The organism is Amycolatopsis sp. NPDC003865 (assembly GCF_053605345.1).
Genome location: NZ_JBSGJA010000006.1, coordinates 1 through 226,572, shown reverse-complemented (window position 1 = coordinate 226,572; position 226,572 = coordinate 1). Strand labels below are relative to the sequence as shown.

The following is a 226,572-nucleotide window of genomic DNA, read 5'->3' as shown; positions in this document are numbered from 1 at the left end:
GACCCGCAGCATCATGACCGCGTCGACCGCGGGCAGCTCGGCGTCCAGGTCGTGCGAGACGGTGACCGGGAGGCTCTCGACGCCGTAGGGCAGCAGCGTCGGCGGCGCGACCAGCACCACCTCGGCGCCGAGGGCCGAGAGGAGGTGGATGTTCGAGCGGGCGACGCGGCTGTGCAGGACGTCGCCGACGATCGCGATCCGGCGGTCCTTGAGCGAGCCCAGGCGCTCCCGCAGCGTGGCGGCGTCGAGCAGCGCCTGCGTCGGGTGCTCGTGGGTGCCGTCGCCGGCGTTGACCACCGACGTGCCGGGCTCGGCGAGCCACTCCGAGAGCCGCTGGGCCGCGCCGCTGGCGGGGTGCCGGACGATCACGCAGTCGGCGCCCGCGGCGGCCAGCGTCAGCGCCGTGTCGCGCAGGGATTCGCCCTTGTTGACCGAGGAGCTGGACGCGGAGACGTTGATCACGTCGGCGCTCATCCACTTCCCGGCGATCTCGAACGACACCCGGGTGCGGGTCGAGTTCTCGTAGAACAGGGTGATCACCGTGCGGCCGCGCAGCGTCGGCAGCTTCTTGACCTCACGGCCGAGCAGCGTGTGCTTGAGCTCGTCGGCGGTGTCGAGCACGGCCGTGGCGACCGCCGGGTCCAGGCCGTCGGTGGCGAGCAGGTGCTTCACGAGTCCTCTCCAGCAGCTTCGGACGGACGCAGCAGGACGGCGTCGCGGCCGTCGATCTCGGCCAGCAGGACGGACACGCCCTCGGTGCGCGCGGTCGGGACGTTCTTGCCCACGTAGTCGGCGCGGATCGGCAGCTCGCGGTGACCGCGGTCGACCAGCACGGCCAGCTGCACCGCGCGGGGGCGGCCGTGATCACGGAGGGCATCGAGCGCGGCCCGGATCGTCCGGCCGGAGAAGAGCACGTCGTCGACCAGGATCACCACGCGGTCGTCGATGCCGTCGGCGGGCAGCTGCGTCTGCTCGAGCGCGCGCGGCGGGCGGCGGCGGAGGTCGTCCCGGTAGAGGGTGACGTCGAGGGCGCCGGTCGGCGGGCGGACCCCGGAGAATTCGCCGATCTTGTCGGCCAGCCGGACGGCGAGCGGGGTGCCGCGGGACGGGATCCCGAGCAACACGGGCGGGGTAGTGCTTTCCGCACCGTTCGCGGTCTTTTCGATGACCTGATGGGCCATTCGGGCGATCGTGCGCGCGACATCGCCGGCCGTCAGGAGCTCGCGCTCCCCGGCCGAACCAGCCGCGCCACGCGGACGTGACGACACTTCGGACTCCTTCCCCGCCTCACCGGACGGGTCCTTAAAGGACGTCTGTTCCCCTGCTGGTCGGGGCTTTCGCACCGACAGTAGCAGGCACTTTGCTCAGTCTTACGGGTGGTGTGAGGTGATTCGCGACAAGCTCGCGCTTGACCTGGTGACAACAATGCGTAACCATTACTCTGAGTATTCGACTCGAAGAGTCCCCTGGACCGGTCACCCCGACCGGGAAGGGGGTGGAGAACGGAGAACGACCAGATGGGCGATTACGCCAAGGCGCTCGGGGCCAAGCTCCGCGGGATCCGCCAGCAGCAGGGCCTGTCCCTGCACGGGGTCGAGCAGAAGTCCGGTGGGCGCTGGAAGGCCGTCGTCGTCGGCTCGTACGAGCGTGGCGACCGTGCCGTCACCGTGCAGAAGCTGGCCGAGCTGGCCGACTTCTACGGTGTGCCGGTGGTCGAGCTGCTGCCCGAGGGCCGGGTCCCCTCCGGTGCCGAGCCCGCCACCAAGATCGTCATCAACCTCGAGCGCCTGCAGCAGCTGCCGGCCGAAAAGGTGGGCCCGCTGGCCCGCTACGCGGCGACGATCCAGAGCCAGCGCGGCGACTACAACGGCAAGGTGCTCTCGATCCGCACCGAGGACCTGCGGTCCCTGGCGATCATCTACGACATGACCCCGGGCGAGCTGACCGAGCAGCTCATCGACTGGGGCGTCCTGCCGCCGGAGGCGCGTCCTTCCAAGGAGGACTGATCGCGGGTGCGCGAAACCGACGCAGTGAGCGTTCCCGGTGGGGCACCGGAGACGCTCACTGACTTCGTCGGGGGGCTCGCGACACTCAGAGAACCGCGCGCAGACGGTCGGCGATCGTGCCGATCCGGCCCAGCACGCCGTTGACGAACCGCGGCGAGTCGTCCGTGGACAGTTCCTTCGCCAGGCCGACGGCCTCGTCGATCGCGACGGGGTCCGGCACGTCCTCGGCCCAGAGCAGCTCGTAGACCCCGACCCGCAGCACCGCGAGGTCGACCTTCGGCATCCGCTCCAGGGTCCAGCCCTGCGCGTGCTCCGCCAGCAGCTCGTCGATCTGCGGCTTCCGCCCGGTCACCCCCTCGACCAGGCTGATCGTGTAGTCCGCGATCGGGTCGACGTCGGTCGCGCCGACCCGGTCGGCCAGCAGCGTCACCGCGTCGGTGTCGCGCTGCGCGGCCTCGTACAGCATTTCCACCGCACGGCGGCGCGCCTGCCTGCGGCTGATCGCGCCGCCGCGGTTCGGGTGGGGTTTCGACGTCGGCATCAGCTGGAGACGCGGCCCAGGTAACGGCCGTCGCGCGTGTCGACCTTGATCTTCTCGCCGGTGGACAGGAACAGCGGCACCTGGATCTCCGCGCCGGTCTCCAGCGTCGCCGGCTTGGTGCCGCCGGTCGAGCGGTCGCCCTGCAGGCCGGGGTCGGTGTGCTGGATGACGATCTCGACCGACGTCGGGAGCTCGACGTACAGCGGCTCGTTCTCGTGCACCGCGACCTGGACCTCGGTGTTCTCGAGCATGTAGTTGGCGTTGTCGCCGACGACCTCGGCCGGGACCGTGATCTGGTCGTAGGTGTCGCCGTCCATGAACACGAAGTCGGCGCCGTCCTTGTAAAGGTACGTCATGTTGCGGCGGTCCACCGTGGCCGTGTCGACCTTCGTGCCCGCGTTGAACGTCTTGTCGACCACCTTGCCGGTGAGCACGTGCTTGAGGGTCGTGCGCACGAAGGCACCGCCCTTGCCCGGCTTGACGTGCTGGAACGCGGTGACGGTCCACAGCTGGCCCTCGAGGTTGAGGACGAGCCCGTTCTTCAGGTCGTTGGTCGTGGCCACGAGCTTGCGATCTCCTGTGTCGAATCTTCGGGGTTCGGGGCCGCTGTCAGACGACCACGAGGTTCTTGGTGCTCAGGGTGAGGAGTTCGGGCTCCCCAGCCCGCACGACGAGCGTGTCCTCGATGCGCACGCCACCGCGCCCCGCGAGGTAGACGCCGGGCTCGACGGTGACCGCCATACCGGCGGACAGTGTACCGACGCCCGTGGCGGCGAAGCTGGGCGCCTCGTGGATCTGCAGGCCGACGCCGTGGCCGAGCCCGTGCGCGAAGTGCTCGCCGTGGCCCGCGTCCGCGATCACCTTCCGCGCCGCGGCGTCCACATCGGACACCTCGACGCCCGGCACGACGGCGTCGACCCCGGCCGCCTGGGCGGTGTGCACGAGGTCGTACACCTCCCGCTGCCAGTCCGCGGGCTCGCCGAGGACGAAGGTGCGGGTCATGTCGGAGTGGTAGCCGTCGACGGTCGCGCCGAAGTCCAGCTTCACGAAGTCGCCGCGCTTGAGCTCGGCGTGCGTCGGCTGGTGGTGCGGGATGGCCGAGTGGGCGCCGGCGGCGATGATGGAGGCGAAGCTGGGCGCGGACGAGCCGTGCTCCAGCATCCGGTTCTCCAGGTCGCGGGCGATGTCCAGCTCGGTCCGGCCGGGCCGCAGCCCGCCGGCGGCGAGCAGGTCGTCGAGCGCCCGGTCGGCGGCGGCGCACGCCTGGCGCAGCGCGTCGATCTCGGCTTCGTCCTTGACCAGGCGCAGCTGCTCGACCAGGCCGGGCGCGCGTTCCAGGGGCACGTCCTTCTTGAGGGACTCGTACTCCTCGACGCTGACGTGCTGGCTCTCGAAGCCGACGCGCCCGTAGGTCTTGGCGTCCTTCGCGGCCTTGGCGACGAGGGCGGCGGCGCTGGCCCGGTCGACGACCGTGTCGAGGTCGGGCACCTCGGCGGCCGACTGGGTCGTGTAGCGGCCGTCGGTGCAGAAGAGCGTCTTCGCGTCACCCTCGGCGTGCAGCAGCACGGCGGCGTTCGAGCCGGTGAACCCGGTGAGGTAGCGGATGTTGAGCAGATCGGTGACCAGCAGCGCGTCCAGGCCGGCTTCGGTCAGAAGCCCGCGCAGCGCCGCCCGGCGTCGTCCATGGGTTTCAGGCACCGGCCCAGCCTAGTGGGCACTTGGCAGGCAACTCGTCAGTAACCTGGCCTACACTCCGCAGGATGAGCGCTTGGGTGATCCGCGGACTCGGGATGGCGCTGCTGCACGGCGTGGCGCTGACGCTGCTGGCCAAGTACGCCGTGTACCACCCGACGGACCAGACGCTGATGACCTCGGTGGCCCTGGCGGTCCTGGTGGGCGCGGCGGCGCTGTGGAGCGCGCTGGACGGGTGGCGCGGACTCCCCGACCGCGGCAAGGCCTGGTTCATCGCGGCGCTGGTGGCGGGCGTGGTGTCGGGGATCCTGTACGTGATCGGCCGGGCGGTGTTCGTCGACCAGACGGGGGTTTCGGAACTGGGCGGCGCGCTGACCGGCGGAGCGGCGTTTTCGGCGTTGCTGGTGCTGGTGCCGGCGGGGCTGGGGTTGTTCGTCGGCGGCCGGATCGGGCGGACCAAGCCCGCGGAGGAGGACGAGGACGACGAGGTGGCGGCGCCTTCGCCTTCGCCTTCGCCTTCGCCTCGGCCGCGCCGCCGGGCTCGGACCGCGGACGAGGAAGGCTCGCCGGCTCGGTCGCGCCGCCAGACTGCGGACGAGGAACCCGCCACCCGGCCGCAGCCCGCGGTGACGGACCGGGAACCCGCGACCCGGCCGCACCCCGCGGTGACAGACCAGGAGCCCGCGACCCGGCCGCAGCCCAGGGTGGCGGACGACGACCCCGCCGCCCGGCCGCACGCCCGGGCCCGGTCCGCCGGCGAAGGGCTCGCGCCCCGGCCGTCTCCGCGGATCCGGCCTCGCAGCGAGAAACCCCGCGCCTAGCACCGATTCAGGCGGGTCGGCATCGCGCCCCACGCCCAGCGCCGCTCCAGACCGATCGACATCGCGCCCACACCCCGCGCCGCTTCAGGCGGGTCGGCATCGCGCCCACACCCCGCGCCGCTTCAGGCGGGTCGGCATCGCGCCCACACCCCGCGCCGCTCCTGACGGGTCGGCATCGCACCCACACCCCGCGCCGCTTCAGGCGGGTCGGCATCGCACCCACACCCCGCGCCGCTCCTGACGGGTCGGCATCGCACCCACACCCCGCGCCGCTTCAGGCGGGTCGGCATCGCACCCACGCCCAGCGCCGCTCCGGGCCGTTCGGCGTGGTTCCCGCGCCCGCTCAGCCGACCAGCGAGGGGCCTTGCGGGGTGCCGTCCCACTGGGCGTCCGTCAGCGGCTTGGCCGTCGAGCCGTTGCCGGCCACGATGCCTCCGTCCGGGATGCGCCACAGGCGGCGGTCGTCGAGGACCAGCGCCAGCCCGCGGCCCGGTGCCTGGACCGCGTCCGCGCCGGAGCGCAGCCTCGTCGCCACCGGGAGCGCCGCCACCTCGCGCGGCTCCTTCTCCAGCAGCTCGCCCGCCAACGCCGCGGCGACCCCGCGCCGGTCGACCCGCACCCGCTGACCGGCGCGGACCAGGTCCATCGTGCGGTCGGGCGAGGGCATCGTCACTCCGTCGAACGTCGCGGCCACCCGGTCCGGGCTCGCGCAGGCCTGGCTGCCCAGCAGGTCGAGCCCGTAGTGCCGCAGGTCGGTCGGCGCGCCGGCGGAGCCGGTCACCGTCGCGCGCACCACATCGAGCGGCACCCGGTCGCACGGCCGGGCCGACGACAGCGGCGCGTGCCCGTCGGCGCGGCGCACCAGCCCCGGCCCCTCCTTCCACGGGCCCGGGACGACCACCGGCCGGTACGGGTTCTCGGTGAAGTCGGCGGTCCAGAACGTCAGCGTGGTCCCGGTGTCGGTCTCGTGCGCGATGACGAACGCGTCCAGCGCGCCCACCCACATCAGGTCGGCGCTGAACCCTTCGACGACCGAACGGCCGCGCGGCGCCGACGTCGTGGCGACCGGCACGAACCCGCCGACGTCGAGCGCCTGCACCCCGGAGCCGAACGCGGGATCGCGCGACCGGAGCACGAACTGCCCGGCCCCGTTCCACGCGGCGGCCCGGCCGGTGGTGTCGGTGAACATCAGGTAGAACCAGCCGTCGAGGTAGACGGCCGAGGGCTGGCCGGCGCCGTAGACGTTGGCGCGGTGCACGTCGTGCGACGGCCCGAGGATCGGTTTCCCGCCCGCGGCGCGGGTCCAGTGGACGCCGTCGGTGCTGGTGGCGAGCCCGACGGCGTTGCCGAGCGCGTGGTCGCCCGCCGCCCCGGTGTAGTAGAGGTAGTAGGTCGTGCCGACGCGCAGGACGGAGGGATCGCAGGTGTGCATGCCGTCGAACTGCCCGGGCGCCCCGGAGAAGACGGCGGCCGGGATCCCGCCCCCGGGCCCGGCGAACGGGCCGTCGATCGACTGGGCCTGGGCGTAGAGGATGTCGTCGCCGGCGGGCCCGGCGCCCCCGTACTGGCTGCACCACCACATCCGGGTCTGCCCGTGGTCGAGCATGACCGACGGCCCGTAGTTGTAGACGGCGTCCGCCCCGCCGGCGGCGATCACGCCACCACTCTGCCGGGGGTCACCCGAAGCGAGTTTGACGTCGACGGGCCGCGGCTTCTCGTCGGACTTCCCCCCGGCGATGGCGGGCTTGTCCCCCGCGGCTTGGGGCTGGACGTAACCCTCGGTGCACCCCGCGACGAGCAGACCGGCCAGAACACTGGCGAGCAGGGCACGACGAGACGGGCGCACGACACCGGAGTGTAGCGAGAGCTGAATCGATCGGGTGACGGCACGCCTGGTCGACGGTCCCCTGGTCGTGCGCAAGATCGTGGGCGGGGCAAGGGGTTTCGCAGTGTGCGCCGGTCAGACCGGGTGGGCCGGCCGCCGAGCGGTGGCCGGTTAGCGTCGGTTCGCGCCGCCGGGACCTCCGGTGTCTTGCCGAGCGGCCGGGCTCGGGTCAGCCCGCGGCCGGTGGGCCTTCGAGCGCGACCAGCTCGACCTCGAAGCCGGTCTCGTTCTCCAGGTACGCCGCGTAGTGCTCCTCGCCGCCCGCGTACGGGTAGCGATCCGCGAACATCGCGCGCCAGCCGTGTGCCGGGGCGCGCGCGGCCAGGTCGTCGACCTCCGCGCGGGTCGCCACGTGCAGCGCCAAGTGGTTCAGGCCCGGTCGCGTGCGCTCGTGGTCGGGTGCGCTCATCGCCGGGGACGCCTCGACCACCAGGTAGGTGCCGCCGCGCCGCCAGCTGAGGCCCGCCGGCCAGCGCTGGAACTCGTGCCAGCCCAGTTCGCCCAGCAGCCAGCCCCAGCTGCGCTCCGCCTCCGCCAGGTCCGGCACCCACAGCTCGATGTGGTGCGCCCGGCCCGCCACCGGCGCCAGTGCGACCAGTACCCGGTGCAGGTCGCCGTAGTGGATGCCGCTGCCCACGTCGAGGAAACCCAGCCGCGCGGCCACCTTCCGGCTGGCCGCGTTGTGCTCGTGCACCAGCGCCCAGACCGCCGGGAGCCCGAGCGCGTCGAGGCCGTGGTCCAGCACCGCCCGGGCCGCCTCGGTCGCCAGGCCCTGCCCCGCGTGCGCGCTCGCGACGTAGTAGCCCAGCTCGGGCACCCCGCCCGGCAGCTCCGGCGACGGCCGCAGGTGCGCGACGCCGATCACCTCGCCGTCGCGCTCGATCACCCAGTGGCCCTGGCCGGCCGGGCCGCGGTAGGCCAGGCGGCGGTCGACCATCGCGCTCGCCGCGGCCGGGTCGGAGAAGTCCGCCGCGAAGAACCGGCTCATCTCCGGGTCGGAGAACACCTTCACGACGGCTTCGCGGTCGGCCTCGACGAGCGGGCGCAGCGTCAGGCGCGCCGTCGTCAGCGTCGGGAGCGTCATCCCGGGTGCTCGGCGAGCCACCGCAGGGCGAGCGGGTAGCCGTCGACGCCCAAGCCCGCGATCACCGCGGTCGCGATGTCCGACAGCACGCTGTGCTGCCGGAACGCCTCCCGCTTGTGCACGTTCGAGATGTGCAGCTCGATCAGCGGCGCGGACAGCTGGGCCGCGGCGTCGCGCACCGCGATCGAGTAGTGCGTCCACGCTCCCGCGTTGAGCACCACCGGGTGGCCGCCGTCGGCCGCTTCGTGCAGCCAGCCGACCAGTTCGCCCTCGTGGTCGGTCTGCCGGACCTCGACCTCGATCCCCAGCTCCTCCCCCGTCTTGACGCACAGCGCCGCGAGGTCGTCGTGGGTGGTCGAGCCGTACACCGACGGCTCGCGCTTGCCGAGCCGCCCGAGGTTGGGGCCGTTGAACACGAACGCCTTCACAGCAGCACGCTCCCGCCGCTCCGGGGTGCGTCCGCCGCGATCGCCGAGTACGCGGCCGCGAGCAGCGACGGGTCCGGACCTTCGAGCCGGCCCGGCTTGCCGAGCCCGTCGAGGACGACGAACCGCAGCACCCCCGAGCGGGTCTTCTTGTCGCCCTTCATGGTTTCCAGCAGCTGCGGCAACGCGTCGGCGTCGTACGTCGTCGGCAGGCCGAGCAGTTTCAGCACCGACGCGTGGCGCTCGGCGGTGGCGTCGTCGAGGCGTCCGGCCAGCCGCGCCAGCTCGGCGGCGAACACCAGCCCGACGCTCACGGCGGCGCCGTGGCGCCACCGGTAGCGCTCGCGGCGCTCGATGGCGTGGCCGAGCGTGTGGCCGTAGTTCAGGATCTCGCGCAGGTCGGACTCGCGCAGGTCCGCGGCGACGACGTCGGCCTTGACCCGGATCGACCGGCGGACCAGCTCGCCCAGCACCTCGCCGGTCGCGTCGAGCGCGGCGGCCGGGTCGGCCTCGATCAGCTCGAGGATCCGCGGGTCGGCGATGAAGCCGGTCTTCACGACCTCGGCCATCCCGGCGACGAGCTCGTTCGGCGGCAGCGTCTCCAGCGTCGCGAGGTCGACGAAGACCGCGCTCGGCTCGTGGAACACGCCGACGAGGTTCTTGCCGGCCTCGGTGTTGATGCCGGTCTTGCCGCCGACCGCGGCGTCGACCATGCCGAGCAGCGTCGTGGGCACGTTGACCAGCCGGACCCCGCGCATCCACGTGCCCGCGACGAACCCGGCGAGGTCGGTGACGGCGCCGCCGCCGAGGCCGACGACGACCCCGCGCCGGTCCAGCCCGATCCGGCCGAGCACCTCCCAGCAGAAGCTCGCGACGGTGAGCGCCTTGCCGTCCTCGGCGTCGGGGATTTCGACGCGGTGGGCGTCGAGCCCGGCCGCGATCAGCTCTTCGCGGATGGCCTCGGCCGTGGTGGTCAGCGTCGGCGGGTGGATCAGCGCGATCTTCGAGGCGTCGGCCAGCTGCGCGGTGAGGTCGCCGAGCAGGCCGCGGCCGACCACGACGTCGTAGGGATGGGCAGTGGCGACCGGGATGCGCACCGGATCGGACACGGGGAAGATCACTCCTTGGCTTCGGCGGGGGCGAGCCGCGCGGTGAGGTCCGCGACGATCTCGGCGGGCGTCCGGTCGTCGGTGACGACCTCGACGGTGGCGACCTCGCGGTAGACGGGCACCCGTTCGTCGAGCAGTTTCTTGAACGTGGCGCGGGGGTTCACCCCGGCCAGCAGCGGCCGCGCGCTCGACAGGCCGGTGCGCTGCACGCCGGCGGCGAGGCCCACGTTGAGGAACACGACGGTGTGCTCGGCCAGCCGCGCCCGGGTGCCCGGCGTGAGCGGCGCGCCACCGCCGAGGGACAGCACGCCCTCGTGCTCGGCCAGCGCCGTCGCGACCGCTGCTTCTTCCAGCGCGCGGAAAGCGGGTTCGCCGTCTTCCGCGAAGATGTCGGCGATGCTGCGCCCGGCGCGGGCGACGATGTCGTCGTCGCTGTCGCGGAACGCGACGCCGAGCGCCTTCGCCAGCAGCGGGCCGACCGTGCTCTTGCCCGAGCCGGGCGGGCCGACGACCACCGCGCGAGGGCTCACCAGCGCTCCTCGAGGGCCTTGAGGTACGCCTCGGCGTTGCGCTTGCTCTCGGCGAGGGAGTCGCCGCCGAACTTCTCGAGCGCGGCGTCGGCGAGGACGAGCGCCACGACCGACTCGAGCACGACGCCGGCGCGCGGCACGGCGCAGACGTCCGACCGCTGGTGGATGGCGACGGCGGGCTCCCCGGTCTTTACGTCCACTGTGGACAGTGCTTTGGGGACGGTCGAGATCGGCTTCATCGCGACGCGCACCCGCAGCGGCTCGCCGTTGGTGATGCCGCCTTCGAGCCCGCCCGCGCGGTTGGACCGGCGGGTGACGCCGACCGGGCCGGTGCCGCGGTCGATCTCGTCGTGGGCCTGGCTGCCCCAGCGACGGGCGGTGGTGAAGCCGTCACCGACCTCGACGCCCTTCATCGCCTGGACGCCCATCAGCGCACCGGCGAGCCGGGCGTCGAGCCGGCGGTCCCAGTGGACGTGCGAGCCGAGGCCCGGCGGGAGGCCGTAGGCGAGGACCTCGATGACGCCGCCGACGGTGTCGCCCGCCTTCCGGACGGCGTCGACCTCGGCGACCATCGCGTCGGTGCCCTCCTGGCTGAACGAGCGCACGGGGCTCTCGTCGATCGCCGCGAGGTCCTCCGGCTTCGGCAGCGGGCCGTCGGGAGCGTCCGCGCCACCGATCGAAACGACGTGGCTGAGGATCTCGACGCCGAGCAGCTGCTTCAGGAAGTTCCGCGCGACGGTGCCGAGCGCGGTCCGCGACGCCGTCTCGCGGGCGCTGGCGCGCTCGAGGACGGGGCGGGCCTCCTCGAAGCCGTACTTCTGCATGCCGGGCAGGTCGGCGTGGCCGGGGCGGGGCCGGGTGAGCGGTTCGTTGCGCGCGAGGCCTTCGAGGACCTGCGGGTCGACCGGGTCGGCCGCCATGACCTGCTCCCACTTGGGCCACTCGGCGTTCTCGATCTGGATGGCGACCGGGCCGCCCTGGGTGCGGCCGTGGCGGACGCCGCCGAGGAAGTCGATGTGGTCGGTCTCGAAGCCCATCCGCGGGCTGCGCCCGAAGCCGAGGCGGCGCCGGGCGAGCTGCTCGGTGACGTCGGCGGTGGTGACGCCGACGCCGGCGGGCATGCCTTCGAGCACGGCGGCCAGCGCGGGTCCGTGCGATTCACCTGCGGTGATCCAGCGCAACATGGGCTCAATCCTGTCACGGGGGCCGGGCGGGCCCGAAGAGTGTTCCCGGTCATGGCGCACCCGGGAAGAGGGCGCACAGCCAGGTGGCGGCGAGGAGGGCGGGGCCGTGGGGCACGCGGGCGCCGCCGAAGGGAGCAGCGGGCCGCGGGGCGGGAGCCGGCCTGGCGGGGTGCGGGCCCGTCGCCGGAACGGGCGCCGCCGGGCCCGGCTCGGGCGCCGACGGGGGCGGGTGACCGGCGGGTGCCGGGGCACCGGCTCGGCTTCGGATGGTGCGAGTCGTCGCCGGCACCAGGCTGAACACCGCCGCCAGGAACGCCGCCACGGGGAGGGCCGGCCAGCCGGCCGCTCCCAGGACCATGCCCAGGCTGCCGGACAGCTTCACGTCTCCCGCGCCCAGGCTGCCCGGCGCCCAGCGGGCCACCAGCGCGTGGGCGCCCCCGAACAGCAGGGCTCCCGCCGCCGCGCGGACGGCGGGCGACGGGCCACCGCCGCCGAATGCGGCCGCGCCGATCGCGGCGCCGAAGAGCGGGTAGGCGGGCAGGGTCAGCGAGTCGGGCAGGCGGAGGTGGCGCAGGTCGGCCAGGGCCAGCGGGACCGCGACGACCGTGAGGACGACGGGGACCGGCAGCCACCACGCCGGCGCGGCTCCGGCCGCCCAGCCGGCGGTGGCCGCGGCCGTCGCGAGCGCGGTGAAGACCGCCGCCGGCTTGCGCGGGATCGGGGCCCGGGCTCGGTCGAGGGCGCGGGCGGCAAGGGGTGCCGTGGCGGCCCCGGCGGCCGCCGCGGCGAGGGGGAGCAAGAGCGTCGGGGACATGAACCCAGGGTGCTGCCGTCGGACTGACCAGGGCAAACGCCGGGCGTAGCGAACGGTCCATTCGCGACGCTCCGAGCCGGTTTTCACCCCTGTGGGCGACAAGCCGGCGCCAAGACCAGGGCTCGTCCGGGACCCCCTGCGTCCCGGACGAGCCCACCCCCGTCACAACGTCAACCGCAGCAACGGGCGTCCACTGCCCCCGCGCACCTCCAGCGCCGCCAGGTCCGTCCTCTTCAACGCCGTCCCGATCACGATGCGGGCCGTGTTGTCCGGGACCGCCTTCCACGTCGCCAGCTGCGTCTCGGCTCCCGACCGCGAGATCGCCACCAGGACGTACTCGCCGCTGCTGCGGTCGCCCGTGTAGCTGCACGACATGTCCACCTGCGTGCCCCAGTCGAAGGCCGCCAGGCTGGCGTCCGCGCGGACCGGGAACTCCCCCAGCGCCGTCATCGCCGTGTACGGCGGCCCAGCGGGCAGAGCCGGCGAAGGCGCCGAAGCCACCACAGCCAGCGCGACGCACGCCGAGACGGCCAGGGCGGCCGAGACGGACGTCACGGTGGTGCGCACCCGGCGGCCGCGGCGGACCCGCCGGAGCACCGCCGGCAGCAGGTCCGGCGGGGGCGCCGACAACTCGGGCGCGACCGCCGGGGCGTCCACCCTCGCCAGCAGGCCCGGCAGCCCCGCCAGGTCGCGCACCGAGGCCGCGCAGCGGTCGCACGTCCGCAGGTGCGCCTCGAAGCGCTGCCGGTCCTCGGGGGACAGCGCCCCGAGGACGTACGCCGCGTCGAACGTCGCGAACGGGTCCTCGCTCACTGGGTCACCCCCCTCTCCTCGAGCACCAGGCGCAGCGCGCGCAACGCGTAGTGCGTGCGCGACTTGACCGTCCCTTCGGCCACTCCCAGCCGCTCCGCCGCGTCCGCCACGGAATAGCCCTGGAAGTAACACAGCACCAGCACCTCGCGGTGCCGCTCCGACAGCTCCGCGAGCGCCTCGGCCACCAGCCAGCCCTGGACCGCGCGGTCGGTCCCGTCCGCGACCGCCCGTTCCGGCGGCTGGTCGGTCACCACCTCCGAGCGGGCCGACGCCGAGCGCCAGCCGTCGATCGCGATGCGCCGCGCCACCGTGAACAGCCACGCCCGCGCCGACCCCGTCGACTGGTCCAGCACCGTCGCCGACCGCCACGCGCGCAGCAGCGTTTCCTGGACGACGTCCTCGGCCCGGATCCGGTCCCCGGACGTCAGGTGGAGCGCGTACGACCACAACGCGGCCGCGTGCTCCTCGTGGAGCGCGCGCATCAGCGCGTCTTCGGCGACTTCCCCCACGAGCTCAGGCCGAGACGCGGCGCCGGTCCTTCACGAACAGCAGCGCGAGGCCGCCGACGATGCAGACCGCCTCCGTGATCACGCCCCAGTACTCCGGCTGGCTGTTGAACTGGTCGTGGTTCCCGGCGAACCCGACCGTCGCGGCCAGCACGTACGCGCCGAGCGTCAGCACGCCGAACCCGATCGCCCCCAGCGCCGGCAGCCAGTGCCGCCAGGCCAGCACGGCGATCGCGATGACCAGGCCGCCGATCGCGTCGAGCAGGAACAACGGCCCGACGATGCCCGGGTAGTCCTCGGTCCACAGGAAGTAGTGCACGCCCGCCGAGCCCAGCAGCGCGGCCGCCACGACGATGCGCAGAACCCAACCCACCATGATCGATCCTCCACTCCACACCCACTCGGGTACATACACGGACCAGGGGCCGATCGGGTTCACCGCGGATTGAACCGATGCGGTGTCGATCTCGTTCATAAGGGCATGACTGCCGAACTGCACTCCCGCCGCACCGTCCTGACCACGGGTGCCGCCGTCGCCGGTGCCGCCGTCGGCGCCGTCGCGCTCACCGCCTGCTCGTCGGACGACGCCAAGTCCGGCACCGCGCAGGCGCCGATCGCCGCCGGGACCCCGCTGGTCGCGCTCGCCGACGTCCCGGTCGGGCAGGCGAAGGCGGCGAAGGCCCCGGACGGCTCCGACGTGATCGTCGCCCGGACGTCCGAGTCGGCCTGCGCCGCCTTCAGCGCGATCTGCACGCACCAGGGCTGCACGGTCGCGCCGAAGGGCGCCGACCTGGTGTGCCCGTGCCACGGCTCGGTGTTCAACGCGCTCACCGGGGAGGTCAAGCAGGGCCCGGCGAACAAGCCGCTGCCGAGCGTGCCGGTCAAGGTCGAGAACGGGAAGGTCGTCACCGGCTGACGAGCCGGGAACGCCGGAGAGCCCTTGTGGACGGTCGCCGTCCGCAAGGGCTCTCCGTGTGACAGAAGCGACTCAGGCGTCCCAGCCGAACAGCTTCTCGCCGGCCGCGACGTCGCGCTCGGCGTCCAAACCGGACAGAACGTCCGCCGACGCGTCCAGCGCGACGACCGGGACGATCGCCGAATAGCCCGCCGCGGTCACCGCTTCCGGGTCCCAGCTGACGATCGGCTGGCCGGCCCGCACCTGCTCGCCCTTGACGACGTGCAGCGTGAAGCCTTCGCCCTTCTCCTTGACCGTGTCGATCCCGAGGTGGACCAGCACGGCCTTGCCGTCCTCGGTCGCGACGACGTAGGCGTGCGGGTGCAGCGTCGCGACCGTGCCGTCGACCGGGGCGACCGCGTCCGACCGCCCGCCCGAGGGCTGCACCGCGATGCCCGGACCCACCATGGCCTGCGCGAACACCGGGTCGGGAACCTCGGTGATCGGCACCACGCGCCCGGCGACCGGGCTGAGGATTTCCAGGCTCACAGCAGGTCCTCGATGTCGCTGGCGATGGTGTCCGCCTCCGGCCCGACGATCACCTGCAGGGCCGTCGAACCCATCTTGACCACGCCCATCGCGCCGGCCTTCTTCAGCGCCGCTTCGTCGACGAGGCTCATGTCCTCGACTTCGCAGCGCAGCCGCGTGATGCAGCCCTCGATCTCGGTGAGGTTGTCCGTGCCGCCGAGTGCGGCGAGGATCTTCTCGGGCCTGTCATCCGCCATCGCGGTCTCCTTGATCACTGTTTGTTCCCAACCTGACGCGAACCGCGTGTCCACCTGTACTACGCCGTTCGTCGGCATGCACCCCGCCGCGGGCCACGAACGGATAACGGTGGTTGACACCCGTCCGTACGGCGGAGCATCCTGCCCCATCAGATCATTGGTCTAGACCGGAACGTACCAATGTTCCGGGCCGGACGCGAGCACCGGTCCCCGGTGCCGCAGAAACGAGGAGGGTGACGCCGATGAGCGCGGCCGCGCACGTCCCGCCACCCGACCGGGTCGTCAACGGGCCCACGCCCAAGCACGCCCAGTTGCGGGAGATCCTCCGCCGCACGGTGGAACGGGAACTCCCGCCCGGCGCGCCGATCCCGTCGGAACGCGAGCTCGCCCAGCGCTACGGCGTGTCGCGGCTCACGGTCAGATCGGCGATCGGCAAGCTGGTCGAGGAAGGGCTGCTCGCCCGCGTCCGCGGCAAGGGCACGTTCACCGCGGCCCGGCGGATGGAGCTGCAGCTCTACCTGATGTCCTTCACCGATGACATGCGGCGGCGCGGGCTGACCCCGACGACCGAGGTGGTCTCCGCGGCCACCGAAGTCCCGCCCACCGCATCGGCGCACGCCCTCGGCCTCACCGAGGGCGCCCCCGCGCACCACCTGGTGCGGTTGCGCCACGCCGACGGCGTGCCCCTGGCCGTCGAACGGGGCTGGTACCACGCGGGCCGGGCCCCCGGCCTGCTCGAGCTCGACCTGACCCAGTCCATCTACGCGCAGCTGGCCGAGACGTACGACGTGCGTCCCGACCAGGCGTGGCAGACGGTCTGGGCCGAAGGAGCGGACCGCGAAACGGCCCGCCTGCTCGGCATGCGCGCCGGCAGTCCCCTGCTCGTGTTCCGCCGGGTCTCCAGCGCAGGCGGGGACCCGATCGAAGACATCACGTCCTGGTACCGGGGAGATCATTACCAGGTGACCATGCAGTTGGACCGGAACACCCCGGAACCCGGTCAACCACCCCACTATGGAGGTTCCAGATGAGCTCCACCACCGCGGAGGGGGCGAAGAAGAGCGGCGGCGGTCTCGCCGGTCTTCAGCGCTTCGGCCGTAGCCTCATGCTCCCGATCGCCACCCTTCCGGCGGCGGGCATCCTGCTCCGGTTCGGCCAGGACGACCTGCTCGGCAAGGACGGTCTGGGCTGGGACAAGGTAGCCGCCGTCATCGGCTCGGCGGGCAACGCGCTCTTCGACTTCCTGCCTTTGCTCTTCGCGATCGGCATCGCGGTCGGCTTCGCGCGCAAGGGTGACGGCTCGACGGCCGTCGCCGGCGCCGTCGGCTGGGTCGTGTTCAACCGGGTGATCCAGGCCATCGCCCCGGTCAGCAGCCAGGTGGGCTACAAGCCCGCCTGGGACAGCTCGCCGCTGCACTGGCCCTACAGCGTCCTGACCGGCATCGTGGCCGGTATCGTCGCGGCCCTGCTGTGGCAGCGGTACCACCGGATCAAGCTGCCCGCGTGGCTGGCGTTCTTCGGTGGCCGGCGATTCGTCCCGATCATCACCGCGTTCGCCATGATCATCCTGGGCGTCCTGTTCGGCCTCGTCTTCAAGTACGTCGACGCGGGCATCCAGAACCTGGGCAAGGCGATCGTCGACCAGCCGGTCGTCGGTGGCGGGATCTACGGCTTCTTCAACCGCCTGCTCATCCCGGTCGGCCTGCACCAGCTGCTGAACGTCCCGATGTGGTTCATCTTCAACGGCGGCGACCTGACCAACTTCTTCCACCACGTGCAGGGCTCGGGCACGTTCATGACCGGGTTCTTCCCGATCTTCATGTTCGCCCTGCCCGCCGCGGCGCTCGCGATCTGGCAGACAGCGCGCCCGGCGCAGAAGAAGATCGTCGGCGGCGTGATGATCGCGGCCGCGCTGACCTCGTTCGTCACCGGTGTCACCGAGCCGATCGAGTTCTCGTTCATGTTCGTGGCGTGGCCGCTGTACATCTTCCACGCGATCATGACCGGCGTGTCACTGGCGCTGGTGAACGCCCTGGACATCCACCTCGGCTTCTCGTTCTCCGCCGGCGGCATCGACTTCCTGCTCAACTCGAGCCTGGACACCGCGCACAAGGCGTGGCTGCTCATCCCGATCGGGCTGGTCTTCGGGGTGATCTACTACTTCGTGTTCCGGATCGTCATCACGAAGTGGAACCTGCGCACCCCCGGCCGCGAGGACGACTCGATCGAGGCGGACCTCGACCGGACCGCCGCGAAGTAACATCCGTACCGACGTAGAACCCTGCAGGGAGAGGACGAACATGCCGGAGAAACGCGTCGCTGTGGCCAGCAAGGTGGGGCTGCACGCCCGGCCGGCCGCACTGGTGGCGAAGGCGGCCGCGGCGCAGCCCGTCGCGGTGCGGATCGCCAAGGCCGGCGGGGACCCGGTGGCCGCCGGCAGCGTGCTCAACCTGATGACGCTCGCCGCCGGGTACGGCGACGAGGTCGTCATCAGCGCCGAGGGCGAAGGCGCCGAGGAGGCCGTGGAAGCGGTCGCCCAGCTGGTCGCCACCGACCTCGACGCCTGAGGACGTGAAGGTGCTCCGCACCCGCACAGGTGCGGAGCACCTTCACCACAGGACCGGCGTGCGCGGCCGGGATTCTTCGAAGAACAAGTCGTCCCACCGCTTGCTGATCGCCCGGTAGTGCTCGGCCTGCTCGGTACGGCCGAGGCGTTCGAGCAGTGCGGCGATCGCGGCGTCGAGGTGCGTGCCCGCCGGGCTGAGCGTGCTCTTGCCGAGGAGCTCTTCGTCGCGGCGGGTCGCGATGGTCTCCTTGAGCGTCCTGACCGTCACCACGCCGTCGGCGACCTCGGCCATGGCCCGCAGATACTGGGCGTCCGGACTCCTACCCCGGTCGAGCTCGTCGATCCGCGCGCAGTACCGCGCCACCGTGTCCCAGTCACCCTGGAAGCCGATTCCCTGAGCGGCCAGCGGAAGGGCGAGCCGGAGGTAGTGCGACGGCGGGAGGTGATCACCCGTGCGTGCTTCCGTCGTGGTGAGCTCCTCCAGCTTCGCGCAGAACTCGATCAGCCGGTCGGCCGGGTGGAACGGAAGTCCGTCGTGGACGATGAAGTAGAGCCAGCGCGGATTGTCCGGTTCGTCGGCTCGCGCGAGGTCCAGCAGCGAGAGGTTGCGCTGCGTTTTCTTCTTGGCGTGGACGACTTCCCGGCGGTAGCCGTCGTGCCGGACCTCGACGTCGAGCCAAACGAGGTCGATCGGGGCCGGATACTCGTGGACGCGGCCCCGATAGCGGATACCGCTTCGGGCCCGGAAGATCCGCGGCACTTGGTTCACGAAGGACTCACGGACGACGTCGAAGATCGTGGGCGCGAAGGCGGTCCGAGGCGACGCCGTGGATTTCCGCAAGTACGCCACCAGCTGTTCCGCGGCGCCGGGAGCGAACCATTCGTCCGCGTCGAGAAAGACGATCCAGCCTCCCGCCACGGCGTCGATACCGTGATTCCTGGCGGCGGCGAAGGAATCACGCCACGGTACCTGGACCACCTCCGCACCATGGGCTTCGGCGATGTCGAGCGTGCCATCCGTCGACCCGGTGTCGACCACGACCACCCGGTCGAAACCCTTGCCCATCAAGCTGGTCAGGCACCGGGCGATGCATCGCCGCTCATCTTTCGCCAGGACGACAACGCTTACGGAACTGTTCACGAATCCTCCCGGGAAATCGGTCGGCGACGTCACGCGGACGCCGCCGACCGTCGCTACGCCGATGATCAGGCGCAGGCCTCCTTCCGGCCGATGTAGGTCACGCCGCCGCAGGGCCCGTTGTAGATCGTCTCGTCGAACACGTAGCACCGTACGATTCCCCCGTTGGGGCTGTAGGTGTACTGGTAGACGAAGACGTAGTTCGCGGTACCGCACCACTTCGACTGCGTCTGCGCGACCGGGTCCGGCGAGGCGCAGGACTGGACCGACGCCGGGGACGCCTGCGCCGCCGAAGCCACGCCGCCGAACAAGCCCATCGTGGCGGCACTGGCGAGCATCGCACCGCCGAGCACCCGGGCCGCGCGACCCGAGCGCGCCCGGCGCGTCACCTCGGCCGACGGCGAGGCGAGGTCGGCCTCGATGCCGTCGAGGAATTCCATTTGCTGCGAATTGGACACGAGTATTTCCTTCCAGATTCGGTGATTACCAACCACAGGTGCCGTGGAAGCACGGCGTTCAGGGCAGGACGAACCAGCCACGCAATTGCGGCGCCGAACCCACTACGCCTTCACACAGGCGACGTCCGGCGGACGCACCCGAGTGCGGGTCCGCCGCGGTACAGAAGATGATCAGGCGAGCCTTGCCGGGTGCGGTGGCCGCCCTCAGGTGCTGTATGCCCATTTCGGGCGTTGCCAGCGCCCAGAGCAGATCGACGAGCAGGGCCGGATCGAGGTGTTGGTGCGGGGCTTCCTCCGTCGCGGCCAACGCGACACCGGTCATGTACACACCGGGCCCCTCGCCTTCCGCCGATCGCTATCCCAGGAGCTTCGAGATGATCACGTCCCAGTCGAATCCGTTCGGATCGTCCTGAAGCTGCTTCCCCATTCGCGTCCCCCTCGTCGTCCTGGTGTGCACCCAGCTTGACGCGGCGAGGCGGGCTCCGGAAGAGCCCGGAGCTGACACGAACCGCCCGTGCACCTTGGTGTCAGCGTGGCCGTTTCGTTGACAATCGCGACATCCCGAGTCGTATGATCATCTGGGCGCGGCAGCCCGACTACCGGGGAGGGTAGGTCGATCATGCTGAAACCGTTCGGAGTGGACAGCACCGCCGAAACGGTCTACCGGACCATGGTCACCCATCGCGAGTGGGGGGTCCGGGAGGTAGCCGGGGCATTGGGTCTTTCCGAGCAGGAGATCCGCGGCGCCCTCGACCGGCTCGCGGATCACGCGCTCGTCCGGCAGTCGCAGGAACATCCCGGCACCTTCCGGCCGGTCGACCCGGAATTCGGGTTGCTCTCATTGGTCCAGACCCGTCAAGCCGAGTTGCACCGCAGCCAGCAAGAGCTCGCCCAGAGCCACGCGGCGGTGTCCGAACTGATCGCCACGCTGCAGGCCGCGGCCCCACGCACGGAGATCGACCAGCTGATCGGGATCGACGAGATCCAGCGCCGGATCGAGGTGCTGGCCAACCGAGCGAGCACCGAATGCCTGTCTTTCATGCCCTCGGGCGCACAGACGCCGGAGAGCATCGCCGCCGGCGCCCCGCTCAACAGCACCGCCCTCGAACGCGGGCTGACCGTCCGCACGATCTACCTGGACAGTGTCCGCAACGACGCCGCGACCTCCAAGTACGCGACCTGGCTGACGAGTCTCGGCGGAGAGGTCCGGACCAGACCGACGCTGCCCGCACGGCTGCTCGTGGTCGACCGGGAGATCGCCCTGCTCCCGCTGGACCACGAGCACAGCCGCGCGGGTGCCATCAAGCTCACGACCCCCGGCGTCGTCATGATGCTCACCGCGTTCTTCGACCACTTGTGGCTGGACGCCGCGCCGTTCGGCACCGAGAAGCCCCGCGACGACGGTGGGCTGACCGGCCAGGAGCGCGAACTCCTGACGCTGCTGTCGCAGGGGCTGACCGACGAGATGGCGGGCCGCCGCCTCGCCCTTTCGCTGCGGACCGTGCGCCGGATGATGGCCGACCTGATGAAGCGGCTCGGCGCCAAGAGCCGTTTCGAAGCGGGGATGCGGGCCTCGGAGCGCGGCTGGCTCGGCTGACCACGCACGCGGGTGTCGGGCAGGCTGATCGGCGGACCGGAGGCCGCCGCACGGACGCGAGGCGACGCTCGTAGGCTGGGCGCATGGAAAGCGTGCGCTTGGTCGAAGACTGGCCGGTGGACACCGCCGCGACCGCCGTGGTGACGGCGGACGGCACCGTGGCGGGCCGCCACGGCGACACCGCGCGGAAGTTCCGGCTGGCCTCGGTCAGCAAGCCGCTCACCGCCTACGCCGCGCTCATCGCGGTCGAAGAGGGCGTCGTGGAGCTGGACACCCCGGCCGGCCCCGAAGGCTCGACCGTGCGGCACCTGCTGGCCCACACCTCCGGTCTCGCGTTCGACGCGCACAAGGCCATGGCCGAGCCGGGTACGCGGCGGCTCTACTCCAACTCCGGCTTCGAGGAACTCGCCGACACCCTCGCCGAGCACTCCGGTATTCCCTTCGCCCGGTACCAGGCCGAGGCGCTGTTCGCCCCGCTCGGCATGACGAGCACCGCGCTCGACGGCTCGCCCGCCGCCGACATCGTGTCCACTGTGGACGATCTGGTCGCGTTCGCCGCCGAGCTGCAGTCCCCCCGGCTGCTCGACCCGGCCACCGTCGCCGAGGCGACGAACGTCGTGTTCCCCGGCCTGTCCGGGGTGCTGCCCGGCTTCGGGCACCAGAAGCCCAACGACTGGGGCCTCGGCTTCGAGATCCGCGACCACAAGAGCCCGCACTGGACCGGTGCGACCAGCTCGCCGCGCACCTTCGGGCACTTCGGCCAGTCGGGCACGTTCCTCTGGGTCGACCCGGACGCGGGCGCGGCCTGCGTCGCGCTGACCGACCGCGCGTTCGGCCCCTGGGCCGCCGAGGTCTGGCCGCGCTACACCGACGCCGTGCTGGCGGAATTGAGCGCGTGAAGCCGCTCCTCGCCGCGCTGCTGCTCCTGCTCACCGCCTGCAGCGCTCCCGAAGCCGCGCCCGCTCCCCCGCCGCCGACGCCGGCCACCGCGACCGCCCCGCCGGCGCTCGGCACGAACGGCGCCGCCGTGCCGGCCCTGCGCTGGGCGCCGTGCCACGGGAAGTACCAGTGCGCGGCCGCGTCCGTGCCGCTGAACTATCGCGAGCCCCGGGGCGCGGCCATCACGCTCTCGGTGATCCGGCTGCCGGCGGGCGACCCGGGACGGCGGCTGGGCTCGCTGTTCTTCAACTTCGGCGGGCCGGGCACCGACGGCGTCGGCGAGCTGACGCGGTTCGCCGACCGCTACCCGCCCGAGCTGCGCGCCCGCTTCGACCTGGTGAGCTTCGACCCGCGCGGGATCGGCGGGTCCGCGCCGATCAGCTGCCCCGGCGCCGACCACGCGCCGGCACCGGGTTCGCCGCTGCGGCAGCCGGACGCGTTCTTCGCGGCGAGCGCCGCGACCGGCAAGGCCTGCGCCGCGTCGGGTGCCCTGCTGAGCCACCTGTCGACGGCGAACGTGGCCCGCGACCTGGAGCTGCTGCGCCAGGCCGTCGGCGACCCCGCGCTGAACTTCTACGGCTACTCCTACGGCACGTACCTGGGCGGCACGTACGCGAACCTGTTCCCGGGCAAGGTCCGCGCGCTGGTCCTCGACGGCACGCTCGACCTGGTCGCGAACGCCACCGGGAAGCCGGGGCAGGAGAAGGAGCCGGTCGACGTGCGCGCCGACGTCGCCGGGGCGCAGCAGCAGGAGCTGGACCAGTTCTTCGCGGTGTGCGCCGCGGCCGGGCCGAAGTGCGCGTTCTCCGGCGGTGACCCGAAGGCGAAGTTCGCCGGGGTCTTCGCGCGGGCGTCGCGCACCACCGGTGTCGGCTCGCTGATGCGGACCGTCGACAGCGCGCTGTACCAGTCCGGCCGGTGGAAGCGGCTCGCGCAGACCCTCTCCGCGATGCCTTCGGACACCGGTCCCGCGGCGCCGGTGCTCGACCCGTACGTGCCGACGCACTCCGCCGCGTTCCTGGCGGTCCAGTGCGTCGACAGCGACAACCCGTCGTCGGCGGCGGATTATGCGGCGCTGGCGGCTCGCGAAAGCGCGCGTCAGCCGTACTTCGGGCTGGGCGCGGTGTTTTCGATGGCCCAGTGCGTGGGCTGGCCGGCGCACGACCCCGACCGGTACACCGGGCCGTGGAACCGGGCGCGGAAGAACCCGGTCCTGGTGCTGAACAACCGGTTCGACCCGGCGACGCCGCTGCACAACGCCCAGGCGACGGCGGCGGAGCTGGGCGACGGCCGGGTGCTCGTCGTCGACGGGTACGGCCACACCTCACTGGACGCGCCGAGCGCGTGCGCCTCGGCGGCCGTGACGCGCTACCTGACGGACCTGGCCGCGCCGGCCGAAGGGACGACCTGCGCCCCGGACGCGGTCCCGTTCTCGTGAGTGAGAAACAGTGTTCTAACCCTGTTTCTCACTCACGACCCGCGAGCGCCTCCGGTTCAGCCGAACGGACCCCCTGACCAGGGTCTTTGGACCCTGCCCGGCGGGGTTCCCGGGTGGTGTCATGGTTCTCGTGCGGGCCCGCCGCCGGGCCGGTGCGGGGACCTCGGGCCCCGGCGGGCCGCACGCCTAGCCTTCCATGACGCGGATCGGTTCCCCCGCCTGGTAGGCCGCGATGTCTTCGACCGCGTCGCCGTAGAAGATCTCGTAGGTCTCGCGGGCGACGAAGCCGAGGTGCGGGGCCAGGACGGCGTTGTCCATCGTCCTCAGTGGATGGTCGGCGGGAAACGGCTCGACGTCGTAGACGTCCAGTGCCGCCGCCCGGATCTCCTTGCGCCGCAGAGCCTCCACCAGCGCGGCCTCGTCCACGATCGGGCCGCGCGAAGTGTTCACCAGCACCGCGGTCGGCTTCATCGCGGCGAGCTCGGCCGCGCCGACGAGGCCGCGGGTGCGCCCGCTGAGCACCAGGTGGATCGAGAGCACGTCCGAGCGGGCGAAGAGGTCCTCTTTGGACACCGCGGTCACGCCGTGCGGATCGGCCTTCTCCTGGGTGAGGTTCTGGCTCCATGCGATGGTCTCCATGCCGAAGGCCTGCCCGATCTTCGCCGCGCCGGCCCCGAGACGGCCGAGGCCGAGCAGGCCGAGGGTCTTGCCGTGCAGCATGGTGCCGACGGTCGTCTGCCAGCCGCCTTCGCGCATGGACCGGAACTCCTGCGGCAGGTTCCGGGCCGCGGCCAGGATGAGCGCCCAGGTGTGCTCGGCGGTCGGCTCGCCGAGGTACCCGGTCTTCGACACGACGACGCCGTTGCGCTTCGCCGCCGGGACGTCGATGGCGGCGTTGCGCGGGCCGGTGCTGACCAGCAGTTCCAGGTCGGGGAGCCGGTCGAGCACCTCGGCCGGGAAGCGCGTCCGCTCACGCATCGCGACGATGACCTCGAAGCCCTGGAGCTGCGCGACAACGTCGGTGAGGGGCTCGGTGAAGACCGTTATGTCGGCCTTCAGCGAGTCCCAGTCACCGAAGGTCAGAGCGACGTCCTGGTAGTCGTCGAGGATCGCGATGCGCATGAGCTCACCGTAGTGGCACCAGGACGTCCACGCGGACCAAGTGGTGGTCGGAGGCGTCGTTCAGCCGGGACAGCGGGTCGGACGGCACCGGCCAGAACACCTCCGCGTGCCACGGCAGCAGGCCCTTCGACGGCAGCACGTAGTCCGTCCGCAGGTTGCCCGGCGCGACGTCGTTGAAGTCGCCCGTGTCGTAGAACGGGTCGCTCTTCTGGGTCGCGTTCGCGCCGCCCTGGGCCTGGGCCGCCAGCACCGCGCCCTGGCTGCCCGGGTGCGTCTCGATCACCCGGCGGGCGTTCAGCAGCTGCTCGATCGCGCCGGGCACGCTGTCGCCGTCGAGGGGGTCGGAGTTGTTGTCTCCCGCCACCACGAACCGCTCGGCCGCGCCCAGGCCGCCCCGGCGGCCACGGTCGTCGTAGATGTAGCCGCCCTTGCCCGGCGTCACGTAGTCGGCCCAGAAGCGGATCTCGTCGTTGTTGCGGGTGCCGTTGCGGTCTTCGGGGCCGTCGAAGCTCGGCGGCGTCGGGTGGGACACCAGGAAGTGCACCGTCGAGCGGCCGATCTTCAGCGGCAGGTCCAGTGCGACTTCGACGACAGCCGCAGCACGTCCAGCACGGCGGGGCTGTACCAGTCGTGCGGAGCCGGCGTGGCCGGGTCGTCCGGCAGCAGCGCGCCCGGCATGTCCTTCCAGAGGAACTTCTGGAACGTCCGGACGTGCCCCAGGTCGATCGGGTACTTCGACAGCACGAGCAGGCCGTACTGGCCCTCGAACGCGCCGAAGCCCTGCGCGTCGTTGCCGCCGCCGACCGTGCCGCTGCGGTCGAGGTCGAAGCCGGTCGGGACGCCCGTGTTGACCGGCGCGGTGTAGGCGTACGGGTAGTCGATCGGCTTCGCGCCGTTCTGCCCGACCGCCAGGTAGTTCTTCCGGAACAGGTCCGCGGCGGCGTTGCCGGGCACGTAGTCGAACTCGTTGATCAGCTGGACGTCGGCGCGGTTGCGCTGGACGACCTCGGCGACTTCGCGCGCTTGGTCGTTGTCCGGCGTCGAGAGGTCGGTGACCAGCTGACCGGCGGCGGCGCGGTTCAGCGAGGCGTTGAAAGTAGCGAAGCGGACGTTGGTCGCGAAGCCCGCGTCAGCGGTGGCGGGCACGAAGAGCACGACGAGCGCGGCGGCGATCAGCCCGGCGGCGAAGCGTTTCACGGTCGATACCTCCCAGTCGGCGGTCACCCTACCCTCTTGAACACGTTCAAAAACAGGGCTACGGTACTTCTTGAACACGTTCAAAAAAGGAGGAACCATGGACCGAGTAGTCGTCGCCTACGCCCTCTACCTGCTGATCAGCATCCCGCTGACCGTGCTGGTGGCCCGGACGCTGAGCAAGCACGGCCGCACTTTCCTCGCCGAGGTCTTCGCCGACAGCCCCGGCCTGGCCAACGCCGTCAACCAGCTCCTGGTCGTCGGCTTCTACCTGGTCAGCCTGGGGTTCGTGACGCTCTTCCTGACCAGCCACGCCGAGGTGGCCACCGCGCGGGCGGTGTTCGAATTGCTCTCGGTGAAGGTCGGCGTCGTCGCGCTGATCCTCGGCGCGATGCACCTGACCAACGTCCTGGTCTTCAACGGCATCCGGCGCCGCCACCTGGCTCCGAAGCCCGAGCCCCGGCCGGCGCCCGTGGCGTACCCCGGCATGCCGCAGGTGCCGCCCTTCCCCGCGCCCTGACGTGCCCGGCGCTAACGTGCCGCACGTGGCCAAGAGCGAGGAAACGCGGTCCCTGATCGTCACGACCGCGATGCGGCTGTTCACCGAGAACGGCTACGACCGCACGACGATGCGCGCGATCGCCGCCGAAGCGGGCGTCTCCGTCGGGAACGCCTACTACTACTTCTCGTCGAAGGAACAGCTCATCCAGGGCTTCTACGACGAGATCGCCCGGCAGCACCTCGCCGAGGGCCGCGCCCGGATCGACGGCGAAAGCGCCTTCGCGGCGCGGTTGAAGACCGTGCTGCTGTGCTGGCTGGACATCGCCGAGCCCTACCACCGCTTCGGCACGCAGTTCTTCGTCAACGCGGCCGACCCGGAGTCGCCGCTGAGCCCGTTCAGCGACGACTCCTCGGCCGCCCGTGAGGCGTCGATCGGCCTCATGCGCGAGGTCGTCGACGGTTCCGACGTCAAGCTCGACCCCGAGCTGCGCGCCCAGCTGCCGGAACTGCTGTGGCTCTACCAGATGGGCGTGGTGCTCTACTGGGTCCACGACCGCTCGGCCGGGACCCGGCGCAGCCGGATGCTGGTGGAGCGCAGCGTCCCGCTGATCGCGCGGCTGGCCGCGCTCTCCCGGCTGCGGGTGTTCCGCCCGCTCAGCCGGGAGATCGTCGACCTCGTCCAGGACCTGGCTAAGCGGGAGTGACGGCGCGGAAGTAGAGGAACCGCGGCTTGGTCCGCAGGTTCTCCGCCCACTTCGGGTCGGTTTCGGCCGCCTCCGGGGCCGGCATCGGCTCGACCAGCTTGTCGACGGCGAAGCCCGCGTCGCGGACCGCCTGGAACGTCCAGCTCAGCGGGCGCCGGTAGAACCGCACCCGCTGCCCCGGCGGGAACTCGTCTTCGAGCAGTTCCAGCTCGAAGTAGTTCTCCTTCTCGAACCAGCGCCAGTCCTCACCGGGGTGGTGCACCGAGAACACGAGCAGCCCGCCGGGTGTGAGGACGCGGCGGAACTCGGCCAGCGCCGGCCCCCAGTCCTCGACGTAGTGCAGCACCAGCGACGCGGTAACCACGTCGATCGAGCCGTCCGGCAGGTCGAGGGGCCGGGTGACGTCCGCGACCTCGAAGCGCGCCACGTCACCGAACTTCCGGCGGGCCGCGGACACCATCCCCGCGCTCACGTCGACGCCCAGGACGTCGGCGCCCCGCTCGGCCAGCAGCGCGCTCAGGTGCCCGGCCGCGCAGCCGACGTCCAGGACGCGGCGACCCGACACGTCGCCCGCCAGGTCCAGGATCGCCGGGCGGTCGTACAGCGCGTTCGTCACGGACTTCTCCGCGTGCGACGCGTAGTCCTCGCTGAACGCGTCGTACTGCGCCGCCCGCGCCCGGCCGAGGATCTCTTCGATCACCTCCGTCTTCGCGTCCGCGTACTGCTGGATGAACTTCCACTCCTTCGCGGCGAGTTCACGCTTCTTCGCCGCGTACAGGTCACGCTCCTCCGGGTGCGCGCGCATCCGGTCGCGCAGGAGCCGGTACCGCTCGGTCTGGCTGTTGCCGGGCGAGTACACGTGCAGGTTGATGTTGGTGTCCGGCCCCTTGAAGCAGCGGTGCTTCTCCCAGTCCGGCTCGCGGATGACGAGCCGGTAGCCCGCCGCCTCCAGCGCCGGGAGGTAGGCGTCCTCCTCGTCGGAGTCCGGCACCACGAGCAGGATGTCGACGCACGGCTTGGCGCACAGGCCCGGCACCGAGGTCGACCCGACGTGCTCGAGAACGAGCACCTGGTCGCCGAGCGCGCCCCGGACGCGCTCGGCCTCACGCTCGAAGAGCCTCGGCCACTCCGGGTCGTAGTCGACGAGCAGGACCGTGGAGTTGAGCTGCGGCGCGTCGCCGGCCACCCACCCCGACTCGATCTCGGCCTCGCTCAACGCTTCTTGGCTGGTCATTCCGGTTGACCCCCTTCGTCAAGGCAGTCGACCAGATTATCAACTCGCGCAACCGGTTTTTTCAGGAGATCGGCAGCGGCAGCAGGTTCCCGGTCGCTTCGCGCAGGGCGTCGCGCATCGCCGCGCGCGGGGCCGGCCGCCCGGTGAAGTGCTCGGCCTGCCCGAACGCCTGGTGCAGCAGCATGTCCAACCCGGTCGCGAGCCGCCCGCCCCGCGCCGCGACGGCTTCGGCCAGCGGCGTCGGCCACGGGTGGTAGATGACGTCGAGAACGTGCGCGACGGCCGCCAGCTCGGCCACGTGCGGGACGACCGCGTCGGGCGGCACCGTGTTCACCAGCACCGCGACCGACCCCAGGGTCGCGAAGTCCGTTTCGGCCCAGCGAAGCACGTCGACGTCGAGCGAAGCCCGCTTCGCCGCGTCGAGCGTTTCGCCGGCCCGCGCGGGTTCCCGCACGACCAGCCGCACCTGCCGCACGCCGAGCGCGGCGAGCCCGACGACCGCAGCGGCCGCCGTGCCGCCCGCGCCGAGCACCACCGCCGTGTCCGACGGCGACGGCTCGTAGCCCCCGGCCGCGCGCAGCGCCCCGGTGACGCCGTCGACGTCGGTGCAGTCCGCGAGCCAGCCCTTCGCCGTGCGGACCAGGGTGTTGGCCGCGCCGACCGCGGCCGCGCGCGGCGTCACCTCGTCCGCGTGGTCGAGCGCGGCGCGCTTGCCCGGCATGGTGACCGACAGGCCGGCCCACTCCGGGCCGAGGCCGTCGACCAGGCCCGGCAGCTCTTCCGCGCTCGTCTCGATGCGCTCGTAGGTCCAGCCGGTCAGGCCGAGCGCGGCGAACGCGGCGCCGTGCAGCACCGGGGACAGCGAGTGCGCCACCGGCTTGCCCAGCACGGCGGCGCGGCGGGGCTCAGAAGACACCACGTTGCTGGGCCAGCTTGACGTTGGCCTTGTGCTCGTCGAACGTGACCCCGAAGCAGGAGAGGCCGTTCTTCTCGCACTTGACGAAGTACACCCAATCGCCCGTCGCCGGGTGCACCGCCGCCTGGATGGCGTCGGCGCTGGGCACCGAGATCGGGGTCGGCGTCAGGCCCGTGTTCTTGTAGGTGTTGTACGCCCCGGCCTTGTTCCGGTCGTCGTCGTTGGTCGCGAGCGTCGGCCGGTCGAGCACGTAGTTGACCGTGGAGTCCATCTGCAGCCGCATGTTGATCGCCAGCCGGTTGTAGATGACCCGCGACAGCTTGCCGAAGTCGGCCTTCACCGCCTCGCGCTCGATGATCGAGGCGATGATCAGCGTCTGGTACGGCGTCATCCCCGGGCCGGTCGACTGCGGGCTGAGCCCGGCGTTCTGGATCGCCTCGGTGGAGCTCCGCACCAGCTGACCGACGATCTCCTGAGGGGACGCGCCGGGCCGGACGTCGTAGAGGCCGGGCGCGATGAGGCCTTCGAGCCGCCGGTCCTTGCGGTCGGCCTTGTTGGCGGGGTCGATCGCCCAGTCGGGCACGCCGAGCGTCTTCAGGTCCGCGCCGTCGACCACCTTGCGCAGGTCGTCGGCGGTCACGCAGGTGCTCTTGCCGTTGATCTGCGCGCACGACGCCTTCGCCATCAGGCTGTACACGCCGGGCGTGACCTTGCCGTCGGGCTGGGTGATGTCGTCGAACTGCGTGTACGGCCGGATCTCCAGCTGGCCGACGCGGGCGGCCGCGTCGGTGATCCGGTCGACCGCGCTGGCGCCCGACATGTGCGACTTCATCACGTAGAAGCCGTGCTGGATCCGGGCCAGCTTCGGGTTGTCCTCACCGGCCTTGACGAACGCCTTGCCGCTGGCGACGACGCCCGCCGTGGCGAGCTTCTGGCCGATCGCCGACGTCGAGTCGCCGTCGTCGACCTGGAACAGCACGTCCCCGTCGCCGGCGCCCTCGAAGTCGTCGTAGCCGAAGATCTTGTTGAAGCCGTAGTAGGCGCCGCCGGCGAGCAGCACGATCACGACCAGCGCCGCGACCCAGCCGAGGGCGCGCTTGCCCTTCTTCTTCTTGCGCGGCGGCTCCGGCTCGTCCTCGTACTCGTCTTCGTACTCGGCGTCGTCGTAGTCCTCGTACTCGTCGTAGTCGTCGTACTCCGCGTACTCGTCGTCCTCGGCGAAGAGCTCTTCGGGCTCCTCGTGCACCGGCTCGGGCGCGGTCTGGGCCGGGATGATGTCGGTCGGCGGGTCCTCGCGGACCGGCGGGGGCGGCGGACGGCGGCGGCGCGGCGGCTCCAGGCCGGGTTCGGGCACGCCGACAGAACGGTCACCCGGCTGGACGGGCCGCCGCGGGGGTTCCGGCACGCCGCGGCGCGGGTCGGCGTCGGGTTCGAGCGCCGCGCGCCGCCGGTTCGATTCGGCGGCTTCGTTCGGGTCGGGTGCGGCCCGACGGCGGCCGGGCGGCGGCTCGGCGGCCTCGACCGGCTCCGGTGCCGCCCGACGGCGGCCGGGCGGCGGCTCGACGGGCTCGGGCTCGGCCCGGCGACGGCGGCCGGACGGCGGCTCGACGGCCTCCGCCGGATCGGGCTCGGCCCGGCGGCGGCGCCGAGGGCTTTCGTCCGGGGCGCCCCGGAGCCGGGCGGCCTGTGCTTCGGCGGCCTCTTCCAGGTCGAGCATCGCCTGGTGGCGGCGGGCCGCGTCGGCCTCGGCCAGCTCTTCGGGACTCGGGCGGCGCCGGCGGGCGTCCGCCCCTTCGTCCGGGCGCGGCGCGGGACGGCGGCGGCGCGGCGGCTCCTCGGGGGCCGCGCGGCGGCGCCCCGGCTCGGGAGCCGCGCGGCGCGGGGCCGGGCCGTCGGCGCCGTCGTCGAGGCCGTGGCGGGCGCGGACCGGGGCCGAACGCTCGGCTTCCCGGGGGTCGAAGTCGTCCTCGGCCTGGGGCAGCGTGCCCGGCGGCTCGAGCCGGCGACGGCGGCCGGACGGCGGCGCGTCCCGGCGCGGGTCGTAGCCCGGCTCGGGCCGGCCCCGGCGCGACGGCTGGGGCAGCTCGTGGGAGCCGCTGTGCCGCGACGGCTGCGGGAGCTCCTGGTACCCGCTCGCGCGCGGGTCGTGGGGGTTCGGCGCGGGCCGGGACGGCGGCGGGGTGGCCGGTCCTGGTTCGCGGAGTCGCCTGCGCCCGCGAGGGGGCTCAGGTGGCTGCTCGTTCATCGGTCTCCCTCCCGGGCGCGGTGCGCAGCGGCGGCGGCGTCGATCCAGGCCTGCAGGATCTCCACGGCGGCGGCCTGGTCGACCACCGCGCGCTGCTTGCGGCCTTTGACCCCGCGCTGGGAGAGGATGCGGGATGCGGTGACCGTGGTCAGCCGCTCGTCGCCCAGCCGGACCGGCACGGGCGCTATCCGCCCGGCCAGGCGTTCAGAATACGCGATCGCCAGCTCGGCCGCCGGACCCTGCCGGTTGGCGAGCGTTCGCGGCAGTCCCACGATCACCTCGACCACCTCGTGCTCGGTGACGAGGGCGGCCAGCTGGTCCAGATCACTGTCGTCGGTCGCATCGCGGGAGAGGGTAACCAATGGCGAAGCGAGCAGGGGGGCCGGATCGCTCAGCGCCACGCCGACCCGGACGGATCCGACATCGACGCCGAGGCGACGACCGCGCCCCGGATCGGCCTCTCCTGGCCGGTCCGGGCCGCGGTTTCCGCGGTTAACCAATGCCGGCAATCGCCGAACGCAGGGCCGTGACCGCCTCGTTCGCGCCGGCCGGGTTCGTGCCACCGCCCTGGGCCATGTCGGGCTTGCCGCCGCCGCGGCCGCCGATCTTCTCGGCGAAGGACGGGACGAGCTTGCCCGCGGCGATGCCCTTGTCCTGGGCCGCCTTGGTCGTCGCGACGACGAAGCTCAGCTTCTCGCCGGCCGGCGAGAACAGCGCCACCACGCCGGGCCGCGAGCCGAGCCGGCCGCGGATGTCCGAGGCGAGCGCGCGCAGGCCGTTGCCGTCGACGTCCGGGACGACCTCGGCGACCACGGTCACGCCGCCGATGTCCTGGGCCTTGTCGACCAGCGCGCCCGCCGAGCCCAGCACCTGCTGGGTCTTGAGCTGCGCGATCTCCTTCTCGGCGTTCTTCAGCCGGGTCAGGACGTCGTCGATGCGGCCCGGCAGCTGGTCCGACGGCACCTTGAAGGTGTTGGCCAGCTGCGACACCAGCAGCTGCTCCTTGCGGACGTACTTGAGCGCGTCCGTGCCGACCAGCGCCTCGACGCGGTGCACACCCGAGCCGATGGAGGCGTCGGAGACGAGCTTGACCAGGCCGAGCTGGCCGATCCGCTCGACGTGCGTGCCACCGCAGAGCTCGCGGGAGTAGTCGCCCATGTCGACCACGCGGACGTCGTTGCCGTACTTCTCGCCGAACAGCGCGACCGCGCCCAGCTCGAGCGCCTTGTCCTTGGTCGTGGTGTAGCTCTGCACCTCGACGTTGGTCTGCAGGTAGTCGTTGACCTCCTGCTCGACCTCGGTCAGCACGTCGGCCGACACCGAGCCGGGCGTGGTGAAGTCGAACCGCATGCGGCCCGGCGAGTTCAGCGAGCCCGCCTGCGCCGCGCGCTTGCCGTACGCGCCGCGCACGGCCGCGTGCACCAGGTGCGTCGCGGAGTGCGAACGCTCGATGGACAGCCGGCGGTGGGCGTCGACCGAGCCGGTGAGCTTGGTGTCGAGGCCGACCTCGCCCTGCTCCACCTCGACGCGGTGCACGTACAGGCCGGGCACGATCTTCTGGACGTCCAGGACCTTCAGCTCGACGCCGTCGCCGACGAGCACACCGGTGTCGGCGACCTGGCCACCGCTTTCGGCGTAGAACGGCGTGCGGTCGAGGACCAGCTCGGCCTTCTTGCCGGCGGAGACGCTGCGGACCGGCTGGCCGTCTTCGAGCAGCGCGACGACCGTCGCCTCGGCCTGCAGGTCGGTGTAGCCGAGGAACTCGGTCTCGCCGTGCTGCTCCAGGACCTTCCGGTATTCCGAGAGGTCGCCGTGGCCGGTCTTGCGGGCCGCCGCGTCCGCCTTCGCGCGGGTCCGCTGCTCGTTCATGAGCGTGCGGAAGCCCTCTTCGTCGACGCTCAGGCCCTGCTCGGCCGCCATCTCGAGGGTCAGGTCGATCGGGAAGCCGTAGGTGTCGTGCAGCTGGAACGCCTTGTCGCCGGCCAGCACGTCCCCGCCGCCGCGCTTGGTCTCCTCGGCCGCGAGGTCGAAGATGCGCGAACCGCTCGTGAGGGTCGAGAGGAAGGCTTCCTCTTCGATCCGGACGACCTCGCTGATCCGGTCGAAGCCGTCGACCAGCTCGGGGTAGGTCGGGCCCATCGTGTCGCGCACGACCTTCGCGAACTCCTGCAGCACCGGCTCGTGCACGCCGAGCAGGCGCGTGGAGCGGACGATGCGGCGCAGGAGGCGGCGCAGGACGTAGCCGCGGCCGTCGTTGCCCGGGGTGACGCCGTCGCCGATCAGCAGCACGCCGGTGCGGGCGTGGTCGGCGATGACGCGGAAGCGGACGTCGTCGGCGTGGTTGCTGCCGTAGCGGCGGCCGGAGAACTCCTCGGCGCGGCCGATGACCGGGCGGACGAGGTCGGTCTCGTAGACGTTCTCGACGCCCTGCAGGATCGTCGCGACGCGCTCGACGCCCATGCCGGTGTCGATGTTCTTCGCGGGCAGCTCGCCGAGGATCGGGAAGTCCTTCTTGCCGCTGCCCTCGCCCCGGATGTTCTGCATGAACACCAGGTTCCAGATCTCGATGTAGCGGTCCTCGTCGACGACCGGGCCGCCCTCGCGGCCGTACTCCGGGCCGCGGTCGTAGTAGATCTCCGAGCACGGTCCGCACGGGCCCGGGATGCCCATCGACCAGAAGTTGTCGACCATGTCGCGCGCCTGGATGCGCTCGCCGGGCAGGCCGGTGATCTTCTTCCACAGGCCCGCCGCCTCGGCGTCGTCCTCGTAGACGGTCGCCCAGAGCCGGTTCGGGTCGAGGCCGTAGCCGCCTTCGCTCTGGGGCTTGGTGATCAGCTCCCAGGCGTACTCGATGGCGCCTTCCTTGAAGTAGTCGCCGAAGGAGAAGTTGCCCGCCATCTGGAAGAACGTGTTGTGCCGGGTGGTCTTGCCGACCTCGTCGATGTCCGGCGTGCGCACGCACTTCTGCACGGAGGTCGCGCGCGGGTACGGCGGCGGCGCCTCACCGAGGAAGTACGGCTTGAACTGCACCATGCCGGCGTTGACGAACAGCAGGTTCGGGTCGTCGAGGATCAGCGGCGCGCTGGGCACGCGCGTGTGGCCCTTGCCCTCGAAATGGCGCAGGAAACGATCGGTGATTTCGTGTGTGTCCACGGGTCAGTCCTTGTAGCTGGTGAAGAAGAACGGGGTCGACGTCGACGGCGGAAGGGTTCCGGGCAGGCCCGGATCAGCCCTCCGCCCGGCGAGCTCGCCGGACCGGGCGCCGGGCGGCAGCGGCGTGCCGTCCTTCGGCGCGGGGCGCCGTGACGCCCGTCCGCTCCTCGACCATGTCGTGCAACTCCTGCTCCCGCTCGTTCATGCCCGCGCGCACCTCGGCGCCGAACGAACCCACGGCGCCCGCCAGCTCTCGCACGGCGTCGCCCAGGTTCGATGCTAACCCGGCCGGAGTGGCCTGACGAGCGGTTTCGGCGGCCTTGCGGGACAGCACGACCCCGGTGACCACGCCGACGCCGAGCCAGAACAGCCGCTTCACTTCGCCGCCTTCTTCGCGGCCTTCAGCGCGCTCTTCTTCTTGCGCGCCCGGATCGCCTTCGACAGGCCGTAGGACAGCGCCGCGGTCTTGACGAGCGGACCGCCCAGCGTCGCGGTGAACACCGACGTCAGCGCGGAGACGTTCCCCGTGACCGCCTGCGCGTTGGACGTGATCCCGTCCACCCGCTCGAGCTGGGTGTTGACGTGGGTGATCGTCTGGTTCGCGCCGATCAGCAGCGGGTCGGTGTTGCTGTTGGTGCGCTCGATCGCCTCGGTGGCCGCGTCCAGCGTCTTGCCGAGCTTGATCAGCGGGATCGCCAGCAGGACGACCAGCACCACGAATGCTCCTGCGGCGATCAACGCGGCGATCTGCCCTGCCGACACGGGCCCTCCTCGGTTCACGGGTCTTGGGTGCCGATGAGGTTACCGCCTGGCCGGGTCCCCGACCGTGTCACCCCGTTCGGGCCGGAAAACCCTTCGCCCCGGGCCCGCGCGGGGCGGTACACCTGGGCGATGGGACACGACGACGGACCCGGCCGCCGGGTGCTTTCCGGGCCGGGCGGCGGCGCGGCCGACGTGCTGGCCGCGTTGCCCGGTGCCGACCTGACGACGGTGCAGCTGGAAGTCGCGCGCCGGCGCGCGGCCCGGCTGGCCGGACCCGACGTGCTGCGCCGGCACCGGACCGACCGGTTCGCGGTGCCGAGCCCGCTGCCGTTCGCCCTGCTGCGCCGGGTCGAAGACGCCGTGCTCGGCGCGGCCGCGGGCTTCGACCTGGTGGCCCTCTCGCCGCTCGTCCCGCTCGGCACCCATTCGGCGGTGGCCGGGGTGGCCCAGCACCGGGTGGTGCCGACCGGCCGCGGCACCGAGGTCGCCGCGGACCCCACCACCGGCTTGGCCCTGGAGGCGGCGGTCCGGCGCTCGGCGGAGGACGTCGTCCGCCTGGCCTCGGTGCAGCGCGTGGTGCGGGCCCAGCGGGTCCCGGCGGGGATGTTCGCGCACTTCTCCCTTTTCGGTGCGGTGACGGCCGGGCGGGACTCCGGCGACCTGGCCTTCGAGCGGCAGCACCTGGCCGAGCACGCCGGACTGCTGGCTGCCGCCTGCCGGGCGCTGGGCGCGTCCGCGGTCGAGCTCGCCGTGACCGTGCTGGACCCCCGGTTCGAGGGCCTGCTCGACGCGGTGCCGGACGTGCCGGTCCGCCCGTTCCCGGAGCGCGAGAGCGGCCGAGGCGGGTACTACGCCGGCCTCTGCTTCAAGGTGTACGCGTCCTTCGGCGGCGGTGAGCTCGCCGAAGTGGGCGATGGCGGCTTCACGTCGTGGACGCGGAAGTTGCTGGGCAACGCGAAGGAACGCTTCCTGACCAGTGCCCTGGGCGTCGACCGGCTCGCGACGCTCCTCTAATGCTCCTTCACGACCGCGCGGTAGAGCGCGGCCATGTCCTCGTCGCCGTGGCCCGCCTCGACCGCCGCTTCCAGGTGCGACAGCACCGCGCGGGCGCCCGCCACGTCGACGTCGTCCCCGGCCGCCTCGACCACCAGCCGCGCGTCCTTCGCCGCCAAGCCCGCCGGGAACGACGGCGGGTACTCGCCGGACAGCATCGCGCCGCCCTTCACGTGCGCGTAGCCGACGTCGAGGCCGCCGCCCTCGATCGTCTCCAGGAACAGCGCGGGATCGATGTCCAGCGCGCGGGCCAGGCCGAGGCTTTCGGCCGTGCCGTTGGTCAGGGCCAGCACCCACGCGTTCACGACGAGCTTCAGCCTGCTGCCGTTGCCGGCCGGGCCGAGCCACTGCGTCTTCACCGCGACGGCGTCGAACACCGGCGTGGCCTTCGGGCGGGCTTCCTCCGGGCCGGACGCCAGGACCTGCAGCTGCGCCTGTTCCGCCGGCTGCCGCGTGCCGAGCACCGGCGCGTCCACGAACACCACGCCCGCCTTCTCCGCCAGCGCGGCGAGCCGGTCGGTCCAGTCGAGGCCGACCGTGCTCATCTGCAGCCACAACGTGCCCGAAGCGGGCGAGGCCGCCTCGAACGCTTCGGCCACCGCGGGTCCGTCCGCGAGCATCGTCACGAGGGTGTCCGCGCCCTCGGCCGCCGCGGCCGCCGATTCCGCGACCGCCGCGACGTCGGCGAGGGGCTCGGCTTTCGCCCGGGTCCGGTTCCAGACCCGGACCTCGAGGCCCGCCTTCGCGATGTTGGCCGCCATCGGGGCGCCCATGATTCCGGTTCCGAGAAACGCGACACTCATGCCCTCATCGTGCCCAAGGGACGGCGGTCCCGCGCGCTCAGCCGACCGGCTGCGGTGGCGCGTTCCGGCCCGTCCGCTCCAGCTTGTGCCACGGCAGCCGGGCGCCGGCGAACGCCGTCATCACCGACTGGACGACCACCAGGTACATCAGCTGCCGGTAGACGAACTGCTGCAGCGGCAACGCCCACAGCGGGCCGAGCCGCTCGCCGTCGAGCCGGAACGCGATGATCCCGGGCACCAGCTGCATCAGCAGGAACACCAGCCAGTAGCCCAGCGCCGTGGTCCACTCCCCCGCCAGCGCGCCGAACACCGCCGCGACGTCCACCAGCGGCGCCAGCATCGGCAGCACGACCTGGAACAGCACCAGGTACGGGAGGCCGCGCCGGCCCAGCCGCCCGGCCGACCCGCCGCGCAGCACGGTGACGCGGTGCTTCCAGACCGCCTGCAGCGTGCCGTAGCACCAGCGGTAGCGCTGCTTCCACAGCTGCCCGAGCGTCGAGGGCGCCTCCGTCCAGGCCCGCGCTTCCTGTTCGTAGACCACCCGCCAGCCGTCCCGCTCCAGCAGCATCGTCAGGTCGGTGTCCTCGGCGAGGGTGTCCTCCGGGACGCCGCCGAGGTCCAGCACCGCCGAGCGCCGGAACGCGCCGATCGCGCCCGGCACGGTCGGCATGCACTCCAGGACGTCGTACATGCGCCGGTCGAGGTTGAAGCCGATGACGTACTCGATGTGCTGCCAGCGCCCGAGCAGGCCGCCGCGGTTGCCGACCTTGGCGTTGCCCGACACCGCGCCGACGGCCGGGTCGGCGAACGGCTTGATCACCGCGCTCACCGTGCCCGGCTCCAGCACGGTGTCGCCGTCGACCATGACCACCAGCTCGGTGCGGGCCGCGGCCAGCCCGTTGTTGAGCGCCGCGGGCTTGCCCGCGTTGCGCTGCCGGATCAGCCGGACCCGGCGCGAGCGGAACCGCTCGACGACCTCGGCGGTGCCGTCGGTGGAGCCGTCGTCGACCACGATCACCCACACCGGGTGGTGGTCGGAGGCGAGGATCGAGCGGATGGTCGCCTCGATCCCGGCTTCCTCGTTGTAGGCCGGGACGATGACCGTGACGCCCGCCCGCGCCCGGACCCGCCGCCGGGACCGGTGCCGCCGCACGTGGATCGCGGTGGTCACGAGGATGAGGACCGTCCGCAGCACGGCGATCGCGCTCGCCACGACGAGCAGCCACCGCATCGCCCCGGCGAGGAAGCCGGCGAGACCGACGGCCGCCACCAGCGCCCACCCGCCGGCGCGGCTCGCGGGATCGGCCTTGGTGACGGTCTCGGTGATCCCGGTGGCGCCCCCGACCGTGTCGAACTTCCAGCCCGCCGCCTGCAGCCGCGGCAGGAGCCGCGCCAGCGCGGCGACGGTCTCCGAGCGGTCGCCGCCCGCGTCGTGCATCAGCACCACCGCCCCGCGGTCGTCCTTGGGCGTCGCGTTCGCGACGATCGCGGGCACGCCGGGGCGGCGCCAGTCCTGACTGTCCACATCGGACAGGACGACGAGCCGTCCCTCGGCGCCGATCCGCTTCATGGAGGCCCACGCCGCGTCGTCGACGGCGGCCGCCGTGGCCGAGTACGGCGGCCGGACCAGCGAGGTGCCCACCCCGGCGGCGCCGGCCAGCGCGAGGTCGGTGGCGCGCAGCTCGAGCTTCGCCCGCAGGTCGCCGTCCTCGCGCAGGTCGGAGTGGGTGGCCGTGTGGTTGCCGAGTTCGTGGCCCCTGGCCAGGATTTCGCGGATCAGCTCGGGGTGCTGGGCGGCTTTCGCGCCGGTGACGAAGAACGTCGCGTGCGCGTGGTGGGCGTCGAGGACGTCGAGCACGCGCGGCGTCCACTCGGGGTCCGGGCCGTCGTCGAAGGTCAGGGCGACGGTCTTGGCGTGCGGGCGCAGTTCCACCGGGTGGTCGTCGCGGGCGTCGACGACCGGGCCGCCGGTGCGGACGTCGGCCGGGACCGCCGCCGACCCGCCCGCCGGCGGGTCCTCGCCGGCGTCGAACCCGCCCGTGACGACGAGGTCGAGGCCGAGCAGCACCGCGACGGCGGTGACGATCGTGCCGAGGAGCACCCAGTGCGCTTTCGGGGGCGGGGTGCGGTGGTGGCTCACCGTGCTGTCCGTTCCGGCGCCGTCAGCGCCCGTTGCCCGGCGGGGTCGTCCTGGTCTGCCCCGGTGGCGACGTCGGCGCGCGGGTGTTGCGGTGCTCGGACGTCACCGCGGTCGCCGGCGCCGACGTCGTGGGCGCCGTCGCCTCGGTCGTGGCCGCCCTGGAGCCGGGTGCGGACGCCGGGGCCACGGTCGGCGAAGGCGCCGTGGACCGCGGTTCACCGGTCGGCCGGGCGGTGTCGCCGGTGGCCGGCGGCGGCGCGACGGAGGTGGCCTGCTCCGGCACCAGGCCGGGCATCGGGATCAGCGCGGCCGTCGGGATGGGGGCGCCGAACAGCGCGGCGACGAACACCGCGACGTAGAGCAGCAGCCCGCCGAACGCGGCGAGGGCGATCCGGCGGACGATGCGGCGCCGCCGTCCGGTGGGGTCGACGAAGACCGGCTTCATCGCCGCGTTTTCGTCGTTTTCGTCAAGCTCGGGGAATGCGGTCATCGGAACTCCGGTGCGGGGAGCTTCACCCTAAACACCGGTTCTGACCTGCTGAAACGGCGGGTGCCGCGACCACCGGGCGGTTATTGACCGGCCGCCGGGACCGGGCGGGAAACGATCTCGGCCGCGGCGGGCGAGCGCGTGCTCAGTAGTCGCCCAGCAGGCAGAACGGGTGCCCGGCCGGGTCGGCGTAGACGCGCCAGCCGCGGCCGCCGAGGTCGGGATCGAGCAGCCGGCCGCCGTTCGCCAGGACCGCGTGGTGGGACTCCCGGAAATCGTCCACCTCGAAGTCGAGGTGGAACTGCTGCGGGTGCGCCGGGTCCGGCCAGCGCGGTGGCTGGTGGTCCAGGGCCCGCTGGAACCCGAGGACCATCCCGTTCACGTGCAGCGTCGACCAGTCCTCGTCGACCCGCCAGCGCGGGTCCGGCCGGTCGACTTCGCCGCCGAGCAGGGCCTGGTAGAACCGGGCGAGCACGACCGGTTCCGGACAATCCAGGACGATGCACTGCAGCGTCGCGGGCACGGGCACGCCTCCTGCGGGATCGGGTCACCTTCGAGGCGTGCAGCTTACGAAACCCGATGATCTTGACCGCCCCGGGCCGCGAAGATGATCAGGGGCCGGAGATTCGTCCGCCCGGCTCACCGTTCGCCGCGGATCGTCCGGCGCAGCTTCGGGACGCGCTCGGCGAGGGTGCGCTCGGCGCCGCGCTGGGTGGGCTCGTAGTAGTCCCGGCCCACCAGCTCGTCCGGCGGGTACTGCTGGGCCAGCACGCCTTCCGGGACGTTGTGCGGGTACCGGTAACCCTGGGCGTTGCCCAGTTTCTTGGCGCCCGCGTAGTGCCCGTCGCGCAGGTGCGGCGGCACCGTGCCGGCCAGGCCGGCCCGCACGTCGGCCAGTGCGGCGTCGATGCCCGTGACGACCGAGTTCGACTTCGGCGCCGTCGCCAGGTGGATCGTCGCCTGGGCGAGGGCCAGCCGCCCCTCGGGCATGCCGATGAACTGGACGGCGTGCGAGGCGGCGACGGCCGACTGCAGCGCCGTCGGGTCGGCCATCCCGATGTCCTCGCTGGCGTGCACGACCAGCCGCCGCGCGAGGAACCGCGGGTCCTCCCCCGCTTCGATCATCCGGGCCAGGTAGTGCAGCGCGGCGTCCACATCGGACCCGCGGATCGACTTGATGAACGCGCTGATGACGTCGTAGTGCTGGTCGCCGTCGCGGTCGTAGCGGACCGCCGCCTTGTCCACAGTGGACTCGACGATGGGGAGGTCGATCGTCTTCGCCTCGGTGGCCGACGCCGCGTCCGCCGCCGCCTCCAGCGCGGTGAGCGCGCGGCGCGCGTCCCCGCCCGCGAGCCGGACGAGGTGGGCCCGCGCCTCCTCGGTCAGCGTCAGCTCGCCGCCGAGACCGCGTTCGTCGGCCAGCGCGCGCTCGAGCAGCCGCGTGATGTCGTCGTCGGTCAGCGGGCGCAGCTGCAGCACCAGCGAGCGCGACAGCAACGGCGAGACCACGGAGAACGACGGGTTCTCGGTGGTCGCGGCGACCAGCAGCACGGTGCGGTCCTCGACCGCGCCGAGCAGCGCGTCCTGCTGGGTCTTGGAGAACCGGTGCACCTCGTCGATGAACAGCACGGTGTTCTCGGTGTTGTACTGGCGGCGCCGCCGCGCCTCTTCGATGACGCCGCGCACCTCCTTGACCCCGGCCGAAAGCGCCGACATCGCGACGAACCGGCGGCCGGTGGCGATCGAGACGAGGTTGGCCAGCGTCGTCTTGCCCGTGCCGGGCGGGCCGTAGAGCAGCACCGACGCCGGCGCGGCGCCTTCGACGAGCCGCCGCAGGGGGGCGCCTTCGCGCAGCAGGTGCTGCTGGCCGACGACCTCGTCGAGCGAGCGCGGCCGCATCCGCACGGCCAGCGGCGAGCTGGCGGGGTCCGCCTGCGGCTCGCCCGCGTTCGACGTCGTGCGCTCCGGTGGCGGGGCCACGTCGGCGTTCACGGTGAAGAGTTCGTCCTGTGCCACACCGATGACGTTAACCGACGGCACCGACAGAACCCTTGCCGTGGTCGGCGCATCGGCGCTACCGTGGCGATGACCGATTGACCGAAAGTGCCAATCCGGTCAACAGGTCAAACTCTCAACGAACCAGCAGGTGGACGCACGCATGAGCCATCCGAACCGCGAGCGCGCCGACCGCATCCTGGACGCGGCGGGCGAACTGCTGCTGCGCATGGGCTATCGCAAGGTGGCGGTGGACGACATCGCGCGCGCGGTCGGCATCGGCAAGGGCACCGTCTACCTGCACTGGCGCAACAAGGAACTGCTGTTCCAGGCGCTGATGATGCGCGAGTCGGCCGACCTGACCGACGAGATCCTGGGGGCGATCAAGGCCGATCCGGCGATGATCCTCCCGCACCGGATGATCTCGGCGTCATTCCTGGCCACGCACCGCCGTCCGCTGGTGATGGCGATGCTGCGCGGCAACGCGGAGATGTTCGGTTCGCTCGGCGACCTCGCCCTGCGCAAACAGCAGGACGAGCTGCGCGGGCAGTTCGAGGAAGCGATGCTCCGGCGCGGGCTGATCCGCTCGGACGTCCCGAACGTGACCTACGCGCTGCACGCGGCGACGCTCGGCTTCTACCTCGGCGACACGCTGTCGGACGAGTTCGACGACATCGCGCTGGAAGAGAAGGCGGCGGTCCTCGCGCACATCATCCGCACCTCGTTCGAGCCGGCCGGGGAGCCCGATCCCGCGGCGGTCGCGGACGTGGCGGCGGAACTGGGTTCGGCGCTCGAGGAGCTCGTCTCGGGCTACCGGAAAGGGATCTACGCACACGATCCCGCGCAGGCTCCCGGCTGATCCCGGGAGCACACAGGGGAAAGAAGGGGCGGACATGACCACCACACAAGCGGACACCTGGGGACTCCACGAAGCCCAGTTCTGGCTGCGGGGGAAGCAGCCCGAGGAGCGCGTGCACCACGCCGCCGACCTCGGGTTCTGGAACGTCTACGGGCACCCGGAGGCCGAAGAGGTGCTCCGCGACCCGGCGACGTACTCCTCGGACACCACCCGGCTCGTGCCGAAGGACCTGATGGCCGGCCAGGACGTCGACGTCGACTTCGAGGAGCTGCAGGCGGGGAACCTGCTGCAGCTGGACCCGCCGCTGCACAACAAGATGCGCAAGCTGGTCAGCCGGGCGTTCACGCCGAAGGTCGTCGCCGACCTGGAGCCGCGGATCGCCGCGGTGACGCGCGAGCTGCTCGACGCGGCGGGGTCCGCCGGCCGGCTCGAACTGGTCGAGGACCTGGCCTACCCGTTGCCGGTGATCGTCATCGCGGAGCTGCTGGGGGTCCCCGCGAGCGACCGGACCCTGTTCAAGGGCTGGGTGGACAAGCTGTTCGACTCCTCGGAGCAGTTCTCCCTGAAGGAGCAGACGGAGGGACGGCAAGAAGCGGTCAAGAAGTCCCTGGAGGGACAGAAAGCGCTTACGGACTACCTCGGCACGCACGTCGACGAGCGGCGGAAGCAGCCACGGGAGGACCTGCTGACGAAGCTCGTCGAAGCCGAGCTCGACGGGGAACGGCTGACGCGCAACGAAGTCGTCAACTTCGCGAACGTCCTGCTGCTGGCCGGGCACATCACCACCACGATGCTGCTCGGCAACGCGGTGCTGTGCCTGGACACCCACCCGGAGTGGGACGAGCGCGTGCGCGCCGACCGGTCGCTCGTGCCGCCGGTGATCGAAGAGTCGCTGCGGTACCTGTCGCCCTTCGCGGCGGTGGCCCGCGCGACGAACCGCGAGGTCGAGCTGGGCGGGACGACCGTGCCCGCGGACCGGATGCTGATGGTCTGGGTCGCGGCGGCCAACCGTGACGACCGCGTGTTCGCCGACCCGGACACGTTCAACCCGCTGCGGGACCCGAACCCGCACCTGGCGTTCGGCCGGGGGATCCACTTCTGCATCGGGGCACCGCTCGCGCGGCTCGAAGGCCGGGTGGCGCTGAACATCCTGTTCGACCGCTACCCCGCGCTGCGCACGATCCCGGGTGAACCGCCGAAGTTCCAGATCAACCCGAACATGACCGGCGTGCGGGAACTGCCGCTCACCACGGCGTGAACCGGTTGCGCCCTGGGCGAAACCCCTCGCCCGGGGCGCGGCCGTGCCCCAAGGTGGGGCGATGAAGGTGGCGGTGCTGGCCGACATCCACGGCGTGCTCCCCGCGTTGGAGGCGGTGCTCGCGGAGCCGGACGTCGCGGCGGCGGAGAAGATCGTGCTGCTCGGGGACATGCTGGCCGGCCCGATGCCGGTGCAGACCATGGACCGGTTGCGGGCGCTGGGCTCGCGGGCGGTGTGGGTGCGCGGCAACGCCGATCGCGAGCTGGCGGCGTCGGCCCGCGGCACCGGGAAGTTCGTGCCGGACCCCATCTTCCCGTGGGCCGCGCGGCAGCTGCGTCCCGCGGACCTGCCAATCCTGGACGCGCTGCCGCTGACGGTCTCGCTCGACGGCGTGCTGTACTGCCACGCGACCCCGCGCGACGACACGGAAATCGTGCTCGTCGACAGCCCGCTGGAACGCTGGGCGGAAGTCCTCGACGGCGTCGCCGAGCAGGTGGTCGCGTGCGGGCACACGCACATGCCGTTCGTCCGGCTCGCCGACCGGCGGCTGATCGTCAACCCCGGCAGCGTCGGGATGCCGTACGGCGCGCGAGGTGCGCACTGGGCATTGCTCGGCGACGGCGTCGAGCTGCGTTGCACGGCGTACGACGTCGAAGCGGCTTGCGCTGTCCTGACCGCGCGGTCGGGATATCCCGGCATCGAGGAGTGGGTGGACTACTTCGTCCGCGATCCGGCTTCGGACGCCGAAGCGCTGCGCGTGTTCAGCGGGCGCGGAACGAGTTCCACATGATGACCGCGGCGTAGGGCAGGAACTCGCGGCCGCGGCGCCAGAGCCACGGGATCCCCTTGAGCACCAGCCACCCCACGTGCCCCGCCGCACTCGGTTCGACCCCGCCGCCGCAGGTGAGGCTCACCGGCTCCGGCACGGCGAAACCGGCTTCGGCGAGCAGGCCGGTGAAGCCGTCCGCGAGCAGGCGGTGGCCGAGCTCCGAGGGGTGCAGCCGGTCGACGCTCCAGACGGTGAGGTCGTAGGCGCCGGGCAGGCGGTCGAGGTCGAGGCAGGGGACGCCTTCACGGGCGACGACCTCGTCGATGGCGGCGTTCAGCTCGGCGACGCGGGCGCTGAGGGCGCGCTTGAGCGACGGCGGGAGGCGGAACACCTTGCTGTGGTCGTGGAACCGGACCGGGACGACGGTGGTGCCCACCTCGCGGAGCCGGCGGATGACCTCGGTGAGGTCGGCGGCGATCCGGGCGGCGTCGAAGTCCGGGCGCAGGGTGTCGTTCATGCCGGCGACGAGCAGCGCGACATCGGCCCGGTGCGCGACGGCGGCGGGCACCTGCTCGGTGAGCACGCACCGCATCCGGGCGCCGGTGAAGGCGGGGTTGAGGTAGCCGCCGGGCCCGACCCCGAGCGCGGCGGCGACGAGCGGGCCGACGCCCCGCCAGCCACCCCGCCGGGGCAGCGGATCCCCCAGCCCGACGGCGGTGGAGTCCCCGAGCACGACGAGCCGCTCGGCGTGCCTGAGCGCGGGCACGGCGGCGAGCGGGGGCCGCGTGGGCCGGGGAGGTTCGGGAGTGACTTCGACACTGATCACGGTCACGTCCACGACCATCGGCCACGGAGACTCACACCCGGTGAGGACGAGGTAACGCGCCTGGGACGGAGCGCCTAATTCTTGACGCTCACCTCACAGGAGCCGGAAATGTCCTGTTCGGCCGGGTGCCGGGATGGCATGAATGACTCTTTCACGTCGCCAGGCGACATGACCGAGTCGTTCACATCGTCTGGGCAGGGCTCGGTAGCGAGGTTCCGTGGCCGGGTTCGGCGACCGGGCTCACTGACCGGGCTCGGGGGCGATCGGGGCACCGAGCGGGGCGCCGTCTTGCCCAGCGCGGGAAGTGCGACGTTCCAGCGGCAGAGCCGCCCCTCCCCCGCCCGAACGAGAGCCCGCCCTCCCTTGGGGGCTCCCCCGCTTCCAGCGTATCGGGAGGGCCCGCCAAAACCGCGCGGAAGGCCCGCCGGCCGCGCGGCTTGTCCACATCACGTCGGGGCTGTGGACAACCGCAGGCGACTCAGCGGAAAGCCGGGTAGAACGCCAGATCGGCGTGCGGTCCCAGCCGCGCCGCCAGCGCCGCCGCCACCCGGGCCGCGAACTCCGAAACCGCCGTCATCCGGACATACCCCGCGTGCTTGGCCAGATCGCGCCACCACGTCACCAGCGCCGCCTCCCGGCTCACCGGGGCCGCGTGCCGGGACAGGTCCAGCGACCCCAGCTCCTCGCCCGTGATCAGCCACACCCGTAGCAGCTCGCTGGTCGTCAGGTGCCCGGCCAGCACGTCGTCGTCGCCGAAGGCCGGCCAGACCCCGACCACCTCCGCGCGCCACGCCGCGATCATCGCTTCGCTCATGCCCGCCGGCAGGGCCAGCGCGTCCGGCCAGCTCGCGAACGGCAGCCGCAGGTGCGCCGCGTCGACCAGGGCCGAGCGGACGCAGCCGTACTCGAAGTCGAGGAACCGGACGCTTTCGCCCGTCACCAGGTTGTTGTCCGGGCTCAGCTCCACCGGGCTGAACGCGCGGAACCCCGCCGACCGCGACTGCTCCAGCGCCTCCGCCACCTGCGTCAGCACCTCGTCCGGCACCGGGATGCCGAGGCGCTCCTGGATCACCGCCGGCACCCGCGCGCACAGCTCGTCGTCGCCGCTCGCGTCGTTCTTCGCCGGGCCGCCGAGGCGCCGCAGCAACGCGTTGAAGTCGGCCTCGCGGCCCGCCGTGCTCGCGTGCAGCCTGCCGAGCGACCGCGCCCACGACAGCAACGCGCGCTCGGCCGCGCGGGAGTCGCGGGCGTAGAGCTTGTCCTCCAGCGTCGGGGTGCGGCCGAGGTCCTCCAGCACCAGCACGCGGTCGCGGCCGTCGTGGGCCAGCAGCTCCGGGCACATCCGCTCGTCCGGCGCCAGCGCGGTGAACAGCTGGTAGCTGACCGCCTCCTGCGCGAACGGGTCGGCCACGCCCGGCGGCGGTGACTCCGGGTAGTGCTTGATGACCAGCGTGCGCGGCAGCGCGAACGACGACGACACCACCCGCGCCCGGACCACCGTCGCGGGCCCGCTCCCCGCGAGGTCCTCGGGCGCGACCAGCGTGATCGTACTGCCGAACCGGCGCGAGAGAACGGACTCGCCCGCCGCGACCGCCGCGGCCACGGCGAGGTGCTCGGCTCCTGCCCCGACCCCAGCGTCGCCGGCGGAGGAGGTGTCGACTGTCATTGTCACCGACCCTACTCGTGACTGAGCAACCATGACTACTGACATCCGGACAAGAAGAAGCGCCCGGTCCGGACCGGTCATCCCCGTGAAAGCGGACGCGTTCCCACCCGTGAACGTTGCCCATTCCGGCGCAGAGTCAACACAATGGCCGCTGCTGCAACGATTCCGAGAAGGTTGACCAGCAGCTGGCCGACCGACTGGAGGCACCGGCTCCACTCCCCCGCCACGGCCGCGACGACCGCGTAGCCCGCGGCCGGCACCGTCGTCACGGAGATGAAGACGCCCACCAGCGCGGCCGACTTCGCCGAGGTCATCGCCAGCATCCCGGCGGCGCCGGCGAGCATCGCGACGACCAGCGAGGGCACACCGACGGAGAACACGAAGTCGACTTCGTGGTTCTGGTCCAGCTGGAAGGCCTTTTCGCCGAAGACGTCGGTCGCGCGCACGAGCAGCGCGCCACCCAGCGTCACGACCATCGCCAGCGGGAAGCCGACGCCCAGCGCCGCACCCGCCCGGCGCAGGAGGTCGCCGCGGCGCAGGACGAGCCCGACCGCGAGCGCGGCCAGCGGCCCGAACTCCGGGCCGACGACCATCGCGCCGACGATCGTCACCGCGGAGTTCGTCAGCACGCCGACCGCGGCGAGCAGGCAGGCGATGGTGAGGAACGCCAGGAACGTGACGTTCATCCGGGACTCCTCGCCCGTGCGGGCGACGAGCTCCTCCCACACGACGGCGTCCGCGCCTTCGCCGGGCGCCGCCTCCTCCGCCCGGTCGGCGGCGTCGGACAGCGCGGTGTCGAGCGCTTCGAGCGTGATGCCACCGGTGTGGTCGAGGCCGAGCGCGCACAGCGCGTCGACGATCTCGTCGGCCGCTTCGCGCGCGATGTCGGCCTCGACCAGGTCACCCGGCGGTTCCACGGCGGCGCCGCGGTGCGCGATCAGGTGTGCCGTCCCGGCGTGGGCCCGCAGGACGTCCAGCGCTTGCGCGGTGACTTCCGGCGGGCACACGGCCCTGAGGTGCAGCACTAGCTCTGCGGGGCGGGCGCCGGCTTCGCGTCGATGCCGGCTTCCTTGCGCTGCTGCGCCGTGATCGGCGCGGGCGCCGCGGTCAGCGGGTCGTAGCCGCCGCCGGTCTTCGGGAACGCGATCACGTCACGCAGCGAGTCGGCCTTGGCCAGCAGCATGACGATGCGGTCCCAGCCGAAGGCGATGCCGCCGTGCGGCGGCGGGCCGAAGGCGAAGGCGTCGAGCAGGAAGCCGAACTTCTCCTGCGCCTCTTCCTCGCCGAGGCCCATGAGGTTGAAGACGCGCTTCTGGACGTCGCCGCGGTGGATACGGATCGAGCCGCCGCCGATTTCGTTGCCGTTGCAGACGATGTCGTAGGCGTAGGCCAGTGCGTTGCCCGGGTCCTGCTCGAACTTGTCGATCCACTCCGGGGTCGGCGAGGTGAACGCGTGGTGCACCGCGGTCCACTTGCCGGAGCCGACCGCGACGTCGTCGCCGATGTCCTCGACCGGCGCGAACAGCGGCGCGTCGACGACCCACACGAACGACCAGGCGTCCTCGTCGATCAGGCCGAGCCGCTTGCCGATTTCGTCACGCGCGGCGCCGAGCAGCGGCTGCGTCGACGCGGCCTTGCCCGCGGCGAAGAAGATGCAGTCGCCCGGCTTCGCGCCCGCCGCGGCGGCGACGTTTTCGCGCTCGGTCTCGGACAGGTTCTTCGCGACGGGACCGCCGAGCGTGCCGTCCTCGTTCACGAGGATGTAGGCGAGGCCGCGCGCGCCGCGCTGCTTCGCCCACTCCTGCCACGCGTCGAGCTGGCGGCGCGGCTGGTCGGCGCCGCCCGCCATGACGACCGCGCCGACGTACGGGGCCTGGAACACGCGGAACGGCGTGTCGGCGAAGAACTCCGTCATGTCGGTGATCTCGAGGTCGAAGCGCAGGTCCGGCTTGTCCGAGCCGTACTTGGCCATCGCCTCGTGGTAGGTGATGCGCGGGATCGGCCGCGGGATCTCGTGCCCGATCAGCTTCCACAGCGCGGACACGATGTCCTCGCCGAGCGCGATGACGTCGTCCTGCTCGACGAAGCTCATCTCGATGTCGAGCTGGGTGAACTCGGGCTGGCGGTCGGCGCGGAAGTCTTCGTCGCGGTAGCAGCGGGCGATCTGGTAGTACCGCTCCATGCCGCCGACCATGAGCAGCTGCTTGAACAGCTGCGGCGACTGCGGCAGCGCGTACCAGGAGCCGGGCTTGAGCCGGGCCGGGACCAGGAAGTCGCGAGCACCTTCGGGCGTCGAGCGGGTCATCGTCGGGGTCTCGATCTCGACGAAGTCCTGGGCGTGCAGCACTTCGCGCGCGGCGCGGCTGACCTCGCTGCGCAGGCGCATGGCCGCGGCCGGGCCGCTGCGGCGCAGGTCGAGGTAGCGGTGCTTGAGGCGGACCTCTTCGCCGACGTCGACGCGGTCGTCGATCGGGAACGGCAGCGGCGCGGCCTCGGACAGCACCTCGAGCTGGGTCGCGAGGACCTCGATCTCGCCGGTGGGGATCTCGGCGTTCGCGTTGCCCTCGGGGCGCTTCGCGACCTCGCCGACGATCTTCACGCAGAACTCCGACCGCAGCGCGTGCGCGCGCTCGGCCATTTCGCCTTCGCGGAAGACGACCTGGGCGACGCCGCTGGCGTCCCTCAGGTCGATGAAGATGACGCCGCCGTGATCGCGCCGCCGGGCCACCCATCCGGTGAGGGTGACGGTCTGTCCGGCCTGCTCGGCACGCAGGGTGCCGGCGTTGTGAGTGCGGAGCACTGCGACTGCTCTCCTTCGACCTGGGGTTCCTCGCTGCCCGGAAAGGCTAACGAACCACCCAGCTTAGGACGTCGGCAGGCTGGGGTTGCGCGGTGGTCAGAGCACGTACTTCGGCCGGGTCTCGAGCGCGGCCACCAGCCGGTGGGCCTGGGCGAGGTAGGCGGCGACCTGGTAGATGCGGCCGCCGGGGTGGGCGACCAGCCAGCTCGCGGCCGCCGAGGCGGAGGAGAAGAACGGCTGGCCGGCGCAGGCCATGGCGTCGGCGTGCTCGAGGCCGAAGCCCAGGTCGATCGCCGCGACGACGGCCGACGGCGGGTCGGCCAGCAGGATCCCGGTCGAGGTGAGCTCGATCCGGACCCGCGTCCCGGTGACCGGGCAGGTCGCGGCGGCGTGCACCCGCTCGCCGGTGGCGATGGCCAGCAGGAACATGTCGACGGTGCCGTCCGGCCCGGCGCCGAGGGTGCCTTCGGCGGGCTGGAGGCGGTGGTGGGCGCCGCGCGGGGCGGGCCCGGTGCTGACGAGGTCGCGGTGGAGGGTGAAGCCGATCAGTTCGACGAGCCGGCGCGCTTCGACGGGGGCGACGCCGACGGTGGCGGCGAGCCGTTCGACGCCGACGGGGTGCCGGCCGGCCCGGGTCAGCTTCAGAGCGGCCCACGCGAGCCGGGCGGCCGCGACCCGGTCGGTCTGCGAGGTCGTCATCACCGCTCTCCCTTCCGCATCGATCCCTTCGACGTTAGGCGTCGGCGAGCCGGGGCGACAACGACACGATCGGACATTTTTCCGCAAGCCGCCGACTCGGCCGCGCAATCGGGTGAGGACTACGGCGAACGGCGCAGTTCGAACGGCGCCGGAGGCGATGGGGTGACGCCTTCACCCACACGGCGGCGAGCCGGGTGATCACGCACCGCGGGCCGCGATTGTCCACAAAGGACAGCCGAGGGACTCGCGTGGCCGCGGCAGGCTGGGAGTGGCCGGTCAGCGCGGCTTGGGGGCGATATGCGGCCGGGGGCAGCCGATCCGCGAGGTCCGCGGGGCCGCGGGACGGCGGGGCCGCGGCAGGCTGGACGGCGGGCCGCGGGACAGCGGGGCCTCGGGGCGGCGGGACGGGGACGGCGGGGCCGCGGGCCCCCTGGGCCGCAGGACCGCGGACCGCAGGGCCTCAGGGCCTCAGGGCCTCAGGGCCTCAGGGCCTCAGGGCCTCAGGACCGCAGGACGGCCGACGGCCGCTGCCGGGGCGAGACCGGCCGCCCGGCAGCCCAGCGCACGTCGGCCAAAGAGCAGCCACCCGCCGCCCCCGGCCACCTCGGCGCGGCCTGGCTCAGAGCAGCCGGAGCTGTTCCGCGGCCGGAACCTCGATCCGCGGCTCGGGCACCCGCTCGATCCCCCGCGCATCCTCCCCGGGATTCCGCAGCAGCCCGTGCCGCCGGAGCAGCGGCGCCACCCGCTGCCCCAGCCGCTCCCGGTACGCCTTCTGCACGTAACTCCCCCGCGCGTACAGCTCGCGGTACTTCGGCACCAGTGCCGGGTACGTCCCCGCCAGCCAGCGGCCGAACCACTCGCGCGCGCCGGGGCGCAGGTGCAGCGGGATCACCGTCGCGCTCGTCGCGCCCGCTTCGGCCAGGCGGGCGAACAGCGCGTCGAGCGCCTCGGCCGAGTCCGTCAGCCACGGCAGCACCGGCGCCACCAGCACCGAACACGGCAGTCCCGCGTCGCGGGCCTTGCGGATCAGCTCGAGCCGGGCCCGGGGGCTCGGCGTGCCCGGTTCGAGCCGGTGCTGCAGCTCGCCGTCCAGCAACGCCAGCGAGACCGCGAGCGACACCGGCACGTCCTTGGCCACCTCCTGCAGCAGCGGCAGGTCGCGCGCGAGCACCGTGCCCTTCGTCAGCACGGACAGCGGCGTCCCCGACCGGGCCAGCGCCGTGATGATGCCCGGCATCAGCCGGTAGCGGCCCTCCGCGCGCTGGTACGGGTCGGTGTTCGTGCCCATCGCCACCGGCTCGCGCCGCCACGACGGCCGTTTCAGCTGCGCCGCCAGGACCTCCGGCGCGTTGACCTTCACCACGACCTGGGTGTCGAAGTCGTGGCCGGCGTCGAAGTCCAGGTACGTGTGGGTGTTCCGGGCGAAGCAGTTGTGGGACACCATGCCGTCGGCGATGAAGTCGCCGGTGCCGGTGGTGATGTCGAACAGCGGCAGCTGCAGGCCCAGCGGCTCGATCGCCTCGACGCGGCGGCGGCTCGCGCCGATCACCGCGCCGTCGAGCGACCGCTTCCACGCCACCGCCGGGTTGCCCACGTGCAGGAACCGCAGCACCTCCGCGGTCCCGCCGAGCAGCCGGACCTCCTGGCGCGCGGGGAACTTCGGCACCTCGTCGATCTGGTGCGCGAAGCCGAAGCGGGTCAGCGCGGCGGCGAAGGCCGCGACGATCTCGGGTTCGTCGTGCGCCACGGCGAGGACGCCCCGGCCGTAGTCGCCCGCGAGGTCGAAGACGCCGGCGAGGAACCCGCGCTGCCAGTGCGCGTCCGGGTCCGGCGGCACCCGGAGGAACCCGACGGACGCGCCGAAGTCGGGCAGGTACTCCAGCGCCCGGCCGGCCGCGTCCGGTTCCGCGGCGAACCCGCCGGAGCGCAGCATCCCGCACAGGTAGCCGGCCCGGTACCCGAGCGTCTCGTCCGGCGTCGCCGCGAACCGGCCGACGCCGATCAGTTCGGAGCCGGGCTCGAGGTGCGGCCGCTGCGCGGCACCGAACTTGCTGCCCGTGACGTGCTTCCAGCCCTTGCTCGTGAGGAACCGGTGGTCACCGCCGGCGACGAGCCGGGTGCCGTCGTCCAGGGTGACGCGGTAGGCGGCGCGCAGGGTCGTCCAGTGCGCCTCGACCCGGGTGGGCACGAGCCGCCGGGACGCGCCGTGGCCGCGGGTGCCGTAGATCTCGTCGCCGACCTTCAGCTCGGACAGCGCCCGCGTGCGGCCGTCCGCCATGAGGATCTTCGTGCCGCCTTCGAGGCAGTAGGTGCAGGCGTGCGAGCAGCCGCGGTACGGGTTCACGGTCCAGTCGAAGGGGACACCCGAGCCCGACGGGACCTTGTTCAGCACGGAGCGCGCGTGCACCTCGTGAAAGGTGACGCCGTCGAACTCCGGTGACCGCACGGACCGCACCAGGCCCTCCAGCCCGGGCAGTGCCGGCTCACCCTCCCCCGCTCGCTGCCGATCCCATCGCACCGCGCCAGTCGAACATATGTTCTAGTCGAGTGTCAAACCGGTTCGCCGCAGGCGAATCGGCGTGGTGCGGGTGGGACTCCTGAGGTCAAGACGTGAAGCGGTCCAGCGCCCGGATCTTGTTGGTCGCGTCCAGCGCCGCCACCTTGTACGCCTCCGACAGCGTCGGGTAGTTGAACACCGCGTCCACCAGGTAGTCGACGGTCCCGCCGCAGCCCATCACCGCCTGTCCGATGTGGACCAGGTCGGTCGCGCCCGTGCCGAACACGTGCACCCCCAGCAGCTTGCGGTCCGAAGTGGACACCAGCAGCTTCAGCATCCCGTAGCTGTCGCCGGTGATCTGGCCGCGCGCCAGCTCGCGGTAGCGCGCGATGCCGACCTCGTACGGCACCGACGACGACGTCAGCTGCGCCTCGGTCGCCCCGACGTAGGAGATCTCCGGGATCGTGTAGATGCCGATCGGCTGCAGCGCGCCCAGGCCGTTGGCCGGCTCGCCGAACGCGTGGTAGGCCGCGAGCCTGCCCTGGTCCATCGACGTCGCCGCCAGCGCCGGGAAGCCGATCACGTCGCCGACCGCGTAGATGTGCGGTACCTCGGTGCGGTAGTTCTCGTCGACGACCAGCCGGCCGCGCTCGTCCGCCGTCAGCCCGGCCGCGTCCAGGGCCAGCTCGCCGGTCATGCCCTGGCGGCCCGCGGAGTACATGACGCCATCGGCCGGGATGCGCTTGCCGCTGACCAGCGTCGTGATCGTCGCGTCGTCGGACACCGCCACGTCCGCGACCTTCTCGCCGAAGCGGAACGTCACGCCGAGGTCGCGCAGCTGGAACTTCAGCGACTCCACGATCTCCGGGTCGCAGAAGTCGAGCATGTGGTCGCGCTGCTCGACCACCGTGACGCGGGAACCGAGCGCGGCGAACATCGACGCGTACTCGATCCCGATCACCCCGGCGCCCACCACGACCAGCGACGACGGGATCTGCTCGAGCCGCAGGATCTCGTCGGAGTCGAGCACGCGCGCGGCGTCGAAGTCCACCTGGGCCGGGCGCGCCGGGCGGGTGCCGGTGGCGACCACGACGTAGTCCGCGCTCAGCGTCCGGCGGTCGCCGGGGTGCTTGCTCTCGACGACCACCGTGTGCGGGTCGGCGAACGAGCCCGTGCCGGAGATCAGGTCGACGTGGTTGCGCAGCAGCTGCGCCCGCACCACCTGGACCTCGCGCCCGACGACGTGCTGCGTGCGCGCCAGCAGGTCGGCGATCGTGATGTCCTGCTTGACGCGGTAGCTCGCGCCGTACAGCTCGCGCTGGTTCATCCCGGTCAGGTAGAGCACCGCTTCGCGCAGTGTCTTGGACGGGATCGTGCCGGTGTTGACGCACACCCCGCCGACCATGTCGTGCCGGTCCACGACCGCCACCCGCTTGCCCAGCTTCGCCGCCGCGATCGCCGCCTTCTGGCCGCCGGGGCCCGAACCGATGACGATGAGGTCGTACTCGTGCTCGCTCACGGTGTCGAGCCTGCGCACCCGGGCGCCCCGGCGCAACCCCTCGCGGGTGAAGATCCGCCCGCGGCGGCGGTTCCGGGCTAGCGTGACCGGGTGCTGCGCGTCTCGCTGCTGGGCGAGCAGGTCATCGCCGACGACACGACCGGCACCGTGCTGACGCGGTCGCCGCGCTCGGTCGCGCTGGTGGCCCACCTCGTCGTGCACGCCGGGCTGGCCCAGCCGCGGCGCCTGCTCGCGGGCCTGTTCTGGCCGGACTCCACCGACGCGCAGGCCCTGACCAACCTGCGCCGCGAGCTGCACCAGCTGCGCCGCGTGCTCGGCGACCTCCCTTCGCTCGCCGTCACCGCGCGGGACCTGTGCTGGCGGGACACGCCGTCGAGCCGGGTGGACGTGCGCGAGTTCGACGTCGCCTACCGGGCCGCGCTGGCCGCCGAAGACCCCGGGGAAGCCGTCGCCCACGCGCGGGCCGCGCTCGCGGCCCACCGCGGCGAGCTGCTGCCCGGACTGGCCGACGACTGGGTCCTGGCCGCCCGCGCCGAGCTCGACCGCCAGTGCGTCGAGCTGTGCGACCTGATCTGCCGCACGCCCGCCGGCGACCCGGCCGCCGCGCTCGCCGCGGCCCGCCGCCGGATCCGGCTGCGCCCCCTCGAAGAGACCGGCTACCGGACGCTGATGGGGCTGCAGGCCGACGCCGGCGACCGCGCGGGCGCGGTGAGCACGTACCACCGGTGCGCGTCGGTCCTCGAACGCGAGCTCGGCGTCGTCCCGGCCGAGCCGACCCGCGCGGCGCTGCGCCGGCTGCTCGCCCGGCCCGGCCCCGAGGTCCGGCGCGCGGCGGCCACCGGGCTCGTCGGCCGGGCCGCCGAGCTGGCCCGGCTCGGGCAGCGGTGGCACGCGGCCGCCGCGGGCCGCGCCGGGGTCGTCCTCGTCCGCGGCGACGCGGGGGTCGGCAAGACGCGGCTCGTCACCGAGCTCGCCGGGCTGGCGCGCGCGGAAGGCGCCGTCGTGGCCACCGGCCGCTGCTTCGGCACGGCCGGGCGGCTCCCGCTGGCGCCGGTGGCCGACTGGCTGCGCACCCCCGCCGTGCGGCGGGCGGCCGCGGCCCTCGAGCCGGGGTGGCGCGCCGAGGTCGACCGGCTGCTGCCGGCCGCCCGCCCCGCCGCGGGCGGCCACCCGACCGTCGACGCGTGGCAGCGCCTGCGCTTCTTCGAAGGGCTCGCCCGCGCGCTCACCGCCGGCGGGCGGCCCGTCCTGCTGGTGCTCGACAACGTCCAGTGGTGCGACGAAGAGACCGGCGCGTTCCTCGCCTTCTGCCTCGGCCTCCTGCCGGACGCGCCGCTGCTGGTCGCCGGGACGCTGCGCGACGGCGACCTCGGCCCCGGGGTGGCCGCCTGGACCACCCAGCTGCGCGACGACGGCAAGCTGACCGAGCTGCCGCTGCGCCCGTTCGACGCCGAGGGCACCGCGCTGCTCGGCGAAGCGGTGGCCGGGCGCCCGTTGTCCGCGTCGGACCGCACCCTGCTGCACGCGGCCACCGGCGGGTTCCCGCTCTACGTCGTGGAAGCGTTGCGCACGAACGATTCCCCGCCGTCCGGCCGCCTGGACGGCGTGCTGCGGGCCCGCCTCGAACAGCCCGGCCCGGCGGCCCGCGAGGTCGCCGGGCTCGCCGCCGCGGCGGGCCGGGACGTCACCCTCGAGCTGCTCACCGAGGCGAGCGACCTCGACGCCGACACCGTCGTCGAGGCCGTCGACGAGCTGTGGCGGCGCCGGATCGTGCGCGAGGTCGGCGGCGGCTACGACTTCACCCACGACCTCCTGCGCGAGGCCGCCTACCAGCAGGTCAGCCCGCCGCGGCGGTGGCTGCTGCACCGGCGGCTGGCCCAGGGCCTGGAGCTGCTGCACGCCGAGGACACCGACGCGGTGGCGGCGCAGCTGGCCGAGCAGTACGCCCGCGGCGGGCGCCCGGACCGCGCGGTCGAGCACTACCGGCGGGCGGCCGCCGTCGCCGCCCGGACGTTCGCGCACGCCGAGGCGATCCGGCTGCTGCGGGAGGCGCTGACGCTGGTCCGCGCGCGCCCGGCGAGCGGCAACCGCGACCGCGCCGAGCTCGAAGTCCTCGAGGCGCTCGCCGGGCCGCTCAACGCCCACCGCGGGTACGCCTCCCCCGAGCTGCAGCACGTCCTGGAACGGTCGCTCGCGCTCGCGGAGGCGGCCGGCAGCAAGGAATCCGCGCTGACGGCGCTGCTGGAACTGTGGTCGTCGCGGTTCGTCCAGGGCCGGACGCGGGAGGCGCACCAGGCGGCCGAGCGCGCCCTCTCGCTCCTCGTCCCCGGCACCAGCGCCGAGCTGGGTGGCTCGGCGCACTTCATCGTCGCGGGCTCGTCGCTGAGCCTCGGGCACGACCCGGCCGAGGCGCTGCGGCACTTCGAGCTGGGCGCCGAACGCACGCGCGGCGCGTCGTCGTGGCCGATCGGTACCCGGCCGGACGTGCATGGGCCGGCCTGGGCGGCGCACGCCCACTGGCTGCTCGGCCACGCCGAGGAGGCCGTGGCGAGCAGCGAAGACGCGATCGCGCTGGCCCGCCGGATCGAGCAGCCCTACAGCCTGGCCATCGCGCTGGCGTACGCCGGGATCACCCACCAGATGCGCCGCGACCGGCCGGCGCTGTGGGCGGCCGTCTCGGAGCTGCACGCGCTGTGCGACCGCTACGGCTTCGCCTACTACCGCGAGTGGGCGCTGGTGCTGGGCGGCTGGTCCCGCGGCGGCGAGGCCGGGCTGGCCGCGGCGCGGGAGGGCGTCGCGAACCTCAAGGCCGAGGGGGCGTTCGCCCGGATGCCGTACTGGCTGTCGCTGGTCGCCGACCTCGCACCGCCACCGGCGGCCCGCGCGACGCTGGACGCCGCGCTCGCCGCCGGCGAGGCCCGTGACGACCGCTGGTGGCTGCCGGAGGTGCTGCGGCTGCGGGCGGCCCACGACGCCGACCCGGTCCCCCGCCTGCGGGCGGCCGCCGAGCTGGCCCGCGCCCAGGGCAGCGTCGCCCTGCGCCGGCGGGCGGAGGCCGACCTGGGCGTTCGGCTCCCGTCCTGACCCCGGCGAACGGACCGAACGCTCCGCGAACGCCGGCTGCCTACGTTCCCTCCCGAACCGGGACATCCGAGAGGGGCACCATGACCACCACCGCTCTGCCGCACGAAGAACTGGCCACCGCGCTGCGCGGCGACCTCGTCACGCCGGCCGACCCGGGCTACGACGAAGCCCGCGCGGTCTACAACGCCATGATCGACAAACGGCCGGCGGCGATCGCCTACTGCCGCGACGCGGCCGACGTCGTCACCTGCGTCCGCTACGGGCGCGAACAGGGCCTGGACCTCGCCATCCGCGGTGGCGGCCACAACGCGGGCGGCCTCGGCGTCGCCGACGGCGCGCTGGTCATCGACCTGTCCGGCCTGCGCAGCACCACGGTCGACCCGGTGAACCACACCGTCCGCGCCGACGCGGGGTGCACGTGGGGCGACGTCGACCACGCGACGGTCGCCTTCGGGATGGCGACGCCGTCGGGCATCGTGTCCTCCACCGGCGTCGCGGGCCTGACGCTCGGCGGTGGCATCGGCTACCTGGCCCGCCGCTTCGGCCTGACGGTCGACAACCTGCTCGGCGCGGACGTCGTGCTCGCGGACGGTGAGTTCGTGCACGCTTCGGAGTCTTCGCACCCGGACCTGTTCTGGGCCCTGCGCGGCGGGGGCGGCAACTTCGGCGTCGTCACGTCGTTCACGTTCCGCTGCCACGACATCGGCGAGCGCGGCGTGGTGATCGGCGGGCCGGTGCTCTACGACCTGGCCGACACGCCCGACGTGCTGCGCTGGTACCGCGAGCTGCTGCCGTCGCTGCCCGAGGAGCTGAACGGCTGGTTCGGCCTGCTGACGATCCCGCCGGCCCCGCCGTTCCCGCAGGAGCTGTGGGGCCGCAAGGCGTGCGGCATCGTCTGGTGCTACACCGGCGCGCACGACAAGGCCGACGAGGTGCTGGCGCCGGTGCGCTCGTTCGGCTCGCCGCTGCTGGTGGGGCTGCACGACCTGCCGTACACGGCCTTGCAGGGAGCGTTCGACGCGCTGTACCCGGCGGGACTGCAGTGGTACTGGCGGGCGGACGTGTTCCACGAGATCTCCGACGCGGCCATCGACATCCACCTCAAGCACGGCGAGGCCCTGCCGACGATGCACTCGTCGATGCACCTGTATCCGATCGACGGCGCGGCGAGCCGGGTCGCGCCCGACGCGACGGCGTTCCCCCACCGGTCGGGCGGCTGGTCGGGCGTGATCGTCGGCGTGGACCCGTCGCCTTCGCAGGCCGGGACGATTTCCCAGTGGACGAAGGACTACTGGGCGGAACTGCACCCGACGTCGGCGGGCGGGGCGTACGTCAACTTCATGATGGAGGAGGGCCAGGACCGGGTCCGCGCGTCGTACGGCCCCAACCACGACCGGCTGGCGACGGTGAAGCGGCGCTACGACCCGGACAACGTGTTCCACGTCAACCAGAACATCCGCCCGGCCTAGCGGTTTTCAGGAACGGAGGGCGCCGCGGCGGCGCTGCCAGTCGGTGACCGCGTCCAAACCGGACTCGATCTCCTCGGTGAGCAGCGCCGTCAGCTGCGCCGCGACGTCCGTGCCCAGCAGTTCGCCCACCCGGTCCATCGACGACAGCGCCTCCCACGGCGACCCCGCCAGGGACCCGGTGAGCACTCCGGGTCCGGGCGGGGTCAGCCCCTCCTCCAGCCCGGCCTGTCCCGCCGCCAGCAAGGCCGCGACGACCAGGTGCGGCTGGGCGTCCGCGCCCGCGAAGCGGAACTCCAGGCGCGGATCCGACGGCGGCCCGGCCACCCGCACCGCCGCCGTCCGGTCGTCGTGGCCCCAGCGCACCTCGCGCGGGGAAAACGGCGCCGTCCGCAGCCGGACGTAGCTGTTCCACGTCGGTGCCCACACCGCCGTCAGCGCCGGCGCGTCGCGCAGGACCCCCGCCAGGAACCCGCCCAGCAGGTCCGGCGGCGAACCGTCCACAGTGGACAAAGACAGGTGCACGTGCCCCGAATTCCCCTGACCGGGCACGGGAGCGGCCAGGTAGGAAGCCGTGACGTCGTGGCGCGCGGCGGCCCGGCGCACGAGCAGCTGCTGCAGCAGCACGTCGTCGCACGCGGCCAGCGCGTCGCGGTGGCGCAGCACCACCTCGTACTGCCCCGGGTGGCACTCCGCGCGCGCCGACTCCACACCGAGCCCCGCCTCGTGCAGGGCCAGCCGCACGTCGGCAAGCAGCGGTGCCAGCCGTTCGGTGCCGCCGAGGGCGTAGTCGACACCGTGGGACGTCAGGGGCGAACCGGCGGCGTCGAAGAACACCACCTCGTGCTCGATGCCCACCGACGGCACCGCCCCCAGTCCCTCCAGCGCCGCGAGCCGGCCGCGCAGCACCTCGCGCGGGGCCAGTTCCGCGGCCTGCCCGGACGGCCACTCCGCGTCGCACACCACCGCCCACGTCCGGTCGCCCAGGGGGATCGCGGTCGCGGCGTCCGGCCGCACACGCAGGTCGCCGAAGCCGTCGAGGTACCCGCCGAGCACGCCGGACTCCGGCAGCGGGTCACGCGACGGCGTCCACGCGAACACGTAGCCGCAGACGCCGTACCCGTCGTCGAGCACCGAGGCGGCGAACGGCGCGGCCAGCTCGACCGCGGCGAACCGGGCGTGCGGGTCCGGCACCAGCAGGAGCAGCCGCGCACCGTCGTCCTCGAGGACACCGCGCAGCACCGCGGCACCCGCCGCGGCCGCCGCGCGCCGGCCGGCCAGCGACCGCGGCCCCACCGGGCGCGCGAACGCCGTCACCACGCGCCGCCGGGATCCGGGGCGTGCAGCGGGTTCGGCACCCGGCCCCAGCGGACGTCGAACTCGTCGTCGCGCTCGACCTTGTCGAAGCCCTGGCCGGCGAAGTGCTCCCGGTTGAGCGTGACGCGCTCGACGTCCGGCGCGAACAGCCGGCAGGCGTCGAACCGCGCGGCCACGTCCGGGTTTTCCTCGCGGTACCGGCCGGCGATCTCCCGCACGGGCGCCCAGAACCGCGCCCGCGGCAGGCCCAGCTCGTCGAGCAGGACCTCCGCCCAGAACCGGAACTGCCCGGAGAACACCGAGCTGAACAGCGACTGGGCCAGCAGGTGCGCGGGCCAGCGCAGCATGTCCGCCGCCGCTTCGGGCGGCAGCGACTCGTAGCTCTCCAGCCGCTCGTCGAGCAGGTCCACCCCCTGCGCGAAGTCCTTGATCAGCACCCGCCGCGGGACTCCGGCCGCGTCGACGACCAGGACGAGGTTCTGGCCGTGCGGGCAGAACCCGACGCCGTGGCGCAGCAGCCACTGCAGCAACGGCGTGAGCAGCAGGTCGAACAGCCGGGTCAGCCACGCTTCCGCGTCGCCGCCGCCGATCAGGTGCGCCAGCACCGAGACCCCGTCGGGACCGCGATAGGGCAACGCGGCGAAGGAAATCGCGCGCTCGCCCTTGGCCAGCCGTGCGACCAGCGGCTCGCGCCACAGCGCGCCCAGCGTCTCGTGGAACCGGTAGGGCAGGTCCGCCAGGTGCCCGAACAGCGGGTGCCGCACCGACACGCTCGCGACCTCGCCGAGCAGCCCGAACCGGTACTTCTCGCTCAGCAGCGGGTCGGCGGCGTCGATCCGGCGCAGCCAGGACGTCACCGACGGGCCGGCGAGCGTCGCCGCCGAGTTCAGCCCGCGGTAGACGAGCGTGTTCCGCACCGACACGGCGGTCTTGACGTCGTGCCGGCCCGGCGAGCTCACGTTGGCCAGGGTGCGGACCGTCTGGTGTGGACGGTAGGCGTCGGCGCTCTCCCCGAGGTCCACCATGACCCCGGTGGCGAGTTCGGCGGCGTAGAGCGTGCCGAGGATTTCGTCGGCCTGCCAAGGGTGGACGGGCACCCAGACGTAGTCCTCCGGTGCGCGCGCCGCGAACTCCGCCCGCCGGGCGCCGAGTTCGGCGTCGAGCAGCGCGTCCCGGCTCAGCCCGTCGACGCACCGGAATTCGGCGTGGGCCGGGTGGACGGCGAACCAGCGCAGCCGGACCTCAGCGCCGGCCTCCGGCGCGTAGCTCGCCCGGTCGCGGGCGGAGAACCCGACGCGGCCCTTGTTGAGCACCAGCCGCGGGTGGCCGGTCAGGTGCCCGTCGGCCACGTTGTAGTCCATTGCAGACAAGTCGGCGGCGGTCGGCGCGCGGCGCAGGCGAGCGGCCTCGTTGGCGACCGTCGCGGTCAGCTCGGCCAGGACGTCGGCCAGCCGCAACCCCGACAGCCCCAGCACTTCCCGCGCGTCCACGACGAGCGCGCGCGGGTCCGTGGCCGGCTCGCCGCACCGGTGCGCGCTGCCCGGCACGACCGTCCACGAGTCGAAGGCACCCCGCCGGGCCTGGAACGTGTAGAAGACGTCACCGGGCAGTTCCAGCCGCCACGCGTCCCCGTCGGCGACCGGCTCCAGCATGTGCTCGTAGGACAGTTCGCCGAGCATCTTGTGCACGACCAAGGCACCGGCCGCGCGCCAGGCGGCCGCTTCGTCGAGGGTCACTTCTCCTCCAGGCCGAACGTGGTGAAGGCGGTGCGGTCGGGCAGCTCGTGCACGGTCTTGCCGCACACGGCGTTGAGGATCACGGCCGCCCGCCAGGCCCCGAGGCCGAGGTCGGGCGCGCCGGGGCCGTGGGTGTGCCGTTCCGCGTTCTGCACGAACAGCGCGCCGGGCACGTCGAGGGCGACGCGGTGGCCGGCGTCGACCACCAGGCGGCCGCGCGCGTCGCGGCGGACGGCGTCGCCGAGCCCGGCCAGCAGCGGCCCGGTCGGCGTCTCGGTGTAGCCGGTGGCGGCGACGACGGCGGCGGTGCGCACGGTGGCGTCGCGGCCCTGCTGCGCGTGCCGGAGCCCGAGCTCGACCGCACCGTCCACCAGCGATGCCGAGACGACCTCGACCCCGGGGGTGAGCACCGCGCCGGGGGGTCCGCTGATGCTCCGGCGGTACAGCTCGTCGTGGATCGCGCCGATCGTCTCGGCGTCGATTCCCTTGTACAGCTGCCACTGCGCGGGCAGCAGGCGGTCGCGGACCGCTTCGGGCAGGCCGTGGAAGTACGCGGTGTAGTCCGGGGTGAACTGCTCCAGCCCGAGCTTCGAGTACTCCATCGGCGCGAACGCGGGGGTCCGGGCGAGCCAGCGCACGCCGTCCACAGTGGACCGCGAGCGCAGCAGGTCGAGGACCACCTCGGCCCCGGACTGCCCGGACCCGACCACGGTGACGCTCTCGGCGGCGAGGAGTTCTTGGCGGTGGGTCAGGTAGTCCGCGGAGTGCAGCGCCAGGGTCGCCGGATCGCCGACGAGGGCTTCGAGCGGTTCCGGCACCGACGGCACCGATCCGACGCCGAGCACGACGTTGTCCGCCAGCACCGGCTCGGCCCCGGCGACCGTCAGCTCGAAGGCGTCGTCCGCCCACCGGATGCCGGTGACCTCGTGGCCGAACCGGCACGACGGCAGCCGGGCCGCGGCCCACCGGCCGTAGTCGTCGTACTCGGCGCGCGCCGGGTGGAACCGCTCGGCGAAGTAGAACGGCAGCAGCCGGCCGCGGTCGCGCAGGTAGTTGAGGAAGGAGAACGGGCTGGTCGGGTCGACCAGCGTCACCAGGTCGGCGAGGAACGGCACCTGCAGCGTCGCGCCGTCGACGAGCAGGCCCGGGTGCCAGCGGTACTCGGGCCGGGCGTCGAAGAACACCGCGTCCAGGCCGTCGACCGGCGCGGCCAGCGCCGCGAGCGAGAGGTTGAACGGCCCGATGCCGACGCCCGCGAGGTGGTGGCGCCTCACGAAGCGACCGGGCTTTCCCGGCCGGCGACGAACTCGGCGGAGGCCGTGGCGACGATCCGGTCGAGCAGCGGGGCGTAGTCCTCGGCGGTGGCGTGCGGGTGCAGCAGCGTCAGCTTGAGCCACAGGCGGTTTTCGCCGCCGGGTCCGGTCGGGAGGGTGGCGCGGCCGATGACGGCGGTGCCGGCTTCCAGCAGCGCGCGGCGCACGCGGGCGACGAGCTCGTCGCCCCCGGTCTCGTCGGCGGCGACGGGCCGCAGCACGACGGTCGACAGCTCGGGCCGGCCCCAGAGGCGGAGGCCGGGGTGCCGCTCGACGCGGTCGGCGACCTCGGCCGCGGTGGCGCAGCAGCGTTCGACGAGCGCGCCGAGGCCGTCGGTGCCGAGCGCGCGCAGGGTGACGGCCATCCGGAACGCGTCGGGCCGCCGGGACGTCCGGATCGAGCGGCCGAGCAGGTCCGGCAGGCCGGCTTCGGTGTCGTCGTCGGCGTTGAGGTACTCGGCCCGGACGGTGAGGGCGGCGAGGTCGGCGGCCGCACGGGCGGCGAAGAGCCCGGCCGCGACCGGCTGCCAGCCGAACTTGTGCAGGTCGAGGGCGATGGAGTCGGCCTGGTCGAGCCCGGCGAGCTTCGGCTTGAGCGCGTCGCTGCACAGGGCGGTGCCGCCGTAGGCCGCGTCGACGTGCAGCCGGGCGTGGGTGCGGCGGCAGATTTCGGCGATCTCGGGCAGCGGGTCGAGGGTCCCGGTGTTGGTGGTCCCGGCGGTGGCGACGACGACGGTGCCCGGCCCGGCGACCTCGGCGAGCGCGGCGGGGAGCAGGCGATCGCCTTCGCACGGGACGACGACGGGCGCGGGCAGGCCGAGCAGCCAGGCCGCGCGGGCGACGCTGTGGTGGGCGTTGGCGCCGCAGACGCTCTGGAAGATGCCGTTCTCGCGGGCCAGGAGCAGGCCGAGCAGGTTGGATTCGGTGCCACCGGTGGTGACGACGGCGTCGGGGGTTTCGGCGGCGGGGTAGCACAACCGGGCGATCCCGGCGGTGAACTCGCGCTCGAGTTCGCTCGCGACGGGCGCCTGGTCCCAGGAGTCCATGGAGGGGTTGAGGGCGCTCGCGACGACGTCGGCGGCCACGGCCACGGCGAGGGGCGGGCAGTGCAGGTGGGCGGCGCAGGCCGGGTCGGCGGGATCGGCGGACCCGGCGGCGAGCAGCCGGCTCAGCTCTTCGAGCGCGGCTTCGGCTCCGACGCCGCGACGGGGAAGAGCGGGCGGGAGCGGCGCGGGTTCGGCGCCCGGCACCCGGGCGCCGGCCGGCAGCGGCTCGGCGGCCGGTACCGCGGCGGCACGAGCGGGGCCGGGCTGCGCCGTCGCCGAAGCCGGACCGCCGAGCTCCGCCGCCGACTCCAACCCACCCGGGCCGCCCGCCAACTCACCCGCCGAAGCCGAACCACCAAACCCGACGGCCGGTTCCAGCCCACCCGGGCCGACCGCCGGCTCACCCGCCGAAGCCGAACCACCACACCCGACGCCCGGCTCCAGCCCACCCCAGCCGGCCGCCGGCTCGCCACTCTCCGCGACCAGCGCCGCCGCGACCGCCGCCGGGCCGCCGGCCGGGATGGGGCCGCCGCGCTCCGCGACTCCCGCCGCCATTCCGCGCAGTGCCGCCGGGATCAGCTCGCCGAGCCGTTGCGCGCCGCCGTCGCCCCCGGCCAGCCCGTCTCCGCGCATGTACCCGCCTTCCTTAGGGTTGCCTTGCCTACGCTGAGCAACAGTACGGCGACCGACGGCTGCCTGTCATCCGGCCCCGTCCAGGATGCTCGACCGGGTGGCGGGGACGCGTCGGCCATCGGGAGTAGGTTCACCGCGAGGAGGTGATCACGTGCCCCGGTGGGACGTCCTGGCGGCCATCGGCGCCGGCGGCGCGCTGGGCAGCCTCGCCCGCTACGGCCTCTCCGTCGCGATTCCGCACGCCCGCGGCGAGTTCGCCGTCGCGACGCTGCTCACCAACGTCCTCGGCTGCCTGCTCATCGGCGTCCTGATGGCGCTGCTGACCACCACCGCGCGCCCGCACCACCTGCTGCGGCCGTTCCTCGGCGTCGGGATCCTCGGCGGCTTCACGACCTTCTCCACGTTCGTGACCGACACCCTGGACGCGGCGACGACCGGGCGGATACTGGCTTCGTTCGCCTACGCGCTGGCGTCGGTGGTCTTCTGCCTGGCGGCGGTGACCGCCGGCCTGACGGCGACCCGCGCGATCCGGAAGGGACGCTGATGGAAGGACCGGCCACCCGCCTCACGATCTACCTCGGCGAAGACGACCACTGGCACCACAAGCCGCTCTACCACGAGATCGTCCGGCGGGCCCGGGACGCGGGCCTCGCGGGCGCTTCGGTGCTTCGCGGCGTCGAGGGCTACGGCGCGTCGTCGCTGATCCACACGACCCGGATCCTGTCGCTGTCGGAGGACCTGCCGGTGGTCATCGTGATCATCGACCGGGAGGAGCGGCTGCGGGCGTTCCTGCCGCAGCTGGACGAGCTGATCGGCGAAGGCCTGGTGACGCTCGACCAGGTCGAGGTGGTCCGCTACGTGGGGCGGACCGGGTGACGCTGGTCCTGGTGGCCGTCGGCGGGGCGGCGGGGTCGATCCTGCGCTACCTGACCGACCGGCGGGTGCAGGCGTGGCGCGACTCGCCGTTCCCGTTCGGGACGCTGACGGTGAACGTCGTGGGATCGTTCATCCTGGGCTTCCTGAGCGGCTGGCTCCTGCACGGCGCGGAGCCGTCCTCGGTGCGCGCGCTGGTGGCGGTGGGCTTCTGCGGCGGGTTGACGACGTTCTCGACGTTCGGCTACGAGACCGTCCGGCTGTTCCTGGAGAAGACGCGGCTGTACGCGGTGCTGAACGTGCTGGTCACCGTTCTCGCGGGCCTGGCCTCGGGGACGCTGGGGTTGCTGCTGGCGACCGCGGTCTTCGCCTAGCGGTCCGGCCGCCCCAGCCGGCGCCGCACGCGGCCGAGCGCCTCGTCGAGCCCGGTGGCCCGGCCGTCTTCCCGCGACGCGCGGTGCTCGAGCTTCCACTCGACGTACTCGGCCAGCGTGGTGTCCGCCCACTTGCGCTTCACCCGGCGGCGCTTCCCCAGCAGCCGCAGCTCGGCCGCCTCGGCCCGGACCTCGTCCGGGTTGCCGGTCGCCGCCCGTAGCACCAGGCTCTCCCGCGCGCGGTTCGCCCGGCGGGCGTGCGCTTTGCCGCGCGGCACGTTCTTGCGCGTCGACTTGGCGTTCTCGCCGTAGGCGTCGCGGCGGTCCTTGAGGTAGCTGAGCCGCTTCTTCTCCTGCGGCGTCCTGCGCTTCATCCGTCCTCCTCCGGCGCCCAGCGAACACCCGGGCGCCGGAGGGGGCAACGGATTATCGGCGCGGAGCGAGCCCGCGCACCTGCTCGAACGGGTCCCCGCCGGTCGGCAGCAGGGCGATGACCGGTGTCGTCAGGCCGTTGTCCACATAGGACTGCACCTGCTCCCGGCACGACTCCACGCTGCCGTGGATCACCAGCTCGTCGACGACCGAGTCCGGGATCACCTGGTTCGCCTTCTGCCGGTCCCCGGCCGCCCACGCCTCGTGCATCGGGGCCAGCGCCTCGCCGCGGCCGAGCCACTCGTGGAACGCCGCGTACACCGGGACCGTCAGGTAGCTCGAAATCAGCATCCGCCCCAAGCCGCGCGCCGCTTCCGCGTCCTCCGTCGGGCACACGAAGATCCGGGCCGCCAGCTCGAGGTCGGGACCGACGACCGCCCGCACCTGCGGGACGTCCGAAGCCGCCAGCCAGTTCGTGATCGCGCCGTCCGCCTCGCGGGCCGCGAGGCGCAGCATGCCCGGGCGCAGCGCCGCCAGCATGATCGACGGCGGCGGGTCGGCCGGGCGCTCCAGCCGGAACTTCGACACCGCGAACGTGTCGTACTTCTCGGTGACCTTCTCCCCCGCCAGCGCCGACCGCAGGAACCGCAGCGTGTCCCGCGACCGCGCGAACGGCTCGTCGAAGGAAGCGGCGTTCCAGGCCGAGACGATCACCGGCGACGACGCGCCGATGCCGAGGACGAACCGGCCGGGTGCCAGCTCCGCCACCGTCGCCGCCTGCATCGCCAGCAGGCCCGGGCCGCGCGTGTACACCGGCACGATCGCCGTGCCCAGCCGCAGCTGCGGTGCCCACTGCGAAGCCAGGACCAGCGGCGTGAACGCGTCGGTGCCCGCCGTCTCCGCCGTCCACGCGTCGGTGTAACCCAGGTCCGGCAGCTGCTCGACCAGCTCGCGGTGCGCCGTCAGCGGCACCCCGGTCAACGGAATCGTGAGGCCCCAGCGGCTCATGCGGTCTCCTTTTCGACGGCGGAAAGCTCGCGCAGCAGCCAGTCGACCTGCGTGCGCATCAGGTTCTCCGCGACCTCTTCGGCCTGCGGCGTCATGTGGGTGGCGCCCGCCAGCGGCAGGAAGACGTGCGGCCGTCCCTTCGCCAGCAACGCCGACGACAGCCGCAGCGCGTGCGCGACGAACACGTTGTCGTCGGCCAGCCCGTGCACGATCAGCAGCGCCCGGCTCAGTTCGCCGGCGCTCTCGATCAGCGAGTTGTGCGCGTAGCTTTCGACCTCGTCCTGCGGCTTGCCCAGGTACCGCTCGGTGTAGTGCGTGTCGTACAGCGACCAGTCGGTGACCGGCGCGCCCGCGACCGCCGCGTGGAAGACGTCCGGCCGGCGCAGCACCGCCAGCGCCGACAGGTAGCCGCCGTAGGACCAGCCCCGGATCGCGACGCGCTCGACGTCCAGCTCCGGGAACTGCGCCGCGGCCGCCTGGAGCGCGTCCACCTGGTCCTGCAGCGTGACGTCGGCGAGGCGCCCGTGGACCTCGCGCTCCCACACCGCGCCGCGGCCCGGCGTGCCGCGGCCGTCCGCGACGAGCACCGCGAAGCCCTGGTCGGCCAGCCACTGCGACGTCAGGAAGGCGTTGCGGCTCTGCAGGACGCGCTGGGCGTGCGGGCCGCCGTAGGGGTCGAGCAGCACCGGCAGCCTGCCCTCGCTCGGCTCGTACCCGCGCGGCAGCAGCAGCGCCGCGCGCAACCCGCGCTCCCCCAGCGTCAGCCAGGTCAGGTTCGGCACGATGTCCGGGTCCACAGTGGACACCTCGATCGACGCCACCGGCGCGCCGTCACGCAGCACCGAGACACGCGGTCCGCTGTGCTCCAGGCTCCACGAGGAAAGCACGGTGACCGCGGCGCTGCCGGATCCGTGGTGCACGCCGTCCACAGTGGACAGGCGGCGCACCGACGCGCCTTCGGTCCGGAACACGTGGATCTGCGTCGGGTCGTCCTCGGACGCGCTGAACAGGATTTCGTCGCCGACGTCGAGGACGGCGCGAAGCTGCAGCCCGGCCGGCGTGACGGCCTCGCCGCCGACGAACAGCCGGTGGTCGCCGTCGACCATCCCCTCGACGACCAGGCGGCCGTCGGGCGTCCACGCCGGGACGCCGCCGACGATGTCGATCCAGTGCTGGTCGGCCGCCGTGTGCACGACCGAGGTCGAGCCGTCGGCGACGTCGAGGGCGAGGACGTCCATCCGTTTCTGGTCGCGCGGCTGCACGGCGAGCAGCGGTGCGCCGCCCGCCGACCAGTGCACCGAGGCCAGGTACTCCCACTCCCCCGGTTCGACGTCCACGCGGGAGCCGTCGAGGCCGAGTACCGCCAGCGAAACGAGCGCGTTCGTGGTGCCCGCCGCCGGGTAGGCGACGACGTTCGCCGGGTGCTGCGGGTTGGCCGGGTCGGCGATGGTCCAGCGGGGCACCGGGCCGCGGTCGGAGCGCTCGGCGAGGATGCTCCGGCCGTCCGGGGCCCACCAGTAGCCGCGGGTGCGGTCCATCTCCTCGGCCGCGATGAACTCGGCGAGGCCCCAGGCGATGTCGTCGCCGTCCTCCTCGACCAGCACGCGGTCGGCGCCGGTGGCCAGCTCCATGACGTGCAGCCGCCGGTTCTGCACGTACGCGACGTGCGTGCCGGTCGGGTCCGGCCGCGGGTCGACGACGGCGCCGTCGACGCGCAGCGTCACCTCGCCGGAGGCCAGGTCCAGGGTGTAGAGCTTGCCCGAGAGCGAGAACGCGGCGACCGTGAAGCCCGCGTCCACTCCGTAGTGGACGACGCCGCCACCGGTCTCCCGGGCCCGTTCGCGGCGGGCCCGCTCCTCGGCGGGCAGCTCCTCCTCGCCGGGCAGCAGCTCGGCGGCGTCGACCAGCTTCGTCTCGGCGCCGGTCGCCAGGTCGGCCGACCAGAGGCTGTGCCGGGGGTCGGTACCCGACTCCGCGCGCAGGAACAGCACGCGCGAGGCGTCCGGGGCGACCCGGAACTCCTTCGGCGCGCCGAGGGTGAAGCGCTGGGTCCGGGCCTGCTTGCGGAGGAACGGGAGGTCGTCGACATCGGTCACGCCCGCACTCTTTCAGACGGTCACGCGGATACGCCAACGCCCTTCAGCTTCGCCAGCTCCGCGTCGACGTCGTAGTCCGGTTCCGGGAACCGCGGCTCCAGGTCCGCGAGGGTCTCGATCAGCAGCTCGGCGACGGCCCAGTTGCGGTACCACTTGTGGTCGGCGGGCACCGCGTACCAGGGCGCGTGCGCGGTCGAGGTCTTCTTGAAGATGTCGGCGTAGGCCTCCTGGTAGGCGGCCCAGTGCGCGCGGGCGTCGAGGTCGGCCGGGTTGAACTTCCAGCGCTTCTCGGGGGTGACGAGCCGGGCCTTGAGCCGCTTGAGCTGCTCCTCCGGCGAGATGTGCAGGAACACCTTGACGACGGTGGTGCCCGCCTCGGCCAGCTCCTCCTCGAAGGCGTTGATCTCGCTGTAGCGGCGGCGCCGCTCGGCCGGGGTCAGCAGCTTGCTCACGCGCGGGACCAGGATGTCCTCGTAGTGCGACCGGTCGAAGACGCCGATCTGCCCGGGCACGGGCAGCTGCTTGCGGATCCGCCACAGGTAGTGGTGGCGCCGTTCGGCGGCGGTCGGCTTCTTGAACGCCGCGTACCGCACGCCCATCGGGTTGACCAGGCCGAGCACGTGCGAGACCGTGCCGCCCTTGCCGGAGGTGTCCATGCCCTGCAGCACGAGCAGGACGCTGCGGCCACCGCCGCCGACGCCCTCGGCGTAGAGCGACTCCTGCAGCGCCGACAGCCGCTCGCCGGCGCCCTCGAGCTTGGCCAGCGCCTTGGGCTTCTTGCCGGGGCCGACCGGGGCCGAACCCGGGTCCGGCAGCTGCGCGCCGGCGCGCAGCGCGTCCCGGACCCGGCTTCCTGCGTCCTTCTTCGCCATCCCGCGAAGCTACCCGCTCAGGCGGCGGCTTTCTCGGCGAACAACTTCAGCAGCGCGCCGTGGCCGCCCTCACCGGAGACGCCTTCGCGGACCTTCGGACCCGTCTCGCCGTGCCGTTCGAAGCCCCGGTGCTCCAGCTCGACGCGGGTCGAACGCGGTCCTTCCTCGACGAATCTGACCTCGATCTCGCTGGCGTACGCCGGGTCGGCGTTGATCTTCCAGTCGCCGTCGATCCGCCACGACAGGACCACCCGGGCGGGCGGTTCCCAGACGAGCACCTCGCCCCACTGGCACTCGGCGCCGTCCACGGTCTTCTCGTACCAGCGGCCGCCCGGCTTCGGCTCCAGGACGGCTTCGGCGAGCTCGGCCGCCCCGATGTGGTGCTGCCGCGGCCACCAGCTGTCGAAGGCCTCGGTGTAGGTCTTGAACGCGTGCTCGCGCGAGCAGGCGACGGTGATCGTCTTGCGGATCGGGTCCAGGGTCGTCATGACTGCTCCTCTTCGGTGGATTCCGCCAGTTCGGCGAAGGCCTTCAGCGCGTCCGACCACATCCCGTCGAGGTAGGCGCGCAGGGCGGCGATCCCGGCCGGTTCCAGCCGGTAGAGCCGCTTGGTGCCGACGGCCCGGTCGCTGACCAGGCCGGCCGCCTTGAGCACCTTCAGGTGCTGGGAGACGGCCGGGCGGCTGATCGGGAGGTCCGCGGCCAGCTCGCCGACCGCGCGCGGCCCGTCGCGCAGCGCCTCGAAGATCGCGCGGCGCGACGGGTCGGCGAGGGCGGCCAGCTGGTCGCTTCCGTAAGTCGCCACGAACGGTAAGTTACGGCTTACCAATGCCCGCGTCAATCGCCGCGCACTGTTTCGGGGGTGTTGCGGGCGGATTGCGCAACGAACAACGGGTGAAAGCAACGATTCCCGGCTGAACTCTGCGTCTTCTGCCTTTAACCTGAACGCATGACGACGTTCGCCGGCCGGGAGACCGCCGCCCCCACCGCCGCGAGCTTCATCGAGCTCGACGAGCGGTGGAGCACGCACAACTACCACCCCCTGCCCGTCGTGATCGCCGAAGCCTCCGGCGCTTCGGTGACCGACGTCGAAGGCCGTTCCTACCTGGACTTCCTGTCCGGCTACTCGGCCCTGAACTTCGGCCACCGCCACCCGGACCTGATCGCCGCCGCCGTGGACCAGCTCGGCCGCGTCACGCTGACGTCGCGGGCGTTCCACCACGACCAGCTGGGCCTGTTCTGCCAGGAGCTGGCCGAGCTGACCGGCACCGAGCTGGTGCTGCCGATGAACTCCGGCGCCGAGGCCGTCGAGTCCGCGGTCAAGATCGCCCGCAAGTGGGCGCACCGGGTCAAGGGCGTGCCGGACGGCACCGCCGAGATCATCGTCGCCGGGTCCAACTTCCACGGCCGGACGACCACGATCGTGTCGTTCTCCACCGACGAGACCGCCCGCGCCGACTTCGGCCCGTTCACCCCGGGCTTCGTCACGGTCAAGTACGGCGACGCGGCCGCGCTGCGCGACGCGATCACCCCGCGCACCGCCGCGGTGCTGCTGGAGCCGGTGCAGGGCGAGGCCGGCGTCATCGTCCCGCCGGAGGGCTACTTCGCCGACGTCCGCGCGGCGTGCGACGAGCACGGCGTGCTGCTGATCGCCGACGAGATCCAGTCCGGCCTGGCCCGCACCGGCACGGTGCTCGCGCTGGACCACGAAGGCGTCCGCGCCGACGTCTACACCCTCGGCAAGGCCCTCGGCGGCGGCATCATGCCGGTGTCCGCGGTGGTCGGCCGCCGCGACGTCCTGGGCGTGCTGAAGCCCGGCGAGCACGGCTCGACGTTCGGCGGCAACCCGCTGGCCTGCGCGATCGGCCGCGCGGTGGTCAAGCTGCTGGCCACGGGCGAGTTCCAGCGGCGCTCGACGGAGCTGGGCGCGCACCTGCACGGCAGGCTGACCTCGCTGATCGGCACCGGGCTCTCCGAGGTCCGCGGCCGCGGCCTGTGGGCGGGCATCGACATCGCCCCGGGCGGGCCTTCGGGCCGCGAGGCGTCGGAGGCGCTGGCCGCGCGCGGCGTGCTGTGCAAGGAGACGCACGAGCGCACGCTGCGCGTCGCGCCGCCGCTGGTGATCACGCGCGAGGAGCTGGACCGCGGCATCGACGCGATCGCCGAGGTCATCCGCCCCTGAAACGGCCGGATGCCGCCGGGTGAGCCTCCCGCCCCGGCGGCATCCGGAGCACAACCCGGGAGCAGAACGTCCCCTTCGGACGTTGTGCCGGTATGGGATTCGGGGAGCGCCCGCTGGTGGGCACGAACAGCGTCACACCGAGCGAGCTGTACGAGCGGGGGAAGCGGCTGCGGGAGAAGACACCCGCCGCCACGCACGACCACGAGGCCGCGGGTGCCGGCCGGCCGAGCGCGCAGCAGTACTTCGAGGCGAGCAACGCCGGACGCCTGCCGGAGCTGGTCGAACTCCGCCGGGAACGCATGCTGGCGTCCCCGTTCACCTTCTTCCGCGGCGCCGCCGGGCTGATGGGCGCCGATCTCGCCGGCACGCCCGACTCCGGGCTGACCGCCCAGCTCTGCGGCGACGCCCACGCGGCCAACTTCGGGCTCTACGGCACGCCCGAAGGCAAGATCGTGATGGACATCAACGACTTCGACGAGACCGTCCCCGGCCCGTGGGAGTGGGACCTCAAGCGGCTCGCCGCCAGCCTCGTGCTCGCCGGGCGCGAGGGCGGCATCGGCGAGCCCGGCTGCCGCGAGGCCGCCGAAGACGCCGTGAAGTCCTACCGCCGCACCATCCGCGCGCTGGCCGACCTGCCGTTCCTGCGCAGCTGGAACGCCCTGCCGGACTCGTCGGTGCTGTCCAAGGCCCGCGCCGGCGAGCTGATCGACGACTTCGCCGACGCCGCCGAGAAGGCCCGCAAGAACGACAGCGCGAAGGTCGCCGCGAAGTGGACCGAACGCGTCGACGACCACGAGACCGGCCTGGCGCGCCACCGGTTCGTCGAAGACCCGCCGGTCCTCACGCACGTCGACGCCAAGACCGCCGAAGCCGTCGCGGCCGGCTTGGTGTCCTATGTGGACACCCTGCGCGAGTCGCGGCGGACGCTGATCGAGCGGTACCGGATCGCCGACGTCGCCTTCCGCGTGGTCGGCACCGGCAGCGTGGGCTTGCGCAGCTACGTCGCCCTGCTGCACGGCAACGACGACGAAGACCTGGTGCTGCAGGTGAAACAGGCGGCGAAGCCCGCGCTGGCGCCGTACCTCGGCCTCCCCGGCGCCCGCCACGAAGGACGCCGGATCGTCGACGGCGCCCGGCTGGTGCAGGCCGAGACCGACATCCTGCTGGGCTGGACGACGATCGACGGCGTCCCGTACATCGTCCGCCAGTTCCGGAACCTCAAGGGCGACATCGACCCGGCGGAGCTGGAGAAGGACCACCTCGACGACTACGGCAGGCTGGCCGGCGCCCTGCTGGCCCGCGCGCACACGCGGTCGCTGCACCCGAAACTGCTGGCGGGCTACTTCGCCGACGACTCCGAACTGGACGAAGCGATGGGCGCGTACGCCGTCCGGTACGCCGACCTCACGGAGGCCGACCACGCCGCTTTCAGCTCGCGCTGAACAACTCGGCGACGTCGGCCGCGCAGCCCCAGGCCAAGGTGATCCCCGAGCCGCCGTGGCCGTAGCAGTGGACGACGTCGCCGTCCCGTTCCAGCCGGACCACCGGCCGGAACGGCCGCAGTCCCACCGCGGACCGCAGCACCTCCGCCCCCGCCAGCGCGGGCACCAGCTCGCGGCACCGCCGCACGATGTCCGCCGTCACGCCCGGGTTCGGGACCGTGTCGCCGCGGCCCGGCTCCTCCGTTCCGCCGCACACCACGTGCGAACCGTGCGGGATGGCGTAGGTGACGCCCGGCCCGGTCTCGTCGACCACGAACTCCGTCAACCCCGGGTCGGCCAGGTGGACGACCTGCCCGCCGATCGGGACCATCGAGCCGTCGCCCGCGAGCGGGCCCGCGCCGAGGCCCGCCGCGTTGACCACCGGGCCCAGGCCCGAAAGCGAAGCCAGCGACCGGTGTTCGACCCGCACGCCGAGCGAGACCACCTGGGCCAGCAGCCACTCCAGGTAGACCGGCGTGTCGACCAGTGCCGTCGTGAACACCAGCCGGTCGCCGTCGCGGACCGGGTCGACCATCGCCCGCAGCCACTGCGGCTCCGGCTCCCCCGACGCCAGCAGGACCCGGCCGCGGCGGAACCGCACCCCCGGCGCCTGCTGTTCCCGCAGCACGGAGAGGGTCTCCGCCGTCCAGCGCGCGATCCGCTTGTCCGGACGGCGCACCGGCGGGTACAGCACCCCGCCCGCCACCGCCGACGTCGACTCCCCCGGGCCGCCCGCCGCGACGACCGTCACGTCGTGCCCCGCACCGGCCAGCCGGTGAGCGCAGCTCAAGCCGATGATCCCGGCCCCCGCCACCGTGATGTGCATCCACTCCTCCTCTCCCCGCATCGTGGCAGACAGCCGTCCCACGCCGCCGCGGCTACCCTCGCGCGGGTGAGGACGATGTGGGTGCCGGCCGCGGTCTGCGGGCTGCTCGCGCTGCTGCTGGGCCTGCCGTTCGCGGGCGGCACGACCCCGGGCGCGGCCGACGCGGTGTTCGCCGGGTGGACGGCGCACCTGAGCCCCGGCGTGCTGCGCGCGCTGGTCTTCCCGACCGAGCCGTACGTCGTGTTCGCGCTGGGCCTCGCGGCCGTGGCCCTGTGCCTGCGCGCGGGCCGGAAGCTCGAGGCCGGGCTCGCGCTCGCCGCGCCGCTGCTGGCGATCCTGCTGACCGCCGTCCTGCTCAAGCCGCTGTACGACCGGTGGAAGAACGCCACCCTCGTCTACCCGAGCGGCCACACCGTGAGCCTGGTCGCGGTGCTGACCGTGCTCGTGCTCGTCACGCGCAAAGTGTTCGTGGTGGTGCTGAGCGCGCTGGCGCTGCTCGCCGCCACGGCCGGGCTGGTCGGCCTCGGCTATCACTACCTGACCGACGTCGCCGGCGGGACGCTGTTCGCCGTCGCCGTCGTGCTGCTCACGTGGCCGGTGCCGCGTCCCGCGCGAGCGCCGTCAGCCGGCTGACCGCGCGCAGGTACTTCTTGCGGTAGCCGCCGTTCACCATCTCCTCGGTGAACAGTGACGGCAGCGGCTCGCCGGAGACGACCACCGGGACGGCCCGGTCGTAGAGCCGGTCGGCGAACGCGACCAGCCGCAGCGCCACGTTCTGGTCCGGTGCCGGGTGGATGCCCCGCAGGTGCACCCGGGTGACGCCGTCGAGCAACCGCCCGTAGCGGGAGGGGTGCAGCGAAGCCAGGTGCTCGACCAGCGCGTCGAAGTCGTCCACAGTGGACCCCTCGTGCGCCGCGGCGGACTCCTCGAGCACCTCCGGCGAAACCGGCGGCGGCGCGTCCGGCAGCCCGCGGTGGCGGTAGTCCGGGCCGTCCACGCGCACGACGCCGAACCGGGCCGAGAGCGTCTGGATCTCGCGCAGGAAGTCCTCGGCGGCGAACCGGCCCTCGCCGAGCTTCTCGGGCAAGGTGTTCGACGTCGCCGCGACGTACACGCCCGCGTCCATCAGCTCCTGCAGCAGCCGCGTGACCAGCGTGGTGTCGCCCGGGTCGTCGAGCTCGAACTCGTCGATGGCCAGGATCCGGTGCTCCGACAGGCGCCGCACGGCCTCGGCGAAGCCCAGCGCGCCGACCAGGTGGGTCAGCTCGACGAACGTCCCGTACGCCTTGGGCGAGGGCGCCGCGTGCCACGTCGAGGCGAGCAGGTGGGTCTTGCCGACGCCGAACCCGCCGTCGAGGTAGAGCCCCATCGGGCCGGCCGGCTCCGCGGACCCGCCGAAGAGCTTGAAGCGCTTCTTCTCCTTGCGCGGCCCGACCTTCGCGGCGAACGCCGAGCACGCCTCCACCGCGGCGGCCTGGCTCGGCTCGTCCGGGTTCGGGAGGTAGGTGTCGAACCGGACGGCGTCGAAGCGCGGCGGCGGCACCAGCGCACCGATCAGCTCGTCGGAGGACAGCTCGGGACGGCGGTCGGTGAGGTGCGCGGGCATGGTCGCAGAGCCTAACGGCGCCGCTGACCCCACCGGGTGGCGATGTCCCCCGGTCGAGACGCACTTCACGCCCGTGCTGGGATTGTCGGCGTGCGGAGCGTGTGGCCCTCTTCGACGGGCGAACTGACCGGGATCGACCTCGAAGCAATCTACGCCTACCCGGCGGATCTCGACCGCCCCTGGGTGCAGGTCAACTTCGTCGCGTCCGCCGACGGCGCCGTCGAGGTCGACACCACCTCCGCGGGCCTGTCGCACGCCGCCGACCGCAAGGTCTTCCTGCTCGGGCGCGATCTCGCCGACGTGATCCTGGTCGGCGCCGGCACCGCCCGCGCCGAGGACTACCGCGGGGTCGTCGCGGGCCCGAAGCGTCTCGACCGCCGTCGACGGCTCGGTTTCGAGACCGTCCCGCCGATCGCCGTCGTGACGCGCACCGCGGACCTCGACCCCACCTCGCGGCTGTTCACCGAGACCGTCGTGCCCCCGATCGTGGTGACCACGGAGACCGCCGAAACCGGACCGCTCGAAGCGGCCGGGGCGGAGATCCTGCGCGCCGGGGACACCGAAGTCGACGTCCGGCGCGCCCTGGACCTGCTCGCCGCGCGCGGGTTGCGCCGCGTCGCGTGCGAGGGCGGGCCGCGGCTGTTCGCGCAGCTGGTCGAAGCCGATCTGGTCGACCAGCTGTGCCTCACGGTCGCACCAATGCTCGTGGCCGGGCCCGCCTCGAGGATCGCCGCGGGGCCGGTCGCCGTCCCGCGCCGGCTCGCGCTGGCGTCCGTCCTGGTCGAGGACGGCTTCACGCTGCTGCGCTACCGCCGGGACGCCGGGTGACCGACGACGCCGACCTGGTCGCCAAGGCCGCGGCCGGCGACGACGCCGCGTTCGGCGTGCTCGTGCGGCGGCACACGCCCCGGATGTACCGCGTCGCGCTGCGGATCACCGGCAGCGCGGCCGAAGCCGAGGACGTCGTGCAGGACTCGTGGCTCGCCGCGTGGCGTGCCTTCCCCGGTTTCCGGAACGAGTCCGCGGTCTCGACGTGGCTCTACCGCGTGGTCACCAACAGCGCGCTCGCGCTGCTGCGCCGCCGCCGTCCCACGGTCTCCCTCGACGAGCCCGCCGACCGGTCCACTGTGGACACGGCGCTGCTCGCCGCCGCGGTTCCCGGCCCCGAGGGCCGGGTCGTGCGGGCCGAGGAGGTCGACGCGGTGCTGCGGGCGATCGGCAGGCTGGAGGTCTCCCAGCGGGTGCCGCTGGTGCTGCGCGAACTGGAGGGGCTGAGCTACGACGAGGTCGCCGAAGTGCTCGACGTGAACGTCGGCGCCTTGCGTTCCCGGCTGCACCGGGCCAGGGTGGCGCTGCTCGCCGAGTTGAGGGAGCGGTGATGGCCGAGCAGTCCGACCCCGAGCGGGACCCCCGCTGGGACGCCGTGCGCGCGGCGGCCCGGCGCCGGGTGCCGACCCCGCCCGGGCTGGTCGAACGCGTGCTGCGGGCCGTCGCGCGCGGGCGCCGCACGGCCGTCGAGGTGCCCGGCGACGACGGCGATCTCCGGGTGGCGGAGGCCGTCGTCACCCGGCTGGCCACGGCGATTGCGGCCGAACGGGCGCCGGCCGGGGTGCGGGTGTCGGCCGTCGCGGTCGAGGACGACGCCGTGCAGGTGCTCGTGTCGGTCCGGTTCGGCGTCGCCGCCGACGAGGCCGCCGAAGCGCTGCGGCGGGAGGTCACCGCGGAGCTGGCGCGCCAGCTCGGGACCGAGGCGGCGGTGAACGTGCACGTCGTGGACGTCCACCAGGACTGACGTTCCCCCGATCGGGTGAGTCTGCGTGAGGTTTGCGCGCCCGCGGGCATCGTACGGGCGAGAGACCGCCGCGAGAGGAGCCCGCACGCATGCACCCGGAACGGACCGAAAGCCCCGGCACGGTGACCCCGCTCAACGAGGAGGGCGCCGCCGGCCGCACCACGATCTCGTCACTGGTCGTGCAGAAGGTCGCCGGCCTGGCCACCCGCGAAGTCGCCGGGGTGCACGCCCTGGGCGGCGGCGGGGTGTCGCGCGCGATCGGCGCGCTGCGCGAACGCATCCCCGGCTCCGGCACGGTGAGCACCACCGGCGTGGCGGTGGAGGTCGGCGAGAAGCAGACGGCGATCGACCTCGACGTGATCGTCGAGTACGGCGCGCGCATCGTCGACGTCGCCCGCGCGGTGCGGCGCAACGTGATCACCGCGGTCGAGCAGATCACCGGCCTCGAGGTGATCGAGGTGAACATCGCGGTCAACGACATCCACCTGCCCGGCGAGGAAGAACCCGAATCGACGCGGGTGGAATGACCGGGCGCGACCGAGACGGCCGCGCGGCCTTCCGGGAGTTCGTGCGCACCCACCACCCCGACGTCGGCGGCGATCCGGTGGTGTTCGCCGAAGGGCTGGCCCGGTTCCGCGCCGGGGAGTCCGAAGTGGACTCCCGCTACGACGCGCCGGTGCGCTTCACCGCCCGCCGGCGCGGGATCGCCGCGCTGCTCGCCCGCTTCCGCCGCCGGCCACCCCGGGTGCGGTGACCCCCTTTCCGCACGAAGGACCGTCCAAGGAGGACATGTGAACGCAACGCAGACCGGGCTACTGGCCGGGCTGATCCTCGGCCTCGCCGCGTCCCAGGGGTTCACCGCGTTCCTGGTGACCCTGGCCGTCGGGATCATCGGCCTGGTCGCCGGCCGGGTCCTCGACGGCGAGCTCGACCTCGGCGAGCTCTTCGGCAAGGGCCGCGACAAGTGAGCCGCGTGCTGGACGTGCCGCGCGAGCTCGCCGAACCGGCCGAGCGCGGCACGCTCACCGTCGGGCACGCCGTGGTGCGCAAGGTCGCCCAGCACGCCGCCGACCAGGTGCCGGGCACCACGAGCGACGGCAAGAAGGGCGCCAAGGCGAAGGTCGGCGGCCTCGACAACGACGTCGACCTCGCGCTGGACCTGGCCCTGCAGTACCCGGTGCCGGTGCGGACCGTCGTCGGCGCGGTCCGCGAGAAGGTGACCGAAGAGGTCGAGCTGCTCACCGGCTACCACGTCCGCACGCTGGCCGTGACGGTGTCCGCGCTGCGGCCCGCGGTGACGCCGAGGGTGCGGTAGCCGTGCGCGTGGTCGTCCGCCTCCTCTCGACGCTGCTCGGGCTGGCCTTCGCCGCCGCCGGGGCGCTGCTCGCCCTGGAAGTCGCCTGGCACTGGTGGCGCCCCGCTTCGGCCCCGCTGCTGGTGCCGTGGCCGCGGTGGCGGGCCGAACTCGCTTCGCTGGGCTGGGACGCCTACGCGGTGCGCGTCGGCGCCGGCGTGCTCGCCGCGGCGGGACTCGTCCTGCTGCTGTGCGCGCTGACCGCCGGCAACCGCGCGGTCCGGCTCACCGACCCGGCCGACGAGGTGAGCGTCTCGACGTCGCCGCGGTCGCTGGCCCGGCTGGTGGGGCTCACCGTGCGCGCGCAGGACAACGTCGCCGGCGCGACGGTCACCGCGAGCGCCCGCCGCGTCCGCGTCCGGGCGAAGAGCACGCTCGAAGCCGAGGGCGAGCTCCGGCCGCGGCTGCTCGAAACGGTGTCGGCCCTCCTCGACGACGTCCCGCTCGCGCGGCGACCGAAGGTGTCGGTCGTCGTCGACTCACCCAAGGACCGCCGATGAGCAAATCCGTCGCCGCGAAGGCGCTTTCCCGGTCGTACGCGGGCGAACGCACGGGGGTGTTCCTGATCGGGCTGCTGGCGCTGCTCGGCGGGGCACTGGCCCTGGTGGTCGGCTTCGGCGTGCTCGGTGAGTTCCGCGGGCGCCGTCCGCTGCTCGACCCGCTGGCGCTCGACTGGCTCGGCGGCCACGCCACACCGGCCCGGATCGCCGCCATCGTGCTCGGGCTCCTGCTGGTCGTGCTCGGCCTGCGCGGCACCCTGCGGTCGCTGCGCCCGGAGCCGCGGCCCGACCTGGACCTCGACCGCACCGAAGGCGCCGAACTGGTCGTCACCGCCGGCGCGATCTCCGGCGCGGTCCAGGCCGACGCGGAACAGCTCGACGGCGTGAGCCGCGCCCGGGTCCGCGCCGTCGGCTCCCGGACGTCTCCCGCGTTGCGCGTCACGCTGTGGCTGCACGAGGGCACCGACCTCAAGAGCGTCTGGGACGAGCTGGACACCCGCGTGCTGACCAGGGCCCGCGAGTCACTCGGCCTCGACGTGCTGCCCACGGCCGTCCGCCTGGAGCTCGACACGAGCGCGGCGAAACGCGTGCGCTGAACGGCGTCTTTCCGCAGAATGCCCGCATGCCCCTACCGCTGCAGCCGCCGCTGAAGCCGATGCTCGCCAAGCCCGCGAAGGCCATCCCGGACTCCGGGGGCCTGCTGTTCGAGCCCAAGTGGGACGGCTTCCGCTGCATCGTCTTCAAGGACGGCGACGAGCTGTACCTGCAGTCCCGCGCGGAAAAGCCGTTGAACCGGTACTTCCCGGAAGCGGTCGCGCGGCTGCTGGAGACGCTGCCGCCGCGGGTGGTGCTGGACGGCGAGCTCGTCGTCGCCCGCGGCGGGCGGCTGGACTTCGACGCCCTCACCGAACGCATCCACCCCGCCGAAAGCCGCATCACGCTCCTCGCGGCCGAGCAGCCCGCCGAGTTCGTCGCCTTCGACGTCCTCGCGCTCGACGACGAATCCCTGCTCGACGAGCCGACGTCGACGCGCCGCGAACGGCTCGTCGAGCTGGCCGGCGACCGCTTCCCGCTGACCCCGGCGACCACCGACCCGGACACCGCGCGGCACTGGTTCGAGCTCTTCGAGGGCGCGGGCCTCGACGGCGTCATCGGCAAGCCCCTGGACGAGCCGTACACCCCCGGCAAGCGCGTGATGGTCAAGTACAAGCACCTGCGCACCGCGGACTGCGTCCTCGCCGGGCTGCGCTGGCACGTCGACGGCGGCCCCGGCGAACTCGTCGGCTCGTTCCTGCTGGGCCTGCACGACGACAAGGGCGTGCTGCACCACGTCGGCACGGTCGGGTCGTTCCCGAAGGACCGCCGCCGCGAGCTCGCCGAGGAGCTGGCGCCGCTGATCACCGACGGCGAGGACCACCCGTGGGGCGGCCGGGCGACCGGCGAGGCCCAGCGGATCCCCGGCGGGGTCACACGCTGGCGCGCCACCGAACACGAATGGGTGCCGCTGCGGCCCGAGCGCGTCGTCGAAGTCGCCTACGAGAACACCGAAGGCGGGATGCCGTCGCGCTTCCGGCACAACGCCCGGTTCAAGCGGTGGCGGCCCGACCGCGAACCCGCGTCGTGCGACTACAGCCAGCTCGAGGAGCCCGCCCGCTACGACCTCGACGCGGTGTTCCGCGGCCAGGTGGTGCGGACCCGCTAACCCGCGTCCCACACCGGGCGTGCGAAGCTCGGCTCCTACCGTGCCCTTGATCGACGTGAGGACCCCGCCCGTGCGCCGCCGCCGTACCCGTCTCCTGGTCGCGCTGCTCGCCCTGGCCTCCGCCGCGGGCTGCGCCGCGGGGCCGTCGGTCCGCCCGGCGCTGGTCGAAAACGACGGGAAGACGACGGCCGCGTCCCCCACCGGCACGCCGTCGGTGCCGCTGCCGCCGCTGACCGAACCGCAGTCGCCGTCGCTGCGGTGGGCCGACTGCGACGACGACACCCGGCAGCGGATCGGCACCCCGCCGGTGCCGGACAGCCTGCACTTCACCTGCGCCAGGGTCACCACCCCGCTCGACGCGCCCGGCGAGGCCCGGCGGTCGGTGGTGCGGCTGCTGGCGCTGAAGGCCGGCACCGGGCCGATCCCGCTGGTCGTGGTCAACGACGTCGACGGCGACCCGGGCACGGTGTACGCCGCGCGGCTGGCCGCGACGCTGCCACCGGCGTTCCTGGCGAAGTTCTCGCTCATCGGCCTGGACCGGCGCGGCACCGGCCTCTCGGCCCCGGTCCAGTGCGTGCCGCCGGACATCCGGCACGACCTGATCGACGCCGACCCGGGCCAGGGCGACCTGCAGGACGTCCTGGACGCGGCGCGCAAGGCCGGGCAGCAGTGCGCGATCGAGCTGGACGACTCCCAGACCGCGCTGGACAGCTGGCGCGGCGCGGGCGACCTGGAGGAGCTGCGCAAGGCGCTGGGCTCGGACCGGCTCAACGCGCTCGGCCGCGGCGACGGCTCGAAGCTGCTGTCGGAGTACGCGGTGCGGTTCCCCGGTCAGGTCGGCCGGATGGTGCTCGACGGCGTCCCCGACCCGGGCCCGGACACCGCGGCGGTGCTCGACGCGGTCGCCGCCGGCGCCCAGACGACGCTGGACGCGTTCGCCGCGGACTGCGCGGCGCGCAAGTGCGCCCTCGGCGACCCGAAGGCGGCTCTGACGGCGCTCACCGGCCAGCTGCGGCAGAACATCGCGCCGCTGACCGAGGACGGCGTCGCGTTCGGGCCGGGGGTGGCGATGTACGCGGTCTACTCGGGGCTTTCGCAGCGCTCGCGCTGGCCGGAGCTGGCCGACGCGATCGCGGCGGCGCGAGGCGGGAACATCGCCCCGCTGGCGGTCTTCGCGTCGCCGGCGCTGCACGACACGCGCGCGCAGCCGTCCCGGCTCGACGCGACGATCGCGACCCGCTGCAACGACAGCCAGACGCGGCTCTCGGCCGACCAGCTCGACCAGGTCGTGGCCGGGATGCGGGGGAAGTACCCGCAGTTCGGCACGGTCGTCGCACAGCAGCTGGCGTGGTGCGGGCCGTGGCCGGTCCGCACCGAGCCGCTGCCCCCGGCGGGCGCGACGGGCGCCCCGCCGATCCTGGTGGCGGCCACCGCGGCCGACCCGGTGACCCCGCAGGTGGGCAGCACCCGGGCGGCGGACCAGATGCCGACGGCCGTGACGATCACGTGGCAGGGCGCGGGCCACGGCGCCGTGGGCACGTCGCCGTGCGTCACGGAGGCGGCCCGGGCGTTCCTGGTGGACGGCAAGGTCCCGGCCGACGGCACCCTCTGCCCCGCCTGAGAAGGACCGGTCCCCTCTCCCCCGGCGCCAGTCTCGTGAGTGGGAAACAGCGTTCCGGCCCTGTTTCCCACTCACGAGCGTCACTGGCGGTAGGACTCCACCTCGGAGACCGGGCGGGCCTGCGCGTCGTCCGGGTTCTCGTGGAACTCCGACTTCGCGCGCCGCTGGCGGAGCAGGTCCCAGCACTGGTCGAGCTGCTGCTCGACCGCGGTGAGGCGGTCCTTGTCGCCGCCGCTCAGCCCCACGCCGACCGAGCGCGACCGCAGTTCGTGCTCTTCGGCGATCAGCTCGTCGATCCGGCCCAGGATTTCGCCGTCGGCCATGTGTCCTCCTCTTCACGGGTGCTCGGGTGCAGACGCTACCCCGGACCCGGGAATTCCCGCCGCGCCCGCTTCGTTGACCAGGGCATGAGCACCGTTGAGCTGACCGCCGAGAACTTCGACCAGACGGTTAACGACCACGAGTTCGTCCTGATCGACTTCTGGGCGAGCTGGTGCGGACCGTGCCGCCAATTCGCGCCGGTCTACGAGAAGGCGTCCGAAAAGCACGACGACATCGTGTTCGCGAGCGTCGACACCGAAGCGCAGCAGCAGCTCGCCGCCGCCTTCGACGTCCGCTCCATCCCGACGCTGGCCATCATCCGCGACAAGACGCTGATCTACGCCCAGCCCGGCGCGCTGCCCGAGCCCGCCCTCGAAGAGCTCATCAAGCAGGCTCGCGAGGTCGACATGGCCGAGGTCAAGCGCAAGGCCGCCGAAGCCGAGGCCGAACAGGCCTGACCACCACCACCTGACGGAGGCCGCCCCCACGGGGGCGGCCTCCGTCAGGTTCAGGACTTCGTCGCGAGCCCGCGCAGGAAGAACGCCAGGTTGGCCGGCCGCTCGGCCAGCCGGCGCATGAAGTAGCCGTACCACTCGTCGCCGTAGGGCACGTAGACGCGCATGCGCGAGCCCGACGCCGCGATCCGCTTCTGCTCTTCCGGGCGGATGCCGTAGAGCATCTGGAACTCGTGGTCGTCGTCGGTCCGGCCGTTCTCCTCGGCCAGCGCGGCGGCGATCTCGATCATCCGCGGGTCGTGCGAGGCCACCATCGGGTACCCGGCACCGGCCATCAGGACGCGCAGGCAGCGGACGTAGGACTTGTCCACCTCGGACTTCTCCTGGAACGCGACGGACTCGGGCTCGGCGTAGGCGCCCTTGCACAGCCGCACGCGCGACCCCGGGCCCGACAGCTCCCGGCAGTCCTGCTCGGTGCGCCGCAGGTAGGCCTGCAGCACCGCGCCCACCCACGGGTACTCGCCGCGCAGCTCGCGCAGGATGCCGAGCGTCGAGTCCGTGGTGGTGTGGTCCTCCATGTCGAGCGTCACGGTGGCCCCGACCGCCTCGGCCGCCGCGCAGATCTTCCGCGCGTTCTCGAGCGCGACGTCCTCGCCGTTCGACGGCAGGAACTGCCCGACGGCCGACAGCTTCACCGAGACGTCCGCCCCCTCGGCGAGGCCTTCGGCGGCCAGCGCCGACAACACGGCTTCGTAGGCGGCCACAGTCGACGCGGCCTGCGCGGCGTCGGTGGTGTCCTCGCCCAGGTGGTCGAGGGTGATCCGCCGGCCGTCGGCGGCCAGTTCCCGGGCCACGCGGACGGCGTCGGCGGTCTCGGACCCGGCCACGAACCGGCGCACCACGGACCGCGTGGCGGGCACGGCTTCGACGAGCGCCCGGATCTTCCGGGAGCGGGCGGCGGCGAGCAACGGGGCACGCAACATGACGGACCTCCTCAGCCCTGGTGCGGGTAACGGACGCTGGTCGGCGGCACGAACGTCTCCTTGATCGAGCGCGGGCTGGTCCAGCGCTGGAGGTTGAAGATCGACCCGGCCTTGTCGTTGGTGCCCGAGGCCCGCGCGCCGCCGAACGGCTGCTGGCCGACGACGGCGCCGGTCGGCTTGTCGTTGACGTAGAAGTTGCCCGCGGCGAACCGCAGCGCCTCGGACGCCTTCGCCACGGCCGCGCGGTCGTCGGCGATGATCGCGCCGGTCAGCGCGTAGGCCGCCGTCTCGTCCACGAGCTTGAGCACGGCGTCGAAGTCGCCGTCCTCGTAGACGTGCACCGACAGGATCGGCCCGAAGTACTCGGTCGAGAAGATCTCGTGCTTCGGGTTGTCCGAGACGAGGATCGTCGGCTTGACGAAGTACCCGACGCTGTCGTCGGCGGTGCCCCCGGTCAGCACCTCGACCGAGGCGTCGTTCTGCACGCTCTCGAAGAGGTCGGTGTGCTTCGCGAACGCCCGGGCGTCGATGACCGCGCCGCCGAAGTGCGACAGGTCGGTGACGTCGCCGTAGGACAGCGCCTCGGTTTCGGAAACCAGGCCGTCCTTCAGCTTCGTCCAGACGCTGCGCGGGATGTACGCGCGCGAAGCGGCGGAGCACTTCTGGCCCTGGTACTCGAAGGCGCCGCGGACCAGCGCGGTGCGCAGGACGTCGACGTCGGCCGACGGGTGCGCGAGCACGAAGTCCTTGCCGCCGGTCTCGCCGACCAGCCGCGGGTACGAGCGGTAGCCCGCGATGTTCGCGCCGACCGTGGCCCACAGGTGCTGGAACGTGGCGGTCGAGCCGGTGAAGTGGATGCCGGCCAGGTCGCGGTGGGTCAGGGCGACCTCGGAAACGGCCTTGCCGTCGCCCGGCAGCAGGTTGATGACGCCCGGCGGCATGCCGGCCTCTTCGAGCAGGCGCATGGTCAGGTGCGCGGCGAACGACTGCGTCGGCGACGGCTTCCACACCACGGTGTTGCCCATCAGCGCGGGTGCGGTCGGCAGGTTGCCGGCGATCGCGGTGAAGTTGAACGGCGTGATCGCGTAGACGAAGCCTTCCAGGGGGCGGTGCTCCATCCGGTTCCACACGCCCGGCGAGCTGACCGGCTGCTCGGTCAGGACGCGGCGGCCGAACTCGACGTTGAAGCGCCAGAAGTCGGCGAGCTCGCAGGCGGAGTCGATCTCGGCCTGGGTCGCGGTCTTGGACTGGCCGAGCATGGTGGCGGCGTTGAGGGTGGCGCGCCACTTGCCGGTGAGCAGGTCGGCGGCGCGCAGCAGGATGGCGGCGCGGTCGTCGTAGGACAGCGCGCGCCATTCCGGAGCGGCCTTCGCGGCCGCGGCGATGGCGTCGGTGGCGTCCTGCTGGGTCGCGCTGTGGATGGTGCCCAGGACGTGCCGGTGGTTGTGCGGCTGGACGACGTCGATCTTCTCGCCGCCGCCGGGGCGCTGCTCGCCGCCGACGGTGACCGTCAGGTCGACCGGTTCCGCCTGGCCCAGCCGCTTGAGCGCACCCTCGAGTTCGGCGCGCTCAGCGCTGCCCGGCGCGTAGGTGAGCACCGGCTCGTTCTTCGGGGCGGGGGTCTGGGTCACGGCGTCCACGGCGGCTCCTCTGCTGCGCTCCACGTCTTTGATGCCCCGAACGGTAACTCCGGACACGTCGTCGCGGCTTGTTCGAACGGCTAAAATCGCTCGTATGATCTTGGCCGATCGGATAACCCCGCGATGACCTCGCTGCGCCACGTCCTGGCGACGCTCGGCGAGCCGCTCGTCGAGGTCGTCGTGGCCCCGCACGGCCTGGGCGTGCCGGTCTCCGACGTCGTGATCCTCGATCCCGAGGACCCCTTGGAGGCCTCCCCCGGCGACCTGGTGCTGGTGATCGGCGCACGCGGCCGGGCGGCGGCCCCGGCGATCCGCGCGGCCGGGCGCGGCGGCGCGGCCGCGGTGGCGGTCAAGGGGGCGACCGGCGCCGACATCGCCGCCGACGCGGGCGTCGCGCTGCTGACGGTCGGCGCGGAAGCGCGCTGGGAGCAAGTGGAATCCCTGGCCCGCGGGGTCGTCGAAGCGGCCCGCGCGGGCGGCGAAGCGGCCAGCGGCGAAGTCCTCGGCGACCTGTTCGCGCTGGCCCAGACCATCGCGACGCTCACCGGCGGGCTGGTCAGCATCGAGGACACCGCCAACCGCGTCCTGGCGTATTCGCGGGCGGGCGACGAGGTCGACGAGCTGAGGCGGCTGTCGATCCTCGGCCGCGAAGGCCCGGAGCGCTACCTCGCGATGCTGCGCGAATGGGGCGTCTACCAGCGGCTGCGGGCCGGCGAGGGGATCGTCCGGATCGACGAGCGCCCCGAGCTGGGCATCCGCCGCCGGATCGCGGCCGGCATCCACGCGGGCAAGCAGCCGCTCGGCACGATCTGGGTCCAGGAGGGCGCGCAGCCCCTCACCGAACGCGCCGAGACGGCCCTGCTCGGCGCCAGCCGCGCCCTGGCGCCGCAGCTGATCCGCGCCCGCACGCTGCCGAGCCCCGAGCTGCGGCTGCGGGAGGACCTGCTCGCGAGCCTGCTGGAGGGGCGGCTGGACGCGGAGTCCGTCGCGGACGACATCGGCGCGGACCCCGCGCGCCCGGCGCAGGTGCTGGCGTTTTCGCTGGAGCGGTCGGACAACCGGCAGCTGCGGCGCGCCGAGCTGGTGCACCTGATCGCCGTGCACACGGCGGCCTACCGGCGCAGCGCGCTGGTGAGCGTGATCGGCGGCCGCGTCTACGCGCTGCTGCCCGACCTGCCGGAGCACTCCGACGCGGCGGTGCTGGCGCTGGCGCGGGAAATCACCGGAACCGCGCGCCGCCACCTGGACGTCCCGGTGCGGGCGGCGCTCGGCGGGGTCGTGCCCCGGTTGTCCGACGCGGCGGCGTCGCGCGGTGACGCCGACCGCGTGCTGGCGGCGATGGCCCGCGGGCACTGGGCCGCCGACGTCGCCTCCCTGGCCGACGTCCGCGCCGAAGTCCTGCTGTCGGAGGTGCTGGCGTTCCTCGGTTCCCAGCCCCGCATCCGCGACCCGCGGCTGGTCTCGCTCGTGGAGCACGACACCGAGCACGGCGGGATCCTGGTGCCGGCGGTCCTGGCCTGGCTCGACGCGTTCGGCGACGTCCGCGCGGCGGCCCGGGTGCTCAACATCCACCCGAACACCGTCCGCTACCGCGTCCGGCGGGCGGCCGAAGTGTCCGGAGTGGACTTCGACGACCCCGCCCAGCGGATCCTCACCCAGCTGCAACTGCGCCTCTGAAAAGGGCTGGCGTGCGCTGTTAGCTTGGCCTCGTGCTCCTCTTCACCCGTACCTGGGCGGCGCTGCACGCCGCGGTCGCCGACCTGTCCGCCGAAGACTTCTCCCGCCCGTCCGGCTGCCAGGGCTGGCTGGTCCGCGACCTGGTGTGCCACCTGATCGTCAACGCCCAGGACGTGCTGATCACCCTGGTCACGCCCGCCGGCACCGCACCGACCCACGACGCGATCACGTACTGGACGGTCACGGACGAGCCGCCGACCGGCGAAGACCCGGGGGACGCGGTGACCGTCCGCCTGGCGGCGGCGTACGGGGACCCGGAGCTGCTGCGGGCGCACCTGGCCGACGTCGGCGCGGCCGCCGGCCGCGCCGGGGAGCTGGCCGACCCCGGCCTCGCGGTGAGCACCCAGGACATGGTGCTGACGGTGGCGGACTTCCTCTTGGTCTACGCCCTCGAGTGGACACTGCACCACCTGGACCTGATCGCCCACGTCCCGGGAGCCACCCCGCCGCCCGCGGAAGGGCTGGCCCGCTCGCGCGAGATGCTGGAGAAGATCACCGGCGCGCGGTTCCCGGCGTCGTTCTCCGACACGGACGTGCTGCTGGTGGCGACGGGCCGCCGCGCGCCGACGGAGGCCGAGACGGCGCAGCTGGGCGACCTGGCCGCGCGGCTGCCGTTCGTGCTCGGCTGAGGCAGCGCGCCCTGCCCCACCCGGCTGCCCGTCCCAGGCACCCGATCGGTCACGAGCAGGCCGTGCACCTCGGGAGCGACCTCGACGAACGCGCCGAACGGCAGCGCCCGCACCACGACACCGCCGAGGCCCCGCCCCCGGCGTGGCGCACTTCGGCCCGCACGCCGAGCCGGCCGAGCTGTGGCGGCGGATCGAGGACTCCGGCGGTTCGGGGCCACCGGCGGCAGGTCCGCGGCCGAGGTGGCCGGGGAGATCGCCGAGCGGGTTCGGGGCCGGGCGCCCGGCCCCGAACCGGCTCACATCACGCCCGGACCAGGCTGAACCGGCGGCGTTCCACGTCGATGGCTTCGATGCGGACCGTCACCCGGCTGCCCGTCTCGGGCACCCGATCGGTCACGAGCAGGCCGTGCACCTCGGGAGCGACCTCGACGAACGCGCCGAACGGCAGCGCCCGCACCACGACACCGTCGAGGACCCCGCCCTCGGCGTGGGCCGCGACGAACTCTTGCCACTGGGACATGCGATTCACCTCCTTCCCGCGCACGTTCCGATGACGGAAGACGTGCGGGAGGCGGCGGGCCACGGGCCCGCCCGGAGGTCACGGCACAGCCGGGTACCCCGTCTGCTCACGGCTCGAGGCCGACCCGGCAGTCACGCCGGAAACCGTAGCGCCGGGGCGGGGAATTGCGCCAGCGGTAATTCTCCGACGCGATATCAGGATATGGGGAAATCGGCTCACACAAGGACGGGAAGATCGGCCAGCCGGGCGAGGGAATCGAGCCGCGCGGATTGGTCGTAGGCGGCCGTCGTCACCAAAACCTCGTCCGCACCCGCGGCGTCGATCACTGCGCCGACGCGGTCCTCGACTTCGGCCGCGGTACCGGAAATCTGGCCGTCCAGAGTCTCTTCGAGGCGCCTGCGCTCGCGGTCGGTCATCGGCAGCGCGAGGACTTCCGACGGCGGCGACAGCGGCGGGAAGACGCCGTGGGAGCGCGAATACACCGTCGCCCAGGCCTCGGAGACGAGCAGGCGCCGCGCGTCGGCGGCCGAGTCCGCCACAGCGATCGCCGAGGACACCACGACGTACGGCTCGCGCGCCCACCGGCTCGGCCGGAAGCCGTCCCGGTAGCGCGTCACGGCTTCGGTGAGGGCGCGTTCACCGCGGACGGGTGCGATGACCAGCGGCAGCCCGAGCTCGGCGGCGAGGTCGGCGCCGGACCCGGTGGCCAGCAGGAACGGCGGTACGCGCAGCCCTTCGGCCGGGTAGGCGTGCACGCCGGGGTGCTCGCCGGCGAAGAACCCGAGCAGCTCCCGCACCTGCGCCCCGAAACCGTCGGCCGCTTCCTTGCCGTGGCCGAGTGCCTCGCGGACGCCGGCGGTGAAGCCGACCGAGCGGCCCAGGCCCATGTCGATCCGGCCCGGGTACAGCGCTTCCAGCACCCCGAACTGCTCGGCGACGACCAGCGGCCGGTGGTTCGGCAGCATGACACCCCCGGTGCCGACGCGGATCCGGCTGGTGGCCCCCGCGACGGCGGCGGCCAGGACGGTCGGCGCGGACCCGGCGACCCCGGGCACGCCGTGGTGCTCGGAAACCCAGAACCGGTGGTAGCCCAGCCGTTCGACGTCGGCGGCGAAGGCGACGGTGTCCCGCAGCGCTCGCGCGGTCCCGCCGTCGCGGCGCACAGGCGAGCGATCGAGCACGGAAAGCCTCACGCGGGGTGCAACGCCCGGCGTGCGGCGGGATTCCCGTCAGGGCCGCCAGCGCTCGCTGTACTCCGGGTGGTCGGCGTAGGGCAGGGCCAGCAGGCGCAGCGTGAGGCACCAGTTGGAGCCGGCCTCGTCGGCGGGCACGTGGCAGGTCTCACACCAGTATTCGCTGCCGTAGAGCGGAAACCCGGGCACCTTCTCCGACACGGTGGTGCGGTGGGCGAGCAGGATCCGCCGCGTGGCCTCGATCTCGTTGATCATCTGGTTGACGACGTCGAGCTCGAGGTCGGTCATCCCGCGGATCTTCTGCTCGACGGCGACCTTGGTCTCCCCGCGGTTCATCGTCTCGCCGGCCTTCGCCTTGTTGACGGCCTGCATGATCAACGCCTGCCGCGCGCCGACGCGCGCGGCGAGGAATGCGATCAGGTCGTCCACGAAGGGCCTCCCTAGAACTCGCCCCTGGACTTGTCGCCGGAGGATCGTCGATTCGGGACCGCACGTTACGCCGATCGTGCCGGTGGTCGAGACCACCGAGGACGCTGTACGACATTTGTGACCCGAAAGGCGACAGCGGGCAGCGGGGTGATCACTCCCCGTTTTCCACCGCGTGCTTTTCGGGTCCGCTCCGACCGTTTTTTCGCGCGAAAGCGTGGCCCTCGGCACCCCTGTGGCACCGGGCACAGCCGCGCTCAGGCCTCCGGCCGCGCCTTGCTGGGCTGGACCCGCTTGGGCTCCCCCGGCATCTTCGGGTAGTCCGGCGGGTAGGGCATGTCCCCCAGCCCGTGGTCGCGCAGGTCCCGCTCGTACCACTCCAGCGCCGTCTCCAGCCCGAACGCCTCGGCGTCCATCCCCGCGTGCAGGTCGCCGTGCTCGGTGAGGAACGCCGGGATCGTCAGCACGTCGAAGTCGTCCGCGTCGACCTCGGGCAGCAGGTCCCACGTCAGCGGCGTCGACACCGTCGCCCGCGGGGTGCCGCGGACCGACCAGCTCGACGCCACCGTCCGGTCGCGCGCCGCCTGGTTGTAGTCCAGGAACACGCGGCCGCCGCGCTCCTCCTTCCACCACGCGATCGTCGCCTTCTCCGGGATGCGCCGGGCGACCTCGCGGCCCAGCGCGATCACCGCGTGGCGGACCGCCACGAAGTCCCACTCCGGCCGGATGCGGACCAGCACGTGGACCCCGCGCCCGCCGGACGTCTTCGGGTAGCCCGTCAGCCCCGCGTCCGCCAGCACCTCGCGGACCACCAGCGCCACTTCGACCGCGTCGGCGAAGCCGGCCCGGTCCGGCGGGTCGACGTCGACGCGCAGCTCGTCCGGGTGGTCGACGTCGGGGCGGCGGACCGGCCAGGGGTGGAAGTCGAACGTCCCCAGGTTGGCCGCCCACGCGAACACCGCGGGCTCGGTCGGGCACACCTCGGCCGCCGTGCGGCCCGAGGGGAAGGTGATCTCGGCCGTCTCCAGCCACTCGGGGGCGCCTTTGGGCACGCGCTTGGCGTAGAACCACTCGCCCTCGACGCCGTCGACGTACCGCTTCAGCGTCGTCGGCCGTTCGCCGATCGCGCGCAGCAGCGGCGCGCCGACCGTGATGTAGTGCTCGACGACCTGCCGCTTGGTGATGCCGCGCTGGGGGAAGTACACCTTGTCCGGGCTCGAGACGCGGACGGTGCGCCCGCCCACCTCGTACTCGACCGGGTCACCGTGCTTGGGCATGCGGCCACGCTAGCGGTGATCGCCCACCGCGGCGCCCACCTGCGGCCGGCACTTTCACGTGAAAGGTCCGGCCGCAGGTGGGCACTTTCACGTGAAAGTGCGTCTGTAGGCTGAAGCGGGTGTCCGGCCGCACCAAGCTGATCGTCGCGCTCGCCGTCGTCGCCCTCTTCGCGGCCGCCGCGGTGCTGCTGCCGATCCCCGGTCCGGCCGAGCTGCGCGCCTGGGCCGCCGCCACCGGGCCCGCCACCCCGCTCGTGCTCTTCGCCGCCTACGCGCTGCTCACCGTCGCGCCGATCCCGCGCACCGTCTTCAACCTCGCCGCCGGCCTGCTGGTCGGCACCACCGCCGGGATCGCCATCGGCCTGGTCGCCACCACCGTCGCGGCCGGCCTGTCCTTCGGGCTGGCCCGGCTGCTCGGGCGGGACCTGGTCACCCGCCACCTGCACCGGTCGGCCGTGCGGACGGTCAACGACCGGCTCTCCGGCGGCGGCGTGCTCGCGATCACGTCCCTGCGGCTGATCCCGGTCGTGCCCTTCGCCCCCTTCAGCTACCTCTGCGGCGTGTCCTCGGTGCGGCTCGCCCCGTACCTGGCCGGTACGCTGCTCGGGAGCGTGCCCGGCACCGTCGCCGTGGTCGTCCTCGGCGACGCCCTGACCGGCGACACGCCGCCCGCGCTGCTCGCCTGCTATGGCGTGTTCGCGCTGGCCGGGGCGATCGGGCTGGTCACGGTGTTCAAGAAGCGGGCACCGGCCGAACCGGGCCCGCCGGACCTGCTGGCTGACGCGAACAGCACAGAGCCGACCGCTACACTCGATCGGGTGCGCGAAGCGTAAACGCGCTGAGCAGGGCCACCATCACCGGGAATTTCGTCAGGAGCAGCCGCCATCGACACCGGTCAGCTGATCGCGGGGCACTACCGCCTCGTCGAGCACATTGGTAGCGGTGCCATGGGAGTCGTGTGGCGCGCCACTGACGTGCGCCTCGAGCGCACCGTCGCGATCAAGCAGATCCTCCCGCAGCCGGGCGTCTCCGAGACCGAACGCGACAACATGCGCCAGCGCGCCATGCGCGAGGCGAAGAACGCGGCCCGGTTCCAGCACCCGAACGCGATCGTCGTGTTCGACATCGCCGAGCACAACGGCGACCCGTGCCTGGTGATGGAGTACCTCGACGGGCCCAGTCTCTCCACGATCCTCGCCGAGGAGGGCACGCTCCCGCTCGGCCGCGTCGCCCGGATCGGCGAGCAGGTCGCGTCCGCGCTGGTGGCCGCGCACCGCGCCGGGATCGTGCACCGCGACGTCAAGCCGGGCAACATCCTCATCGACGAGACCGGCACCGCGAAGATCACCGACTTCGGCATCTCGCGCGCGGCGGGCGACATGACGCTCACCGCCACCGGCCTGATCGGCGGCACCCCCGCCTACCTGGCGCCCGAGCTGGCCCGCGGCGCCGACCCGGTGCCCAGCTCCGACGTCTTCGCCCTCGGCGCGACCCTCTACCAGGCGATCGAGGGCACCACGCCGTACGGCAACACGACCAACCAGCTCGCACTGCTCTACGCGGCCGCGAACGGCCAGATCAACCCGCCGGTGCAGGCGGGCGCGGCCACCGCGCTGCTGATGAGCCTGCTGCGCAGCGAGCCGGGCGAACGGCCCAGCATGGCCGAGGCGCGCGAGCGGCTGGCCGCGCTGGCCCGCACCGAGCCGGGCGGCATGTCGGCGTCTCCGCCGCTGCTGTCGGGTGGCTCGGGCCGCAAGCCCGCCGCGGCCGCCGAGAGCGGCGAGCGCCCGCCGTGGCAGCGCACGGACCAGAAGGCGCCGTCGTCGCCGCCGGTCGGCACGCCGGTGCCCGCGAACAAGGCGGCGTCGAACCCGCCGCGCCCGACCGCGGCGTTCATGCCGATGCGCTCGCCGGCGGCGCCGCCGAACACCCCGCCGAGACCGATGCCCGCGGCCGCGCCGACGGCCAGGGCGCCCCAGTACTCGTCGAACGCCCCGAAGCCGGACAACAAGCGCAAGTACGCGCTGCTGGCCGGGGGCGGCGCCGCGGTCGTGGTGGTCGCGGTCATCGTCTTCCTCGTGCTGAACTCCGGAGGCGGCGGCACGGGCGGCAGCACGAACGCCCAGTCGCCGGGCAACCAGCCCACGTCGGGCCAGAGTTCGCCCGAGACCACCGGCAAGAGCAGCTCGACCGCCGCACCGGCGGGCCTCGGCAAGACCAAGAGCGACACCCCGGTCAGCAACTTCAGCGCCGCCGGCCAGCAGATCATCGCCTACTTCGGTGACCCCGCCGCGCACTGGGACATGCTCACCCCGGCCGCGCAGCAGGTCTACGGCGACCAGGCCGCCTACCAGGCCTACTGGGCCGATCACAAGAGCGAGATCGGCGCCGTCTCGAAGGCCCACGCCGACTCGGGCGGGACCAACGCCGACGGCTCGCTGGTCATGAACGTGAACGTCGCGGGCGGTCGCCCGGGCTACCGGATGGTCAACGTCAACGGCCAGACCCTGATCGACGCCAACACCATGATCGGTGCCTCGAACTCCGGCTACTGAGACTTAACGCGCCGCTGGTGGGTTCGCGGGCACCGATGGCCTACCGTGGAGGCATGGCCGACGACGGAGCTGCGCTGCCGGGCCAGAATCCTCGCTTCCACGAGGACCTGGTCGGCCTGGACCCGTACGACCCCGAGGCGCGCGCGTTCGCCGAGCACCTCGACCGGATCGAGCGCTGCGGGCCCAACTACACCATCGAGGCCGCGCTGGACGGCGTGGCCGACTTCGCCGACTCGAGCAACCGCCTCGGCGGGCTGCGCTACTGGGTGTCGGCCCTCATCGTCGTGCTCATCGTGCTCGGCGTGATCGTGGCCGCATGGGACATCGTCGTGCACGCCCTCGCGTGGCTCGCGGCGTAACGTGGACCGGGTGAAAGGTATGAAACCCGTTGTCGGCGCGACCCCGCGCGTCGTGAAGTCCGAGCAGGAGTGGCGGGCGCAGCTCAGCCCCGACGAGTACGCCGTGCTCCGCCAGGCGGGGACCGAACGGCCCTTCACCGGCGAGTACACCGACACCAAGACGACCGGCGTCTACGAGTGCCGCGCGTGCGGTGCCGAGCTCTTCCGCAGCGACACGAAGTTCGAGAGCCACTGCGGCTGGCCGTCGTTCTTCGACCCGGCCGACTCCGACGCCGTGCTGCTGCGCGAGGACCGCACGATGGGCATGAAGCGGATCGAGGTGCTCTGCGGCTCCTGCCACAGCCACCTCGGGCACGTCTTCGAGGGCGAGGGCTACCCGACCCCGACCGACCAGCGGTACTGCATCAACTCGATTTCGCTGAAGTTGGTGCCGGAGTCCTAAATCCTCCTTAAGCGAGCAACCCGCCGCCCTCCCTCGAACGTAGTCTCCGCACACGGACGAGGGAGGGCGGACTCATGACCGACACCTGGGGCATTCCCGGACCGGCGTTCGCGGGTCTCTACCTGGGGCTGCTGCTCCTGCCGGCACTGGCCGCCGCGATCCGGCTCCGGTTCTTGCGGCGGGGCCGCGCCGGCAGCGTCCCGGCCGGGCCCGAAGAGCTGGCGGTGCTGACCGGCGGCCGGCGGCGCTTCGGCGAGTACGTCGTCGCGAACCTGCTGGACCAGCAGATCGTCCGGCTGGCGGGCAACGGCCGGCTGAGCCGCGTCAAGGGCAGCGCGACCGACGCCGTGGGCCGCGAAGCGCTGAGCCGGATCGGCAAGCACGGCTCCTCGGTCGAGCGGGTCTGCGACGCCGCCGCCGCGCACAAAACCGCCCTCGAGCTCGAGACCGAGCTGATCGGCCGCGGGCTGGTCACCGACCCGCGGAAGGTGCGCTCGACCTGGGTCGCCACCGCGGTGGCGTACTGGCTCGTGCTGGTCTTCGGCGCGGTCCGGCTGATCGCCGGGGCGAGCACCGGGCACCCGGTCGGGATCCTGCTGGGTCTGCTGGTCGTGGGTACCGTCGTCGCGATCGCCGTCACCGTCAAGGCCCGCAACCCGCCGGCCGCCGAGGCCACCGCCGCCGGCAAGGCGGCCGCCGAAGCGGCTCGCACGGTCACGACCGGTCCCGCCGCGACCGTCGCGGCGCACGGGCTCGGCGGCCACCCCGACAAGGACATCCGCCAGGCGGCCACCCAGGCCGCCGCTGCCGAGCGGCGCTCGGCCGCGCGGGCGCACAGCCGCCGCACCCGCTTCGCCGGGGCCGGGGGCGGCGTCGCCGTCGGTTACTGGGGCGGCAGCTCGTGCGGTGGCGGGGGCGGCAGCTCCTGCGGTGGCGGGGGCGGCGGCTGCGGAGGGGGTGGCGGCGGGGGCTGCGGCGGGTGAAACGCCGACGCGACCTGCCGCGTCTCACAGCTACGGTAACCGCAACTCACTGAGGGGAGACGGGCGATGGACGACCCGTGGGGCATCTCCGGACCGGATTTCGTGGTCCTCTACATCGCACTGCTCATCGCCGTGCTGCTGGTCCGGGTCGTCGTGTCCGGGGTCGCCGCGAGCCGCGCGCTGCGGGCGAACACCGAGCGGCCCGGCCCGCCGCCGACCGTCTACCAGCTGGCGTTCCTCGCGGGCGGCCCCGACCGGGCCGCCGACGCGGCGATCGCGGCGCTGGTGGAACGCGGCCAGGTGCGCGTCAACAGCTACAAGCAGATCAGCCAGGCCGGCGCGCGGCCGGCCGAGCCGCTGGAGCAGGCCGTCTTCGACGCGGCGCAGCTGAAGACGACCTCGACGATCCGGTCGTACGTCCGCGGCTCCGCGGCGATGCGGGCCCTGGAGGACGGCCTCGACCAGCGCGGGCTGCTGGCGTCGGCGTCCGCGAAGCGCCAGTCCCGGACGTTCGGGCTCGTGCTCCAGCTGGCCGTGCTGGTGCTCGGCGTGGTGCGGCTCGTCAACGGCGTTTCGCTGGGCCGCCCGGTCGGGATCCTGGTGTTCCTGGTGCTGGTCGCCGCGGTGCTGACGATCGTGGCGGCGGTCCGGCGGTCCAGGACCGGGGCGCGGCAGCCCTCGGCCGCGGGACACCGGGTGCTCGGCCAGGCCCGCGCCGCGTCGAGCGGCCCGCTGCCGGCGGGGATGCTGGCGGGCGGCGTGTTGCTGGGCGGCGCCGCGGCGGCGGTCGCGCTCGGCGGCTGGGCGATGTACCCGGACGAGGAGCTGAGCGCGGCGCTGACCCCGCCGGTGACGTCGTTCGGCGGCGGCGGTTCCTCCGGTGGGTCGTCGTGCAGCAGCGGGTCGTCGTGCTCGAGCTCGTCGTGCAGCAGCGGCTCGTCGTGTGGTTCGTCGTGCGGCGGAGGTGGGTGCGGTGGGTGAGCTCGGCATCGGGATCGGCTGGCGGCACGAGCTGGACCTGTCGATCGCCCGGCTGCCCGGCGTCGACTGGGTGGAGGTGGTCGCGGAGAACCTGCACGCCGACCACCTCCCGGAGACGCTCGTGGCGTTGCGCAAGCGGGGGCTGCCGGTGCTGCCGCACGCGGTTTCGCTGTCGCTGGGCGGGGCCGAGCCGCTCGACACCGGGCGCGTCCAGCACCTCGCGGAGATCGCGCGGGCCCTCGACGCGCCGCTGGTGAGCGACCACGTGTGCTTCGTCCGCGCGGGCGGGCTCGACTCCGGCCACCTGATGCCGCTCCCCCGCACCCGCGAGGCGCTGGACGTGCTGGTGGCGAACGTCCGGCTGGCCCAGTCCATTGTGGACGTCCCGTTCGCGCTGGAGAACATCGCGGCGGTGCTGGACTGGCCGGACCACGAGCTGACCGAGGAGCAGTTCCTCACCGAGCTGACCGAGCGGACGGACTGCCGGCTGATCATCGACGTCGCGAACCTGTACGCGAACGCGCGCAACGTCGGCACGGACCCGGTGAAGTTCCTGGACGGGATCCCGTGGGAGCGCCTGGCATACGTGCACATGGCGGGCGGCGTCGAGCGCGACGGCGTTTACCACGACACGCACGCGCACCCGGTGCTGCCGGAGGTCCTGCAGCTGCTGGCCGAACTGCGGCGCCGCACGGACCCGCCGGGAGTGCTCCTGGAACGCGACGACGACTACCCGACCGACGACGAGCTGGCCGCGGAGCTGGCGGCCCTGCGCGCGGCGGTGACGGTGTGAGCCGCGAGGACCTGGCGGCACGGCAGGCGGAACTGCTGCACGCGCTGCTGGCGTCCGGCCCGCCCCCTGCGGGCTTCGACGCTTCGCGGTTGCAGGTGGAGGCGAACGTGTTGCGGCGCAAGCACGGGCGTGTGCTGGCGTATCAGCGGCCCGAGCTCGCGGAGGCGCTCGGGGAGCGGTTCGGGCCGCTGTTCGCGGAGTTCAACGCCGCCCGGCCGAAGCGGGACACCGAGCGGTCGGGGGCGTACGCGGACGAGTTCGTGACGTGGCTGATCGCGGGCGGCCACCTGCCGAAACCCCGGCGGGGCCTGGTTTCCCGCCTCCGGCGCCGGTAGTCCACAGGGCCGCCGCGTTGTGGACAACCGCGGCCGGCGCGGCGATTCTGTCGGGCCCCAGCGGTAAAATGGATGCGGGGGCAGCCCCCGGGAAGGGCGGGCCGCGCCCGCCGCCGCTAAGGGGTCCAGGTCGGTTTGTCGACTCCCGGCAACCGCGTTCCGAAGTCCCAGTGCGGTTGCGCTCCCGGCAAGCCGCCCGCCATCCGGACCCGGGTCAACCGGCCGTAGCCGCTTTCGGCTTCCTCCAGCAGGTCCTCGAACTCGACGGAAGCGCCCGCGGGGTCCTTGCGGCCCAGGGAGTCCAGCCACCGGCCCGTCCCGGCCAGGGACAGCCGGACCCGCCGGGTCCCGCCGTCTTCGACCTGGCGGCGCACCGCCGTCATGATCGCCGCCGCCGCCAGCCAGCCCGTGGCGTGGTCCAGCGCCTGGACCGGCAGCGGCGACGGTCCGTCCGGTGAGAACGCGATGCCGTTCGACATCTGGACCAGGCTGTCGAACCCGCGCCGCCGCGCCCACGGTCCTTCCCAGCCGTACGCGCTCAGGTCCGCGATCACCAGCCCGGGACGCAGCTCGGCCAGCTCTTCGGTCCCGAAGCCGATCCGCTCCAGCGCGCCCGGGCGGAACGACTGCACCAGCACGTCCGCGCGGCTGATCAGCTTCTTCAGCCGCGCGCGGCCGCCCTCGGTGTCCAGGGCCACGAACGTGGAACGCTTGCCCTGCCCGGTATCCCGCACCAGCGCCTCGACCCGCGGCAGGTGCGCCGCGCCGACGTGCAGCACGTCGGCGCCGTGCGCCGCCAGCACCCGGCCGGCCACCGGACCGGCCAGGACGTGCGTCAGCTCCAGCACCCGGACCCCGCCCAGCGGCCGGTCCGAGTAGAAGAACGTCCGCTGGGGAGCGTCACCCACGAGGTCCGACGAGACCAGCGGCAGCGAGGAAACCGCCTGCCCCTGCGGATGCGCCGCCCAGTCCTCCGGCGACCGCAGCTCGGCGGCCGCTCCCCCGGCGGACACCACGGCGTGCTCGATCTCGCGCGCGCTCCGCCCGGCGACCGCCTTCGCGACCGCGTCCCGGCTGCCCGGCACGCCGAGGCCCCAGCACACCGCCGCTTCGTGGCGCGGGTAGTTGCAGTGCAGGCGGACCCAGCCGTCGGCCGCGCGGTAGTTGCCCGACAGCGGCGCCCACATCGACTCCGCGCCGGCGCCGTCCACCCGCAGCAGCTGCTCGCTGTGGAACGCCGCCGCCGCGTGCCGTGTGTCCGCCGTGACGACGCCGGGGTCGATCTCGCGCAGCTTGAGCAGCTCGCCGGCGGCCAGCGTCGCCGCCGCGATCGACGCCGTCGCCGCCGCCGCGACCCGGTACGGACCCGGCAGGACGTCTTCGGTGCCGGTCAGCTCGAACGGCCCCGGCTTCGACTCGGTGAGGGCGTGCCAGACGCCCTCCACTGCCTCGCGCACTACGGCAGGGCCGCGACGAGCTCGGCGGGCGGCACGCGCGTGCCCGTGTAGAACGGGATCTCTTCCCGGACGTGCAGCCGCGCCTCGGTGCCGCGCAGGTGCCGCATCAGGTCGACGATCCGGTGCAGCTCGTCGGCCTCGAAGGCCAGGATCCACTCGTAATCGCCCAGCGCGAACGAGGCGACGGTGTTGGCGCGCACGTCCGGGTAGTCGCGGGCTTCCTTGCCGTGGTCGGCCAGCATCTTGCGGCGGTCGGCGTCCGGCAGCAGGTACCACTCGTAGGAGCGCACGAACGGGTACACGCAGATGTACTTGCGCGCCTCTTCGCCCGCCAGGAACGCGGGGATGTGGCTCTTGTTGAACTCGGCGGGCCGGTGCAGCGCGGTCTGGCTCCAGACCGGCGTCGACGCACGGCCGAGCGGGGTCCGCCGGAAGCCGGAGTAGGCGGCCTGCACCTGCTCGATCTCCTCGGCGTGCCACCAGATCATGTAGTCGGCGTCGGCGCGCAGCGCGGAGACGTCGTAGACACCCCGGACGACGACCCCCTTGGCCTCGAGACCGTCGAGGTACTCGGTCGTCTCGCGGCCGGCGGCCCCGCGGTCCTCACCCAGCCGGCCGGGCTCGATCCGGAAGACCGACCAGGTGGTGTAGCGGATGGTGTCGTTGAGCTCGTTGTAGTTGACCCGCGCCATGGTTCCATCCTGTCACCGCGGCCCCGGCAACGCTGCCACGGGGCCGGGTGAGCGCACTCACGCGGAAAGGTGCGCCGCGACCCGGTGGGCCGCCGCCTCGGCGGTCGCCACGCACGCCGGCAGCCCGACGCCGTGCAGGGTCGCCCCCGCCACCGCCAGCCCCGGCACCCCGGCGACCGCCTTCTCGATCCGCTCGACGCGCTCCAGGTGACCCGTGCCGTACTGCGGCAGCCCGCCGCCCCAGCGCGTCACGAGGGTCTCGATCGGCGCCGCCGTCACGCCGGTCAGCCGCGCGAGGTCGTCGCGGACCACGCGGACCAGCTCGACGTCGTCGGCCTGCAACGCGCCCAGCTCGCCGAACCGGCCCACCGAACCGCGGACCAGCACCGGCCCGGAGCCGAAGTGCGCCCACTTGCGCGAAGAGAACGTGAACGCCTTCGCCGCGTACGGCACACCCGAAGCGTCTCGTTCGCCCTGGCCGATGAGGATCCCCGACGCGTCCGGCAGTGACGTCCCCGGGGGCAGCGCCAGCGCCACCACCGCCATCGACGCCAGCTCGACCTCGCCGAACGCCGCCGAGGCCGCGGGCACCAGGTCGGCGAGCAGCCGCCGGGCCGAGGGCGCCGGCACCGCGAGCAGCACCGCGTCGGCCTCGACCGTGTTGTCCGCGGGCGCGTGCGCGGTCGGGTTCGCGCCGATCCGCAGCCGCCAGCCCGGTCCGTGCCGTTCGATGTCGCACACCGGCAGCCCGGTCCGCAGCTCGGCGCCGGACAGCTCGGTCAGCCGGTCGATCACCGTGCCCAGGCCGCCCGGGACCGTCCCGAACACCGGGGCCGCGGACGGGTTCGCGGGCAGCTGCGCCTTGGCGGCCGCCGTCAGCGAACCGGCGCCCGCGGCCACCGCCGCGGCCAGGCCCGGCATGGTCGCGCGCAGGCCGAGACCGTCCGCACCACCCGCGTAGACACCGCCGAGCAGCGGGTCGACGAGCCGGTCGACGAGCTCGTCGCCGAACCGCTCGCGCAGCAGCGGGCCCAGCGGGAGGTCGCCGCTCGGCAACCGCAGCTCGGGCAGTGACGGCTCGGCCTCGACGGCGCGCCGCCCCGCCTCCGACAGCACCCCGGCCACCGATTCCGCCGACGCCGGGACCCCCATGACGGTGCCGGGCGGCACGCCGGTGACGCTGCCCCCGGCGTGGATCTTCGCGCGGGCCTTCGTCGGGTTCACGACGTCGAGGCCCAGTTCGCGGACCAGCGCGAGCATCTCGGGGCGGCGGACGAGGAACGCCTCCGCGCCGACGTCGTAGGGAACGCCGGCCAGCTCGGCCGTGCGCAGCTTGCCGCCCGGGGTCTTCGTCTTCTCGAAGACCGTGATCTCGGCATCGGGGCCGAGCAGGCGGCGCAGCCGGTACGCGGCGGTCAGCCCGGAAACACCCCCGCCGACGACCGCGACCCGCTTCACAGCTCGTGCACCAGCCCGACCACGCGGGTCAGCACGTCCGGGTCGACGCCCGGCAGCACGCCGTGGCCCAGGTTGAAGACGTGGCCGTCGGCCGCCTTCCCCTCTTCGACGATCCGGCGGACCTCGGCTTCGAGCACCGGCCAGGACGCGTGCAGCAGCGCCGGGTCGAGGTTGCCCTGGACGACTGCGTGTCCACCGAGGCGCCGCACGGCTTCGTCGAGGGGGATGCGCCAGTCGACGCCGACGACGTCCGCCCCGGCGTCGCGCATCGCGGGCAGGAGCTCGCCGGTGCCGACGCCGAAGTGGATGCGCGGCACGCCGTACTCCGCGACGCCCTCGAGGACCTTCGCCGAGTGCGGCAGGACGAACCGGCGGTAGTCCCGCTCCGACAGCGCGCCGGCCCAGGAGTCGAACAGCTGGACCGCGTCGACGCCGGCGTCGAGCTGCGCGCGCAGGAAGGTCAGCGCGATGTCGGCCAGGCGGCCGGCCAGCTCGTGCCAGACCTCCGGCTCCGAGTGCATCAGTGCCTTGGTGTGCTCGTGGTTGCGGCTCGGGCCGCCCTCGATGAGGTAGCTGGCCAGCGTGAACGGCGCGCCGGCGAAGCCGATCAGCGGCGTCTCGCCGAGCCGCTCGACCAGGAGCCGCACGCCTTCGGCGACCTTGGCGACCTGGTCGGCGCCCAGCTCGGGCAGCGCCTTGACGGCGGCGAGGTCGCGCACCGGCGCCGCGACCACCGGGCCGGTGCCGGGGACGATGTCGATGTCGACACCCGCGGCCTTCAGCGGCACGACGATGTCGCTGAAGAGGATGGCCGCGTCGACGCCGTGCCGTCGCACCGGCTGCAGCGTGATCTCGGCGAGCATCTCGGGGTCGAAGCAGGCGTCCAGCATCGGCACGCCCTCGCGCAGCGCGCGGTACTCGGGCAGCGAGCGGCCCGCCTGGCGCATGAACCAGACGGGGGTGCGGGCCGGGCGTTCGCCGCGCGCGGCGGCCAGGAACGGGGCTTCGGGCAGCTCGCGGCGGCCGGACGGGGCGGCCTGCTGCGGCAGGGGCGTGGTCGGAGACATCGCCGTCAATCGTGCCACGAGCCGGGGACGGTGCTTCCATCGGCGCGCCTGCGCCCGCAACGGGGCGTGCCCGCCCTAAAGTCGAAGCGTGACCGCGATGACGCCAGTGCCCGAACTCTTCCGCGAAGCAGTTTCGGCGCTGCAGTCCGTCCGGCCCCGCCGGGAGGTGCTGCTGGAGCCGATGCGCCCGCCGCAGCGGCTCGCGCCGTGGTCGTACGCGGTCAGCTGCGAGGTGTCCGGGCCCGCGGACGTGCTGGCCTCGGGCCGGCTGGTCCTGCTGCACGACCCGGACGGCCAGGAGGGCTGGGACGGCGTCCTGCGGCTGGTCATGTACGTGCGCGCGGAGCTGGACCGCGAACTGGCGACGGATCCTTTCCTGCCGGCGGTGGGCTGGTCGTGGCTGACCGACGCGCTGGAGGTGTCGGGCGCGAGCTGGACGGCCCTGGGCGGCACGGTGACGGAAACGTCCTCGGCCCGCTTCGGCGACATCTCCGGCCCCGCGCGGACCGACGACCTGGAGCTGCGGGCGTCCTGGACCCCGACCGACGCGGGGCTGCTGCCGCACGGGCAGGCGTTCTGCCAGGTGATGGCGAGCGTCGTGGGCCTGCCGCCGGTCGGCGTGACGCTCTTCGGGCAGCGCCAGAGCTCCTGACCCCGGCCTTGCCGCCTCCGCGGCGCCGCGGTGCCGCCACCTGCTGCCGCGGCTCGCTCGCACGCCCCGGTCGCTCTTCCCCCGGTCTCAAACGTCTGGGGCCCCGGCGCGGACCCGGCCAGGCGGGCGCGGGTCGGCGTTCGGGCGATCTTCGGCGACGAAACGGCACCAGCGGGCCCGTGCCTCCCGGTCCGTCAGGAACCCCTTGTCCACATGTGAGCAAATCTCACGTCCACTGAACGCCGTTCACCCCGAACGGCCGTCCCCGGCGCCACCGGACGGACGAACCCGCCCTGCCCGGCACCCGGACCCGGCGGCACCCACCGCGCGGCTCTGAGGCCGTTTCACGTCTCCTCGTTCGTGACTCCGCGCCGTCACACACCGCAACAAGATCAACTAAGGGCGCGAAGGACCGAAAGTCGCCTCCGAACGCCACGGACAGTCACCGGATCAGAGGTCCACGGGGCTCGCCGGAGCCACGCCGGAGAGTTGATCACGCCCCGGCCGGGGCCACATTCCGACCTCCGGAGACCCCCATCCGGCCCCTGGTCACTAGGCGCACCGGCAGCTGCACACCTCATCTGCACGGCCATTTGGACGCCGGTAACTTCTTTGCATCGTGTTCGCTGGGCTATCCGTTAACAACCGGCCGTGTACTAGCCCGATCGTGTTACTACGAACCCACTGAGTGACTGTTCGTTTGAGATAGATACCCATTCGATCCCCCCGCAACGGCCTCCGGGCGGCTACAGTGCCTTCGACGACACCACTTTCGGTCTAAAGCTGGCGCGGCTGAACGGCCGAAGGTCCCGGTGCCGGTCGGGGGGCACGACCGACTCCAGGGAGGTAGTGACGTGGCTACCGTCGGCTTATCTCAGGCCGTCCGATCCACGCCAGCCGGCGCCTTGCCGGCGAGCATGGTTCCGCACCCGCGGGAAGAGCTTTTTTCCGTGTTGGTGGTCGATGACCACCCGCTGTTGAGGGAGGCAATCGCAGCAAGACTCGCACAGATGGGTGCGGGGACCGTCCACGAAGCCGCCACGGTGGCCGAGGCGAGGGCGCGAGCACAGGCCACCGGGCCTTGTGACCTGGCGATCCTCGATCTCGGACTGCCGGACGGCAGCGGCATCGAGCTGGTTACGGAACTCCGTAGCCACGGCTGGCCGCGCGTGGTGGTACTCGCATCCTCGGACGACCCGTACGCGGTCCGCTCGGCCTTCCAGGCCGGGGCCCAGGCGTACCTGCTGAAGTCCGCGTCGCCGGTCGTCGTGACCGATGGCGTGCGGCGCGTGCTCGAGGGCGGCGTCTACGCCGACCCGAGCGTGGCTCCGGTGCTGGCCACCGGGACCCGCGTCGCGGGCACCGACAACACCCCGCGCGAGCTGTCCGCTCGTGAGGTGGAGGTGCTCCAGCTGGTCGCCGACGGGCAGTCCAACAAGGAGATCGGCGAAGAGCTTTCGCTCTCCGCTCTCACCGTCAAGTCCCACCTGTCCCGGATCGGGCGCAAGCTCGGCACGGGCGACCGGGCCCAGATGGTGGCGCTGGCCATGCGGGCCGGCGTGATCCGCTGACGCAAGCAAACAGCCCCGCGGGGCGGGCGGACCAGGCGCGGTACGCCCGTCCCGTAGGGTCGTCGGTTATGGGAAGTGCAGAGGCCGAGGACACCGGGATGGAGATCGAGTCCACGGGCGGCCCTGTGCTGCTACGCGAACCCGCCGAGGGCACGCCCCCGGTGGTCGCCGATCCGATCGCGCTGGCCGAGGCCTGCGCGAAGCTCGCCGCGGGCACCGGCGCGGTCGCCGTCGACACCGAACGCGCGTCCGGCTACCGGTACTGGCCCAAGGCCTACCTCGTGCAGCTGCGCCGCGAGGGTTCCGGCACGGTGCTGATCGACCCGATCGCACTGGCCGACGACCTCCAGCCGCTGCGCGACGTCCTCAACGACCTGGAGTGGGTGCTGCACGCCGCCTCCCAGGACCTCCCCTGCCTCGCCGAGCTGGACCTGCACCCGGCGGCGCTGTTCGACACCGAGCTGGCCGGCCGGCTGGCGGGCTACGAACGCGTGGCGCTGGGCACGCTCGTCGAGCTGCTGCTCGGCTACACCCTCGAGAAGGGGCACAGCGCGGCGGACTGGTCGAAGCGGCCGCTGCCGGTCGACTGGCTCAACTACGCCGCCCTCGACGTCGAGCTGCTCGTCCAGCTGCGCGAAAAGCTGGAGGCGGAGCTGGGCGCCCAGGGCAAGCTCGAGTGGGCGCAGCAGGAGTTCGAGTTCGTCCGCACCGCCCCGCCGCCCGCGCCGCGGGCCGAGCCGTGGCGCCGGACCTCGGGCGTGCACAAGATCCGCAACCCGCGCGGGCTGGCGGCGGTCCGCGAGCTGTGGCAGGCCCGCGACGAGCTGGCCCGCAAGCGCGACCGCGCCCCGAGCCGCATCCTGCCCGACAGCGCGATCATCAACGCGGTGACGGCCGACCCGAAGACGGTCGAGGAGCTCCAGGCGCTCCCGGTGTTCAGCGGCCGGGTCCAGCGCAAGTACACGGCGAACTGGCTGCGGCACCTGCAGGCGGCCAAGGCGCTGCCGGCGAGCGAGCTGCCGTCACCGTCCCAGCCGACGGACGGCCCGCCCCCGGTGAACCGCTGGGCGGACAAGGACCCGGACGCGGCGGCCCGGCTGTCGGCGGCCCGGGCGGGACTGGCGGCGATCGCGGAGGACCGCCGGCTGCCGGTGGAGAACCTGCTGCTGCCGGATCTCGTGCGGCGCACGTGCTGGCGCCCGCCGTCGGAGACCGACGAGGAGTCGGTGGCCGCGGTGCTCCGCGCGGGCGGGGCCCGGCCGTGGCAGATCGAGCTGACGGTGACGGCGCTGAGCAAGGCGCTGCAGACGACGGCTTCCTGACCGGACAATTCCCGGACAGTTCCGGCGGCACCGCGAAATCCGTCCACGCCGGCTCTTCGGCTGCCCTATGCTGCGCCGCGCAATGCCGCGACACCGCCGAAGGTAGCTCGATGACCGATTTCGTGTCCGATCAGCCAGCCGTGCAGTGCTTTCTCAGCTTCACCCACGAAGATGACAGTTTTCTCAATTTCGTCACACCGCTCAAAAGCTCCCTGGAAAAGTTCTGCGCGTCCGCGCACGGCCGCAAGATCGAAGTGTTCGTGGACCGCGAGAGCATCGGGTGGGGCGAGGACTGGCGGACGAAGATCCAGGACGGGCTCAACGCCGCGATGGTGTTCATCCCGGCCATCTCGATGAACTACTTCTACGAGAGCAGCGCCTGCCGGGAGGAGCTGACCGCCTTCTACGCCAAGGCGAACGAGCTCGGCCTGACCCAGCTGATCCTGCCGCTGATCGTGCTGGGGCACGAGCTCATCACCGACCAGAGCGACGACGCCAACATCCGGATCATCGAAAAGCTCCAGTACGTCGACATCAAGCAGGCCGTGCTCGCCGGTGCCGGAACCGCGGAATGGCGGCGGACCATGGACCTGGTCGCCGACCGGTTGATCAAGGCGATCCGCTCCGCGGAAGCGACGCTGGAAAAGCTCAAGAAATGCGATCAGCTGCTGCTCGAGGGGTTCGCCCCCGAAAAAGACGGACCGGGCTTGCCGGAATACAACGAAAACCTCACCAAGATCGGGGAACTGCTGGAACGGCAGTTCGACGCGATCAGCCGGTCGCTGGACGACCTGGCCGACGAAATGCGCCAGGTGACCGGCGACGTGGCCGGCATGGCCCCCGACGCCATCAAGGCGCGGGTGGTGCGGGCCGCCGACACGATCAAGCCGATGGCGGTCACCATCCAGCAGGTCGGCACCGATTTCGAAGCCACCGTCGCCGAAACCGACTCGACGATCCGCTCGTACATGCGCCTGATGGACTCGCACATGACCCCGGAGCTGTTCGACCGGGCCCACCGGGAGTACGACGAGTTCGTCGAGATGCTCAACGGCCTGCTGCAACTGGACCTCCGGATCACCGAGTTCCTCACCCAGATCCGCCCGCTCGAAGCCATCAACGCCCCCCTGCGAGCGGCGATCCGGCCGTTGCGCGTCGGCGCCCAGTCGATCCAGCTGGGCACACGCACCATGCGGGAGCTGTCGCGGATCATCAGCGACCTGCTCATCGGCCGCCCCGCGCATCCCCCGCAGGGCGTCCTGCACTAACCGGCGAGCGTCGCCAGCAGCGCGTGCGCCTCGGCGCGCAGCTCGTCCGTCGGCTCCGGCAGGCCCACCAGCCGGACCACCCCGTCGGCCCCCTCGCGCACGTGGGCTTCGACGTCCAGCTCCGGGTCGTCGCGGCGGATCACCGCGATGCTCTCCACCAGCCCGAACACCAGGTCGGTCCGGATCGCCACCGCCTCCGGCGCGACCCCCGCCGCCGCCACCAGGCTTCCGTAAGCCGCCTTCAGCTCCGCCCGCTCCGCGCGGAAGCGGGCCAGGTTGGGCGAGGAGACCTCCGGCAGCAGGTACAGCGCGCCCAGGTTGTGGCGGGCGCCGCCGAGCAGGCCGATGTCGGCGTACGCCAGCGCCCACAACCGGACCGCGGCCGGGGCCGGGCCCGCGACGAGGCGGGCCGCGAGGTCCAGCGACGGCCGGACCGTCTCGGCCAGCAGCGCCGCGAGGATGTCCTCCTTGGCCGGGAAGTGGTAGTAGAGCGACGCCTGGCGCAGGCCCGCGCGTTCGGCGATCGCGCGCGTCGTCGTCGCCGCGTAGCCGGCGTCCGTGAACAGCTCGCCCGCGGCGTCGAGCACCGCCTGGCGCGCGTCCGGCCGGTTCGCCGCCGCGCCGCTCGCCCTGGGCCTGCCGACCCCCGCCCCTTTGACCACGGCGGTGATCTTGCCAGGTCCGGCGCCCGGACACCCGCACCGCGGTGTGGTTACCCCCGGATGTCGCCGTTGACGCCCCGCCGGCCGGGACGTTAACGAGCCGCTAACGCACCGGAGATCATCGCGTCGTGCCGCGGACCTAATTTCTGTCAAGCGATCGAAACCAGGTCAGGAGCCCGCATGACGCCACCCGACGAACTCGCCGCCTTCGGTTACCGCCAGGAGCTGCGCCGGTCGCTGGGCGGGTTCTCCGCCTTCGCCGCCGGCTTCTCCTTCGTCTCGATCCTCACGACCGTCTTCCAGCTCTTCGGGTTCGGCTACTCCTTCGGCGGGCCCCTCTTCTTCTGGACGTGGCCGGTCGTCCTCGCCGGCCAGCTGCTCGTGGCCCTGAACTTCGCCGAGCTCGCCGCGCGCTACCCGCTGGCCGGATCCGTGTACCAGTGGGCGAAGCAGCTCACCCGCGGCTTCCTCGGCTGGCTCGCCGGCTGGATGATGCTGCTCGGCTGCGTCGTCGCCCTCGCGGCCGCGGCGATCGCGCTGCAGGTCGTGCTGCCGTCGGTGTGGGACGGTTTCCAGCTCGTCGGCGGCGACCCGTCGGTGACTTCGCCCTCCGGCGCGGCCAACGCCGTCCTGCTCGGCACGCTCCTGCTCGTCTTCACCACCGTGGTCAACGCCGGCGGCGTCCGGCTGATGGCCCGGATCAACGACGTCGGCGTCGCGGCCGAACTGCTCGGCGTCGTCGTGCTGATCACCGGGCTCGGGCTGTTCGCCGTCCGCGGCCCGCAGGTCGTACTGCACGACGCCCCGGGCACGAGCGCCGGGATCGGCGGCGTGCTCGCCTCGGCGCTCATGGCGGCCTACGTGCTCTACGGCTTCGACACCGCCGCGTCGGTCGCGGAGGAGACGAAGAACGCGCGGAAGACAGCGCCGCGCGCGGTGCTGCGAGCCGTGCTCGTGTCCGGGATCGGCGGGCTGGCCGTCGTGGTCACCGCGCTGATGGCCGCGCCGAGCCTGACCGACGGGCAGCTCGCCGGGCACGGCCTGCCGTACGTGATCACCGCCGTCTTCGGCGACACCCTCGGCCGCGTCTTCCTCGCCGACGTCGCCATCGCCGTCGTCGTCTGCACCCTCACCATCCAGACCGGCACCGTCCGGCTGGTCTACGCGATGGCCCGCGACGGCGCGCTCCCCGCGGCCGCCCGACTTTCGTCGGTGAATCCGCGCACCGGGACACCGGTCGCGCCGGCCCTGCTCTCCGGCGGCCTCGCGATCGGGCTGCTGCTGCTCAACTTCGGCAACCCGACGCTGTTCAGCACGATCACCGGGACGTCCGTGGTGGTGGTCTACCTGGCGTACCTGCTGGTCACCGGCCCCTTGCTCGTCAAGCGGCTGCGCGGCCGGTTCCCCGCGGAGCCCGGCCGGTTCTCCCTGGGACGGTGGGGTGTTCCGCTGAACGGGGCAGCCGTGCTGTACGGGATCGCCATGATCGTCAACATCGCGTGGCCGCGCGCGGAGATCTACGACGTGACCGGTTCGGGCGCCCCCTGGATGCTGCTGTTCCCGATAGAGTTCGTCGGCGGCGCACTGGTGATCGGCTGGCTCTGCTGGCTGCGGCTGCGCCCCGCTCCCGCCCTCGAACCCGCGATCTGAGAGAGGACGTCCATGAGCACCACCGCCACCACCTACGGCGCCCGCGACCACGCCAGGGCCCAGGCCGGCACCGTGGTCGAAACGATGCCGTCGATCCCGGCGAGCACCTTCCCCACTCCCCCGCCCGGAGTGGCACCCGAGGCGCTGACCTGGGCGGAGGTCGTGGCCGGGGGCGGCTACACGCACAAGGCGCTGGCCCGCGGCACGCGGCTGCGGCTGACCGACGTCGAGGGCGACGCCTGCGCGCACCTGCTGCTGTTCAACGCCGACCAGCCGTGGGAGCGGCTGAACGTCGCGGACACGGTGAAGGTGCAGTGGAACGCCTACCTCGGCGAGAAGGTGGCGCTGCTGTCGGACCAGGCGCGGGTGCTCGCGACGATCGTCGCGGACTCCAGCGGGCACCACGACGCCCTGTGCGGCACGTCCACTGTGGACGGGAACACCGAGCGGTACGGCGACGGCGCCCCGCAGGGCCCCTCCCCCGCCGGGCTGCCGCTGTTCACCTTGGCGGCGGCCAAGAACGGCCTCGGGCCGCGGGACCTGCCGCCGAGCCTGTCGTTCTTCCAGGGCGTGCGGGTCCGCACCGACGGCGGCCTGGAGTTCACCGGCTCCGCGGGCAGCGGCAAGTCCGTCGAACTGCGGATCGAAATCCCGGCGATCGTCCTCGTCGCCAACGTGCCGCACCCGGTCGACCCGCGCCCCGGCTACACCGTGACGAACCTCGAGGTCCTCGCCTGGCGGGACACTCCGTCCACTCCCGACAGTCCGGAATGGACGCACTCGCCCGAAGCGCAGCGCGCGTTCGAGAACACCGCCGACTACCTGACCGCACGGGGGATCGCATGAGCACGGCCTACGAGTCCCGGCTGGAGCTGACCTTCGACGTCCCGGCGCGGGCGCCGTTCTCGACCGTGCTGAAGCGCGGCAGCGAGCTGGCGATCATCGACCTGGGCGGCAACCAGGCCGTCGACTTCCTCTGCTACGACGCGAACGACACGGCCAAGCGCTACAGCGCGGCGGCGACGATCGCCGCGCAGCGGAACATCTTCCTGACCACCGGCAGCGTCCTGCGCACCCAGGAGGGCGCGCCGCTGCTGACCGTCGTCGCCGACACGTGCGGCCGCCACGACACGCTGGGCGGCGCCTGCAGCAAGGAGTCCAACAGCCTCCGCTACGGCCAGCACACCCGGTTCCAGCACGCCTGCGTCGAGAACTTCCTCAGCGAGGGCGCGAAGTGGGGGCTCGGCAAGCGGGATCTCGTCAGCAACGTCAACTGGTACATGAACGTGCCGGTCGAAGAAGACGGCACGCTCGGCATCGTCGACGGGATCTCCGCGCCGGGCCTGGAGGTCCGGCTGCGCGCCGAGACCGATGTCCTCGTGCTGGTGTCGAACTGCCCGCAGATCAACAATCCCTGCAACGGGTTCGACCCGACGCCGGTCCGCATGGTCGTGACGTCCCCTGGGAGCAGCGAGTGAGGCTGCTCGTCGCCAACCGCGGCGAGATCGCGGTCCGGATCCTGCGCACCGCCCGGGAACTGGGTCTCGAGACCGTCGCGGTGTACTCCGACGCCGACCGCCTCGCCCCGCACGTGCGGCTCGCCGACCGGGCCGTGCGGCTCGGCCCGGCACCCGCCGCCGAGAGCTACCTGCGGGCCGGCGCGCTCGTGCGGGCCGCCCTCGACACCAGCTGCGACGCCGTCCACCCCGGTTACGGGTTCCTGTCCGAGGACGCGGCGTTCGCCCGCGCCTGCGAGGACGCCGGGATCGCGTTCGCCGGCCCGGCGCCGGAGCACCTGGAGGTGTTCGGCAGCAAGCACACCGCGCGCGAGGCGGCGATCGCGGCGGGTGTGCCGCTGCTGGCCGGCACCGGCCTCCTGGCCGATGTGGACGATGCGCTGGCGCGCGCGGAGGACATCGGCTACCCGGTGATGCTCAAGGCGACCGGGGGCGGCGGCGGGATCGGCATGCGCGCCTGCGCGACGCCCGCGGAGCTGCGCGAGGCGTGGGACAGCGTGCGCAGCGTGGCGGCCAAGAGCTTCGCGAACGCCGGGGTGTTCCTCGAACGGCTGGTGCGCCGCGCCCGGCACGTCGAGGTCCAGGTGTTCGGCGACGGCTTCGGCGAGGTGCTGGCCCTGGGCACCCGCGACTGCTCGCTGCAGCGGCGCAACCAGAAGGTCGTCGAGGAGTGCCCGGCGCCGGACCTGCCCGCCGCCGTGCGCGAGCAGCTCGTCGACTCGGCCGTCGCGTTGTGCTCGTCGGTGCGGTACCGCTCGGCCGGCACGGTCGAGTACGTCTACGACCCCGAGCGCGAAGAGGCGGCGTTCCTCGAGGTCAACACCCGGCTGCAGGTCGAGCACCCGGTCACCGAGGCGGTGTACGGCGTCGACCTCGTCGCCTGGATGCTGCGCCTCGCCCAGGGCGACCGCGCGATGTTCCGCGCGGTGCCGGTAGCACGCGGGCACGCCGTCGAGGCGCGGGTGTACGCCGAGGACCCGGGTGCCGGGCACCGGCCGAGCGCGGGCCTCGTCACGCACGTGGCCTTCCCCGCGGACGTCCGCGTGGACACCTGGGTCGAACCGGGCACGACCGTCACCACGCACTACGACCCGTTGCTGGCCAAGGTGATCTGTACCGCGACCGGCCGCGCGGCCGCGCTCGCGAACCTGCGGGAAGCGCTCGCCACGACCCGGGTCGACGGCGTGCGCACGAACCTCGGGCAGCTGCGGGCGGCGGCCGCCGACGCGGCGTTCGGGGCGGCGGCGCACGATACGTCCACTTTGGACGGTATTGCCGATGCGGAGCCGCGGATCGACGTCGTGCGCGGCGGGACGATGACGACCGTGCAGGACTGGCCGGGCCGCACCGGGTTCTGGCACGTCGGGGTGCCGCCGAGCGGCCCGATGGACGATCTTTCGCTGCGGCTGGGCAACCTCGCCCTCGGCAACCCCGAGGGAGCGCCCGGCCTGGAGTGCACTGTGGACGGCGTGACGCTGCGGTTCTCGCACGCCACCCAGGTGTGCGTCACCGGCGCGCCCACCGCCGTGCTCGTCGACGGCGCCGAGGTTCCCCTGTGGACACCGGTCGAGGTGCCCGCCGGAGGCACCCTGGACGTCCGGGCGTGCACGGCCGGGCTGCGCAGCTACGTGCTCGTGCGCGGCGGAGTCGACGTCCCGGCGTTCCTCGGCAGTGCGGCGACGTTCACCCTCGGCAAGTTCGGCGGGCACAGCGGCCGCGCGCTCGCCGTGGGCGATGTCCTGCGGCCCGGGCCCGAGCCCGCGGACCCGGTCGTCGGCCCGGTGCCCGACCGGCCGGAGTTCGCGTCGCACTGGACGATCGGAGCGCTCGAAGGACCCCACGCGGCACCGGAGTTCTTCACCCCCGAGGACGTCGACACGTTCTACGCCACCGATTGGCAGGTGCACTTCAACTCCGCCCGCACCGGCGTCCGGCTCGTCGGGCCGCGGCCGAAGTGGGCGCGCGCGGACGGCGGCGAGGCGGGCCTGCACCCGTCGAACATCCACGACACGCCGTACGCGATCGGCGCCGTCGACTACACCGGCGACCTGCCCATCCTGCTCGGCCCGGACGGGCCCAGCCTGGGCGGGTTCGTCTGCCCGGCGACGGTCGCCACCGGCGAGCGGTGGAAGCTCGGGCAGCTGCGCCCGGGCGACACCGTGCGGTTCGTACCGATCGACACCGACCACGCGGCGGTGCTGCGGCGGCGGCCGGCGACGGCGGTGGCGGCCACCCGGGACACCCGGCACGACGACGGTGTCCTGGGCAGGCACACCTCCGAAGGCGACGAGCCGTCGGTCACCTACCGCCGCAGCGGGGACGACAACCTGCTCGTCGAGTACGGCGAGCTGAAGCTCGACCTGGCGCTGCGGATGCGGGTGCACGCGCTCGGCGAGCGGCTGGCGGCCGAAGGCGTGCCCGGGATCGTCGACCTGACCCCGGGTATCCGGTCGCTGCAGGTGCACGTCGACCCGGACGCGCTGCCCGTCGGCAAGGCGCTGGGACTGGTCCGGGAGCTGGAGCGGGACCTGCCGCCGACGCACGCGCTCGAGGTGCCGAGCCGCAGCGTCCGGCTGCCGCTGTCGTGGGACGACCCGGCGACGCGCGAGGCGATCGAGCGGTACATGACCGGCGTGCGCGACGACGCGCCGTGGTGCCCGTGGAACATCGAGTTCATCCGGCGGGTCAACGGACTGTCTACTGTGGACGACGTGTACCGGACGGTGTTCGACGCGGAGTACCTGGTGCTGGGTCTCGGTGACGTCTACCTCGGCGCGCCCGTGGCGACGCCGCTGGACCCGCGGCACCGGCTCGTCACGACCAAGTACAACCCGGCGCGGACGTGGACGGCGGAGAACTCCGTCGGCATCGGCGGCGCGTACCTCTGCATCTACGGCATGGAAGGCCCCGGCGGCTACCAGTTCGTCGGCCGGACCGTGCAGGTGTGGAACAGCTGGCACGGCGGCGAGCGGCCGTGGAACCTGCGGTTCTTCGACCGGATCTCCTGGTACCCGGTGTCGGCGGAGGAGCTCCTCGAACTGCGGGCGCAGAGCTCGTCCGGGCAGCTGGCGCTCGACACCACCGACGGCACGTTCAAGCTCGCCGAGTACCAGAAGTTCCTGGCGGACAACGCGTCGGGCATCGCGGAGTTCCGGGCGACGCAGGCGGCGGCGTTCGAGGCCGAGCGGCGGGCGTGGGAAGCGGCGGGCGAGTTCGACCCGAAGCCGGAACCGGTGACGCGGCCGCCGAAGCGGGTCGAAGCCCCGCAGGGCGGGCACGTCGTCGAGGCGCCGTTCGCGGCGACGGTGTGGCGGGTGGACGTGACGGCGGGCGAACGCGTCGAGGACGCGCAGTCGCTGGTGACACTGGAGGCGATGAAGACGGAGGCGCGGATCCCCGCGCCGGCCGGCGGTGAGGTGGTCGAAGTGCTCGTGTCCCCCGGTGACCAGGTCGCCCCCGGAACGCCGCTGGTGGTGCTGGGATGACCTCCCTCGAAGAGCGGGTGCGCGCGGCCTACCGCCGGATCGAGCAGGTGGACCGGCCGGAGATCTGGATCGACCTCCGGCCGGAAGCCGAGGTCCTGGCCGAAGCCGCCGCGCTGGAAGAACGCGGCCTGCCGCTCTACGGCAAGCTCGTCGCGGTCAAGGGCAACATCGACGTCGCCGGGTTGCCGACGACCGCGGGCTGCCCGGCGTACGCGTACAAACCGGAGCTGGACGCGCCGGTCGTCGCGCGGCTGCGGGCGGCCGGGGCGCTGGTGCTCGGCACGACGAACCTGGACCAGTTCGCGACCGGGCTGGTCGGGACGCGCAGCCCGTACGGCGCGGTGCGGAACGCCGTCGATCCGGCGTACGTCGCGGGCGGGTCCAGCTCGGGGTCGGCCGTAGCGGTCGCCCTCGGCATCGTCGACCTGGCGCTGGGCACCGACACCGCGGGGTCCGGGCGCGTGCCGGCGGCGTTCAACGGGATCGTCGGGCTCAAGCCGACGCCCGGGCTGCTGCCGACGGACGGGGTCGTCCCGGCGTGCGCGAGCATCGACTGCGTGTCGCTGTTCGCGCGGACGGTCGAGGAGGCGTCGTTCGCGCTGACCTGCCTGGCCGAGCCGGCTCAGGTCCACACGGGACGGTTCCGGCTGGGCGTGCCCGCCGAACCCGGTCCGGTGGCGCCGGGGTGGGCGGAGGCGTTCGAGGCGGCCGTCGGGGAGTACGCCGCCGCGGGTGCCGAAGTGACCACTGTGGACACCTCGGCGTTCCTCGAAGCGGCACAGCTGCTGTACGGCGGCGCGTTCGTCGCCGAGCGGTACACGGCGGTCGGCGAGTTCCTGGAGGCGCACCCGGCCGACGTGGACCCGGTGGTGCACGGCATCATCACCGGGGCGCGGGACATCCCGGCGCACCGGCTGTTCGCCGACCAGGCGAAGCTGGCCGGCTTGCGCGCCGAAGCGCTGGCGACGCTGGCCGGCGTCGACGCGCTGCTGTTCCCGACGACGACCGAGCACCCCACGATCGCCGAGGTCGCCGCGGACCCGGTCGCCGTCAACGCGCGGCTGGGCCGGTTCACCAACTCCACCAACCTGTTCGGGTTGCCGGCCCTCGCGGTACCGGCGGGCACGGTGGCCGGGCGCCCGTTCGGCGTGATGCTGGTGGGCGCCCCGCACGACGACCTGAAGCTGGCGGCACTGGCCGGGTTGCGCGGCGAGCGGGTGCCGATCGTGGTGGTCGGCGCGCACCTGCGCGGCCAGCCGCTCAACCACGAGCTGACTTCGCGGGGCGGACGGTTCGTGTCCGCGGTTTCGACGTCGGCGTCCTACCGGTTGTTCGCGTTGGACACGGTGCCGCCGAAGCCCGGCCTGGTGCGGGTCGCGTCCGGCGGGGTCGCGATCGCGGCGGAGGTGTGGGACCTGCCGGTACGCGGCTTCGGCGAGTTCGTCGCCCGGATCCCGGCCCCGCTGGCGATCGGCAAGGTCGAGCTGGCGGACGGCGCCCGGGTGTCCGGCTTCCTCTGCGAGCCGGCGGCGACGGAGGGCGCGGAAGACATTTCGGCGAAGGGCGGCTGGCTGGCCCACCTCGGCGAGTGATAACGATCAGCCGAGGATCTCGGCACCCGTCGGATAACAACGCTCCCCTCGGGGCACGAGACCGCCGATGACCTCGGTGAGACCCCGGAGGCGGCCATGACCACGGCAATCCGATCCCCGCAGAGCACGCTCGTCCACTCCTACCTGTTCCTCCGGCGCGCCATCGGGCTGATCGGCCTGGCGCTGCCGTTCGTGCTGATCTTCGGCAAGCAGCTCGTCCAGGGCGGCGACCTCATCGGATCGCTCAGCGGCTACTACTACACCGACGTGCGAGACGTCTTCGTCGGCGCGATGTGCGCGGCCGGGGTGTTCCTCCTCGCGTACTACGGCCACGACTTCGTCGACAACGTCGCCAGCAGCGTGGCCGGTCTCGGCGCGATCGGGCTCGCGCTCTTCCCGGCCACCCCGGACCACGACGTGACGGCGTGGGACCGCACCTCCGGCGTGTTGCACCTGACCTTCGCCGCCGTGTTCTTCCTCTCCCTCGCCTACTTCTGCCTGCGCCTGTTCCCGCACGACGGCGAGCAGCCGCCGGGGGTCGGGGTCGTCTACCGCGTGTGCGGCGTCGTGATCCTGGCCGCGCTGGTGCTGATCGCGGTGACGAGCTGGCTGCGGCTGGTGCCCGCGTGGCACCCGGCGCTGTGGCTGGAGAGCGCCGCGGTGTGGGCGTTCGGCGTCGCCTGGCTGGTGAAAGGGCAGACGCTGACGCCCAAGAGTGTGCCGTAGCCCACTCGACCGGGCCACAGCACTGGTTACCGACGGGTAACAAGGGCTATCGTGCGGGCAAAGACATCTACTTCCATGGAGCATCTGTGGCCGCACCAGCAACGCCGCTCGCGCCGAACGCGCGGGGCGTGCGAAACGTCGCCTTCGTCGAGGGGGTACGCACCCCCTTCGGCAAGGCCGGCGACAAGGGCATCTACGCCGGGACCCGCGCCGACGACCTGGTCGTCAACGCCATCCGCGAGCTGCTGCGGCGGCACCCCGAACTGCCGCCCGAGCGCGTCGACGAGGTGGCCATCGCCGCCACCACCCAGATCGGTGACCAGGGCCTGACCATCGGCCGCACCGCCGCGCTGCTGGCCGGCCTGCCGAAGTCCGTCCCGGGCTTCGCCATCGACCGCATGTGCGCCGGCGCGATGACCGCCGTCACCAGCGTCGCGTCCGGCATCGGCTTCGGCGCCTACGACATCGCCATCGCCGGCGGCGTCGAGCACATGGGCCGCCACCCGATGGGTGAAGGTGTCGACCCGAACCCGCGGATCATCGCCGACAAGCTCGTCGACCCGACCGCCCTCGTCATGGGCCAGACCGCCGAGAACCTGCATGACCGGTTCCCCGCGATCACCAAGCAGCGCACCGACGCCTACGCCGCGCGCAGCCAGGAGCGCTACGCCGAGGCCGTCAAGACCGGCAAGATCGGCCCGGAGCTGGTCCCCGTCGCCACCCGCTCCAAGGAGCTCGGCTGGGGCCTGGCCACCGAGGACGAGCCGCCCCGCCCGGGCACCACGCTCGAAACCCTCGCCGGGCTGAAGACGCCGTTCCGCCCGCACGGCCGGATCACCGCGGGCAACGCGGCCGGTCTCAACGACGGCGCCACCGCGTCGATCCTCGCCGACGAGGACACCGCCCGCGAGCTGGGCCTGCCGGTCGCGATGCGGCTGGTCGGCTACTCCTTCGCCGGCGTCGAGCCGGAGGTCATGGGCATCGGCCCGGTGCCGGCCACCGAGAAGCTGTTCAAGCGCACCGGCCTGACCATCGACGACATCGGCCTGTTCGAGATCAACGAGGCCTTCGCCGTGCAGGTGCTGGCCTTCCTCGACCACTTCGGCATCGACGACGAAGACCCGCGCGTCAACCAGTGGGGCGGCGCGATCGCGTGCGGCCACCCGCTGGCCTCCTCCGGCGTCCGGCTCATGACGCAGCTGGCCCGCCAGTTCGCCGAGCGGCCCGACGTGCGGTACGGCATGACGACGATGTGCATCGGGATCGGCATGGGCGGCACCGTGATCTGGGAGAACCCGGCGTTCGAGGGGACCAAGTAATGACTTTCACCGCAGAAGAGGCGAAGGCCGCGTTCCCGGACGAGGTCGTCACGCACGCCGTGACGCGCCTGGTGAAGGTGCCCGGGCTCGAGAAGCCCGTCGCGCTGATCACGCTCGACAACGGCCACGACCACACCCGGCCGAACACCTTCGGCCCCCAAGGCCTGGTCAGCCTGAACGCGGCTATCGACAAAGCCTTCGAGGCCGAGCCGGCCGCGATCGCCGTCACCGGCAAGCCGTTCATCTTCGCCGTCGGCGCGGACCTTTCGGGCGTCGAGTCCGTCAGCGACCCCGAGCTGGCGCGCGAAATCGCCCAGACCGGGCACGACGTGTTCCGCCGGCTCACCGAGTCGAAGATCCCGACCTTCGGGTTCATCAACGGCGCGGTCATGGGCGGCGGCCTCGAGCTGGCGCTGTCCTGCCACTACCGGACGCTGTCGGAGAACACCGCGGCCATCGCGTTCCCCGAGGTCTTCCTCGGGCTGTTCCCGGGCTGGGGCGGCACGCAGCTGCTGCCGAACCTGATCGGCGCGGACGCCGCCGTGACGGTGATCATCGAGAACGCCCTGGCGCAGAACAAGATGCTCAACGTCAAGCAGACGGCCGAGCTCGGCATCGTCGACGCCGTCTTCGGCTCGGCCGACTACCTCGAGCAGTCGCTGCTGTGGCTGGCGAAGGTGGTCAACGGCGAGATCACCCCGGCCCGCCGCGAGATCGACCGCGGCTCCGGCTGGGACGCCGCCATCGCCCGCGCCAAATCCCTTGTGGACGGCCGCACGCACGGCGCCTCGCCGGGCGCGACCAAGGCCGTGGAACTCCTCGCGCTCGCGAAGGAAAACGACCTCGACCGCGGCTACGCCGCCGAGACCGACGGCCTCGCCGAGCTGCTGATGTCCGACGTCCTGCGCGCCGGGCTGTACTCGTTCAACCTGGTCAACAAGCGCGCCAAGCGCCCGGCCGGCGCGCCGGACAAGTCCTTGGCGCGCAAGGTGAACAAGGTCGGCATCGTCGGCGCCGGCCTGATGGCCAGCCAGCTCGCGCTGCTGTTCGTGCGGCGGCTCAAGGTGCCGGTCGTGCTGACCGACGTCGACCAGGAGCGCGTCGACAAGGGCGTCGGGTACGTCCACGCCGAGATCGACAAGCTGCTGGGCAAGAAGCGCCTGTCCCCGGACGGCGCGAACCGGCTCAAGGCGCTGGTCACCGGCTCGCTCGACAAGGCCGCCTTCTCCGACGCCGACTTCGTCATCGAAGCCGTCTTCGAGGAGCTGGGCGTCAAGCAGCAGGTGTTCGCCGAGCTGGAGCAGCACGTCTCCCCCGAGGCGATCCTCGCGACGAACACCTCGTCGCTGTCGATCACCGCGATGGCGTCGAAGCTGCGGCACCCTGAGCGCGTGGTCGGCTTCCACTTCTTCAACCCGGTCGCCGTGCTGCCGCTGCTGGAGATCGTCCGCGGCGAGCGGACCGACGACGCTTCGCTGGCGACGGCGTTCTCGGTCGGCAAGCAGCTGAAGAAGTCCAGCGTGCTGGTGAAGGACGCGAGCGCGTTCGTCGTCAACCGGCTCCTGCTGCGCTTCCTCGGCGAGGTGCTGGTCACCGTCGACGAGGGCACGCCGTTCGACGTCGCCGACCGGGCACTGGAACCGCTGGGCCTGCCGATGACGCCGCTGACGCTGATGCAGCTCGTCGGCCCGGCCATCGCCCTGCACGTCGGCGAGACGCTGCACGAGGCGTTCCCGGACCGGTTCACCGTGTCCGAGAACCTCGCGAAGTTCGTCAAGGCGGGCAAGAAGGGCGTCTGGGTCTGGGACGACCAGGGCAACCAGTCCGCCGACCCCGAGGTCGTCGAGCTGTGGACCCAGGGCGACAAGCCGTCCACTTCGGAGCAGGTGCGTGAGCGGGCGCTCTCGGCCATCGCCGAGGAGATCCGGATCATGCTCGACGAGGGCGTGGTCGCCGAGGCGCAGGACATCGACCTGTGCCTGATCCTCGGCGCGGGCTGGCCGTTCTGGAACGGCGGCATCACGCCGTACCTGGACCGCTCCGGCGTCTCCGAGCGCGTGAACGGCAAGCCGTTCCTCGCCCCGGGTGTCGCTTCGGTTCCGGCGAACTAATACTCGCCCTCACGAGGGCACTTCGGCGGCGGCGCGGTGAGTTTCAGCTGCGCCGCCGTCGCGTCCGCGTCGATGACGGTGACCCGCTCGGCCGTGCGGAAGCGGGCGTGCAGCTCCTGCGCCCAGCTCTTGAGGTCGGTGCCCGGAACGGCGAGCAGCGACACCGACGGCGGGTCCACGAACACCCGCCGCGTCTTCGGGTCGGCGCGGACGGACGGCAGCGCCGCGAGCAGCTCGGCGTCGGCGGGGAAGACCACGACGACCGCCGCGCACAGCGTGTGGCCGGCCAAGGGCGCGGGGTTCGTGTCCACCGGCAGGTCCGGTGGGCGTTTCAGGGCCGCGACGCCGAACGCCAGGCCCACCCCCGCGGCCAAGGCGAGCGCGACGGCCGGGGCGACCGCGCGGACCAGCGGCTTCTCCTCCACAGCCAAGATCACAGCACACGTTGGCCGCCGGGACACCGCCCGTTCACCCTGGCGGCTTAGCGTCCGCGCGTGACCACCGACAGACGCCGGTTCCTCAAGGGCGCCGGGCTCGCGGCCGCGGCCGCCGGCATCCCCCTCCCCGGACCCGACGTCGACGTCGACGTGAGCCGGCTGTGCGGCCGCTACCAGTGGCTGGTCGGCGACCACCACACGCACAGCCAGTACTCCTACGACGCGATGTACCGGATCGACCAGATCGCGCGCGGCGGGAGGGCGCACGGTGCGGACTGGATCGTCTTCACCGACCACGGGCACGCCGAACACGAGAAGGTGTCGGTCGAACCGACGGAAGCCGACTTCCTCGCCGCGCGGCGGAAGTACCCGGATCTGCTGCTGTGGCACGGCATGGAGTGGAACGTGCCGGGCGCCGAGCACGCGACGGTGTTCTTCCAGGCCGGCGCGGACCAGGCCGCGAAGCTGCGCGAGTTCGAGCGGACCTTCGACTGGCGGCTGACGAACTCCGAGGCGTCGAGCCCGGCGAACGAGGCGCTGGCGCTGCGAGCGCTGCGCTGGCTGGCCGACGAGGAACGCGCGAAGCGGATCCACGCACCCGTGGTGCTGGTCAACCACCCGCTGCGCAACGGCCGGGTCGCCCCGCACGAGCTGCGCGCCTACCGCGACGCCGCACCGGACATCGTCATCGGCATGGAGGGCGCGCCGGGCGCGCAGGCCGACGGCTTCCCGAAGCCGCTCGGCAACGGCGGCGCCCGCGGCGGCTACGCCAACGGCCCTGGCCCGAACTCGTGGCCGGGCTTCCCGGCCGAGGCGTACCGGACGTTCGGCGGCTGGGACTGGGCGACGGCGAAGGTCGGCGGCCTGTGGGACTCGCTGCTCGCCGAGGGCAAGCCGTGGTGGATCACCACGAACTCCGACTCGCACTACAACCGCGGCGACACGCTGGTCCGCCCCGACGTGCCGGGCGACTGGTACGACACGCACGGCAAGTTCCCGGACCCGGTCGACACCGGCTCGCCGCAGCTGCTCGCGCCGTACGCCGACTTCTACCCCGGGGAGTTCAGCCGCACGTACGTCGGCGTGACGCGGCGAAGCCTCGAAGGCGTCCTCGAGGGCCTTCGGGCCGGGCGGGTCTGGGGTGTGCACGGCGGGCTGGTCCAGTCCCTGGAAGCCGGCGCGTACGGCGGTGGCGCCGCGGCGACGCTGGGCGGGCGGCTGCGGGTGCGGCGCGGTTCGGACGTCACGCTGGTGGTTTCGGCGCGGCTGGCTTCGCGGCCGAACGGCGGCGGTTCGGTGCCGCGGCTGGCGCGCCTCGACGTCGTCGCGGGCCCGGTGACCGGCCCGGTGGCCGATCCCGACACGATGACGGCGCCGGGCACGCGGGTCGTCGAGTCGTTCGAGCCCCGGTGGGCGCCCGGGCGGCAGGTGGTCTTCCGGCACACCTTCCGGAACGTGCGCTCGCCGTTCTACGCGCGCGTGCGCGGGTCGAACGGCGATGCCGAGCCCACTTCGGACACGATCGGGCAGGCGAACCCGTTCGAGGACTTGTGGATGTACGCGAACCCGATTTTCGTGGACGTGTGCTGAACGGGAGAGTGCTGCTCGTCCGGTCCGTCATGACCGGGTTGCGGTGGCTGCTGAGCTTGCCTTCGCCGGTGCTGAGCCTGCTCGCGGGCCGGCCGGTGGCGGTGGACGGCCGGCAGCCGGTGCCGACCGCGCGGATGCTGATGCGGGTGTCGCGGTTCGCGCCGTTCGACGCTCCGCACCAGAACGGCAGCCTCACGCGGGCGCGCACCGAGCTGAACCTGGCGGGGGCGCTGGCCGGCGCCGGGATCTGCCCGGGCGTCCGGACGCGCGACTCGTCGTGGCCGGGGCCCGGCGGGCCGCTGCCGCTGCGGTGCTACGAGCCGGCCGGGCTCCCGGAGTCCGGGCCGGCGATCGTGTACTTCCACGGCGGCGGGTTCGTGCTCGGCAGCCTGGACACGCACGAGGGCGCGTGCCGGCTGCTGGCCGAGGAGGCCGGGGTGCGGGTGATCTCGATCGGCTACCGGCTGGCGCCGGAACACCCGTTCCCGGCGGCGGCTTCCGATGCCGTGGCAGCGTTCGCCTTCGTCCACGAGCACGCGGCGCAGTTCGGCGTCGACCCGGACCGGCTCGCGGTGGGCGGCGACAGCAGCGGCGGCAACCTGGCGGCGGTGGTGGCCCACGCGGCGGCCCGCGGCGAGCTGCCCCGGCCGGCGTTCAGCCTGCTGCTGACCCCGGCGACGGACGCGCTGGGCGGGTCGGAGTCGCACCGGCGGTTCGGCTCGGGCTTCCGGCTGGACCGGGACGAATGGGCTTGGTACCGCGATCAGTACGTGCGAGACCCGGCGCTGTACACGGACCCGCGGGCATCGGTGCTGTACGACGACGCCCTCGAGGGGTTGCCGCCGACGTATGTGGCAACGTGCGGCTTCGACCTGCTGCGCGACGAAGGCGAGGCGTACGCGGCCCGGTTGGCCGCGGCCGGCGTCCCGTTGGTGCACCGACGTCACGAAGGCCAGTTGCACGGCTTCGCGAACCGGGTCGGCATCGACCCGGACGCCCGCGCGGCCATGCTCCACGCGGCGGGGGTCCTCCGCGCCGGCCTCGCCCTCGGCTGATCACCTACCGGACGGGGAGGTGGACCGTGACCCCGAGGCCGCCGCCCACGATCGGTTCCGCCGTCACGCTTCCGCCGTGCGCCGCCACCGCCGCGCGGACGATCGACAGCCCCAGTCCCGCGCCCGAGCGGGCCGTCCGGGCCACGCCCGCGCGGCGGAACGGCTCGAACAGCTCCGCCACCGTCGCCGGGTCGACCAGGCCGCCCGACGAGCGGACCCGCAGCGTCGACCACTGCGGCCCCGACTGCGTCGCGACCTCCAGCCAGCCGCCCTCGACGTTGTGGCGGACGGCGTTCTCCAGCAGGTTGCCCGCGATCCGCTCCAGCAGCGCCGGATCGCCGAAGGCGGGGGCCGGCACCACCGCGAACGTCGTCCGGATCGCGCGCTTCTCGGCCTCCAGCCGGACCGCGCGCCAGGCCCGGTCGATCACCACCGCCAGGTCGACCCGCTCGCGTACCCCGAGCCCGGCGCCGTCGGTGCGGGCCAGCAGCAGCAGGGAGTTCACCAGCTGCCCGGCGCGTTCGGTGGCGTCGCGGACCACGCCGCCCATCCGGCGCAGCTCGGCTTCGTCGGCGTCTTCGTCGGCGAGGGTAACGTCGAGTTCCGTGCGGATCACCGACAACGGCGTCCGCAGCTCGTGGCTCGCGTTCGCGACGAAGTGGCGCTGCGCGTCGAAGGCGGCCTGGAGCCGGTCGAGCATGTCGTCGAACGTCTCGGCCAGCACGGCCAGCTCGTCGCGCGGACGCACCTCGCCGATCCGCTCCCCCAGCGACTCGACCGACAGCCGCCGCGCGGTGCCGGTGATCTCGCGCAGCGGCAGCAGGACGCGGGAGGTGAACGTCCAGGCGAGGATCGCCGCGGCCGCCACCACGAGCAGGAACGCGATCGACCCGAACAGCAGCATCCGGTCGCGGGCGTGCACGCGCAGGTGCTCGGCGAGCGTCGACGCGTCGACCGTGACGCCGTCGACGACGACCGTGCTGCCCGGCGGCATCTGCGGGACCGTGTCGAGCGAGTCCCGCACCAGCGTCCAGGCGAGCCAGAGCAGCAACAGGCTGACAGCGGCGACCAGCACGGTCGCCAGCAGGGTGATCCGGGCGCGGAGGCTGCGGGTGCCCGGCAGGTTCACGCGCGCTGCGGCGTGCCGGGTTCCGGCACCCGGTACCCGGAGCCGACGACCGTTTCGATGATCCCCGGCTCGCCGAGCTTCTTGCGCAGCGTCATGACGGTGACCCGGACGGTCGTGGTGAACGGGTCGGCGTTCTCGTCCCAGACGCGCTCGAGGAGTTCTTCGCTGCTGACCACGGATCCGGCCGCCTGCAGCAGGACCTCGAGGACGCCGAACTCCTTGCGCGTCAGCTCGACCGGCCCGCTCGCCCGCCGCACGGTGCGTTTGGCCGGGTCCAGCTCGACGTCGCCGGCGGTCAGCAGCGGCGGCGCGGCCGGCGTCGCCCGGCGGCCGAGCGCCCGGACGCGGGCGACCAGCTCGGGGAAGGCGAAGGGTTTCGCGAGGTAGTCGTCGGCGCCGAGCGAAAGCCCGTCGACGCGGTCGGACACCGAGCTGCTCGCGGTCAGCATCAGCACCCGGGTCAGCTCCCCGGAGGCGACGATCTCGCGGCACAGCTCGTCCCCGGACATCCCGGGCAGGTCCCGGTCCAGCAACACGACGTCGTACCGCGTGACGGCGGCCTTCTCGTGCCCGTCGTCCCCGGTGAGCGCGACGTCCACGGCCATGCCCTCCCGGCGCAGCCCGCGGGCGATCGCGTCGGCCAGGGGTTCTTCGTCCTCGACTACCAAAACTCGCACGAGCCCACAATCCCATATTTTCCTGAGAGTGCCCTTTAAGGACCGGGCGTGGCCCAGCGCAGCGCGAACCACAGCCGCATCCGGGTCTCGGGGTCCGCCAGATCCACCCCCAGCGCCTTCTCCACCTGGGCGATCCGGTGCCGGACGCTGTTGCGGTGCACGCCCAGCTCGGCCGCCGTCGGCTCCCAGCCGCCGTGGTGGGCCAGCCACGTCCGCAGCGTCGGCACCAGCGATCGCTCCCCCGCCTCGTCGAGCGCCACCAGCGGCTCCAGGACCTTCGCGGCGAACCCGCGGGCCGCGGCCGGATCGAGCAGCGAGCCGGGGTCCGGCGGGCCGTCGCCCGCGACGACCGCGCGGCCGAGCGCCCGGGCGCGGGCCAGCAGCAGGTCCAGCTCCGCCAGCGCGCCCGCCGCCCGGCCCGCGGGGACCGGCGTGCCCACCGCCGCGAGCCAGCCGTGCTCGCGCAGGTCCTCGAGCACCTCCGGCGCCGGAGCCGTCCGCGCGACCGCCGTGAACCGCGGTCCGGGACCGACCTCGACGAGCGGGGTGTCCAGCCGCGCCCGCAGCCAGTCCGGGCGCCGGGCCACCTCGTCCGGGCCCCGCCGGTGCTCCGCGCCCGCGACCAGCCGCACCACCTCCGACCCCAGCACCGACCAGGCCGCCTCCCCCGGGGACACCCGGCCGAGCAGCAGGCCGGTGGCCGCCGCGCCCAGCTCGGCCGCGTCCGAGCCCGCGCGGCCGACCAGGCCCAGCAGGGCCGCGCCGACGGCGAGGATCGCCCGCTCGGCGCCGTCGAGCCGCCCCGGCCTGCCGACGACCACCAGGTGCGACGCCGTGGCCTGCGGGTACACCGGCTGGACGACGACGAACCCGCCGTCGAGCTCGGTGGTCGCGCTCCGGATCCCGCTGCCCGCCCGCACGGTCGCCATCAGCTCCCGCACTTCCGGCGGCAGCGGCGCCGGCGCGTCGTGCGCCGAGGCCAGCACGTCCCCGGCGCCGACGAGGGCGACCCAGGACCGCAGCACCGCCGCCAGCGCCGACGTCAGCTCGCCGAGCCCGCCGCCCGCCGCGCGCGTGAGCGTCTCGCGCGCCGCCGTGATCCGCCGCTGCTCGCGCTGGCCGGCCTCGGTCAACGCCACCGACACCGCCCGGTTGACCGCCAGGAACGGCGTGCGCGAGGGCACCACCAGCAGCGGCAGCCCGCGCCGCGCGCACGCCCGGCGCAAGGGTTCCGGCAGGGTCTCGTGCACCGTCGGGGTGAGCCCGAACCCCAGCGCCGTCACGCCGGCGTCGCGCAGCCCGAGCACGTACCGGTCGATCCGCTCGGGCAGGTTCACCCCGGCGGTGAGGATCAGCTCGCCGCCCAGCAGGTAGGGCGCGGGGTCCTCCAGCTCGCTCACGTGCGCCCAGCGCACCGGGGCGTCCAGCGCGCCCGGCCGGAGCGTCTCGGGGACGACGTCGAGCGCGAGCTCCCGGTTGCCGAGCACGTCCCGTAACGGGACATTCACTTCCGTGGACAGCGAATCCGCGCTTGAGGTCATTTCATCCCCGAAGATGTCGACATGGGGATGAATCATCCCATGCCGAACAGGTGGCGGGCGAACCTACGGTGACCCGAAACGACGTGAGGAGGACACCGTGACCGGCGACTACGCGGTGATCGCGCTGTACATCGCGGGCATGCTCGGGGTCGGCTGGTACGGCCTGAAGCTCGCGAAGACGAAGTCCGACTACCTGGTCGCCGGACGGCGGCTGGGCTGGTTCATGTACTCCGGCACGATGTCGGCCGTCGTCCTCGGCGGCGCGTCGACCGTCGGCGGCGTGAAGCTCGGCTACAAGTTCGGCATCTCCGGCATGTGGCTGGTCGTGAGCATCGGCGTCGGCATCCTCGTGCTGCACGCGCTGTTCGCGCGGCGGCTGGTGCGGCTGCAGGTCTACACCGTCGGCGAGATGCTCGACCTGCGGTACGGCGGCCGCACCAGCGCGGTGTCCGGCGTCGTCATGTGGGGCTACACCCTGATGCTCACGGTCACCTCGACGCTGGCCTTCGCGACCATCTTCAAGGTGCTGTTCGACCTGCCGAACTGGGCCGGGATCGCGGTCGGCGGCTCGATCGTCGTGCTCTACTCGGTGCTCGGCGGCATGTGGTCGATCACGCTCACCGACATCGCCCAGTTCGTCATCAAGACCATCGGCATCCTGGCCATCCTCCTGCCGGTGGCGATCACCTCGGCCGGCGGCTTCTCCGGCATGAGCGAGAAGCTCGACGCGAGCTTCTTCAGCTTCACCTCGATCGGCACCGACACGATCGTCACCTACTTCGTGATCTACACCTTCGGCCTGCTCATCGGCCAGGACATCTGGCAGCGCGTGTTCACCGCCCGCACGCCCGCGATCGCGACGTCCGGCGGCATCACCTCCGGCGTCTACTGCCTGGTCTACGGCCTGGCCGGCGCCCTGATCGGCACCGCCGCGCACGCGCTCTACCCGGACATCGCCAGCGCGCAGGACGCCTTCGCGACGATCGTCGAACGGCTGCTGCCGACCGGGGTCCGCGGCCTGGTCCTGGCCGCCGCGCTTTCGGCGATGATGTCGACGGCGAGCGGCGCGCTGATCGCGTGTTCCACCACGACGACGTCGGACCTGCTCACCAAGCTGGGCCTGAAGAAGGGCGGCGAGGTCAGCCGCAACCGGATCGCCACGCTCGTGCTCGGCCTGCTGGCCATCGGCATCGCGATGGTCGTCGACGACGTCGTCAACGCGCTCACCATCGCCTACGACATCCTGGTCGGCGGCCTGCTCGTCGCGATCGTCGGCGCGCTGTTCTGGAAGCGCGGCACCCGGCAGGGCGCGTACGCGTCGATGGTCGCCGGCACGGTCTCGGTGATCGCGTTCATGATCATCGACGGCGTCGACGCCAACACCCCGATCTACTGGGGCCTCGGCGCGAGCCTGGTCGTCTACCTGGCGGTCAGCCTCGCGACGCCCCGCACTCCCGAGACCATCCTCTCCGTCTGGACCCGCCGTCTGAACGGCCGGGAAGCACCCATCGAAAACCGGGAACAGGAGCCCACCAGTGCCTAACATCGGACCCCTCGACTCGTCGCGCGTCCCCCGGTTCGCCGGCTTCGCGACCTTCGCGCGGCTGCCGCGGATCGACCAGGTCGAACGCGCCGACGTCGCCGTCGTCGGGGTGCCCTTCGACTCCGGGGTGTCCTACCGGCCCGGCGCGCGGTTCGGCCCGGCCGCCGTCCGCGAGGCGAGCCGGCTGCTGCGGCCGTACCACCCGGAGCTGGACGTCTCGCCGTTCGAGGAGAAGCAGGTCGTCGACGCCGGGGACATCGCGGTCAACCCGTTCGACATCGGCGAAGCGATCGAAACGCTGCAGCAGGAAGCCGAGGCGCTGCAAGCGAACGGGACGCGGCTGGTGACCGTCGGCGGCGACCACACCATCGCGCTGCCGCTGCTGCGCGCCGCGGCGAAGGAGCACGGACCCGTCGCCCTGCTGCACTTCGACGCGCACCTGGACACCTGGGACACCTACTTCGGCGAGCCGTACACCCACGGCACGCCGTTCCGCCGGGCGTCCGAGGAAGGGATCCTCGACACGAGCGCGCTGTCGCACGTCGGCACCCGCGGGCCGCTGTACGGCAAGCGGGACCTCGAAGAGGACCGCCGGCTCGGCTTCGGCATCGTCACCTCCGGCGACGTGCTGCGCCGCGGCGTCGCCGAGACCGTGGACGCGCTGCGGCAGCGGATCGGCGACCGGCCGCTGTACGTCTCGGTCGACATCGACGTGCTCGACCCGGCCCACGCGCCCGGCACCGGCACTCCCGAGGCGGGCGGCATGACCAGCCGGGAACTGCTGGAGATCCTGCGCGGGCTGCGGGACCTCAACCTCGTCGGCGCGGACGTCGTCGAGCTGGCCCCGGCCTACGACCACGCCGAGATCACCGCCATCGCGGCCTCCCACGTCGCCTACGACCTGGTGAGCCTGCTCGCCCTCGGGAAGAACGCATGACCCGCATCGGCGGCGACGTCGTCGTCGAAACCCTCCGCGCGCTGGGCGCCGACACGGTGTTCGGCCTGCCGGGCCAGCACGCGCTGGGCCTGTTCGAGGCGCTGCGGCGGGCCGGCGACCTGCGCGTGCTCAGCGGGCGCGTCGAGAACAACCTCGCCTTCGCCGCCGACGGGTTCGCCCGGGCGCGCCTCGCGGCGGACCCGGACGGCCCGGTGCCGGTGACGCCGCTGGTCGTCTCGACCGGGCCGGGTGCGTTGCTGACGCTGGCTTCGCTGCAGGAGTCCCGCGCGGCTTCGGTGCCGGTGCTCGGCATCTCGAGCCAGGTCCCGGTCGCCGGGCTCGGCGGCGGCCGGCACGGCTACCTGCACGAGCTGCCCGACCAGCAGGCCAGCTTCGCCGGCGTCGTGAAGTCGGTGCACGTCGTGCGGCGGGCGAGCCAGATCCCCACGGCCCTGCGGGAAGCGTGGACGTCGGCGGCGACCGCGCCCTACGGCCCGGTGTGGGTGGAGATCCCCCAGGACGTGCTGCTCGGCCCGGCCGGGGTCCCGCCGATCACGTCGGTCTCGGCCGCTCCCCCGCCGCTGGAACCGCTGCCCGAACTGGTCGCGTCGGCGGCGGATCTGCTGGGCGCGGCCGCGAACCCCGTCATCCTCGCCGGCGGCGGCGCGCTGCGGTCCGGCGCTTCCGCCGAGCTGAAGGCCCTGGCGGAAGCCGTGCGCGCGCCGGTGATCTCGACCTTCGGCGGCAAGGGCGTCTTCGGCTGGGACCACGAGCTGTCCGGGCGGTCGTGGCTGGAGGACTGGCACACGACGGAGTTCCTGGCGGCCGCCGACGTGCTGCTCGTGCTCGGCTCCGGGCTCGGCGAGCTGTCCAGCAACTACCGCGAGTTCGCGCCGCGGGGCCGGGTGATCCAGGTCGAGGCCGATCTCGGCAAGCTGGAGTCGAACTACCCCGCCCTGGGCATCCACGCCGACGTGCGGCTCACGCTCCAGGCACTGCTGGAGCAGGTGCCGATGCGGGCGTCGGACGGCCGGGCCGAGAAGGCGGTCTCGGGGCTGCTCGCGCGGGTCGAGTCGCGTTTGGACAGCCAGGACCTGGCCGTCGAGCGCAAGCTGATCGACGACATCCGCGCGGCGCTGCCCGAGGGGACGCAGACGTTCTGGGACATGACGATCGCCGCGTACTGGGCCTGGTCGGCGTGGAACCCCGAGGGCGCGCCGATCCACACCGCGCAGGGCGCGGGCGGGCTGGGCTACGGCCTGCCCGGCGCGCTCGGCGGCGCGGCGGCCGGTGGCCCGGCGCTGGCCGTGTCGGGTGACGGCGGCGCGATGTACGGCGTCGCCGAGCTGGCCACGGCGGTGCAGCACGGCCTCGACGTCACGTGGCTGATCATCGACGACGGCGGCTACGGCGTGCTGCGCGAGTACCTCACGGACGCGTTCGGGCAGACGACGGCCACCGAGCTGGCCCGGCCCGAGTTCGTGGCGCTGGCTTCCTCGTTCGGCGTCCCCGCCCGGCTCTCCTCTTTGGACACCGTGGGCGCGGACCTCGCCGAGGCGCTGCGCACGCCGGGCCCGTCGGTCGTCGTCCTCCCCGCGTTGCTGAAGCTGTTCGCGCCGACCCACCTGGAGAAGGCATGACCCGCACGCTCGACCTGACCGACCCGGCGACCGGCGAGGTGTTCGGCACCAGCGCGATCGCCACCCAGTCCGATGTGGACAAGGCGCTCGAATCGGCCGCGCAAGCGTTTGCGGAGTGGCGCCGGGCCACCCCGGCGCAGCGCCAGCTGGCGTTGCTGAAGATCGCCGACGCACTCGAGGCGCGGGCGTCGGAGTTCGCCGACCTCGAGGTGCGCGAAACCGGCAAGATCCGGTCGGTCGTCGTGGACGAGGAGATCCCGGAGTGCGTGAGCGCGCTGCGGTTCTTCGCCGGCGCCGCGCGGCACCTGGAGGGCACCGCGGCCGGCGAGTACGCGCCGGGCCACACCTCGGTGATCCGCCGCGAGCCGGTCGGCGTCTGCGCGCAGATCGCGCCGTGGAACTACCCGCTGATGATGGCGGTCTGGAAGATCGCGCCGGCGCTGGCGGCGGGCAACACGGTGGTGCTCAAACCGGCCGAGACGACCCCGTCGACGGCCGTGCTGCTGGCCGAGGTGGCGGCGGAGTTCCTGCCGCCGGGCGCGTTCACCGTGCTGACTGGTGACCGCGACACCGGCCGGGCGCTGGTTCGGCACCCGGTCACCGCCCTGGTGTCGATCACCGGGTCGACCCGGGCGGGCATCGACGTCGCGACCGTCGCGGCCGCCGACCTCAAGCGCACCCACCTGGAACTGGGCGGCAACGCTCCCCTGCTGGTCTTCCCGGACGCCGATGTGGTCTCGACCACGGAGGGCATCGTGGGTGCCGCGTGCTACAACGCCGGTCAGGACTGCACGGCGGGCAGCCGGGTGCTGGTGCACGCGTCGATCCACGACGACTTCGTCGCCGCGCTGGCGAAGGTTGCCGCGGCGCGGACTCCGGGTGTCGACTTCGGGCCACTGAACAGCGCGACGCAGTTCGCGCGCGTGGAGGGCCTGATCTCGCGGCTGCCGTCGCACGCGCGGATCGAGACCGGTGGTGCGCGGTTCGGCTCGCGGGGGTACTACTTCTCCCCCACGGTGATCTCGGGACTGCGTCAGGACGACGAGATCGTCCAGGAGGAGATCTTCGGGCCGGTCGCCACGGTCCAGTCCTTTTCGGACGAAGCCGAGGCGGTGTCCCTGGCCAACGGTGTCCCGTATGGACTGGCGTCGTCGGTGTGGACGAACGACCTCGGCGTCGCCGCGCGGGTGTCGGCCGCTCTGGACTTCGGGTGCGTGTGGGTGAACACGCACGGGCCCCTGGTGGCGGAGATGCCGCACGGCGGGTTCGGCCACTCCGGCCACGGCAAGGACCTTTCGGCGTACGCCTTCGCCGAGTACACCCGCGTCAAGCACGTCATGACGAGGTTCGCATGAGCGAGAAGATCACCGAGGTCGAGCAGCACGGCATCGCGCCGATCCCGCCGGCGGAGCAGACGTCCCGCCCGCGCGACCTGTTCCGGATGGCGTTCGGCGGCGCGAACACGTTCGCCACGATCATCCTGGGCACGCTGCCGATCGCGTACGGGCTGAGCTTCCGCGACGCGGCGCTGGCGACGGCGCTCGGCGTCGTCGTCGGCGGCCTGGTCTTGGCGCCGATGGCGTTGTTCGGACCGCGCACGCGCACGAACAACGCGGTGTCGTCGGGCGCGCACTTCGGCGTGGTCGGCCGGTGCGTCGGCTCGTTCCTGTCGTTGCTGACGGCGATCACGTTCTTCGCGATTTCGGTGTGGGTCAGCGGCGACGCGGTGGCCGGCGCGGCCCAGCGCCTGTTCGGTTTCGACGGCGGCGCGGTGCTGCGCGGCCTCGCGTACGGCGTGATCGCGCTCGCGACGCTGGTGGTCTGCATCTACGGCTACCGGTTCATGCTGCTGGTGAACCGGGTGGCGGTGGTCCTGGGCACGGTGATCATGCTGCTGGGGATCGTGGCCTACGGCGGCACGTTCGACCCGGGCTACGCGGGCACGGGGACCTACGCGCTGGGCACGTTCTGGCCGACGTTCACGCTGGCGGCGCTGACGGCCCTGGCGAACCCGATCAGCTTCGGCGCGTTCCTCGGCGACTGGGCCCGGTACATCCCGGCCCGGTACAGCAAGCGCTCTCTGCTGGCGGCGCCGTTCCTGGCCCAGGTGGCGACGTTGCTGCCGTTCGGCTTCGGCATCGCGACGGCGACGCTGGTGGCGGACCCGGCCGACTACATCACGGGCCTGACGGCGGTGTCCCCGCTGTGGTACGCGATCCCGCTGATCGTGGTGGCGCTGATCGGCGGCCTGTCGACGGGGACGACGTCGTTGTACGGCACGGGCCTGGACTTCAGTTCGATCTTCCCGCGGCTGTCCCGGGTCCAGGCGACGCTGCTGATCGGGACGTTGAGCGTGGCGTTCATCTTCGTCGGCAATTTCGTGCTGGACATGGTGTCGAGCATCAACGCGTTCGCGACGCTGATCGTGCTGTGCACCTCGCCGTGGATGGTGATCATGATGATCGGCTTCGTCCAGCGGCGCGGTTTCTACGACGTCGACGACCTGCAGGTGTTCAACGAAGGCCGGCGCGGCGGCCGGTACTGGTTCGCCCGCGGCGTGAACTGGCGAGCGATGGCGGCGTGGATCCCGGCGACGACACTGGGGTTGCTGTGCGCGAACACGCCGATGATCGCGGGACCGCTGCGTGACGTGGCGGGTGGCGTGGACATCAGCCTGCTGGTGACTTTGGCGACCGCGGCGGTGGCGTATCCGGTACTGGTGAAGCTGTTCCCGGAACCACCGGAGGTGTTCGGGTCCGCGCCCGCCCCGGCTACGGTGCTCGCGGCGGAACCCCGGCGAGACCCGGCCGGACCGCTGCCGGAGACGCTCTAGCGGCAGACGACCTCGCGCGGATCGGCGGGATAGCGCAGCGCGGTCCGCGGGAACGCGCCGGTCAGGTTGTCCCAGAAGCGGCTCGCGGTGAGCGGTGCCCGCACCGAGTCGAGCATTTCCCGGATCTCCGGGCACTGCAGCGCCACGCGGGCGGCGGCGATCTGGTCGGCGGGGAGCGTGCCCTCGCCGGACGAGGCGCCGTCGGCGACGTTCCACGCCGGGGGCAGGTTCTTCTCGTGGCCGCTGCGCCCCGAGCGCGACAGCTCCGAATGCGCGGCGAGCGGACTGACCAGGCCGTAGACGTCGTGCACCCGGACCTCCGGTGGCGTCACCACGCCCAGCGCGCCGATGCTGCCGACCACGAAGGTGTCGGCCGGCGTCGCCGACGGGTAGCGCAGCCACTTCCCGTGGTCGGCGATCACCAGCGACGACGGCAGTTCCCGGCGGATCGATGCGGCTTCTCCCAACCCCATGACGACGGCGTAGTCGTCGCCGCGGACCGGGTGCGCCAAGCCGCTCGCGGCCGACCAGTACCCGCGCTCGTCGGCGATGCCGGTCGCCGGGTCGTAGTGCCGCGCCTCCGTGTCGTAGGGCACGCGCAACCACAGCCCGGCGACGACGGCCCACGCGCCGACCCCGGCCGCCAGCAGCCCGGTCCACCGGGTCACCGGGACCGCCATCACCGGCAGCAGGGCGACGAAGAGCGCGGGCAGCAGCATCCGGCCGTGCATGAAGTCGCCGCCGATGCGGATCACGTAGAGCGCCAGCACCGCCCCCGCCAGCAGCGGGAACGCGACGAGCACCAGACTGACCCGCGTCCGAGGCAGGCGCCGCGCGAGCAGCGCGAACGCACCGGCCAGCAGCAGCACCGGCACCCACAGGTAGTACGGCGCACCCAGGTCCGCCAGGTACTGCAGCCCCCGGTCCCAGTGGGCGGCCGAGGCCTCCTTCGCCACCGCCGTGTTCGGGGTGAGCAGGCCGTAGTAGCCCATGCGGAAGACCTGGTAGGCCAGCGGCAGCGCGCCGGCGACCGCGAGCCACGCCACGGCGCGCAGCGGGCCGCGCCAAGCGACGAAGCACAGCGCGGCGAAGCCGACCGCGCTGAACAGCGCCAGGTCCGGCCGCACGAGCGGGCCGAGGCCGAGCACGAGCGCGACCGGCCACGACCGCTCGGTGGCGCCGGTCGCGCGGCGCACCACGAGCCACCAGGCGCCGCCGAGCCAGAGCGAGATCAGGCCGGTTTCCAGCCCGGAGGTCGCGAAGTCGCGGAACGGCGGAAGCGCGCACACCAGCAGCGCGCCGGCCGGCACCACGAACCGGGGCGCGCCGTCCGCGTGGTGCAGGCGCCGGGCGCCGTCCATGGCCAGTACCAGCCCGCCGACCGCGCAGACCAAGCCGGTCACGATGGCCACCCACTCCAGCGCGGTCCCGGGGATCAGCCCGAACAGCCAGACCACGAAGGTCCAGAGGGTGCTGGTGTTCGCTTCGACGCGTTCGCCGGCGTTGTACACCGCGCCGTGGCCCTCGTAGAGGTTGCGCACCGTGCGCAGCACGATCAGGCCGTCGTCGCTCATCCACCGGCGGCGCCAGGCGAGGGTCGCGAACAGCAGGGCGGTCGCGGCGATGGCGAACCAGGCCCACCCGGCCGGACGCCGGTACCAGGGCCCCCCATCGGCTGCACCGTGCTCGTGCGTGCGCAGCTGGGTATCCGCCACCCGGTTCTCCCCCTCGCGTGGCAGCTCCCACCGCCGTTCGAAACCCCAGGACCGGCACCCAAATTACCGGGAGCGTCCGGCGGCCCGATCCGGGCCCGGCCGGAACTCAGGCCGAGTGGTCCCGAGCGGACTCCGTCCGCTCGGCCGTGCCGAGCCGGCCCGACGCCCATTCCGTCACCCGGCGGGCCACGTCCTGGGCGGTCAACCCGATCCGCCCGAGAACCTCGTCCCGGCTCCCGAGATCGTGGAACGCCTGCGGCACAGCCAAATCCCGCAGTGGAACGTCACACTCGGCATCCCGGAACATCGCGGCCAAAGCCGATCCGAAACCGCCGTGGCGGCCGCTGTCCTCCACGGTCACCACGAGCTTGTGCTGTGCGGCCAGCGCCACCAGCTCGGCCGGGACCGGCAGCACCCAGCGCGGGTCCACCACCGTCACGCCGATCCCCTGGTCGGCGAGCCGGTCCGCCGCGGCCAGCCCCAGCGTCGCGAACGGGCCGACCGTCACCAGCAGGACGTCCGCGCCCTCCGTCGGGCGGCGCAGGACGTCCACCGTGCCGATCCGCTCCACCGCCGTCACGTCCGTGCCGACCTTGCCCTTCGAGAAACGCAGCGCCGTCGGGCCGTCCGACACCGCCACCGCCTCGCGCAGCTCTTCCCGCAGCGTCGCCGGGTCGCGCGGGGCCGCCACGCGCATCCCCGGCACCATGCCCAGCAGCGACAGGTCCCACATGCCGTGGTGGCTCGGCCCGTCCGGCCCGGTGATGCCGGCGCGGTCCAGCACCAGCGTCACCGGCTGGCGGTGCAGCGCCACGTCCATCAGCACCTGGTCGAACGCGCGGTTGAGGAACGTCGAGTAGATCGCGACCACCGGGTGCAGCCCGCCCATCGCCAGCCCGGCCGCCGACGTCACCGCGTGCTGCTCGGCGATGCCGACGTCGTACCAGCGGTCCGGGAACGCCTCGGCGAACTTGTCGAGCCCGGTCGAGCGCAGCATCGCCGCCGTGATCGCCACGACGTCCTCGCGCTCGGCGCCGATCTTCGCCAGCTCGTCGCCGAACACGCCGGTCCAGCTCGGGCCCTTCACCGGCGGCAGGCCGGTCTCGGGGTCGATCGGGTCGGTCTGGTGCATCTGGTCGTGCTCGTGGTTGACCGCGGGCGCGTAACCGTGGCCCTTCTCGGTCACCACGTGCACGATCACCGCGCCGCCGAACGCCTTCGCGCTCTGCAGCGCCTTCTCCAGCGCCACCTGGTCGTGGCCGTCGACCGGGCCGAGGTACTTCAGGCCGAGGTCGGAGAACATCGCCTGCGGGCTCAGCGCGTCCTTCAGGCCGGCCTTCGCGGCGTGCAGCGCGGCGTAGATCGGCTTGCCGACGACCGGGGTGTGCTTGAGGATCTCGCGGCCGCCGTCGAGCAGCCGCTCGTAGCCCGGCTGCAGGCGCAGCGCCGCGAGGTGGTCGGCGAGGCCGCCGATGGTCGGCGAGTAGGAGCGGCCGTTGTCGTTGATGACGACGACGACCGGGCGCTCGCGGTGCGCGGCGATGTTGTTGAGCGCCTCCCAGCACATGCCGCCGGTGAGCGCGCCGTCGCCGACGACGGCGATCGCGTGCCGGTCGCCACCGTCCAGGGCGAACGCTTTCGCCAGGCCGTCCACATAGGACAGACCGGACGACGCGTGGCTGCTTTCGACCCAGTCGTGCTCACTCTCCGCGCGCGACGGGTAACCGGTGACGCCGCCGGTCTGGCGCAGCAGGTCGAAGCCCTCCGCGCGACCGGTGACGATCTTGTGCACGTAGGCCTGGTGCCCGACGTCCCAGACGATCGCGTCGCGCGGCGAGTCGAACACGCGGTGCAGCGCCAGCGTGAGCTCGACGACGCCGAGGTTGGGGCCGAGGTGCCCGCCGGCGCGGCGGACCTTGTCGACGAGGAAGTCCCGGATCTCGGCAGCCAGTTCGCCGAGGTCCTCGACACTCATGCGCTTCAGGTCCGCCGGTCCGTCCAAGGACTCCAGCAACGTCACTCGTCTCCACCTCGCTTGATCGGCACGCCCCGCGTCCGGCCCAGTCTACGGAGACCCGCCAGGGTGGTTCCGCCCGCCGCGTCCGGCGTCACAGGCGGAGCGCGACCAGGCGTCATCACGCGGGGTGAACCTCGTCTCCGTGCGTCGCTGTGGCCGTCACCGCGCGTGGCCACGAGAATGGGTCCATGGCGGACTTCTTCATCGGCGGCGACTGGGTGGACGCGATCGGCGGCGGGCGCCGGGAGATCCGCTGCCCGGCCGACGGCTCCCCGGTCGCGACGGTCGCCGAGGGCACCGCGAAGGACACCGAGGCCGCGATCGCGGCGGCGCGCCGGGCGTTCGACGCCGGACCGTGGCCGGGCACGCCCGCGCACCTGCGTGGCGACCTGCTGCTGCGCACCGCGGACCTGCTGGACCGCGACGCGGAGGCGTTCGCCCGCGCGGAGTCGCTCGACACCGGCAAGCGGCTGGTCGAGAGCCGCTACGACATGGCCGACATCGCCGCGTGCCTGCGCTACTTCGGCAAGCTCGCGGCCCAGGACGCCGGGCGCGTCGTCGACACCGGCAACCCGGACGCCATCAGCCGGATCGTGCACGAGCCGGTCGGCGTCTGCGGGCTGATCACGCCGTGGAACTACCCGCTGCTGCAGACCGTGTGGAAGATCGCGCCGGCGCTGGCGGCGGGCAACACGTTCGTGCTCAAGCCCAGCGAGCTGACGCCGCACACGGCGATCCTGTTCATGAAGCTGCTGACCGAGGCGGGCCTGCCGCCCGGCGTCGCGAACCTGGTGCTCGGCGCGGGTGCCGAAGCCGGTGCACCGCTGGCGTCGCACCCGGACGTCGACCTGGTGTCGTTCACCGGCGGGCTGGCGACCGGCCGGGTGATCGCCGCCGCGGCCGCCGGGACGGTCAAGAAAGTGGCCCTGGAGCTGGGCGGGAAGAACCCGAACGTGGTGTTCGCCGACGCCGACTTCGAGACGGCCGTCGACTACGCGCTGACGGCGGTGTTCCTGCACTCGGGCCAGGTGTGCTCGGCGGGCGCGCGGCTGATCGTGCAGCGGGAGTGGCACGACGACTTCGTCGGTGAGCTGGTGCGCCGGGCCGAGCGGATCCGCCTGGGCGGCCCGTTCGACGAGCGCGCGGAGACCGGGCCGCTGATCTCGGCGGCCCACCGCGAGAAGGTCGAGGCGTACGTGGCGGCGGCGCTGGCGGAGGGTGCGGTACTGCGGACCGGCGGGAGCCGGCCGGCGGACCCGGCGCTGGCCGACGGCTTCTACTACCTGCCGACCATCCTGGACCAGGTCAAGCAGGGGTCGTCGGCGGTGGTCGAGGAGTCGTTCGGGCCGGTGCTGACGGTCGAGACGTTCACCGACGAGGACGACGCCGTGCGCATCGCCAACGACACCCACTACGGCCTGGCCGGGGCGGTGTTCACGCAGGACGCGTCGCGGGCGCAGCGGGTGGCCGGCCGGCTGCGCCACGGGACGGTGTGGATCAACGACTTCCACCCGTACCTGCCGCAGGCCGAGTGGGGCGGGTACAAGCAGTCCGGCTTCGGCCGCGAGCTGGGGCCGACGGGACTCGGCGAGTACACCGAGCTCAAGCACATCTACCAGAACCTCCGGCCGGCGCCGCAGCGCTGGTTCGCCGGCTGACGGTGTCCGCCGATCGGGAACCCCCGGACGGCCCAGCGCGGGAAACGTGATCGGAACGGCGTTTCCGGCGCTTATGCTGCGTGCGTGACGCGAGCTTGGCGGGTTCCACGGGCGGTGGCGGCGGGGATCGCCGGCCTCGGGGTGATCGCCGGGCTGACCCTGCGCACGGCGGACTACCCCGGGATGCTGCCCCCGGGCACCCCGGACCCCGAGCTGGACCTCGGCCTGCGCCTGGTCTGCGCGGCGGCGGTCCTGATCACGGGCACGCTCGCGTACCTGACGTTCGCCTGCCACCAGGACGAACCCCTGGCGATGGCGTGCCTGCCGGGACTGGTGGTGACGGGCGTGGTCCTGCGGCACCTGGTGGTGACGCTGCCGGGGGTGACCCGCATCCAGCCGGCGGCGCGGGTGGTGCCGGGGGCCGGGGCGTGGGTGCTGCTGGTGTCGGGCATCGCCATGACGGCGACCGGCCTGGCGGCGGCGTTCGCGGTCCGCCGGGCGAGCTGACACCGGACCCGCACGGGCGCGGGTCGCGGCCCCACGTCATAGCGTCACCTCGAACGGGGTGGCCATCGCTCGGCGACCATCACCGCCGCGCCTGCCACCACGGCCCTGGAACAGCCACTTCCCGGCCGGTCGCACCGCCCCGGAACAGGGTGTCACTCGCCACGCGAATCTCCCCTCAGGCGCTCACCGCCTTGCGGCCCAGGAACGCCGCCAGCCGGTCCGCCGCCGTCGCCCCTTCCGGGGCCGGCACCTGCGGCCCGAACGGCCCGCCCGGCCGCCGCGGCGCGGACCCGAACCTCGCCCGCCACTGCTCCAGCGCCCGCGTTGCCGGCTCCGGCAGCAAATCCGTCGACGCGCCCGTCGCGTCGGCGATGTCCCAGCCGTGCACGATGTACTCGTTGACCCGCATGTGCACCAGGAACACCCCGGGCACCTCGCCGAGCGGGGTCGTCACCTTCCGTTCGGACAACCCGGGCGAGGCCAGCACCGCCCGGGCCGCCGCCACCGACGCCGCGAACGCCTCGACCGGCGCGGGACCCAGGTAGTCGCCCTCCGGGGCCGGTGGGCCCATCCCCGCCCAGAACGCCACTTTCGCGTTGCCGTGCGCCAAGTGGTTCACCACCGCGCGCACGTCCCAGTCCGTGCACGCCGTCGGCGCGTCCCAGGCCGAGACGCCCGAAACCAGGCCGGTCACCGTCGAAGCCGCCAGGTCGAACTCGTCGAGAGGAGTCATGCGAGCAGTGTGGCGGCCACCACCGACAAAACTCAGGACAGCAGCGCCACGCACTCCACGTGGTGGGTCATCGGGAAGGCGTCGAACGCCCGCAGATCGGTCAGCGAGTAGCCGTGCCCGGCGAAGAACGCCAGGTCACGGGCCAGGGCCGCCGGGTCGCACGCCACGTACACGATCCGATCGGGTGAACCCGCCACGATCGACTCCACGACCGCCCTGCCCGCGCCCTTGCGCGGCGGGTCCAGCACCACCACGTCGACCGGCTTGGCCGCCGACGCCAGCACGTGCTCGACGCGCCCGGCCTGCCAGGACACCTGCGGCAGGTCCGCCAGGTTCTTCTCCCCGTCGGCCACCGCGCGCCGCCCGGACTCCACCGCCAGCACCCGCCCCTCGGGGCCGACCTGCGCGGCCAGCACCGACGCGAACAGCCCGACCCCCGCGTACAGGTCCCAGGCCGACCCGCCGGCCGGTGCCTCGGCCCACTCCCCCACGACCGCGGCCAGCGTGGCCGCCGCGTCCGGGTGGACCTGCCAGAACCCGTGCGCGTCGAGGTGCCAGTCGCGGCCGGCCGCGTGCTGCACCGCCACCCCGCCGGTCAGCTGCCGCGCCCGGACCTTGCCGCGCACCGTCGACAGCTCCCGGACGTGCACGTCGCCGTCGCCGTCGCTGGTGACCTCCAGTTCGCTGCCCGGCCGCCACCGTCGCGCCAGGACGTCGTCGAGCTCGCCGGGCACCGCGATCGGGCAGTCGTCCAGGGCCACCACCCGGTGGCTGTGGTGCGCGCGCAGCCCCGCGCGCCCGTCCCGGCCGACGATCAGCCGGACCCGGCTGCGCCAGTCCAGCGGCCCGCCGTCGAGGGCCTCCACGACGACGTCCCGCTCGATGCCGGCCAGCCGTCGCAGCTGCTCCGCCACCACCGCCGCCTTGAGCGAGCGCTGGTGGTCCGGGTCGGCGTGCTGCCAGTCGCAGCCGCCGCACCCACCGGGCACCGCGAGCGGGCACGGCGGCTCGACCCGGAACTCCGACGCCGAAAGCACCTCGACCGCATCAGCGCGGCAGAACGAGCCGCCGTTGTCCTCGGTCACCTCGACGCGGACGTGTTCGCCCGGCAGCGCGTGCCGGACGAACACGACCCGGCCTTCGGCGCGGGCCACGCAGTGGCCGCCGTGCGCCACCGCGCCGACCTCGACCTCGAGGACCCGGCCCAGCCAGCTCGTCATTCGGCGGGCTCTTTGGGCTTCGGCGCCGCGACCGGCTTGCCGTTGGGCGAGAAGCCGCGGCGGACGTCGCCGGCCGCGGGCCGTTCGTTCCGGACGCGCGCGGCCGCCTTGGCCGAGGACTCCAGCTGCCACGGCACGCTCGCCACGATCACGCCGGACTGGAACAGCAGACGGCCCTTGAGCCGCAACGCGCTCTGGTTGTGCAGCACCTGCTCCCACCAGTGCCCGACGACGTACTCCGGGATGAACACCGTGACCACGTTGCGCGGGTTGTCGCCGCGCACCCGCTTCACGTAGTCGAGGACCGGTTTCGTGATCTCGCGGTAGGGCGACTCCACGACCTTCAGCGGCACCTTGAAGTTGTGGGCGTCCCACTCGGCGGTGAGCCGGCGCGTGTCCGCATCGTCCACATTGACCGTCACGGCTTCGAGGACGTCCGGGCGCATCGCCTTGGCGTAGGCCAGCGCGCGCAGCGTCGGACGGTGCAGTTTGGACACCAGGACGATCGCGTGGTTGCGCGACGGCAGCACCGTCGGGGTGTCGCCGAGCTCCTTCAGCTCGTCGGCGACGCGGTCGTAGTGGCGCCGGATCGCCGTCATCAGCGCGAAGATGGCCACCATGGCGGCGATCGCGATCCACGCGCCGAGCAGGAACTTGGTGATGAGCACGATCACCAGGACGGTCGCGGTCATGGTGAGGCCGATGGCGTTGACCGTTTGCGAGCGCCGCATACGCCGCCGCACGCCCGGGTCGGTTTCCTTGGCCAGCAACCGGTTCCAGTGCCGGATCATGCCGGCCTGGCTCACCGTGAACGACACGAACACGCCCACGATGTAGAGCTGGATCAGCCGGGTGACCTCGGCGTCGAACGCGATGATCAGGACCAGCGCGAACGCCGCGAGGAACAGGATCCCGTTCGAGAACGCGAGCCGGTCGCCGCGGGTGTGCAGCTGCCGGGGCAGGTAGCGGTCCTGCGCGAGGATCGAGCCCAGCACCGGGAAGCCGTTGAACGCGGTGTTCGCGGCCAGCAGCAGGATGATGCCGGTGGAGAACGAGATGTAGTAGAACGCCGGCGGGAAGTCGGCGAACACCGCGTGCGCGATCTGCGCGACGATCGTCTTCTGCTCGTAGCCCGCGGGCGCGCCGGCGAGCTGCTCGGCCGGGTCCTCGGCGAACTTGACGTCGGTGATCGAGGCGAGGGTGATGATGCCGACCAGCATGGTGACCGCGAGCAGGCCCATCATCAGCAGCGTCGTCGCCGCGTTCTTCGACTTGGGCTTCTGGAACGCCGGGACGCCGTTGCTGATCGCCTCGACCCCGGTCAGCGCCGCCGCGCCGGAGGAGAACGCGCGCAGCACCAGGAACGCGTACGCGACACCCGCGAAGGTTCCTTCCGCGTTCAACGTGAAGCCGGCGCTCTCGGCCTTCATCTCGGTGCCGGTGGCCGCCTGGACCAGACCCCACACGACCATGACCAGAATGCCCAGGATGAACCCGTAAGTCGGGATCGCGAAGGCCTTCCCCGACTCCCGGATGCCGCGCAGGTTCAGGGACGTCAGCACGACGACGATGACGATCGAGGCCAGCACCTTGTGCTGCGCCACCCACGGCACGGCGGACCCGATGTTGGCCACACCGGACGAAGTGGACACCGCGACGGTCAGCACGTAGTCGACGAGCAGCGCGCTGGCCACGGTCAGCCCGAACTTGCCGCCCAGGTTGGTGTTGGCGACCTCGTAGTCGCCGCCGCCGCTCGGGTAGGCGTGCACGTTCTGCCGGTAGGACGCGACGACGACGAGCATGACCAGCGCGACCATGACGCCGATCCACGGCGCCAGCGCGTACGCCGAGAGACCCGCCACGCTCAGTGTCAGGAAGATCTCTTCGGGTGCGTACGCCACGCTCGAGAGCGCGTCGGACGCGAAGATCGGCAGCGCGATGCGCTTGGGCAGCAGCGTGTGGGACAGCCGGTCACTGCGGAACGGACGTCCGAGGACCAGGCGTTTCAGCACGGTCGGGAACTTCGACACCACCGGAGAGTACTGCGGAGCGAAGCTCCTCCGTTGAGGGCGGTGGCGGGGAGGACGGTGGAGGTAACGGTCGGAGCACACGGTAGGTTCGGCGCTGGTATGTCGGGGGTAAGACGGACGGGTGAACCGCCGAGGAGGAGGCAGGGCGTGCACGTGGTGATCATGGGATGCGGCCGGGTCGGCGCGTCCCTGGCCGCTGCGCTGGAGCGGCTCGGCCACGAGGTGGCCGTCATCGACAAGAACCAGCAGGCGTTCCGCCGGCTGGGCAGCGACTTCCACGGCCAGCAGGTCGTCGGCGTCGGGTTCGACCGCCAGGTGCTCATCGAGGCGGGCATCGAGCGGGCCGAGGCGTTCGCCGCGGTGTCCAGCGGCGACAACTCGAACATCATCTCCGCGCGGGTCGCCCGCGAGAACTTCGGCATCGAGCACGTCGTCGCGCGGATCTACGACCACAAGCGCGCGGCCGTGTACGAGCGGCTGGGCATCCCGACGGTGGCGACGGTCCCGTGGACCACCGACCGGTTCCTGCGGACGCTGCTGCCGGACGGCGTGGCGTCGGCGTGGCGGGACCCGTCGGGCAACGTGGCGCTGCTGCAGCTGCCGCTGCACGAGGGCTGGGTCGGGCACTCGGTGAAGTCCCTGCAGGAGGCCTCCGGCGCGCGGGTGGCGTTCATCATGCGCTTCGGCACCCCGGTGCTGCCCGACAACAAGACCGTGGTCCAGGACGGCGACGACGTGTGGGTCGCCGCGCGCTCCGGCACCGTCAGCGACGTGACCAGCGTGGCGCAGCGCGAACCGGAGGACGAGAACTGATGCGGGTCGCGATTGCCGGCGCGGGTGCCGTCGGCCGTTCCATCGCCAACGAGCTCATCGACGGCCGCCACCAGGTGATGCTGATCGAACGGGAGGCCGACCAGTTCGAGCCGCACACCGTCGAGCAGGCCGACTGGGTGCTCGGGGACGCGTGCGAGGTGTCGATCCTGGAGGAGTCCGGGATCGAGCAGTGCGACGTCGTGATCGCCGCGACGGGCGACGACAAGGCGAACCTGGTCGTCTCGCTGCTGGCGAAGACGGAGTTCGCGGTGCGGCGCGTGGTGGCCCGGGTCAACAACCCGGCCAACGAGTGGCTGTTCAACGACGCGTGGGGCGTCGACGTGGCGGTCTCGACCCCGCGGATGCTCGCGGCGATGGTCGAGGAGGCGGTCAGCGTCGGCGACCTCGTCCGGCTGATGACGTTCCGGCAGAGCAACGCGAACCTGGTCGAGCTGACGCTGCCGGCGGAGACCCCGCTGGCCGGGAAGCCGGTGAGCGAGCTGACGCTGCCCCGCGACGCCGCGCTGGTGACGATCCTGCGGGGTGACCGGGTGATCGTGCCGCAGCCGGAGGACCCCCTGGAACCAGGCGACGAGCTGCTGTTCGTGGCGACGGCGGACGTGGAGCCGGAGATCCGGACGGCGCTGGGGTACTGAGTTCACCTGCCCACGGGCTGCTTCACGGCCAAACGAGTGTCCCGGCACCTACGGCGCCGGGACACTCTTCGTGACGTTCATTTTTTCCTCGCAGAACCTCGAAGATCTAGAAGATCTTCAGCTCCTTCGGATGAGACTCGCCGGCCGCGTTGACAAGAATGGCACCACCGGCCGCCAGAACCTCCTCCACGTACGCGTAGACGCTGATCGCACGGTTGATGGTGTCGGTCTTCGAATCGCCGGTAAGTCCAACCACCTGCTCCAAGGCGCGTGCCGCCCGGGGGCTCAAGTTGAACGTGACCCGGCCCTGACCACCGCTGCCGGCGCCCACGTTCTGGTCGATCACACTCGCAGAATTCTTCTGCACCATTCCATTACCTTCCCCGATGCGTGAATTTCTCCACGGCCTTGACGGCTCCTCGAGTTGCAGCTCGAGAAGTCAGGCTCAGACACGGAAACAGGCCGCATCGTCACCGTTGCGGACCCGTTCGCGCCTGCTATCAACTTGTTCTCCGGACTGACCGACGCCGGTCCGCGAGGCTCAGGATCAGGTTCGTCTCCGGCCAAGGAATCCGAGTTCCATGATCACCACCCCACTGTCGGCGTTGGCGCCGGGCCACCCTTTCCGAGGCGACCTGACGGTAATCATGCGCCTCTCGCCACCACGATGTCAAGCTGACCGCTGCAACTCGTATGGCCGATTCGCGTCATAGTTCTTCATCTTACCGTAACGACAGGCAGCCAACTGCTTGATCAAATACATCTAGTGTCATCATCTTGTCCATCCATCGCGCGTACACAAGGGGTAAAGTCACCCGCGGAAGAGCGTGTCGCGCGCGCGACGGCGCACTGGGACGGGTGGCAAGGAAATCACGTGACAAAAGAAACCGGATCGTCGAAGGACCGCAAGAAACTGGAACCGACCACCGGCTGGGAGCTGGACCTCACGAAGCTCGAACCGGGCAAGCCGACCCCGCGAGCGGACCCCGTCATCGTCGAACTCGAGTGGAGCTGGGGACTCAACGGCCTCAAGGGTCTGTTGACCGCCAAAGGTCCCTCAAGCGGCATGTTCGCCATCGCGCTGGGCGGGGTGGTGATCCTCGCCGGAGGCGCGGGCTTCGGAGCGACAGTCGCCGCCATCTGCGCGTTCGCCGGCGTGGCCGGATGGGTCACCTGCTTTTTCGGTGTTTCCGCGGCGGTGGCCGGCGTCAGCTTGATCGTCTTCCTGCTGCGACTGCGACGAGAGGGAGACAAGCCGAAGTAATCCAGGATCTCTCGTCCCCAGGCCCTGAGGTGTCACGACACCTCAGGGCCTTCGTGTGTCCGCCAGTGGAAACTAGACCGAAGCGACGGACGAGCACGGACCGCCGACCACACCGGCCCCACGGATTGGCGACAACGCTTTACCAAGCGAAGGATTTCTGTCTACAGTGACGGAGCAAGCCCGACTTCACCCATCGGCACCAAGGCCGGACCTGTAACACCCTCGAGCACGGTAACGACTGGCCAAGGGCCAGACCCGGCGGAGGGGAGGCTCGGTTCCAGCTGCAACTGGAACCGAGACCCATGCCGACCGCCTCCTCGGGGAGAAGAGGCGAGCCCGCACGCCATCCGTGCTTGGCTAGAGCAGCAGACCGGCCCCGCATCGAGAAAGATCCCTGCTGAGATCCCAGCCGGACCCGCAAGGGCTCCGGCTCTTCTCGACTTCGGGCTACGCCCAAGAGTAAGCGTAGCCCTCGCCGCCGCTTTTGCGGAGACGAGCCCGATCGCCAGGCACCCATAAGGGATCCCCAGCACGTGTTGACTAGCGACGGTACGTAATGAAAACCAGGCAAGCCCACCCCGACACATGTGATCTGTATCACACAACACGGGGTTAGCGGCGTAACCGCAGGTCAGCGAGCTGCTCCAGGTCCTGAAATCGCCGAACTTACTTCCAGGAAGTGTCGAACTTCAACGCCACGGAGACCAACTTCGCCTCGTGGACAATTCCTGATCATGTCGATCGCGAAGGTTTTTACCACATGATCTTATTTTTGAAAATGCCTACTCGTCAGTCCACTGCGACTTTCACGGTGCGTATTCGAAATTGAATATCAACTCAGCCGTGCACCTGCATGTGCACGTGCGTAGGTGACTGTCCGTGCTGGTAAACGTTGTTCAGGCGAGCACGTCCAGGTTCAGGCGAGGGAAACCCGCCGCTTCTGGCCCCCGAGCTCATCTATCACTCGATCGTCCCTTCGCGCAGCGTCAAAGAGTTACGCACGGCGACCAGATGTAGCCAGTCGACCTGAATCTTCGATCCCGGGGCCGCTCATCCTCGGGTCGGCAGCCGGACATCACTCCCCACCCGGAATCCGGCCATCGCCGACCGCGGCGCTGGGCCACACTACGCGCGCGGTCCAGCGCGCGCCTCAGGCTTCGGGGGCCGCGTACTTCTCGCGCAGCCGGGCCTCGATCTCCGCGTCGGTCTCCGGCTTCGGTGCCGTCTCCTCCAGTGTCTTCAGGCGCTTGTCCGAGCGGCGCACCGCCCAGACCACGACCAGCAGGCCCAGCGCGTACAGCGGGTACCCCATCGCGATCTTCGCGAAGGCCAGCCAGCCGGTGTAGTCCTCCTGGTAGAGCCACCGCTGCACGACGAACCGGGCGGCGAACACCAGCGCCAGCGCCAGCGTCGCGATGTCGTAGCCGTAGCGGGACGGCTTGTCCTTGCGCCACGCCTGGCCGGTGCCGTTCAGCACGTTCCACACCACGCCCGCGATCGGCCAGCGCACGAGCACCGACAGCACGAACACGCCGCAATACACGAGGCTCGCGTAGATCCCGAAGAGGAAGAACCCCTTCGCCGAGCCGGTGCGGTAGGCGATGAACGCCGCGATCGCGACGCCGAAGAAGCCGGAGATCGCCGGCTGCAGGGGCTCCTTGCGGACCACCCGCAGCACGGTGATCGCCACCGCGCTGCCCACCGACGTCCAGATGGCGGCGGTCAGCCCGAAGAACGCGTTCGCCAGCACGAAGACGATCACCGGCACCGAGGAGTAGATCAGGCCGGACACGCCGCCCATCTGCTCGAGCAGGGTCGGCTGGGGCTCTTCGCCGTCGGTCTTCTTCTCGCTCGGGGCGGGTTCAGTCACGATGGGTGATCAACTCACTGGGCTCTGGAGCTCGTAATAGGGGTTGTACAGCACCTTCTGGCCGTCACGCTCGGCCATCCGACCACGCACCTTGATCGTCCGGCCAGGCTCGATACCCGGGATCCGGCGGCGGCCGAGCCAGATTAGCGTCACGCCCTGTGTCCCGTCGAACAGCTCGGCCTCCAGCGTGGCGGCCTCGTTCGTCGGGCAAAGCTCCACGCTGCGGAGTCTCCCCATCACGGTGACCTCTTCGCCGGAACGGCAGTCGCAGGCCCGCTGCGCCCCTTCGGCGCCGGACCTCATGGACATCTCGTCGGCGTCGAGCTCGTCGACGTCGCTGGTCAGCTTGCGTACCAGCCGGCTGAAGTAGCCGCCGTCTTTGGCGGACATAGGTGCTCCTGTGCTCCGGGGCCCCCGACATGCTTGCGGCCCGTGCGATTCCAGCGTACTGCGGTCCCCGCCAGGGAAACGCCTTTGCGCAAAGATCGCAACGTGACGTCCGCAATCGAAGTTCCCGCCGCGGTGCTCCTGCCCGGCACCGGCTCGGACGAGGTGTTCGTCCGGGCCGTGTTCGCCGGCCCGCTGCGCGCCCTCGGTGTCCCGCTCATCGCGCCACCCCCGCCCGCCGGGGCGGCGCTCGCCGACGGCTACCTGGCGGCCCTCGACGCGCTCGCGGACGAACACGGCGAACTGCTCGTAGGCGGCATTTCGTTCGGCGCCCACCTCGCCGCGGAGTGGGCGGTCGCCAACCCGGGGCGTTGCGGGGGCCTGCTGGCCGCGCTCCCGGCCTGGAACGGCGTCCCGGGCTCGGCACCCGCGTCGCTGGCCGCGACGCTGTCCGCCGATCTGGTGGCCGGCTCCGGGGTCGACGCGGCACTGGCGCAGACGGCGGGCAGCCCGGACTGGCTGCGGGCGGAACTGGACCGGGCGTGGCGCCGCCACGGGGCCGGGCTGGCGATGAGCCTGCGCGTCGCGGCGAGCCGCCCCTCCCCCACCCTCGGCGACCTCGCGGCCCTCGGCGTCCCGGCCGGGATCGGCACGTGCACCGACGACCCGATCCACCCGACGAAAGTCGCATCGGAGTGGGCCACGGCACTTCCCCGGGCCGCCCTCGGCGAGACGACCCTCACGGCGCTGGGCGCGGACCGCGAGTCCCTCGGCCGGGCGACCGTCCTGGCCTTCCTGCGGGCACGCGGAAGGCCGTGAACCGCACGTCGAAACGTGCGTCCACGGCCTCCGGGTGGGGGCTCAGCCCTGCTGCTGCTGGGCCGCGATGTGCTCGGCGACCGCCTCGGGCAGCGTGATCGTGAGCGGGGTGCGGACCGGCATCGGCGCGTCGCCGCGGTCGACGATCGTGCGCCGCACGATCCCCCGCAGCACCTCGACCGCCGCCGCGGCCTCCGACTGCGGGCCGGCGATCACGCCGCGCAGCATCCAGCGCGGCCGGTCGACACCGACGAAGCGCAGCGCGACGTCGCCGACGATGGCCGAGATCTCCAGGCCCCACACGCCGCGGCCGATGTTGACCTTCGCGCCGTCGGCCCGCAGCTGCTCGGCCAGCTCGGTGCTGACCTCGCGCCACAGCCCGCCCGAGCGCGGCGCGGCGTAGGCGCTGACCGTGATCTGGCCCTGCTCGGTGACGACGTGCACGGCTCGCACGCCCTGCGTCTCGGGGTCCATCTCGACCTGCACCTGGGAACCGTCCGGCACCGGCACCTTCACCGAGCCGAGGTCGATCCGCGGGACGCCGTCGTCCTCGAAGTCCGCGACGTCGAACGGGCCGTCGGAGACGTCCGAAAGCTCCGATTCCTCGTCGTACGCCTCGTCCTCGATCGTGTCGTCGGCCTCGGGCGCGGCGTGCCGTCCGGCGGACCCGTCCTCGGTCCGCCGCTTGCGTCCGAAAATCCCCACTACTTCTCCGTTCCTTCCCCCGTGCCGGCGCTCGCGGCGAGCGCCGGTGCTCCCAGTGTGGCGTGTCCACCCGTGGAGCCGTAGCCTCCGTCGCCCCGCTCGGTCGTGTCGAGTCCGGCGACCTCCACGAACACCGCGTGCTCGACCCGCTGCACGATCAGCTGGGCGATGCGGTCGCCGCGCGCGAGCTCGATCGGGTGCACCGGGTCGTGGTTGATCAGGCAGACCTTGATCTCCCCGCGGTAGCCCGCGTCGATCGTGCCCGGCGTGTTCACCACCGAGAGGCCGACCCGGGCGGCCAGGCCCGACCGGGGGTGGACGAACCCCGCGTACCCGGGCGGGAGGGCGATGGCGACGCCGGTGCCGACGACGCCGCGTTCCCCGGGTTTCAGCACGATATCCGAGGTCGTGACGAGATCGGCGCCCGCGTCGCCCGGCCGGGCGTAGGCGGGCAGCGGGACATCCGGGTCGAGCCGGGTGAGGAGTACCTGAACGCTGGACACGGGCGGCGAGATTACTCTCTACCCGTGGGTGAATCTGCGAAGACGGCCGCGAGTGCCGCGGTCCGGCACTCCGAGCGGCTGTACGTCCCGTGGTGGGGCTGGCCGCTGCCGGTGCTGGGCGCGATCCTGCTCGCGGCCGAGGTCGACATGGGCTACCCGGGTGTCCGGGCGTGGCTGCCGTACGTGATCGCGCTGCCGGTCGTCGTCGGGCTGATGCTGTCGCTCGGCCGGTCCAAGGTCCGCGTCACCGGCGGCGACGAGCCGGAGCTGTGGGTCGGCGACGCGCACCTGCCGCTGCGGTACGCGGGCGAGGTCGAGATCTTCGACAAGGAGGCCAAGCGCAAGGCGCTGGGCCGCGACGGCGACCCCGCCGCCTTCGTGCTGCACCGCGGCTGGGTGGGCCCGGTCGTGCGGGTCCGGCTGACCGATCCGGCCGACCCGACGCCGTACTGGCTGTTCAGCACCCGCCACCCGGAGAAGGTCGCCGCGCTGATCGGGAAGGGCTAGTCCCGGACATGTGGAAGGGGGCCGGCCTGCCGGCCGGCCCCCTTGTCCCCAGCGCGCTTCGAGCCTCACCCCTCGGTTCCCTCGAGGCTCTCCGTCGCGTCTGTTCGTCCCCTGTCGAGAACCCCTGCGCCCGTCAGGCGCAGTCGCGGCAGATCAGGCGTCCGCCGTTGTCCTCGGCCAGCCGGCTGCGGTGGTGCACCAGGAAGCACACGGAGCAGGTGAACTCGTCCGCCTGCTTCGGCACCACCTTCACGGTCATGTCCTCACCGGAAAGCCCGGAGAGGTCGGCACCCGGCAGCTCGAAGTTCTCGGCGGTCGCGTCCTCGTCGACGTCGACGACGCCGGACTGGTTCTCGTTCCGCCGGGCCTTGAGCTCCTCCAACGAGTCTTCGGCCAGCTCGTCGGCTTCGCTGCGGCGCGGAGCGTCGTAGTCGGTAGCCATGTTGTCCCTCACCCCTGCGATCAGCTTGTGTAGTCGTTTTCCGGACCCCCGGGTGCGCCCGTGAGTCCGCCGTGCCGCTGGTCAACGTTCCAGGGCCCCTGTTTGTGCCCGACGGCCGAAGTGACCGAGGTCTCTTCTTTATGGGCCTCTTCCTGCGGCCGGAGCCCGGGAAGGGTAGCTCACGCCCGCGACGGTTCTGCAACGAGTCAGACATTGCCGGGGAATCGTCACCCGACAGGGGGAACCCGCAGGTAAGACGCGGTGTCGTCCATTCGGGTTGCCCGGAGGTGGACAACCTCACCGGCGGCCCGTGTCCGCTTGCCCCAGCCGGCCCCGCCGTGGTGCGATCGCCGCACGGGGATCGGCCGCGCGCGGGGCACGCGGCACGGGGCGCTTCCGGCGGGGTGACCCGGAACGGTGGGCGCCGGCCGCAGCGCCTAGGCTGAGCGGCCACGACGGTGCCGGGTTCGCACCGGCCGGGTTCGGTGTTCGGGAAGGGACGGGCAGGTGGCGTCGGGGAACGGCATCGGGGACCGTGGGGCGCGGCCGTATCGCAAGCACAAGCCGCTGCCGGCGCTGATCGTCATCGGCGTGCTCGCCCTCGGCGCGATCATCGTCTGGATCAACGCGGCCGTCGGCAAGGGCGACGTCGACGAGGCCGTGAAGTGCGACCCGGCCGCGAGCCCGCCGCCGGGGGTCACGTTCAGCACGCTCCCCCACAACGCCCTCGACGACCGCGCGCCGGTGCCGCCGGACAAGGTCGCGGTGAAGGTGCTCAACGCGTCCAGCACCCGCGGCCAGGGCGGCATCGCCACCACCGCGCTCAAGGAGCTGGGGTTCACCGCGGCGGGTGAACCGGCCAACGACCCGGCGTACGAGGGCCGCGTGGCCAAGTGCCGCGGCCAGATCCGCTTCGGCGAGAACGGCATCACGGCGGCCCGGACGCTCAGCCTGGTCGTGCCGTGCGCGGAGCTGGTCCAGGACAACCGCAAGGACGCGAGCGTCGACCTGGTGACGGGCACGCTGTTCGGCGACATCCGGCCGCGCGCGGAGGCCCGCCAGATCCTGACTCAGCTGGCGGACTGGTCCAAGGCCCACCAGGGCGGCGGCACGAACGAGCAGTCCGCGGGGGCGAAGGCCCCGGTCATCGACCAGACGCTTTTGGCATCGGCTCGCGACGTCGCCTGCTGACGCGCGCCCTGAGCCTGCCCAACCCGACCGTCCGCTCAGACCTCCGCGGCGCCGCAGTCCCCCAGCAGCTTCCGCAGCGGGTCCGCGATCGACGGCGCCGCCGCGTACGTCGCGTCAGTGCCCAGCTCCGGGGCCGACCCCGGCAGCAGCACCTCCGCGCCCGCCTCCGCGGCGATCAGGGCCCCCGCGGCCCAGTCCCAGCGGTGCAGCCCGTGCTCCACGTACGCGTCGAGCCAGCCCGCCGCCACCGCGCACAGGTCCAGCGATGCCGCGCCGTTGCGCCGGATGTCGCGGACGCGGCCCAGCAGCTCCGCCGCGAAGCGCGACTGGCGCGTCCGGCGCTCGGCCGAATACGCGAAACCGGTTCCGACGAGCGTCAGCTCCAGGCGCGCGGGCGCCGACACCGCCAGGCGGCGGTCGCCGAGGTACGCGCCCTGCCCGCGCGCGGCGGACCAGACGCGCCCGCTCGCCGGCTCCACCACCGCGCCCGCCACCGACTCGCCGCCGACCTGCGCCGCGACCGACACCGCGAACCAGGGCAGGCCGTAGAGGAAGTTGACGGTCCCGTCGATCGGGTCGACGACCCAGGTCACGCCGTCACCGGCGGCCCCGCCGCCCTCCTCGCCCAGCACCGGTTCCCCGGGCCGCAGCGCGGCCAGCCGGTCCCGCACCAGCCGCTCGGACTCGTGGTCCACCGCGGTCACCACGTCGGTGGCCGCGGACTTGGTGTCCACGGCCACCGAGCGGCCGCCCGCCATGCCCTCCCAGGCCTCGCGGACCAGCTCGGCGGCGTCCGTCGCGACCTGCACCGCGACGCTTTTCAGCAACGACTCGTCAACTCCCACGTCCGACATGTCACCACATCCGGTTAAAGTCTCCGAGGCAGGCTTCTGAATCGTGCGAGAAGGGACCACGTCCGTGGTGGAGGCGACCCGCCGAGGTTTCGGCATCGACATCGGCGGCAGCGGGATCAAGGGCGCCTTGGTCGACCTGGAAAAGGGCCGGCTCATCGGCGACCGGATCCGGATCGAGACGCCGAAGCCGTCCACCCCGTCCGCGGTGGCGGACGTCGTGCACGACATCGTCACGCAGGCGGCCTGGGACGGCCCGGTCGGCGTGACGCTGCCGGCCGTCGTCAAGAAGGGCGTCGCGCACACCGCGGCCAACATCGACAAGCAGTGGATCGGCACCGACGCCGACGCCCTGTTCGCCAAGCGGCTCGGCCGCGGCGTCGACCAGGTCGCGATGCTCAACGACGCCGACGCGGCGGGCATGGCCGAGATCCGCTTCGGCGACCCGGTCGCGCGCAAGGGCGTCACCGCGCTGCTCACCTTCGGCACCGGCATCGGCAGCGCGGTGTTCCAGGACGGCAAGCTCGTCCCGAACACCGAGTTCGGCCACCTGGAGATCGACGGCCACGACGCGGAGAAGCGCGCGGCCGCCTCCGTGAAGGACAACGAGGGGCTCTCCTACCCCGAATGGGCCAAGCGCGTGCACCGTTATCTGACCGTGCTCGAAAACCTGATCTGGCCCGACCTGTTCATCGTCGGCGGCGGGGTCAGCAAGAAGGCCGAGAAATGGGTGCCGCTGCTGGACATCCGCACTCCGGTGCTGGTCGCGACGCTGCAGAACAACGCCGGGATCGTGGGGGCCGCGGCGGCCGCCGCGGAGGGCATCCAGCACTGAATCCGGCCCGAAACCGGGCCGGAGGGTGATCGCTTCGCGACGCATGCGCGTACCGTCGTTACAATGGAACACGGCCCACGGCTGCGGAGGTCAAAACCGCAGGCCGAGGCGTGATCCCCGAATGTGAGGCAGCAGTGGCACCCGTGCCGTTGCTCGTCATGATCGACCGCTGCGAAAGGGCGTAAGTGGCAGCCGCAAGAACCGCAACCCGAGGCGGGACGAAGACCGCGACCGCAGCCGGCGAGCCGGCCGAAGAGGCAGCCACCGGGACGGCGAAGCCAGCGGCCCGCAAGACCACCACCGCCAAGAAGGCGCCGGCCAAGAAGGCCCCGGCGAAGAAGCCCGCGACCAAGGGCGCGAAGACCGAAGACGGCGAGCCGGACGGTCCCGGCGAGCTCGACGAGGCCGAACTCGACTCGCCCGACCTGTCGGACCTGGAAGAGGTCGAGGTCGACGTCGTCGACGAGACGGTCAACGACGAGCCGGACACCGACTCGGCCGACGACGACGATGACGACGAGGAAGCCGACGAGGAGACGCCGGCCCAGCGTCGTCGCGGTGCCGCGGCCGACAAGGCGGCGAAGAGCTCCGACAACCCGGACTTCGTCTGGGACGAGGAGGAGTCCGAGGCGCTGCGCCAGGCGCGCAAGGACGCCGAGCTCACCGCCTCCGCCGACTCCGTGCGCGCCTACCTCAAGCAGATCGGCAAGGTCGCGCTGCTGAACGCCGAGGAGGAGGTGGAGCTGGCCAAGCGGATCGAGGCCGGGCTCTACGCCGCCGAGCGCGTGCGCACCGCCGAGGAGGAGGGCGAGAAGCTCGTCACCCAGATGCGCCGCGATCTCAAGTGGATCGTGCGTGACGGCGAGCGCGCCAAGAACCACCTGCTGGAGGCGAACCTCCGGCTCGTGGTCTCGCTGGCCAAGCGCTACACCGGCCGCGGCATGGCGTTCCTGGACCTGATCCAGGAAGGCAACCTCGGCCTGATCCGCGCGGTCGAAAAGTTCGACTACACCAAGGGCTACAAGTTCTCGACGTACGCCACGTGGTGGATCCGCCAGGCGATCACCCGCGCGATGGCCGACCAGGCCCGCACCATCCGCATCCCGGTGCACATGGTCGAGGTCATCAACAAGCTCGGCCGCATACAGCGTGAACTGCTCCAGGACCTCGGCCGCGAGCCGACCCCGGAAGAGCTCGCGAAGGAAATGGACATCTCCCCGGAGAAGGTCCTGGAGATCCAGCAGTACGCACGCGAGCCGATCTCGCTGGACCAGACGATCGGCGACGAGGGCGACTCGCAGCTCGGTGACTTCATCGAGGACTCCGAAGCGGTCGTCGCGGTGGACGCGGTGTCGTTCACGCTGCTGCAGGACCAGCTCCAGTCGGTGCTGCAGACGCTGTCCGAGCGCGAGGCGGGCGTGGTCCGGCTGCGCTTCGGCCTCACCGACGGCCAGCCGCGCACGCTCGACGAGATCGGCCAGGTGTACGGGGTGACCCGCGAACGCATCCGGCAGATCGAGTCGAAGACGATGTCGAAGCTGCGCCACCCGTCGCGGTCGCAGGTCCTGCGCGACTACCTGGACTGAGTTCGGTTCGAGGAAACCCCGTCACTCCGGTGGCGGGGTTTTCTTGTGTCCACTTCGGACTTCACGGGACGGCGAGACCGCGCTCCCGCAACGATTCCTCGACGCGCAGGCGTTCGATCTCGCGGTCCATGCCCTCCGGCAGCTCGGCGAGCCGGTGCGGGACGCCCACCTGGCGGCACGCCTGGGTGAGCAGCTCGTCGTACGCCTGGCGGGTGCCGAGCCGCCGCGCGGCCGGGGTGCCTGACGGGTAGCCGGCCAGCAGCCGGTGCACCCGCCGCAGGTCCGCGGCGACGCGCTCGATCGGCGGCCCTTCGGGTTGCGGCTTCGCGCGCTTCTCCCGGATGCGGTGGACGAGCTTCGGGACGCGGAGCGCGCACCAGAACAGCACCGTGGGGGCGATGCAGACCACGGCGAAGAGGATCAGATTCACGAGGACGCCGCCGGCGCCGGTCATGCACCGATGGTAAGCCCGCGCGGGGCCGCGGGCGGAGGGATTTTCCGCGCGGGTGGGGCGGAGGGGCGAACCGCAGCGGCCGCGCGGGCGCGGGCAACGAACCGGCGCGGGCGAGCGGGCGGCCGGGCGGCGAACCGGCGCGAGCGGGCGGCGCGGGCGGGCGCGAGCAACGAACGGCGCGAGCGGGCAGGCAGCGAACCGGCGCGGGGGCAGCGAACTGGCGCGACCAGGCGACGCGACCGGCGCAAGCGGGCGGCCGGGCGGCGAACCGGCGCGAGCGGGCAGGCAGCGAACCGGCGCCGGCGCGCCTCGCCCGCCGGGCCGGCGCTTTCACGCGAAAGCGCCGCCCCGGCGGTGGCTCAGAGGCTCTCCGGGGCCACCAGCGACTCGGCCGTTTCCGGGTGCTCCTCGACCAGCCACAGCACACCCGACGGCGGGAGCTGGAGCACCGCCGAGGCCGGCTGGCCGTGCCAGGGCTCGACGACCGCCTCCACCGCGCCCAGGTTCCCGACGCCCGAGCCGCCGTACGCCTCCGCGTCGGTGTTGACCACCTCGAGCCAGCGCCCGGCCGACGGCAGCCCCACCCGGTAGTCGTGGTGCGGCACGCCCGAGAAGTTCGCGATGCAGGCCAGCCGCGAGCCGTCCGCGCCGATGCGCAGGAAGCTCAGCACGTTGCCGCTCGAGTCGTTCGCGTCGATCCAGCGGAAGCCGTCGGGCGTGGTGTCCTGGCTGAACAACGCCGGCGTCGACCGGTAGATCGCGTTCAGCGACCGCAGCAGGTCCTGCACGCCGCGGTGCAGCGGCTCGTCCAGCAGGTGCCAGTCCAGGGACCGCTGCTCCGACCACTCCGCGGGCTGGCCGAACTCGCCGCCCATGAACAGCAGCTGCTTGCCCGGGTGTGCCCACATGAACGCCAGCAACGACCGCAGCCCGGCCGCCTTGTTCCACGCGTCGCCCGGCATCCGGCCCCACAGGGATCCCTTGCCGTGCACCACTTCGTCGTGCGACAGCGGCAGCACGAAGTTCTCGCTCCACGCGTACACCAGCGAGAAGGTCATCTCGTTGTGGTGGTACGCCCGGTGGATCGGCTCGTGGGAGAGGTACCGGAGCGTGTCGTGCATCCAGCCCATGTTCCACTTGAAGCCGAACCCGAGGCCGCCCAGGTGGGTCGGGCGCGTGACGCCCGGCCACGCCGTCGACTCCTCGGCCACCATCACGATCCCGGGGTGTCGCTTGTAGACGGTCGCGTTCAGCTCCTGCAGGAACTTCACCGCGTCCAGGTTCTCGCGGCCGCCGTACTGGTTCGGCAGCCACTCCCCCTCGTTGCGGGAGTAGTCGAGGTAGAGCATCGACGCGACCGCGTCCACGCGCAGGCCGTCGAGGTGGAACTCCTCGATCCAGTACAGCGCGTTGGCGACGAGGAAGTTGCGGACCTCGTTGCGGCCGAAGTCGAACACGAGCGTGCCCCAGTCGGGCTGCTCGCCGCGACGCGGGTCCGCGTGCTCGTACAGCGCGGTGCCGTCGAACTTGGCCAGCGCCCAGCTGTCCTTCGGGAAGTGCGCGGGCACCCAGTCGACGAGCACGCCGATCCCCCGCTGGTGCAGGCGGTCGACGAAGTGGCGGAAGTCGTCCGGGGAGCCGAAGCGGGACGTCGGCGCGTAGTACGACGTCACCTGGTAGCCCCACGAGCCGCCGAACGGGTGCTCCGAGACCGGCAGCAGCTCGACGTGCGTGAAGCCGGTCTCGATCAGGTAGTCGCCGAGCTGGTCGGCCAGCTCCCGGTAGCCGAGCCCGGGCCGCCACGAGCCGAGGTGGACCTCGTAGACGCTCATCGGCGCCGCGGACCAGTCGGTCGCCTCGCGCTGCGCGACCCAGGCGTCGTCGGCCCAGATGTGCCCGGAGGTGGTGACGACCGACGCCGTCGCGGGCGGCTGCTCGGTGCCGAACGCCATCGGGTCGGCCTTCTCGTGCCAGTTCCCGTCGGCGCCGAGGATGCGGAACTTGTAGCACGTGCCCACGCCGACACCGGGGACGAACAGCTCCCAGATCCCCGACGAGCCGAGCGAGCGCATCGCGTGACCGCGCCCGTCCCAGCCGTTGAAGTCGCCGATCACGCGGATGCCGCGGGCGTTGGGTGCCCACACCGCGAACGACGTCCCCTCGACGACGCCGCCGGGGGTCTCGTACGACCGGACGTGCGCGCCGAGCACCTCCCACAGCCGCTCGTGCCTGCCCTCGCCGATCAGGTGCAGGTCCAGCTCGCCGACCGTGGGCAGCCAGCGGTAGGGGTCGTCGGCGGTGGCGGTGTGCCCGTCGTACTCGACCTCCAGGCGGTAGTCGCCCGGGTGCTCCGGCACGGCGACCGCGAACAGCGCGTCGATCACCGGCTCCATCGGGTAGCGGTGCTCGCCCGCGCGCAGCGTGACGCCCTTGGCGCCGGGCAGCAGCGCCCGGGCCACGAAGCTCTTGCCCACGGCGTGCACGCCCAGCACCGAGTGCGGGTCGTGGTGCGAACCGGCGAGCAGCCGGTCGATGTCCGCGGCCGGCGGGGCCGCGGCCGGGAGGCCTTCCGGAACCGCGTTCACGGCGTCATCCCTCTCCGTCGGTGATCCGGGCGATCGAGGCGAGCGGCACGCCCAGCCAGTCCGGCCGGTTCGCGTGCTCGTAGCCCACCTCGTAGACCGCCTTGTCCAGTTCGAAAGCGCGCAGCAGCTCACCCTGGTCGCGCGGGTCGGCCGCCACGGCCGCGTAGCCCTCGCAGAACGCCGCCCGGTTGCGCTCCGACCACTCGTGGGCGCGCTCGGCCAGCGCCGCGTCGTCCGGCTGGCCGACCAGCATCTGCTGGGCCGCGTAGTCGAACGACCTCAGCATGCCCGCCACGTCGCGCAACGGCGACCGCAGCGCGTGCCGCTCCTCGACCGGGGCCGCGGGCTCGCCCTCGAAGTCGATGAGCAGCCAGCCGCCGACCGTCCGCAGCACCTGGCCCAGGTGCAGGTCGCCGTGGATGTACTGCATGGTCACCGCCCCGCTGGGCAGCGAGCGCAGCTGCTCGAACGCCGCCCGCAGGGCCGGGGCGTGCGCGGCCAGCTCCGGCACCCGGCCGGCGATCGTGTCGAGCCGGTCGAGCATCGCCTTCGTCGAGCGTTCGAGCTCGTCGGCGTCGACGGCCTCGGTGCCGAGGGCCTCGGCCAGGTCGGCGTGCACCTCGGCGACGGCGCGCCCGAGCCGTTCGGCCTCGCCGGCGAAGTCGCCGCCGACCTCCTCGGCGTGCAGGTCCGCCACCGCCATCAGGTCGCGGACGCTGGTGGTGGCCATGGCCCAGCCGTCGACGGCGTCCGGGACGAACTGCTGGAGCATGCCGACCGTGGTCGGTTCGCCGTCGAGATCGCCGGTGATCGAGCCGAGCGGGGCCGCGATGTGCTTGCTGCCGACACCCTGCAGCGCGCGGTGCAGCAGCAGGTCCTTGTTCTTGCCCGGGGTCAGCTTCCGGAACAGCTTGAGGATGTACTGCCCGCCGTACACCAGGGAAGTGTTGCTCTGCTCCGAGGAGATCGGCCGCGCGCGCAGGCCGGTCTCCAGCTCCACGCCCGGCTCGTGCTCGAAGACGAGCGAGCCGACGCTGCCCTCCCGCGCCATCAGGTCCAGCAGGACGCCGGTGACGTCGAGGTCACCGGACGCCTCGTAGGCGTTGAGGTCGCCGACGGCGCCGATCCAGCTGGTCGACGCGATCTCCGGCGGGTGCGTCCGCCGGCCCACGAGCAGCTGGTACGGCTCGCGCCGGTCGTCCTGGGCGACCTCGACGACCACGTGCAGCAGCTGCGGGTCGCCTTCGACCAGCTCGGTCACGCCGAGCGGCCGGACGCCGGTCACCGGCCGGTCCTTGCCGGCGAACCAGCGCTGCTCCGGCAGCCAGCGCTTCAGGTCCTCGGTCAGGTCGTCGACCAGCGCACGCGGGTCGGACAAGGAACTCACCTCGCTTCGCCTTCGTCTCCCGGGTTCGTCAGCTGGAACCAGTAGAAGCCGTGCCCCGGCAGCGTCAGCAGGTACGACAGCTCCCCGATGCTGGGGAACCGCACGCCGCCGGTGAGCTCCACCGGCGTGCACCCGCGGTGCGCGGACAGGTCCAGCTCCACCGGCTGCGGGAACCGGGAGAGGTTGTTCACGCAGAGCACGACGTCCTCGCCGCCGTCCGGGCGCCGCCACTGGCGCTTGTAGGCCAGCACGCTCGGGTTGGACCCGCCGAGGTCGACGAACTCGCCTTCGGCGAACGCGTGGTGCTGCTTGCGCACCTCGATCATCCGCCGGGTCCAGTTGAGCAGCGAGGCGTCGTTGTTCGACTGCGCCTCGACGTTCAGGCCCTGGTAGCCGTACACCGGGTCCATGATCACCGGCAGGTAGATGCGGCCGGGGTCGCAGGAGGAGAACCCGGCGTTGCGGTCCGGGGTCCACTGCATGGGGGTGCGCACCGCGTCGCGGTCGCCGAGCCAGATGTTGTCTCCCATGCCGATCTCGTCACCGTAGTACAGAACGGGCGAGCCCGGCAGGGACAGCAGCATCGCCGTGAACAGCTCCTGCTGGTTGCGGTCGTTGTCCAGCAGCGGGGCCAACCGGCGGCGGATGCCGATGTTGGCCTTCATGCGCGGGTCCTTGGCGTACTCCGCGTACATGTAGTCGCGCTCTTCGTCGGTGACCATCTCGAGGGTCAGCTCGTCGTGGTTGCGCAGGAAGATGCCCCACTGGGTGCCGCCGGGGATTTCCGGCGTCTGGTCGAGGATCTCCGAGATCGGGAACCGCGACTCCCGGCGCACCGCCATGAAGATCCGCGGCATCAGCGGGAAGTGGAACGCCATGTGGCACTCGTCGCCGCCGACGGCCGGGTCGCCGAAGTACTCGACGACGTCCGAGGGCCACTGGTTCGCCTCGGCGAGCAGGATCCGGCCCGGGTACTCGTCGTCGACGACCTTGCGGCAGCGCTTGAGGAATTCGTGCGTGCGCGGCAGGTTCTCGCAGTTGGTGCCCTCCTGCTCGAACAGGTACGGCACGGCGTCCAGGCGGAACCCGTCGATGCCCAGGTCGAGCCAGAACCGCAGGACGTCGATCATCGCGTTCTGGACGTCGACGTTCTCGTAGTTCAGGTCGGGCTGGTGGGAGAAGAACCGGTGCCAGTAGAACTGGCCGCGGACCGGGTCGTAGGTCCAGTTCGACGTCTCGGTGTCGACGAAGATGATCCGCGCGTCGGCGTAGCGGGAGTCGTCGTCGCTCCACACGTAGTAGTCGCCGTACGGGCCGTCGGGCTCGCTGCGGGACTGCTGGAACCACGGGTGCGCGTCCGAGGTGTGGTTGAGCACCAGGTCGGTGATCACCCGGATGCCGCGCCGGTGCGCCTCGTTGAGCAGGAACACGAAGTCCTCGACGCTGCCGAACTCCGGCAGCACCGCGCGGAAGTCGCTGATGTCGTACCCGCCGTCGCGCAAGGGCGAGGCGTAGAACGGCGGCAGCCACAGGCAGTCGATCCCGAGCCAGGCCAGGTAGTCGAGCCGGCCGGCCAGTCCTCTCAGGTCGCCGGTGCCGTCGCCGTTGGAGTCGGCGAACGCGCGCACCAGCACTTCGTAGAACACCGCGCCCTTGAACCACTCGGGGTTGCTGGGCGCCTGCTGCGCCGAGCGGAAGTCGCCGGCCTGCGGCTCGACGAGCATCCCGTCCGCGGTGATCGCCTCACCGGTGTGCGGTACGCCGTCCAGCCCGAGCGCCGCGTCGGGGCGGGCTTCCTCCGCCATGTGCTCCACCTCAGTCCCTCGATCCGTTCCTTCCCCTGCTAGCCGGCCAGCCGCCGCCGGACCGACACCACGTGCGCCACGGCCCGCCAGGGTTCGAGCCGGACGAAGTTCGCCTGACCCCAGTCCCAGGTGTCGCCGGTGACCTCGTCGTGGGCGATCAGCCGCTCGTGCGCCTCGAACCCGAGCGCCCCGGTGTCGAGCCAGAGCGTGCCCTCCTGGGGGCCGTACGGGTCGAGCGTCACGACGGTGACCACGGTGTCGCCGGTGGCCGGGTCCTGTTTGGAGTAGGCCAGCAGTGCGTCGTTGTCGACGTGGTGGAAGTGCAGGGTGCGCATCTGCTGCAGCGCCGGGTGCGCGCGGCGGACGGCGTTCAGCTTCGCGATCCACGGCTCCAGCGAGCGGCCTTCGGCGAGCGCGCGCTCGAAGTCGCGGGGGCGCAGCTGGTACTTCTCGGAGTCGAGGTACTCCTCGCTGCCGTCGCGGACCGGGACGTGCTCGAACAGCTCGTAGCCGGAGTAGACACCCCACGTCGGCGAGATCGTCGCCGCCAGCGCCGCCCGCAGCGCGAACATGCCGGGACCGCCGCGCTGCAGCGACTCGTGGAGGATGTCCGGGGTGTTGACGAACAGGTTCGGCCGGCCCTCGTTCCAGTGGTCGCGCAGGTCGATGGCGAAGTCGATCAGCTCCTGCTTGCCGGTCCGCCACGTGAAGTACGTGTAGCTCTGGGTGAAGCCGAGCCGGGCCAGCCCCCACAGCCGCGCCGGGCGGGTGAACGCCTCGGCCAGGAACAGCACGTCCGGGTGGGCGTCCTTGACCGACTGGATCAGCCAGGCCCAGAAGTCCGGCGGCTTGGTGTGCGGGTTGTCGACCCGGAAGATCTTGACCCCGTGGTCGATCCAGACCGTGATGACGCGGAGCATCTCCTCGTAGACGGCCTTGGGGTCGTTGTCGAAGTTGATCGGGTAGATGTCCTGGTACTTCTTCGGCGGGTTCTCCGCGTAGGCGATCGAGCCGTCCGGGCGGGTGGTGAAGAACTCCGGGTTCTTCAGGACCCACGGGTGGTCGGGCGCGGCCTGCAGCGCGAAGTCGAGCGCGACCTCCATGCCCAGCTCTTCCGAGCGGGCGACGAACGCGTCGAAGTCGTCGAAGGTGCCGAGGTCGGGGTGGATGGCGTCGTGCCCGCCCTCGTCGGCGCCGATGGCCCACGGCGAGCCGACATCCTCCGGCTTGGCGTCGAGGGTGTTGTTGGGGCCCTTGCGGTTGACCCGGCCGATCGGGTGGATCGGCGGGAGGTAGACGACGTCGAAGCCCATCTTCGCGACCCGGTCGAGCGCGGCCGCGGCGGTGGTGAAGGTGCCGTGCACCGCCTTGCCCTCGGCGTCGAGGCCGCCGGTGGAGCGGGGGAACAGCTCGTACCAGGAGCCGAACGCGGCCCGGCGGCGGTCGACCCACACCTTGTGCGGCTTGCCCTTGGTGATCAGCTCGCGCACCGGGAACTCGCGCATGAGCTGCCGGACTTCGGGCGAGAGCGCGGGCCCGACGCGCTCGGCGAGGGCGCGCTCTTCGTCGCGCAACGCCGTCACCGCGCCGGTCAGAAGCGCTTTCTCGGCCCGGCGGTCCGGACGGCGGGAAACGCGCTCCAGCAGCCGGGCGCCGTTCTCGAGGTCGTTCGCGAGGTCCTCGGGCCCCTGCCCGGCGGCGACCTTCACCTCGACCGCGTGCTCCCACGTCGCCCACGGGTCGCCCCACGCGTCGATCCGGTAGGTCCACAGGCCGGTGGTGTCCGGGACGATCACCGCGGCGAATTCGTCGGGGTGGTCCGGGCCGCGCGGCACCATCCGCGTCTGGCGGGTCAGGCGGTCGCCGGGGCCGCGCCACGCGACGGTCGCCGCGACGGCGTCGTGACCCTCCCGCCAGACGGTCGCGGTGACCGGGATGTGTTCCCCCACAACGGCTTTGGCCGGATACCGGCCGCAGCTCACGCTGGGGGAGACGTCGTCGATGCCGAGCCGGCCGGTCATGGGCAACGCCCCTCGGTGTGTCGGTTGGACGCAGGCGACGCCAGTCTGCCTGACTCGATCAAGCGCCTGGGAGGCAGGGTTCTCTTCGGTGTACCCACCTCGCCGCGGACGAAACGCTTTCCCCGCAACGAATTTCCGGCGGATGTCCGGGAAGTTAAGATCGCGCGCGATCCCGATCCGCCGACACGCGGACCCGAACGGCCAACACCCGTACCCGAATGGACGAACGCGGCGTCGCTTTCCCGGGAAAGCGACGCCGCCGGCCGTCAGCGGCCCTCGGGCTGCGCCTCCGCCGCCAGGCGCGGGGCGCGCAGCAGGAGCAGCGACCGCGACTGCAGCGTCACCCGGCTCTTGGCCTCCAGGACACCCGGGTTGGCCGGGCTGCCGTCGGCGGTGCTCGTGTCGAGCGTCGGCTTGAACGTCTCGCCGTACTCGCGGCCCGGCAGGACGACCTCGGCCGGCTCGTCGCCCGCGTGCAGCCACAGCAGCCACGAGTGGTCGGGCACCAGCTCGCCGTCGCGGTTGCGGGCCTGGCTGTTCGAGCCGTCGATCCACATGCCGAGCGTGTGCCGGTCCTCGAACCAGTCGGTCTCGCCGAACTCCTCGCCGTCCGGCCGGAACCAGACGAGGTCCGGCTTGCCGGTCGGCGTCGTCCGGCCTTCGAAGAACTCCGGCTGCCGCAGCGCCGGGCTGTTCGCCCGCAGCCGCACGACGCGGCGGGCGAAGGCCAGCATCGCCTCGGCCTCGGGCGCCTCGGGCGTCCAGTCCAGCCACGACGTCTCGTCGTCGAGGCAGTACGCGTTGTTGTTGCCGCCCTGGGTCCGCCAGAACTCGTCGCCCGCGGTGATCATCGGGGTGCCGGTGGACAGCAGCAGCGTGGCGAACATGTTCCGCGCCTGCCGCACGCGCAGCTCGCGGATGGCCGGGTCGTCCGTGGGCCCCTCGGCGCCGTGGTTCCACGAGCGGTTGTCGTTGCCGCCGTCGCGGTTGTCCTCGCCGTTGGCCTCGTTGTGCTTTTCGTTGTAGGACACCAGGTCCCGCAGCGTGAAGCCGTCGTGGGCGGTGACGAAGTTGATCGACTGCCACGGCCGCCGCAGGTTGTGGTCGTACAGGTCCGACGAACCGGACAGCCGGTAGGCGAGGTCGCGGACGCCGGTCGCGCCGCGCCAGAAGTCGCGCACGGTGTCGCGGTAGCGGCCGTTCCACTCCGCCCACTGGGCGCCGAAGCCGCCGACCCGGTAGCCCTCGCCGGTGGCGTCCCACGGTTCGGCGATGAGCTTGCACCGCGAGAGCACCGGGTCGGTGGTGATCGCGGTGAGCAGCGTCGACGCGGGGTCGAACGGGCCGCCGCGGGCCCGGCCGAGCGTGCTGGCCAGGTCGAACCGGAAGCCGTCGACGCCCAGCTCCTGCGTCCAGTACCGCAGCGAGTCGGTGACCAGCCGGACCACCGTCGGCGAGCCCGCCTCCAGGGTGTTGCCGCAGCCGGTGATGTCGGCCATGTGACCGCGCTCGGTGTGCAGGTAGTACACGGGCGCGTTCAGGCCGCGGAAGCTCAGCGTCGGCCCGTCGGGCCCGCCTTCGCAGGTGTGGTTGAACACGACGTCGACGATCACCTCGATGCCGGCCGCGTGCAGGGCGGCGACCATCAGCCGGAACTCCTCGACCTCGTGGCCGGGCTCGCTGGCGTAGGCCGCGTGCGGCGCGAAGAAGCCGAGCGGCGAGTACCCCCAGTAGTTGTGCCGCCCGGCCCGGACCAGCGACGGCTCGTCGAGGAACGAGTGCACCGGCAGCAGCTCCACCGACGTGACGCCGAGCCGGGTCAGGTACTCGATGGCCACCGGGTGGGCCAGGCCGAGGTAGGTGCCGCGCAGCGCCTCGGGGATGAACGGGTGCCGCTGCGTGAACCCCTTGACGTGCAGCTCGTAGACCACCGCCTCCTCGAACGGGACCTCCGGCTTGACGCCGGTGTCCGGCCCGCCCGGCGAGGTGACCACCGACAGCGGCACGCTGCCCAGGGAGTCCACAGTGGACATCGGACCGCGCTCGGGGTCGCCGGTGAAGCCCTGGGCCGCGCGCAGGTCGGTGAGGCCGCCGGTGATCTGCCGGGCGTAGGGGTCGAGGAGCAGCTTGTGCGGGTTGCAGCGCAGGCCGCGGGCCGGGTCGTACGGGCCGTGGACGCGGTAGCCGTAGCGCTGCCCCGGCGTCACCCCGGGCACCAGGCCGTGCCACACGCCGAACGTGCGCTCGGTGAGCGCGATCCGGCGTTCGGACCCGTCGGCGTCGATCAGGCACAGCTCGACCGCGTCCGCGACGGCGGAGGTGATCGCGAACCGGACGCCGCCCGCCTCGGGGTGGGCGCCGAGCGGGAACGGGCGTCCGGCGAGGACGTGCGGGGTCGAGGGTCGTGTGGCCATTCCTGAATCGTCCCAGATCCGGCCCGTCCCCCGCGCCCCTATACCGCGACGGCTACCCGGCCACCGCCGTTCCGACGAGGGCGAAGGTGTCCGGCGGCAGCTGCGCGGCACCCCCGTCCACAGTGGCGTCCGCCCAGGTCAGCAGCGTTGTCGTGGCCCCGAGCGGGAGCGTCACCGGGCCTTCGCCGAAGTTGACGGCCAGCCGCAGCGAGCCGCGGTGCAGCACGAGCCAGGACCCGTCGGGGGCGCTGTCGACCCGCAAGCCGTCGACGTGGGGATCGGCCAGCCCGGGGTGCTCGCGGCGCAGCCGGATCAACGCCCGGTACAGGTCCAGCACCTCCCGGTGACCGGGCCGCCCGGCCTCGGCCCAGTCGAGCCGCGAGCGCTCGACGGTCGCCGGGTCCATCGGGTCGGGCACCTCGGACTCGCCCCAGCCGTGCCGGGCGAACTCGCGACGGCGGCCCGTGCGGACGGCCTCGGCCAGCTCCGGGTCGGGGAAGGAGGCGAAGAACTGCCACGGCGTGCTCGCCGCCCACTCCTCCCCCATGAACACCATCGGCGTGAACGGCGAGCAGAACAGGATCGCCGCGCCGCAGGCCAGCCGGTCCGCCGAGACGGTCGCCGGGAGCCGGTCGCCGGTCGCGCGGTTGCCGATCTGGTCGTGGTTCTGCAGGTAGGCGAGGAAGCGGTGACCCGGCACGGTCCGGGTGTCCACCGGGCGGCCGTGGGTCCGCTCGCGGAACGACGACCAGGTGCCGGCGTGGAAGAACACCTCGCGCAGGACCCGCTCGACGGCGTCCGGAGCGGCGAAGTCGGTGTAGTAGCCGGACGTCTCGCCGGTGAGCTTGACGTGCAGCGCGTGGTGGAAGTCGTCCGACCACTGCGCGTGCAGGCCGTAGCCGCCGCGCTCGCGGGGCGTCACCAGCCGCGGGTCGTTGAGGTCGGATTCGGCGATCAGCGTCAGCGGCCGGTTCAGCGCCGCCGACAGCGCCTCGGTCTCGGTGGCGAGCTGTTCGAGCAGGTGGACCGCGCGGCGGTCGAGCAGCGCGTGCACCGCGTCCAGCCGCAGCGCGTCGACGTGGAAGTCGCGGAACCAGCTCAGCGCGTTGTCGATCACGTACCGGCGGACCTCGTCCGAGCCGGCGCCGTCGAGGTTCAGGCCGGGGCCCCAGTCGTTCTGCCCGGCGAAGTACGGCCCGAACCGGTCGAGGTAGGCCCCCGACGGCCCGAGGTGGTTGTAGACGACGTCGAGCACGACGGCCAGCCCGCGCGCGTGCGCCGCGTCGACGAACCGCTTGAAGCCGTCGGGCCCGCCGTAGGGCTCGTGGACCGCGCCCCAGAGCACGCCGTCGTAGCCCCAGCCCGCGGTGCCGTCGAAGGAGTTGACCGGCAGCAGCTCGACGTGGGTGATGCCGAGGTCGACGAGGTGGTCGAGCCGGTCGATCGCCGCATCGAAGGTGCCGCCCCCGGTGAACGTCCCGACGTGCAGCTCGTAGACGACCCCGCCGGGCAGCTGGCGGCCGTGCCAGGCGTCGTCGGTCCACTCGAACTCGCCGTGGTCGTAGACGCGCGACTCCCCGTGGACGCCGTGGGGTTGCCACCGCGACCGCGGGTCCGGCAGGCGGTCGTCGGAGTCGTCCAGCAGGAAGGCGTAGTTGACGCCCTCGGCTTCGGCGTGCCACCAGCCGCCTTCGCCGGCGGTCATTTCGTGCACGCCGGCGTCGACGCTCACCCGGACCCGCCCGGCGGACGGGGCCCACACGCTGAACCTCATGCGTCTCCTCGCACCAGCACCGTGACGGGGTACCGCTCGAACAGGGTGGCCACGTCCGGCGTCGCTTCGCGGCCGGTCAGGACGTCGGTCCAGACGCCGTCGGGCAGCGGCAGCACGGTGCCGCGCCAGCCCCCGGCGGCTTCGAGGCCGACCGGCAGCCGGGTGACGGCGACGGCCAGGTCCGCCGATCTCGTGTAGGCCAGCACGTGCTTCGCCGCGGGACCCTCGGCCCGCAGCGGCCGGTAGCCGCGGAACAGCGCCGGGTGCTCCCGGCGCAACCGCAGCGCCTTGTGCACGACCAGGAGCTTCGCCGCGCCGGAGGCGTCGATCTCCGGCTGCTCGCCCTCGGCGATCCGGGCCAGGACCTCGCGGCGCACCGCGTAGTCGACCGGGCGGCGGTTGTCCGGGTCGACCAGCGAGAAGTCCCACAGCTCGGTGCCCTGGTAGACGTCGGGTACGCCGGGCGCGGTCAGGTGGACGAGCTTCTGACCGAGCGAGTTCGCGTAGCCGGGCTGCTCGATCCGCGCGACGAACGCCTCGATGTCCGCCGCCAGCTCGGCGTCGCCCATGACGTCCGCCGGCCACGCGGCGACGTCGGCCTCGAACGTCTCGTCGTGGTCGGTCCAGCTGGTGCGGAGCTTGGCCTCCTTGGCCGCCTTGTCGAGGTAGTCGCGCAGGCGGCCCGGCTCGATCGGCCAGGCCGACACGAGCGTCTGCCAGGCGAGCAGGTTCAGCGCCGGCTCGGCGATCCCGCGGCGCACCGTCCACCGCCGGACGGCGTCGGCGAACTCGCCGGGCAGCTCCGCCAGCACGGCCATCCGCGCGCGGGTGTCCTCCGAGCGCTTGGTGTCGTGCGTGGTCAGCGTCGTCATCGCGGCCGGGTGCCCGGCCTCGCGCTCGGCCGCCAAGCGGTGGAACTCCTCGACGTCGAGGCCGAACCGGTCCGGGTTGCCGCCGACCTCGTTGAGCGCGGCGAAGCGGGTGTAGCGGTAGAACGTCGTGTCCTCGGTGCCCTTGGCCACGACCATGCCGGAGGTCTGCTGGAGCCGGGTGGCCAGCTCGCCGTCCGGCTCGGCGCGGACCTGCGCGTCGAGGGCGTCCAGCGTGGCGGCGAGGTCCGGGCGGGCGGTCTTGGCGCCGTCGATCGCCGCCGCCCAGTGCCCGGCCCCCTCGGGCAGGTACGAGCGGTAGACGGGGAAGGCGATCATCGTCTCGGCGACGGCTTCGCGTGCCGCGTCCTGGTCGATGCCCCGCAGCAAGTTCGCGATCCGCCGCACCTCGGCGACCAGGATCCGGTCGGTGACCAGCCGCCGGGCCTCGGCTTCGACGCGGTGGTAGCCGGTCTTCACGCCCAGTTCGGTGGCCAGCTCGGTGAAGCCGGGCTCGCCCGCCGGGTCGACGAAGACGCCGGCGATCTCGCGCAGGGCGTCGTAGCCGGTGGTGCCGTCGACCGGCCAGCTCTGCGGCAGCGGCTCGCCCGGGTGCAGGATCTTCTCCGCGACGATCCACGCGTTCGGCGCGTTCTCCCGCAGCCGCCGGAAGTAGCCGCCCGGGTCGGCGAGGCCGTCCGGGTGGTCGACGCGCAGGCCGGTGACGTCGCCGTCGGCGACCCAGCGCAGCACCTCACCGTGCGTTTCGGCGAACACCTTCGGGTCCTCGACGCGGACCGCGGCCAGGTTCGTGATGTCGAAGAACCGCCGGTAGCCCAGCTCCGCGTTGCCGCGGCGCCAGCCGGCCAGCCGGTAGTGCTGGCGCTCGTGGACCTCCTGCGGCGTCCCGCCCTCGGTGCCGGGCGCGATCGGGAAGCGGTGGTCGTAGTAGACCAGCTCGTCACCGTCGACCGACAGCTCGGCGACGGCGTCGTCCTCGCCGAGCACCGGCAGCAGCAGGGGGCCGCGCGCCCAGTCGATGTCGAAGAACGACGCGTACTCGGAGTCGCGGCCGTGCTTCAGCACGTCCCACCACCACTTGTTGGCCTTCGGCACCTCGACCGACATGTGGTTCGGCACGATGTCGACCACCAGGCCGAGCCCGAGCTCCTTCAACAGCGTGCTGAGTTCCTGCCGCGCCGATTCGCCGCCCAGCTCGGGCCGCGCGCGCGTCGGGTCGACGACGTCGTAGCCGTGCGTCGAGCCGGGCGCCGCGTCCAGCACCGGCGACGCGTAGAGCGCGCCGATGCCCAGGTCGCGCAGGTAGCCGGCGATGCCGGCCGCGTCGCTGAAGGAGAACTCCGGGCGCAGCTGCACCCGGTAGGTCGACTCCGGCACCGTCATTCGGACTCCGTCTCCGTCCGCTGCAGCACGATCAGGGACCGCGCGGGCAGGGTGAACTGACCGCCGCCTTCGATGGGTTTCGCGTCGCGGGGCTCCACCTCGCCCGTCGCGGTGTCGACGACGACGGTCCAGGCCTGGCCGTAGCCGTTGCCCGGCAGCTTGGCGTCGATGTCCTCGTAGTGCGCGTTGAACGCGAGCAGGAACGAGTCGTCCTCGACGTGCATCCCGCGCGGGTCGAGGTCCGGGATGGCCTGGCCGTTGAGGAAGACGACGACCGCCTTGCCGAACCCGTCGTCCCAGTTCTGCTCGGTCATCTCCTCCCCCGCCGGGGTGAACCAGGCGATGTCGCCGAGCTTGTCGCCCTTGCCGACCGGGCCGCCCTGGAAGAACCGGCGGCGGCGGAACACCGGGTGGCGGTGCCGGAACGCGCCCAGCCCGGCGGTGAACCGGACCAGGTCGGCGTGCTCGGTGGCCAGCTCCCAGTCCATCCAGGACAGTTCGGAGTCCTGGCAGTAGACGTTGTTGTTGCCCTGCTGGGTCCGGCCGAACTCGTCGCCGTGCAGGATCATCGGCACGCCCTGGGACAGCATCACCGTCGCCAGCATGTTGCGCTGCTGGCGCGCCCGCAGCTCGTTGACCTCGGGATCGTCGGTCTCGCCCTCGACCCCGCAGTTCCACGAGCGGTTGTCGTCGGCGCCGTCGCGGCCGTCCTCGCCGTTGGCCTCGTTGTGCTTTTCGTTGTAGGACACCAGGTCCCGCAGCGTGAAGCCGTCGTGGGCGGTGACGAAGTTGATCGACGCGAACGGGCGGCGGCCGTCGTCCTGGTAGAGGTCCGACGAGCCGGTGATGCGCGACGCGAACTCGCCGAGCGTCGACGGCTCGCCGCGCCAGAAGTCGCGGACGGTGTCGCGGTACTGCCCGTTCCACTCCGTCCACAGCGGCGGGAAGTTGCCGACCTGGTAGCCACCGGGGCCGACGTCCCACGGCTCGGCGATCAGCTTCACCTGGCTCACGATCGGGTCCTGCTGGACGAGGTCGAAGAACGTCGACAGCCGGTCGACGTCGTAGAACTCGCGGGCCAGTGCCGAGGCGAGGTCGAAGCGGAAGCCGTCGACGTGCATCTCCGTCACCCAGTACCGCAGCGAGTCCATGATCAGCTGCAGGGTGTGCGGGTTGCGCACGTTGAGGGAGTTCCCGGTGCCGGTGTAGTCCATGTAGTACTCGGGCTCCCCCTCCACCAGCCGGTAGTAGGCCTCGTTGTCGATGCCCCGCATCGACAGCGTCGGCCCGAGGTGGTTGCCCTCGGCGGTGTGGTTGTAAACCACGTCGAGGATGACTTCGATGCCGGCCTCGTGGAAGGCCTTCACCATCCCCTTGAACTCCTGGACCTGGCCGCCCTCGCCGGGCATCGCGGCGTAGGCGTCGTGCGGGGCGAAGTACCCGATCGTGTTGTAGCCCCAGTAGTTCGTGAGGCCCTTCTCCTCCAGCCCGTGGTCGGAGACGAACTGGTGCACCGGCAGCAGCTCGACCGCCGTGACGCCGAGCTTCTGCAGGTGCTCGACGACGGCGGGGTGCGCCAGGCCGGCGTAGGTGCCCCGCAGCGCCTCCGGCACGAACGGGTGATTCACCGTCATGCCCTTGACGTGGGCCTCGTAGATGACCGTCTCGTTGTACGGCCGCTTCGGCTGGCGGTCGTTGCCCCAGTCGAAGAAGGGGTTCGCCACCAGCGAGTACGGCACCCGGCCGGCGGAGTCGGCGTCGTTGCGCTCCTCCGGGTTGGCGAACTGGTAGCCGAACAGCGACTCGTCCCACTTCACGCCGTGCGAGACGGCCTTCGCGTACGGGTCGATGAGCAGCTTGTTGGGGTTGCACCGCAGGCCGCGCTTCGGGTCGTACGGGCCGTGCACGCGGAAGCCGTACCGCTGTCCCGGGCCGACGTTGAGCAGGTAGCCGTGGTGGACGAAGCCGTCCACCTCTTCGAGCGCGTAGCGCGTCTCGTTGCCCTCGGCGTCGAACAGGCACAGTTCGACCCGCTCGGCCACCTCGGAGAACAGGGCGAAGTTCGTCCCCACTCCGTCGTAGGTCGCGCCGAGCGGGTAGGGCGTTCCGGGCCAGGGCCGCACTGGGTTCTCCTCGAGCTTTCGGTCGTGCCGGTCGTCCGTGCTGACGGACGAGAGTCGTGTGCGCCGGTATACCCGTTACCCGGGCAGGGGACGCGCTGCTGCCAGCGGCGCCACCGCGGCGCGCACCCCCTTCGCGGTGAAGAAGCCGTCGACGCTGACGGGAAGGGGAATCCGCCAGTTAGGGTACTGGTCGACCGTTCCCGGCAGATTCGGCTGCCGCACCTGGCCCGCGACGTCCGCCGGCGACGTCAGCACCAGCCGGGACGCGGCTCGCGCCAGCAGGGTGTGCAGCGCGACGACCAGGTCGTCGTCCGGAATCCCTTCGCGGGCAAGGAGTTCCCGCAGGGCCGCGCGTTCGGCGGCGGCCGCCTCTTCCTCCGCTTCGACGCCCCGGTCCAGCAGGCCCAGCTCGGCCCGGACCCGGACGTGCTCGCCCGCCAGCCAGCCGGAGACCGTCGGCAGGTCGTGGGTGGAGATGCTGGCCATGGCCTCCGGGTCCCAGGTGCCCGGGCGCGTGAACGGCTTGCCCGGCGCGTCCCAGTCGCGTTCGAACCACAGCACGGCCGAGCTGAGCATGCCGCGCTCGTGCATGGTCTCGGTGACGGTCTCCTCGACCGTGCCGAGGTCCTCCCCCACGACGACCGCACCGGCCCGGTGCGCCTCGAGCGCGAGCACGCCGACCATGGCCTCGGCGTCGTAGTGGACGTAGGTGCCGCGGTGCGCGGGCTCGCCCGGCGGGATCCACCACAGCCGCCAGAGCCCGGCGATGTGGTCGACGCGGATGCCGTCGGCGTACCGCAGCACCCCGCGGATGACGTCCCGGAAGGGCGCGTACCCGGCCTCGGCGAGCTTGTCCGGCCGCCACGGCGGCAGGTTCCAGTCCTGGCCCTGCTGGTTGAAGGCGTCCGGCGGCGCGCCGACGCGGACGTCGGCGGCGAAGACGTCCCGCACCGCCCAGGTGTCGGCCCCGCCGGGGTGCACGCCGACCGGCAGGTCGTGCACGATCCCGACGGTCATCCCGGCCTCGCGGGCCTTCACGCGGGCTTCGTCCAGCTGGATCCGGCAGAGGTGCTGCAGCCACGCGTGGAACCCGACGCGCTCCTTCAGTTCTTCGCGAGCCTTCTCCACCTCGGGCCCGGCCGGGTCCCGCAGGGGCTCCGGCCAGTCCCGCCAGTCGGCGCCGTGCTGCTCGGCGAGGGCGCAGAAGAGAGCGAAGCCGGTCAGGTCCCGGTCTTCGGGCAGCTCTTCGACGCGGTGCGGCCACAGCAGCTCGAGGGCGGCGCGCTTCGCCGTCCAGACCTTGTCGTAGTCGATGAGCTCGCCGTCGCGGTCCGGAGCCAGCGACGCCACCGCCTCCCGGGTCGCCGCGTCGGCCCGCTCGAACGTCTCGGTGGCGGTGACGCGCAGGTAGATCGGGTTGGCGAAGCGACGGCTCGCGGGCGAGTACGGCGACCGTTCGACCGGGTGGGCCGGGCTGAAGGCCTGCACGGGGTTGACCAAAAGGACGCCGGCGTCCAGCTCGGCGGCCGAGCGGGCGGCGAAGGTGGCGAGGTCGGCGTAGTCGCCGATGCCCCAGGAGCCGGCCGAGTGCAGGGCGTAAAGCTGCAGCATCCAGCCCCAGGCGGGCGGGACGTCCGGCAGCTTCGCGGGCACGACGGCGAGCACGACGTCCTGGCCGGCGGTGACCACCCGGTGCCAGCCGAGCGGCAGGTCGCCGGGGATTTCGCCCGCGACCCGGCGGCGGGTCCCGTCTTCGAGCACGACCTCGGCCTCCCCCGGCAGCGGCCGCGTGGTGCCCTCTTTCAGGACGATCGTCGGCGGCAGCTCGTCGGGGGTCCGGGCCGCCAGGGCTTCGGCGATGGCGTCGTCACCGGTGGCGTCGATGCCGAACTGCCCCAGCACGGCGGCGACGACGTCGTCGTCGACTTCGACCCACTCCTGGTCGGCGTTCTCGTAGCGGGTGGCGACGCCGTAGCGGTCGGCGAGCTGGTGCAGGGCGCTGCGGGCGGGGATCTCGTCGGGCACGGGACAAGCATTCCGGTGCCCGGCGGTTCGCGCCATCCGCGCGGCCGACGTCACTCCGCGGCCGCACTGCGGGAACCCCCGTGACCTTCTAACTTCTCCTCATGGGTGTGCGGAGAACTTTGAACGTGGACGAAGTCCTGAAGCGCCAGGACTCCGGGGAGCTCAAGCGGCGGCTGCGCGGGCGCGACCTGGTCGGGTTCGGCGTCGGGATCATCATCGGCACCGGCATCTTCACCCTCGCGGGCGTCGAGGCCAAGACCCACGCCGGGCCGTCGGTGACGCTGTCGTTCGTGCTCGGCGCGGTCGTCGCGGGTCTGGCGGCGCTCTGCTACGCCGAGCTCGCCTCCAGCGTGCCGACCGCCGGGAGCGCCTACACCTACGCCTTCGCCACCCTCGGCGAGGTCTTCGCCTGGATCATCGGCTGGGACCTGCTGCTGGAGTTCGCGCTCGGCGCCGCCGTGGTGTCGCGCGGCTGGTCCGGCTACCTGGCCAACCTGCTCGGCCTGTCGCCGGAGTGGTTCGGCGAGGACGCGAAGGTCAACGTCGGCGCGGTGCTGATCATCGCCGTGCTCACCGTGGTCGCCGTGCTGGGGATCAAGGAGTCGGCCTGGCTGACCAACCTGCTCGTCTGCGTGAAGGTCGCCGTCTGCGTTCTCGTGCTGGCGGTCGGCCTGTTCTTCGTCAAGGGCGCGAACCTGACGCCGTTCATCCCGCCCGCCCAGGCGCCCGAGAGCGGGTCGACGGTGCTGGAGCAGCCGATCGTGCAGGCCGCGCTCGGCCTGGAGCAGTCGGTCTACGGCATCGCCGGCATGATCACCGCCGCCGCGGTCGTGTTCTTCGCCTACACCGGCTTCGAGGCGCTCGCGAACCTCGGCGAGGAGACGCTCAACCCGCGCAAGGACCTCCGCGTCGGCATCCTCGGCGCGCTCGGCGTGTGCGCGCTGCTCTACATCGGCGTGTCGATCGTGCTGACCGGCATGATCCCGTTCACCGACATCGACACGGGCGCGCCGCTGGCCGACGCGTTCGACCGGGTCGGCCAGCACTGGGTCGGGGCGCTCATCTCGCTCGGCGCGGTGACCGGGCTGACGTCGGTGATGATGGTCGAGCTGGTGACGATCGGCCGCATCGGCTTCGCGATGGGCCGCGACGGCCTGCTGCCGAAGGCGCTCGGCACCGCGCACCCGAAGTGGGGCACCCCGCACCGGATGACCATCGGCGGCGCCGCGCTGATCGCCGTGCTGGCCGCGTTCGTCCCGATCTCGGAGCTGGCCGACATGGTCAGCATCGGCGCGCTGTCGGCGATGATCATCGTGGCGGTGGCGGTCCCGGTGCTGCGCCGCCGCCGTCCGGACCTCGACCGGCCGTTCCGGGTGCCGTTCTCGCCGGTGGTGCCGGTGCTCGCCGCGCTGGCGTGCCTGTACCTGATGCTCAACCTGAACGTGCTGACCTGGATCCGGTTCGCCGCGTGGCTGGTGATCGGCCTGGTGATCTACTTCGCCTACGGCCGCAGGCATTCCCGCTTCGCCGCCGAAGCGGAGGTCAGTCCCAGTAGGACGGAGTGAGGCCGGCGACGCGGGCCGCCTCGCGCGTCGCCGTCGCCTGGTCCGCGTCCACGACCACCAGCACGCCCGAGCCGGCCAGCGCCGCCGTCATCCACTCGACGGGCTGGTCGTGGATCCCCGTGTCCCCGAACGACGGGTAAGTGTCCACAACGGACAACAGGGTGCCTTCGGCGCCGATGCGGACGCCCGCCACGAGCACGAAGTGGCCGCCGGGCGGACGCCAGCGCGACGTCCACAATGGCGGGACGCCGGTGTCGAGGTAGTCGAGCAGCGCGCGTTCCGGGGTGTCGTGGGCGCCGAGCTCGGCGGCGTCGACGCGGGCGATCACCGCGACGCGCGGGATGTCCCACAGGCCGACGAGCAGGTCGAAGAGCGTCTCGGTGGTCCACTCCCCCGTCACCGGCACGGCCGCGAGAGCCCCGCCCGACAGCGCGCCGATCGCCGTGGCCAGCCCGGAGACGCGCGTTCCCGCCGCGGCCGGGTCGTCGACCCGCGGCACGGGCAGCCGGAAGTCCGGCCGCCCCGCCTCGCCCGGTGGGCGCACGACCGGCCCCCGGACGGTGCCCGCGGCCACCGCGACGGCGTCCTGGTCGGGCACGTCCAGCCCGGCCGCGCGCAGCGCCGCGAGGCCGCAGAACGCCGCGGCCAGGCCGTCCTTCTGGGGCAGCTCCGCCTGGGCCACCGCGGCCAGCCGGGCGCCGCCCGGCAGCCACCGCACCCCGGACAGGTCGAGCTGCCCGCCGTCGATCCCCGAAGACATCGGTCCCCTCAGGTCCTCAATAGCGCCACAGGTGTGCGGCGACGATCTCCTCGACGCTCCGCTCGGCCGCCCACGCCGCGTCGGACGCCCGAACCGCGCGGAAGGCCCCCAGCAGCTCCTCGCCGAGCACGCCGGCGATCCGCGGCGAAGCGAGCAGCGCGGCGTCCTGTTCCGCGGTGTCGGCCGGCAGCCGGCGCACGCCGCGCGTCTCGCGTTCGCCCTCGGTCCAGCCGCCGGGGTCCTCGGCGATCGGGTCGGGCAGCGCCGCCGCGTCTTCGATGCCGGCCATCCCGGCGGCGAGCACGACGGCCAGGGCGAGGTAGGGGTTGGCGGAGGCGTCGGACGTCTTGAGCTCGACGTTCGCGTGGTCGGCGCCCAGCAGCGGCGAGCCCGGGACGTACCGCAGCGGCGCTTCGCGGTTTTCGACGCCCCAGAAGGCGTACGCGCCGGCGAAGTAGCCAGGGCGCAACCGCAGTGTCGACGGGACGCTCGGCGCGGTGATGGCGGTCAGGGCCGGGAGGTCGCGCAGGAGGCCGGCGAGGTAGCCGCCGTCGCCCGGTCGGCCGTCGCCGCCGGTCTCGAGCAGGTTGCGGCCCTTGCGGCGAACGGAGGTGTGCAGGTGCCAGCCGTTGCCGGCGGCGCCGAGCCCGATCAGCGGCGCGAAGCTGGCGACCAGGCCGTGCGTGCGGGCGGCGGCGTGGATGGTCTGGCGGGCGAGGAGCTGGTCGTCGGCGGCGGAGACGGGATCGGTGGCGGCGAGGGAAAGCTCGAGCTGGGCGACGCCGTACTCGGCGTGCAGCTGGCCGATCCGCAGGCCGTTGGCGGCGAAGTCGTGCAGGAGGGCGGCGACGAAGGCGTCGAGGCCGACGAGGGCGTGCGGGCTGTAGGCGGGCCCGGGGTGCCCGGGGTTCTCGGTGATGCCGGCACTGCCCGCGGGGGCGACGGCGAACTCGAGCTCGTAGCCGGCCCGGAACTCCAGCCCCCGCCGCGCGCCCTCGGCGACCTGCGCTTCGAGGACGGCCCGCTGGCAGTAGGGCCACGGTTCGCCGTGCGGGGTGACCTGCCGGACGGGGGCCCAGGCGAGCGCGGGCTGCCCGGCGAGCCGCCGAAGCCGCTCGACGACGGGCACGAGCCGGACGTCCCCGCTCGGGGTGGCGAGCCCGCGGTGCGCGTAGGTGATGGCGTCGTGGCTGTCGAAGACGGCGAAGAGCGAAGTGGCCCCGACCCCCCGGGTGGCGGCCTCGGCGAGCCCGGCGACGGGGACGATCCGCGAGCGCGGGATGCCGTTGTTGTCCGCCCAGGCGAGGTGGACACCACCCACTCCGGCGGCCGCGAAGTCCTTCGCCGCCGCCGACGCCGCTTTGGTCATGGCACCCGCCTCCTCCGGCCCGCCCGGACCCGGCCCGCCCGGACCCGGCCCGACCGGACCCCGCCCATCCCGGGGGACGAGCCCCGCTTCAGCGTATCGGGAGGGTCCGACGAAAGGCGCGGGAAAAGGGGGTGGCGGGCCGGGTAGTCCACATCACGGGCGGGCTGTGGACAACTGTGCGGCTCCGGCGGCGGAAGCCGCGCCGAGGCCCGAGAAACCGGGCGCCCGGCCCCGCTCACCCCGGCGGCTCCGGAACCGGCCCCGCGGGCTCCTCCCGGCTCCGCCACCCCGGCCACGACCGCCAGCGTCTCCACGGCCTCCGGCACCGAGGGCACCTGCCCCAGCAGCACGAACCTCAGCACCCCGCCGTCCCCAGCAGCACAGCGGCACCGACGACACCGGCGGCGACCGCTCACCCCAGCGGCTCCAGGAGGGCCCGACGAACGGCGCGGAAAGGGGGTGGCGGACCGAGTAGTCCACATCACAGGACTGCGGACAACCGCGCGACTCCGGCGACGAAAACCATGCCGAGCCGCGAACGGGCGCCGGGCCCGGACTCGAACCCGCGGCCGGCGAACAGGCCCGGCTCGACCAGCGGCGCACACCAACGGCGCCGGTGGAACCCGAACCCACGAGCACGGCGGCACCCCTCCCGACAGCACCGGCGGCGAACGCTCACCCCGGCGGCTCCGGCCCCGGCCCCGCGGACTCCTCCCGGCTCCGCAACGCCACCCCGGCCACGACCGCCAGCGTCCCCACGGCCTCCGGCACCGAAGGCACCTGCCCCAGCAGCACGAACCCCATCACGCCCGCCGTCACCGGCAGCAGTGCCAGCAGCACCGCGAACCGGGCCTGCCCCACCCGCCGCAGGACCACCTGGTCCAGCGCATACGGCACCACGGTCGACAACACCCCCACCCCGACGCCCAGCAGCAGCATCCGTGGCGAAGACCACACCTGCCCGGTTCCGAACGCCAGCGGCGACAGCACCACCGTCGCCGCCGCGAAGCCGATCGCCAGGCTGTCCAGCCCGGAGGACGACCTGGACGCCACCCGCTTGCCCAGCACGATGTACCCCGCCCAGGCCGCCGCCGCGCCCAGGGCGAACAGCACGCCGGAAACGGACCCCGCCCACTGGACGTCCGCGATCGCCACCACGCCGCACGCCACCAGGACCAGCGCCAGCACGTCGCGCACCGACCTCGAGCCGACCGCCGCCACCAGGACCGGGCCGGCGAACTCCATCGCCACCACCGTGCCCAGCGGGAGCCGCGCGATCGCTTCGTAGAACAGCACGTTCATACCCGCCGTCACCACGCCGAACGCGATCGCCAGCCACAGCCCGCGGCCCCGCCACGCCGCGCGCCCCGGACGGCGCCACGCCAGCAGGACCACCGCCGCGCCGAGACAGCGAAGCCACGCCACCCCGGCCGGTGTCGCGTGGCCGAAAAGACCGACCGCGATGGCCGCGCCCGCGTACATGGAAATTCCGCTGAGAACGAACAAGAGCGGCGCGGGTACCCCGGAAACCCGTCGGGGCGAAGTCACCGTACTCACCACCCCATGGTGCCTGACCACGGAAAACGTAACTCTCCGGGTAAACGTCTCCTGCATTGCGGGACGCGGCTACGGCATCCGGGGTAAATCGGCGTGACTCAGGTCCCACCGGCGCGGGAACACTTGCGAGCCGCGAAACGTCTGGAAGAGTGGAAGCACGAACACCGCGGAGCCGAAGGCGATCGCCGCCACCGGCAGTGTTCCGAAGTGGGCGTAGCTGGATCGATGGCACCGGGCAACCGGTGCCGGGACGGAGGGAGACCCCCATGACAACGCCGACGCTCACCCGCCCCGAACTGACCGCCGCCGACCGCTGTGACCGGTGCGGAGCAGCAGCTCAGGTACGCGCTGTCCTCTCCGGAGGCGGCGAACTGCTCTTCTGCGGGCACCACGCCCGCGAGCACGAGGCCAAGCTCAAGGAACTGTCCGCCGACATCCAGCGGTAACGACCCAGACGCGAAAGGCGGCCGGTGCGCACAGGCACCGGCCGCCTTTCTGCATCTTGCAAACTGCGTGGCCGATATCACGGCCCGGCCGCGAAAAGCCGTGATTCCGGACACGAAACCGGACAAGAAATCAGACAGAATCCAGCACGACTTCGAACGCCACTTCCGCGGCACCCAAGAGCTTCACATCGGCGCCCAGCGCGGAGCTGACGATCCGGGTGCCGCCGACCGCCCGGCTCACCAGGCTGCGCCGCCGCACCTCGGCGCCGACGTGCCGCAGCACCGCCTCCGGCAGCACCGTCAGCAGGTCGCCGAGGATCACCAGCTGCGGCCCCAGCAGGTTGACGACGTTGATCAGGCCCAGCGTCAGCCACTCGGCGAACTCCGCGAGCCGCGTCAGCGCCGCCTCCGGGTCGCGGCCCAGCTCGCGCAGCTCGAACAGGATCGCGCCGCGCGGGGTGTCCTCCGGGAGCCCGAGGGCCCGGCACAGCGCCGCTTCGCCGACCTCGGTCTCCCAGCACCCGCTGCTGCCGCAGTAGCAGGGCCTGCCGTCCGGGCGGATCACCATGTGCCCGATTTCGCCGACGTACCCCGAGCCACCGCGCAGGGCCGAGCCTTCGGCGATGACACCGCCGCCGACCCCGACGTCCGCCGAGATGTACACGATGTCGGACGCCCCGCGGGCGGCCCCGCGCAGGTGCTCGGCGACCGCGCCGAACTCGGCGTCGTTGCCGACCAGGATCGGGATCTGCAGCACCCCGCCGAGCCGCTCGCCCAAGGCGACGTCGGTCCAGCGCAGGTTCGGGGCCTCGTGCACGTACCCGTCGGCGCGCCGGATGACGCCGGGCACCGACACCCCGGCCGCCACCGGGGTCACGTCGAGGTCGCCGGCCAGGATGGCCGTCGACTCGATGACGTGCGTGATGACCTCGTCGGGCTGGCCCATCCGGCCCCGCAGGTTCCAGCTGTTGCGGCCCAGGATCTGCCCGCCCAGCCCGACCAGGGCGATCGCGACGTGCTCGACCTGCAGGTCGACCGCGAGCACGACCGCCGCGTGCGGCTGGGGCAGGACCAGGAGCGAGGGGCGGCCCGCCCCTCGTCCCGGCCTCGGCACCTTCTCCTCGACGACGCCGGCTTCGGCGAGCCCGTCGACGAGGGTCTTGATCGTGCTCCGGTTGAGCCCCAGCTCGGAAGCCAGGGTCGCCCGGGTGCTCGGCCCGCCGACGTGCAGCAGGCGGAGCAGGGTCGTGCGGTTGTGCCGGCGCACCTCGTCCGGTCGCGCGACGGGTGAGCTGGACACAGGCTTGATCATCCCATGCTGGTTCAGCGCGTCGACGCAGCCGCGCGGCGCCGCGACAGCGCGTCGACCGTGGCGGCGAGCAGCAGGACCAGACCGGTGATGATGTTGACCACCGCGGCCGGCTGCTTGAGCAGGCCGAGACCGTTGATGACCACGGCGATCACGAGCCCGCCGACCACGGCGTCGGACACGCGGCCCTTGCCGCCGAACAGCGACGTGCCGCCGATGACCGCGGCACCGACCGAGAACAGCAGGGTGTTGAGGCCACCGGACTGCGGGCTGACCGAACCGACCTTCGACGCGGCGACGATGCCGCCGATGGCCGCGACCGCCGAGCCGATGACGAACACGCTCGCCCGGATCTTCGGCACGTCGATACCGGCGCGGCGGGCGGCTTCCTTGTTGCCGCCGACCGCGTAGACGTACCGGCCGTACTTGGTCCGGTTGAGCACGTAGGTGCCGGCCACGAGCAGCACGAGCATGATCGGGATGACGTACGGGATGCCCTCGATCGTGACGACCGCCTTGTTCGGCGAGCGGTTGATCGTCAGCAGCCACGTGCCCACCGCGGACAGCACGACGAGCGCGCCGACCTTGACCAGCACCAGCGCCGTCGGCTGGACGACCAGGCCGCGCTGGAGCCGCTTGAAGTGGCTGGTCAGCGTGATCACCGCGAAGCCACCGGCCGCGACGAGGAAGAAGATCCAGCTCCCCAGGATGTTCAGGTTGCCGTTGGCGATCTTGTACAGGACGTCGGAGTTGCTGATGCCGATCGTGCCGCCCTCACCGATGAACTGCAGCAGGACGCCCTGCCACACGATGAACAGCGCCAGCGTCACGACGAAGGACGGCATGCCGATCTTCGACACGAGGAAGCCGGTGATGCAGCCGATCGCGGTGCCGACGCAGATGGCCAGCAGGATCTCGAGCCAGGCGTTGGCGGGCACGCCGATCGCGACGATCAGCAGGCCGATCAGCGACAACGCGGCGCCGGCCCAGATCCGCTGGTAGGCCGACAGCAGCAGGGCCACGGCCAGCACCCCGATGAACGTGACGAACACCCCGGTGCCCAGGGAACCCAGCAGGTTCCCCGCGTTCACGTAGTGCAGTGCCATCACCGACGCGGCGACGCCGGAGGCCACACCGGCGGCGAGGTCGATCTCGCCGAGCAGCAGCACGAAGACGATGCCCATCGCGATGATGATGACGCCCGCGCCCTGCGGGAACACGTTGGCGATGTTGGCCAGCGTGAAGAAGTTGTCGGACAGCGCGCTGAACAGGATGACCAGCACGAGCAGGCCGAACAGCGAAGGCAGCGCGCCCAGTTCACCGGCCCGCAGGCGGGCGAAGTAGTCGCGGATGGCTTCGCCGGCTGACATCGATGTCGTGTCGATGCCGAAGTCGGAGATCGCCCCGGTGGGGGCCTGGGTCTGCGCGAGCGCGTCGGCGGGGGTGCCGACCTCGTGCTTGGCAGGGGTTTCAGTCATTTCCGGTTCTTTCTTCCCGCTCACAGGACCACGGCTTCGGGCCGGGCCAGGCCGAGGTCACCGGAGCGACCGGCGGTGATCAGTTCCACGACCTGGCCGTGGGTGACGTCCTTCGTGTGCACCTCGGCGACGAGCCGGCCGAGGTAGAGCACGGCGATGCGGTCGGCGACCTCGAACACGTCGGCCATGTTGTGGCTGATCAGCACGACCCCCAGGCCCTGCTCGGCGAGCCGCCGGACCAGGTCGAGCACCTGCCGGGTCTGTGCGACGCCGAGCGCGGCGGTCGGCTCGTCCAGCACGACGACCTTGCTGTTCCACAGCACCGACTTCGCGATGGCGACGGTCTGCCGCTGGCCACCGGACAGTGAGGAGACCGGCGTGCGGACCGACTTCACGGTCCGGACCGACAGGGAGGCCAGCGTCTCGCGGGCGGCCTTCTCCATGCTGGCTTCGTCGAGCTTCCACGAACTGCCGCGCTCGCGGCCGAGGAACATGTTCTGGACGATGTCGAGGTTGTCGGCGAGCGCGAGGTCCTGGTAGACGACCTCGATGCCGAGCTCGGCCGCGTCCTTCGGGCCGCGGATGTGGGCGTCCTGCCCGTTGAACCGCACGGCCCCCGAGTCGTACGGGTGGATGCCGGCGATGCACTTGACGAGCGTCGACTTGCCGGCACCGTTGTCGCCGACCAGTGCGGTCACTTCGCCCGCGCGCACGTCGAAGTCCACGTCGTGGAGGACGTGGACCGGGCCGAAGCTCTTGTTCAGGCCCTTGATCTCGAGAATGGGCTCACTCATGGATGGGCTTTCTCCTGGTGGGGACCGGGCCGGGACGCGCCGTCGGGGTGCGCGTCCCGGCCCGGCTGTTCATGGGGTGGTGCGGGGGCTCAGGAGATGCCGAGCGAGCTGCACTTGCTGGCGAGGTCGCCGGCGCAGATCTCGCTCGCCTTCACGTAGCCCTGGGTCACGACGGTCTTGACGTCCTTCTCCAGGATCGTCGTCGGGGTCAGCAGCACGGACTTGATGTCGCGGTTGTTCTTCGGGTCGTGCAGCTTGCCCGTGGCGATGGCGTCGGCACCCGCGGTGTCGCCCTTGGCGAGGGCGGCGGCCAGCTTGGCGGTGGACTCGGCCTCTTCCTTGATCGGCTTGAACACGGTCATGTACTGCTCACCGCGCATGACCGCCTTCAGGCCGTCGGCGGTGGCGTCCTGGCCGGTGACCGGGATCTTGCCGTTCAGGCCGTTCTTCTTGAGGATGGTGATGACCGCGCCGGCCAGGCCGTCGTTCGCCGCGACGACGCCGTCGACCTTGCCGCCGTTGGCCTGGAAGATCTGCTCGAACGTCGTGCCGCCGAGCTGGTTGTCCCAGTCGTTGATCGGCTGCTTCTGGATCCGCTTCAGCTTGCCGGAGTTGACCAGCGGGTCGAGGACGGAGTCCTGGCCGTTGGTGAACAGCGTGGCGTTGTTGTCGGTCGGGGCGCCCTCGATCTGGACGAAACCGGCGCCGGCCTTGTCCTTCAGCGCGTCGGCCATGGCCTGGCCCTGCAGCTGGCCGACCTTCTCGTTGTCGAACGAGACGTAGTAGTCGGCGGACCCGCCGAGGCTCGGGCGGTCGTAGTCGATGACCGGGATGCCCGCCGTCTTCGCCTTGGCCTCGACCGCGGCACCGACGGCCGGGTCGGACGGGGCGATGATCAGGACCTTGACGCCGGAGCTGATGAAGCCGTCGGCGAGGGTCGAGAACTTCTGGGCGTCGCCCTGAGCGTTCTGGACGTCGGCTTCGAAGCCCTGCGCCGCGAGGGCGGCCTGGAGCATCGGCTTGTCGAAGGCTTCCCAGCGGGCCGAGCTGGCGGTCTCCGGGAGGATGACGCCGACCTTGCCGTTGGCGCCGCCGCCGGCGGCCGGGGCGGACGAGGAAGCGGAGCTGCTCCCCGTGCCCCCGCTGTTCGAACTGTTGGCACCGCAAGCGGTCAGCACCAGGCCGGTGCTCACCGTGGCGGCGAGGAGGGTAAGGGTTCTGCTGCGCATCCTCGTTCCTTCCGGATCCAAGCATTGGTGACGAGCGGGCCCTCGGCGTCGCTCCGGGCCCTGCGGGGCGGTGATCCGGAGGGTCCCGGCGCACCGACGCGCATATGTTGTGGGCGACAACATATGCCGCTGAGCGGCTGCGGGGAAGATAGCTGGATCGATTAAATGACACCAATTGGACACGGTTCGGCAACACGGGCTGAACCTCGCCCGGAAAGAGTAGATCCGCTGACGATGTGATCGCCAGCACTCACCCTCTGTTACATCCAGGTTTCTTGACGGCTTGAAGGTACTCCGCCGGGGTGTACGGAGCGAGATCCGCCGCGAAGTGGTGGTGAACCCACGTGACGGGCCGCGGATTGGTCGCCGACTTGCGAACTTCGGAGCGGAAGCTGCCCGGCGTGCCACCGGGCGAGGGACGCGCGGGCAGGCGAGGGGTGACCGGGGCGGCACGGACGGTCACGGGACGGCTGGTACTTACCAGGAACGGACGGTGACGGCGGAGTTCAGCCGCCCGGGCGACACCCGAGGGGCCGGCGAGGCCTTCTCACCGGGGCTCCGGGCCCGGCGCCCCGGCCGGTGCCTACCAGGACCGCAGCGTCACGATCCGTTCCTCGAGCTGCTCGGCCGTCGCCATCGCCGTCACCGGCCCGCCGCACACGCGGCGCAGCTCGTTGTGGATCGCTCCGTGCGGCTTCTTCGTGCGGTGGTGGTACATCCCCACCAGCGCGTTCAGCTCTTTCCGCAGCGCGCCGAGCCGCTCGCTCACCGACTGGGGGCGGGCCACCGGTGGCGGGGCCTCCTCCTTGGCCGGCTTGCGGCGCTTCTCGTCCGCGATCTGCTCTTCCTGGCGCTTGCGCAGCAGGGCCCGGACCTGGTCCGGCTCCAGCAGGCCCGGCAGGCCCAGGTACTCCTGCTCCTCGTCGGACCCCGAGAACACCGCCGTGCCGAAGGAGTTGCCGTCGTAGATGACCTGGTCGAGCTCGGCCGAGGCGCCCAGCGACGTGAACGCCTTCTCCTCCTCGCCCGGCTCGTCCTCGGTGCGGTTGGCCTGGGCCAGGAGCTCGTCCTCCCAGCCCTCCTTCTCGCGGTGCGGCTTGCCCAGCACGTGGTCGCGCTGGGCCTCCAGCTCGCTCGCCAGCTCCAGCAGCACCGGCACCGACGGCAGGAAGACGCTCGCCGTCTCCCCCTTCTTGCGGGCCCGCACGTACCGGCCGATGGCCTGCGCGAAGAACAGCGGCGTCGACGCGCTCGTCGCGTACACGCCGACTCCCAGCCGCGGGACGTCCACGCCTTCCGAGACCATGCGGACCGCCACGATCCAGCGCTCGTTCGTCTCGGAGAACTCCTTGATCCGGCCCGAGGCCTTCGGGTCGTCCGAGAGCACCAGCGTCGGCATCTCGCCCGAGATGCGCTCCAGGATCTTCGCGTACGCGCGCGCCGACTCCTGGTCCGTCGCGATCACCAGGCCGCCCGCGTCCGGGACGCCCTGGCGGACCTGCGACAACCGCGTGTCCGCCGCCTGCAGCACCGCCGGGATCCACTCGCCGGCCGGGTCGAGCGCCGTGCGCCACGCCCGGGCGTTCTGCTCCGCGGTCAGCGGCTCGCCGAGCCGCGCGGTGAACTCCTCGCCCGCGCTGGTGCGCCAGGACGCCTCGCCCGAGTACGCCAGGAAGACGACCGGCCGGACCACGCCGTCGGCCAGCGCGTCCGCGTAGCCGTACGAATGGTCGGCCTTGCTGCGCTGGAACCCGCCCGCGTCCGGCTCGTACGTGACGAACGGGATGGCCGAGTCGTCCGACCGGAACGGCGTACCGGTCAGCGACAAGCGCCGCACGGCGGGGGTGAAGGCCTCGCGGATCGCGTCGCCCCAGCTCTTCGCGTCGCCGCCGTGGTGGATCTCGTCGAGGATGACCAGGGTCTTGCGGTTCTCCGTGCGCACCCGGTGCAGCGTCGGGTGGGCCGCGACCTGCGCGTACGTCAGCGCGACGCCGTTGTAGTCCGACGACGTGACACCGGTGGTGTTGCGGAAGTTCGAGTCGATGGCGATGCCGGCCGCCGCGGCCGAGGCCGCCCACTGGTGCTTGAGGTGCTCGGTCGGCGTGACGATGGTGATCGCCTCGACCGTGCGGTCGCTCAGCAGTTCCGCGGCGATCCGCAGGCCGAACACCGTCTTGCCGGCGCCGGGCGTCGCCACCGCGAGGAAGTCCTTCGGCTTCTGCGTCAGGTACTTGGTGAGCGCCCGCCGCTGCCACGCCCGCAGCGGGCGCGCGGTCGAGTCCTTCTCCGCGGGAGGCGCCCCGAGCTGCGTCTCCGTCATGCCGGTCCTCCCCCTCGCTCATGCCTTTGACGTGCGAAAACCCTCACTGTGGTACCGACTGCGGCTGCATCGGGCAGTCGGCGACTTGCGGTGAGGGCACTGGAGCGAGTCTACCGGCCGGGTCCGACAGTTCCGGGCACCGGCACGGGTGATGTCCCCCGACACGCCCGGCCGCAGGGGGTGTGACGAGCCAAATCAGCACCGATGGACCATGCTGGACACGTCATGGGTGAGGTGCAGCCGTCCGCAGCGACGAAGGTGGCCCGCAGGGGGCCGTGGCGCCTCGTCACGCGCACGCTCGCCAAGGCCTGGGACGGCAACATCTTCTCCGAGGCCGCCGAAGCGGCCTTCTGGCAGACGTTGTCGCTGCCCCCGCTGCTGCTCGGGCTGCTCGGCAGCCTCGGTTTCGTCGGCGAGTGGTTCGGCCAGGGCGTCGTCGCCGCGGTGCACGACCGCATCATCGGCTTCTGCCGCACGGTGTTCAGCCAGAACGCCGTGCACGACATCATCGAGCCGACCGTGAACAGCATCCTCACCGTCGGCAAGGGCGAGATCGTCTCCGTCGGCTTCCTGATCTCGCTGTGGGCGGGTTCGTCGGCGATGTCGTCCTTCGTGGACGCCATCACCGTCGCGCACGACCAGTACGGCGTCCGCAACGACGTCTGGCAACGGATCTTCGCGCTGCTGCTCTACCTGTGCGGCCTGGTCATCCTGGTGGTCGGGCTGCCGCTGCTGGCGATCGGCCCCGACCTGCTGCCGGAGTTCTTCCCGGCCGACTGGCGCCCGACCGTGACGTCGTGGGTGAGCGCGCTGTACTTCCCGACCCTCGGGGTGATGATCACCCTCGCGCTGACCACGCTGTACAAACTCGCCCTGCCGAGGAAGCTGCCGTGGCACCGCGGGCTGCCGGGCGCGGTGCTCGCGATGGTCGTGTTCCTGCTCTCCTCGGTCGGCCTGCGCATCTACCTGAACTGGATCACCAAGACCGGCTACACCTACGGCGCGCTCGCCGCGCCGATCGCCTTCCTGCTGCTGATGTTCTTCATCGGGCTGGCCGTCGTCGGCGGCGCCTACTTCAACAGCGCGATCCAGGAGCTGTGGCCGGCGAAGGCGACCCGGCGGCAGCGCCGCAAGTGGCGGCGGCTGGAAATGGAACGCGCCTCCGAGCGGCTGCGCTCGGAAGAGGGCCGCAAGCTGTGGGAGCGCACGACGATGCCGCTCAAGCGCCCGCGCGCCGGGGAGGCCTCCCCCAACGGCGACGCACCACCCCCAGCAGCACCGCCGGAAGCAGCAGAACCCGAAGCAGCACCGTCCGAAGAGGACGCGCCGTCACCGAGCGCGCCCGAACCGGCACCCAGCGCTGCTCAGGGTCGCGTCTCCTCCCAGGGGACGACCCGGAATCCACCCCCAGACTGAGTCGCTCCTCAGGTCGGACATGGCACGCTTCCCCCATCACTGACGAAGGCGTCGGTCGCCGCGTCATTCCCGAGGGGGTTCCCACCACCATGTCCGTGCTGGCCAGACTGAGCCTGCGCAACCGAAGCCTGATCGGCCTGCTCGCGCTGGTCGTCGTCGGCTTCGGCGCTTTCGCGCTGCCGCAGATCAAGCAGCAGCTGTTCCCGTCGCTGCAGTTCCCGCAGGCCCAGATCGTCACCTCCTACGCCGGCGCGTCGCCGGACGCGGTCGACCGGCAGGTCACCGAGCCGCTCGAAGGCGCGCTGCAGGGGCTGAAAGGCCTGGAGGAGATCAACTCCACGTCGTCGGACGGCGTTTCGCGGGTCGTCACGCAGTTCGAGTTCGGCACCGACCTCGACGCCGCGGTCTCGCAGATCCAGCAGGCGGTGAACCAGGTCCGGCCGCGGCTGCCGCAGAACTCCGAGCCGTCCGTGTCCGCGGGCAGCACCGACGACCTGCCGGTCGTGCTGGTCGCCGCGGGCACGTCGGGTGACCCGCAGCAGCTCGCGCCCGCGCTGACCGACCAGGTCGCGCCGGAGCTGCGCAAGATCGACGGCGTGCGCACGGTGACCGTCACCGGTGTGCGGCAGCCGCGCGTCACGATCACGCTCGACTACGCGAAGCTGGCCGCCGCCGGCGTCGACCCGGCGTCGATCGCGACCACGCTGCAGACCGCCGGCGCCGCCGTCCCGGCCGGCACGCTGACCGAAGGCGGCAAGACGCTGAGCGTCCAGGTCGGTGGCGGACAGACCACTGTGGACACCCTCCGCAACCTCTACCTGACCCCGGGTGCCACCGCGGGCGGGACCCGTACCCCGGCGCGGGGGCCGGTGAAGCTCGGCGACGTCGCCGACGTGCAGAGCGGATTCGCGCCGCCGACGTCCATCACGCGCACCAACGGCAAGCCGAGCCTCGGCCTCTCGATCACCATGGTGGACAACGGGAACGCGGTCGCTATCTCCGACGCGGTCCGCGACAAGCTGCCGGACCTGGCGAAGAAGACCGGCTCTGAGATGAGCGTCGTGTTCGACCAGGGCACGCCGGTGAAGGACGCGATCAGCGGCCTGACCACCGAAGGCCTGCTGGGCCTGGCGTTCGCCGTCGTCGTCATCTTGCTGTTCCTGCTTTCGGTGCGCTCGACGCTGGTGACCGCGGTGTCGATCCCGCTGTCGGTGGTCGTCGCGCTGATCGCGCTGTGGACCGGCGACCTGTCGCTCAACCTGCTCACCCTCGGCGCGCTGACCATCGCGATCGGCCGGGTGGTCGACGACTCGATCGTCGTGCTGGAGAACATCAAGCGGCACTTGGGTTACGGCGAAGAGAAGCAACGGGCGGTGCTCGACGGCGTGCGCGAGGTGGCCGGCGCGGTGACGTCGTCCACGCTGACGACCGTCGCGGTGTTCCTGCCGATCGCGTTCGTCGGCGGGTTCGTCGGCGAGCTGTTCTCGCCGTTCGCGATCACCGTCACCGTGGCGCTGCTGGCGTCGCTGCTCGTCTCGCTGACCGTGGTTCCCGTGCTGGCGTACTGGTTCCTGAAGCGGCCGGAGGTCCCGGCGGACGCCGTCGAAGCCGAACGCGCCCGCGAAGCCGCCGTCGAGAAGGAACGCCGCAGCTTCCTGCAGCGGGCCTACCTGCCGGTGATCCGGTTCGCGACCAGGCGGCGGCTGACCGTCGTCCTGCTGGCGCTGCTGATCTTCGCCGGCACGGTCGGGCTCGCGACGCGGCTGAACACGAACTTCCTCGACCAGTCCGGTGGCACCACGCTGAACATGACGCAGAAGCTGCCCGCGGGCACGAGCGTCGAGGCGAAGGAGCAGGCGGCGACGGCGGTCGAGCAGGCCCTCGCGGCCGAGCCCGCGGTGCAGACGTACCAGGTCAGCATCGGCGGGGGCGGCACGTTCGGCTTCGGCGGCGGGACCAACACGAGTATCTCGGTCACCGTCGCGAAGGACACCGACCTCGACGCGCTGTCGGACCGGCTGCGCTCCCAGCTGACCTCGCGCCCGGAGCTCGGCGAGATCAAGATCGGCGCGGACGCGTCCGGGTTCAACTCCGACCAGGTCTCGGTGACGGTGACCGCGCCGTCGGAGGCCGCGCTCAAGCCCGCGTCCGACCAGGTCGTGCAGGCGCTGCGCGGGGTGTCCGGGCTGACCGAGGTGTCCAGCGACCTGAGCGTCGGCTCGCCGCGGGTGCAGGTCGAGGTGGACGACGCCGCGGCCGCCGCGCACGGGCTGTCGGCGAGCACCATCGGCCAGGTCGCCAACCAGGCGATCGCCGGCCGGACGGTGACGCAGCTGCCGGTCGGCGGGCAGCGCACGGACATCGTGCTGCGCGCCGGCACCGCTCCGGTGACGGCCGACCAGGTGAAGGGCCTGCCGATCCCGGGTCCCACCGGGGTCGTCCGGCTCGACGAGGTCGCGAAGGTGTCCACAGTGGACGGACCGGCGTCGGTGCACCGCACCGGCGGTGACCTCAGCACCACGGTGACGGCCAAGAACACCGGCGACGACCTGACCAAGACCACCGCGGACATCAAGTCCAAGCTGGACGCGCTGACGTTCACCGGCGGCGCGTCCTACTCGCTCGGCGGCGTGAGCCAGGACCAGCAGGAGGCGTTCTCGAACCTGTTCCTGGCGCTGCTGGCGGCGATCGCGATCGTGTTCCTGATCATGGTGGCGACGTTCCGCAGCCTGATCCAGCCGCTGATCCTGCTGGTGTCGATCCCGTTCGCGGCGACCGGCGCGATCGGGCTGCTGCTGGCCACCGGCACCGCGCTGGGCCTGCCGGCCCTGATCGGCATGCTGATGCTGGTCGGCATCGTCGTGACGAACGCGATCGTGCTGATCGACCTGATCAACCAGTACCGCGCCGAAGGGATGAGCGTCACCGACGCGGTCACCGAGGGCGGCCGGCGCCGGCTGCGGCCGATCCTGATGACCGCGGCGGCGACGATCTTCGCGCTGATCCCGATGGCGCTGGGCATCACCGGCCAGGGCGGGTTCATCGGCCAGCCGCTCGCCATCGTGGTGATCGGCGGCCTGGTCAGCTCGACGCTGCTGACGCTGGTGCTGGTCCCGACGCTTTACACGATGGTCGAGACCCGCAAGGAACGCCGTCGCGCCCGCCGCGAAGCCAAGCGGACCCCGGCGAAGGCGCCGGAGTCGGAGTCCCTGGACCCCGCCCCGACCGCCTGACCCACGCACGAAGGCCCGGCACTTTCACGTGAAAGTGCCGGGCCTTCGGCGTTCACTGCTTGAAGCGGTAGGTCATCGAGTCGAAGAGGATGCAGATGCTCGGCGACATCACGATCACCCGCAGGGTGCCGTCGCGCTCGTCGAAGTCGATGCCCTCCACCTCGAAGGACCCGCTGCAGCCGCTGCGCAGCGGCAACTGGCCCAGAGAAGTGACGTGACCCGTGACGTCGGAGCCGTTGAGCGTCCCGGCCAGGTCCACCTGCAGCAGCGGCTTCGTCGTGCCGAAGAGGCTGCCGTCCGGGTCGTCGGACGCGCAGAGCAGACGGGTCGCCGTCTGGAAGTCGCAGCCCTGGACGTCACGGACCGGGTGGTCGAGGCGGATCGCCGAGGCGTACGGCAGGTTCTGCGCCGGGTCGGTCGCCACCACACCGGGCATCCGGTGGACCAGGAGCCGGTCCATGGTGCCCCACTCGCCCGCCACCAGCCAGCGCGCGTCGGGCGACACCGCGGCGAAGGAGTTGTTGTTGGCTTCCCAGGACTCGAGGTCGTGCTTGTAGTTCCGCCACGAGCCGTCCGGGGCCTGGACGCGGAAGAGCTTCGCGCCGCGGTCGTCACGCTGGTAGGGCTCGACGTACCAGCCCTGGGCCGAGCCCGGGTCGCCGACGTGGTTCCAGCCCTGGGAGCTCAGGTCCGCCGGGATGGTGCCGACCCCGGTGTAGCGGATGGTGGTGCCCGACGGCCGGACGATGGTGGCGAGCCCCTGGCTCTCGTCGAGCGCGCGGGCGTGGTCGGACCCGACCTCCGTCCACCCGGTGGCGGCCTGGGCCAGAGCGGGTGAGAACGCGGTCAGCAGGGCGGCGACGGCGAGGGCGATCCCGGTTCTGCGCATGTGCGACTCCGGTGGGTGAGGGAACCTGGCGCACTGGATCTACCAGGTGTCCCGCCTCGCGCACACCCTTCTTATGAAGGGTTTTCACGTTTGTTCGGGGATCTGTCCCTTTCCGGACAGCCTTCGGCCCCGGCGGACGACGTCAGCCGGGGTCCGAGCGCCGGGGTCACTCCCCCGGACGCAGCCCGTCGAAGATCTCCTTGCAGGCCGGGCAGACCGGCGAGCCCGGCTTCGGCGACTTCGTCACCGGGAAGACCTCGCCGCACAGCGCCACCACGTGGTTGCCCATGACCGCGCTCTCGGCGATCTTGTTCTTCTTCACGTAGTGGAACATCTTCGGCGAGTCGTCGTCGGTGGTGTCCGTGCCCTCGGGCGTGGTTTCCGGCTTCGTCAGCGTCTCGGTGCTCACCCGTCCATTGTGCCCGAGTCCCGTCGAACCTCGTACGAAAGCCCCTCGACCTGGCAGGATCTGCGGCATGTTCCAGAAGGTGCTCGCGACGTTCGGCTCGGGTGGCGCGAAGATCGACGCCCGCCTGCTCGACCGGGCCGCCACCCCCGGCAGGCCCCTGCACGGCGAGGTCCTGCTGGCCGGCGGCGAGGTCGACCAGGAGATCAAGGGCCTCGCGGTGACGCTGCTGGCCCGCGTCCAGGTCCCCGGCGCGGACAAGGTCGAAGACCTCCCCTTCGGCACCCAGCACCTGGTGGGGAGCGAGATCATCCGCGCGGGGCAGCAGGTGCGCGTGCCGTTCGAGGTGCCGTTGCCGTGGGAGACGCCGGTCACCAGCGTCTACGGCAAGCCGCTCACCGGCATGGCGGTCGGCGTCCGGGCCGAGCTCGACCTCGCGTCCGCGGTGTCCGACCCGTTCGACGCCGACGCCGTCGCGATCGAGCCGCTCCCGGCGCAGAAGCGCGTCCTGGACGCGCTGAGCCGCACGGGCTTCGCCTTCCGCGAGGCGATCCTCGAGCAGGGCCGCATCAACGGCGCCCAGCAGCAGCTGCCGTTCTTCCAGGAGGTCCGCTTCACGCCTTCGCCGCGCTTCGCGAGCGTGTTCTCGCAGCTCGCGGTGACGTTCCTGGCGTCGTCGGACCGCACCGACGTCGTCCTCGAGGTGACCAAGCGGGTCCGGGTCTCGAAGACGGGCGGCTTCGGCGGGCGCGGGCAGGACTTCCTCGGGATGTTCACCATGAAGCCGGACGTGAACTGGGAGAAGCAGCTCGACGACTGGCTCGACCTCCTCGCGCGGCCGCGCGGCATCTTCGACTGATGGAGTGGGACGACGCCGTCGCGGCGCTGGGCGGCCTGTCCGGGTCCCGGCCGCGGCTCGAAGAGCGCTACGGCGAACCCCACCGCCGCTACCACACGCTCACCCACGCGGCCGCCGTCGCGCGCGACTCCGCCTGGCTGGCCGGCGGCCTCGGCGAAACCGACCGCGCGATCGTCGCCGTCGCCGCGTGGGCGCACGACGTCGTCTACGACGCGAACCCCGGCGAGGACGAACGCGCCAGCGCGGCCTGGGCGCGCGCGGCACTCGAAGGTGCCGCCGAACCCCACGTCCAGCGGGTCGAAGGCCTGATCCTCGCCACCGTAAAGCACGACGCCCCGGCCGACGACGCACTGGCCACCGCGCTCCTCGACGCCGACCTCGCCATCCTCGGCGCCCCGAAGGAGCAGTACGCCGTCTACGCCCGCGGCGTGCGCGAGGAGTACGCGAAGTACCCCGACGACGTCTGGCGCGAAGGCCGCATCGCCGTTCTCGAAAGCCTGCTCACGCGCCGGCTCTACCGCAGTGAAGCCGCGCGGGCACGCTGGGCGAGCGCCGCCGAAGCGAACCTGACCGCCGAGCTGACCCACTGGCGCCGCGGGGGACCCGATCACCGATGATGGTTCCTCGTGACCACCCCACTCAACCTGCACGAAGAGGTCGCCTCGGCGTTGCGTGACGGGCACCCCGTCGTCGCGCTGGAGAGCACCATCCTGTCCCACGGCCTGCCGCCGGGCCGCAACCTCGACGTCGCCCGCCGCCTCGAGCGCGTCGTGCGCGACGGCGGTGCCGTCCCGGCCACCATCGCCGTGCTCGACGGGCGCGTCGTCGTCGGCCTCTCCCCCGCCGAGCTCGAGCGCGTCTGCGCGCCGGACGCCGGCCTCGACAAGCTCTCGCTGCGCGACCTCGGGCCGGCCGTCGGCCTCGGCCGCTCGGGCGCGACGACCGTCGCGAGCACGTCGGCGCTGGCCGCCGCGGCCGGCATCGGGATGTTCGCCACCGGCGGGCTCGGCGGCGTGCACGTCGGTGCCGCGCAGTCCTGGGACGTCTCGGCGGACCTCGGCGTGCTGGCGAAGGTGCCGACCGTCGTCGTCTGCTCCGGGGTGAAGTCGGTGCTCGACATCCCGGCCACGCTCGAGGTGCTGGAGACGAACTCGGTGCCGGTGCTGGGCTACCGCACCGACGACTTCCCGGCGTTCTACCTCCGCTCGTCCGGGCACGCCGTCGGCTGGCGGGTCGACGACCCGAAGCAGGCCGCCGCCGTGGTCGCCGCGCACCGCGCGTACGCGGGTTCCGGTGTCCTGCTGGCGAACCCGATCCCCGAGGCGTCCGAAATGGACAAGGAGCTGCACGACCGGCTGCTCGCCGAAGGCCTCGCGCTGGTCGAGGAGCAGGGTGTGCACGGCGCCGACGTCACGCCGGTGCTGCTGGAGCACTTCCACACCGCGAGCGGCGGCGTCAGCATCGACGCCAACGAAGCCCTGGTGCTCAACAACGCGAAGCTCGCCGCCGAAGTCGCGGTGGCGCTGTCGTGAGCGGGATCGTGGTGGTCGGCGACGCGGCCCTCGACGTGATCGCCCGGCACGACAAGCCGCTCCCGCACGGCGGCGACGCCCGCGCGAAGATCCGCTTCACCGGCGGCGGCTCGGGCGCCAACACGGCGCTGTGGCTGCGTCACCTCGGCGCCGAGACGACGCTGCTCGCCCGGATCGGCGACGACCCCGGCGGCCGGCTGATCCGCGCGGAGCTGGAGGCGGCGGGCGTGCGGTGCGCGTTCGCCGTCGACCCCGAGGCGCCGACGTGCTGCGTCGTGGTCATGGTCGACGGCTCCGGGCAGCGCAGCATGCTCGCCGATCGCGGCGCGAACCAGCGCTTCGCGCCCGAAGACGTCACGCCCGAGGCGCTGGCCGGGGCGAACCACCTGCACCTGTCCGGGTACGTGCTGCTCGACCCGCCCTCGCGCGCGGCCGGGCTGGCCGCGCTCGCGGCGGCGAAAGAAGCCGGGCTGACGACCTCGGTCGACCCGCAGGCGGCCGCGCACATCACCGACCCGGCGGCGTTCCTCGACGACGTCCGCGGCGTCGACCTGCTGATGCCGAACACCGAGGAACTGGTGGCGCTGACCGGGTCGGCGGACCCGGCGTCGGCGAAGGAACTGCTCGGCACGGTCGGCGCGGTGGTCGTGACGGCCGGGCTGGGCGGTGCGAGCTGGGTCGACGCGGACGGCGTGACGAGCGTCCCGGCGGTGGAGGCCGACTGCATCGACTCCACCGGCGCGGGCGACGCGTTCGACGCGGGCGTGCTCACCGGCTGGCTGGCCGGGGAGTCCACTGTGGACGTCCTGCGGCACGGGACGCGGCTGGGCGCGCTGGCCGTCGGGAAGGTGGGCCCGCAGCCCGGCTAACCGTCGATCACCCGGTGGCTGGTGCCTTCGATCGCCTTCGCCTCGCGCTGGTACCGCGAGACGTTCTCGGACTTGCGGGGCGGGCGGTCGTTGGCGATCAGCACCGCGATCCACGGCAGCGGCACCGAAATCGCGAGGAAGCCCAGCGCCAGCCACCACGTGTGGTAGGTCAGCCCGGCGAGGATCAGGCACGGGATCCGGCAGGCCATCATGATCACGTACTTGCGCTTGCGGGCGGCGAACTGCTCTTCGTACGACGGGGCCGCCCCGGTGATCAGCACCGGGTCCGAGTCCTTGGCGGGCGTGGTCACTGCACCACCTCCGCGATCCATCGTCCCACCTGTTCCGCTCATCCGACACCTGGGTGGGACAACCGGCTCAACGCCGCCGCCACGAGGGTCTCGATGCCCGTGCGCAGCGTCGGGTGCAGCACCGGGGCGAAGCGCGGCGAGTGGTTGGACGGGATGTCGCGCTCGAACCGGCCCTCGGTCATCGCCGTGATCACCGTCTGCGGGTCGAAGCCGCCGACCAGCCAGAACACCGACGGCACGCCGGACGCGCGGCCGAACTCGCTGAAGTCCTCGCTGCCGGTGACCAGCGGCGCAGGCAGCACCACGTCGGCGCCGAAGTGGCCGCGGAAGACCTCGGTGAGCGCGTCGGTGGCGGCTTCGTCGTTTTCCGTGACCGGGTAGGCACCCGACCGCTCGATGTCCGGCGGCTTCGGCGCCCCGGCGGTGGCCGCCTCGCCGTTGACGATCCGTTCGACCGCGGCCAGCACCCGCTCGCGGACGGCCTGGTCGAACGACCGGACGTTGACCTCGAGCACGGCGTCGTCGGCGATCACGTTGCTCGCGGTGCCCACGTGCAGGGAGCCGACGGTGACCACGGCCGACTCGGTGGCCGCGATCTCGCGCGAGACGATCGTCTGGAGCTTGAGGACGACCGACGCGGCCAGCACGGCCGGGTCGACGGTGGTCTCCGGGCGCGAGCCGTGCCCGCCGCGGCCGTGCAGGGTGATGCGCAGCGTGTCGGTCGCGGCCATGATCACGCCCGGCCGGGTGAGCACCCAGCCGGCCGGGCCGGGCACCAGGTGCTGGCCGAACACGACGTCGGGGGCGCCGGCCCGGTCGAAGAGACCGTCGCGGACCATCCGGACGGCGCCACCCGCGCCCTCCTCGCCGGGCTGGAAGACCACCTGCAGCGTGCCCGACCACGTGTCGCGGCCCTTCGCCAGCAGCGCGGCGGCGCCCGAGAGCCAGGTGGCGTGCATGTCGTGCCCGCACGCGTGCATCACGGGAACGTCCTTGCCGTGCTCGTCGGTGCCGCGGGCGGTGCTCGCGTACGACAGCCCGGTCTTCTCCTCGACCGGCAGCGCGTCGATGTCGGCGCGCAGCATGACCGCCGGGCCCTCGCCGTTGCGCAGCACGCCCAGCACCCCCGTGCCGGCGATGCCGGTGTGCACCTCGTAGCCGTCGCGCTCCAGCCGCCGGGCCAGCTCGGCCGCCGTCCGGGTCTCGGCGAACGACAGCTCGGGGTGGCGGTGGAGGTCGATGTACAGCGCTTCGAGCTCGGGCAGCGCCGCGTCGAGCGGGGCGAGGACGCGTTCAAGGGTCACGGGGGCCATCGTGGCAGCATTACCCACCGTGAGCACGCGAAGCGTACTGCCCGACCTGTCCGACGACGTCTGCGCGCGGCTGCGCGAGGCCTTCCGGCGCACCTCCTACGACGCCGACGGCGTGGTGGCCGCCCTCGGCGGGGCCGCCCACGCGGCGCTGGGCCGCGGCGAGCCGGTGCCCGCCGAGCGGGCGAGCCGGGACGCGGGTGACCTGGGGACGCTGATCCGGCTGTTCCTGCTCGGCGGCACCGAGCCGGAGACCGCGGTCAAGGCCGCGTTCGCGCCGCTCTCGCCCGAAGACGCCGTCGCCGCGGGAGTTCTCTCGGAAGTCCCGGACGGCTACCGCGCCGCGCTCGACATCCGCCCCCACGGCGACGAGGAAGGCTCCTGGTGGGTCGTGTCCGACCTGGACGCCGACGTGCTGGGCCGGACCGTGCCCGAGGACCACGTGCTCGGCGTCGGCCACGCGTCGCTGTCGCTGATCCGCGCGACCAGCCGCCGCCCGGTCGGCACGCTGCTCGACCTGGGCACCGGCAACGGCGTCCAGGCCCTGCACGCGACCCGGCACGCCCAGCGCGTGACCGCCACGGACGTCTCCGAGCGGGCCCTCTCCCTGGCCGCGGCGACGTTCCGGCTGAACGAGCTGGACGTCGAGCTGGTCCGCGGCGAATGGTTCGCGCCGGTCGCGCGGCGCAAGTTCGACCAGGTCGTCTGCAACCCGCCGTTCGTGGTCGGGCCGGCGCGCGTCGACTACACCTACCGCGACTCCGGGCTGGCCGGTGACGACGCGAGCGCGCTGGTCGTCCGCCAGCTGCCGGGCTTCCTCAACGAAGGGGGTGTCGGCCAGCTCCTGGCTTCGTGGGTGCACACCGGCAAAGAGGACTGGGCCGACCGGGTGAGCCGCTGGCTGCCCGCCGAGACCGACGCGTGGTTCGTCCAGCGCGACGTCGCCGATCCGGCGCTCTACGTCGGCACCTGGCTGCGGGACGCGGGCCTCGACCCGCGCTCGCCGGAAGGCCGGGCGAAGGCGGCGGCGTGGCTCGACTGGTTCGCGGCGAACGACGTCCGGGGCATCGGCTTCGGCTTCGTCACCTTGCGGCGGGCGTCCGGGCGGACACCGACCGTCGTCTGCGAAGACCTGCGGCAGGCCTACGACGACCCGCTGGGCCCGGAAGCGGCCGGCTGGCTGGACCGCGTGGAATGGTTGCGCGAATCGGGCGAATCACTACTCGATGTCCGTTTTGTGGTGCCCGACACGGTTTTGCTGGAAAGCATCGAGGAACCCGGCGACGAAGGCTGGGCGACGACCGTCCGGCGGCTGCACCGCACCGACGGGCCCGGCTGGCAGCACGAGGTCGACGAGCTGGCCGCGCGGCTCCTGGCGGGTTGCCGCGGCGCACTGCCCCTGGAGGACCTGATCGAGCTCCTCGCGTTCTCGCAGGGGCTCGAAGCTTCGGAGCTGGCGGCCACCGCGCTGCCCGTCGTCCGCGAGCTCGTCCGGCATGGGATGCTCGTCCCGGCGGCCCGGTGAAGGCCGTCGCGGCCCGCGTCACGCGGGCGGACGTGACCGTCGACGGCGAGGTCGTCGGGGCGATCGACGAGCCGGGTTTGCTGGTGCTGCTGGGAATCCACGTCGACGACGACGCGGCGAAGGCCGCCGTGATGGCGCGCAAATTGCACGAGCTGCGCGTGCTGCGCGACGAGGAATCATGCGCCACGGCGAATGCGCCGCTGCTCGTGGTGAGCCAGTTCACGCTCTACGGCGACACGAAGAAAGGGCGGCGGCCGTCGTGGACGCGGGCCGCCCGGCCGGAGGTCGCGGAGCCGTTGGTGGACACCGTCGTGGCCGAGCTGCGCGGCCGCGGCGCCACCGTGGCGACGGGCCGTTTCGGGGCGATGATGGCGGTCTCGAGCGTCAACGACGGTCCGTTCACGGTGCTCGTGGAGGTCTAGACCACCCCGCCGCGGTTCACGTCTTGACATGATTCACATGGGATTCTCAGGTTTCCCGGTCACGGAACGTTCTCAGTAAAAGCTCAGCAATGGTCGAGCAACCGGAGCGCGCCGGCAGCCGTCTCCTTTTCAGGCGAGCCGGGAACGTTTTGGAAACCCGGAGCGTTGTGCCAGATGTCCAGCCAAGCCGGCCGGACCGGCGTACCGGGTTCCACAGGCCCCGGTCCGCGGGTACGCACCCGGTGGGACGACCGCAGCAGCACGTTCAGCCCGTGACCGGGGAGGCAGAATGTCAGTCCAGACTCTCGAACGCGAGTCGCGCGGGATTCGCGAGCGCATCCCGGCTCAGGTGTCCGAGGAGCCGGCCGTGGGCGTGGGGGCGCTCACCGACGCCGACCTCGACGCCCAGAGCCCCGCCGCCGACCTCGTCCGCGTCTACCTCAACGGCATCGGCAAGACGGCCCTGCTGTCCGCGGCCGACGAGGTCGAGCTCGCCAAGCGCATCGAAGCCGGCGTCTTCGCCCAGCACATGCTGGACACCGGGGAGAACCTCACCCCGAAGCGCCGCAAGGAGCTCTCCGCCCTGGTCCGGGACGGGCACGTGGCCAAGAACCACCTGCTGGAGGCCAACCTCCGCCTGGTGGTCTCGCTGGCCAAGCGCTACACCGGCCGGGGGATGCCGCTGCTCGACCTGATCCAGGAGGGGAACCTGGGCCTGATCCGCGCGGTGGAGAAGTTCGACTACTCCAAGGGGTTCAAGTTCTCGACCTACGCGACCTGGTGGATCCGCCAGGCCATCACCAGGGGCATGGCCGACCAGGGCCGCACCATCCGGCTCCCGGTCCACCTGGTGGAACAGGTCAACAAGCTGGCCCGCATCAAGCGCGACCTGCACCAGCAGCTCGGGCGTGACGCGACCAACGAGGAGCTGTCGGCCGAGTCGGGCATCCCGGCGCACAAGATCTCGGACCTGCTCGACCACTCGCGTGACCCGGTAAGCCTGGACATGCCGGTCGGCACCGAGGAGGACGCCCCGCTGGGCGACTTCATCGAGGACTCCGAGGCGACGGACGCGGAGAGCGCGGTGATCTCGGGCCTGCTGCAGGACGACCTGCGCCGGGTGCTGGCGACGCTGGACGACCGCGAGCAGCACGTGATCCGCCTGCGCTACGGCCTCGACGACGGCCAGCCGCGCACGCTCGACCAGATCGGCAAGCACTTCGGGCTCTCCCGCGAGCGCGTCCGCCAGATCGAGCGCGAGGTCATGTCGAAGCTCCGCCAGGGCGAGCGGGCGGACCGCCTCCGCGCGTACGCCAGCTGATCGCTTCTTGTGAAGGGGCGGGTGCAGAGTGCACCCGCCCCTTTCGCGTGTCTTCGACCAGCGGTTCCGCGTTTCACGCAGCGCCCCCGGAAAATTTTTCACGAATCCGGGGTTTCGCCGCGCCGGGAGGTGGGTAGCAACCCGTGGCCAGCACCCGTTCGGCAGCGTTGACTTATGACGTTGGTCACGACAGCCTCGTCTGAGGTGGCCACCGGCGCAGGCGCAGGCTTCGCGACCGGATGTGCACGCATCCGGAAGCGTTCCCCGGGAGGTCGGGTCCGTCGGGGTGGACCCGGCCTCCCGACCAAAGTCCGGGAGGCCCGCGAACGCACGCCGGCAGCACAACCCGGGACGCCCCGCAAACGGACGCCGGCAGCACGACCCGGCACCCCACGAACCAGTCCGCCCCGCAACCCCGATCCGAAGCCAGAACACGGCCGGCGGTGCCGGGTCAAGGCACGCTTTCCCGCCTTGACGCGGTACCGCCGGCCGTAGTCACAATCGGGCTTCGGGGTTGTGGAGATCCCCAGCCCACGGCCGAGGGGTTGCAGGGATCCCAGCCCGCGGCCGAGCGGTTCGGAGGATCCCCAGCCCACGGCGAGGGGTTGTGGGAATCCCCAGCCCGCGGCCGAACGCGGAACGAGCGTGGGGTGGCCCACAGTGACCGGGTGCTTCTGACTCGTACAGCTCGAGCCTGCGTAGGGTGGACCGATCCCGGAGCTGGCAAAGGAGCCTGGCAGTGCCGTCCACCACCACGTTTCAGCACACCGAAGTCCTCCCGCTCGGCAAGGACACCACCACGGAGTACCGGCTGGTCACCGACGAGGGCGTCGAGACCGTCGAGGCCGTCGGGCGGAAGTTCCTGAAGATCGCCCCGGAAGCGCTCACCACGCTCGCCCGCACCGCGATCCACGACATCCAGCACCTGTTGCGCACGTCACACCTGCGCCAGCTGCGCGCGATCGTCGACGACCCCGAGGCCTCCGGCAACGACCGCTTCGTCGCCATGGACCTGCTGCGCAACGCCGCCATCTCCGCGGGCGGGGTCCTCCCCATGTGCCAGGACACCGGGACCGCCATCGTCATCGGCAAGCGCGGCGAAGGCGTCCTCACCGGCGGTGACGACGAGCGCGCCCTCTCCCAGGGCATCTTCGACGCCTACCAGCAGCTCAACCTGCGCTACTCGCAGATGGCGCCGGTCACCTTCTGGGACGAGCGCAACACCGGGACCAACCTCCCCGCCCAGGTCGAGCTCTACCACAAAGACAACACAGCCGGGCAGCCCGAAGATCCTTCCTACGAGTTCCTCTTCATGGCCAAGGGCGGCGGCAGCGCCAACAAGACGTTCCTGTACCAGGAGACCAAGGCCGTCCTGAACCCGAAGCGGCTCGCGCGCTTCCTCGACGAGAAGCTGCGCAGCCTCGGCACCGCGGCCTGCCCGCCGTACCACCTGGCGATCGTCGTTGGCGGCATGTCCGCCGAGTTCAACCTCAAGGTCGCGAAGCTCGCCTCCGCGCGCTACCTCGACAACCTCCCCGCCGAGGGTTCCGAGCTGGGCCACGCCTTCCGCGACCAGGACCTCGAGCAGCAGGTGCTGGAGATGACCCGCCAGTTCGGCATCGGCGCGCAGTTCGGCGGCAAGTACTTCTGCCACGACGTCCGCGTCATCCGGCTCCCCCGCCACGGCGCCAGCTGCCCCGTCGGCATCGCCGTCTCCTGCTCCGCCGACCGGCAGGCGAAGGCGAAGATCACCGCCGACGGCGTGTTCATCGAGCAGCTCGAGCGCGACCCGGCCCGCTTCCTGCCGGACGTCACCGAGGAAGACCTCTCCGACGACGTCGTGAGCGTCGACCTCAACCGGCCGATGGCCGAGATCCGCGCGCAGCTCTCGCAGCTGCCGGTCAAGACGCGGCTTTCGCTCACCGGGCCGCTGGTCGTCGCCCGCGACATCGCGCACGCGAAGATCGCCGAGCGCCTCGACGCCGGCGAGGAGATGCCGGACTACCTGAAGAACCACCCGGTCTACTACGCCGGTCCCGCGAAGACGCCGGAGGGCTACGCGTCCGGTTCGTTCGGGCCGACGACGGCCGGGCGGATGGACTCCTACGTCGAGCAGTTCCAGGCCGCCGGCGGCTCGCTCGTCATGCTGGCCAAGGGAAACCGCTCGAGGCAGGTGACGAACGCGTGCCAGTCGCACGGGGGGTTCTACCTCGGTTCGATCGGCGGCCCGGCGGCGCGGCTCGCGCAGGACTGCATCAAGAAGGTCGACGTCCTCGAGTACGCCGAGCTCGGGATGGAAGCCGTCTGGAAGATCGAGGTCGAGGACTTCCCGGCGTTCATCGTCATCGACGACAAGGGCAACGACTTCTTCGCCAGCACCGGCGACCCGGTGCTGCAGATCAGCTTCCGCTAGCAGGCAGCGTCCGCCAAAAACGGGGAAGGGGACACCGGCCCGCCGCCGGTGCCCCCTTTCTTCCCTGCTCCCTCAGCCGACGCGCTCGATCCGCGCGCGCCGGATGAGGAACTTTCCGGGTTCCCGAACCTGTTCGAAGGCCGCGTTGTTGAGCAGCGTGCAGCTGCCCGACACCGACGTGACCTCCACCGTGGTGGACTTCGAGTTGTCCAGGTTGGTCACCTTCAGCTTGGTCCCCGCGGGGAACTGGTTGCTGGACGCGGCCGGCGCGCCCCCTTCGCCCGAGAGCGTCACGGTGGAGCCGGCGCACACGACGTCCCCGGTCGCCCCCTGACCGGCCGCGGCGGCGCCGGTGCCGGCCTGGTCCTGCTTCTTCTGCTGGCCGGGTGCCTGCGCCTTGCCCGGTGCGTTGCCGGAGTTGCCCGGGGCCTGCGCGGCCTGGCCGTTGTTCGCGACGACGTTCGCGGTGCAGCCCGCGACCTGCCGCCGCTGCTGGATCAGGTCGACGACCGCCTGGCGGTTGGCGATCCGCGCGGCCGACTGCGCGTCCGGGTTCGCCTGCTGGCCCGCGATGAAGTTCAGGTTGTTCTGCAGGGCGGTGTCGAGTCCCCCGCAGTTTTCCTTGGGCGCTTCGGCCGCATTGCCCGCGGGACTGCTCAGCGCGATGGCGGCCGCGGTGATGCCGGAAACGCCCAGCAACGCGGCCAGCCCGACGGTCGCCTGCTTGCGGTGCCGACCACTGCTCAACCGGGGCATGTGCCCCTCCTCTCTGATCACCACCTCACCCCTGGACACGGCTCGGTAACACGGGCGGTTCACCGGATTCGCCGGAACTTTTTCGACGGCTTCGACAGATAAGGAAAAGAAGTGGTCCGGACCACCTGGGTCGAACCGGGCGATGACCAGCGGCTGGGCGCCGCGATCACGCCAGCTGGGCGGACTCGTGGTCCGAACCATTCACCCGCGCCGCCGTGGCCTGGGCCCACCGCCCGGTCGTCGCCAGCCCCAGGACGAACACCAGCGCCCCGCACCCCGCCACGATCGCCCACACCGCGTGGCCCGTTCCCGGTGGCGTCCTCCCGTCCGCCGCCACCACCGCGCCGATCACCGCCACCCCCAGCGCGGTCCCCACCTGGCGGCTCGTCGACGCCACCGCCGCCGCCAGGCCCGCCTGCTCGCGCGGCATCCCGGACACCGCCGCGTTCGTGATCGGCGCGTTGAGCAGGCCGTAGCCGATGCCGAAGCACACGTACCCCGCCACCACCCCCGCGATCGGCGTCGCCGGGCCGATCCCCGCCAGCACCACGCCGGACGCCGCGATTCCCGCGCCGGCCACCAGCAGTGGCAGCCGCGGGCCGCGAGCGCCGGTCAGCCGCCCCGACAGCGGCGCGCCCACCGCCGTCAGCACCGCCATCGGCAGCGTCAGCAACCCCGCGTGGAGCACCGAGAACCCGCGCGTCTCCTGCAGGTACAGCGTGGTCAAGAACAAGAACCCCGACAGCGCGGCGAACCCGGCGACCGCGGTGAGCGTCGCCCCCGAGAACGGCACGCTGCGGAAGAACCTCAGTTCCAGCAACGGATCCCGGCGCCGCCGTTCGTACGGCAGCAGCACCGCCAGCGCCGCCGCGGCGACCACGAAGCAGCCCACCACCACCGGCGTCCCCGCACCGCGGCCTTCGATGATCCCGTACGTCAGCGACGCCAGCAGGACGATCACCAGCAGCTGCCCGACCGGGTCGAGGCGGCGCGGGCGCGGGGCGCGCGATTCCGGGACGAACAGCGCCGTCAGCACGATCGCGGCGATGCCCACCGGGACGTTGATCCAGAAGATCGAGCGCCAGCCCGCCCGGTCGACGAGCACGCCGCCGAGCACCGGGCCGACCGCCAGGCTCAGCCCGTTCACCCCGGCCCACACGCCGATCGCGCGGGCCCGGTCACGGGGATCGGTGAAGACGTTCGCGACGATCGACAGCGCGACCGGGTTGAGCATCGACCCGCCGATCGCCTGCAGCGCGCGGAACGCGATCAGCAGCCCGATGCTCGGCGCGATCCCGCACAGCAGCGACCCGACGCTGAACAGGGCCAGGCCGGTCTGGAACGTCCGGCGCCGCCCGATCCGGTCCGCGGTCGAACCGGACAGCATGAGCAGGCTCGCCAGCACCAGCGTGTACGCGTCGATCGTCCACTGCAGACCGGAGACCGACGCGCCCAGCTCGTGGCGGATCGAGGGCAGCGCGAGGTTCACGATCGTGTTGTCGAGCCCGACGATGAACAGGCTCAGGCAGCAGATCGCGAGGACCGCCCGCCGTCGCACCGGCTGTGGCACGGCCGTCGTCAGGCCGGGAACAGCTCGGTGAGCCGCGCCAGGGTCTTCTCGATGCCCTCGGCGTTCTTGCGCGGGAACGGGCTGAGGCTGATGGCGAGCGGGAACTTCGCCGTCGACCAGTCGAACGTCTCGGTGACCTCGGTGCGGCCGTCGCCGAGGGGCTCGAGCCGCCAGCGCCAGCGGTGGCCGTTGAAGTGGCGCCAGGCGATGAGCCTGCCCTCTTCGAACTCGACGACGGTGTTGAGGATCTTGTACGACGCGCCGAGCTTCATGTCCATGCCGAACTTCGCGCCGAGCGTGAGCCGGTCCGGGCCGCCGGACTGGGCGGCCCGGACCGTGCCGGATCCGTCGATGAGCGGGTGCTGGGCCGGATCGGCGAGCAGCCCGAAGATCTTCTCGGGCGGCGCGGCGACGATCGCGGTGCGTGAGACCTGGCGGCTTCCCATCACCCGAGCCTAGGCCAGGGTGATCACTTCGGCGGCGTGGTCTTCAGCACGACCGTGCGCTGGTCCAGCGGCGCGGCCAAGGCGACCGAGATCACCGGGTACCGGATGTCCATCGTGCACATCTGGCCGGTCTGGGCCTTGGTCTCGCTCAGGTTGACCACGACGCGGTCACCCGCCTGCTGGGTCGCCTCCCCGAGCGCGTGCCCGCAGCCGCCTTCCTGGGCGCGGATGTTGAGGATCGTGCCACCGTTGGCCGTCCACACCTCGTGCGGGTAGCCGCCGGGCAGCGCCGAGGCGTCGACCTTCTCCGGCGGCACCGGCGTACTGCCCTCGGGCACGGTGAGCCGGGGTTTGCCCGGCGGCGACGTCGGCAGCACCGACTGGGTGGGCGACGTCGAAACGCTCCCGGTGGGCGCGGCCGATTCACCTCCGGCAGCGGGCTGGCTGGTGGGCATGTCCTGGCCGGCGCAGGCCGTTGCCATCAGCAGGAACGCGCCTGTCCCGACCACCTTCGCTAAGTACCTCATGTCCCGAAGACGGAACGGGCGGCGAGGGGGTTGCATCGAAGATCGACGGGTTCGTGGGTTTTTCACGAAGCTCCCCGGACATGGTCCGGGAGGGTGGCCCCGGGCATCCCGGGGCCACCCTCCCAGCGTCGGTCGAGCCGTCAGCCCTGGCGGAGCACCACCGTGCGCGTGCCGAGCGGCTCGGCGAGGGTCAGCGGGATGCTGACCTCCTTGATGTAGTCCGGGCACATCTGGCCCTTCTTCGCCGCGATGACGGAGACCAGCACGACCACCTGCTGCGGCGTCTGGTCACCGACGTGCGCGGCGACGCGGCGGCAGCCGCCCTCCTCCGCCTGGAGGATCACCGTCCTGCCGTCGAGGCTGCGGGTGAGGCTCCGGGGGTAGCCCTCGGGCAGCCCCCGCGCGTCGACCTGGGACTCCGCGATCACGTCGTCACCCGGGGCGATGCCCTGCGTCGGCCGGCCGACGGTCTGCGACGGCGGCGGCGCGGCCGTCGGCGAACCCGGCACCACCGGCGATGCCGACGTCGTGGGCGTTTCCGGTCCGGCGCTGCCCGGAGCGCCCGCGGTACCCGCCGCCCCGCACGCCGTCAGCGTGAGGAGCAGCAGGCCGGTACCCAGCAGTGTGCGCATACCTCCAGGACGGAGCGGACGCCCGATCGGTTGCACCGGCCACCCGGCCGCGTCAGGCGCGCCCCAGCCGGGTCACGAAGCTCAACCGGTCACCCCGGTACAGCGACCGCACCCGCTCGAACGGCACCCCGTCCGGGCCCCACGAAATCCGGTGCATCAGCAGCATCGGCAGCGCCGGGTTGGTGCCGATCAGCAACGCCTCGCGCGGCGTCGCCAGCACCGTCTCGACGCGCTCCTCGGCGCCGTCGAACACCACGCCGAGCTTCTCGCTCAGGCACGCGTACAGCGACTGCTCGGGGTTGAACACCTCCAGCAGCGTCGGGAACCGCTCCGCCAGGAGATAGGTCGACTCCAGCCCGACGCGCTCCTCGTCGGCCAGCAGGACGCGCTCGATGTGGATCACCTCGGCGTCCGAGGTGACCTGCAGGTCGGCCGCCAGCGCGCTGCCCGCCAGGCGCCGCTCCAGGGTGATCACCGTGCGGCCCGGCCGGATCCCCTGGCGGCGCAACCCTTCCGTGTAGCTCACCAGGGCCAGCGGCTGCACCAGCTTCGGGCCGGCGACGAACGTGCCGCTCCCCTGGCGCCGGCTGAGCCTGCCCTCGAGCACCAGCTCGCCGACCGCCTGCCGTACCGTCGCCCTCGACACTTCGAACCGCTCGCACAGCTCCCGTTCCGTGGGCAGCACCGATCCTTCCCCCAGTTCCGCGATCACCGCCAGCAGCTCGACTTTGACCGCGAAGTAACGCGGGACGCGGCCGTGCTCGGGAATCCCGTCGAGCACGGGACCGTCGGCGGACAGGCGGGAATGGCGTGAAGGGGCGGGCACGGAATCGACCCTATTCGTTTCCCGGTGCGCCGTGGTTCGCTGTGGCGCGTAACACGGCCGTCACACGGAGGATCACCCGGATGCGCTCGACCCCGCTGGCTCGCCGGCTCGGCCTCGCCGACGCCGTTTTCCTCGGACTGGGCTCGATGATCGGCGCCGGTGTCTTCGCCGCGTTCGCCCCGGCGGCGCGGGCCGCGGGGGCCGGATTGCTCATCGCACTGGTCCTCGCGGCCGTCGTCGCCTACTGCAATGCGATGTCTTCGGCGCGATTGGCCGCGATTTACCCCCAATCGGGCGGTACCTACGTTTACGGCCGGGAAAGGCTCGGTGAATTCTGGGGATACCTGGCCGGCTGGGGATTCGTCACCGGCAAGACGGCCAGCTGCGCCGCGATGACGCTGACCGTCGTCGCCTACGCCGCACCCGGGCTCGGGCAGCCGTGGCGCGGCCTGCTCGCCGTCGCCGTCGTCGCCGCGCTCACGACGGTCAACTACTTCGGCGTGCACCGCTCCGCGCTGGCGACCCGGGTGATCGTGTCGTGCACCCTGCTCGTGCTCACCGCCGCCGCCGTCGCGATGGCCGCCGGACCGCGCGCCGGCGGCCCGCTCGTCGCCTGGCCGGGCGGCGGGGGCGTCCTGGAGGCGGCCGGGCTGCTCTTCTTCGCCTTCGCCGGGTACGCGCGGCTCGCGACGCTCGGCGAGGAAGTCCGCGACCCGGCCCGGACCATCCCCCGCGCCATCCCGCTGGCGCTGGGCCTCACCCTCGTCGTCTACGCGGCCCTGGCGGTGCTGCTGCTCGTCCGCCTGGGCCCGGCCGCGCTCGCCGCGAGCCCCGACCCGATCGCGGCCGCCGTGCCCGGGTGGCTCGCCCCGGTCGTGCGGGTGGGCGCGGCGCTGGCGGCGCTCGGTTCGCTGCTCGCGCTCATCCTCGGCGTCTCGCGCACGACACTGGCGATGAGCCGCGACGGCCACCTCCCCCGGTTCCTCGCCGCCGTGCACCCCCGCTACGACGTGCCGCACCGCGCCGAGCTCACCGTCGGGCTCGTCGTCGCCGTGCTCGCCGCGTTCCTCGACCTGCGCGCCGCGATCGGCTTCTCGTCCTTCGCCGTCCTTACGTACTACGCGGTCGCCAACGCCGCCGCGCTCACCTTGAAGGGGAAGGCGCGAGCCGTCGTGGGCCTGGCCGGGTGCGTGGTGCTGGCGTTCAGCCTGCCGCTGCCGTCCGTGCTGGCCGGCTGCATCGCGTTGGTGCTGGGCGCTTCGGCCTACGGCGTTCGCCGGATCCGGCGGTGAGAAATCACCCAACCGCCCGAAAGATCCGAAGAAAGTCGGTTGTCCGGGTATGTGAGCACCTGGTGTAGTCGTGGGGCCGCTGTCGGCAACGGCTTCCACTGTGGACACTGGAAGGACTGATCCCCTTGGCTCCCAAGCGCTGGTTCACCCTGCTCAGAAACGCCACCACCGCACTGGCCGCGCTCGCCGCGGCCGCGTCGTTCGCCACCCCGGCGATCGCCGCCCAGCCACCGTCCACCGACGTCGTCGGCGGGACCCGGGCCGCCCAGGGCGAGTTCCCATTCATGGTGCGGCTGTCCATGGGCTGCGGCGGCGCGCTCTACACCAAGCAGATCGTCCTGACCGCGGCGCACTGCGTCAGCCGGACCGGGTCGAACACCTCGATCACCGCGACGGTCGGCGTCGTGGACCTGCAGAGCTCGAGCGCGCAGAAGATCCGCTCGACCTACGTCTACCAGTCCCCCACCTACGGCACCTCGACCGGCGGTGACTGGGCGCTGATCAAGCTGGCCAGCCCGGTGAGCGGCCTGTCGACGCTGCCGATCGCGACGACCACGGCGTACAACTCGGGCACCTTCACCGTCGCCGGCTGGGGCGCGGCCACCGAGGGCGGCTCCCAGCAGCGGTACCTGCTCAAGGCGAACGTCCCGTTCGTGGCCGACTCGACCTGTGCCGCGCAGGGCGGCAGCTACCCCGACCTCATCCCGAGCGCGGAGATCTGCGCGGGCAACCTGACCTCCGGCGGCGTCGACACGTGCCAGGGCGACTCCGGTGGCCCCATGTTCCGCCGCGACGCCAACAACGCCTGGATCCAGGTCGGCATCACCAGCTGGGGTGACGGCTGCGCCCGTCCGCACGCCCCCGGCGTCTACACCGAGGTGAGCACGTTCGCGTCGAAGATCGCCGCGGCCGCCGCCGGTCTGTAGCGAGTCTTCCCCGGAGGGGGCCCGCCGCGGCGGGCCCCCTTCAGCGCGTCTTGTCCAGGCGGGAAAGGGCTTCCTCGTAGCCGGACACCAGGTCGGCGACGACGTCGGCGACCGGGCGGACCGCGTTCATCCGCCCGACGATCTGCCCGACGGGCATCGAGACGACGCTCGGGTCGTTCGCCGCGTGGATCCGGTTGTGGGCGTGGGAAACCAGCAGGTTCTGCAGCGGCATCGGCAACGGCTCCGGCGCGTCCGCCGCGGCCCACGCCTCGGTCCAGCGGGTCTTGAGCAGCCGGGCCGGCTTGCCGGTGTAGATCCGCGTCCGCACGGTGTCCGACGACGACGCCCCGACGAGCGCCTGCTGCATCGCCACCGACTCGCCCATCGTCTGCAGGTACTCCTCGGTGGCGAGCCACATCGAGCCCATCCAGACCCCGGACGCGCCGAGCGCGAGCGCCGCGGCCATCTGCCGCCCGGACCCGATCCCGCCCGCGGCGAGCACCGGCACGTCGACCGCGTCGACGATCTCCGGTACCAGCACCATGGACGCGATCTCGCCGGTGTGCCCGCCGGCTTCGTAGCCCTGCGCGACCACGAAGTCGACGCCGTTTTCCACGTGCCGGACCGCGTGCTCGGCCTTCCCGGCGAGCGCCGCCACCGGCACGCCCTTGTCGTGGCACTGGGCGATGACGTCCACCGGCGGCGAGCCGAGCGCGTTGGCGATCAGCTTGATCGGGTGGTTGAGCGCGACCTCGACGTGCGAGCGGGCGACCGAGTGCAGCCAGCCGAGCACCCCCGCGCGTTCGTCCGTGTCGTCCGGCAGCGGCGGCACGGACAACTCGCGCAGCACGCGATCGACGAACTCGCGGTGGCCGTCCGGGATCAGCTTCGCCAGGTCGACCTGGGTGCCCTCGGCGGGCACCTTCGCGGGCATCACGATGTCGACGCCGTAGGGCTTGCCGCCGGTGTTCTCGTCCATCCAGGTCAGCACCCGGTCGAGCTCGGCGGCGTCGTTGAACCGGACGCAGCCGAGCACGCCGAGCCCGCCGGCGCGGCTGAGCGCCGCGGCGACGTGCTCCGAGGGCGTGAACCCGATGATCGGCAGGTCGATGCCGAGCCGGTCGCACAGGGGTGTCCGCACTTGCGCTTTCCTCTCAGACGGGCTGGGCCGTGGCCGGTTCGTGCTCGGCCGCGTAGCGCTGGGCCCACGGGTAATCCGGCTTGCCGCTGGGCGACCGGCCGATCTCACCGGCCAGCCAGATCGTGCGCGGCACCTTGTACCCGGCGATCTCGCCGCGGACGTGCTCCTCGAGCGAGGCGAGGTCGGCTTCCGCGCCTTCACGCAACTGCACGACAGCGGCGACGCGCTGGCCGAGCCGGTCGTCCGGGACGCCGATGACGAGCGCGTCGAAGACGTCGGGGTGCGACTTGAGCGCCCCCTCGACCTCCTCCGGATAGACCTTCTCGCCGCCGGTGTTCACGCACTGCGAGCCGCGGCCGAGCAGCGTGACGGTGCCGTCCTCCTCGTAGCGGGCGTAGTCACCCGGGACGACGTAGCGGACGCCGTCGACCTCGACGAAGATCTTCTTGCTCTTCTCGGGATCGCCGTAGTAGCCGAGCGGGACGTGCCCGCGGCGGGCGATCAGCCCCACCGCGCCGGGCACCGGCTCGACGAGCTTGCCGTCGTCGTCGACCAGGATCGCGTCCTTGCCGAAGCTGACCCGGGGACCGGCGCTGTGGTCGGAGTCCTTGGCGACCATGCCGATGCCGGTGAACCCGCTTTCCGACGAGCCGATCGCGTCGGTGATCACGGCGTGCGGCACGAGCTCGACGAACTCCTGCTTGACCGACTGCGAGAACAGCGCGGCGTGGCTCGACACGGCGACGATCGACGAAGCGTCGTAATCGCCCTCGCGGAACGCCTCGATCAGCGGCCGGGCCATCGCGTCGCCGACGATCGTGAGGACCTGGACCTTGTGCTCCTGCACGGCTTTCCAGATCTCGTGGGCGTCGAAGCGCGGTACGAAGACCACCGGGCTGCCGGTGAACAGCGCGCCGAACGCGGCCCACTGCGCGGCGCCGTGGATGAGCGGCGCGGCGGGCAGCCGGGTCAGGCTCCCGGCCTTGCCCTGCTCGGCGAGCGTCCACTCGTCCGGGATGTATTCGCCGGTGACGAAGTTGATCCCGCCGCCGAGCGCGCGCCAGACGTCCTCCTGCCGCCACAGCACGCCCTTCGGGTAGCCCGTGGTGCCGCCGGTGTAGAGGATGTAGAGGTCGTCATTGCTGCGTTCCTCGAAGTCGCGTTCGGGGCTCCGGGCCTCGAGCGCGGTCTCGTAGTCCACGCCGCCGTAGCTCTCGTAGTCGCCGTCACTGCCGTCGTCGACCACGACAACGTGTTTCAGTTTCGGCGTCTCCGGCAGGGCCGCGGCGACCTTGTCCGCGTAGCTTCTCTCGTGCACGAGCGCGACGAGCTCGGCGTCGTTGAAGAGGTAGACGAGCTCGCCGTGCACGTAGCGGTAGTTGACGTTGACGGCGATCGCGCGCAGCTTGTACGCCGCGATCATCGCCTCCAGGGCCTCGATCGAGTTGCGGGAATAGACCCCGATGTGGGACCCGCGTCCCACGCCGTGCGCGGCGAGGTGGTGGGCGAGCCGGTTGGCCCGCGCCTCCAGTTCGGCGAAGGTGACCCGCCGGTCGCCGCACACGACCGCGACGCGCTCCGGCACGGCGTCGACGGCGTGCTCCAGAAGATCCGCGATGTTGAGTGCCACGCCCTCAAAGTAGAACATGTTATCGTTCTGGGCAATGGCACTGCTCCTTCAGGAGGTCTCCCGTGGGTGAACCGCACGCGCTGGTTTCGCAAGAGGGGCAGACCCTCGTCGTCACGATGAACCGGCCCGAGGCGCGCAACGCGATCACCGGCGAGATGATGGCGATCATGGTCGAGGCCTGGGACCGGGTCGACTCCGACGACTCGATCCGCAGCTGCGTCCTGACCGGCGCGGGCGGCGCGTTCTGCGCGGGAGCAGACCTGAAGTCGATGGCGCGCAGCTCCCCGGCGAAGTCGTTCGACGAGGGCAAGTTCGACCCCGCCCACATCCCCGGCCTGCTGAAGGGCCGCCGCCTGACCAAGCCGCTGATCGCGGCGGTCGAAGGGCCGGCGATCGCGGGCGGGACGGAGATCCTCCAGGGGACCGACATCCGGGTGGCGGGCGAGTCGGCCCGGTTCGGGGTGTCGGAGGCCCGCTGGGGCCTGTTCCCGATGGGCGGGTCGGCGGTCCGACTGCCGCGCCAGATCCCGTACACGGTGGCCGCGGACATCCTGCTAACCGGACGTCATCTGTCCGCTTCGGAGGCGTTGGCGATCGGCCTGATCGGGCACGTGGTCCCGGACGGCACCGCGCTCACGAAGGCCCTGGAGCTGGCTTCCCTGGTGAACGCGAACGGGCCGCTCGCCGTGCGGGCGATCCTGCGGACGATCCGGGACACCGAAGGACTCCACGAGGAGGAGGCCTTCAAGCTCGACTCGCAGTACGGGATCGAGGTCTTCGCGTCCGAGGACGCCAAGGAGGGGCCGAAGGCGTTCGGCGAGAAGCGGAAGCCGGAGTTCAAGGGCCGCTGACGTAGAACGCGTTCCACTCATATCCGACCGCCTCGCGGAGGAACCTTGTCGACAGAACAAGAACATGTTTCACTCATGGACGTGACCGAGACACCACTGGCGGCACCCCTCAACGTCGGCTTCGACTACACGCGCTCCACCGGGCCCGTTCTCGGCCGGTTCGTGAGCGCTCTGCGCGAACGCCGCATCGAAGGCATCCGGGGCAGTGACGGGCGGGTGCACGTTCCGCCGGTCGAGTACGACCCGCTCACCGCCGAACAGCTCGGCGAGTTCGTCCCCGTGGCCGACGAGGGCACCGTCGTCTCGTGGTCGTGGTGTCCCGAGCCCCTCGACGGGCAGCCGCTGAACCGGCCCTTCGCCTGGGCGCTGGTCAAGCTCGACGGCGCCGACACCGCCCTGCTCCACGCCGTCGACGCCGGCTCGCCCGGGAACATCCACAGTGGACAGCGCGTCCGCGTGAAGTGGGCCGACGAGACCGTCGGGCACATCCGGGACATCGCCTACTTCCTGCCCGCCGACGCCGGGGACACCACACCGACCGAGCCCGCTCCCCCGGTCGCCGAGCGCGAAGAAGGCGCTCCGGTCAGCGTCGTCATCACCCCCGTGCACCTGAAGTACATGCACTCCGCCTCGCCCGAGGAAAGCCGGTACCTGCGCGGCCTCGCCGAAGGGAAGCTCATCGGCCAGCGCTGCCCGAAGTGCGAGAAGGTCTACATCCCGCCGCGCGGCGCGTGCCCGACCGACGGCGTTCCCACCACCGACGAGGTCGAGCTCCCCGACACCGGCATCGTGACGACGTTCTGCATCGTCAACGTCCCGTTCCTCGGCCAGCGCATCAAGCCGCCGTATGTCGCCGCGTACATCCTGCTCGACGGGGCCGACATCGCCTTCCTGCACCTCGTCCTCGGCTGCGACGCCCAGGACGTCAAGATGGGCATGCGCGTGCGCGCCGCGTGGAAACCGCGCGACGAGTGGTGGACGTCGCTGGAGAACATCAGCCACTTCGAGCCGACCGGCGAGCCGGACGCGGCCTACGAAACCTTCGCCCACCACCTGTGAGGTCCTGATGCCAGACGTCGCGATCGCGGGCTTCGCGAAGGCCCCCAACGTCCGCGAGACCCCGGGCACCACCAACGGCGTGGAGATGCTCGTCCCGATCTTCGCCGAGGTCTTCGAAAAGACCGGCCTGTCCAAACAGGACATCGGCTTCTGGTGCTCCGGTTCGTCGGACTACCTGGCCGGGCGCGCGTTCTCCTTCATCGCCGCCGTCGACGCGATCGGCGCGTTCCCGCCGATCCACGAGTCGCACGTCGAGATGGACGCCGCCTGGGCGCTCTACGAGGCGTGGCTGAAGATCAAGATGGGCGAGGTCGAGACCGCGCTCGTCTACGGCTTCGGCAAGTCGAGCGCCGGCCAGCTGCGCCGGGTGCTCGCCCTGCAGCTCGACCCGTACGTCGTCACGCCCCTGTGGCCCGATTCCGTTTCGATCGCCGGGATCCAGGCCCGCATGGGCCTGGAAGCGGGCCTGTGGTCCGAAAAGGACCTCGCCGAGGTCGCCGCGCGCGGCACGGGCAAGGACGTCGCCGAGCTGCTCGACTCGCCGTACTACGCGGACCCGTTGCGCCGGCACGACATCGCGCCGATCACCGACGGCGCCGCCGTGATCGTCCTGTCCACCGTGGAACGTGCCCGCGACATCGTGGACCACCCGGCGGTGATCCGGGGGATCGAGCACCGCGTCGACTCCCCCGTCCTCGGCGCCCGCGACCTCACGCGCAGCCCGTCCACCGAGGCCGCGGCGAGCGCGCTGGACCTCGACGGCGCCGACCTCGCCGAGCTGCACGCGCCCTTCACCCACCAGGAGCTGATCCTGCGGACGGCGCTGAAGCTCGGCGACGACGTCAAGATCAACCCCTCCGGCGGGGCACTGGCCGCCAACCCGATGTTCTCCGCCGGCCTCGCCCGCATCGGGGAGGCGGCGGCCCGGATCCACAGCGGCGAATCCCGCAAGGCCGTGGCGCACGCGACGAGCGGCCCGGTCCTGCAACAGAACCTGGTGACCGTGCTGGAGGCCCGATGACCAAGCAGCTCACCGCCGTGCTCGGCACCGGCCAGACGCACCACCGCGCCAAGCGCCAGGACGTCTCCATGCCGGGCCTGCTGCGCGAGGCGATCGACCGCGCGATGACCGACGCCCAGGTCGAGTGGGCCGACATCGACGCCGTGGTGCTCGGCAAGGCCCCGGACCTGTTCGAGGGCGTCATGATGCCCGAGCTGTTCCTCGCCGACGCGCTGGGCGCGAACGGGAAACCGCTGCTGCGCGTGCACACCGCCGGATCGGTCGGCGGCTCGACGGCGCTGGTCGCCGCGTCGCTGATCCAGTCCGGCGTGCACCGCCGCGTGCTGACCGTGGCGTACGAGAAGCAGTCCGAGTCGAACGCGATGTGGGGCCTGTCGATCCTGCCGCCGTTCCAGATGCCGGTCGGGGCCGGCGCGGGCGGGTACTTCGCGCCGCACGTGCGCTCCTACATCCGCCGCTCGGGCGCACCCGAGCACGTCGGCGCGATCGTCGCGGCCAAGGACCGCCGCAACGGCGCCCTCAACCCGTACGCGCACCTGCGGCAGGCCGACATCACCGTCGAGTCGGTGCAGAAGTCGCAGATGCTGTGGGACCCGATCCGCTACGACGAGACGTGCCCGTCGTCGGACGGCGCGTGCGCGATGGTGCTCGGCGACGAGGCCGCCGGGGACGCCGTCGAGGGCGGCGCCGCCTGGGTCCACGCGACGGCGATGCGCACCGAGCCGACGACGTTCGCCGGCCGCGACCAGGTCAACCCCCAAGCGGGGCGCGACGCCGCGGCCGCGCTCTGGGCCGAAGCCGGGATCAAGGACCCGATGTCCGAAGTGGACGTCGCGGAGATCTACGTGCCGTTCTCCTGGTTCGAGCCGATGTGGCTGGAGAACCTCGGGTTCGCGCCCGAAGGCGAGGGCTGGAAAGTCACCGAAGCGGGCGAGACGGCGATCGGCGGCCGGCTGCCGTGCAACCCGTCCGGTGGGGTGCTCTCGTCCAACCCGATCGGCGCGTCCGGCATGCTCCGCTTCTCCGAAGCCGCCAAGCAGGTGATGGGCCGGGCCGGGGACTACCAGGTCGACGGCGCGCGGATCGGGCTCGGGCACGCCTACGGCGGCGGGTCGCAGTACTTCTCGATGTGGGTGGTCGGCGCCGACAAGCCGCGTTGATACGCTCGACCCACCATGCCGAGACTCGCCGACCACGAGCAGCGCCGCCGCCAGATCGCCGAAGCGGTCTGGCGGATCGCGAGCACGCGCGGGCTGGAAGACGTGTCGTTGCGCAAGGTCGCGGCCGAGGCCGGCGTCTCGCTGCGGCTGGTCCAGTACTACTTCGGGACGCGCGACGACCTGCTGCTCGGCGCGCTGGAGATCCTCAACGCCGACGCCGGGGAGAGCATCCGCGCGGGCCTCGGCCCGGACGAGGACACCACGCCGCGCGAGGTGCTGCGGGCCATGCTCGTCGGGATGCTGCCGGTCGGCGACGAGCGCCGCACGCGCTACCTCGTGCACCTCGCCTACTTCGTCCGGTCCCTTTCGGACCCCGGGCTCGCGTCGGCGTTCAGCGCCGCGCCGCCCGAGCTGGAACGGCTGACCGCGGACCTGCTGGCGCGGGGCCGCGACCGCGGGGAGGTCGCGCCGGATCTCGAGCTGATGCCGGAGGCCGAGCTGCTGCTGTCGAGCGTCGACGGGCTGCAGACCAGCATCATCTTGGGCCAGCGGACGCCGGAGGCGGCGATCGCGCTGATCGACCACCAGCTCGACCGGCTCTTCAGCCTCGCGAACGTCGCCACTTGAGCGCGAGCAGCGTCCCGACCACGCCGGTGACGACGCCGACGGTGGCCGGCACCGCGACCGGCGGGTCCACCACGACCACCGGGTTCAGCACGACCGGGGCCGGTGGCTGGACCGGCTTCGGCGGCGCGTCCGAGGCGGTCGCGGTCCACGCCGTGACGTAGACGAGCAGCCGCGCGACGAGCGAGATGAAGAAGATCAGGCCGATCACCGAGCCGAACGCGATGCCGGTCAGCGAGTCGCCGATCAGGTTGAGGTAGAACCCACCGGCCAGCTTGAGCGCCTCGAACCCGAGCGCCAGCGCGATCGCGCCGCGCATCGCGCTGCGCACGCCCACCTTCTGCCGCGGCAGCCGGGTGAGCACCCACAGGAACACCAGCCAGTCGGCGGCCAGCGACAGCGGGACCGAGGACGCCGAGACGAGCTGGTGGCCCCAGCTCGTGTCGTCGAGACCGACCAGCCGGAGCAGGTAGCCGCCCAGCGCGGTGCCGGAGATGGTGATCGTGAACGACACCAGCAGCGCCGCCGAGAGGCCGAGCAGCGCGAGCAGGTCGACGACGATGAGCCGCGGCAGCGACTGGTCCGAGCGGTTCTGGCCCCAGAGCGCGGTCAGCGAGTCCCGCAGCGCGTTCATCCAGTTCCAGCCCGAGTAGAGGCCGATCGCCAGACCGAACGCGCCGACGCTGGTCCGCTGGTCGACGAAGCCGGTGAGCAGCTCGGTCGCCTTTTGGCCCAGCCCGCCGGGCAGCGTGCTGACGACGGCGTGGACCAGGGTTTCGCGCAGGCCCGGCTGGCTGGCCAGCACGAACCCGGCCACCGACGACGCCACCATCAGCAGCGGCACCAGCGACAGCAGGCTGAAGTAGGTGATCGAGGCGACGTAGTGGTAGCCACCGCAGTCGATGTAGCGGTTGGTGGCGCGGGCGATGTGGTCCAGCCACCGGTACCGGGCGCGGGCCCTGGCCCAGAGGCTCGGGGCCTTCGGGGAACTCTTCACGGACTCTGTCTACCCAGCCGGGGGCCACTTCGCGCAGGCAACACGCGGTCGGACCATCAGCTCAGGACGACGAGCTCCGTGCCGTCGTCCGCCGGGAGGGCGGCGTCCGTCGTCGCGAAGACCGTGCTGCCGAGGAAGTCGAGCTCGCAGCCGAAGGTGGCGAGGAAGGACGTGTCCGCGGCGTCGCGCCCGGTGGAGATCCGCAGCATGGTCTGCCGCGGCGCGAGGCGGGTGGCGTCGAAGACGTACCAGTGGCCGTCGATCCCGGCCTCGAAGACGGCGTGGAAGTCCATCGGGGAGAGGCCGGGCGCGTAGACGCCGACGTAGCGGGCGGGGATGTCGAGGAAGCGGCACAGCGTGACGCAGACGTGCGCGAAGTCGCGGCAGACGCCTTCGCCGGCGAGCAGCGTGTCGATCGCGTCGTCCGTCGGCCGGCTGGAGCCGACCACATAGGACAGTCGCTCGTGGACGTTCCGGACGATGGCGTCGACCTTCGCCCTGGCGCCCTTGGCCTTGAGCGCGGCGGGCGGGACGAGCCCGGCGACGCGGTCGGAGGGACAGTAGCGGCTCGGCCGCGTGAAGACGGCGACGTCGGCGAGCGTGACCGGCTCGGGTTCGGGCTCGGTCAGCGCGCGTTCGGCGTGGTAGGTGACGCGGTGTTCGCCGGGGGGCAGCGCGAAGACTTCGGCGCGGGTGCCGTGCTCGAACTCGACGAGCTCGGACTCGCCGTGCCAGGAGACGGTGAGCTCTTCGGTGTCGGCGTGCGCCGCGGCGACGGAGATCGCCGCGGGCCCGGGTTCGGTGACGCGGAAGGAGAATTCGACGTCGACGGTCGCGCGTGGGGCCATCGCCTCATGATGTCACCCTTTGGCAGAATCGCCGCGTGGCCGAAATCGTGGTGTTCCACTCCGTGCTGGGGCTCCGGCCCGTCGAACTGCGCTTCGCCGGCCGGCTCCGGGCGGCCGGGCACCGCGTCACCACACCCGACCTCTACGACGGCCTGACCGCGCCGACGCTCGAAGAGGGTTTCGCGCTGAAGGACCGCATCGGCTGGACCACGATCACCCGGCGCGCGGCGGCAGCCGTGCGCGACCTGCCCGCCGAGACCGTGCTGGCCGGGGTGTCGATGGGGGCGGGCGTCGTCCAGGAGGTGCTCCCCGGCCGGCCCGCCACCGCGGGTGTCCTGCTGCTCCACGCACTGGGGGCGCTGCCCGCGTCGGCCCGTGCCGGGCTGCCGGTGGAGGTCCACGTCGCCGACCCCGACCCCATCGCGCCGCCGGCGCAGGTCGCGGCGTGGCGCGCGGCCACCACCCGGACGGGCGCCGATGCCCGGGTGTACCCCTACCCGGGCATCGGCCACTTCTACACCGACGCCGACGGCCCCGAGTACGACGAGCGCGCGGCCGCGCTCACCTGGAACCGCGTCGAGGACTTCCTCAGGCGTATCGCACCGGGTAGTGCTTGATGCCGTTCAGCCAGCTGGACCGCAACCGCACCGGGGGCGCCGCCTCGGTGATCGCCGGCATCACGTCGGCGATCGCGTTGAAGATCAAGTCGATCTCCAGCCGGGCCAGGTTCGCGCCGATGCAGTAGTGCGAGCCCGTGCCGCCGAAGCCCACGTGCGGGTTGTCCTCGCGGAGGATGTCGAACTTCTCCGGGTCCTCGAACACCTCGTGGTCGAAGTTGGCCGAGCTGTAGAACATCCCCACGCGGTCGCCTTTGCGGATGTGCGCGCCGCCCAGCTCGGTGTCGCGGGTGGCCGTGCGCTGGAACGCCACCACCGGCGTGGCCCAGCGGACGATCTCGTCGGGCGCGGTCTTCGGCCGCTGCTCCTTGAACAGCTCCCACTGGTCCCGGTGGTCCAGGAACGCCTTCATGCCGTGGCTGATCGCGTTGCGCGTGGTCTCGTTGCCGGCGACGGCGAGCAGGATGACGAAGAAGCCGAACTCGTCGGAGCCGAGCGCCTCGCCGTCGACGTCGGCGTGGATCAGCTTCGTGACGATGTCGTCCATCGGGCACTTGCGCCGGTCCTCGGCCATGTTCCAGGCGTAGCCGATCAGCTGCGTGGACGCCTCCAGGGGCTCGACCTCGTACTCGGGGTCGTCGTAGGCGACCATCTGGTTCGACCAGTCGAAGATCTTGAGCCGGTCCTCCTGCGGGATGCCGATCAGCTCGGCGATCGCCTGCAGCGGCAGCTCGCAGGCGACGTCGGTGACGAAGTCGCCCGACCCCTTCTTGCGCGCTTCCGAGGCGATCCGCTCGGCACGGTCGCGCAGGGTGTCTTCGAGCTTCGCGATGGACCGCGGGGTGAAGCCCTTCGACACGATCCGCCGCAGCTTGGTGTGCTGCGGGGCGTCCATGTTGAGCAGCACCAGGCGGTTCGCGTTGAGGTTGTCCTCGGTCATGCTCTCGTCGAAGCGGATGATCGCGGTCTTCTCACTCGACGAGTACAGCGTGCTGTCGCGGGACACCTCCTTGACGTCCGCGTGGCGCGAGACGACCCAGTAGCCGTCGTCGCGGAAGCCCGCGGTGTTGTGCTTCTGGGGGTTCCACCACACGGGGGCGGTCCGCCGGAGCTCGGCGAACTCGTCCACGGGCAGCCGTTGGGCGTAGAGGTCCGGGTCCGTGAAGTCGAAACCGGCGGGGATGAGCGGAGCGGCCACGGTGCCTCCCACGTTTCGCCTTTGAAACACGTTCTAACGGCGATTGAAGCATACGGTGTTAACTTGCGGAAGACCGTTCAGTGAAACCCGTTAACTTTACCGATGAGGCCAGGTGAGCGAGCGCTCACTCGGCAAAGATCAAGATCCCGCCGATCCTGGGGGCGCTTGCCTCAAACGATAACTTGTTCTAGTTTTTGAGCTACAGGATAGTGTTTCCCGACGAAAGGGACGACATGGGCGTGCCGGTCATCGTCGAAGCCGTGCGGACCCCGATCGGCAAGCGGGGCGGGCTGCTGGCCGGCCTGCACGCGGCCGAGCTGCTGGGTGCCGCGCAGCAGGCCCTCCTCGACCGCGCCGGGATCGACCCTGCGCTGGTCGAGCAGCTGATCGGCGGCTGCGTCACGCAGGCGGGCGAGCAGTCCAACAACGTGACGCGCACGGCGTGGCTGCACGCGGGCCTCCCGGAGACGGCGGGCGCGACGACGATCGACGCCCAGTGCGGCTCGGCGCAGCAGGCGACCCACCTGGTCGCGGGGCTGATCGCGGCGGACGCCATCGAGGTCGGCGTCGCGTGCGGCGTCGAGGCGATGAGCCGGGTGCCGCTGGGCGCCAACCGGGCGGGCGCGTCACCGCGGCCGTCGTCGTGGTCGATCGACCTGCCCGACCAGTACGGCGCGGCGGAGCGGATCGCGGTCCGGCGCGGCCTGACGCGCGCCGACGTCGACGCGTTCGGCGCCGCGTCCCAGCGGAAAGCCGCGGCGGCGTGGGAAGCGGGGCACTTCGACCGCGAAGTGGTGCCGGTCAAGGCACCGGTGTTGTCCGACGACGGTTCCGACACCGGGGAGACGCGGCTGGTGGGCCGCGACCAGGGCTTGCGCGAGACGACCGTCGAAGGCCTGGCCCGGTTGAAGCCGGTGGTCGAGAACGGGATCCACACGGCGGGGACGTCGTCGCAGATTTCCGACGGCGCGGCGGCGGTGCTGCTGATGGACTCCTCGCGCGCTTCGGCGCTGGGACTGCGGCCGAGGGCCCGGATCGTGGCGCAGGCGCTGGTCGGCGCGGAGCCGTACTACCACCTGGACGGCCCGATCCGCGCGACCGAGCGGGTGCTCGCCCGCGCCGGGATGACCATCGCCGACCCGGATCTGTTCGAGGTCAACGAGGCGTTCGCTTCGGTGGCGCTGTCGTGGCAGCGGACGTTGTCGCCGGACGAGTCGCGGGTGAACGTCAACGGCGGCGCGATCGCGCTGGGGCACCCGGTGGGGAGCACGGGCGCCCGGCTGCTGACCACGGCGCTGCACGAACTGGAGCGCCGCGACGGCTCGACGGCCCTGGTGACGATGTGCGCCGGCGGAGCACTGGCCACGGCGTCGATCATCGAACGGCTCTAGCCGTCGACCACCACGCCGCCGGGTGAAGCGGTTGTGCTTGACTTCGGTGCATGACCTCGGAAAGCCGTTGCCCGGTGGAGAACGGTGAGCTCCTCGTCCGCCGCGGCGGCGAGGGTCCGGCGCTCCTGCTGATCTCCGGCGGTACCGGGTCGGGTGACTCCTACCGCGCGCTGGCGAAGCTGCTGTACGCGGACTACACCGTGATCACCTACGACCGGCGCGGCCACTTCGGCAGCACGGATTCGACATCGGGCCCGGTCCCGGTCTCGGTGCAGGCCGACGACGCGCTGGCGGTGCTGGAGCACACCGGCCTCGGCCCGGCGGCGGTGTTCGGCTCGAGCGCGGGCGCGCTGATCGGCCTGGACCTGGTGGCCCGCTACCCCGACCGCGTGACGACGCTGGTCGCGCACGAACCCCCGGCGGTGCACCTGATGCCGGACGCGAGCGCCTGGCTCGAGGCGGCGGCCGAGCAGGTCCGGCTGGCCCGCTCGGGCGAGCTGATGACGGCGGTGACCCGCTTCGCGGACGCGATCGCGGGCGCGGCGCTGCCGAACCTGCCGACCGTCCGCCTCCCGCACGAGGCCGAGTGGATCCGGTTGTTCGACCGCGAGCTGACCGAGTTCTTCGACTACCTGCCGGATCTGCGCGCCCTGCGGAAGGCGGCCACGGAGATCGTCCCGGTGGCCGGCGAGGGCAGCCGGGGGCGCTACCACTACCAGCCGGCGAAGATCCTGGCTCTGGAGCTGGGCTTGCCGTTCACCGAGATGCCGGGGGCGCACCTGGCCCCGCAGCGGAACCCGGGGAAGTTCGCCGCGGCGTTGAAGGACCTGCTGAGCCCGGAGCTGTGAAGGAGCGCGCCTTGTGGTCACCGGATGAGCTGGTCCTCCTGGATTCCGCCCGGGAACTGGAGATCGCCGTCGAACGCGCCGACGGCAGCTCGCGGCGGTGGACGCCGATCTGGGTCGTGTGCACCGGCGGCCAGGCGTACGTGCGCACCTGGTACCGGCGGGACACCGGCTGGTTCGGCGACGCGCTGCGGTCCGGCCGGGGCCGGATCCGCGTGCCGGGCCTGGAAGCCGAGGTCACCATCGAGGACCTCGGCGCCCGGCTCACCGCGGACATCGACGCGGCGTACCGCGCCAAGTACCCCGGTGGCGGCACCGACGCGATGGTGACCGCGGAAGCGGCGGCGACCACCCTGCGGCTCGACCCGCGCTAGCTGTATTGCCCTGTGAGGTTGGGGACGCGGCTGGCGGGTGGGTGGCCTGCGAGTGCGGTGTGTCCGCGGTGGTGATTGTAGGTGTGTAGCCATCGC

The 226,572-nt window shown here is 72.4% G+C and carries 210 protein-coding genes and 1 pseudogene (1 of these 211 only partly in view); 97 read left to right on the top strand and 114 right to left on the bottom strand.

Annotated features, from left to right (window positions below; all coding sequences use genetic code 11):
* Positions 1-672, bottom strand: the 5' portion of a protein-coding gene (locus tag ACWEVP_RS17115; RefSeq protein WP_452063489.1) for an aspartate carbamoyltransferase catalytic subunit. 261 nt of this gene lie to the left of the window's left edge; only the first 672 of its 933 coding nucleotides appear in the window; its start codon is at positions 670-672; the stop codon falls past the left edge of the window.
* Complete coding sequence (gene pyrR, locus ACWEVP_RS17110; RefSeq protein ID WP_086856366.1) at positions 669-1,268, bottom strand: bifunctional pyr operon transcriptional regulator/uracil phosphoribosyltransferase PyrR; 600 nt, start codon at positions 1,266-1,268, stop codon at positions 669-671. Before pyrR ends, ACWEVP_RS17115 begins: the two co-directional genes overlap by 4 nt.
* Before the next feature lie 249 nt (positions 1,269-1,517).
* Between pyrR and bldD the strand changes: the two genes are divergently transcribed.
* A complete protein-coding gene (bldD, locus tag ACWEVP_RS17105; RefSeq protein ID WP_003096372.1) occupies positions 1,518-2,006 on the top strand; it encodes a transcriptional regulator BldD in 489 nt (162 codons plus the stop codon).
* 85 nt (positions 2,007-2,091) lie between these two features.
* Here the strand turns inward: bldD and nusB are convergent, their stop codons facing one another.
* The 3 genes from nusB to ACWEVP_RS17090 are packed head-to-tail and all read right to left on the bottom strand — an operon-like array spanning position 2,092 to position 4,245.
* Complete coding sequence (gene nusB, locus ACWEVP_RS17100) at positions 2,092-2,547, bottom strand: transcription antitermination factor NusB (protein ID WP_285453753.1); 456 nt, start codon at positions 2,545-2,547, stop codon at positions 2,092-2,094.
* On the bottom strand, positions 2,547-3,110 hold the full coding sequence (gene efp / locus ACWEVP_RS17095) for an elongation factor P (RefSeq protein WP_125315891.1): 564 nt from the start codon (positions 3,108-3,110) through the stop codon (positions 2,547-2,549). The genes nusB and efp overlap by 1 nt, the downstream gene beginning before the upstream one ends.
* Positions 3,111-3,156: 46 nt before the next feature.
* Positions 3,157-4,245 carry a M24 family metallopeptidase gene (locus ACWEVP_RS17090; RefSeq protein WP_452063488.1) on the bottom strand — a complete coding sequence of 363 codons (1,089 nt, stop codon included), beginning with the start codon at positions 4,243-4,245 and terminating at the stop codon, positions 3,157-3,159.
* 62 nt (positions 4,246-4,307) lie between these two features.
* Between ACWEVP_RS17090 and ACWEVP_RS17085 the strand changes: the two genes are divergently transcribed.
* Entirely contained in the window at positions 4,308-5,060 is a 753-nt protein-coding gene (locus tag ACWEVP_RS17085; protein ID WP_452063487.1) for a B-4DMT family transporter, read from the top strand.
* A 343-nt stretch (positions 5,061-5,403) separates the two neighbouring features.
* Here ACWEVP_RS17085 and ACWEVP_RS17080 read toward each other — a convergent pair whose 3' ends face one another.
* From ACWEVP_RS17080 to ACWEVP_RS17035, 10 genes are all read right to left on the bottom strand, one after another.
* The gene (locus ACWEVP_RS17080) at positions 5,404-6,885 is read right to left on the bottom strand and encodes a beta-xylosidase (RefSeq protein ID WP_452063647.1); all 1,482 of its coding nucleotides are present in this window, start codon (positions 6,883-6,885) and stop codon (positions 5,404-5,406) included.
* A gap of 229 nt (positions 6,886-7,114) precedes the next feature.
* Positions 7,115-8,029, bottom strand: coding sequence for a GNAT family N-acetyltransferase (locus tag ACWEVP_RS17075; RefSeq protein WP_452063486.1), 915 nt, complete (start codon positions 8,027-8,029; stop codon positions 7,115-7,117).
* On the bottom strand, positions 8,026-8,457 hold the full coding sequence (aroQ, locus tag ACWEVP_RS17070; RefSeq protein ID WP_452063485.1) for a type II 3-dehydroquinate dehydratase: 432 nt from the start codon (positions 8,455-8,457) through the stop codon (positions 8,026-8,028). The genes ACWEVP_RS17075 and aroQ overlap by 4 nt, the downstream gene beginning before the upstream one ends.
* On the bottom strand, positions 8,454-9,563 hold the full coding sequence (aroB, locus tag ACWEVP_RS17065) for a 3-dehydroquinate synthase (RefSeq protein WP_452063484.1): 1,110 nt from the start codon (positions 9,561-9,563) through the stop codon (positions 8,454-8,456). The genes aroQ and aroB overlap by 4 nt, the downstream gene beginning before the upstream one ends.
* 8 nt (positions 9,564-9,571) lie before the next feature.
* The gene (locus ACWEVP_RS17060) at positions 9,572-10,093 is read right to left on the bottom strand and encodes a shikimate kinase (RefSeq protein ID WP_452063483.1); all 522 of its coding nucleotides are present in this window, start codon (positions 10,091-10,093) and stop codon (positions 9,572-9,574) included.
* Positions 10,090-11,277, bottom strand: a complete 1,188-nt coding sequence (gene aroC / locus ACWEVP_RS17055) for a chorismate synthase (protein WP_452063482.1) — start codon at positions 11,275-11,277, stop codon at positions 10,090-10,092. The genes ACWEVP_RS17060 and aroC overlap by 4 nt, the downstream gene beginning before the upstream one ends.
* A gap of 49 nt (positions 11,278-11,326) precedes the next feature.
* Positions 11,327-12,091 (bottom strand): prepilin peptidase, encoded by a 765-nt coding sequence (locus ACWEVP_RS17050; protein WP_452063481.1) that lies wholly within the window; start codon positions 12,089-12,091, stop codon positions 11,327-11,329.
* A 162-nt stretch (positions 12,092-12,253) separates the two neighbouring features.
* Positions 12,254-12,904 (bottom strand): anti-sigma factor family protein, encoded by a 651-nt coding sequence (locus ACWEVP_RS17045; protein WP_452063480.1) that lies wholly within the window; start codon positions 12,902-12,904, stop codon positions 12,254-12,256.
* Positions 12,901-13,413 (bottom strand): sigma-70 family RNA polymerase sigma factor, encoded by a 513-nt coding sequence (locus ACWEVP_RS17040; protein WP_452063479.1) that lies wholly within the window; start codon positions 13,411-13,413, stop codon positions 12,901-12,903. Before ACWEVP_RS17040 ends, ACWEVP_RS17045 begins: the two co-directional genes overlap by 4 nt.
* 4 nt (positions 13,414-13,417) lie before the next feature.
* A complete protein-coding gene (locus ACWEVP_RS17035; protein ID WP_452063478.1) occupies positions 13,418-13,786 on the bottom strand; it encodes a hypothetical protein in 369 nt (122 codons plus the stop codon).
* Between the two features lie 105 nt (positions 13,787-13,891).
* On the opposite strand from ACWEVP_RS17035, the gene ACWEVP_RS17030 reads away from it, so the two are divergent.
* Entirely contained in the window at positions 13,892-14,326 is a 435-nt protein-coding gene (locus ACWEVP_RS17030; protein WP_452063477.1) for a QcrA and Rieske domain-containing protein, read from the top strand.
* Between the two features lie 72 nt (positions 14,327-14,398).
* Here the strand turns inward: ACWEVP_RS17030 and ACWEVP_RS17025 are convergent, their stop codons facing one another.
* Both ACWEVP_RS17025 and ACWEVP_RS17020 read right to left on the bottom strand, forming a co-directional pair.
* A complete protein-coding gene (locus ACWEVP_RS17025) occupies positions 14,399-14,854 on the bottom strand; it encodes a PTS sugar transporter subunit IIA (protein WP_364446486.1) in 456 nt (151 codons plus the stop codon).
* On the bottom strand, positions 14,851-15,090 hold the full coding sequence (locus ACWEVP_RS17020) for a glucose PTS transporter subunit EIIB (RefSeq protein WP_452063476.1): 240 nt from the start codon (positions 15,088-15,090) through the stop codon (positions 14,851-14,853). Before ACWEVP_RS17020 ends, ACWEVP_RS17025 begins: the two co-directional genes overlap by 4 nt.
* Positions 15,091-15,332: 242 nt before the next feature.
* Between ACWEVP_RS17020 and ACWEVP_RS17015 the strand changes: the two genes are divergently transcribed.
* The 3 genes from ACWEVP_RS17015 to ACWEVP_RS17005 are packed head-to-tail and all read left to right on the top strand — an operon-like array spanning position 15,333 to position 17,657.
* Positions 15,333-16,121, top strand: a complete 789-nt coding sequence (locus ACWEVP_RS17015) for a GntR family transcriptional regulator (RefSeq protein WP_086678278.1) — start codon at positions 15,333-15,335, stop codon at positions 16,119-16,121.
* Positions 16,118-17,350, top strand: a complete 1,233-nt coding sequence (locus ACWEVP_RS17010) for a PTS transporter subunit EIIC (protein ID WP_452063475.1) — start codon at positions 16,118-16,120, stop codon at positions 17,348-17,350. The genes ACWEVP_RS17015 and ACWEVP_RS17010 overlap by 4 nt, the downstream gene beginning before the upstream one ends.
* 40 nt (positions 17,351-17,390) lie before the next feature.
* Positions 17,391-17,657, top strand: coding sequence for an HPr family phosphocarrier protein (locus ACWEVP_RS17005; protein WP_364725219.1), 267 nt, complete (start codon positions 17,391-17,393; stop codon positions 17,655-17,657).
* Between the two features lie 42 nt (positions 17,658-17,699).
* Here the strand turns inward: ACWEVP_RS17005 and ACWEVP_RS17000 are convergent, their stop codons facing one another.
* The 3 genes from ACWEVP_RS17000 to ACWEVP_RS16990 form a co-directional block, all read right to left on the bottom strand.
* A complete protein-coding gene (locus ACWEVP_RS17000) occupies positions 17,700-18,797 on the bottom strand; it encodes a glycosyltransferase family 2 protein (protein ID WP_452063474.1) in 1,098 nt (365 codons plus the stop codon).
* A gap of 65 nt (positions 18,798-18,862) precedes the next feature.
* Entirely contained in the window at positions 18,863-19,252 is a 390-nt protein-coding gene (locus ACWEVP_RS16995; RefSeq protein ID WP_452063473.1) for a hypothetical protein, read from the bottom strand.
* A gap of 58 nt (positions 19,253-19,310) precedes the next feature.
* The gene (locus ACWEVP_RS16990; protein ID WP_452063472.1) at positions 19,311-19,574 is read right to left on the bottom strand and encodes a hypothetical protein; all 264 of its coding nucleotides are present in this window, start codon (positions 19,572-19,574) and stop codon (positions 19,311-19,313) included.
* Positions 19,575-19,871: 297 nt separating this feature from the next.
* On the opposite strand from ACWEVP_RS16990, the gene ACWEVP_RS16985 reads away from it, so the two are divergent.
* From ACWEVP_RS16985 to ACWEVP_RS16975, 3 genes are all read left to right on the top strand, one after another.
* The gene (locus ACWEVP_RS16985) at positions 19,872-20,849 is read left to right on the top strand and encodes a helix-turn-helix transcriptional regulator (RefSeq protein ID WP_452063471.1); all 978 of its coding nucleotides are present in this window, start codon (positions 19,872-19,874) and stop codon (positions 20,847-20,849) included.
* An 83-nt stretch (positions 20,850-20,932) separates the two neighbouring features.
* On the top strand, positions 20,933-21,748 hold the full coding sequence (locus ACWEVP_RS16980) for a serine hydrolase domain-containing protein (protein ID WP_452063470.1): 816 nt from the start codon (positions 20,933-20,935) through the stop codon (positions 21,746-21,748).
* Complete coding sequence (locus ACWEVP_RS16975) at positions 21,745-23,226, top strand: alpha/beta hydrolase (protein ID WP_452063469.1); 1,482 nt, start codon at positions 21,745-21,747, stop codon at positions 23,224-23,226. The genes ACWEVP_RS16980 and ACWEVP_RS16975 overlap by 4 nt, the downstream gene beginning before the upstream one ends.
* A gap of 186 nt (positions 23,227-23,412) precedes the next feature.
* Here ACWEVP_RS16975 and ACWEVP_RS16970 read toward each other — a convergent pair whose 3' ends face one another.
* Both ACWEVP_RS16970 and ACWEVP_RS16965 read right to left on the bottom strand, forming a co-directional pair.
* Positions 23,413-24,348 carry a D-2-hydroxyacid dehydrogenase family protein gene (locus ACWEVP_RS16970; RefSeq protein WP_452063468.1) on the bottom strand — a complete coding sequence of 312 codons (936 nt, stop codon included), beginning with the start codon at positions 24,346-24,348 and terminating at the stop codon, positions 23,413-23,415.
* Between the two features lie 4 nt (positions 24,349-24,352).
* Positions 24,353-25,545 (bottom strand): annotated as a pseudogene (locus tag ACWEVP_RS16965) (endonuclease/exonuclease/phosphatase family protein).
* A gap of 97 nt (positions 25,546-25,642) precedes the next feature.
* On the opposite strand from ACWEVP_RS16965, the gene ACWEVP_RS16960 reads away from it, so the two are divergent.
* Complete coding sequence (locus ACWEVP_RS16960; RefSeq protein ID WP_452063467.1) at positions 25,643-26,062, top strand: hypothetical protein; 420 nt, start codon at positions 25,643-25,645, stop codon at positions 26,060-26,062.
* A gap of 25 nt (positions 26,063-26,087) precedes the next feature.
* Positions 26,088-26,747 (top strand): TetR family transcriptional regulator, encoded by a 660-nt coding sequence (locus ACWEVP_RS16955; RefSeq protein WP_452063466.1) that lies wholly within the window; start codon positions 26,088-26,090, stop codon positions 26,745-26,747.
* On the opposite strand, the gene ACWEVP_RS16950 is transcribed toward ACWEVP_RS16955, so the two are convergent.
* The 7 genes from ACWEVP_RS16950 to ACWEVP_RS16920 form a co-directional block, all read right to left on the bottom strand.
* Complete coding sequence (locus ACWEVP_RS16950) at positions 26,734-27,981, bottom strand: GrpB family protein (RefSeq protein WP_452063465.1); 1,248 nt, start codon at positions 27,979-27,981, stop codon at positions 26,734-26,736. The two genes, ACWEVP_RS16955 and ACWEVP_RS16950, sit on opposite strands and share 14 nt — an antisense overlap.
* Before the next feature lie 61 nt (positions 27,982-28,042).
* Entirely contained in the window at positions 28,043-28,870 is an 828-nt protein-coding gene (locus ACWEVP_RS16945) for a shikimate dehydrogenase (RefSeq protein WP_452063646.1), read from the bottom strand.
* A gap of 16 nt (positions 28,871-28,886) precedes the next feature.
* Complete coding sequence (gene mltG / locus ACWEVP_RS16940) at positions 28,887-31,142, bottom strand: endolytic transglycosylase MltG (RefSeq protein WP_452063464.1); 2,256 nt, start codon at positions 31,140-31,142, stop codon at positions 28,887-28,889.
* A complete protein-coding gene (ruvX, locus tag ACWEVP_RS16935; RefSeq protein ID WP_452063645.1) occupies positions 31,139-31,642 on the bottom strand; it encodes a Holliday junction resolvase RuvX in 504 nt (167 codons plus the stop codon). The genes mltG and ruvX overlap by 4 nt, the downstream gene beginning before the upstream one ends.
* On the bottom strand, positions 31,635-34,295 hold the full coding sequence (gene alaS / locus ACWEVP_RS16930) for an alanine--tRNA ligase (protein WP_452063463.1): 2,661 nt from the start codon (positions 34,293-34,295) through the stop codon (positions 31,635-31,637). The genes ruvX and alaS overlap by 8 nt, the downstream gene beginning before the upstream one ends.
* 73 nt (positions 34,296-34,368) lie before the next feature.
* Complete coding sequence (locus tag ACWEVP_RS16925) at positions 34,369-34,674, bottom strand: hypothetical protein (protein WP_091308341.1); 306 nt, start codon at positions 34,672-34,674, stop codon at positions 34,369-34,371.
* Positions 34,671-35,057: a DUF948 domain-containing protein gene (locus ACWEVP_RS16920; protein ID WP_452063462.1), complete on the bottom strand. Its 387-nt coding sequence runs from the start codon at positions 35,055-35,057 to the stop codon at positions 34,671-34,673. Before ACWEVP_RS16920 ends, ACWEVP_RS16925 begins: the two co-directional genes overlap by 4 nt.
* A gap of 129 nt (positions 35,058-35,186) precedes the next feature.
* On the opposite strand from ACWEVP_RS16920, the gene ACWEVP_RS16915 reads away from it, so the two are divergent.
* Positions 35,187-36,071: a hypothetical protein gene (locus ACWEVP_RS16915; protein WP_452063461.1), complete on the top strand. Its 885-nt coding sequence runs from the start codon at positions 35,187-35,189 to the stop codon at positions 36,069-36,071.
* Here ACWEVP_RS16915 and ACWEVP_RS16910 read toward each other — a convergent pair.
* From ACWEVP_RS16910 to ACWEVP_RS16890, 5 genes are all read right to left on the bottom strand, one after another.
* The gene (locus tag ACWEVP_RS16910; protein WP_452063460.1) at positions 36,068-36,913 is read right to left on the bottom strand and encodes an NAD(P)-dependent oxidoreductase; all 846 of its coding nucleotides are present in this window, start codon (positions 36,911-36,913) and stop codon (positions 36,068-36,070) included. The genes ACWEVP_RS16915 and ACWEVP_RS16910 overlap by 4 nt on opposite strands.
* Before the next feature lie 37 nt (positions 36,914-36,950).
* Positions 36,951-39,053, bottom strand: coding sequence for a bifunctional polysaccharide deacetylase/glycosyltransferase family 2 protein (locus ACWEVP_RS16905; RefSeq protein ID WP_452063459.1), 2,103 nt, complete (start codon positions 39,051-39,053; stop codon positions 36,951-36,953).
* Between the two features lie 22 nt (positions 39,054-39,075).
* Positions 39,076-39,543: a hypothetical protein gene (locus tag ACWEVP_RS16900; protein ID WP_452063458.1), complete on the bottom strand. Its 468-nt coding sequence runs from the start codon at positions 39,541-39,543 to the stop codon at positions 39,076-39,078.
* A 142-nt stretch (positions 39,544-39,685) separates the two neighbouring features.
* Positions 39,686-40,063 (bottom strand): VOC family protein, encoded by a 378-nt coding sequence (locus ACWEVP_RS16895; protein WP_452063457.1) that lies wholly within the window; start codon positions 40,061-40,063, stop codon positions 39,686-39,688.
* Positions 40,064-40,179: 116 nt separating this feature from the next.
* Positions 40,180-41,556, bottom strand: coding sequence for a replication-associated recombination protein A (locus ACWEVP_RS16890; protein ID WP_452063456.1), 1,377 nt, complete (start codon positions 41,554-41,556; stop codon positions 40,180-40,182).
* 142 nt (positions 41,557-41,698) lie between these two features.
* Between ACWEVP_RS16890 and ACWEVP_RS16885 the strand changes: the two genes are divergently transcribed.
* From ACWEVP_RS16885 to ACWEVP_RS16875, 3 genes are all read left to right on the top strand, one after another.
* A complete protein-coding gene (locus tag ACWEVP_RS16885) occupies positions 41,699-42,394 on the top strand; it encodes a TetR/AcrR family transcriptional regulator (RefSeq protein WP_452063455.1) in 696 nt (231 codons plus the stop codon).
* Positions 42,395-42,428: 34 nt separating this feature from the next.
* Positions 42,429-43,652: a cytochrome P450 gene (locus ACWEVP_RS16880; RefSeq protein ID WP_452063454.1), complete on the top strand. Its 1,224-nt coding sequence runs from the start codon at positions 42,429-42,431 to the stop codon at positions 43,650-43,652.
* 61 nt (positions 43,653-43,713) lie between these two features.
* Entirely contained in the window at positions 43,714-44,442 is a 729-nt protein-coding gene (locus ACWEVP_RS16875) for a metallophosphoesterase family protein (protein WP_452063453.1), read from the top strand.
* On the opposite strand, the gene ACWEVP_RS16870 is transcribed toward ACWEVP_RS16875, so the two are convergent.
* The 7 genes from ACWEVP_RS16870 to sthA all read right to left on the bottom strand — a co-directional run bounded on the left by ACWEVP_RS16870 (position 44,414) and on the right by sthA (position 54,428).
* Entirely contained in the window at positions 44,414-45,265 is an 852-nt protein-coding gene (locus ACWEVP_RS16870; RefSeq protein WP_452063452.1) for an SGNH/GDSL hydrolase family protein, read from the bottom strand. The two genes, ACWEVP_RS16875 and ACWEVP_RS16870, sit on opposite strands and share 29 nt — an antisense overlap.
* Positions 45,266-45,725: 460 nt before the next feature.
* Positions 45,726-46,913 (bottom strand): phosphotransferase, encoded by a 1,188-nt coding sequence (locus ACWEVP_RS16865; RefSeq protein ID WP_452063451.1) that lies wholly within the window; start codon positions 46,911-46,913, stop codon positions 45,726-45,728.
* Positions 46,914-46,990: 77 nt separating this feature from the next.
* The gene (locus tag ACWEVP_RS16860) at positions 46,991-47,938 is read right to left on the bottom strand and encodes a DUF389 domain-containing protein (protein WP_452063450.1); all 948 of its coding nucleotides are present in this window, start codon (positions 47,936-47,938) and stop codon (positions 46,991-46,993) included.
* Positions 47,938-49,713 (bottom strand): aspartate--tRNA ligase, encoded by a 1,776-nt coding sequence (aspS, locus tag ACWEVP_RS16855; RefSeq protein ID WP_452063449.1) that lies wholly within the window; start codon positions 49,711-49,713, stop codon positions 47,938-47,940. Before aspS ends, ACWEVP_RS16860 begins: the two co-directional genes overlap by 1 nt.
* A gap of 96 nt (positions 49,714-49,809) precedes the next feature.
* Entirely contained in the window at positions 49,810-50,412 is a 603-nt protein-coding gene (gene merB / locus ACWEVP_RS16850) for an organomercurial lyase (RefSeq protein ID WP_452063448.1), read from the bottom strand.
* 619 nt (positions 50,413-51,031) lie between these two features.
* On the bottom strand, positions 51,032-52,930 hold the full coding sequence (locus tag ACWEVP_RS16845; RefSeq protein WP_452063447.1) for an intein-containing Rv2578c family radical SAM protein: 1,899 nt from the start codon (positions 52,928-52,930) through the stop codon (positions 51,032-51,034).
* An 85-nt stretch (positions 52,931-53,015) separates the two neighbouring features.
* Positions 53,016-54,428 (bottom strand): Si-specific NAD(P)(+) transhydrogenase, encoded by a 1,413-nt coding sequence (gene sthA / locus ACWEVP_RS16840; RefSeq protein WP_452063446.1) that lies wholly within the window; start codon positions 54,426-54,428, stop codon positions 53,016-53,018.
* 90 nt (positions 54,429-54,518) lie between these two features.
* Here sthA and ACWEVP_RS16835 point away from each other — a divergent pair, with 90 nt between their 5' ends.
* Together ACWEVP_RS16835 and ACWEVP_RS16830 are read left to right on the top strand one after the other, a co-directional pair.
* On the top strand, positions 54,519-57,512 hold the full coding sequence (locus ACWEVP_RS16835) for an ATP-binding protein (protein WP_452063445.1): 2,994 nt from the start codon (positions 54,519-54,521) through the stop codon (positions 57,510-57,512).
* 80 nt (positions 57,513-57,592) lie between these two features.
* On the top strand, positions 57,593-58,981 hold the full coding sequence (locus ACWEVP_RS16830; protein ID WP_452063444.1) for an FAD-binding oxidoreductase: 1,389 nt from the start codon (positions 57,593-57,595) through the stop codon (positions 58,979-58,981).
* Between the two features lie 6 nt (positions 58,982-58,987).
* Here the strand turns inward: ACWEVP_RS16830 and ACWEVP_RS16825 are convergent, their stop codons facing one another.
* Genes ACWEVP_RS16825 through ACWEVP_RS16810 form a run of 4 tightly spaced genes read right to left on the bottom strand, consistent with a single transcriptional unit; the run spans position 58,988 to position 65,023 of the window.
* Positions 58,988-60,295 carry a glutamine synthetase gene (locus tag ACWEVP_RS16825; protein ID WP_452063644.1) on the bottom strand — a complete coding sequence of 436 codons (1,308 nt, stop codon included), beginning with the start codon at positions 60,293-60,295 and terminating at the stop codon, positions 58,988-58,990.
* Complete coding sequence (locus ACWEVP_RS16820; protein WP_452063443.1) at positions 60,292-62,031, bottom strand: IucA/IucC family protein; 1,740 nt, start codon at positions 62,029-62,031, stop codon at positions 60,292-60,294. Before ACWEVP_RS16820 ends, ACWEVP_RS16825 begins: the two co-directional genes overlap by 4 nt.
* Positions 62,028-63,305, bottom strand: coding sequence for a lysine N(6)-hydroxylase/L-ornithine N(5)-oxygenase family protein (locus tag ACWEVP_RS16815; RefSeq protein WP_452063442.1), 1,278 nt, complete (start codon positions 63,303-63,305; stop codon positions 62,028-62,030). Before ACWEVP_RS16815 ends, ACWEVP_RS16820 begins: the two co-directional genes overlap by 4 nt.
* Positions 63,302-65,023, bottom strand: coding sequence for a pyridoxal phosphate-dependent decarboxylase family protein (locus ACWEVP_RS16810; RefSeq protein WP_452063441.1), 1,722 nt, complete (start codon positions 65,021-65,023; stop codon positions 63,302-63,304). Before ACWEVP_RS16810 ends, ACWEVP_RS16815 begins: the two co-directional genes overlap by 4 nt.
* 151 nt (positions 65,024-65,174) lie before the next feature.
* Between ACWEVP_RS16810 and ACWEVP_RS16805 the strand changes: the two genes are divergently transcribed.
* Genes ACWEVP_RS16805 through crcB form a run of 3 tightly spaced genes read left to right on the top strand, consistent with a single transcriptional unit; the run spans position 65,175 to position 66,270 of the window.
* On the top strand, positions 65,175-65,567 hold the full coding sequence (locus ACWEVP_RS16805; RefSeq protein WP_452063440.1) for a fluoride efflux transporter FluC: 393 nt from the start codon (positions 65,175-65,177) through the stop codon (positions 65,565-65,567).
* Complete coding sequence (locus tag ACWEVP_RS16800; protein WP_452063439.1) at positions 65,567-65,899, top strand: DUF190 domain-containing protein; 333 nt, start codon at positions 65,567-65,569, stop codon at positions 65,897-65,899. The genes ACWEVP_RS16805 and ACWEVP_RS16800 overlap by 1 nt, the downstream gene beginning before the upstream one ends.
* Entirely contained in the window at positions 65,896-66,270 is a 375-nt protein-coding gene (gene crcB, locus ACWEVP_RS16795) for a fluoride efflux transporter CrcB (protein WP_452063438.1), read from the top strand. Before ACWEVP_RS16800 ends, crcB begins: the two co-directional genes overlap by 4 nt.
* Here the strand turns inward: crcB and ACWEVP_RS16790 are convergent.
* Genes ACWEVP_RS16790 through ACWEVP_RS16765 form a run of 6 tightly spaced genes read right to left on the bottom strand, consistent with a single transcriptional unit; the run spans position 66,267 to position 71,423 of the window.
* A complete protein-coding gene (locus tag ACWEVP_RS16790; RefSeq protein ID WP_452063437.1) occupies positions 66,267-66,644 on the bottom strand; it encodes a hypothetical protein in 378 nt (125 codons plus the stop codon). The two genes, crcB and ACWEVP_RS16790, sit on opposite strands and share 4 nt — an antisense overlap.
* Before the next feature lie 52 nt (positions 66,645-66,696).
* Complete coding sequence (locus ACWEVP_RS16785) at positions 66,697-67,650, bottom strand: LLM class F420-dependent oxidoreductase (protein WP_452063436.1); 954 nt, start codon at positions 67,648-67,650, stop codon at positions 66,697-66,699.
* Positions 67,647-69,746 carry a prolyl oligopeptidase family serine peptidase gene (locus ACWEVP_RS16780; protein ID WP_452063435.1) on the bottom strand — a complete coding sequence of 700 codons (2,100 nt, stop codon included), beginning with the start codon at positions 69,744-69,746 and terminating at the stop codon, positions 67,647-67,649. The genes ACWEVP_RS16785 and ACWEVP_RS16780 overlap by 4 nt, the downstream gene beginning before the upstream one ends.
* 20 nt (positions 69,747-69,766) lie before the next feature.
* A complete protein-coding gene (locus tag ACWEVP_RS16775; RefSeq protein ID WP_452063434.1) occupies positions 69,767-70,618 on the bottom strand; it encodes a PPK2 family polyphosphate kinase in 852 nt (283 codons plus the stop codon).
* A 17-nt stretch (positions 70,619-70,635) separates the two neighbouring features.
* Complete coding sequence (locus ACWEVP_RS16770) at positions 70,636-71,106, bottom strand: SRPBCC family protein (protein WP_452063433.1); 471 nt, start codon at positions 71,104-71,106, stop codon at positions 70,636-70,638.
* Positions 71,103-71,423, bottom strand: coding sequence for an ArsR/SmtB family transcription factor (locus tag ACWEVP_RS16765; RefSeq protein WP_452063432.1), 321 nt, complete (start codon positions 71,421-71,423; stop codon positions 71,103-71,105). The genes ACWEVP_RS16770 and ACWEVP_RS16765 overlap by 4 nt, the downstream gene beginning before the upstream one ends.
* Positions 71,424-71,567: 144 nt before the next feature.
* On the opposite strand from ACWEVP_RS16765, the gene rocD reads away from it, so the two are divergent.
* A complete protein-coding gene (gene rocD / locus ACWEVP_RS16760) occupies positions 71,568-72,800 on the top strand; it encodes an ornithine--oxo-acid transaminase (protein ID WP_452063431.1) in 1,233 nt (410 codons plus the stop codon).
* Positions 72,801-72,892: 92 nt separating this feature from the next.
* Entirely contained in the window at positions 72,893-74,242 is a 1,350-nt protein-coding gene (locus ACWEVP_RS16755) for a DUF2252 domain-containing protein (RefSeq protein WP_452063430.1), read from the top strand.
* Here ACWEVP_RS16755 and ACWEVP_RS16750 read toward each other — a convergent pair.
* Complete coding sequence (locus ACWEVP_RS16750; protein WP_452063429.1) at positions 74,229-75,107, bottom strand: FAD-dependent oxidoreductase; 879 nt, start codon at positions 75,105-75,107, stop codon at positions 74,229-74,231. The genes ACWEVP_RS16755 and ACWEVP_RS16750 overlap by 14 nt on opposite strands.
* A gap of 75 nt (positions 75,108-75,182) precedes the next feature.
* On the opposite strand from ACWEVP_RS16750, the gene ACWEVP_RS16745 reads away from it, so the two are divergent.
* Positions 75,183-75,740, top strand: coding sequence for a phosphatase PAP2 family protein (locus tag ACWEVP_RS16745; protein ID WP_452063643.1), 558 nt, complete (start codon positions 75,183-75,185; stop codon positions 75,738-75,740).
* Here ACWEVP_RS16745 and zapE read toward each other — a convergent pair.
* A complete protein-coding gene (gene zapE / locus ACWEVP_RS16740; protein WP_452063428.1) occupies positions 75,694-76,713 on the bottom strand; it encodes a cell division protein ZapE in 1,020 nt (339 codons plus the stop codon). The genes ACWEVP_RS16745 and zapE overlap by 47 nt on opposite strands.
* A gap of 90 nt (positions 76,714-76,803) precedes the next feature.
* Between zapE and ACWEVP_RS16735 the strand changes: the two genes are divergently transcribed.
* The 11 genes from ACWEVP_RS16735 to ACWEVP_RS16685 all read left to right on the top strand — a co-directional run bounded on the left by ACWEVP_RS16735 (position 76,804) and on the right by ACWEVP_RS16685 (position 83,682).
* A complete protein-coding gene (locus tag ACWEVP_RS16735) occupies positions 76,804-77,541 on the top strand; it encodes a pyrimidine reductase family protein (RefSeq protein ID WP_452063427.1) in 738 nt (245 codons plus the stop codon).
* Positions 77,538-78,092, top strand: coding sequence for an RNA polymerase sigma factor (locus ACWEVP_RS16730; RefSeq protein WP_452063426.1), 555 nt, complete (start codon positions 77,538-77,540; stop codon positions 78,090-78,092). Before ACWEVP_RS16735 ends, ACWEVP_RS16730 begins: the two co-directional genes overlap by 4 nt.
* Positions 78,092-78,505 (top strand): Asp23/Gls24 family envelope stress response protein, encoded by a 414-nt coding sequence (locus ACWEVP_RS16725; protein ID WP_452063425.1) that lies wholly within the window; start codon positions 78,092-78,094, stop codon positions 78,503-78,505. The genes ACWEVP_RS16730 and ACWEVP_RS16725 overlap by 1 nt, the downstream gene beginning before the upstream one ends.
* Before the next feature lie 89 nt (positions 78,506-78,594).
* Complete coding sequence (locus ACWEVP_RS16720) at positions 78,595-79,032, top strand: Asp23/Gls24 family envelope stress response protein (RefSeq protein WP_452063424.1); 438 nt, start codon at positions 78,595-78,597, stop codon at positions 79,030-79,032.
* On the top strand, positions 79,029-79,259 hold the full coding sequence (locus ACWEVP_RS16715; protein WP_452063423.1) for a hypothetical protein: 231 nt from the start codon (positions 79,029-79,031) through the stop codon (positions 79,257-79,259). The genes ACWEVP_RS16720 and ACWEVP_RS16715 overlap by 4 nt, the downstream gene beginning before the upstream one ends.
* Before the next feature lie 37 nt (positions 79,260-79,296).
* Positions 79,297-79,473 carry a hypothetical protein gene (locus ACWEVP_RS16710; protein WP_086674141.1) on the top strand — a complete coding sequence of 59 codons (177 nt, stop codon included), beginning with the start codon at positions 79,297-79,299 and terminating at the stop codon, positions 79,471-79,473.
* Positions 79,470-79,820, top strand: coding sequence for an Asp23/Gls24 family envelope stress response protein (locus ACWEVP_RS16705; protein ID WP_452063422.1), 351 nt, complete (start codon positions 79,470-79,472; stop codon positions 79,818-79,820). The genes ACWEVP_RS16710 and ACWEVP_RS16705 overlap by 4 nt, the downstream gene beginning before the upstream one ends.
* 2 nt (positions 79,821-79,822) lie before the next feature.
* Positions 79,823-80,359, top strand: a complete 537-nt coding sequence (locus ACWEVP_RS16700) for a DUF6286 domain-containing protein (protein ID WP_452063421.1) — start codon at positions 79,823-79,825, stop codon at positions 80,357-80,359.
* The gene (locus ACWEVP_RS16695) at positions 80,356-80,955 is read left to right on the top strand and encodes an alkaline shock response membrane anchor protein AmaP (RefSeq protein ID WP_452063420.1); all 600 of its coding nucleotides are present in this window, start codon (positions 80,356-80,358) and stop codon (positions 80,953-80,955) included. Before ACWEVP_RS16700 ends, ACWEVP_RS16695 begins: the two co-directional genes overlap by 4 nt.
* Before the next feature lie 26 nt (positions 80,956-80,981).
* Positions 80,982-82,061, top strand: a complete 1,080-nt coding sequence (locus ACWEVP_RS16690; RefSeq protein WP_452063419.1) for an ATP-dependent DNA ligase — start codon at positions 80,982-80,984, stop codon at positions 82,059-82,061.
* Positions 82,062-82,131: 70 nt separating this feature from the next.
* Positions 82,132-83,682 carry an alpha/beta hydrolase gene (locus ACWEVP_RS16685; RefSeq protein ID WP_452063642.1) on the top strand — a complete coding sequence of 517 codons (1,551 nt, stop codon included), beginning with the start codon at positions 82,132-82,134 and terminating at the stop codon, positions 83,680-83,682.
* An 80-nt stretch (positions 83,683-83,762) separates the two neighbouring features.
* Here the strand turns inward: ACWEVP_RS16685 and ACWEVP_RS16680 are convergent, their stop codons facing one another.
* The gene (locus tag ACWEVP_RS16680; RefSeq protein ID WP_372668071.1) at positions 83,763-84,005 is read right to left on the bottom strand and encodes a DUF2630 family protein; all 243 of its coding nucleotides are present in this window, start codon (positions 84,003-84,005) and stop codon (positions 83,763-83,765) included.
* A gap of 84 nt (positions 84,006-84,089) precedes the next feature.
* Here ACWEVP_RS16680 and trxA point away from each other — a divergent pair, with 84 nt between their 5' ends.
* Complete coding sequence (trxA, locus tag ACWEVP_RS16675; protein WP_364446342.1) at positions 84,090-84,461, top strand: thioredoxin; 372 nt, start codon at positions 84,090-84,092, stop codon at positions 84,459-84,461.
* Positions 84,462-84,511: 50 nt separating this feature from the next.
* Here trxA and ACWEVP_RS16670 read toward each other — a convergent pair whose 3' ends face one another.
* Together ACWEVP_RS16670 and pruA are read right to left on the bottom strand one after the other, a co-directional pair.
* Positions 84,512-85,441: a proline dehydrogenase family protein gene (locus ACWEVP_RS16670; protein ID WP_452063418.1), complete on the bottom strand. Its 930-nt coding sequence runs from the start codon at positions 85,439-85,441 to the stop codon at positions 84,512-84,514.
* An 11-nt stretch (positions 85,442-85,452) separates the two neighbouring features.
* Positions 85,453-87,081: an L-glutamate gamma-semialdehyde dehydrogenase gene (gene pruA / locus ACWEVP_RS16665; RefSeq protein ID WP_452063417.1), complete on the bottom strand. Its 1,629-nt coding sequence runs from the start codon at positions 87,079-87,081 to the stop codon at positions 85,453-85,455.
* A gap of 123 nt (positions 87,082-87,204) precedes the next feature.
* On the opposite strand from pruA, the gene ACWEVP_RS16660 reads away from it, so the two are divergent.
* Both ACWEVP_RS16660 and ACWEVP_RS16655 read left to right on the top strand, forming a co-directional pair.
* A complete protein-coding gene (locus ACWEVP_RS16660) occupies positions 87,205-88,758 on the top strand; it encodes a PucR family transcriptional regulator (RefSeq protein ID WP_452063416.1) in 1,554 nt (517 codons plus the stop codon).
* A gap of 32 nt (positions 88,759-88,790) precedes the next feature.
* Positions 88,791-89,447 (top strand): maleylpyruvate isomerase N-terminal domain-containing protein, encoded by a 657-nt coding sequence (locus tag ACWEVP_RS16655; RefSeq protein WP_452063415.1) that lies wholly within the window; start codon positions 88,791-88,793, stop codon positions 89,445-89,447.
* 301 nt (positions 89,448-89,748) lie between these two features.
* On the opposite strand, the gene ACWEVP_RS16650 is transcribed toward ACWEVP_RS16655, so the two are convergent.
* From ACWEVP_RS16650 to ACWEVP_RS16635, 4 genes are all read right to left on the bottom strand, one after another.
* On the bottom strand, positions 89,749-89,967 hold the full coding sequence (locus tag ACWEVP_RS16650) for a S1 RNA-binding domain-containing protein (RefSeq protein WP_452063414.1): 219 nt from the start codon (positions 89,965-89,967) through the stop codon (positions 89,749-89,751).
* A 215-nt stretch (positions 89,968-90,182) separates the two neighbouring features.
* Entirely contained in the window at positions 90,183-91,148 is a 966-nt protein-coding gene (locus ACWEVP_RS16645; protein WP_452063641.1) for an LLM class flavin-dependent oxidoreductase, read from the bottom strand.
* Positions 91,149-91,196: 48 nt separating this feature from the next.
* Positions 91,197-91,589 carry a DUF6221 family protein gene (locus tag ACWEVP_RS16640; protein WP_452063413.1) on the bottom strand — a complete coding sequence of 131 codons (393 nt, stop codon included), beginning with the start codon at positions 91,587-91,589 and terminating at the stop codon, positions 91,197-91,199.
* Between the two features lie 254 nt (positions 91,590-91,843).
* The gene (locus ACWEVP_RS16635) at positions 91,844-92,863 is read right to left on the bottom strand and encodes a DNA polymerase domain-containing protein (RefSeq protein WP_452063412.1); all 1,020 of its coding nucleotides are present in this window, start codon (positions 92,861-92,863) and stop codon (positions 91,844-91,846) included.
* Between the two features lie 119 nt (positions 92,864-92,982).
* Between ACWEVP_RS16635 and ACWEVP_RS16630 the strand changes: the two genes are divergently transcribed.
* From ACWEVP_RS16630 to ACWEVP_RS16595, 8 genes are all read left to right on the top strand, one after another.
* Complete coding sequence (locus tag ACWEVP_RS16630) at positions 92,983-93,696, top strand: TVP38/TMEM64 family protein (RefSeq protein WP_452063411.1); 714 nt, start codon at positions 92,983-92,985, stop codon at positions 93,694-93,696.
* A 66-nt stretch (positions 93,697-93,762) separates the two neighbouring features.
* Complete coding sequence (locus tag ACWEVP_RS16625) at positions 93,763-95,418, top strand: serine/threonine-protein kinase (protein ID WP_452063640.1); 1,656 nt, start codon at positions 93,763-93,765, stop codon at positions 95,416-95,418.
* Positions 95,419-95,471: 53 nt separating this feature from the next.
* The gene (locus ACWEVP_RS16620; protein ID WP_364446319.1) at positions 95,472-95,777 is read left to right on the top strand and encodes a hypothetical protein; all 306 of its coding nucleotides are present in this window, start codon (positions 95,472-95,474) and stop codon (positions 95,775-95,777) included.
* Between the two features lie 19 nt (positions 95,778-95,796).
* Entirely contained in the window at positions 95,797-96,219 is a 423-nt protein-coding gene (msrB, locus tag ACWEVP_RS16615) for a peptide-methionine (R)-S-oxide reductase MsrB (protein ID WP_086849491.1), read from the top strand.
* 74 nt (positions 96,220-96,293) lie between these two features.
* Entirely contained in the window at positions 96,294-97,202 is a 909-nt protein-coding gene (locus ACWEVP_RS16610; RefSeq protein WP_452063410.1) for a TIGR04222 domain-containing membrane protein, read from the top strand.
* A 66-nt stretch (positions 97,203-97,268) separates the two neighbouring features.
* Complete coding sequence (locus ACWEVP_RS16605; RefSeq protein WP_452063409.1) at positions 97,269-98,183, top strand: TIGR04222 domain-containing membrane protein; 915 nt, start codon at positions 97,269-97,271, stop codon at positions 98,181-98,183.
* Positions 98,176-98,976, top strand: coding sequence for a DUF692 domain-containing protein (locus ACWEVP_RS16600; RefSeq protein WP_452063408.1), 801 nt, complete (start codon positions 98,176-98,178; stop codon positions 98,974-98,976). The genes ACWEVP_RS16605 and ACWEVP_RS16600 overlap by 8 nt, the downstream gene beginning before the upstream one ends.
* A complete protein-coding gene (locus ACWEVP_RS16595; protein WP_452063407.1) occupies positions 98,973-99,311 on the top strand; it encodes a hypothetical protein in 339 nt (112 codons plus the stop codon). The genes ACWEVP_RS16600 and ACWEVP_RS16595 overlap by 4 nt, the downstream gene beginning before the upstream one ends.
* Positions 99,312-99,427: 116 nt before the next feature.
* Here ACWEVP_RS16595 and ACWEVP_RS16590 read toward each other — a convergent pair whose 3' ends face one another.
* From ACWEVP_RS16590 to hemE, 4 genes are read right to left on the bottom strand one after another with little or no spacing between them, the layout of a single operon-like run.
* Positions 99,428-100,768: a CoA transferase gene (locus ACWEVP_RS16590; protein WP_452063406.1), complete on the bottom strand. Its 1,341-nt coding sequence runs from the start codon at positions 100,766-100,768 to the stop codon at positions 99,428-99,430.
* Positions 100,768-101,460 carry a hydrogen peroxide-dependent heme synthase gene (hemQ, locus tag ACWEVP_RS16585; protein WP_160697290.1) on the bottom strand — a complete coding sequence of 231 codons (693 nt, stop codon included), beginning with the start codon at positions 101,458-101,460 and terminating at the stop codon, positions 100,768-100,770. The genes ACWEVP_RS16590 and hemQ overlap by 1 nt, the downstream gene beginning before the upstream one ends.
* A gap of 57 nt (positions 101,461-101,517) precedes the next feature.
* Positions 101,518-102,918, bottom strand: a complete 1,401-nt coding sequence (gene hemG, locus ACWEVP_RS16580) for a protoporphyrinogen oxidase (protein WP_452063405.1) — start codon at positions 102,916-102,918, stop codon at positions 101,518-101,520.
* Positions 102,915-103,985, bottom strand: coding sequence for a uroporphyrinogen decarboxylase (gene hemE / locus ACWEVP_RS16575; RefSeq protein WP_452063404.1), 1,071 nt, complete (start codon positions 103,983-103,985; stop codon positions 102,915-102,917). The genes hemG and hemE overlap by 4 nt, the downstream gene beginning before the upstream one ends.
* Positions 103,986-104,073: 88 nt before the next feature.
* Between hemE and ACWEVP_RS16570 the strand changes: the two genes are divergently transcribed.
* The 4 genes from ACWEVP_RS16570 to ACWEVP_RS16555 all read left to right on the top strand — a co-directional run bounded on the left by ACWEVP_RS16570 (position 104,074) and on the right by ACWEVP_RS16555 (position 108,798).
* Positions 104,074-104,637: a DUF3000 domain-containing protein gene (locus ACWEVP_RS16570; protein WP_452063403.1), complete on the top strand. Its 564-nt coding sequence runs from the start codon at positions 104,074-104,076 to the stop codon at positions 104,635-104,637.
* 854 nt (positions 104,638-105,491) lie between these two features.
* Entirely contained in the window at positions 105,492-106,208 is a 717-nt protein-coding gene (locus ACWEVP_RS16565; RefSeq protein ID WP_033291604.1) for a response regulator transcription factor, read from the top strand.
* 98 nt (positions 106,209-106,306) lie between these two features.
* Complete coding sequence (locus tag ACWEVP_RS16560) at positions 106,307-107,530, top strand: HRDC domain-containing protein (RefSeq protein WP_452063639.1); 1,224 nt, start codon at positions 106,307-106,309, stop codon at positions 107,528-107,530.
* A gap of 110 nt (positions 107,531-107,640) precedes the next feature.
* Positions 107,641-108,798, top strand: a complete 1,158-nt coding sequence (locus ACWEVP_RS16555) for a toll/interleukin-1 receptor domain-containing protein (protein ID WP_452063638.1) — start codon at positions 107,641-107,643, stop codon at positions 108,796-108,798.
* On the opposite strand, the gene ACWEVP_RS16550 is transcribed toward ACWEVP_RS16555, so the two are convergent.
* Entirely contained in the window at positions 108,795-109,460 is a 666-nt protein-coding gene (locus tag ACWEVP_RS16550) for a TetR/AcrR family transcriptional regulator (RefSeq protein ID WP_452063402.1), read from the bottom strand. The two genes, ACWEVP_RS16555 and ACWEVP_RS16550, sit on opposite strands and share 4 nt — an antisense overlap.
* A gap of 180 nt (positions 109,461-109,640) precedes the next feature.
* Here ACWEVP_RS16550 and ACWEVP_RS16545 point away from each other — a divergent pair, with 180 nt between their 5' ends.
* The 8 genes from ACWEVP_RS16545 (at position 109,641) to ACWEVP_RS16510 (ending at position 121,860) form a co-directional block, all read left to right on the top strand.
* Entirely contained in the window at positions 109,641-111,110 is a 1,470-nt protein-coding gene (locus ACWEVP_RS16545) for an amino acid permease (RefSeq protein ID WP_452063401.1), read from the top strand.
* Positions 111,111-111,122: 12 nt separating this feature from the next.
* Positions 111,123-111,956 (top strand): urea amidolyase associated protein UAAP1, encoded by an 834-nt coding sequence (locus tag ACWEVP_RS16540; protein ID WP_452063400.1) that lies wholly within the window; start codon positions 111,123-111,125, stop codon positions 111,954-111,956.
* Entirely contained in the window at positions 111,953-112,588 is a 636-nt protein-coding gene (locus ACWEVP_RS16535; RefSeq protein WP_452063399.1) for an urea amidolyase associated protein UAAP2, read from the top strand. The genes ACWEVP_RS16540 and ACWEVP_RS16535 overlap by 4 nt, the downstream gene beginning before the upstream one ends.
* Positions 112,585-116,112 (top strand): urea carboxylase, encoded by a 3,528-nt coding sequence (gene uca, locus ACWEVP_RS16530; RefSeq protein ID WP_452063398.1) that lies wholly within the window; start codon positions 112,585-112,587, stop codon positions 116,110-116,112. Before ACWEVP_RS16535 ends, uca begins: the two co-directional genes overlap by 4 nt.
* Complete coding sequence (locus tag ACWEVP_RS16525; RefSeq protein WP_452063397.1) at positions 116,109-117,704, top strand: allophanate hydrolase; 1,596 nt, start codon at positions 116,109-116,111, stop codon at positions 117,702-117,704. The genes uca and ACWEVP_RS16525 overlap by 4 nt, the downstream gene beginning before the upstream one ends.
* 96 nt (positions 117,705-117,800) lie before the next feature.
* A complete protein-coding gene (locus tag ACWEVP_RS16520) occupies positions 117,801-118,430 on the top strand; it encodes a DUF998 domain-containing protein (protein WP_452063396.1) in 630 nt (209 codons plus the stop codon).
* A 128-nt stretch (positions 118,431-118,558) separates the two neighbouring features.
* Positions 118,559-119,749 carry a thiolase family protein gene (locus tag ACWEVP_RS16515; protein WP_452063637.1) on the top strand — a complete coding sequence of 397 codons (1,191 nt, stop codon included), beginning with the start codon at positions 118,559-118,561 and terminating at the stop codon, positions 119,747-119,749.
* Positions 119,749-121,860, top strand: a complete 2,112-nt coding sequence (locus ACWEVP_RS16510) for a 3-hydroxyacyl-CoA dehydrogenase NAD-binding domain-containing protein (protein ID WP_452063395.1) — start codon at positions 119,749-119,751, stop codon at positions 121,858-121,860. Before ACWEVP_RS16515 ends, ACWEVP_RS16510 begins: the two co-directional genes overlap by 1 nt.
* Here the strand turns inward: ACWEVP_RS16510 and ACWEVP_RS16505 are convergent.
* On the bottom strand, positions 121,857-122,297 hold the full coding sequence (locus ACWEVP_RS16505) for a hypothetical protein (protein WP_452063394.1): 441 nt from the start codon (positions 122,295-122,297) through the stop codon (positions 121,857-121,859). The genes ACWEVP_RS16510 and ACWEVP_RS16505 overlap by 4 nt on opposite strands.
* A 57-nt stretch (positions 122,298-122,354) precedes the next feature.
* Between ACWEVP_RS16505 and ACWEVP_RS16500 the strand changes: the two genes are divergently transcribed.
* The gene (locus tag ACWEVP_RS16500; protein WP_452063393.1) at positions 122,355-123,887 is read left to right on the top strand and encodes a twin-arginine translocation signal domain-containing protein; all 1,533 of its coding nucleotides are present in this window, start codon (positions 122,355-122,357) and stop codon (positions 123,885-123,887) included.
* Positions 123,881-124,942, top strand: a complete 1,062-nt coding sequence (locus ACWEVP_RS16495; RefSeq protein WP_452063392.1) for an alpha/beta hydrolase — start codon at positions 123,881-123,883, stop codon at positions 124,940-124,942. Before ACWEVP_RS16500 ends, ACWEVP_RS16495 begins: the two co-directional genes overlap by 7 nt.
* A gap of 4 nt (positions 124,943-124,946) precedes the next feature.
* On the opposite strand, the gene ACWEVP_RS16490 is transcribed toward ACWEVP_RS16495, so the two are convergent.
* From ACWEVP_RS16490 to ACWEVP_RS16480, 3 genes are read right to left on the bottom strand one after another with little or no spacing between them, the layout of a single operon-like run.
* Complete coding sequence (locus tag ACWEVP_RS16490; protein ID WP_452063391.1) at positions 124,947-126,071, bottom strand: sensor histidine kinase; 1,125 nt, start codon at positions 126,069-126,071, stop codon at positions 124,947-124,949.
* Positions 126,068-126,748, bottom strand: coding sequence for a response regulator transcription factor (locus tag ACWEVP_RS16485; protein ID WP_043781112.1), 681 nt, complete (start codon positions 126,746-126,748; stop codon positions 126,068-126,070). The genes ACWEVP_RS16490 and ACWEVP_RS16485 overlap by 4 nt, the downstream gene beginning before the upstream one ends.
* A gap of 35 nt (positions 126,749-126,783) precedes the next feature.
* Complete coding sequence (locus tag ACWEVP_RS16480) at positions 126,784-128,256, bottom strand: PucR family transcriptional regulator (RefSeq protein WP_452063390.1); 1,473 nt, start codon at positions 128,254-128,256, stop codon at positions 126,784-126,786.
* Between the two features lie 130 nt (positions 128,257-128,386).
* Here ACWEVP_RS16480 and ACWEVP_RS16475 point away from each other — a divergent pair, with 130 nt between their 5' ends.
* Genes ACWEVP_RS16475 through ACWEVP_RS16455 form a run of 5 tightly spaced genes read left to right on the top strand, consistent with a single transcriptional unit; the run spans position 128,387 to position 135,242 of the window.
* Positions 128,387-129,832: a sodium:solute symporter gene (locus ACWEVP_RS16475; RefSeq protein ID WP_452063389.1), complete on the top strand. Its 1,446-nt coding sequence runs from the start codon at positions 128,387-128,389 to the stop codon at positions 129,830-129,832.
* Entirely contained in the window at positions 129,825-130,769 is a 945-nt protein-coding gene (speB, locus tag ACWEVP_RS16470) for an agmatinase (protein WP_452063388.1), read from the top strand. Before ACWEVP_RS16475 ends, speB begins: the two co-directional genes overlap by 8 nt.
* Complete coding sequence (locus ACWEVP_RS16465; protein WP_452063387.1) at positions 130,766-132,409, top strand: thiamine pyrophosphate-binding protein; 1,644 nt, start codon at positions 130,766-130,768, stop codon at positions 132,407-132,409. Before speB ends, ACWEVP_RS16465 begins: the two co-directional genes overlap by 4 nt.
* Positions 132,406-133,764 carry an aminobutyraldehyde dehydrogenase gene (locus ACWEVP_RS16460; protein WP_452063386.1) on the top strand — a complete coding sequence of 453 codons (1,359 nt, stop codon included), beginning with the start codon at positions 132,406-132,408 and terminating at the stop codon, positions 133,762-133,764. Before ACWEVP_RS16465 ends, ACWEVP_RS16460 begins: the two co-directional genes overlap by 4 nt.
* On the top strand, positions 133,761-135,242 hold the full coding sequence (locus ACWEVP_RS16455; protein WP_452063385.1) for a purine-cytosine permease family protein: 1,482 nt from the start codon (positions 133,761-133,763) through the stop codon (positions 135,240-135,242). The genes ACWEVP_RS16460 and ACWEVP_RS16455 overlap by 4 nt, the downstream gene beginning before the upstream one ends.
* On the opposite strand, the gene ACWEVP_RS16450 is transcribed toward ACWEVP_RS16455, so the two are convergent.
* A complete protein-coding gene (locus ACWEVP_RS16450) occupies positions 135,239-136,957 on the bottom strand; it encodes a hypothetical protein (protein ID WP_452063384.1) in 1,719 nt (572 codons plus the stop codon). The genes ACWEVP_RS16455 and ACWEVP_RS16450 overlap by 4 nt on opposite strands.
* A gap of 106 nt (positions 136,958-137,063) precedes the next feature.
* Positions 137,064-138,977 (bottom strand): 1-deoxy-D-xylulose-5-phosphate synthase, encoded by a 1,914-nt coding sequence (gene dxs / locus ACWEVP_RS16445; protein ID WP_452063383.1) that lies wholly within the window; start codon positions 138,975-138,977, stop codon positions 137,064-137,066.
* A gap of 185 nt (positions 138,978-139,162) precedes the next feature.
* Here dxs and ACWEVP_RS16440 point away from each other — a divergent pair, with 185 nt between their 5' ends.
* Both ACWEVP_RS16440 and ACWEVP_RS16435 read left to right on the top strand, forming a co-directional pair.
* Positions 139,163-140,632 (top strand): aldehyde dehydrogenase family protein, encoded by a 1,470-nt coding sequence (locus ACWEVP_RS16440; RefSeq protein WP_452063382.1) that lies wholly within the window; start codon positions 139,163-139,165, stop codon positions 140,630-140,632.
* A gap of 84 nt (positions 140,633-140,716) precedes the next feature.
* A complete protein-coding gene (locus ACWEVP_RS16435) occupies positions 140,717-141,139 on the top strand; it encodes a hypothetical protein (protein ID WP_452063381.1) in 423 nt (140 codons plus the stop codon).
* A gap of 175 nt (positions 141,140-141,314) precedes the next feature.
* Here ACWEVP_RS16435 and ACWEVP_RS16430 read toward each other — a convergent pair whose 3' ends face one another.
* Genes ACWEVP_RS16430 through ACWEVP_RS16420 form a run of 3 tightly spaced genes read right to left on the bottom strand, consistent with a single transcriptional unit; the run spans position 141,315 to position 145,122 of the window.
* Positions 141,315-141,872, bottom strand: a complete 558-nt coding sequence (locus tag ACWEVP_RS16430) for a TIGR03086 family metal-binding protein (RefSeq protein WP_452063380.1) — start codon at positions 141,870-141,872, stop codon at positions 141,315-141,317.
* A 32-nt stretch (positions 141,873-141,904) separates the two neighbouring features.
* Positions 141,905-143,092: a class I SAM-dependent RNA methyltransferase gene (locus ACWEVP_RS16425; protein ID WP_452063379.1), complete on the bottom strand. Its 1,188-nt coding sequence runs from the start codon at positions 143,090-143,092 to the stop codon at positions 141,905-141,907.
* Complete coding sequence (locus ACWEVP_RS16420; protein WP_452063378.1) at positions 143,089-145,122, bottom strand: APC family permease; 2,034 nt, start codon at positions 145,120-145,122, stop codon at positions 143,089-143,091. The genes ACWEVP_RS16425 and ACWEVP_RS16420 overlap by 4 nt, the downstream gene beginning before the upstream one ends.
* Before the next feature lie 147 nt (positions 145,123-145,269).
* Between ACWEVP_RS16420 and ACWEVP_RS16415 the strand changes: the two genes are divergently transcribed.
* Positions 145,270-145,935 carry a potassium channel family protein gene (locus ACWEVP_RS16415; RefSeq protein WP_452063377.1) on the top strand — a complete coding sequence of 222 codons (666 nt, stop codon included), beginning with the start codon at positions 145,270-145,272 and terminating at the stop codon, positions 145,933-145,935.
* On the top strand, positions 145,935-146,591 hold the full coding sequence (locus ACWEVP_RS16410) for a potassium channel family protein (RefSeq protein WP_452063376.1): 657 nt from the start codon (positions 145,935-145,937) through the stop codon (positions 146,589-146,591). Before ACWEVP_RS16415 ends, ACWEVP_RS16410 begins: the two co-directional genes overlap by 1 nt.
* Positions 146,592-146,697: 106 nt before the next feature.
* On the opposite strand, the gene ACWEVP_RS16405 is transcribed toward ACWEVP_RS16410, so the two are convergent.
* Positions 146,698-146,937 (bottom strand): hypothetical protein, encoded by a 240-nt coding sequence (locus ACWEVP_RS16405; protein ID WP_452063375.1) that lies wholly within the window; start codon positions 146,935-146,937, stop codon positions 146,698-146,700.
* Positions 146,938-147,465: 528 nt separating this feature from the next.
* Between ACWEVP_RS16405 and ACWEVP_RS16400 the strand changes: the two genes are divergently transcribed.
* Complete coding sequence (locus ACWEVP_RS16400; protein WP_452063374.1) at positions 147,466-147,855, top strand: hypothetical protein; 390 nt, start codon at positions 147,466-147,468, stop codon at positions 147,853-147,855.
* 1,150 nt (positions 147,856-149,005) lie between these two features.
* Here the strand turns inward: ACWEVP_RS16400 and ACWEVP_RS16395 are convergent.
* Entirely contained in the window at positions 149,006-149,725 is a 720-nt protein-coding gene (locus ACWEVP_RS16395) for a DUF3159 domain-containing protein (RefSeq protein ID WP_452063373.1), read from the bottom strand.
* A 9-nt stretch (positions 149,726-149,734) separates the two neighbouring features.
* Positions 149,735-150,115 (bottom strand): OB-fold nucleic acid binding domain-containing protein, encoded by a 381-nt coding sequence (locus tag ACWEVP_RS16390; protein ID WP_072480405.1) that lies wholly within the window; start codon positions 150,113-150,115, stop codon positions 149,735-149,737.
* A gap of 132 nt (positions 150,116-150,247) precedes the next feature.
* Here ACWEVP_RS16390 and ACWEVP_RS16385 point away from each other — a divergent pair, with 132 nt between their 5' ends.
* Positions 150,248-150,931 carry an alpha/beta fold hydrolase gene (locus ACWEVP_RS16385; protein ID WP_452063636.1) on the top strand — a complete coding sequence of 228 codons (684 nt, stop codon included), beginning with the start codon at positions 150,248-150,250 and terminating at the stop codon, positions 150,929-150,931.
* A 42-nt stretch (positions 150,932-150,973) separates the two neighbouring features.
* Here ACWEVP_RS16385 and ACWEVP_RS16380 read toward each other — a convergent pair whose 3' ends face one another.
* Positions 150,974-151,636 (bottom strand): DUF3710 domain-containing protein, encoded by a 663-nt coding sequence (locus ACWEVP_RS16380; RefSeq protein ID WP_452063372.1) that lies wholly within the window; start codon positions 151,634-151,636, stop codon positions 150,974-150,976.
* Positions 151,636-152,139 (bottom strand): dUTP diphosphatase, encoded by a 504-nt coding sequence (gene dut / locus ACWEVP_RS16375; RefSeq protein ID WP_452063371.1) that lies wholly within the window; start codon positions 152,137-152,139, stop codon positions 151,636-151,638. The genes ACWEVP_RS16380 and dut overlap by 1 nt, the downstream gene beginning before the upstream one ends.
* Positions 152,140-152,163: 24 nt before the next feature.
* Here dut and ACWEVP_RS16370 point away from each other — a divergent pair, with 24 nt between their 5' ends.
* Positions 152,164-152,646 carry a DUF3093 domain-containing protein gene (locus ACWEVP_RS16370; RefSeq protein WP_452063370.1) on the top strand — a complete coding sequence of 161 codons (483 nt, stop codon included), beginning with the start codon at positions 152,164-152,166 and terminating at the stop codon, positions 152,644-152,646.
* Positions 152,647-152,779: 133 nt separating this feature from the next.
* Here the strand turns inward: ACWEVP_RS16370 and ACWEVP_RS16365 are convergent, their stop codons facing one another.
* Positions 152,780-153,088, bottom strand: coding sequence for a DUF4193 domain-containing protein (locus ACWEVP_RS16365; protein WP_013224476.1), 309 nt, complete (start codon positions 153,086-153,088; stop codon positions 152,780-152,782).
* Between the two features lie 507 nt (positions 153,089-153,595).
* On the opposite strand from ACWEVP_RS16365, the gene cei reads away from it, so the two are divergent.
* A complete protein-coding gene (cei, locus tag ACWEVP_RS16360; protein WP_452063369.1) occupies positions 153,596-154,279 on the top strand; it encodes an envelope integrity protein Cei in 684 nt (227 codons plus the stop codon).
* Positions 154,280-154,314: 35 nt separating this feature from the next.
* Here the strand turns inward: cei and ACWEVP_RS16355 are convergent, their stop codons facing one another.
* Complete coding sequence (locus ACWEVP_RS16355; protein WP_452063368.1) at positions 154,315-155,133, bottom strand: inositol monophosphatase family protein; 819 nt, start codon at positions 155,131-155,133, stop codon at positions 154,315-154,317.
* Between the two features lie 64 nt (positions 155,134-155,197).
* Between ACWEVP_RS16355 and ppgK the strand changes: the two genes are divergently transcribed.
* Together ppgK and ACWEVP_RS16345 are read left to right on the top strand one after the other, a co-directional pair.
* Entirely contained in the window at positions 155,198-155,965 is a 768-nt protein-coding gene (gene ppgK / locus ACWEVP_RS16350; RefSeq protein WP_452063635.1) for a polyphosphate--glucose phosphotransferase, read from the top strand.
* Between the two features lie 185 nt (positions 155,966-156,150).
* Complete coding sequence (locus tag ACWEVP_RS16345) at positions 156,151-157,551, top strand: RNA polymerase sigma factor (protein WP_364446227.1); 1,401 nt, start codon at positions 156,151-156,153, stop codon at positions 157,549-157,551.
* 61 nt (positions 157,552-157,612) lie between these two features.
* On the opposite strand, the gene ACWEVP_RS16340 is transcribed toward ACWEVP_RS16345, so the two are convergent.
* The 10 genes from ACWEVP_RS16340 to malQ all read right to left on the bottom strand — a co-directional run bounded on the left by ACWEVP_RS16340 (position 157,613) and on the right by malQ (position 176,412).
* Positions 157,613-158,005, bottom strand: a complete 393-nt coding sequence (locus tag ACWEVP_RS16340) for a hypothetical protein (RefSeq protein WP_452063367.1) — start codon at positions 158,003-158,005, stop codon at positions 157,613-157,615.
* A gap of 359 nt (positions 158,006-158,364) precedes the next feature.
* Positions 158,365-160,590 carry a 1,4-alpha-glucan branching protein GlgB gene (gene glgB / locus ACWEVP_RS16335; protein WP_452063366.1) on the bottom strand — a complete coding sequence of 742 codons (2,226 nt, stop codon included), beginning with the start codon at positions 160,588-160,590 and terminating at the stop codon, positions 158,365-158,367.
* A 4-nt stretch (positions 160,591-160,594) separates the two neighbouring features.
* Positions 160,595-161,968, bottom strand: coding sequence for a maltokinase N-terminal cap-like domain-containing protein (locus ACWEVP_RS16330; RefSeq protein ID WP_452063365.1), 1,374 nt, complete (start codon positions 161,966-161,968; stop codon positions 160,595-160,597).
* 5 nt (positions 161,969-161,973) lie between these two features.
* Positions 161,974-163,782 (bottom strand): maltose alpha-D-glucosyltransferase, encoded by a 1,809-nt coding sequence (treS, locus tag ACWEVP_RS16325; RefSeq protein ID WP_452063364.1) that lies wholly within the window; start codon positions 163,780-163,782, stop codon positions 161,974-161,976.
* Positions 163,783-163,820: 38 nt separating this feature from the next.
* Complete coding sequence (locus ACWEVP_RS16320) at positions 163,821-165,803, bottom strand: maltotransferase domain-containing protein (protein ID WP_452063363.1); 1,983 nt, start codon at positions 165,801-165,803, stop codon at positions 163,821-163,823.
* Between the two features lie 266 nt (positions 165,804-166,069).
* Positions 166,070-168,217 carry a glycogen debranching protein GlgX gene (gene glgX, locus ACWEVP_RS16315; protein ID WP_452063362.1) on the bottom strand — a complete coding sequence of 716 codons (2,148 nt, stop codon included), beginning with the start codon at positions 168,215-168,217 and terminating at the stop codon, positions 166,070-166,072.
* A 52-nt stretch (positions 168,218-168,269) separates the two neighbouring features.
* The gene (treZ, locus tag ACWEVP_RS16310; RefSeq protein WP_452063361.1) at positions 168,270-169,991 is read right to left on the bottom strand and encodes a malto-oligosyltrehalose trehalohydrolase; all 1,722 of its coding nucleotides are present in this window, start codon (positions 169,989-169,991) and stop codon (positions 168,270-168,272) included.
* Complete coding sequence (gene treY, locus ACWEVP_RS16305; protein WP_452063360.1) at positions 169,988-172,264, bottom strand: malto-oligosyltrehalose synthase; 2,277 nt, start codon at positions 172,262-172,264, stop codon at positions 169,988-169,990. Before treY ends, treZ begins: the two co-directional genes overlap by 4 nt.
* Positions 172,261-174,387: a glycogen debranching protein GlgX gene (gene glgX, locus ACWEVP_RS16300; protein ID WP_452063359.1), complete on the bottom strand. Its 2,127-nt coding sequence runs from the start codon at positions 174,385-174,387 to the stop codon at positions 172,261-172,263. Before glgX (ACWEVP_RS16300) ends, treY begins: the two co-directional genes overlap by 4 nt.
* A 75-nt stretch (positions 174,388-174,462) precedes the next feature.
* Complete coding sequence (gene malQ, locus ACWEVP_RS16295) at positions 174,463-176,412, bottom strand: 4-alpha-glucanotransferase (RefSeq protein ID WP_452063358.1); 1,950 nt, start codon at positions 176,410-176,412, stop codon at positions 174,463-174,465.
* Between the two features lie 125 nt (positions 176,413-176,537).
* Here malQ and ACWEVP_RS16290 point away from each other — a divergent pair, with 125 nt between their 5' ends.
* Positions 176,538-177,977 (top strand): amino acid permease, encoded by a 1,440-nt coding sequence (locus ACWEVP_RS16290; RefSeq protein WP_452063357.1) that lies wholly within the window; start codon positions 176,538-176,540, stop codon positions 177,975-177,977.
* On the opposite strand, the gene ACWEVP_RS16285 is transcribed toward ACWEVP_RS16290, so the two are convergent.
* From ACWEVP_RS16285 to ACWEVP_RS16275, 3 genes are all read right to left on the bottom strand, one after another.
* The gene (locus ACWEVP_RS16285) at positions 177,955-178,737 is read right to left on the bottom strand and encodes a DUF6885 family protein (RefSeq protein ID WP_452063356.1); all 783 of its coding nucleotides are present in this window, start codon (positions 178,735-178,737) and stop codon (positions 177,955-177,957) included. The genes ACWEVP_RS16290 and ACWEVP_RS16285 overlap by 23 nt on opposite strands.
* Positions 178,738-178,753: 16 nt before the next feature.
* Complete coding sequence (locus ACWEVP_RS16280; protein ID WP_452063355.1) at positions 178,754-180,106, bottom strand: glutamine synthetase; 1,353 nt, start codon at positions 180,104-180,106, stop codon at positions 178,754-178,756.
* Positions 180,107-180,781: 675 nt separating this feature from the next.
* Positions 180,782-181,588, bottom strand: a complete 807-nt coding sequence (locus ACWEVP_RS16275) for an EamA family transporter (protein WP_452063354.1) — start codon at positions 181,586-181,588, stop codon at positions 180,782-180,784.
* A gap of 341 nt (positions 181,589-181,929) precedes the next feature.
* On the opposite strand from ACWEVP_RS16275, the gene ACWEVP_RS16270 reads away from it, so the two are divergent.
* A complete protein-coding gene (locus tag ACWEVP_RS16270; protein WP_086862682.1) occupies positions 181,930-182,109 on the top strand; it encodes a DUF7455 domain-containing protein in 180 nt (59 codons plus the stop codon).
* Positions 182,110-182,239: 130 nt separating this feature from the next.
* Here the strand turns inward: ACWEVP_RS16270 and ACWEVP_RS16265 are convergent, their stop codons facing one another.
* The 5 genes from ACWEVP_RS16265 to ACWEVP_RS16245 form a co-directional block, all read right to left on the bottom strand.
* Positions 182,240-183,421 carry an ROK family protein gene (locus ACWEVP_RS16265; protein ID WP_452063353.1) on the bottom strand — a complete coding sequence of 394 codons (1,182 nt, stop codon included), beginning with the start codon at positions 183,419-183,421 and terminating at the stop codon, positions 182,240-182,242.
* 11 nt (positions 183,422-183,432) lie between these two features.
* Complete coding sequence (locus ACWEVP_RS16260) at positions 183,433-184,896, bottom strand: sugar ABC transporter permease (RefSeq protein WP_452063352.1); 1,464 nt, start codon at positions 184,894-184,896, stop codon at positions 183,433-183,435.
* A 20-nt stretch (positions 184,897-184,916) separates the two neighbouring features.
* Complete coding sequence (locus tag ACWEVP_RS16255) at positions 184,917-185,690, bottom strand: ATP-binding cassette domain-containing protein (RefSeq protein WP_004561026.1); 774 nt, start codon at positions 185,688-185,690, stop codon at positions 184,917-184,919.
* Between the two features lie 89 nt (positions 185,691-185,779).
* Entirely contained in the window at positions 185,780-186,919 is a 1,140-nt protein-coding gene (locus ACWEVP_RS16250) for a sugar ABC transporter substrate-binding protein (protein WP_452063351.1), read from the bottom strand.
* A 583-nt stretch (positions 186,920-187,502) separates the two neighbouring features.
* On the bottom strand, positions 187,503-189,239 hold the full coding sequence (locus tag ACWEVP_RS16245; protein ID WP_452063350.1) for a DEAD/DEAH box helicase: 1,737 nt from the start codon (positions 189,237-189,239) through the stop codon (positions 187,503-187,505).
* A gap of 225 nt (positions 189,240-189,464) precedes the next feature.
* On the opposite strand from ACWEVP_RS16245, the gene ACWEVP_RS16240 reads away from it, so the two are divergent.
* On the top strand, positions 189,465-190,655 hold the full coding sequence (locus tag ACWEVP_RS16240; protein ID WP_452063349.1) for a YihY/virulence factor BrkB family protein: 1,191 nt from the start codon (positions 189,465-189,467) through the stop codon (positions 190,653-190,655).
* 89 nt (positions 190,656-190,744) lie between these two features.
* A complete protein-coding gene (locus tag ACWEVP_RS16235; protein ID WP_452063348.1) occupies positions 190,745-193,888 on the top strand; it encodes an efflux RND transporter permease subunit in 3,144 nt (1,047 codons plus the stop codon).
* Positions 193,889-193,940: 52 nt separating this feature from the next.
* Here the strand turns inward: ACWEVP_RS16235 and ACWEVP_RS16230 are convergent, their stop codons facing one another.
* Together ACWEVP_RS16230 and ACWEVP_RS16225 are read right to left on the bottom strand one after the other, a co-directional pair.
* Complete coding sequence (locus ACWEVP_RS16230; protein WP_452063347.1) at positions 193,941-194,777, bottom strand: hypothetical protein; 837 nt, start codon at positions 194,775-194,777, stop codon at positions 193,941-193,943.
* A gap of 166 nt (positions 194,778-194,943) precedes the next feature.
* Entirely contained in the window at positions 194,944-195,186 is a 243-nt protein-coding gene (locus ACWEVP_RS16225; RefSeq protein WP_163046767.1) for a DUF3039 domain-containing protein, read from the bottom strand.
* A 67-nt stretch (positions 195,187-195,253) separates the two neighbouring features.
* Here ACWEVP_RS16225 and ACWEVP_RS16220 point away from each other — a divergent pair, with 67 nt between their 5' ends.
* Genes ACWEVP_RS16220 through ACWEVP_RS16205 form a run of 4 tightly spaced genes read left to right on the top strand, consistent with a single transcriptional unit; the run spans position 195,254 to position 198,443 of the window.
* A complete protein-coding gene (locus tag ACWEVP_RS16220; RefSeq protein ID WP_452063346.1) occupies positions 195,254-196,042 on the top strand; it encodes a sporulation protein in 789 nt (262 codons plus the stop codon).
* Complete coding sequence (locus tag ACWEVP_RS16215) at positions 196,042-196,659, top strand: HD domain-containing protein (RefSeq protein ID WP_452063345.1); 618 nt, start codon at positions 196,042-196,044, stop codon at positions 196,657-196,659. Before ACWEVP_RS16220 ends, ACWEVP_RS16215 begins: the two co-directional genes overlap by 1 nt.
* A gap of 9 nt (positions 196,660-196,668) precedes the next feature.
* Entirely contained in the window at positions 196,669-197,574 is a 906-nt protein-coding gene (locus ACWEVP_RS16210; protein ID WP_452063344.1) for a pseudouridine-5'-phosphate glycosidase, read from the top strand.
* Entirely contained in the window at positions 197,571-198,443 is an 873-nt protein-coding gene (locus ACWEVP_RS16205) for a carbohydrate kinase family protein (protein WP_452063343.1), read from the top strand. The genes ACWEVP_RS16210 and ACWEVP_RS16205 overlap by 4 nt, the downstream gene beginning before the upstream one ends.
* On the opposite strand, the gene ACWEVP_RS16200 is transcribed toward ACWEVP_RS16205, so the two are convergent.
* Together ACWEVP_RS16200 and ACWEVP_RS16195 are read right to left on the bottom strand one after the other, a co-directional pair.
* Positions 198,440-198,775, bottom strand: coding sequence for a DUF3099 domain-containing protein (locus tag ACWEVP_RS16200; protein ID WP_452063342.1), 336 nt, complete (start codon positions 198,773-198,775; stop codon positions 198,440-198,442). The genes ACWEVP_RS16205 and ACWEVP_RS16200 overlap by 4 nt on opposite strands.
* A gap of 17 nt (positions 198,776-198,792) precedes the next feature.
* Positions 198,793-200,058, bottom strand: a complete 1,266-nt coding sequence (locus ACWEVP_RS16195; RefSeq protein WP_452063341.1) for an amidohydrolase — start codon at positions 200,056-200,058, stop codon at positions 198,793-198,795.
* A gap of 28 nt (positions 200,059-200,086) precedes the next feature.
* On the opposite strand from ACWEVP_RS16195, the gene ACWEVP_RS16190 reads away from it, so the two are divergent.
* From ACWEVP_RS16190 to ACWEVP_RS16175, 4 genes are all read left to right on the top strand, one after another.
* On the top strand, positions 200,087-201,589 hold the full coding sequence (locus tag ACWEVP_RS16190) for a DUF7782 domain-containing protein (protein ID WP_452063340.1): 1,503 nt from the start codon (positions 200,087-200,089) through the stop codon (positions 201,587-201,589).
* Entirely contained in the window at positions 201,586-202,011 is a 426-nt protein-coding gene (dtd, locus tag ACWEVP_RS16185) for a D-aminoacyl-tRNA deacylase (RefSeq protein WP_452063339.1), read from the top strand. The genes ACWEVP_RS16190 and dtd overlap by 4 nt, the downstream gene beginning before the upstream one ends.
* A 289-nt stretch (positions 202,012-202,300) precedes the next feature.
* On the top strand, positions 202,301-203,332 hold the full coding sequence (locus tag ACWEVP_RS16180) for a sigma-70 family RNA polymerase sigma factor (protein WP_452063338.1): 1,032 nt from the start codon (positions 202,301-202,303) through the stop codon (positions 203,330-203,332).
* 739 nt (positions 203,333-204,071) lie between these two features.
* Positions 204,072-205,745 (top strand): fumarate hydratase, encoded by a 1,674-nt coding sequence (locus ACWEVP_RS16175; protein WP_452063337.1) that lies wholly within the window; start codon positions 204,072-204,074, stop codon positions 205,743-205,745.
* 72 nt (positions 205,746-205,817) lie between these two features.
* Here the strand turns inward: ACWEVP_RS16175 and ACWEVP_RS16170 are convergent, their stop codons facing one another.
* The 6 genes from ACWEVP_RS16170 to ACWEVP_RS16145 form a co-directional block, all read right to left on the bottom strand.
* On the bottom strand, positions 205,818-206,501 hold the full coding sequence (locus ACWEVP_RS16170) for a hypothetical protein (RefSeq protein WP_452063336.1): 684 nt from the start codon (positions 206,499-206,501) through the stop codon (positions 205,818-205,820).
* Positions 206,502-206,667: 166 nt separating this feature from the next.
* Positions 206,668-208,071, bottom strand: a complete 1,404-nt coding sequence (locus ACWEVP_RS16165) for an MFS transporter (protein ID WP_452063335.1) — start codon at positions 208,069-208,071, stop codon at positions 206,668-206,670.
* A gap of 8 nt (positions 208,072-208,079) precedes the next feature.
* A complete protein-coding gene (locus ACWEVP_RS16160; protein WP_452063334.1) occupies positions 208,080-208,517 on the bottom strand; it encodes an SRPBCC family protein in 438 nt (145 codons plus the stop codon).
* A 23-nt stretch (positions 208,518-208,540) separates the two neighbouring features.
* Entirely contained in the window at positions 208,541-209,026 is a 486-nt protein-coding gene (locus ACWEVP_RS16155) for a hypothetical protein (protein WP_452063634.1), read from the bottom strand.
* A 158-nt stretch (positions 209,027-209,184) separates the two neighbouring features.
* Positions 209,185-209,676, bottom strand: coding sequence for a hypothetical protein (locus ACWEVP_RS16150; protein ID WP_452063333.1), 492 nt, complete (start codon positions 209,674-209,676; stop codon positions 209,185-209,187).
* Between the two features lie 52 nt (positions 209,677-209,728).
* Positions 209,729-210,502 (bottom strand): GntR family transcriptional regulator, encoded by a 774-nt coding sequence (locus ACWEVP_RS16145; protein WP_452063332.1) that lies wholly within the window; start codon positions 210,500-210,502, stop codon positions 209,729-209,731.
* 80 nt (positions 210,503-210,582) lie between these two features.
* Between ACWEVP_RS16145 and ACWEVP_RS16140 the strand changes: the two genes are divergently transcribed.
* A complete protein-coding gene (locus ACWEVP_RS16140) occupies positions 210,583-211,794 on the top strand; it encodes an APC family permease (protein ID WP_452063331.1) in 1,212 nt (403 codons plus the stop codon).
* Positions 211,795-211,919: 125 nt separating this feature from the next.
* On the top strand, positions 211,920-212,720 hold the full coding sequence (locus ACWEVP_RS16135; RefSeq protein ID WP_452063330.1) for a S1 family peptidase: 801 nt from the start codon (positions 211,920-211,922) through the stop codon (positions 212,718-212,720).
* Between the two features lie 40 nt (positions 212,721-212,760).
* On the opposite strand, the gene ACWEVP_RS16130 is transcribed toward ACWEVP_RS16135, so the two are convergent.
* Together ACWEVP_RS16130 and ACWEVP_RS16125 are read right to left on the bottom strand one after the other, a co-directional pair.
* On the bottom strand, positions 212,761-213,861 hold the full coding sequence (locus tag ACWEVP_RS16130; RefSeq protein WP_452063329.1) for an NAD(P)H-dependent flavin oxidoreductase: 1,101 nt from the start codon (positions 213,859-213,861) through the stop codon (positions 212,761-212,763).
* A gap of 13 nt (positions 213,862-213,874) precedes the next feature.
* Complete coding sequence (locus tag ACWEVP_RS16125; RefSeq protein ID WP_452063328.1) at positions 213,875-215,491, bottom strand: acyl-CoA synthetase; 1,617 nt, start codon at positions 215,489-215,491, stop codon at positions 213,875-213,877.
* 62 nt (positions 215,492-215,553) lie between these two features.
* On the opposite strand from ACWEVP_RS16125, the gene ACWEVP_RS16120 reads away from it, so the two are divergent.
* From ACWEVP_RS16120 to ACWEVP_RS16100, 5 genes are all read left to right on the top strand, one after another.
* Positions 215,554-216,342: a crotonase/enoyl-CoA hydratase family protein gene (locus ACWEVP_RS16120; protein ID WP_452063327.1), complete on the top strand. Its 789-nt coding sequence runs from the start codon at positions 215,554-215,556 to the stop codon at positions 216,340-216,342.
* Between the two features lie 75 nt (positions 216,343-216,417).
* Entirely contained in the window at positions 216,418-217,401 is a 984-nt protein-coding gene (locus ACWEVP_RS16115) for a Zn-ribbon domain-containing OB-fold protein (protein ID WP_452063326.1), read from the top strand.
* A 7-nt stretch (positions 217,402-217,408) separates the two neighbouring features.
* A complete protein-coding gene (locus tag ACWEVP_RS16110) occupies positions 217,409-218,422 on the top strand; it encodes a thiolase domain-containing protein (RefSeq protein ID WP_452063325.1) in 1,014 nt (337 codons plus the stop codon).
* Positions 218,419-219,582: a thiolase domain-containing protein gene (locus ACWEVP_RS16105; RefSeq protein WP_452063324.1), complete on the top strand. Its 1,164-nt coding sequence runs from the start codon at positions 218,419-218,421 to the stop codon at positions 219,580-219,582. Before ACWEVP_RS16110 ends, ACWEVP_RS16105 begins: the two co-directional genes overlap by 4 nt.
* 15 nt (positions 219,583-219,597) lie before the next feature.
* Positions 219,598-220,209 carry a TetR/AcrR family transcriptional regulator gene (locus ACWEVP_RS16100; RefSeq protein WP_452063323.1) on the top strand — a complete coding sequence of 204 codons (612 nt, stop codon included), beginning with the start codon at positions 219,598-219,600 and terminating at the stop codon, positions 220,207-220,209.
* Here ACWEVP_RS16100 and ACWEVP_RS16095 read toward each other — a convergent pair.
* Entirely contained in the window at positions 220,184-221,203 is a 1,020-nt protein-coding gene (locus ACWEVP_RS16095; protein ID WP_452063322.1) for a YhjD/YihY/BrkB family envelope integrity protein, read from the bottom strand. The genes ACWEVP_RS16100 and ACWEVP_RS16095 overlap by 26 nt on opposite strands.
* 56 nt (positions 221,204-221,259) lie before the next feature.
* Positions 221,260-222,051 carry a transglutaminase-like domain-containing protein gene (locus ACWEVP_RS16090; RefSeq protein WP_452063321.1) on the bottom strand — a complete coding sequence of 264 codons (792 nt, stop codon included), beginning with the start codon at positions 222,049-222,051 and terminating at the stop codon, positions 221,260-221,262.
* Positions 222,052-222,086: 35 nt separating this feature from the next.
* On the opposite strand from ACWEVP_RS16090, the gene ACWEVP_RS16085 reads away from it, so the two are divergent.
* Positions 222,087-222,668 (top strand): dienelactone hydrolase family protein, encoded by a 582-nt coding sequence (locus ACWEVP_RS16085; protein ID WP_452063320.1) that lies wholly within the window; start codon positions 222,087-222,089, stop codon positions 222,666-222,668.
* On the opposite strand, the gene ACWEVP_RS16080 is transcribed toward ACWEVP_RS16085, so the two are convergent.
* Positions 222,640-223,866 carry a cytochrome P450 gene (locus ACWEVP_RS16080; protein ID WP_452063319.1) on the bottom strand — a complete coding sequence of 409 codons (1,227 nt, stop codon included), beginning with the start codon at positions 223,864-223,866 and terminating at the stop codon, positions 222,640-222,642. The genes ACWEVP_RS16085 and ACWEVP_RS16080 overlap by 29 nt on opposite strands.
* A gap of 233 nt (positions 223,867-224,099) precedes the next feature.
* Here ACWEVP_RS16080 and ACWEVP_RS16075 point away from each other — a divergent pair, with 233 nt between their 5' ends.
* Genes ACWEVP_RS16075 through ACWEVP_RS16065 form a run of 3 tightly spaced genes read left to right on the top strand, consistent with a single transcriptional unit; the run spans position 224,100 to position 226,476 of the window.
* Entirely contained in the window at positions 224,100-225,257 is a 1,158-nt protein-coding gene (locus tag ACWEVP_RS16075) for a steroid 3-ketoacyl-CoA thiolase (RefSeq protein WP_452063318.1), read from the top strand.
* A 50-nt stretch (positions 225,258-225,307) separates the two neighbouring features.
* Positions 225,308-226,105: an alpha/beta fold hydrolase gene (locus ACWEVP_RS16070; RefSeq protein WP_452063317.1), complete on the top strand. Its 798-nt coding sequence runs from the start codon at positions 225,308-225,310 to the stop codon at positions 226,103-226,105.
* An 11-nt stretch (positions 226,106-226,116) separates the two neighbouring features.
* On the top strand, positions 226,117-226,476 hold the full coding sequence (locus tag ACWEVP_RS16065) for a DUF2255 family protein (protein ID WP_452063316.1): 360 nt from the start codon (positions 226,117-226,119) through the stop codon (positions 226,474-226,476).
* Positions 226,477-226,572: the final 96 nt, after the last annotated feature.

Bases quoted from the DNA above. Each gene is read 5' to 3' on its own strand.
- bldD (WP_003096372.1), top strand. From the start codon at position 1,518: ATGGGCGATTACGCCAAGGCGCTCGGGGCCAAGCTCCGCGGGATCCGC.
- nusB (WP_285453753.1), bottom strand. From the start codon at position 2,547: ATGCCGACGTCGAAACCCCACCCGAACCGCGGCGGCGCGATCAGCCGC.
- ACWEVP_RS17085 (WP_452063487.1), top strand. From the start codon at position 4,308: ATGAGCGCTTGGGTGATCCGCGGACTCGGGATGGCGCTGCTGCACGGC.
- ACWEVP_RS17075 (WP_452063486.1), bottom strand. From the start codon at position 8,029: ATGACGCTCCCGACGCTGACGACGGCGCGCCTGACGCTGCGCCCGCTC.
- aroC (WP_452063482.1), bottom strand. From the start codon at position 11,277: ATGTTGCGCTGGATCACCGCAGGTGAATCGCACGGACCCGCGCTGGCC.
- ACWEVP_RS17050 (WP_452063481.1), bottom strand. From the start codon at position 12,091: ATGTCCCCGACGCTCTTGCTCCCCCTCGCCGCGGCGGCCGCCGGGGCC.
- ACWEVP_RS17035 (WP_452063478.1), bottom strand. From the start codon at position 13,786: ATGGTGGGTTGGGTTCTGCGCATCGTCGTGGCGGCCGCGCTGCTGGGC.
- ACWEVP_RS17030 (WP_452063477.1), top strand. From the start codon at position 13,892: ATGACTGCCGAACTGCACTCCCGCCGCACCGTCCTGACCACGGGTGCC.
- ACWEVP_RS17020 (WP_452063476.1), bottom strand. From the start codon at position 15,090: ATGGCGGATGACAGGCCCGAGAAGATCCTCGCCGCACTCGGCGGCACG.
- ACWEVP_RS17015 (WP_086678278.1), top strand. From the start codon at position 15,333: ATGAGCGCGGCCGCGCACGTCCCGCCACCCGACCGGGTCGTCAACGGG.
- ACWEVP_RS17010 (WP_452063475.1), top strand. From the start codon at position 16,118: ATGAGCTCCACCACCGCGGAGGGGGCGAAGAAGAGCGGCGGCGGTCTC.
- ACWEVP_RS17005 (WP_364725219.1), top strand. From the start codon at position 17,391: ATGCCGGAGAAACGCGTCGCTGTGGCCAGCAAGGTGGGGCTGCACGCC.
- ACWEVP_RS16990 (WP_452063472.1), bottom strand. From the start codon at position 19,574: ATGACCGGTGTCGCGTTGGCCGCGACGGAGGAAGCCCCGCACCAACAC.
- ACWEVP_RS16985 (WP_452063471.1), top strand. From the start codon at position 19,872: ATGCTGAAACCGTTCGGAGTGGACAGCACCGCCGAAACGGTCTACCGG.
- ACWEVP_RS16980 (WP_452063470.1), top strand. From the start codon at position 20,933: ATGGAAAGCGTGCGCTTGGTCGAAGACTGGCCGGTGGACACCGCCGCG.
- ACWEVP_RS16970 (WP_452063468.1), bottom strand. From the start codon at position 24,348: ATGCGCATCGCGATCCTCGACGACTACCAGGACGTCGCTCTGACCTTC.
- ACWEVP_RS16960 (WP_452063467.1), top strand. From the start codon at position 25,643: ATGGACCGAGTAGTCGTCGCCTACGCCCTCTACCTGCTGATCAGCATC.
- ACWEVP_RS16950 (WP_452063465.1), bottom strand. From the start codon at position 27,981: ATGACCAGCCAAGAAGCGTTGAGCGAGGCCGAGATCGAGTCGGGGTGG.
- mltG (WP_452063464.1), bottom strand. From the start codon at position 31,142: ATGAACGAGCAGCCACCTGAGCCCCCTCGCGGGCGCAGGCGACTCCGC.
- ACWEVP_RS16915 (WP_452063461.1), top strand. From the start codon at position 35,187: ATGGGACACGACGACGGACCCGGCCGCCGGGTGCTTTCCGGGCCGGGC.
- ACWEVP_RS16910 (WP_452063460.1), bottom strand. From the start codon at position 36,913: ATGAGTGTCGCGTTTCTCGGAACCGGAATCATGGGCGCCCCGATGGCG.
- ACWEVP_RS16900 (WP_452063458.1), bottom strand. From the start codon at position 39,543: ATGACCGCATTCCCCGAGCTTGACGAAAACGACGAAAACGCGGCGATG.
- ACWEVP_RS16885 (WP_452063455.1), top strand. From the start codon at position 41,699: ATGAGCCATCCGAACCGCGAGCGCGCCGACCGCATCCTGGACGCGGCG.
- ACWEVP_RS16880 (WP_452063454.1), top strand. From the start codon at position 42,429: ATGACCACCACACAAGCGGACACCTGGGGACTCCACGAAGCCCAGTTC.
- ACWEVP_RS16875 (WP_452063453.1), top strand. From the start codon at position 43,714: ATGAAGGTGGCGGTGCTGGCCGACATCCACGGCGTGCTCCCCGCGTTG.
- ACWEVP_RS16870 (WP_452063452.1), bottom strand. From the start codon at position 45,265: ATGGTCGTGGACGTGACCGTGATCAGTGTCGAAGTCACTCCCGAACCT.
- ACWEVP_RS16865 (WP_452063451.1), bottom strand. From the start codon at position 46,913: ATGACAGTCGACACCTCCTCCGCCGGCGACGCTGGGGTCGGGGCAGGA.
- merB (WP_452063448.1), bottom strand. From the start codon at position 50,412: ATGACGACCTCGCAGACCGACCGGGTCGCGGCCGCCCGGCTCGCGTGG.
- ACWEVP_RS16830 (WP_452063444.1), top strand. From the start codon at position 57,593: ATGACCACCACCGCTCTGCCGCACGAAGAACTGGCCACCGCGCTGCGC.
- ACWEVP_RS16810 (WP_452063441.1), bottom strand. From the start codon at position 65,023: ATGCGCGGAGACGGGCTGGCCGGGGGCGACGGCGGCGCGCAACGGCTC.
- ACWEVP_RS16800 (WP_452063439.1), top strand. From the start codon at position 65,567: ATGGAAGGACCGGCCACCCGCCTCACGATCTACCTCGGCGAAGACGAC.
- ACWEVP_RS16790 (WP_452063437.1), bottom strand. From the start codon at position 66,644: ATGAAGCGCAGGACGCCGCAGGAGAAGAAGCGGCTCAGCTACCTCAAG.
- ACWEVP_RS16785 (WP_452063436.1), bottom strand. From the start codon at position 67,650: ATGAGCCGCTGGGGCCTCACGATTCCGTTGACCGGGGTGCCGCTGACG.
- ACWEVP_RS16775 (WP_452063434.1), bottom strand. From the start codon at position 70,618: ATGGCGAAGAAGGACGCAGGAAGCCGGGTCCGGGACGCGCTGCGCGCC.
- ACWEVP_RS16770 (WP_452063433.1), bottom strand. From the start codon at position 71,106: ATGACGACCCTGGACCCGATCCGCAAGACGATCACCGTCGCCTGCTCG.
- rocD (WP_452063431.1), top strand. From the start codon at position 71,568: ATGACGACGTTCGCCGGCCGGGAGACCGCCGCCCCCACCGCCGCGAGC.
- ACWEVP_RS16755 (WP_452063430.1), top strand. From the start codon at position 72,893: ATGGGATTCGGGGAGCGCCCGCTGGTGGGCACGAACAGCGTCACACCG.
- ACWEVP_RS16750 (WP_452063429.1), bottom strand. From the start codon at position 75,107: ATGCACATCACGGTGGCGGGGGCCGGGATCATCGGCTTGAGCTGCGCT.
- ACWEVP_RS16745 (WP_452063643.1), top strand. From the start codon at position 75,183: ATGTGGGTGCCGGCCGCGGTCTGCGGGCTGCTCGCGCTGCTGCTGGGC.
- zapE (WP_452063428.1), bottom strand. From the start codon at position 76,713: ATGCCCGCGCACCTCACCGACCGCCGTCCCGAGCTGTCCTCCGACGAG.
- ACWEVP_RS16725 (WP_452063425.1), top strand. From the start codon at position 78,092: ATGGCCGAGCAGTCCGACCCCGAGCGGGACCCCCGCTGGGACGCCGTG.
- ACWEVP_RS16720 (WP_452063424.1), top strand. From the start codon at position 78,595: ATGCACCCGGAACGGACCGAAAGCCCCGGCACGGTGACCCCGCTCAAC.
- ACWEVP_RS16715 (WP_452063423.1), top strand. From the start codon at position 79,029: ATGACCGGGCGCGACCGAGACGGCCGCGCGGCCTTCCGGGAGTTCGTG.
- ACWEVP_RS16695 (WP_452063420.1), top strand. From the start codon at position 80,356: ATGAGCAAATCCGTCGCCGCGAAGGCGCTTTCCCGGTCGTACGCGGGC.
- ACWEVP_RS16690 (WP_452063419.1), top strand. From the start codon at position 80,982: ATGCCCCTACCGCTGCAGCCGCCGCTGAAGCCGATGCTCGCCAAGCCC.
- ACWEVP_RS16680 (WP_372668071.1), bottom strand. From the start codon at position 84,005: ATGGCCGACGGCGAAATCCTGGGCCGGATCGACGAGCTGATCGCCGAA.
- trxA (WP_364446342.1), top strand. From the start codon at position 84,090: ATGAGCACCGTTGAGCTGACCGCCGAGAACTTCGACCAGACGGTTAAC.
- ACWEVP_RS16670 (WP_452063418.1), bottom strand. From the start codon at position 85,441: ATGTTGCGTGCCCCGTTGCTCGCCGCCGCCCGCTCCCGGAAGATCCGG.
- ACWEVP_RS16660 (WP_452063416.1), top strand. From the start codon at position 87,205: ATGACCTCGCTGCGCCACGTCCTGGCGACGCTCGGCGAGCCGCTCGTC.
- ACWEVP_RS16650 (WP_452063414.1), bottom strand. From the start codon at position 89,967: ATGTCCCAGTGGCAAGAGTTCGTCGCGGCCCACGCCGAGGGCGGGGTC.
- ACWEVP_RS16635 (WP_452063412.1), bottom strand. From the start codon at position 92,863: ATGCCCAAGCACGGTGACCCGGTCGAGTACGAGGTGGGCGGGCGCACC.
- ACWEVP_RS16620 (WP_364446319.1), top strand. From the start codon at position 95,472: ATGGCCGACGACGGAGCTGCGCTGCCGGGCCAGAATCCTCGCTTCCAC.
- msrB (WP_086849491.1), top strand. From the start codon at position 95,797: ATGAAACCCGTTGTCGGCGCGACCCCGCGCGTCGTGAAGTCCGAGCAG.
- ACWEVP_RS16610 (WP_452063410.1), top strand. From the start codon at position 96,294: ATGACCGACACCTGGGGCATTCCCGGACCGGCGTTCGCGGGTCTCTAC.
- ACWEVP_RS16605 (WP_452063409.1), top strand. From the start codon at position 97,269: ATGGACGACCCGTGGGGCATCTCCGGACCGGATTTCGTGGTCCTCTAC.
- hemQ (WP_160697290.1), bottom strand. From the start codon at position 101,460: ATGGCGCGGGTCAACTACAACGAGCTCAACGACACCATCCGCTACACC.
- hemE (WP_452063404.1), bottom strand. From the start codon at position 103,985: ATGTCTCCGACCACGCCCCTGCCGCAGCAGGCCGCCCCGTCCGGCCGC.
- ACWEVP_RS16560 (WP_452063639.1), top strand. From the start codon at position 106,307: ATGGAGATCGAGTCCACGGGCGGCCCTGTGCTGCTACGCGAACCCGCC.
- ACWEVP_RS16555 (WP_452063638.1), top strand. From the start codon at position 107,641: ATGACCGATTTCGTGTCCGATCAGCCAGCCGTGCAGTGCTTTCTCAGC.
- ACWEVP_RS16545 (WP_452063401.1), top strand. From the start codon at position 109,641: ATGACGCCACCCGACGAACTCGCCGCCTTCGGTTACCGCCAGGAGCTG.
- ACWEVP_RS16540 (WP_452063400.1), top strand. From the start codon at position 111,123: ATGAGCACCACCGCCACCACCTACGGCGCCCGCGACCACGCCAGGGCC.
- ACWEVP_RS16535 (WP_452063399.1), top strand. From the start codon at position 111,953: ATGAGCACGGCCTACGAGTCCCGGCTGGAGCTGACCTTCGACGTCCCG.
- ACWEVP_RS16525 (WP_452063397.1), top strand. From the start codon at position 116,109: ATGACCTCCCTCGAAGAGCGGGTGCGCGCGGCCTACCGCCGGATCGAG.
- ACWEVP_RS16520 (WP_452063396.1), top strand. From the start codon at position 117,801: ATGACCACGGCAATCCGATCCCCGCAGAGCACGCTCGTCCACTCCTAC.
- ACWEVP_RS16510 (WP_452063395.1), top strand. From the start codon at position 119,749: ATGACTTTCACCGCAGAAGAGGCGAAGGCCGCGTTCCCGGACGAGGTC.
- ACWEVP_RS16465 (WP_452063387.1), top strand. From the start codon at position 130,766: ATGACCCGCATCGGCGGCGACGTCGTCGTCGAAACCCTCCGCGCGCTG.
- ACWEVP_RS16460 (WP_452063386.1), top strand. From the start codon at position 132,406: ATGACCCGCACGCTCGACCTGACCGACCCGGCGACCGGCGAGGTGTTC.
- ACWEVP_RS16455 (WP_452063385.1), top strand. From the start codon at position 133,761: ATGAGCGAGAAGATCACCGAGGTCGAGCAGCACGGCATCGCGCCGATC.
- ACWEVP_RS16440 (WP_452063382.1), top strand. From the start codon at position 139,163: ATGGCGGACTTCTTCATCGGCGGCGACTGGGTGGACGCGATCGGCGGC.
- ACWEVP_RS16430 (WP_452063380.1), bottom strand. From the start codon at position 141,872: ATGACTCCTCTCGACGAGTTCGACCTGGCGGCTTCGACGGTGACCGGC.
- ACWEVP_RS16425 (WP_452063379.1), bottom strand. From the start codon at position 143,092: ATGACGAGCTGGCTGGGCCGGGTCCTCGAGGTCGAGGTCGGCGCGGTG.
- ACWEVP_RS16410 (WP_452063376.1), top strand. From the start codon at position 145,935: ATGCGGGTCGCGATTGCCGGCGCGGGTGCCGTCGGCCGTTCCATCGCC.
- ACWEVP_RS16390 (WP_072480405.1), bottom strand. From the start codon at position 150,115: ATGTCCGCCAAAGACGGCGGCTACTTCAGCCGGCTGGTACGCAAGCTG.
- ACWEVP_RS16365 (WP_013224476.1), bottom strand. From the start codon at position 153,088: ATGGCTACCGACTACGACGCTCCGCGCCGCAGCGAAGCCGACGAGCTG.
- ACWEVP_RS16355 (WP_452063368.1), bottom strand. From the start codon at position 155,133: ATGTCGGACGTGGGAGTTGACGAGTCGTTGCTGAAAAGCGTCGCGGTG.
- ACWEVP_RS16340 (WP_452063367.1), bottom strand. From the start codon at position 158,005: ATGACCGGCGCCGGCGGCGTCCTCGTGAATCTGATCCTCTTCGCCGTG.
- treS (WP_452063364.1), bottom strand. From the start codon at position 163,782: ATGGCGGAGGAAGCCCGCCCCGACGCGGCGCTCGGGCTGGACGGCGTA.
- ACWEVP_RS16320 (WP_452063363.1), bottom strand. From the start codon at position 165,803: ATGACCGGCCGGCTCGGCATCGACGACGTCTCCCCCAGCGTGAGCTGC.
- glgX (WP_452063362.1), bottom strand. From the start codon at position 168,217: ATGGCCACACGACCCTCGACCCCGCACGTCCTCGCCGGACGCCCGTTC.
- treZ (WP_452063361.1), bottom strand. From the start codon at position 169,991: ATGAGGTTCAGCGTGTGGGCCCCGTCCGCCGGGCGGGTCCGGGTGAGC.
- treY (WP_452063360.1), bottom strand. From the start codon at position 172,264: ATGACGGTGCCGGAGTCGACCTACCGGGTGCAGCTGCGCCCGGAGTTC.
- ACWEVP_RS16285 (WP_452063356.1), bottom strand. From the start codon at position 178,737: ATGTCTTCGGGGATCGACGGCGGGCAGCTCGACCTGTCCGGGGTGCGG.
- ACWEVP_RS16280 (WP_452063355.1), bottom strand. From the start codon at position 180,106: ATGACCAAAGCGGCGTCGGCGGCGGCGAAGGACTTCGCGGCCGCCGGA.
- ACWEVP_RS16275 (WP_452063354.1), bottom strand. From the start codon at position 181,588: ATGTACGCGGGCGCGGCCATCGCGGTCGGTCTTTTCGGCCACGCGACA.
- ACWEVP_RS16270 (WP_086862682.1), top strand. From the start codon at position 181,930: ATGACAACGCCGACGCTCACCCGCCCCGAACTGACCGCCGCCGACCGC.
- ACWEVP_RS16265 (WP_452063353.1), bottom strand. From the start codon at position 183,421: ATGATCAAGCCTGTGTCCAGCTCACCCGTCGCGCGACCGGACGAGGTG.
- ACWEVP_RS16260 (WP_452063352.1), bottom strand. From the start codon at position 184,896: ATGACTGAAACCCCTGCCAAGCACGAGGTCGGCACCCCCGCCGACGCG.
- ACWEVP_RS16255 (WP_004561026.1), bottom strand. From the start codon at position 185,690: ATGAGTGAGCCCATTCTCGAGATCAAGGGCCTGAACAAGAGCTTCGGC.
- ACWEVP_RS16250 (WP_452063351.1), bottom strand. From the start codon at position 186,919: ATGCGCAGCAGAACCCTTACCCTCCTCGCCGCCACGGTGAGCACCGGC.
- ACWEVP_RS16245 (WP_452063350.1), bottom strand. From the start codon at position 189,239: ATGACGGAGACGCAGCTCGGGGCGCCTCCCGCGGAGAAGGACTCGACC.
- ACWEVP_RS16240 (WP_452063349.1), top strand. From the start codon at position 189,465: ATGGGTGAGGTGCAGCCGTCCGCAGCGACGAAGGTGGCCCGCAGGGGG.
- ACWEVP_RS16235 (WP_452063348.1), top strand. From the start codon at position 190,745: ATGTCCGTGCTGGCCAGACTGAGCCTGCGCAACCGAAGCCTGATCGGC.
- ACWEVP_RS16230 (WP_452063347.1), bottom strand. From the start codon at position 194,777: ATGCGCAGAACCGGGATCGCCCTCGCCGTCGCCGCCCTGCTGACCGCG.
- ACWEVP_RS16220 (WP_452063346.1), top strand. From the start codon at position 195,254: ATGTTCCAGAAGGTGCTCGCGACGTTCGGCTCGGGTGGCGCGAAGATC.
- ACWEVP_RS16215 (WP_452063345.1), top strand. From the start codon at position 196,042: ATGGAGTGGGACGACGCCGTCGCGGCGCTGGGCGGCCTGTCCGGGTCC.
- ACWEVP_RS16200 (WP_452063342.1), bottom strand. From the start codon at position 198,775: ATGGATCGCGGAGGTGGTGCAGTGACCACGCCCGCCAAGGACTCGGAC.
- ACWEVP_RS16180 (WP_452063338.1), top strand. From the start codon at position 202,301: ATGTCAGTCCAGACTCTCGAACGCGAGTCGCGCGGGATTCGCGAGCGC.
- ACWEVP_RS16170 (WP_452063336.1), bottom strand. From the start codon at position 206,501: ATGCCCCGGTTGAGCAGTGGTCGGCACCGCAAGCAGGCGACCGTCGGG.
- ACWEVP_RS16160 (WP_452063334.1), bottom strand. From the start codon at position 208,517: ATGGGAAGCCGCCAGGTCTCACGCACCGCGATCGTCGCCGCGCCGCCC.
- ACWEVP_RS16150 (WP_452063333.1), bottom strand. From the start codon at position 209,676: ATGCGCACACTGCTGGGTACCGGCCTGCTGCTCCTCACGCTGACGGCG.
- ACWEVP_RS16140 (WP_452063331.1), top strand. From the start codon at position 210,583: ATGCGCTCGACCCCGCTGGCTCGCCGGCTCGGCCTCGCCGACGCCGTT.
- ACWEVP_RS16115 (WP_452063326.1), top strand. From the start codon at position 216,418: ATGGACGTGACCGAGACACCACTGGCGGCACCCCTCAACGTCGGCTTC.
- ACWEVP_RS16110 (WP_452063325.1), top strand. From the start codon at position 217,409: ATGCCAGACGTCGCGATCGCGGGCTTCGCGAAGGCCCCCAACGTCCGC.
- ACWEVP_RS16105 (WP_452063324.1), top strand. From the start codon at position 218,419: ATGACCAAGCAGCTCACCGCCGTGCTCGGCACCGGCCAGACGCACCAC.
- ACWEVP_RS16100 (WP_452063323.1), top strand. From the start codon at position 219,598: ATGCCGAGACTCGCCGACCACGAGCAGCGCCGCCGCCAGATCGCCGAA.
- ACWEVP_RS16090 (WP_452063321.1), bottom strand. From the start codon at position 222,051: ATGGCCCCACGCGCGACCGTCGACGTCGAATTCTCCTTCCGCGTCACC.
- ACWEVP_RS16075 (WP_452063318.1), top strand. From the start codon at position 224,100: ATGGGCGTGCCGGTCATCGTCGAAGCCGTGCGGACCCCGATCGGCAAG.
- ACWEVP_RS16070 (WP_452063317.1), top strand. From the start codon at position 225,308: ATGACCTCGGAAAGCCGTTGCCCGGTGGAGAACGGTGAGCTCCTCGTC.